This window comes from Flavobacterium humidisoli, from assembly GCF_023272795.1.
In the GTDB taxonomy this organism is placed as follows: Bacteria; Bacteroidota; Bacteroidia; order Flavobacteriales; family Flavobacteriaceae; genus Flavobacterium; species Flavobacterium humidisoli.
Map to the genome: position 1 here is coordinate 1,441,266 of NZ_CP096829.1, position 230,686 is coordinate 1,671,951.

Below are 230,686 nucleotides of genomic sequence, written 5' to 3' on the forward strand. Positions count from 1 at the left end.
ATACCCATCCATATCCAAATTATCCAGGAAAGTATACTTGGGAAGAAGGAAGAAAAGCGGGATTTGAAAATAAAGACCATTACAAGGGAAAAGTCGTTGTACTGCTTAATGAAGATTCTATAAGCCAATCAGAATGGACGGCGATGTGTTTTCAAACAGCTGGAAATACCACAATTATTGGAAGTCAGACTGCTGGAGCAGACGGTAATGTTTTTGAATTTGATTTTAGTGGCTATCATACTAACTTCTCTGGAATTGGCGTTTACTATCCAGACGGAAGAGAAACACAACGTGTAGGAATTGTACCCGATATTGAAATAAAACCAACAATAAAAGGAATTCAACAAGGCAAAGACGAGGTTTTGGAACGGGCTTTGCTATATATTGAAACAGGTAAATAAAACCTCATTTGTCATATTGAAGAACGAGGGGTCACACTAGCTGATCGAGAGAAAAAATGGGGGTTTTCTTTTCGACGCTTCTTGTGAGGCCCTTTGTTCTTCAGAATAACAAAAATTAGGTGATTATTATTCTGGCCTTTGTCAAAGTTCTAAGCTTCGACAAAGGCTTTTTATTTTTCAGGCATTTATAAAAAAAGGAAAAATCTGTTTTATCCGTGTCCTATTTACGAAATTGCTATTCTTTTAATATTGTCGTAATTTTGGCACTTTAAAAATTATAGTCTTGAATTCAACACCAATTATTACCGATACCCACACGCATTTATATTCTGAAGAATTCGATCAGGATCGTGACGCCATGATTCAGCGCGCAATTGATGCTGGAATTACTCGTTTTTTTATTCCCGCAATTGACGCTGCTGCTACGCAATCTATGTACGATTTGGAGAAAAACTATCCCGAAAATGTATTTCTAATGATGGGTTTGCATCCCACTTACGTGAAAGATAATTATCTCGAAGAATTAGCACATGTTGAAACAGAATTATCTAAAAGAAAATTCTATGCTGTCGGCGAAATCGGGATCGATTTGTATTGGGATAAAACACATTTAAAAGAACAACAAATCGCTTTTAAAAGACAAATTCAGTTAGCAAAACAATATAAATTACCCATTGTAATTCATTGCAGAGAAGCTTTTGATGAAATCTTTGAAGTACTAGAAGAAGAAAAATCTGAAGATTTATTTGGGATTTTTCATTGTTTTTCCGGAACTTTAGAACAAGCAGAACGTGCAATTTCCTACAAAATGAAATTAGGAATTGGGGGTGTTGTTACTTTTAAGAACGGAAAAATCGATCAGTTTTTAAATCAAATCGATTTAAAACACATCGTTTTGGAAACAGATTCGCCGTATTTAGCGCCGATTCCTTACAGAGGAAAAAGAAACGAAAGCAGTTATTTGGTCAACGTTATCACTAAATTAAGCGATATATACGGTGTTTCTACAGAAGAAATTGGCGCAATTACAACCCAGAATTCGAAAGACGTTTTTGGGATTTAACTTGTACCTTACAAAACTTTAATTTTTTTTTTGTTCTTTTGCCCACTTAAACCCAAATAAATAATGCAGAGATTTGATGCCATTCGACCGTTTTATGATTCCGAAATAAATGAAGCACTTCATGGTGTAGTAAATCATCCTATGATGAAAACCATGATGAACTTTACTTTTCCGGACGTAGAAGATGAGGTCTGGAAGGAACAATTAAAGAAAACACATTCTATTCGTGATTTTCAATGCAACTTTATTTACAATACAATTCAGAAAGTTTTAGAAAAAAGCTCTGAAGGTCTTACCACGTCAGGTTTTGAAAAACTAGAACCCAATACTTCTTATCTATTTATCTCGAATCATAGAGATATTCTTTTGGATACCACACTATTGAATGTTTGTTTATTCGAACATGGTCTGGTGATGACGGCTTCGGCAATTGGAGATAATTTAGTAAAGAAAGCTTTCTTGGCAACTTTAGCAAAATTAAATAGAAACTTTTTGGTTTTAAGAGGATTAACGCCTCGTGAAATGCTGCAAAGTTCAAAGTTGTTGTCTGAATATATGGGACAGTTACTGCTTCGCGAAAATCGTTCGGTTTGGATTGCCCAAAGAGAAGGAAGAACAAAAGACGGAAATGACGAAACCAATCCAGGAGTTTTAAAAATGATTGGAATGGGTTCTGACGAAGAAAATCTTATGGATTATTTTAAGAAATTAAAAATTGTTCCAGTTTCTATTTCGTATGAATACGATCCGACCGATGTTTTGAAAATGCCACAATTAATGGCAGAAGCAAATAACGAAGTTTACGTAAAAGACAAAAATGAAGATTTCATGACCATTTTGAGTGGTATCATGGGAACAAAGAAAAGAATACATATTTCTGTTGGTGATGTTCTAGATACAGAAATCGATCAGATTGTGGCTGAGAATGATAATGCAAACAAGCAAGTTCAAGCTTTGGCTCAAACTATTGATGATGTTATTTTGAAAAACTACCAATTATGGCCAACTAACTTTATTGCTTACGATATTTTAAACGAAACAGACAAATTTGCTCACAAATACAAGGAGAGCGAAAAACAGCTTTTTGAGCGTCGTTTAGAAATGAGAATCGGAAGCGATAATCCTGTGACGAGACAAGGCTTTTTAGCAATGTATGCCAATCCTGTTGTCAACAAATTAAAATACCAAGATGTCATCTAAAGCAAAAATATTATTGATTTATACCGGAGGAACCATCGGTATGAGCAAAGATTTTGAAACTGGAGCGCTTAAAGCCTTCAACTTTGGTAAATTAATTCAGAAAATTCCAGAAATTAAACAATTGGACTGCGAAATCGAATCAATTTCGTTTGAACATCCAATTGATTCTTCTAATATGAATCCCGAAATGTGGACAAGAATTGCCACCATTATCGAGGAAAATTATAATACTTACGACGGATTTGTAGTGCTTCACGGATCAGATACCATGTCGTATTCGGCTTCGGCATTAAGTTTTATGCTCGAGAATTTGGCTAAACCAGTTGTGTTTACAGGTTCGCAATTGCCAATAGGAGATTTACGTACAGATGCGAAAGAAAATTTGATTACAGCAATTCAGATTGCTTCTCTTCAAGAAAATGGAAAACCAGTTATTACAGAAGTGTGTTTGTATTTTGAATATAAATTATACCGAGGAAACAGAACTTCTAAAGTAAATGCAGAACATTTTAGAGCTTTTACAGCGCCAAATTATCCTGAATTAGTAGAATCTGGTGTTCATTTAAAATTAAACAAGCATTTATTTCTTCCAATAAATAAAGATGCAAAACTGATCGTTCATAAAAATTTGGATAATCACGTTGCAATCATTAAAATGTTTCCTGGAATGAGCGAAATTGTTCTATCTTCCATTCTTTCAACAAAAGATTTACGAGGAATTATTCTGGAAACCTACGGTTCAGGAAATGCTCCAACTGAAGATTGGTTTTTAAACCTAATAGAAAAAGCAATCCAATCTGGAATGCATATCGTAAACGTAACGCAATGTTCGGGCGGAAGCGTGAACATGGGACAATACGAAACCAGTACAGCTTTAAAATCACTTGGAGTAATCTCAGGAAAAGACATTACTACTGAAGCGGCAATTACTAAATTGATGTATTTGCTTGGTCATAATATTCCTCAAAACGAGTTTAAAGATATTTTTGAGACTGCTCTCCGAGGGGAAATATCTTAAATTTTAATTACAATATTTAAAATTCCAAATTCCAAATTTCCTCAATCTTGTCATTTCGACCGAAGGGAGAAATCGCACTAGAAGATCGACAAATATTGGTGACTTACTTTATCGATATGCGAGTGCGATTTCTCCCTTCGGTCGAAATGACAAAGCTGACATAGACAACAAGCTTAATTTAAATGAACTTATATAACTTATATGGTTTAAAACACGTTAAATTGGAATTTGGAATTTTAAAACTTGGAATTTCTATACTCAACTGGACAAGTTTCCAAATCTTCGATAGCTCTATGTTTTTTGTAATACAAATAAACAATTACAGAAATAATACAGATAATTCCCTGAACAGCAACTGTCGCTCTAACACCTAAAAAGTGGGAAACATAGCCAATAATTAAACTTCCAACAGGAATCATCCCTTGATAAGCCATCATGTAGTAGCTAATGCTTCTTGAGCGCATATTGATAGTGCTATGAGTTTGAATGTAGATGTTGATAGAAGAAGTTTGTCCCATCATTCCTATTCCGCTTAAAGTCATACAGATAAGAGCAATTGTAATACTGCTTGAAAGGGCTAGAATAATGACGCTGAAACCAAGAAGTAAACTTGCAGAGATCATTAATTTGCTCATATTTTCAGCAGATTTTAAATTGGCCAAATAGATGGCAGACAAAACAGAACCAATTCCGGCAGCGCTTTCAAACCAGCTGAAAGTTGCAGCGTTTCCGTTAAAAATATCTTTGGCAAAAACCGGCATTAAGGTATTAAAAGAAATTACAAACAGACCGCTGCAGGTAAGCATTAAAAGCATTCTGGCCATTTCGGTTTCTTTTTTTACATAATCCAGACCTTCAATAAGGTCGTCTAGCATATTTAATTTGTTTTCGGCTTTAATGTGCGGAGTGATTTTCATCAGCATTAACGAAATCAATACCGGTACATAACTCACAAAATTCCCAATAAAACAGATATCTTCGCCATATTGATGCAAGATAATTCCAGCAAGAGCAGGACCTGCAATTCTGGCAAAATTGTTTAAAGTAGAGTTAAGCGCAACTGCATTCGGAAGATCTTCTTTATTGTCCACAATATCAATCATCATGGTTTGGCGGCAAGTCATATCAAAAGCATTTATGATTCCCTGAATAAGACTTAATGCTAGAATAAAATTGATATTGTAAATTTTAAGGTAAATAAGCAAAGCCAAAGTTCCAGCCTGCAGCATTGCAAGAGATTGTAAAACCATCATCGCACGGTGTTTGTCGTAACGTCCGATAATGCTTCCTGCCAAAGGAGCTAAAAAAAGTGACGGAATCATACTTAAAAAAGTCGCTAATCCCAGCAGAAAAACAGACCCCGTTATACTGTAAACCATCCAGCTTACGGCAGTTTTCTGCATCCAGGTACCAATAACCGAAACAGATTGTCCGTAAAAGAATAACTTGAAATTTTTTGATTTTAAGGCTTTAAACATAATCTTAATTATTTGATACAAAGGTCGCGATTATGATAGCATTAGAAAAATTAATAATTTTACTGATAATAAGTAGTAAAACTTATCAATATGGAGATTTATCAATTACAGTATTTTATCAAAACAGCTGAGGTTTTGCACTTTACCAAAGCTGCAGAATTGTGTTTTGTAACTCAATCGGGACTTTCGCAACAAATTAAAAAACTCGAAGAAGAGCTTGCCCTGCCTTTGTTTAAGCGAATTGGCAAAAAAGTACAATTGACAGAAGCGGGTTCAGTTTTTTTAATTCATGCTAAAAAAGTGGTAGAGAATGTAGAAAACGGAAAACAGGCCATTGAGGATTTAAACGAAATGATTGGCGGCGAATTGCGTATTGGTGTGACTTATATTTTTGGTTTGTTGATTCTGCCCGTTGTTAATGCATTTGCCAAGAAATACCAAAATCTCAAAATTATTGTAGAGTACGGAACTACCGAGGTTTTAGAACAGAAGTTACTGGACAACGAATTAGATTTAGTATTCGTTATTTCGTCACACGAAATTGAAATGCCGATTCAGAAAGTGCCATTATTTACTTCAAATATGGTTATGGTGGTTTCTAAAAATCATGCTTTAGCCAATTTGGACAAAATTGCTTTTAAGAAAATAGAAGAGATTCCGCTAATATTGCCAGGGAAAGGATCCAATTCGCGAGAATATGTCGAAGAATTGTTTAAAAAGTTTAATATGAAACCTAGAATTTCCATAGAGCTTCAGTCTATTCATGCATTATTGCAAATGGTAGAAAATAGCGATTGGGCAACAATCGTTGCCGAAATGGCTTTAAAAGATTGGGATAGTTTAAAAGCCATTCAAATTACAGGAGTTTCCACAAAAAGAGATTCATACATGTTGACAATGGGAGGTTATCAGAAAAAAGCAGTAAAACTGTTTATGGAAGAATTTAAAAAAAGCATATAAAGGAACTTACGTTTTACTTTTGTAAAGTCAGTTTTTTTTGTGTTATTTGCAGACCAAAATAGAAAGGTGTCCGAGTGGTTTAAGGAGCTAGCCTGGAAAGCTAGTATATGGGTAACTGTATCGAGGGTTCGAATCCCTTCCTTTCTGCTAAGATAAGACAAAGCTTCAGAGAAATCTGGAGCTTTTTTTGTTTTACATTGATTTATTTTATAAAAATCAGAGACTTTTGACACGTTGACGTTTCTTTAGAAAAAAAAGAAAAAAAAGCAAAGTCAGAGATATTTGCACAGCTTCTATCAACGAATACTTGCGGAGCGGGGGATCAGGGTAGGATAGATTATGAACAATTTAAAATATTATTTCTGAATCATTCATTCAAAGCCTTAGGACTTTACGAATTGTCCTTAGGAGAAATTAAGGGAACAATATTGGATCTTCGAGTTATATTTTCGGTAGTCCTGAAAGCAAATGCCACAAACATTATGATTAAATATAATCATGCCTCAGGCAATATTAGCTCCTCAGAAGCAGATAAATATATGATTGCAAAGATCAGAGAGGCGGTCTAACTGCTTGATATAAAATTACTGGATATCTAATTATCTCTTCAGAGAAATAAACTCTTTTGCGGATGAAGGTGCCTTATAGGCGTCATTTGCCATTTTTATACGACTTTAAGTCATGTTCTTTAAAGACATTATTTGGGGCAACTAATCCGTTTTACTTCCATAAATAATCAACTTTATATTAATCAAAAAAACCTCGAACGTCATTCGAGGTTTAAAATATATTAATAAATAATTTTTTATTTTATTTTTTTATACAATCGATACAACAAATAAATTATTCCTACCAAAATAGCCAGATTAAATATTTGCCAAATTAAAAACGAGACCGTAAAAGCATTGATTGTTACATCTTCCATAGTTTATATTTTTTTTTTAATAAGTTCTTACTCCTTCAATTATTTTTCCAGTTCTATTATTAATAGATATTGCGTAAGTGGTTATTTCTCGATAAGCTGTTCCTATCCCTTCCAGAACAACGTCATACGACCAAATACCATCTACCACAATAGTGGTTGTAGAACCATTTGTAGTCCACCTATAGTTTGTTTGTTCCCAGTTAAAACAAATAGACATACCAAATGTAGTACTTTTTACTTCTTCTACTACATAATTATTTCCAACTTTCTTTTCATTTATAACCATTCGAACACCAGCCCAAGGTACTTTATAAAATCTTACATTAGCTGAAGATGTATTATTTTGAAAAGCTTCATACGTCATATCACTTCCATTAGAATTTGTTTTACTTGCCAATTCATCATATTGGGCTTTACTGGTTACTATAAATCCCTCTAGATTAGTAGTTGCTCCTAAATATTGCCCATTTTCACCATAACGTTCATAGTGTGCCTGTCGTTGCAATATTATAGCGTCTGCATCTCCTGAACCATCACAAGGGTAAGGCAATATAGCGGTAGTTCGTGTTACTTTTTGACCATCATATAGAACAGATAAAATCTTTGTGCCTGAACTAACTATTCGCCAACGGTCTTGAGTCTGCTCTACAACTTGTGTATATGTCGCATCGCATAAAGGAATTTTGTTTGTATTGTTCGACGGAACATAAAACAAATTTATTGCTTTTGTCAAAACATCCAACTCATCTTTTCCTGAAACATTTGTTGCTTTGCCGTTTCTAACTACAACTGAACCTAAATTTTCCCCATTAAAGGAATACACATTCAGTCCCCCTGAAAATTCCTTCAGCTTGGTTATCGTTTCAGGGTAAACGACACTTTTTTCAAGCGTATAAACCTCTAAAAAATACGATAGCGCTTTGCCATCATTTTCAATTGTAACAGCTTGATATTTCAATTGGCTTTGCAGAACGTCAGATTCAAAACTGTTTACAACTTTTTCTTTTGCTGAAAATTCTGAAATTTTAAAATCATCTTTTTCAATCTCATTGACATTTTCAAAATCTGCTTCAACATTTTGTGCAATGTTGGGATTTGAAAATTTCTCTAATTTTAAATCGGTCTTAGCTGTTTTTGCATTTTCTTGATTTTTTTCTAATTCATCATTATTGCACGACAAAACAAAAAGTGCAATAAAGAAACAAACGACATACTTAATAAATTTATCCATATACATTTACATTGGCTGGTTGATAATTATTTTTTTCTTGCATAGCTTATAATGGCAGTTTAAACGATATCATTTTTTTGTTTTTCTACCGTTTTGACAAACTTCATTTACAGCAAAATGGACTGCTCTTTTTTTAATAGTTAAGATTATGCGATAACTTTTATCACAAATGCATCATAAAAAAGAAATATTCCATTTGAAAATACTTTTTTGTAATTGGCCAATTACAATAGATTGTGATTTGTTTATAGCAGTGACGTCTTCTGTAAAAATTGTCTCACTTTTCTGAAACCAAAACTAGACAAACACGATAGCACCAACAAATGTTGCTTATCGAAATTCAGGAATATCGATACTCAATTCAGGAATTCTGCAAAAACAAACACATAAAGTATTGAAAACAAACAGTTTAACAGTAAGCAAAAAACAACCAATTTATTAATATAATTCCTTAAAGATGCCTTATTTTTGTAAGAAACCTCAATAATGATTCTGCATAAACTTATCAAAATCTTATATTCTTTACTACTTCCTATTTTTGTAGTTGCTCAGTCTCCCCAAAAAGACTTGTCAACACTGTCATATGATCAATTACACGATTTATATTTTGATAACGCGGGTAACCCAAAAAAACAAATTTTGTACACAAAGGCTTATATGACAAAAGCCATAAGAGAAAACATTGATATTAGAAAAGCTAAGGCTAATCATCAAATTGCATTATTCTACTATCAATCCGATAAAAATAAAGCAATTCAATATTTGGATAGTGTTATCAAATATTCAGAAGGGTCAAATGATAAATTTTTTCCCGCAGCCGCTTACTGTGAAAAAGCAGACTTTTTGAAGGCTCAATTTAAGTTTAAAGAGGCGATGATTAATTATAACAAAGCGGAAAAAGTAGCGCTTCGAACTAATTTAGACTATTATTATGTCGTAAGGGAATATATAGGAATCATTAAATCAGAAAACTTAGAAGAATACGAAGGAGCCTTAAAAATCTATAAGGAATGTTTTAATTATTATAGAACCAAAGATTTTAGAACAGGGAAATGTGCTGACGATTTCCAAAGCGTCATTTTTGGAATAGCCGATTGTTTTAAATCTTTACATAATACAGATTCAACTTCTTTTTATAATAAGTTAGGATATAAAGAGTCTTCAATAACAAAAAATGAACTTTTCAAATATCTTTTTGTATTGAATGAGGGAACAAACCAGATCTTAAAGAAGAACTATAATGCCGCACTCGATAGTATTAATAAATCATTGCCCAAAATGATTGCTTATAAAAACACAGGCAATGAGCTTGCCGCATATTACTATTTAGGAAAAGCTTATGACGGATTGGGTAAAAAAGAAAAAGCAATTGAAAATTTTATTAAAGTAGATTCTATTTATAAAGCCACAAAAGAAATTAATAAAGAGTTTGTAGAAGGTTATCCCTATTTGATTAATTATTATAAAAACTTAGGAGAAAAAGAAGAGCAATTAAAGTATATAACTTCATATATGGCCATAGATAGCATTTTACAGAAAAATTACAGGGAATTAAACAAGTTAGTATATAAAGAATATGATACACCACGTTTAATTTCTGAAAAAGAAAATTTAATTAACTCATTAAATAGTGATAAAATAAAAAACCGCTGGGGGCTTGGCTTTTTGTTTTTGTTAACTCTTAGTGTAGGCGGCTTTGCATTTTATCAATATAGTACAAAAAAACAATACAGATTAAGATTTGAAGAATTAATCAGAGAAACAAATACTGCCGATAGCAAAAAACTCATAAATAAGAATGAAAACAAAATTGATCATAATAAACTTGAAGTGATTGGCATAAGTGAAGAAGTGGTAAATCAAATTTTGAAAAAACTAAACCAATTTGAAAAACAAAAAGGATATCTAACATCAAATGTAACAATACAAACACTATCCAACGCATTTGAAACTAATAGTAAGTATGTATCAAAAATTGTAAATATATATAAAGAAAAAACATTTACCCAGTATTTAAATGATCTCAGAATTGACTATGCCGTTCAAAAATTAAAAACAGACGGCAAACTTAGAAAATATACTATCCAGGCACTTGCGTTAGAATTTGGTTTTAACAATTCCGAATCCTTTTCAAGTGCATTTTATAAAAAAACAGGTTTAAAACCAACTTATTTTATTAGAGAAGTAGACCTAGAAAAATAAACACAAAACACTATATATCAAAAAACTAAAAAATAAAATAAACTCGAAATTCAGGAATTTCGATAAATGCAACAACTTGTTTTTAATGATCTTAAAAGAGGAAACCTATATTTGCAACATTAATAATAATTTAAAAAATTATATATAGATGAAAACTAAAAACGAAAGAAAAGCGACACAAAAATTTGATCTTGAAAAATTTGATGTAGCTAAGCTAAAAAACTTACATGTAATTGTTGGCGGTGCAATTGGCAAGGATGATCCCATTGACACAAATCATCAAAAGAATAATAAAGATGGTTCTTCTGCCGATTGCAATAGATAATTAATATAAGATTTATCATTAACCATATGTTCCAAAAACTATCAAAATACCAAATATTATAATATGGGCTTGAAATCATTTTTCACAGTTATTCTTTTTATATTCTTTTTTCTAAGTTGCACAACAGTTAAGGAATCAAATAATCTTAAAGCGAAAAGCATATCAAAAATAGAATTCAGTACTTCAGAATCGCAAAACTGGTATCAAAAAGATTACTTAGAAGATAATATCCCCGGAATTTCATTAGAAAAATGGTATCGTTTAAATAAAAAAAAGCAAAAAGATAAAAATATCATTGTTGCTGTAATTGATACTCAAATTGATATAGATCACGAAGACTTAAAAGGGCAACTTTGGACAAACACTAAAGAAATTCCAAATAATGGAATTGATGATGACAAAAATGGTTACGTAGATGATATTAACGGATGGAGCTTTACAGGAACTAAAAGCGGTAGTTACGTTGTTTGGAACAGATATGAATATGTTCGAATAGTACAGGACTGGGGGGAATTATTTAAGGACAAAACTGAATCACAAATTGATGCTAAAGATTTGTGGAGATTTAAAGAATATCAAAGAGCCCTAAAAACTTTTGAAGAAAAAAACAAATACTATCGAAGATGGTTTAAGTCCTTAAATTACAAAGTTAGACTTTATCCTAAAGCAAAAGATACATTAAAATATTTTTTTCCTAACGAAAATTATACATACAAACAACTTGATAGCCTTTACAGAAAATATAAAACCAATGAAAAAGAATTTTGGCAAAGGCGTGATGATGGTGATGATGACCTTGGCGCGTTAATTGGCTCTATGATAGCTAATAGAGACATGCATCAAAACACGTTTGAAAAGTTAAAAGATCAGCAAACCCAATTAGATTCAATTGTAAATAAAAACCTGAATATAGATTATAATGAACGTCTGCCTATTGGTGATAATCCTAATATTTTGGAAAAGGGTTACGGCAATAATAAGATTAGCAACACCATAAAAGGAGTAAGAACTATTCAAGATCATAATACCATGGTTTCTGGAATCATTGCCGCTAATAGAAAAAATAATATTGGCATAAAAGGAATTGCCGATGTAAAAATCATGCCTCTAAATATTTCTCCTTCTGGAGATGAGCATGATAAGGATATTGCAATGGCAGTTCGTTATGCCGTCGATAATGGAGCCAAAATAATTAATATGTCTTTTGGAAAAGAGTTTTCTATGCATAAAGACTGGGTAACAGATGCTTTTAAATATGCAGAAGAGCATAATGTTCTTTTGGTGCATAGTGCTGGGAACGACAGTGAGGATTTAGACAAATCAATGCATTATCCTAATGATCAAAACTATGAAGGCATTCGAGGGGTCTGTAATAATTTTATTAATGTTGGCTCAACTAGTAAAAATTTAGGCGAAAAATTAGTCTCTGACTACTCTAATTACGGCAAAGAAAATGTGGACTTATTTGCTCCTGGAGAAGATATTTATACTACTGGAGCTGGAAACATTTATAAAACCGATTCTGGAACTTCATTTTCAGCGCCAATGGTATCAGGAACCGCTGCTATAATCTGGTCTTATTACCCGAATCTTACAGCAAAAGAAGTAAAACAAATTATTATGGATTCTGGAACTGCATATAATTTCGAAGTTATATTACCAGGTACTGAAGACAAGAAAGTTCCATTCTCTGAATTGTCTAAGTCAGGAAAAGTTCTAAATGTCTATAATGCGATGCAACTTGCAGAAAAGGTTAGTAAGAAAAAGAAATGAAGCCACAGTTTAAAATTTCCCCTTTTTCGCAATATGTACTTAGAACTCCTTTATTTCCCCTTTCATTTTATCTGGATCTTCTCAAAAATTACAATAGCGGAAAGTCAATTGCTATTTACCAAAATGCATTAGTCAAAGAAGCATTAAGTATGGCATCGCCAGAATTAATAAATGAGCTTAACAAATGGGAAAGTTTTAAAGCTGATTCTTTTAACAAAAAAAAATCAGCTTTAGAATTTACATTACTCAAGTATATTGCAAGAATATCTTCAAGGTGTACTCCTTTTGGGTTATTTGCAGGATGTTCTGTTGGGAAAATTAATACTGAAACTAATATAATATTAGATTTGCCCAAAAAATACAAACGGTTTACTCAATTTGATATGCAATTCTGGGTAGCATTATTGCAAAATATTGCTAGACAAAAAAAAGTAATTTCTCGCTTAAAATATTACCCTAATTCTTCTATTTATGAATTTGGTGATTTTTACAGATATATTGAATACAAATACGTAAAAAATAAGCGTGAACATAGTATAACATCTTTACGAAAATCTGATGCATTAAAAGAAATAATGCTGCAAACAAAATTAGGATTAACTATAGATGATATAGTTTCTATTTTAGCAGATAATGATTCTGAAAAAAGAGAAGCTTATGAGTTTATTATGCACCTTATAGATTTCCAATTTTTAGTAAGCGAAATAGATGCCACTGTAACCAGCAATAATGAATTTGAGAGGGTTTTGGCTATTTTTAAAAATGTTCCAGACCTAAAAAAAGAATATCGCTTTTTAGAAACCATAAATAAACAGATTTTAGATTTGGACATTTCATTAATTCCAACAAAAAATCAATACGAAAAAATCAAAGAAAAAATCTTGGAGGAAGGATTTGAATATGATGAAAAATATCTCTTCCAGACCGATTTAACTGCAACCACCATATCAAATAGTCTAAATGCAATTATTATAAAAAAAGCAGCTAAAGGACTTTGTTTTTTAAATGGCATACAACCGAAAAAAGAATCGAATCAGCTTAACGCGTTTGCTAAAGCATTCTCTAAAAGATATGAATCTCAAGAAATGCCACTTATGGTGATTTTAGATGTCGAATCTGGATTAGGTTATCCAATAAATCATGACATGAATGATTCGCACGAAATACTGGAAGCCTTCTCTTTTAAACAAAAAAAGGATAAAAATGAAAATCAAGTTTGGACTTCCTATGATTCAATTTTAGAGAAAAAACTTCAGGAATGTCTTTCAAAAAAACAAATAAAAATAGAATTGTCAGAAAGTGACTTTCCTGATTTTGATGCTAATTTTGATGATGCCCCCTCTACATTTTCAGCACTAATTGAAGTTTACCATAATGAAAAGTTATCCATTGAATCTTCAGGAAACATAAGTGCCACAAAATTTTTGGGGCGATTTTGTAATGGGAATTCTGAGATCCATAAGCTAACCCAAGAGATTATTCAAAAAGAACAAAACTATTATCATGATAAAATTTTAGCTGAAATTGTTCATATTCCACAATCCAGAACTGGAAATATTTTACGGAGACCTGTCTTAAGAAATTATGAAATTGCCTATTTAGCAAATTCAGGTGTTGAAAAGAAAAACACGATCGATTTAAATGATTTATTTGTATCTATTAGAAACGATAAAATTATACTACATTCTAAAAAACATGATAAAGAAGTCATTCCTTGTCTGTCAAACGCTCATAACTTTTATAATAATTCTTTACCTGTATATCATTTTTTATGTGATTTACAGGCGCAAAATACAAAGCCAATATATAGTTTTAATTGGGGAGTTTTAGAATCTCATTATAATTACTTTCCAAGAGTTGAATACAACGAAATTATACTTTCAAAAGCAAAATGGATTATTGCGAAAGAAGAAGTGGCATCCTTTTTAAAATTAAGTGGCAAAGATTTGTTTGAGGCATTCTCAAATTGGAGAATCAGCAAAGATATTCCATGTCTCGTTAATTGGGTTAATTCTGATAATACCTTGTTATTAGATTTTCAAACAGAAATTGGAATTCAATTGTTTTTAAAGTCAGTTAGAAATAGAGACAAAATTGTTTTAGAAGAATTTCTATTTACTGACGAATCTATTGTAAAAAACATTGCTGGAAAAGGCTTTAACAATCAATTTATAGTATCATTTTTTAAACAGCAATCATAAATGCAGAGAAATTTTTGTTTAGGAAGTGAATGGCTGTATTATAAAATTTATACAGGAGTTCAAACGACTGATTTGGTTTTACTTGAAAAATTATACCCTGTTATTTTGCAATTAAAAAAGAAAAAAATTATCCAAAAATGGTTCTTTATTCGATACAAGGATACTGACACACATTTTAGAATCCGATTTCTGGTAGAAAACAGAAAAGATTTAGCAAAAGTAATTCAAATGCTTTATCGTCCGATAAATGATTTACTCCAAGAAAATCTGGCATGGCAAATTCAAACTGATACTTATAAAAGAGAAATTGAAAGATACGGTGAAATCACTATTGAAGATTCAGAATTTTTATTTTGGCAGGATAGTGAATTGGCAATTCAATATCTTTCACTAAAAAAAACATTTGCAAAAAAAGAAATGGCACTCTTGTTCAGTTTTTGTTCAATAAATTCTTTTTTAAATTCTTTTTCTTTATCGATTTTAGATAAGTATAATTTAATGAATAGGCTGCAACAATCTTTTAAGAAAGAATTTGATGCAGATAATATATTAAAAAAAGAACTTGATAAAAAGTACAGAAAACTAGTTGGCGAAATGGGATGTTTCTTAGCGGGCGAAACTAAAAAAGATTTTCCCGATTTTTTCGAAACCATTGAACAAAAACAAAATCAAATAGCAGAAAAAGTATTAGAAATAAAAAATGCAATTCAAATCGATCTTTATGACTTTTTAGCAAGCCATATCCATATGATGATTAATCGACAATATACTTCTAAGCAAAGAATGTACGAGCTCATTATTTATGATCATCTCTACAGGTATTATAAAACTTTAAATTATGAAAAAACAAATTTTCTGATGTAGCTGATACTTTTTAAAGTTTACTCGCTACTTATAATTTTCAAGCCAACATAAAAACGGTTCGAAAATTGTCCCGCTAGGGCTGCGAAATAAAAACAAAAAAGAGATCTGAAATTTTCAGATCTCTTTTTTATTATAAAAATAAAAGGTTTTACTTCCCTTTCAACAATTTCTCCAAATACTCATTTTTATCCTTCTCAGCTTGTACCAAACGCTCATAAAGTTCAACAACTTTGTCAAGAGGATTAAAAGTACAATCATTATAATGCTTGTTAAAAGCTGCATTATCATAAATATTATTAAAGTAATTAATTACGGCTTCTTCCGAAAAGTTTTTAATTGCTTCAACGGTCATTCCAAGTACTTTTGCCACTTCTTTCAGTTTTTCTTCGTCTATGGTTTCGCTGTTTTCCATAGCTGAAACAGTCTGCTGACTCATTCCTAAAGCTTGTGCTAAAGCCTCTTGTTTCATGTCTTTCAGCTCGCGAATTCGGCTGATTTTTCTTCCTATATGATATGGTTTTGTTGCTGTGCTCATAAAATCAAAGTTATTTAAAGTTTTATAGAGAAAATAAATTTCAGTAAAAAACAAGCTAATTTTTGTAAGATACGGTTTTCATTATTTAAGCAAAAATACAGTTTTTCAGATAATTAATTAAATACAATTCTAAACCTTAATCTCAAACAAACTAAAAGAACCTTCTTTGTAATGTTCTGGTAATTCATTGGTCCATTCTATGGTGCTGATTCCTTTATAAGTGAAACCGCAGCTGGTATAATATTTATTAATTCTTTCGTTGTCACTGTGCGTGTCAAGACGAATGTATTCTTTACCATTTTCTTTGGCATATTTCTTAGTCCATTCTATAATTTTTTTGACATACGACTGCCCTCTGAATTGTGGATTCGTAGCAATACGATGCAAATATACTGCAGCGTCTTTGCTGGCTTCTTTCCAAATAATTTCATCATTAAAAGTAAGCACAAATGTACAAGCGATTTCGTCTCCTTCTTTAATTACAAAATGACGATTCTCAGCAATTTCTTTTTCTATTAAAGCTCTTTCAAAACCCCTCCAGCTTTTATTATTGACTGTTTTCTGGTAAGATGTAGCTTCGTTATAAATATCGAAAACAGTATCGATATCCTGAGTTTTAGTTTTAAAAAATTCCATTTATTGGGTATTCTGTAAATTAATGAATCTTCAAAGATAAATCTTTGAACAGCTTAAAGCAGGCGAAATAGTTAATTTATGCTTTTTTTATCAGAGTTCAGCCAGACTACATTTTGTTCAGAATTGTGATCTTGACCAATAATATCTCTATACAATTCTGGTCTTCTTGCTTTTATATAGCGATGTCCTCCAGCCTGAATGCATTTTTCGGGAGTGATTATTGCCGTTGCAAAAGAATCATCAAAAGTGCGGCATTCTGCCAGTATATCTCCAAAAGGATCGATAATCATAGAACAGCCATTTTTTAATTGGTCATCGTCCATACCAATTGGGTTCGAAAAGACAGCATAAACCGCATTGTCATAAGCTCTTGCTGGAAGCCATTTCATGAGCCAGTCACGGCCTTTCATTCCATCAAATTCTAATCGTAACGAAGTTGGGTCGGTTTCGCGGTTTTCCCAAAGCTGAGGTGCGACAAAACCAGCGCCAGGTCGGGTAGAAGGAGTGCACATTGTAACGTGAGGCATAAAAATAATATCGGCACCTAGAAGTTTTGTCGCACGAACATTTTCGATAATATTATTGTCATAACAAATTAAAATACCGCATTTCCAACCTTCAATTTCAAAAATACAATAACGATCTCCAGGAGTTAAATACGGATTTATAAACGGATGCAGTTTTCGGTATTTGGCTACTAGACCATTTTTGTCCACACAAACATACGCTTTGAATAGATTATCGTTTTCGTCTTTTTCAAAAAGTCCGGCCAATATTACAATGTTATTGTTTTTGGCAATTTCGATTAATTTTAAAATGCTTTCTCCACTCGGAATCAATTCTGCCAAGTCCAGCATTTGATCTTTCGATAAGTTTCTTGCGAAAGTATATCCGGTTATAGAACATTCGTGAAAAGAAATCACATCGCAGCTTTCGGCAGATGCTTTCTTAGAAAGTTTTTCGATTACAGATAAGTTATAGTTTTTGTCGCCACTTTTATTTTCGAACTGGGCTGTGGCTATTTTTAGATTTTTCATATTGTTCACTTTTAATTATGGCAAAATTAGAGTGAGCAATACGCTATAAATTGTACAAAACCGACATTTTAGAATGTTCTTTTTATAAGATTATTGGTTAATTTCCCGGTGTTATAAAAGTATTCTGTCGGAGTGATTCCAGTGTGTTTTTTAAATTCTTTTATTAAATGTGATTGGTCTGAAAATCCGGCATCGTAACAAATTGTGGTGAGATTGGTATCGTCAGACTTGTCTTTTAATAATTTTAAAAAATGATGTAGTCTTATAACGTTGCCAAATTTCTTCGGATTTAGTCCGATGCATTCTTTGAATTTTCTTTCCAAATGTCTTTCGCTATAACCTGTATATTCGACTAATTGTTTTATAGAGAAATGTCCTTTACTGTTGATAATAAAGCGCAAAGAATGATCTATTATAAATTGATTTGAGGCTGGTTTGGCTACGATTAAGGACTTAAAAAAAGAATTTAATAACTGAACTCGTGTTGAATTTTTTTGCTGAAACAGACTCTCTTGAAGGGTTCTGATTTTTTCATCAAATACATCTTCAACAGGAATAATACTATCTTGAAATTCATTGGCAGGAATGCCTAACAATTGATGGATTCCGTTGGGCTGAAAAACGACTATAATCAGCGTTATTTCATTTTCAGAATAAAGATCTTTAAAACCATTAAGTTGTCCGTATAAAAAGGAAGTGGGCAGATATTCTTTTATTTCGTATTTATTAATTCCGGAAATGAGTTTGCTTTTTATCGAAAAGACAAGACCAGTATTACCATCAGAAAACAGTCGGAATTTTTGTACAGCAGTTTCGGTATTATCTAAGAACAGATAATGCTTAATATAAGGTGATAACTCTTTGGGAGGTGAAACTTGCATTTTTAAAATTGATCTTTATTCGAAATCAAGATTGTCTTTTATTATAGCGCCTTGATTTTCTAAATTTACTAAAACTTCTTCGATTCTATGCTGCACATCGTCTCCGGTTTGAATTAATTCTTTTAGAAGCACTATTTCATAACTAGCTTTAAGAGCATCAAGAGCGGTTTGTTTGATGCAGTATTCTGCTAAGAAACCACATAAAATAAGTCTGCGAATTTGATTTTCTTTTAGAAAGTTTTTAAACTCCTGAGAGGAAAAACTGCTGTGTTCAGTTTTTGAAATTAGGATTGAAGAACCATCAAAGTCGAGATCAATTTCATGGCCTTTTGTTTCTTCAATACACATAGAGGTTCCAATTCCAAATTGATCTTTTTGATAATTGGAGAAAATAATCACAAATTTACTCTTGTCGAGCTTTTTGATTAAATCGTTTAGTAGATTTTTGACTCGCTGTATATGACTGATGGAATGTCTTTTTGCATAATTTCCGTCAATGTCTGTGAAATCTTTTTGAGGATCAATAATTACTAGTAATTCTTCGGGAACTAATTTCATAGAAGTTTTTAATCTGCTTTTGTGGAATTTGAATCATGAAGAATCAATTTTAGCAAAAGTAGTTATATTTTCTATAAAAACGGATACTTCTAATCTAGCCCCGATAGCTATCAGGACGAGACTAAACGTGATTTTGAAAATGAGTTTTTCTGCTTCTAAAAATTAAAAATATTAATTCTGAAGTGCGATTTTAACCTTCGGCATCATCTTATCGACAAACATTCTATAAGCGGCTTCTGAAGGATGCAAACCATCTGAAGCAATCAAAATTGGATTGTTAAGTCCTTCGCGCGTGATTTCTGTAATCGATACAAAGGCAATTTGATTGGTGTTGCAATAATTCTCTGCAAAAGTATTGTATTGGTTAATTTCTGTTGAAATTGTACCGCTTTGATTTCCTGCAAGAGCTTGTCCGTATGGAGTATACGCGTAGTCTGGAATAGAAATAACGACAACATTTTTTCTATCGCCTTTGGCTAGCATAATGGCTTTATTGACTAATTCTGGGAATTCTTTTTCGTAAATAGAAAAGCTTCTGTGCTGAAATTGATTATTAACGCCAATTAAAAGCGTTACGAGATCATAATTGGATTCTGGATTTTGAGAATCAATTGCCGAAATTAAATTGGATGTTGTCCAGCCCGTTGTAGCGATTATTTTAAGAGAAACGCTGCTAGAGTACATTGCGTTCAAACTTGCCTTTAATTGCTCAGGAAAACGGCATGTAGCGCACACGCTTTGGCCAATGGTATAACTGTCACCTAAAGCTAAATAATTTACTTTGTTGGCAATTGGTGGTTCTGTGGTTTTAGGTGGAGTTACAACTGGTGGAGGAGTTGCAGTAGTAGTTTCGTCTGAACTGCAGCTCAAAAGAAATACTGAAAGTAGGATAGTAACTATTTGTTTAAAATGAGGTTTCATAATTTGTTCAAATTAGATTCTATTTGCTTTAAACAAATAGTTACGTTAAACACATTATTTTGGTTTTACTCTTAAGAATTGATTTTGGTAAATTAACTTCTTTTTAATCACATTTAATTTGCTTCTCTGTAAATGTTTCGGTCCAAAGTAATGTTCAGCCTGGAAAGCATTTCGGCAATATCAAAACCTTCTTTTTTATATGCATTCTGTACACTTTCTTTAGCTTTTTTTACAGCGGTTTCATTTTCCCAAACGGCAATTGTTATATAAATTGAGTTTCCGTTTTCGTCTGTACGTTCGTAAGTTTCATCTTTTATAAATCCGCTTAAGTGCTTAATGAAGTTTCTGTTTATGCTTACTCTTTTTAGAAATTCCTGTTTTGATTTTTCGGGAACGATAAATTGATCAATAAAGATTTGTTTCATGGATTCTGATTTTTTGGTTTCTGAATTTGATGCGGCAATTGATGTCTGAGCTTGTGTTTTAATACCAAACAATGTCAAACAGATGATGGTGATCAAAAGATTTGTTTTCATAATTCTTAGTTTTTGTTGATGTAAAATTCAGAATTGTGAGAGCCAAAAAATTGTAAAAAATCATTGATTTACCAAAAAGAAGGAAATTTGAAAAACTCAGATGGAGTTTGTCCCGTAAATAGGTTAAAGTCTTTATTAAAGTGTGATTGATCAAAATAGCCTGCATCTAATGCAAGATCGAGAAGGTTTTTGTGATGTTGTTTTTGATCGATAATAGATTTGATTCGAACTACATAACAAAATTGTTTTGGCGAAGAACCAATTGTTTTTCTAAATCTTTTTTCGAAAGCATCCTGACTGATAAAGAGTGTATCTGCCAATTCTTTTATTTTAATAATACCTTTTTTGGATTGGATTATAGAAACAGCAGTCAAGATTAATTTATCAGGTTTATAATTGTGCAATTTAGACAACAGAAATTGTTCTACAATTGCAATTTTTTGGGTATTGCTTTTTGCTTCGGCTAGAAACCCTTCTATAATTACTATTTTTTGTCGCGGAATAAAATTGTCTAATGAAACACTCTCTTCAAATAATTCATGAAGCGGTTCTCTGAAAAAAGCCGTGGCCCCCGTTTCCTTAAATTGAACAACCAGAGTGGTTGTATTTTTAGAATAATTGATTAGACGAACAGATTTTCGAATTCCCGAAATCGTAGAAATGGGCAACTTTTCCTTACTATTTTCTTTAATGTAATTAACGTCTCCATTACAGCGAAAAGCTATTGCCAAAGAAGTATTAGGCAAAACCCTATTGATCAATTCGTCCTGACTTTCTATAATTCGGTACGTCTTGATGAAAGGTCTTAATTGTTCTGTGGGAATATAATCTAGAATTTTCATCTTGTATGTAGTTTACAATCAGCAAAATCAAAGATAAAAAAAAACGAGGCAAAATACCTCGTTGTTGTTTTTTAAACCATTTCGGTTTTCATCACGATTTCTTCTTCGATGGCATTCCAAAGTGCGATACGTCTTTCTAGGGCAAGAATTGAAACTTCTTCAACCTCTTTCCATTTTTGAGCATCTTCTTCACATAATTCTGTAATCATTTGCATAGCCATTGGTCCATGTTCGTCGGCATCCAATTCAATATGTCTTTCAAAATAGTATAGCAATTTTGTTAAATCTGTATCTGGAAGGTTTTTCTGGAAATTTTTCAAAATCTGAGTAAACATACTCGGAATCAAATCTTCTCTTCCAAAGGTAAATGCAGCGGCAATTTCGTGTGGTTTTCCTTCTTCGATAACTCTAAATGTAAAATCAAGGAAAGATTTTACATTTGGATGTAATGAACTTTGTTTGATGGCAACAAATATATTTTGAAGCGAATGTACTTCTGATAAAAAGCTTAAAACTCCAGTTGTATTGGCTCCACAAGCTTCCATTGCTTCCAGATACATTTCGTAGTGGCTTTGTCTTCTTCCGTCAATTGTCAAATCGGTTTCTTCTGCAAGAACAATTTCGTTAATTAAATAACGAGTTTCTGGGTTTTTAGTTGCAAACCAAGGTGTTGTTGTGCAAGTAAGTTTAGCCTGCAATGCTTTTAAAAGTGACATAAAATCCCAAACAGCATAAACGTGTGTTTCTAGAAAGCTGTGTAAGTCATCTATGTTTTGAATCTTATTGTATAAAGAATGGTGTAATAGTTGGTCTTTTTGTGTTTGTATGCTTTTGTTTATCGTTTCGATATTCATTTTAAAAAATTTTAATGCAAAGATAAAAAGCTTCTTTATTAGAAGAAGCTTTTTAAGATTGATTTTGTATATATTTTAATAATTATCAATTATTTAAACGCAGGGATTCCGGTTACATCCATTCCAGTTATTAATAAATGTATATCGTGAGTTCCTTCGTAAGTAATCACACTTTCAAGGTTCATCATGTGGCGCATAATGGAGTACTCGCCAGTGATTCCCATACCTCCAAGCATTTGTCTTGCTTCGCGAGCAATGGTAATCGCCATGTTAACGTTGTTGCGTTTTGCCATAGAAATCTGCGCAGTCGTAGCTTTTCCTTCGTTTCTTAAAACACCTAAACGCCAAGTTAATAATTGTGCTTTTGTGATTTCGGTAATCATTTCGGCCAATTTTTTTTGCTGCAATTGAGTTCCTCCAATTGGTTTTCCGAACTGGATTCTCTCTTTTGCATATCTTAAAGCAGTGTCATAGCAGTCCATTGCAGCGCCAATTGCTCCCCATGCAATTCCGTAACGAGCAGAATCTAAACAGCCAAGAGGTGCACCTAAACCAGATTTATTTGGTAAAAGGTTTTCTTTTGGAACTTTTACGTTATCAAAAATAAGCTCGCCTGTTGCAGATGCACGAAGCGACCACTTATTGTGCGTTTCTGGAGTTGAAAAACCTTCCATGCCACGTTCTACTATTAATCCGTGAATACGGCCTTCTTCATTTTTAGCCCAAACTATGGCAATATCTGCAAACGGAGCATTTGAGATCCACATTTTAGCACCATTTAAGAGATAATGATCACCCATATCTTTAAAATTGGTAATCATACTTCCTGGATCTGAACCATGATCGGGTTCTGTTAAACCAAAACAGCCAATAAATTCCCCTGTAGCTAGTTTTGGCAGGTATTTCATTCTTTGTTCTTCGTTTCCGTATTTCCATATAGGATACATAACCAAAGAAGATTGAACAGATGAGGTAGATCTCACGCCAGAATCGCCTCTTTCAATTTCCTGCATAATCAAACCATAAGAAATTTGATCTAGTCCTGCGCCTCCATATTCTACAGGAATATAAGGACCGAAACCACCAATTTCGCCAAGACCTTTTATAATTTGTTTAGGAAATTCAGCTTTTTGAGCATATTCTTCTATAATAGGAGAAACTTCTCTCTTAACCCACGCACGTGCAGATTCACGAACCAATTTGTGTTCGTCTGTTAGCAAATCGTCTAAGTTATAGTAATCTGGAGATTGAAATAGGTCTGGTTTCATGTTATTTAAATTTAGCAAAGCAAATTTACTGAATAAAAATATAACAAATAGATATAAAATTGTTATATTTTTTTATAGTAAAAATAAAATTAATAGGAATTTGGCAAATAAATTGTAGTTTATTGATAATTTATAGACTATTTTTGAATTCCAAAAACAAACTTAATGAGGCTGATCATCTCTTTTTTCTTTTTATTGCTAATACTTTGCAGTGGAGCCGCTCAAACCAATGGAAAGCTTACAGAAGAAAAGTATTTAGAACTACAGGATAAAATCCGCTTTAGTGTTAATGGAGATAATGATGAAGGCTTAGGCTATGTCAATCAGATGCTTAAGTCTAAAAACGACATCCATAAAGCTTTTGCTTATGGCGCAGGTTCGTATTTGTATCAGTTAAAAGGAAATGCTGATAAGTCTGAAAAAATGTATGCAGAAGCGATAAAGCACTTAAACAAGATTCCTGAATCAAACGAAAAAACAAAACTGGAAGCTTATTTATGTAACTATAGAGGTCTTACTTATTGGAAAAGATCTAATTATGGTAAGGCTCTAGGCAGCTATCAGGAAGGAGTTAAGCTTTCTTCAAAAATAAGTGATGTTGTTCAAATTGTAAAATTTAAAGCCAATATTGCTTTGCTTAATGAAAGTGTTGGCAACTATCAGTTATCTATAAAAATCTTAAAACAAAATGAAGCATTCTTAGACAAGAATGAGAGTCTTTACGAAAAAGATCAGTTTCAAAATTCTAAAAGTAACACTTATACTAATCTCGGAAATTCTTATGAAGGATATTATTCTAAAAATCGTGAAAAAAGCTATTTATTAGATTCTGCAGAATATTATTACAAAAAAAGTGTAGCCTATTCGGATAAATTTATTGATAATAAGACTACTGCTAAACTTAGTTTAGGTAATATTTATGTCTTTAAAAAGGACTTCACCAACGCCGAAAAAATTTATTACGATATCTCTTTTTATGCAAAACAAGCGGATAATGAATCTCTATATCAAGTCGCTTGTTATAATTTAGGAGATCTTTATTATTCGATTAAAAAATATGATAAAGCACTTATATTTTTAAAAAAGGTAGATTCTATTAGTCAAAAAAATAAAACGGTAGACATTAGTTTTTTTAGGTCTAATTATATACAGGCTAAAATTTACAGTATTAAAAATGAACCTGAGTTAGCCTACAAGCACTCCAAACTATACTTGGATTCTTATGAAAAATATGAAGGAAATCTAAGAGACGAAGCATTAGAGGTTAACTATAAATTGGGCACGGCCGATCTTAGCGGAGAGATGCTTAGCGTTCAGGAAAAATATAAATATGAGGTGTTTTGGAATAAAGCGCTGAAAATATTTTATGTTATTCTCGTAATTGGAATTGTATTTTTTCTCATAAAAAATATTAGGGATAAAAATAAAGCGCAAAAGAAAATGAACGCTTTAATTGAAGAGTTCAAAGCTAATCTGGAAAAGAAAGAACTTGAAAAAACAGAAATTGAGCAAGTTGCAGCCGAAGCAATAGTAACAGAAGTTCCAGAAGTAGAGGATGTTGTCTTGAAAAAGGAAAATGCTAATTTGAGCATCGACGAAGCCAAAGAAAATAAAATAGTAGAAAAATTATTGCTTTTAGAAGAAAAACTAGAATACTTAAATGCCGATTTTACGCTTTCGTACGCAGCTAAAAAAATAAAGACCAATACCACTTATTTGTCTTATGTGGTGAATAAAAGATTTGGAAAGTCTTTTAGTGAATATTCTAATGAATTGAAAATTAACTATGTGATCAATCAGATGATTACAAATCATTTGTATCGAAAATATTCGACACAGGCAATTGCAGAAAGTGTTGGTTTTAAAAATGCTGTATCTTTTGCAAAATCATTTCGCAAAAGAACCGGAGTGTCTCCAGCTCAGTTTGCGAATAATATTTAGTTTCATAAGATATAGTTATTTTTAATTGTTTCCGTTTCCGCCAGTTTTTTTAGGCTCGTTTTGATTATTTGGATCAATAGTTGGATCGTCACCTCCTCCTTTAATTGTTTTTTGCTCTTTTCTAGAAATTGCTTCTAATTGAAAATTTCCGAATGTTAATTTGTTATTTTTCATGACTTTATTTTTTTGGATTAGTTTTTAAGAGTTTTTTCTATTGCTTAGGGATTTCCATTCCCACCAGTTTTTTTAGGTTCATTTGGGTCAGTTGGATCAATAACTGGTGCGTCACCTCCTTTAATTGTTTTTTGCTCCTTTCTAGAGATTGCTTCTAATTGAAAATTTCCGAATGTTAATTTGCTACTTTTCATGACTTTATTTTTTTTGATAAGTTTTTAAGAGTTTTTCTATTGGTTAGGGATTTCCATTTCCGCCAGTTTTTTTAGGCTCGTTTTGATTATTTGGATCAATAACTGGATCATCACCTCCTTTAATTGTTTTTAGCTCTTTTCTAGAGATTGCTTCTAATTGAAAATTTTTGAATGTTAATTTGCTATTTTTCATGACTTTATTTTTTAGATTAGTTTTTAAGAGTTTTTCTATTGCTTAGGGATTTCCATTCCCGCCAGTTTTTTTAGGCTCGTTCTGATTATTTGGATCAATAACTGGATCGTCACCTCCTTTAATTGTTTTTAGCTCTTTTCTAGAAATTGCTTCTAATTGAAAATTTTTGAATTTGTTATTTTTCATGATTTTATTTTTTTGGATCAGTTTTTAAAAGTTTTTCTATTGTTTAGGCATTTCCTTTTCCGCCAGTTTTTTTAGGCTCATTAGTATCATTGGGTTCCTTGTATCCGCCTCTAATTATTTTTTGTTCTTCTCTAGAAATGGTATCTATTTGAAAATCTTTGAATGTTAATTTTGAATTTTTCATGACTTTAATATTTATTGTTGTTTAAAAAAATTAGTACTATAAATCTTTCATATTTTTTTTTGGCAGTCCTATTAAATGCGATAAGAAACCACGCTATAAATTGATTATGTATTTTTTTTTGGGTTTATTTTTTGGTCTTTAAAGCAATAGAAAAAAGATATTGTTTGTAGGTTAATTCTGTTGTTTTTTGAATTGTTTTTCTATGCTCTTTAGGGGTATTTTTTACTTTTTTTTGAGGGGCAATTCTGGACAATATTGGTCATTTTTTGCATCCTGTTTTTATGATTTTTTATTTGTAAAATCACCTGTTTTTAGAGGCCTATTTTTCATGTTTCTTAATGTTTAGATTATTACTTATCCAAAACTAGATAAAAAGGAAAACCGTTAATCGAAAAAGCACTTTTTAAGCTTTTTGACAAAAAAATAAACACATAAACACTTGTTTTTCAAATAGTTGCTCAATATACTATACTTGGTATAATTTATAAATTGTATGTGGTATAATTAATAAAATGTATGTGTTTATGCGATTTTTATCAATAAAAACCCCAATCTTTGCAGTGTAATTATGATTTAAAAACGATCAAAAACGATGTTAAAACTGGTCCAAAAATTTCTGCAAATCAATCGCTACTCAGATATCAAAAATGAGTTTAAGGATCTGTTTTTGTCACATCCAAATTATCCGAGTTTGTTTGCCATTACAGACTCGTTTGATTTGCTTTCTGTGGAGAACGCAGCAGTGAGAGTTTCGAAAGAGCAGATTGAAGATTTGCCTTCAAACTTTTTGGCTTATTTTAAAGATGAATTAATTCTGGCAGAAAAAATTAAAAGTGGCGTTAGAATCACAACCACAAAAAAAGGAACTCAAAAATTATCTTATGATAAATTCCTTTTAGATTGGAATGGTGTAATTGTAGCTATTGAACCAAACAATGTTGTAGCGAGAGATAATCTTAAAATAGAATACAATTGGTTGAAATATTTTCTGCCTCTTGCGCTGGTAGCTGGATTATCGTTCTTTTTTAATCGTTTTGATTGGTTTAGCGCTTCCTTTTTAGTAACATCGGTATTAGGTTTTGTCGTAAGCATCTTTATTGTGCAGGAAAAATGGGGAGTTAAAAACACCGTAATTTCAAAATTCTGTAATTTAAGTTCTAATACTTCTTGCCATTCAGTAATAAGTTTCAACGATGATATCGCAAATAGATGGTTGAGCTTCTCAGATCTGCCATTGCTTTTCTTTGGTTCAAGTATCATTGCCATATTAGTCCAACCTTTAAGTTCAGCTATTTTTATTGGATTTTTAAGTCTTTTAGCTATTCCAATAATAGTTTGTTCTATCTGGATTCAGAAATTCGAGATTCAAAAATGGTGTATAATGTGTTTAGCAATATCATTTTTAATCTTAGTTCAAAGTATTGTTTGGTTTTCGTCAGATCTTTTTACGTTGAGTTTTAGTTTTAATGATATTTTTCCTTATGTATTTTCTTTACTGCTTTTAATTCCAATCTGGGCGACAGTTAAAGTAATGATTAAAAAAATGCTTGATAATGAGAATTCTTTAAAAGAGCTTAAGAAATTTAAAAGAAATTATTCGCTATTAAATTTCTTGTCTAAAAAAGTAAAATATACAAAAGGATTTGAAGATTTAAGAGGGTTGACGTTTGGTAATAAAAATGCAGGAGTTAGACTTTCTGTAATTCTTAGCCCAAGTTGTGGACATTGTTATAAAACTTTTCAAGAAGCTTTCGATTTAGTATTGAAGTTTCCAGACAAAATATTTTTGAATGTTCTTTTTAATATTAATCCAGAAAACAACGACAATCCTTATAAAGCAGTTGTAGAAAGACTATTAACAATTAATAGAACGACGCCAGGAAAAACAGTTGAAGCAATCTCAGATTGGTATATTAAGAGAATGGTTCATAAAAAATGGCTTAAAAAATGGAATGTTGATTCTGTAAGCATGATGATAAATCAGGAAATTCAGAAACAATACGATTGGTGCTCTATGAACAATTTTAATTATACACCCATTAAAATTGTCAATGAAAGGCTGTTTCCAAATGAATACGAATTGAATGAATTGAAATATTTCTTAAATGATTTTGTTGAGGAAGTTCAAGTTTTAGAGAAGACAGCATAAAAAAACAGAAATTTCGACTGTTAAAATAGAAATAGTTAATCCCCCGATTTAAAACCTGCAGTTATGTTAAAGAATATTTTGAAATTGAAAGGTGCAGTAGAGTTGACTGTAAATGAGCTGAAAACAATGAATGGAGATCATGCTCCTATTTGTGAAGATGGATTTAAAGCGAAAAGATGTACAGAATTTGGAACGGTGCCAGCACACTGGAACTGCATACCAAATAGTTATGTCGGAAGCTGTTAAGGAATAAAATATTAAGCATCAAGTTATTAGGGATTTGAGGCTTAGACTCAAAAATGTAAATAACCAATTATGTTAGAAAAAATTTTAAAAAGCAAAGAAACAAGAAAGCTGACAAAAAAAGAGCAGAAAAGCATTTTGGGAAGTGAGTATTCACAAGAACTAAATTGCAATGATACTGCTGTCGAGAAATATTCTGCTTGCTAATTTTAATGTTTAGATAGTAACAATTAAGCACTGTTATTATATAAAAAAGGTATTAATTATGTTAAAGAAGATTTTAAAACTCGAAGGTGCTCAGTACATTAACAAAAGTGTACAGAAGACCATGAAAGGAGGAATTCCAGATTGTTGGGTTTATGCTTTGGAAGCAGGATGCATTTTAATACCGTTAGGCGAATCTTGTCCGCTAAATACATCATCGGGTATTTGTGATACAAGTCGTCTTTGTTGTTGATTTTTAACTTTTTTAAAAGTAATACGATATAGCCTTATTTAGAATTTAGTCATGTTTTTTTTGAATGTATAGGCGCTCGATCGTGGAACATTGAGCAAATTCTCAGTATTGATGATTGGTACTGAGATTCTTAGGAGTTGGTCGCTGTGTTAGTTTTATTTGGTTAGGGTAACCGCGACCATGTCCTAAAGAAATTGTGTTGCTAAAATTTGTTTTTAAATACGAAACAGAGAAGATTATATCTTCTCTGTTTTTTTTATAGATTAACAAGAATTTTTTTTCTTAAATTGGCCTTGAATAAATCAAAATAAATTGAAAAAATTTCCCCATTATAAACAGGCAGATTACAAAGATTGTGGCCCAACTTGTTTAAAAATAATTGCAAAACATTACGGAAAAACAATCAAAATTCAGGAATTGCGTGATGCAAGCGAGACAACTCGTGAAGGAAGTAATTTACTTTTTTTAAGCGATGCTGCCGAAAAGACTGGTTTTAGAACTTTAGGGGTAAAGCTAAGTCTGGAGAGATTAGAAGAGGTGCCCTTGCCTTGTGTTCTGCATTGGAACCAAAACCATTATGTAGTACTTTATAAAATCAAAAAAGGGACATATTATATTTCTGATCCAGCTTTTGGACTAATTCAATATAATAAAGAAGACTTTTTAAAATTCTGGATTGGCAACAATGCTGATGATCAAACAAAAGAAGGTGTAGCGCTGCTACTGGAACCAACACCAGTTTTCTTTCAGTCTGAATTTGATAGACAAGAAGGTGGAGAAATAGGTTTTGGATTATTATCGCATTATATTCTTCGCTATAAATCATTTTTAATACAGTTAAGTATCGGGTTATTGGCAAGCAGTTTACTGCAGCTTATTTTCCCTTTTTTGACTCAAAGTATTGTTGATGTCGGAATCCAAAATCAGAATCTTAATTTTATTTATTTGGTTCTTTTTGCCCAGCTTTTTCTTTTTGCTGGAAGAACAGGTTTGGACCTCATTAGGAGCTGGATTCTACTGCATTTATCAACCCGAATCAATATTTCCCTTATTTCAGATTTCTTTATCAAATTAATGAATCTGCCTATTTCCTTCTTCGATGTCCGAATGACGGGAGATATCATGCAGCGAATAAATGATCATCGCCGTATTGAAAAAATTCTTACCACATCATCGCTCAATGTTCTATTTTCTGTAATTAATATGTTTATAATGGGAGCTGTTTTAGCCTATTATAATCTGCAGATTTTTTTAGTGTTTTTTGCTGGAAGTGTGTTTTACTTTGGTTGGATACTTCTATTCTTAAAAAGAAGGGAAGCATTAGATTATAAACGATTTGCAGAAATTTCGAATGAGCAGAGTAAAGTAATAGAGCTGATAAACGGAATGCAGGAAATTAAGCTTCATAATGCCGAAAAGCAAAAACGATGGGGCTGGGAATATGTTCAGGCAAGGCTTTTCAGGGTTTCTATAAAAGGATTAGTTTTGGAGCAGACCCAAACAATAGGTTCTTCAATTATTAATGAATTAAAGAATATTTTTATCGTATTTCTTTCGGCAAAATTGGTAATTGATGGTTCTATAACTCTAGGTATGATGCTGGCAATCAGCTCGATTGTAGGGAGTTTAAACGGGCCAATAACGCAGCTTATTGAATTTGTTAGGGAGCTTCAGGATGCTAAAATATCTTTAGCCAGATTGTCCGAAATCCATCAAAAAGAAGATGAAGTCCAGCAGGAAGCCAACCAAACAAGTGAAGTTCCGCAAAATGTCGATATAGAAATTAAAAACCTTTCTTTTCGATATTTAGGTTCAGATATTCCTGTTTTAGACAATTTAAGCCTTTTAATTCCCAGCAATAAAGTAACAGCAATAGTTGGTGTTAGCGGAAGCGGTAAAACGACTTTAATGAAGCTGCTGCTCAAGTTCTACGAACCTGAAAAAGGAGAAGTGCTTATTGGAAACGCGCAGCTTAAAAATATTTCGCAACATGCATGGAGATCTAATATTGGAGCCGTAATGCAAGAAGGTTTTATTTTTAGCGATACCATTGCTAATAATATTGCTATTGGGGTTGATAAAATAGATAAAGAAAGACTGCTTTATGCTGCAGATGTGGCAAATATTAAACAATATATCAGTGAGCTGCCTCTAAATTTTAATACCAAGATAGGTTCTGAAGGATTGGGAATGAGTACAGGACAGAAACAGCGTCTGCTTATTGCAAGGGCGGTTTATAAAAATCCTGAAATTTTATTTTTTGATGAGGCCACTTCGGCTTTAGATGCCAATAATGAAAAAGAAATCATGAAAAAACTCGATATCTTTTTCAAAGATAAAACGGTTGTGGTAATCGCGCATCGATTGAGTACTGTTATGAATGCTGATCAGATTGTGGTTTTAGATAAAGGAAAAATCATAGAGATAGGAAGCCATTCGGCATTGGTGGAACAAAAAGGTAATTATTTTGAGTTGGTTAAAAACCAGCTGCAATTAGGAAATTAATCATGAACAAAGATACATTTGAATTAAGAAGCGAAGAGGTTCAGGATATCCTGACCAAAGTGCCACATTGGATGATACGATGGGGAACTGTTTTAATATTTACCATAATTGTTTTACTATTTTTTGTTTCTTGGTTCGTCAAATATCCAGATGTTGTAAAAACAGAAATTGTAATTACAACCAATATTCCGCCAGAGAAGATAGTTTCAAAATCTTCTGGACGCATTGAGGCTATTTTGGTTAAAAATAAAATGCTGGTTGCTAAAAACAGCACATTGGCTATTATTGAAAATACAGCCAATTACAAGGATATTTTTCGATTAAAGGATATTGTTGACAAATACGATATCAACAACTCCCAAAAAGAATTTCCTTTTGAGCTATTGAAAAATACGCAATTCGGTGAAGTAGAAAGCGCGTATGCTGCATTCCAAAAAGATTATCAGGCACAGGAGCTAAATAAAGACCTGCATCCATTTCAGATCGAAAGCAGGGCACAACAGTCCGAAAAAATCCAAATAACAGAAAGGTTGGAAATCCTGCAGCAGCAGAAAATACTTAACGAACGCGAATTGGAGCTTCAGAAAAATGAAGTAGCCCGTTTTGAAACGCTGTTCAATAAAGGAATTATTTCTGCTCAGGAAATGGAAGTTAAAAAATTGAATTTCCTTCAGGCGCAAAAGAACTATCGAAGCCTGCTGTCCTCGATTTCTCAATTGAGGTCTTCTTTGATTGACAACACAAAATCGAGCCAGAATTTGCAAATAAACAGCACTAAAGAAGAGGTTAATCTCGGCCGTAGTGTTTCGCAGTCCTTTTATCAATTGAAAAAAGTGATAAGAGATTGGGAGTTGGCGTATGCTTTAAAATCGTCAATTAGCGGAAAGGTCACGTTTTTGCAGGTTTGGAACGAAAATCAGACCATAAATGTTGGAGATAACGTATTTTCTATTATTCCAGATGCAAAAAACAGTTTCATAGGAAAAGTAAAAGCTCCAGCTTTAAATTCAGGAAAAATAAAAGTGGGGCAAAGGGTTAATATTCGTTTAGCAAATTTTCCTGATAGAGAATTTGGGGTTCTAAAAGGCGAAATCAAAAATATTTCGCTAGTGCCCGATAAAGACGGAAATCTGCTTATAGATGTTGCGCTTCCTAAAGGTTTGAAAACATCATACAATAAACAAATCGCTTTTCAGCAGGAAATGAAAGGAAATGCAGAGATTGTAACCGAAGATCTACGTTTAATTGAGAGAATACTGTATCAGTTTAAAAGCATTTTTGAACAAGTTTAAAAATTAAACCGATCCATAATCTAACCAAAACCACAATTTTAAATGAAAAAAACAGTACTTATTGCATTTTTACTATTATTTCAATTTTCTTTTTCAAAAACAATTACCGAAACTCAAAAGCTAGCTGCAACCTGCAAAATTTGGGGTTTCTTAAAATATTATCATCCAAATGTTGCCGATGGAAGTAAAAATTGGGATGAACAATTATTTCAAATCCTGCCAAAAGTTGAAGAAGCGAAGACTTCTGAGTCATTTTCTCTGGTAATTGAAAATTGGATTGGTTCTTTAGGTGAAATTAAAAAAGGAAAAGCAATAAAGTCGTAAGTCATGCTGAGTTTACTGTAATGAGTTTACAAACGGTCCCTAATTGTGTAGTTATCGGAAGTCAGACTGGTGGAGCTGATGGTGCAAATTACAGATTTCAAATCATTAAAGGATTTGGCTCATCATTTACTTGTTTTGGTGTCTTTTATCCAAATAGAAAAGAAACACAGCGTATAGGTATTGTGCCTGATGTTGAAGTGAAACCAACTATTTTAGGAATTCAGCAAGGGAGAGATGAAGTTTTGGAAAGAGCGGTTCTTTTTGCTAAAAAAGGTAAATAGAAAATCTTAATAGTCTTTGTCAAAGTTTTGAGCTTTGACAAAGATGTTTTTTACATCTTCAAGTAAAAATCTTTAGTAAGTTCAATGTATTCGGGTGTATAAACGTGTCTGTCTATTTCGATAACAAGTTCGTTGATTTCAATTTCCGAAGCTTCATTTCGGCTAAAAGCCAATAAACTACGTTTTATTTCTGATTTTGGAGTTCCTTTTACTCGGGTAATTTTGAAAGGATATAATTCTGCTTCTTTAGCTAAGGCAATAAATTTTTCTTCTTCTTTGAAAGGAAGAATTACAGCTAAAACTCCGTTTTCTGAAAGTAATAAATCGGCAGCTTCAACAATTTCTTCAAAAGGCATTGCATCTTGAAAACGTGCTAAATCACGCTTTTCATTATCTGTTTTGTAATCCTCTGCATAAAAAGGCGGATTCGAAACGATTAAATCATATTCGTCTTCCGGTTCTTCAATAAATTCATCTAAACCAGCGTGAAAACAGAATAATCTATCACTCCAAGGAGAACTTTCAAAATTTTCTACAGCTTGCTCGTACGCCTCTTCATCAATTTCAAGAGCATCAATTTGTTCAGCATGACTTCTCTGTGCTAGCATTAAAGCAATAATTCCTGTTCCGGCGCCAACATCTAAAACACTAAACGGATTATGATGAATAGGAACCCAAGCACCAAGTAAAACACCATCAGTGCCAACTTTCATAGCGGTTTTATCTTGTTTAACAGAAAATTGCTTAAATGAAAACATCGCAGTATATATTGAAATTAAGATTTATTCAGATAGAAAACTGAATACTAAAAACTGTAAACTGAATACTCTTTTAAAGGTACATCTCCACAAGACCTTCAGGAAGATCCATGATTACTTTTTTGTTCTCACGATCGATTTTTACAAGGAAATTATCAATCATAGGAACTAAGATTTCAACTTCGCCATTTAAAACTTCAAAAAGAGGTTGGGCAGTTGAATCGTTTATAGAAGTTATTTTTCCGAAAACACCTAAACGTTTGTCTTCGATTTCGAAGCCAATAACTTCGTGGAAGTAGAATTTATTGCCAGTAAGTTTTGGCAACATAGTTAAAGGAAGATAAATTGCATTTCCTAATAAAGCATCTGCATCTTCTTCGGTATTTACATCTTCAAAACGAACTCTTAGAAAGTCGTTTTTGTGTAATGAGCTTGTTTCAATAAAAAAAGGAACCAAGTGTTTGTTGTGTTCAACAAACACTGATTCCAGATTTTCGTATAACTCAGGTTCATCTGTGTCTAAATAGACCAAGACTTCACCTTTGAAACTAAATTTTTTAGCGATTTTACCTAAATAAAAACAGTCTTCTTTACGCATTATCGCTAAGTAAAATTATGCTTCAGTTGTTTCGTTATTCTCTTCAGCAGCAGGAGCTTCTTCAGTAGCTTCAGCAACTTCTTCAGTAGCCTCAGTAGCTTGTGCAGCAGCTTCAGCTTCCGCTTGTGCAGCAGCAGCATCAGCAACACGTTTAGCGTTAACTTCTTGCTCAGCTTTTAAAGATTTTGCTTTAGCATCAGCTTTTGCTTTAGATAAACCATCTTTTTTAGCATCAACTTTACCAGCTTTTGATTCTAACCAAGCAGTTAATTTAGCATCTGCTTGCTCTTGTGTTAAAGCGCCTTTACGAACTCCTCCATCAAGGTGGTGTTTCAATAAAGCACCTTTGTAAGAAAGGATTGCTCTTGCAGTATCAGTTGGTTGAGCACCATTGTGTAACCATTTTACTGCGCTGTCAAGGTTTAACTCAACAGTTGCTGGGTTAGTGTTTGGGTTGTAAGTACCGATTTTCTCTAAGTATTTACCATCTCTTTTTGAGCGTGCATCTGCAGCTACTACCCAGTAAAAAGGTTTTCCTTTTTTACCGTGTCTTTGTAATCTAATTTTTACTGACATAATCTTATTGATTAAATTTTGAGGTACTCGACCTCTGTTAATTAAGGGCGCAAAGATATAATTTTTTTATGAAAAACACGTTTTAAAGAAGATTAAATATACTGGAGTTGTTTTTTTAGCATTTTTTTGACTTTTTAATTTAAGTATTTAGTTCTTAATGCAATACTTTTGCATCAAATTCATTTTAAACATGAAAAAATACTTTTACTTTTTATCATTTTTACTTTTACTTATCTCTTGTACAGAAGATGTAAGATTTAATAATCCAGCTTTTCAGACTTTAAAAGACAATAATTTTTGGAGGGCTCAAGCTTATGAAGCAGGAACAGAATCGAATGGAACTTTTGTTATACACGGTTCTCTAGGGTATGAACAAATAAGTTTTAAACTTCCTGCGCCAATCGTAAAGACCTATGTTTTAGGCTTAGATGATATTACAATAGCTATTTACAAAAACACTTATAAAGGACAAGAAGCAGAATTTAGTACGGGAGTTGCCAAAGGAAGCGGGCAAATTGTCGTGACGGAATATAATACGGACGAAAAAACTATTTCGGGAACCTTTAAATTTACTGTAGTTAATACTGATCCTAGTGCTGAGAAGCAAGAAATGCACTTTTCGGAAGGTGTTTTTTACAAAATTCCGGTTGCTCCAGAAGGAAATTTTGTTCCTGTTGATTAGGTTATTTGTCTAAATATATTTTGTAAAATCAAAATAAAAACTTAAATAAACTAATATATAGTAGATTACAGAATAATAAGAGTACATTTGCTTATTATTATAAATAAATATCTATGAATATTTTTGTTGGAAGCCTTCCATTCAGTATTGAGGAAGCAGATTTAAGAGAGTCTTTTGAGGCTTATGGAACAGTTGACTCTGTTAAAATTATTACTGATAAATTTACTGGAAGAAGTAAAGGCTTTGGTTTTGTTGAAATGCCAAATGATAGCGAAGCTCAGAAAGCTATCGACGAATTGAACGGTGCTGTTGTTTCAGGACGTACAATTGTTGTAAACAAGTCTGAGCCAAAACCAGAAGGCGAAAGAAGAAGTTTTAATAACAACCGTGGAGGAGACTCTCGTGGAAGTTATGGAAACAACCGTGGAGGAAATGACCGCGGAAACAGAGGAGGATATTAATATTTTTTTTCTAAAATATAAAGGGATCAACGAAAGTTGATCCCTTTTTTTGTGTTGTTTTTTGTAGAGACGCACCGTAGTGCGTCTAATATAACGAGAAGACGCACTGCGGTGCGTCTCTACGATTTCTTATACATTCGCAGCTAACCAGTCACCAACTTCTTTAGTACCGTATGCTTTGCCTCCATTGGCTAAATCTTCGGTAACTACTCCAGCTTCTAGAGCCTTGTTTACCGCATCTCTCATTGCTTTTCCTTCTTCCATCAATCCGAAGTTTTCGAACATCATAGCAGCAGATAAAATAGTAGCCATTGGGTTGGCAATGTTTAATCCTGTAGCTTGTGGATATGAACCGTGAATAGGTTCAAACAAAGATACTTCAGCTCCCATAGAAGCAGAAGGCATTAATCCCATTGAACCAGAAATTACAGAAGCTTCGTCTGTTAAAATATCTCCAAATAAGTTTTCAGTAATCAATACATCATAAGAGTTTGGCCATTGTACCAAACGCATAGCAACCGCATCAACAAATTCGTAGCTTACTTCAACTTCTGGATAATCTTTTTCCATTGCCTGAACTGTTTCTCTCCATAAACGTGAAGTTTCTAGAACGTTAGCTTTATCAACACAACATAATTTTTTAGAACGTGTCATTGCTAATTCGAAACCTTTTTTAGCCAAACGCTGCACTTCAGCTCTTGTGTAAACACAGTTGTCAAATGCAGTATCACCATTGTCTCTTCTTCCTTTTTCACCAAAGTAAATTCCGCCAGTTAATTCTCTTAAGAAAACTAAGTCAGTTCCTTCAATTCTTTCTCTTTTTAATGGAGATTTATCTAATAACGAAGGGAATGTAAAAGTTGGTCTTACGTTTGCAAACAAACCTAATGCTTTACGCATTTTTAACAAACCTTGTTCTGGTCTTACAGGTGCAGAAGGATCATTGTCATATTTAGGGTGGCCAATTGCTCCAAAAAGAACTGCATCAGCATTTTTACAAACTTCATGTGTTGCATCTGGATAAGGTTCTCCTACCGCATCAATTGCAGCAGCTCCAGTTAAAGCTGGTTTCCAAGTGATTTCATGTCCGAATTTTTTGGCAATAGCATCAGATACTTTTACTGCTTCATTTATTACTTCTGGTCCGATTCCGTCTCCGGCTAAAAGGGCTATGTTTAATTTCATTCTATATTTTTTAAGGTTCTAAGATTCTGAGTTGCTAAGGTTCTAAGATTTTTACTCTTAGTGGCTTAGTTTTTTTTAAAAGGTTCTAAGGTTCTGAGTTGATAAGATTCTAAGGTCAAAGAAAAATCTTAGAATCTTAGTGTCTTAGTGCCTTAGGTAATTATATTAAGCATTTTTTGCGTTGCAATAATAGCTGCAACAGTTTGATCTGAATCTAATCCGCGGGTTTTGAATTCTTTTCCGTTATTGACCCATGTAATAATAGTTTCGCACAACGCATCAGAACTACTTCCTGGAGGGATTCTTACTGCATAATCAATTAATTTTGGCAGTGTTAATTTCTTTTGTTTGTAAATTTTAGACAATGCATTCATGAAAGCATCAAACTGACCGTCTCCTTGTGCATTTTCTTCGATTATTTCTCCGTTTAAATTTAAAGATAAAGTCGTAGATGGGCGCATTCCTTTAGAATGAACCAGCATATAAGAATTTATAGTTATTTTTTCTTCGTAAGTATGACTGTCCAAAACATCCGAAATAATGTATGGAAGATCTTCTTTTGTTACGGTTTCTTTTTTGTCACCTAGTTCGATAATTCTTTGGGTCACCAATTTCAAATCTTCGTTGTTTAATTTTAAACCTAATTCCTGAAGATTCTTTTCGATATTGGCTTTTCCAGAAGTTTTTCCGAGAGCGTATTTTCTTTTTCTCCCAAAACGTTCTGGAAGTAAATCGTTAAAATATAAATTGTTTTTGTTGTCACCATCGGCGTGAATTCCGGCAGTCTGCGTAAAAACGTTATCGCCTACAATTGGTTTGTTAGCTGGAATTCTATAACCTGTAAAAGTTTCAACTAGTTTGCTTACAGAATACAAAGAAGTTTCTTTGATATTGATGCTCGCTTCCGGCATATAATCATTTATTACAGCTACAGTACTTTCAAGCGGTGCATTTCCGGCACGTTCTCCCATTCCGTTTACGGTAACGTGAAGGCCGTTTATACCAGCTTTTACAGCTTCCATAACATTGGCAACGCTTAAATCGTAGTCGTTATGTGCGTGGAAATCAAAGTGAATGTTTGGATATTTTGCTCTGATTTTTGAAATAAACTCAAAAGTTAGAGAGGGAATTAAAACGCCTAAAGTATCAGGAAGTAAAACTCTTTTTATTGGCTGAGTTGCTAAGAAATCTAGAAATTGAAAAACATAATCTGGAGAATTTCGCATTCCGTTGCTCCAGTCTTCCAGATAAACATTAGTTTCAATATTATTTTCTTTAGCTGATGTTATTGCCTGAGCAATTTCGGAAAAGTGCTGTTCTGGCGTTTTTTTTAATTGATGCGTTAAGTGATTCATTGAGCCTTTGGTCAATAAATTCTGAACTTTGGCACCTGCTTTTTTCATCCATTCAATTGAAACTCCTCCATCAACAAACGTCAGAACTTCAATTCTGTTAATATAGCCACGCTCTTCGGCCCAAGAAGTAATGCCTTTTACGGCTTGGAATTCTCCTTCGCTCACGCGCGCCGAAGCAATTTCGATTCTATCAATATTTAATTCCTCCAACAACAATTGCGCAATGGTCAGTTTTTCTGCAGCAGAAAATGATACTCCAGAGGTTTGTTCACCATCACGAAGTGTCGTATCCATTATTTCAATTTTTCTTTTTTCCATATTGATATTTCTAATTTCTAACTGTTTGAATGTAACAGGTAAACATATTCTAATTTTTGTCGCTGATTTTACGGATTCGCTTTGCGAAGACGCTGATAAAACGGATTTTTAGTATGAAGTAAAATAAAAATCCGCGTTAACCTGCGTTTTTGCGATAGCAAATCTGTTTCATCCGCGTTCTATTTTTTCTCATTTAATTTAGAAAGACCCGACTGGTTTTGAAACCTGTCGGGTCTAATATCCTGAATGAGATTTCTATTTAGTAAGGAAGTTTATCAGCAAAAGCTTTAATATCTTCTTTCATATCTTGTAAATAATCAATGTCGTCAAAGCCATTAATCATGTTGTTCTTTTTGTAACCGTTAATAGCAAAAGATTCTTGCTGACCAGTTGACAATAAAGTAATAGTCTGTTCTGGAAGATTGATTTCTAATTCCGTTTTAGGATCAGCTTCAATAGCTTTGAAGATATTTTCCAAAAACTCTGGACTGATTTGTACTGGTAAAACACCAATATTCAAACAGTTTCCTTTGAAGATGTCAGCAAAGAAACTAGAAACCACAGCGCGGAATCCGTAATCGTAAACTGCCCAAGCAGCATGCTCTCTAGATGATCCAGAACCAAAGTTTTTTCCTCCAACAAGAATTTTTCCAGAGTAAGTTGGGTTGTTTAAAACGAAATCTGCTTTAGGTGTATCGTCTCCGTTGTATCTCCAGTCTCTAAAAAGGTTATCTCCAAAACCTTCACGTTTTGTAGCTTTTAAGAAACGAGCCGGAATGATTTGATCTGTATCTACATTCTCAATTGGCAGCGGCACTGCACTGCTAGTAAGTATATTAAATTTATCGTATGCCATTTTTGTTTTTGCTTTAGGCTGTTTTCTGCTTTAGGCTATAAGCTGTATGCTTTAAGCTTTTTGCACAGCGTTTATTTTTTATTTGCTTTAGGTTATAAGCTTTAAGCTGTAGACCTTTTTTAAATTCTGTTAGAAGCTTAAAGCCTATTGCTTAAAGCTTACAGCGGGAATTAAAATAATTCCCTTGGATCTGTTAGTTTTCCTGTAACAGCAGCTGCAGCAGCCATAATTGGACTTGCAAGAAGCGTTCTTGAGCCAGGACCTTGACGACCTTCAAAGTTTCTGTTTGAAGTACTTACTGCATATTTTCCGGCAGGAACTTTATCATCGTTCATTGCTAAACAAGCAGAACAACCCGGCTGACGTAATACGAAACCAGCTTCAGTCAGGATATCTAAAATTCCTTCTTCTTTAATCTGCGCTTCAACAACGTGAGAACCTGGAACTAACCAAGCGGTAACATTATCTGCTTTTTTTCTTCCTTTTACAATTTCAGCGAAAGCTCTAAAATCTTCAATACGTCCGTTTGTACAGCTTCCTAAGAAAACATAATCAATTGGTTTTCCAATCATCACATCATCTTCGTGGAAGCCCATGTAAGCTAAAGATTTTTTGTAAGTTTCCTCACCGCCTTCAACTTGTTTGGCATTCGGAATATGTTTTGTGATACCAATTCCCATTCCAGGGTTTGTACCATAAGTAATCATTGGTTCGATATCTTCCGCTTTGATGTTTAATTCAGCATCAAAAACAGCATCAGCATCCGTTTTAAGAGTTTTCCAATATTCAACAGCTTTTGTCCAAGCTTCACCTTTTGGAGCATATAATCTTCCTTCAAGGAAATCGAAAGTAGTTTGGTCAGGAGCGATCATTCCTCCACGAGCACCCATCTCGATACTTAAGTTACAAACTGTCATACGGCCTTCCATAGTCATGTTTTCAAAAACATCACCAGCATATTCAACAAAATAACCTGTTCCTCCAGAAGTAGTTAATTGAGCGATAATATAAAGTGCAACGTCTTTTGGACCAACACCTTTGCTTAATTGACCGTTTACGTTAATACGCATTTTCTTTGGTTTAGGCTGCATAATACATTGAGTAGAAAGCACCATCTCAACCTCAGAAGTTCCGATACCAAAAGCAATAGCTCCAAAAGCACCGTGAGTAGACGTATGCGAATCTCCACATACAATAGTAGCGCCTGGCAAAGTAATTCCGTTTTCAGGACCAACTACGTGTACAATTCCATTTTTTTGGTGACCTAGTCCCCAGTGCGAAATTCCGTATTCATTAGCATTGTCTTCAAGAGCCTGAAGCTGGTTAGCAGAAAGTGGATCCTGAACTGGTAAATGTTGGTTTATAGTTGGTGTATTGTGGTCTGCAGTTGCAAAAGTACGTTGCGGGTATAAAACGTTAACGCCTCTTGACTTTAATCCTAAAAAAGCAACAGGACTCGTAACTTCATGAATGAAATGGCGGTCAATAAAAAACACATCTGGTCCATCTTCAATTTTACGCACTACATGTGAATCCCATACTTTGTCAAATAATGTCTTACTCATTTTTTATTTTTTTTAATTGTAATTTCTATAACCACAGCAATTTCCTGTTCATTATAATAGCAAAACAAAAGTAAAAAAAGATAAAAAAGCGTCAATTTCGATATTTCATTATATACGATACCCAAACTAATTTACAAATTGCCAAACGGCTTTTGCAGACTAAAATTTGAAAGAAAAATGATGAAGAAACTGATTTGCTTTTTCTTTTTCGACTTTAATTTTGCCTAATTGTTTTTTGTTTTAATAGTTTGCAAATTTATCTCAAAATCAATATAAAATATAAGAATTTAATTGAAAAAATCTAACAAAATGAATAAAAATAGTAATAATTGTTAGTTTTAAAATCTCTGCTTAAAAGACGTTTTTTGAGTTTTTTAGTGCTTTTAAAGGAGTTTTTGATTCGCTATTTAGACTCAATAAAACGTCTAAATACTACGACATCCAAGAAGTTTATTTTTATGAAATTTTATGAATTTTAAAATAAAAAATATAAGATAGTAAGATATTCTCTCGCGAGTATATAGAATAAAAAAAGGATAAATAATCGCAATGATCATTTATCCTCTTTATACATTTTAATTTTTTAGATTTTTTTGAAATTTAGATTAGCATCAACTGCTCCAAGCTTGATTTCAAGAACCGAGATATTTTCATAACTCGATCCACACCCTGCGGCAAAATAATATAAATCGCCTTTTTTAACAAAACCAGAATTATATAAACCAGGATACGAAATAGATTTTAATACATTCCCACTATTATCATATTTTTCTAATCTTTGGAAACTAGATGCAATAAAGCCGTTTTCAATTTCTATAATGCCTTGTATATTTCCAGTATTCGACAGTTTAATTAGTTTTAATTCGTCGCCTTGACCTGTTGTAATTCTTAATTCATTATGGCTGTATAATGCTAAGTTTCCATTTGTCAATTTTATAGCTTTGAAAGAGCCATTAACCTGATTCCAATCTATAACGATATCTTTTAAAGTGCTTGTATCAAAAGTTTTTTGACTTGTAATCTCTAGATTTTCATTAAGAAATAAAAGTAATGGTTTATAATTCAGAAGTGAACTTGATGACGATGTTTCGTACTTGCCTCCAAAAGCAACATAGGTAGTTCCTGTTTTAATAAGATTCCCGATAAATCCATTTTTAATAGTGCTTTCATATGTTTTTCTGCTTACAAGTTTGCCCTCGTTATTTCTTATTTCAATTGCGGGATTATTTTCATAAGATCCGTAAAAATAGTATTGGTCATTATTTTTAACAGAACCATAAATTGTACCAGAAGAACCAGACCTAACCGGGTTCCAATCAGTATTAAATTCTGTTTCTATCGTTCCTGCATAAGAAGACATAGATTGAACCACATTTACAATTTTATTTCCGTTGTTTAAATATGTTGTTTGAGCATGACCAGAATTACCATTTTTTTCTGTGATAATTTTAGTTGCAAAAGTTTTAGTTGCATCATCATATTCTACATGTCTGTAGTAACTAGTAGTAGATGTTGTTACAGATCTATATGATTCTGTATAAAATATTTTATTATCATTTATTCCAATTTCAATAGGATAAACGTCTGAACCGCCAATAAGCTGATTTTTAAGTAAAAGAGAGTTTTCTGCGTTTACTGTTACAGTAATAGTGCTTGTGGCAACATTTCCATTTACGTCTTTAATAACTAATTTAACATTGAAGTCTCCAGGACGATCATAATAAAATGTTGGTTCTTTTTCTGTAGAACTCGTTTCGTTGCCAAAATTAAAAGTATAAGAAACAATTTCTTTACTGGAAGTAGATTTGTTCGTTACTTTAATGTCATCTCCTACATTAACTGTCGTTGCAGATAAATTAAATGATGCGGTTAAGTTGTTTTCTTCAGGAGTGTCACTGCTGCAAGAACTTAAAAGGTTTAATAAAATAAATGCAAAAAAGTAGATTTTTTTCATAAAATTAATTGTTTTTGTTTTTGACTTGAAGGTTCAAAGATATCTTTTTTTATAAGAAAATCTCATGATTTTTTAAACGCGAAGATTGATAATTCTTTATTTCTTCAAGCGAAAAAAAAGCGTAAATTTGAACTTACTCCATAATTTACAAAGCGATTTTTTATGTCCCATATAATCAGACGGTTATATTGGAAAAGTTTGGGATTTGGAGTTTAATTTTTGTATTTTCACTCTATGTATTTAATATTCGATACCGAAACAACCGGATTACCAAAACGCTGGGATGCCCCGATAACCGATTCTGATAACTGGCCTCGCTGTATACAGATCGCGTGGCAGCTTCATGATGAGATGGGACAGCTTATTGAGCATCAGGATTATTTGGTAAAACCTGAAGGATTTAATATTCCGTATGATGCCGAGCGTATTCACGGAATCTCTACTGAATTGGCCGAAGCCGATGGAATCACGCTGGCCGAAGTTTTAGAGAAATTCAATATCGCTTTAAGCAAAACCAAATTTATCGTTGGACAAAATTTAGGATTCGACGTTAATATTATGGGAGCCGAATTCCATAGAATGGGAGTGGAATCTAAAATGAGTTCGATGCCTGTTCTGGATACTTGTACCGAAGTTACGGCTTCGTTATTACAGCTTCCTGGAGGTCGTGGAGGAAAATTCAAACTTCCAACTTTGACCGAATTACACAGCTACCTTTTCGATCAGCCGTTCGCGGAAGCGCACAATGCAACTGCCGACGTTGAGGCAACTACACGTTGTTTCTTAGAATTGGTTAGAAGAGAAGTTTTTACAAAAGAAGAATTAGACGTTCCGAAGGAGTATTTCAAAGAATTTCAGGAAAGAAATGCTGAGCCATTTAAGTTAATTGGTTTAAAGCATATCAACTTAAAAGCAGCTTCCGATAAAATCAGAGAACAGCTTAAAGCTTTAGCTGGAGAAGGACAGCAAAATGTCGTTTCAGAAGAAGATAAAGCCGATTTTAAAGCAGCAAAATTTGCGCATTTACACAATCATACACAGTTTTCGGTACTTCAATCGACTATCGGAATTGGGAATATAGTTGCCGCTGCCGCTAAAAACGGAATGCCAGCCGTTGCCATGACCGATACTGGAAACATGATGGGAGCTTTCCACTTTGTGAGTGCCGTTATGAACCATAACAAAGCAGCTTCTGGAAAGAATAAAGCTCTAGTTGAAGCTGGAGAAGAACCAACAGAAACGGAAGTAAAACCAATTGTTGGCTGTGAATTTAATATCTGTGAAAACCATTTAGATAAAAGTAAAAAAGACAATGGTTATCAGGTTGTATTGATGGCTAAAAATAAAGCGGGTTATCACAATTTGGCTAAAATGGCTTCGATTGCCTATACCGACGGATTTTACTATGTTCCGAGAATTGACCGCAAAATTGTGGAGCAATATAAAGGAGATATCATGGTTTTGTCTGGGAATTTATATGGAGAGATTCCGAGTAAAATCTTAAATATTGGAGAAAATCAGGCCGAAGAAGCTTTAATTTGGTGGAAAGAACAATTTGGCGAAGATTTCTATCTAGAAGTGATGCGCCACAATCAGGAAGATGAAAATCGTGTCAATAAAACTCTGATTGAATTTTCGAAAAAACACAATGTCAAATTAATTGCGACCAACAATACTTATTATTTAAATAAAGAAGATGCCAATGCGCACGATATTTTACTTTGTGTAAAAGACGGTGAAAAACAGGCAACGCCAATTGGACGTGGACGTGGCTATCGTTACGGACTTCCAAATCAGGAATATTATTTCAAGTCGGAAGAAGAGATGAAAAAACTCTTCGCCGATTTGCCCGAAGCGATTATCAATATTCAGGAAATTATAGATAAGGTCGAAATATATTCTCTTTATCGAGATGTATTGCTTCCTAAATTTGATATTCCAGAAGAATTTATGGTGCCCGAAGATGAAGAAGATGGCGGTGTAAGAGGGGAAAATAAATACTTGAGACACCTTACTATGGAAGGTGCCAAAAGACGTTATGGCGAAATAACCGAATCGATTCAAGAGCGTTTGGATTTTGAGTTAATGACGATTTCAAATTCAGGTTATCCGGGTTACTTTTTGATTGTACAGGATTTCATCGCTGAAGCTAGAAAAATGGACGTGTCGGTAGGGCCAGGTCGTGGATCTGCAGCGGGTTCGGCCGTTGCGTATTGTCTCGGAATTACCAATATTGACCCAATTAAATACGACTTACTTTTTGAGCGTTTCCTTAATCCTGACCGTGTATCGATGCCCGATATTGATATCGACTTTGATGACGAGGGTCGTGGACGTGTAATGGATTATGTAATCAACAAATACGGCCAAAAACAGGTTGCGCAGATTATCACTTATGGTAAAATGGCGACCAAATCGGCAATTCGTGATACGGCTCGTGTATTGGATTTACCATTGTTTGAAGCCGATAGAATTGCAAAACTGATTCCGGGAATGATGCCGTCAAAATGGAATTTGGCGCGTTTTATTTCGGAGAGTGAAGATGAGGTTAAAAAAGCGCTTCGTTCGGACGAATTTGATAATGTAAAAGAATTAATCGCGATTGCCAACGAAGATGATTTGGCAGGAGAAACCATTCAGCAGGCAAAAATCCTTGAAGGATCGATGCGTAATACGGGAATCCACGCCTGCGGAGTAATCATTACACCGTCTGATATTACGAATTATGTTCCCGTTACTACAGCAAAAGATTCTGATTTATATGTAACACAGTTTGATAACTCGGTTGCAGAAAGTGCCGGATTGCTGAAAATGGACTTCTTGGGTCTGAAGACCCTTACGCTGATAAAAGATACCGTTAAACTGGTAAAATATAGAACAGGAATTGATCTTGATCCAGATAATTTCCCGATTGATGATGAAGAAACGTATGCGCTTTTCCAAAGAGGTGAAACCGTTGGAATCTTCCAATACGAGTCGCCTGGAATGCAGAAATACATGAAAGATCTGAAACCAACGGTTTTTGGAGATTTAATTGCCATGAATGCACTTTATCGTCCGGGACCTTTGGAGTATATTCCATCTTTCGTTCGAAGAAAAAACGGCGATGAAGAAATCAAATACGATTTAGATGCCTGTGCCGAATATTTGTCTGAAACGTACGGAATTACGGTTTACCAAGAGCAGGTAATGCTTTTGTCTCAGTCTTTGGCAGGATTTACAAAGGGTGAGGCCGACGTTTTACGTAAAGCGATGGGTAAGAAACAAAAAGACGTACTAGATAAAATGAAGCCTAAGTTTGTCGAACAAGCCGCAGCAAAAGGTCACGATGCCAAAATTCTGGAGAAAATCTGGAAAGACTGGGAAGCCTTTGCGAGTTACGCCTTCAACAAATCTCACTCGACTTGTTATGCTTGGATTGCGTATCAAACGGCTTATTTGAAAGCGCATTATCCTGCGGAATACATGGCAGCGGTACTTTCGAATAATATGAACGATATCAAACAGGTTTCGTTCTTCATGGAAGAATGCAAACGTATGGGATTGCAAGTTTTAGGTCCAGACGTAAACGAATCGTACTATAAATTTACTGTAAACGATGACTACGCCGTTCGTTTTGGAATGGGAGCGATTAAAGGAGTAGGTTCTGGAGCGGTTGAAACGATTGTAGAAAACAGAAAAAACGGAAGATATAAATCGATTTTTGATTTGGCGAAGCGAATCGATTTGCGTGCAGCCAACAAAAAAGCGATTGAAAATTTAGCATTGGCTGGAGGTTTTGATTCTTTTGAAGGAACAACCAGAGCGCAATATTTCCACGATGATGGAGACGGTATTACATTCTACGAAAAAGCAATGCGCTACGGATCGAAATTTCAGGAAAATGAAAACTCATCTCAGGTAAGTTTGTTTGGAGAAACTAGTGAAGTACAAATCGCAGAACCAGTTGTGCCTCCATGTGAAGACTGGAGTACAATGGAAAAACTGGCTAAAGAAAAAGAGGTTGTCGGAATTTATATTTCTGGACATCCGTTGGATGATTTTAGATTTGAAATGAAATACTTCTGTAACGCTCGATTGGAAGCTTTAAAGAGTATGAATGAATATGTTGGAAAGAATTTGCACTTTGCCGGAATTATCAATAACGTACAACATCGTGTAGCCAAAAATGGAAAAGGCTGGGCAGCTTTCAATTTGGAAGGGTATGACGAAAGTTACGAGTTTAAGATTTTTGGAGAGGAATATTTAAAATTCCGCCACTTCTTAATTCAGAACAATTTTGCCTTTTTAAAAATATTGATCAAAGACGGATGGGTAAACCATGACACAGGTAAAAAATCAGATCCTAGAATGCAGTTTGTCGAGATTCGACAATTGCAGGATATCTTGGAAGCTTTTGCTAAAAAGTTGATCGTATTACTGAATATTAAAGATCTTCATCCTGAATTTATTCATAAACTGAGTCATTTGTTTGCTGAAAACAAAGGAGAGAATTCTGTTACTTTTGAAATCATGGAATTAGAAAAAATAAAAAAATTGGTTGAGGTTGAAACTCCAACAGATTTTGAAGATTCAGATGATGCTGTTTTTGAAGGAGAAAATGACAATGAAGATAGTGCGATGGAAGACACAAAGATCCAAGAGGTAAATGAAGTTGAAGAAATAAAAGTGGTAACCAAATTAACGATGCCAAGCCGTCGTTTGAAAGTTAGAATTTCAACTGAATTATTAGAGGAATTAGAGAAAATGCAGATTAATTTTAAACTGAACTAAAAATTTAACAGTTAAAATTTAAACACATGTTAAATTTTTATGTTAAAAATATGCGTGCATAATAGTTTTTTAGTAATATTGTCCAAAATTACAACGTTTTCGTTCCAAGTCTAACTTTACAAGCTGTAGGAATATGTTAAAATATTCTATGTTTGTACTAATCAATAAATCAAAATTATGAAAAAGAACCTATTTTTATTAGGATTATTAGTTTGCTCTATGGCCACAATGGCGCAAACAGAAAAAGCAGAAAAACCAGAAAGCTGGTATTTTAAATTGGGAGGATCTTATTTCAACCAAACTGCTTCAACTGAGTTTCCAACTGTTGGAGGAAATGCTGCATTAGATAGAACATATGTAGGAGGAAAATTGGTTTCTGAAAAAAGTATTACAGGTTCTTTTGGACAAGGTTTTAGAACTGGTATAACTGCAGGTTACCGTTTTTCAACACGTATCGGAGTTGAGTTAGGGGTTAATTACTATTCTAGTAATGATAAAACTATGGCACAGACTACTTCAGATCAGCCATATATCCCTACATCTGCAACTACAGGAATTTACAATTTTAAATCAGTTGGTCAAATTACAGCTTTTGATTTAGCGCCTGCAATTGTTATGTTTTTAGGAGAATCTAACGGATTTGAACCTTATACTAAAGTTGGGGTTTTAGTTCCAATTCATGGAGATTTAGAAATTAAAACTGATGCTGTTGCTCCAGTTGGAGTTAATCCAGGTACAGGTGCTCCAGTTTTTGGAAATGTTCACAGTGTTGATAAAGTAAAACCAAACCCAACTATCGGATTTACAGCTGCTGTTGGTACAACTTACAAACTTACTTCACATCTTTCTGCTTTTGCTGAATTAGAGTACCGTAACTTTACTGTACATGGTAAAACAAAAGAAACAACTGAGTTTACTGTAAATGGAAATGATGCTTTAGCTTCTAGAACTACAGCTCAAATTCATACTAATTATAGAGAAGGTTTAGATGTAAATTCAAACAATGCTCTAACAAATCCAAATGGAGTTAATAAAGATAAGCCAATGGACGAATTAAGTTCATATGTTGGAATTTCTGGATTAGGATTAACATTAGGGATCAAATACAGCCTATAATTTTACAGCTTTTTTATAGCTTACAAAAAGAGGATATTCGAAAGAATATCCTCTTTTTTTTACAATGTCAACCTTTGTCAAAGTTTTTAGGATGAATTGCCTCCTGCTTTAGCTGGAGGTTTAAAATGGACCAGAATAAAAAGGCTTTAGCCAAACCTACATTTGACTAAAGCCCTAATGCCTTAATAAATTTATAAACCTCCAGCTAAAGCAGGAGGCAATTCAATTCTAAATACCACTATTAGAAGAATTTCTAAACTCTTTTAAAACTTCATCAATTACCCAAGTTGTTCTTGCGCCAGAAATTCCTTTAGATGGAGAAACTCCATTGCCCAAAAGATCAGAAATTACGGTTTCAATAAAAGGCTGTTGAATATGAAGTGGATTTTCTATTGTAATGCTTTCTTTTTCTCCATCAGCATATTGAATATGTAAAGGATCGTTGCCAAAGGTTGAAAAAGAGATTTTGCCCTTATTGCCTACAATTTCAGTATTATCATAACGTTCAAAACTCGCAAAATTCCATATTCCAGAACCGTGAATTCCATTTTCGAATAAGAATGACATAGAAACAGCATCTTCTGCAGGATAAGCCATTAGCTGAGAAGTAGCATGTCCGCGAACTGATTTTATCGGACCTAAAACAAAATCTAGAAAGTCTAGAGTATGACAGGCAAGGTCAACAAAAATTCCACCTCCCGAAATGTGAGGCAGAACAGTCCACGGAAGATTGATCTCATCATCATAACGTGCTTCAAAAGGATGATATAAAACACAGTTTACATGTCGGATATTACCCAATTTACCTTCGTCGATAATTTCTTTTATTTTTAAAAAGCGTGGCAAAGCTCTTCTATAATAAGCAACAAACAAAGGAACATTATGTTCTTTGCAAACGCTGATCATTTCATTGCATTCTTCAAAAGTTAGTGCCATTGGTTTTTCAACATACACTGGTTTTCCAGCTTTGGCACATAAAATAGTATATTCTTTATGAGATGATGGTGGAGTAGCAATATAAACAGCATCAACTTCTGGATCGTTTATTAAATCTTCAGCGTTAGAATACCATTTCGGAACATTATGGCGTTTGGCGTAATCTTCGGCAAGAGCTGCATCTCTTCGCATAACCGCAACTAAAGCAGAGTTTGGAGCTTTCTGAAAAGCGGGCCCGCTTTTTACTTCAGTTACATTTCCACAACCTATAATTCCCCATTTTATAATTTTCATCGTTTGGTTTTTTAGTTTCCCAAATTTAAAAAAGGTTTGCTACGAATTACACGAATTGCCACGAATTTATTTTTTGAATTTTTGCCACAGATTAAAGGATTTTCACAGATTAAATTAAAAGCACAAGAATAAATCATTTTAATACTTTTAATCTGTGGCAAAACAAAAAGCCACAAATTCACAAAATTAATTCGTGAATTCGTGGCTAAAAAAAAATCAGTTTAAAGTTTTACTTTTTCGGTAAAGCTTTAAAACCCATATTGTAAAGTGTGAAAGCTTGAATGTCTACATTTTCTTGAATAGAAGCCGCAACAGATTTTCCTGCTCCGTGTCCTGCTTTAACATCAATTCTAATTAAAACCGGATTTTCTCCTGTTTGTTTTTCCTGTAACTCAGAAGCAAATTTGAAACTATGTGCAGGAACAACACGATCATCATGATCTCCGGTAGTGACCATTGTTGCCGGATAATGAGTTCCTTTTTTAACGTTATGAACTGGAGAATATCCTTTTAAGTATTCAAACATTTCTTTATTGTCTTGAGCAGTTCCGTAGTCAAAAGCCCATCCTGCACCAGCTGTAAAAGCATTGTAACGAAGCATATCCATAACTCCAACCGCTGGTAAAGCCACTTTCATTAAATCTGGGCGTTGCGTCATAGTTGCGCCAACCAATAAACCTCCGTTCGATCCTCCGCGAATAGCTAAATAATCTGATGAAGTATATTTTTGAGCAATTAAATATTCTGCTGCAGCAATAAAATCGTCAAATACATTTTGTTTTTGCATTTTCGTTCCTGCATCATGCCATTTTTTACCGTACTCGCCACCACCTCTTAGGTTAGCCACTGCATAAACGCCTCCGTTTTCCATCCAAACGGCATTGGCAATGCTGAAACTTGGAGTTAAACTAATATTGAATCCGCCATAACCATAAAGAATAGTTGGATTTTTACCGTCTAATTTTGTTCCTTTTTTATAAGTGATAATCATTGGAACTTTTGTACCGTCTTTTGAAGTGTAAAATACTTGTTTAGACTCGTAATCTTCACTTTTAAAATCAACTTTTGGTTTTTGATATACTTCTGATTTACCAGATTTTGGTTCGAAAGAGTAAATGCTTCCTGGAGTTGTATAGTTGGTAAAGCTGTAGTATAAAATCTTATCTTCTTTTTTACCGCTAAATCCGCCCGCAGTTCCAACAGCCGGAAGTTTGATTTCGCGGACTAGTTTTCCGTTATAATCATATTGCTGTACAAATGAAACAGCATCTTTTGTGTAATTAGCAAAGAAATAACCTGCACCAGTTGAAGGAGATAAAATATCTTTGGTTTCTTTAATAAAATCTTTCCAGTTTTCAGGTTTCGGATTTGCTGCATCAACTGTTACAACACGTTTGTTTGGCGCATTAAAATCGGTTTCGATAAATAATTTGCTTCCTTCATTTTCGATAACACTGTTATCGCTGTTAAAGTTGTCTACGATTGTAACAATCGGACTGTTCGGTTTTGTCAAATCTTTAATGTACAATTCATTGCCGTAAGTCGAATTGGCGGCTGTAATAACCAAATAATGATTGTCTTGAGTAACATATCCGCCAACATATCTTCTTTTTTGATCTGCTCCAAAAATTACTTTATCCTCTTTTTGAGAAGTTCCCAGTTTATGGAAATATAATTTGTGCTGATCTGTTTTAGCAGATAATTCGCTTCCTTTTGGCTTATCATAACTAGAGTAGTAGAAACCTTCATTTCCGTGCCAAGAAACCCCGCTGAATTTTATATCCACTAAAGTATCTTCTATAGCTTTTTTAGAAAGTGCATCAATAATAATAACTTTTCGCCAGTCGCTTCCGCCTTCAGAGATTGCATAAGCTGCTTTGCTTCCGTCTTCAGAAAAATCAAGTCCGCCCAAAGACGTTGTTCCGTCTTTAGAAAAAGTATTCGGATCTAAGAAAACTTCTTCTTTACCATTTTGATCTTTTCTGTATACAACAGATTGATTCTGAAGTCCGTTGTTTTTAGAGTAGTACGTAAATTTTCCTTCTTTAGATGGAGCTCCAATCTTTTCGTAGTTCCAAAGTTTTTCCATTCGTTTTTTAAGTTCTTCACGAAACGGAATTTTATCTAAATAAGCGTAAGTAACTTCATTTTCAGCTTTTACCCAAGCACCAGTTTCATCAGATTTGTCGTCTTCAAGCCATCGGTACGGATCGCTTACTTTGGTGTCAAAATAAACATCGACAGTTTCCCCTTTTTTAGTTTGCGGATATTGTATTTTGCCTTGTCCAAATGATATTCCTGCGGTTGTAATTGCCATTAACAAAAATGTTTTTTTCATAGTTAGTTTTTATCTGTTGTAACAAAAATAGCACTTTTTGTGAGATTGGTAAATGTTTAACGCAAAGAGCGCAATGTTTTAATCTCGCAAAGACGCGAAGTCGCAAAGAGGTTTTTTTAACTTTGCGTCTCTGCGAGATTTTTTAATCACAATTTTTTAAATTTAGCGAACTTTGTGTAAACTCTTTGCGCTTAAATTAAAGATTAAAATTTACTCCCAAAACGATATTTCTTCCAATATTCGGAATACCGTCTGTTTTTAATCTAGAAAGGTGTGCAATATATTTTTTATCAAATAAATTGTTTCCGTTGAGGTTAATGTCAAATGCTGTTTTTCCTAGTTTTACAGTTCCTCCAAAACCTAAATTCACCAGAGTGTAGCCTTTAGAAGCAGTTTCAAATCCGCTTACATTATCTTGGCTGAAAGTAGACGAAACGTTCAAAGAAGCAAAACCTTCGCTTAGCCAATTTTTGATATTAAATTCAGTTCTAAGCGTGTTGTTCCAATTGTTTGCAGGAATTAAAGGCAGATAATCTTTATTGTCTTTTTTACCAGTAACTGTTTCAAAGCTCGTTTCAAAATGTAACCAATCTAACGGATGTGGGTGAAAATGAAGACCAACTTCTCCACCGTACAACTGTGCATTATCTTGAACATAAGCAAAAACATCATTGTCTTCTAAAACTTCTCCTGTTGGCGAAGTATAAATGTAATTGTTTACGTGATTATAGAATCCGTTTACGAAAAACTCAAAATGCGTGTTTTTATATTCTAAATTCAAATCTGTCTGAACGTTTTGTTCTGTTTTCAGATTTGCATTTCCAATTTCGTAACGGTTTGTTCCTTCGTGAACACCGTTTGAAGTTAATTCAGCTAAGTTTGGCGCTCTAAATCCTGTTGCCACATTTAAACGAAAAGTTAAAGGCTCAGCCAATTTTGTTTTGTAACCTAAAGAAGCATTAAAACTATCAAAAGAACGATCTAAAGCTTGAAAATAACCTTCTTCGCCTTCAATTCCGTGCGCGATAGAAGTGATGTTTCTGTTATCAAAACGCAATCCGGCTTGAATAACACTATTGTCCCATTCGTAATTTGCAGTTCCAAAAACACCAAAATCATTCGTTGTTGCATCCGGAATTAAGTATTCTTCTCCAGAATTTTTGTTGGTCTGGTGCATTCCTTGAACACCAAAAATAGTTTCAATTTTTCCGAATTTAGGAAAATGATATTTCGCATTATAATTGAAAGTATTCAATTTCATGTGTAAAGAAGCTTCGTTGCTATCTTCAAATTCGCTTCTATCATTAGCAATATATCCTAAATCAACATCTAGTTTTGAATTTTCAAAGAAAATCACATTATTCAAACTCAATAAATGATTGTAAATTCCTTGTCTCGGAAATTGAGTGTCTTTGCTCGAAGATTGTTCTGCAATTCCATCTTCTGGAATTCCAATGTCCAGTTTGTTAAAATTATATCTTACAACACTAGAAAAAGTTGAGTTGCTGTACCCGATTCCAGTTTTAAAATCAGTTTCATTATAGCGTGAATTGGTTACACGATCGCCGTCAGCAATTTTGTAATCAGAATGTGTGTTGTAGCTTCCTCTCGCTAAAAATTTCCAATTATCTGTAGAAGTTTTTAATCCGATAGAGGAATTGCTTCCTTGTGTATTTGTAAAATATTTTTGACTGAAATTAGCTTTAAAATCGCCCGCATCAGCAAATTTTTCAGGATTGAAATATAAAACACCGCCCAAAGCATCAGAACCGTATAACAAAGAAGCTGGACCTTTAATAACTTCAACACTTTCTATTCCCGCATCGTTTAAACCTAAACCGTGCTCATCTCCAAACTGCTGATTTTCGATTCGTACACCTTGAGAATAAACCAAAACACGATTACCGCTAAGTCCGCGAATAACTGGTTTTCCGATAGAGGTTCCGGTTGAAATCTGAGAAACTCCAGGAATTGTTGCCAAGCCTTCAATTAAAGTAGAAGTTCCTTTTTGCTGTAATGTTTTAATGCTTTCGTGCTCAATCTTCATTACGTTTTGCGATTGCAGTTTATTAAAAGGCGTTGAAACCACTACCTCGTCCATTTCTAAAATAGATTCTTCAAGAACAATGTCTAGTGTGTTTTGTTTCAATAATTTAGCAATCGTCTTGTTTTGATTGGCATATCCAACATAAGTAAAGGCAATACGTAGGGTTCCATTTGGAAGATTATTCAATTCGTATTTTCCGTTTGCGTCCGTTGTAGTTCCTTTATGTAATTCTGAAGCATACACAGAAACGCCAGGTAATGGGTTATTTTGATTGTCAGTTACGGTTCCTGAAACCGAATTTTGAGCAGCAAGCATGCTCGAAAACCCTAAAAAAAGGGCAATTATAAATTTTTTCATTTGAAAATGATGCTATAGTTAAGTGGAATTTTTTCTTCGAATGAAAAACCAAAAGCCAACAATAAAGCATTCTGATCCTAATGGATAAAATAGGATTAGGAAACTCAATGTTATTTGAATTTTACATTAAAAGAAATGTGCTTTTTTTTCGAATAATCGAAACTTAAGAAACTATAGCGGCAGGAGGTCCCCGTAAGAAATACGAAGTGTTGGAAATTGAAAAAATCTTCTCTGAAAATGGGAAGAAATAAAATGTTTCTCTATCAAATGAACGAAACTCAAAAGAGAAATCTTGTGGAAGAATAAAAGTTTCAAAAGCAAAATGACAGACAAAACAAACGTCATAATCATGATGCTGATGTGTTATTTCGCCGTTCGGATCATTGTAATTATGATGGCACTGTTTTTCTGAAAGCTGCTTTACAATATGCTCATAACTATGTATAGACTGAAACAATATTGAGAACAATATCGTGACAGCAAAAGATAAACTTAGTATGAGCTGTTTTTTCTTCATTTACTGCAAAGGTATAAAACATAAAAAGATAATTCATTTATTTTTGGCTTTTCCAGTCGATTTATTGAAAAATATGCAGCAATTAATTTTATTAGCAGGGGAAATAAGAATATTTGCATTTCTTAGTGTTGCTAAAAGCATTATATTATATTTGTATATGAAATAAATAAACTAAGAAAAGCGTTTATTTTAAAATCCTCTTTTAAAACCAAATTTACGATATGCGAATTATTTTTAGCTGCCTATTTTTACTCACTTTTTTTAACTCTTTTGCACAAGAAGACGTTAAGCCTGAGATAAAACCAGCTGTAAAAATAGATTCTTTGTATCGAGAAGATCAATTTTATTTTTCGGTTACCTATAATATGTTTACCGATATCCCAATCGATTTCAAACAGAATAAATTTTCTCTTGGACTTTCGGGAGGTTTCTTGCGCGACATGCCTGTTAATAAATCGAGAACGATTGCTATTGCTACAGGTTTGGGTTTGAGTTACCAGAATTATTATCAAAATTTAACGATTTCTGAGGATGCTTCAGGCGCAATTATATATGGAGTAAACAGTTATGGAGAATTTGTTTCCAATCGGTACAGACAATATTCTGTAGATCTTCCGATAGAATTTAGATGGCGTAATTCGACTTTCGAAAGCACTAAATTCTGGCGTATTTATGGTGGTGTAAAATTGAGTTATGTGTTTTCAAGTTCCTCTATTCTTGATGATGGAGAAAAAACATATAGAATTAAGAATAACGACAATATCAATAAATTTCAATACGGCCCATATCTTTCGGCTGGATACAACACTTGGAATGTCTATATATATTATGGTTTAAGTCCTTTGTTTAATTCGGCAACCACTGTGTCTGGCGAAAAAATCAATATGAAAACCTTAAATGCAGGTTTGATCTTTTACATTTTATAACCACAAATATAAAAATAGAAGCTGCGGCATTATTCCAACAAACAATCCAATTAATATTTCCCTAGAAGTATGTGCATTCATTTCTAAACGGGATGAGGCCACAATTCCTGATAATAAAATAAGTAAAGCGGGCCAATACGGATTATGAAGCTGAAGATGAATGTTTAATCCGATAACAAAAATCGTTAAACCCGAGATAGCAACCATATGCAAACTTGCTTTTGTCTTGAACAGAACACAAACCAACGCCAAAATAGTACTGAACAAGGCTGCAAGAAAAAAGAAATGAAGTTCTGGATAACGCGTAATTACAATGCTTCTTTTGACTAATAAAATATATAAAAAACACTGAAGAATGAGCGGAATAGTCCGTTCTGAAGTCTGACTCAGCATTATTGATTTTACATGTCCAGTCGATTTTAATAATAAATAAAACAGGACAGGGACTATGACGTTAATGACCAAAATCTGAATTAAGACAAAATACTTCTCTTTCGTACTGAAAACATCGTCTTTGTAAAACAAATAAAATAAAGTCGCATAAAGCGATATAAAAATCGGATGTAATATATAGGAGAATATCGGAAGTACTTTTTTCAAAACATGGAAATTTGTAGTGTAAAAACAAATATAATCAATAAATGTTTTCTGCCACAAATTACACGAACCCACAGGAATTATTTTTTTTACCACAGATTTCAGGATTAAAAAGGATTATAATAAATGATGCTCCTGTAACCTGTGACTATAACTTTTCATGCAGATTTAGCCGATTATTTTTTAGAAATTAATTCATGAGAATTCACGCAATTCGTGGCAAACCTATTTTTGCGGCACTTTCATATAAATTGAATAATTAGTGAAAATTTGGGAAATTCGTGGCAAACCTTTTTTTAAATTTGAAAAAAAGAAATTTCTAAATGAGCCTAAATTTAAAAAGCCTAGTTTCAGTACTAAATGCCAAATGGATTGGCTCCAATGCTGATGTTTTAATCGATCATATCTCAATTGACAGCCGTTCGCTTCAAAACGGATCACAGACTTTATTTTTTGCTCTGGCCGGTGTGAATAACGACGCTCATTTATTTATTCCAGATTTAATTGAAAACGGAGTTCAGAATTTTGTAGTTCAGTATATTCCAGAAGGTTTTGCAGAAAGAGCTAATTTTTTGGTTGTCGAAAATACGCTTTTTGCACTTCAAGAATTTGCTGCTTATTATAGAAATTTATTCCATTTTCCAGTTATTGGAGTAACAGGAAGTAATGGTAAAACGATTGTAAAAGAATGGCTTAATTTCTTATTGAGTCCTGATTATAATATTATTAGAAGTCCAAAGAGTTATAATTCTCAAGTCGGGGTTCCGCTTTCGGTTATTGCAATTAATGAAAAGCATAACTTAGGCATTTTCGAGGCTGGAATTTCAACAGTTAACGAAATGGCTAAATTGGAGAAAATCATCAAACCCAATATAGGAGTTTTAACTAATATTGGTTCTGCACACGATGAAGGGTTTTTGAATTTAGTACAGAAAATTGATGAAAAACTGCTTTTGTTTAAAGATTGTCCCATCATTATTTATCAAAAAAATGAAGTGGTAGATTCTTGTTTGTCTCAATTTGCCGCTGAATATATGCATCATCCGAGAAAATTGTTTTCTTGGAGTTTTCAAGACAAAACTGCTGATGTTTTTATTGAAAAAAGAGAACATAAGAGCGATCATACTTTCATTCAGTATCAATACAAAAATCAGGTTTTCAATTTAGAAATTCCTTTTAATGATTCTGCTTCTGTCGAAAATGCGATTTCTTGTTTGTTAGTTTTATTAAACTTTAATTACGATCAAGAAACCATTCAGAATCGAATCGAGAAGCTTTATCCTGTTCGAATGCGTTTGGAAGTGAAGAACGGAATTAACAATTGCAGTATTATTGACGATAGTTATAGTTCCGATTTTCAATCGCTTAAAATTGCTTTAGACTTTTTAGAAAGCCAGAAGAAAAAAGGCGCTTCAAAAACAGTCATTTTATCGGATATTTTCCAAAGCGGTTTCACCAATGAAGAATTGTATTCTAAAGTTGCCCAGTTAATTTCAGATAATAAAATAAATCGCGTAATTGGTATCGGACCCACAATTTCTTCTTTTGAAGCGAAGTTTCCAAACAGTACAATGTTTGAAAACACAGCCGATTTTATTGCCGAAATCGACAACTTGAATTTCAATAACGAAACCATTCTAATAAAAGGAGCAAGATCTTTTCAATTTGAAGAAATTGTCTCGCTTCTAGAAGAAAAGACACATGAAACCGTTCTTGAAATTAATCTAGATGCGATCACCCATAACTTCAATTATTATAAGTCAAAACTAGCGCCAAATGTCAAAATGATGGTGATGGTGAAAGCATTTGGATATGGAAACGGTGGATTAGAAATTGCAAAATTACTAGAACATCATAAAGTAGATTATTTGGGTGTGGCTTTCGCCGATGAAGGAATCGCGTTGAAGAATGGAGGAATAAAACTTCCAATTATGGTTTTAAATCCCGAATCGACGAGCTTTCCATCGATCATTCAATATCAGTTAGAGCCCGAAATTTATAGTCTGAAAGGACTAAATGCCTTTTTGAAAATTGCTCGTGAAAAGAACTTAAAAGATTATCCAATTCATATCAAAATGGATACAGGAATGCATCGTTTAGGTTTTGAAAACAATACTATTGATGAATTAATTGCAACTTTAAAAGGAAATTCAACGGTTCGCGTGCAAACGATTTTGTCACATTTGGCAACTAGCGATGAACCAAAACATTTTGATTTTGTGAGAAAACAGATTGCATTGTTTGAAAAATTGTCTTCCAAATTAATGGCAGAATTAAATATTAACCCAATTCGACATATTTTAAATACTTCTGGAATAAGCAATTTTTCAGATGCACAATACAGTATGGTGCGTTTAGGAATTGGTTTGTATGGAGTTTCCAACGATCCATTAGAACAAAAATATTTGGAAAATGTTGGAACCTTAAAATCGATTATTTCGCAGGTTCGAACTATTCCCGCTGGAGACAGCGTGGGTTACGGACGCCGTTTTATGGCCGAAAAAGAAACTAAAATTGCTACAATCCCAATTGGTTATGCTGATGGAATTGCGAGATTATGGGGAAATGAAGTTGGTTTTGTCACCATCAAAAATCAAAAAGCCAAAATCGTTGGAAGTGTTTGTATGGATATGCTGATGGTCAATGTAACCGATATAGATTGTAAAGAAGGCGATTCGGTAATTATTTTTGGCGAAAGCCCGACTGTGATAGAGATGGCTGTAGCCTTAAAAACAATTCCGTATGAGATAATGACGAGTATTTCGCAACGTGTTAAGAGGGTATTTTTCAGATAATCTTAAGAATTTTCAATAAAATTGCGTATTTTCGATATTCACTTATTATAAATGTAAATAGATACGATATGGGATTTTTTTCAGAATTTAAGGCATTTGCAATGAAAGGTAATGTAGTTGACCTTGCTGTTGCTGTAATTATTGGAGCTGCTTTTGGTAAAATTGTAAGTTCATTTATTGAAGATGTAATTACACCGTTAGTATTAAAACCGGCATTAGATGCAGCTCATTTGTCAAAAATAGAAGAGCTAACGGCATTTGGAGGTGTAAAATACGGTCTGTTTCTTTCGGCGGTAATTAATTTTATCATTGTGGCATTTGTTTTATTTCTTGTAATTAAAGGAATGAACAGTCTTAAAAAGAAAGAAGAACCAGCACCAAATCAACCTGCAGCACCAACTCAGGAAGAATTGCTTACTCAAATAAGAGATTTATTGAAAAATAAACAATAAGATATAATACCGCTACACTAAGTCTAACTTAACCGCCTTCTAAAGAGGCGGTTTTTTTACAAAATGTTTATTTTATAACATTTTGTTATTTTTTGTGAATCGCCTTGCAGAGACTTTTATTATACTTACTTTTGCTTTACAAAATTAGATTAATTGATTATTTAAAAATATAAAAATGAGAATTGCAGTTGTAGGCGCTACTGGAATGGTAGGCGAAGTAATGCTTAAAGTATTAGCAGAAAGAAATTTTCCTGTTACAGAATTAATTCCTGTTGCTTCTGAAAGATCGGTAGGAAAAGAAATCGAATATAAAGGAACCAAATATAAAGTAGTAGGCTTACAAACAGCTGTTGATATGAAAGCAGATATCGCTGTTTTCTCTGCAGGAGGAGATACATCTTTAGAATGGGCTCCAAAATTTGCTGCAGCAGGAACAACTGTTATCGATAACTCATCTGCTTGGAGAATGGATCCTACCAAAAAATTGGTAGTTCCAGAAATCAATGCTTCTGTATTGACAAAAGAAGATAAAATTATTGCAAATCCAAACTGCTCTACTATTCAAATGGTATTGGCTTTGGCTCCATTGCACAAAAAATACAACATTAAAAGAATCATTGTTTCTACTTACCAATCGATTACTGGAACTGGTGTAAAAGCGGTAAAACAATTAGAAAATGAGTACGCAGGAATTCAAGGTGATATGGCTTACAAATATCCTATCCATAGAAATGCAATTCCTCATTGCGATAGTTTTGAAGAAAATGGATACACTAAAGAAGAAATGAAATTAGTTCGCGAAACTCAAAAAATTCTTGGTGATAACACAATTAGAGTTACAGCTACTGCAGTTCGTGTGCCAGTTGTAGGCGGACATAGCGAAGCGGTAAACGTTGAGTTTACAAATGATTTTGATGTAAACGAAGTTCGCGAAATTCTACACCATACTGATGGAGTAGTGGTGCAAGATAATTTAGATACCTTTACTTATCCAATGCCATTATACGCAGAAGGTAAAAATGATGTTTTTGTTGGAAGAATCCGTCGTGACGAAAGCCAGCCAAATACATTAAACATGTGGATTGTTGCAGATAACTTAAGAAAAGGCGCTGCAACAAACACAATCCAAATCGCTGAATATTTAATTAAAGCCGGTTTGGTGTAATCTGAGAGATTAAAGAAAATTGTTATAAAGAGAAAACCGTAATTGCAGTAATGTAATTACGGTTTTTTTGATTTTAATTGAAGTTGAAATTATTTCTTTTTCATTAATTCTTCACCACAAGCTTTGCCAATTTTTTGAACTAGGTCACCATTTTTAGGATTTTGTAAATCTGCAGGACCTAAATTTTGTTCTTTCATTTTATTTATAAAGCAATCTGCAACAAAAGAAACATCTTCGCTTTTTGCGCCAGTCTTAAGAAGTGTTGTTCTTAACATTGCTTTGTAGTTTTCTTCAGTTTTTGGATTCCAAGAATTATCTGTTCCGCCAGCTGGTTTTTTGATAAAAGCTTCTTGTGCACACTCTTTCCCCATTTGTTTCATCATGAGTATAGTACCAGGTGTTTTCATATCATAGGGCTTTATGTTTCTGCTTTTAAGTTTCTCAAAAGAGCAATCAGAGATATAATTAATTTGGTCTTCTGTAAATAATCCTTTTCCTTTACTCTCTAAGCTCTCTTTTACTCCTTTTTTAAAATCAGCTTCTTTTTCTGGTGTCCATTCGTTTTTATCACATGAGAAGAATGTGAAAGCAATTAATGCAATGCTGATGTAATTTAGAAATCTGTTCATTTTGTATAATATTACTGGTTAAATGAAGAATAGGTTTTACGTTATTCTACTGCTATAATTTTTTTGCAAAAGTATTTTGAATGAAATATTAGAATAGCCACCAAAAGATTTAAGAATGGTACTTTAAGGTATATTAGAAATACAGCTTTTAAAAATGTCTTATAGTGATAGTTTTAAACCCTATTGCTCTTAATTATAGATTTGATTAAAAGTAGATTTGAATAATTTGTCATAATTGTTATGCGGTATTTTTTCCTTTTTACAATATCGGTAACGCACAAAACTTGACGGGTGTTTGGAAAGCTATTTCTGAAACAAAACTAAACGGAAGGGTTGTGCGGGATTATGAAACGCAAATTGTTCACACGGATTCTTTGTATGAAGTTTTAATTACTTATAATTATCATCACAAAAAAAAGGGAATGTATTTAGTAAAAACAAGTAATCGATTTCCTTTCAAAGTTAGATTGGATGTGGAAATAAAACCTTAATTTCATCAAACGAAAACTAGAAAAATGGATAAAAACCTAAAATACATAGTAGAAAATTATATTGAGTTTGAGGAAGTGATTAGAGAAGCAAAAATTTCTTCAGATAAACTAAATGAGTTAATTAAAAATAAACTTGTTCCGGAGGCTTCTTATAGTATAAAATCAGATATTACAATTAGTTCTTCATTAAATGATAACCATAAGGTTATTATTGAAAGAAAATATTTCCATCCAAGTATTTTACAATACATAAAAGAGAATGCTAAGATTTCAAATCCAGAAAAATTCAAAACAATATTCAAAGAAAACTTGCTGGCGAACCTTAAAAATCACGCTCATCAGAAATTTGCATACGGAAATGTTTTTGATGAAAATGGAGTGATAAACGGTGAAAAAGTAGATCAGGCTTTAGAAGAAGAATGGAATTATTTCTGTAAAGGTGTTTACGGAATCTGCACTTTGAATAATAATGAAAATGATATTATTGAAAAGGAAATTGCTATCAAACGAATCTTGGATTTTATTGCAGACAAATCTTCTTTTACAGCAGAAGAGCGGGAAAATCGTTTAAAGGAATTAAATGATGAGTTTAATAAAGCCACAAGTAATTTTGCGCCTTATCAAAGAGAATTAAGCAGTAGAGGGAAATATTTGGATAAGCTTTTAAGAGAGTCTAATCTGGATGATCTTGTAAAAAAGTGAATTTGAATATTTGAAAAACAATAAACATAATGGAAGATTTAATAAATAAATTAGATAATCAGCTTTCTGTTTTAAGACCAGATTATTATAAAACTCTTAATGAACCACTGAATAATTCAGAGATTGAATTATTAGAAGAAAAATATAAAATTCAAATTCCATCTAATTTAAAGAAACTTTATAAATGGAAAAATGGACAGAATCAAAATTGTTATGAAGCTTTTGTAAATAATGCAATGTTTATGTCTTTAGAAGATGTGTTGGAAGCGGCGGAAGAATTTACATCGATGATTGGATCTGATTTTGAAATTGAAAATTGGTGGAATGAAAATTGGTTACCTATTTTTCATAATGGAGGAGGAAGTTATATCTGTTATGATTTAGGTGGGATTTTTACAGGAAAGAAAGGGCAATTGATTGAATACTGGAATAAAGATAATGATAGAAACGTTATCGCAGGAAATTTGGAAGATTTCATAAATCAGATTATTATTTATTATTCTAATAAAAAATCTAATGATTTTGATGAGTATTTTAAAATTAAAAATATAGATAATTATCCAATACGATTTATAGTTGAATAATCTAAAGCAAAAAAGCGAGAACTTTTAAATTCTCGCTTTTTTTTATTTTTAATATTCTGGAGCCAGTTCTAACTCGAGTCCTTCTAAATCTTCAGTAATTGGGATCTGACAGCCTAAACGACTATTAGACTTAACATAAAATGCTTCCGAGAGCATGGCTTCTTCATCGTCTCCCATTTCTGGTAATGCAACATCATTAAGAACATAACACTGGCAAGAAGCGCACATGGCCATTCCTCCGCAGGTTCCTTCAACAGGAAGTTCGTATGCCTTGCATAACTCCATTATATTCATTGCCATATCAGTCGGAGCTTGTAATTCGTGTATAACTCCTTCTCGATCTTTAATTTTAATTAATACATCCATTTTGATTATTGGAATTTTTTGGCAGGATTTTATAACGTGAAAAAATCCTAATTTATATTAGCTAGTAGGTTTAGTACTAAATGCGTATTCTTTTCTATCATTCTCCTTTAGGTGCATTTTTACACCAAGAACGTTGTCGTTTTTTTCAAGAATTGTAACCACTGCAATTACAGAATAATAATCTCTATCAGACTGGAAGACCAATGTTCCTTCGTAAGTTGTGTTTAAAACCCCTTGTTTGTCAGTTGAAGCAGAAAGCTTCCTCGGATTTGAGAATTCTGCTGAACTGTAAGTTGATTTTACTGTAAATTTTGCCTTTCCTTCTACGAAATCGTATAAGAAATCATAGTTTCCAATTCGCAATGTTCCAGGTGCTTCGTTTGGATTGATTGAAAACACAATCTTACCCGAATATTGAAAGTCAGACCATTCTTCAGATTCACTTACCCAAGCCTTGTCAACCACAACATTCTTACTTTGGGCATATCCTACAGAAACAAAAAACAATAATAAAAAAAGAGCGTAATAGTTTTTCATAAGTTTAAGATTTAAGGGTTTTGTGACAAATTTAAGTTAAAAATGTAACAATTCCTTAACAGAAACTCTTAAATCTTTGCGTTGTTTTTTGTGAATGTGGCAAAAAACGTCTTTTTTTAGGTGTTATTTTATGATTTTTTCAATCAAACAATAAATTACCTATTATTCTTGTTAAACTTTTAAGGTTTAATTTGGATAAAAAGATACTGTTTTTTGTTACATTACATTCACCACAGTTTCAATTTGTGGTGCATATTTTTTTATGGTTGTTTCAACACCAGCTTTTAGCGTCATCTGATTAACACTACAGCTAATGCAAGCTCCTTCCAAACGAACTTTTACATGTTTGTCATCTTCGATAGAAATTAATGAAATATCTCCACCGTCAGATTTTAAGAATGGTCTTATCTCATCTAAGGCCAATAAAACATTACTTGTTAATTCTTCTGTTGTCATAATATTAATGTGTCAATTAGATAATGTGATAATTAGAAAATTGTTTAAAATTACCTAATTATCATATTATCTCAATTATCTAATTATTTTTTAACTGCTGAGCAACCCGCCATTGTTGTAATTTTGATAGCTTCTGTTGCTGGTAAGCTTTCGTTTCTGTTTACTGTTTCTTGTACCACATTTCTAGTAATTTCTTCAAAAACTGTTTCTATTGGAGAACCAGTTTGCAATGCAGCTGGACGACCGTAATCTCCTGCTTCGCGAATAGATTGTACAATTGGAACTTCTCCTAAAAATGGAACTCCTAAATCTTCAGCAAGGTTTTTAGCGCCTTCTTGTCCAAAGATATAATATTTGTTTTCTGGCAATTCTTCTGGTGTAAAGTAAGCCATATTTTCTATAATTCCTAAAACAGGAACATTGATGTTGTCTTGCATAAACATTGCCACACCTTTTTTGGCGTCTGCAAGTGCCACCGCTTGCGGAGTACTTACTACAACAGCTCCAGTAATTGGAAGTGACTGCATGATAGAAAGGTGAATATCTCCAGTTCCAGGAGGCAGGTCAAGAAGCATGAAATCTAATTCTCCCCAATCTGCATCAAAAATCATTTGATTTAATGCTTTTGCAGCCATTGGTCCTCTCCAGATTACAGCTTGGCTTGGCGCTGTAAAAAATCCGATTGAAAGCATCTTGATTTCGTAACTTTCAATAGGTTTCATTTTTGATTTTCCGTCAACAGTTACAGAAATTGGTTTTTCGTTTTCAACGTCAAACATAATCGGCATAGAAGGACCGTAGATATCAGCGTCTAAAACACCAACTTTAAAACCCATTTTTGCAAGTGTAACAGCCAAGTTTGCAGTTACTGTAGATTTTCCTACTCCTCCTTTACCAGAAGCAACTGCAATAATATTTTTAATTCCAGGAATAGCACGGCCTTTAATTTCCGGTTTCTCTGGAGTTTCTACTTTAATATTTACCTTTACTTTTGCATCTGGCGATATTAGTTCATGAATTGTTTTTCTAATATCGTCTTCAGCTCTTTTTTTGATGTGCATAGCAGGTGTATGCAATACAAGGTCTACAACAGCTTCATCTCCAAATGTAATCACATTGGTTACAGCACCGCTTTCAACCATATTTTTTCCTTCTCCAGCAATAGTGATTGTCTCTAAAGCTTTTAGAATTTCTTTTCTATCTAGTTTCATTGTAATGGGCTATTTTTTTATTCTCTAAAAACAGTCTTATAAGATTATATTTATTTAAACTGATTTCAGGGTGCAAAGATAACAGATTAAGTTCGGAAATTAAGCGTTTTTGGATTGTAATTATTGATATTGAGATTATTCAAAATTATTCAACATAACTTTCCATTAAAATGGAATTTTAGGATCATTACCTATTTTGATGCTTTTAGAAAAGTTTTTCCATTTAAAGAATGCTCTTTTATGTAAGTTTTCTTTTAATTAAATTAAAATTCTCACAAAACTTCGTTATATTTGATTACCCAAATCGATTGATTACCAGACATGAAAAAAATATGTGAAAACTAAGGTTTTTGAGTAATTTATTGGGTTTTCGGTATTTTTTTTAAAGTTGTTTCTTTCCAATTTAAACTTTAAAAATATGCGAAATTTTACTTTTTCTTTAATTATTGTTACAGTCAGTTTTTTTGCATTTTCATTAAATTCATTGTCGAACAATGCTAAAAGCAATTCTGATCTGTCGAATCGAAAAACTCTTGCTGTCATTACAATCGATGCGGCTTCCATCAATGCCTTTTTTAAAAAATATTCTAAGCTTAAAAAATATCAGAAAGATGTTGAAGGTATTTATAAAGCCAAAGAGTACAAATCTATTTGGTATGATGATAAAAGTATCACTGAATTTGGGTCATTATTATACCAGAAAGTAAATGTTCTGAAAGATCAGGGAATTGAAGAAAAAATGCCTTATAAAGAACAAATTGATGAGGCGTTTAACGAAAGTTCTTCAAGCAAACCATCTCAGCTCGATACCGAATTACTGCTTACCAGTATGTATGTATTTTATGCAAGCAATGTGTATTCTGGAGTTGATCCTGCAACATTAAAAAAAATAGGATGGTATCTGCCTGCAAAATCCATTTCGTATTCTCACATTCTAGATTCATTAATGGTAGATACCAATCGATTGAATGAAGATGATAATTTATTATTCAGCCAGTACTACAAATTGAAAGATGCGCTGAAAAAATACCGTAAAATTGAAACCGATAATCTATGGCAGAAAATTGCGATTGACAGTGCGACTTTTAAAGATTTAAGACCAGACGATACAGCTATCGCCATTAAGCAAATTAGAAATCGCTTATTTGTAGTAGGAGATTTAAAACAAGATTCTGGAAGTGATATTTATGATGAAGAATTGATGGCGGGAGTTTTAAATTATAAAAAAAGATATAATCTAAAAATAAATTATGCCCTAACGAGAGATATTATCAATCAAATGAATGAGCCGATTAGCAAGAGAATAAGAACCATCATGCTGAATATGGAAAGATGTAGATGGATTCCGACCAAATTGGCAAAAGCAGAAGAGTACGTCATGGTTAATATTCCTTCATTTAGGCTATTTTATGTTAAGGATGGAAAATATGATCTGGTTTCGGACATTTTTGTGGGTAACAGACTTAGTGAAACGGTGATTTTTAGTGGAAGTATGGATCGAATAGTCTTTAGCCCGTATTGGTACGTACCAAATAGCATTATCCAAAACGAATTAAAACTCCAGATTGCAAATGATAAGAACTATTTGGAAGAACATAACATGGAATGGAACGGAGGCAAAGTGCGACAAAAACCAGGGCCGAAAAATTCGCTGGGATTAGTAAAATTCATGTTCCCCAATCCGAACGATATTTATATGCATGATACGCCTGCAAAAAGTTTATTCGAATTTGAAAAACGCACTTTTAGCCACGGCTGTATCAATGTGAAAGAAGCCAAGCAACTTGCTCTGCATATTTTAAAAGACGATCCAGATTGGCCAGTAGACAAGATTGAGAGTGCTATGAGTGGCGAAAAAGAAACAACCTGTATGCTTAAACGTAAAATTCCGGTTTATATAGGTTATTTTACCTGCTGGGTTCAGGACAATGGAGAAGTCAATTTTTTCCCAGATGTATACGATAGAGACGAAAGTCTGGACAAATTGATTTATAATGATGCCGTTACAATGAAGGATTAAAAATAAAAGCCCGACGGATTTTACTGAAATCTGTCGGGCTTCTTTAAAAAAAATGGTCTACAAGCTTATTCGTATTTTAGATATTTTAATACATCTATTCTAGTTACCTGAAATGCTTTTGTTAAAACAATTACTAAAGTTAAAAACAAAAGTGAAATCAGGGCAATTACAAACGGAATTGTTGATATTCCAATTCTAAAAGCGAAATCTTCCAGCCATTTCTGTAATAATATATAAGCAGGAACAATCCCGATTGCAAATCCTATAAAACAGAAAACAATATATTGTTTCGACAATTCTTTTAAGAGTATATCTGTTTCGGCTCCTAATGTTTTTCGAATGGCGATTTCTTTCAATCTTCTCTCCATCGAAAATGATGCCAAAGCGAACAATCCAAATATAGCAATTATGATTACTACCAAATTTAGGATAAAAAAGAGGTTTTTTTGTTTGACTTGCTCTTCATAAGTTTTCGCGAATCCTTTGTTAACAAATTCGTAATCAAATGGATAGTCAGGGTTTACGTTTTTCTCCCAATATAATTTCAATTTTTCTAACGTTTCTGTTAAATTATTTGGAGATACTTTTACAAGAACTTGATTAAAGTTGTTCCATTTTAGTGTTTTTAAATTGATGAAAACCATTGGCGGAACTTTATTCTGTAAATTGATTAAATTAAAATCTTTTACAACTCCAACAACTTTAAACTTCAAGTTATCACTGTTTCCAATACTCCAGCCCGATGTTATCATGGTGTTTACTGGATTCTTAAGATTTAGTTCTTTAGCAAGTGTTTCATTTATAAGCATGCCATTCACAGTGTCAGAAGCAAATTGAGGAGATAAATCACGGCCTTCAACTATTTTAATTTTCATCATTTCTAGAAAACCAAAATCCATTTCGATGTTTTTGGGCTGTACAAAAATTCCATTATGTTTAAATCCAGAACTTGAGCCTGAATTGCCTCCAAAAGTGCCGGCAAATGTAGTAACATCTACAACCCCAGGGATTTTTTTAATTTCTTGTTTTGCTGTTAAATACTCATCTGTTCTTTTTAATCTCTCTTTTGTGTGATAATTAATAGAGAGTACTTGGTCACCGCTAAAGCCTAAATCTTTGTTCATCATGTAGCTAACCTGTGAATTGACAATTAATGCTCCAATGATAAAGAAGGCCGCAATTCCGAATTGAAAGATAAGCATTGAGTTTCGAATCCAAATACCGCTTTTACTTCTTGAAAAATTTCCTTTTAAAACCTTTAATGTTTCAAAATTTGAGATATAAACAGCAGGGAAAATACCCGCAAGAACGATTACTAATCCAAATATAAAAATAAGCTGCAGGTAAAATTCGCCGCCATTCATAGTCAAAGTCTTTCTCAAAAAAGTATTGTAGTATGGTAATGAAAGTTCTACAATAGCGAGTGCAAAAACAATTGCAAGTAATACGGTTATAGAAGTTTCAAAAATAAACTGAGTAATGATCTGTTTTTTGGTAGCACCTACAATCTTACGAACACCTACTTCTTTGGCGCGCTTGATAGCCGATGCAGTGGCGAGATTGATATAATTTACCATTGATAAAAATAATATCAGGACTGAAAGGCCGCCCATAATATAAAGCAGTTTTAAATTGCCTTGTCCTTCAGGAAAATTTTGGCCTCCTGAACTTTTTGTGCCATATAAACGAGACGTTTTCAATTGATCCAACATCACTTCAACTTGTCCGTTTTCTTTTAAATATTGCTCTACAGTCTGTCCGCTGGCTTTGGCATCTTTTACGGTTCTGTTTACAAAAATTACATTTTGCATTTTCTTTATAAGAGCAGAAGGATTGGTTCCTTTTTTAGCTTTAACCATTAAAGCATAGTTGAAATTTCCCCACTGATCTTTGTCGCCGTCACGCTTAACTCCGTTAAAAATATAATTTGGTTCGATCGAAGAAGGTTTGGTCACACGATAAACAGCTTTTACGATGTAATCTCCATTGCCATACGTAATTGATTTGCCAATTGGATCATCATTTTTGAAAAGCAATTTTGCTTGATCTTCGGATACGGCAACACTGTTTTTTTCTTTTAAAATGTTCTGTTTATTTCCTTTTATAATTTCAAAAGGGAAAAAATCAAAAAAGTTTTCGTCTGTACGAATAACTTTTTTATCTAATATTTTTAGATTTTGAAATTTAACAACGCCATCTTCGTACCAATTGTAGAGAAAACAAACTTTGTCAATTTCAGGGATTGTCGCTTTACAGGTTTCTCCAAAAGGGATCGAACTAGTTGCCCAGATATCTCCTGAACCAATTTTGTTTAGAACAAGGTAAGAGTTCTCTTTTTCAGGATTCCATTGATCGTATGCGTTTTCATTGTTCCAGTATAAAATCGCAAAAATAACAGAAGCAATTCCGATGCTTAATCCTAAAACATTTAAAAACGAAAACAGTTTGTTTTGTTTTAAATGATATATAAATATTTTAAACCAGTTAAAAATCATTTTGAGGTATATTTTTATAGTTGATATGGTTGTTTTTGGTAAACTTTTCAGTTCTAAATCATAGTAAATATTTTGCACACCAGTTCTACCAGAACGACAAGTGCAGTAACAATAATTTTAATCATCACTTTATTATTTAGCGTCCATAAAAACATCAACGTTTCGTTGATTTAATTTCTCAGAAAATATAACTCCGTCTTTCATGTGAATCGTTCTTTGCGAAAAAGAAGCATCATAATCAGAGTGGGTAACCATCAAAATGGTAGCGCCTTTAGCATGTAAATCGGTTAAAAGTTCCATTACTTCATTACCATTTTTACTGTCTAAGTTTCCTGTTGGCTCATCGGCCAAAATAATTTTAGGATCATTTACCAAAGCTCTGGCAACGGCAACTCTTTGCTGCTGTCCTCCAGAAAGCTGCTGCGGAAAATGTTTCAAACGATGAGATATATTAAGTTTCTCGGCAATCGCCTCGATTTTTTGTTTTCTCTCAGAAGCTTTTACGTTGTTGTAAAGCAATGGCAATTCGATATTATCGTAAACAGAAAGCTCATCAATTAAGTTGAAATTCTGAAAAATAAAGCCAATGTTTTCTTTTCTCACTTGAGCTCGGCCTTTTTCTTTTAGGCCAATCATTTCTTGGTCTAGCAGTTTGTAGCTTCCGGTGCTTGCGCTATCCAAAAGCCCAATAATATTTAATAAAGTCGATTTCCCACATCCAGAAGGTCCCATAATGGTTAAAAAATCTCCTTTTTTTATTTCTAAATTGATACCGCTCAAAGCAGCAGTTTCTATTTCTTCTGTTCTAAAAACTTTGGTTAAATTTTGAATTGTGATCATAATTTTTTTAGGTTTTGAAATGTTATTAAATACGTTTTTTGATTGATGATTGAAACGATGATTGTTTTGTTGTTTCAGGTTTCAAGTTTCAGGTTTCAAGTGGTTCGTCGCGTTAACTTGAAACTTGAAACAAAATTATTTCTGAAGCGTTAGTTCTTCGATATCTTTATAGTCGGTATACGAAGAAGTTACCACGTCTTCGCCTTCTTTTAAGCCCTCAAGAACCTCGTAATAAGATGGATTTTCGCGGCCTAGTTTGATGTTTCTTTTTACGGCCTTGTTTCCGTTTACAACAAAAATCCATTTTCCTGCTGCTTCTTGATTAAAGGCTCCTCTCGGAATTACCAAAGTTCTATTCTTTTCAGACAAGATCAGTTTTACGCCAAAACTAAGTCCGTCCTGCAGAACAATATTTTCTTTACTTACAAAAGCAAGTTCTACAGTAAATCGGCCACCTTTAACTTCAGGGATTACTTTGGTCACAATAACTTCAAGATTTTTCCCTTTAAATTCTACCTGTCCTTTTAAACCTTCTCTAAGTTTTTCCAGATAAAATTCGTCTACTTCAGCAATAAGCTTGTAGCCTTTGTTAGAATCGATTCTTCCGATGCTTGCGCCTGCTTGAAAAGTTTTTCCTAAAACAGGTTCAAAAGAGGTTAATCGTCCTGTTTCTGGCGCTGTAATTAAAAAGTTCTTCTTGTTGTTTCTAAGAATATCCAAACTTTTTTCCATAGTCTGGATCGAACGGTTTATTTGGGAAATCTGAACCTGATTGCTTTGTTTTTCTTTTTGAATGCTCTGTTGGATTGTTCTTTTGCGTTCTTCCTGAAAACGAAGGCTTTCTTTAAAAGTATTCCAGTCATTTTTAGAAATTACATCTTTCTCATACAACTTCGCATTCATATCATATAATCTCTTCGCGTCGTTATAATCATGCTCAATCAAAACCAAATCTTTGTTTAGATTTAATTCTTGATTTCTGATATTTAATTTTCCTGTATTTAAATTGTTGATTTGCTCAATAATAGCAGTTTCCTGAGTCAGGTAATTCAGCTCTGTGTTTGGATTGTACAAACGGGCCAGCGATTGTCCTTTGGTAACCATTGCGCCATTTTCTACAAAGATTTCTTTTACAGAACCTCCCTCAGTAACATTGACAAGCATAACATTCAAAGGTTCTACTTTTGCCTGAAAAACTACAAAATCTTCAAAAAAGGCTTTTTCTGCTTTCTGAATTACCAATTCGTCTGCTTTTACATTTAAAGTTCTTTTGGTATTAAAAGCAAAAACGCTAATGGTTAGCAAAACTAAAAAAACAGCAATTGCTATTGCGAGATATCTAAATTTTTTATTTTTACGAGGAATTATCGTGTCCATTTTTTAATTTATTTTACTGATAATCAATAGGTAAATACTGTGCCATAAAATTTATTATTTGTAAAGCATTGATTTTAAAAGGGCTCGAGAAAACGCTACAAAAAAGCAGTGTCCGATAATGAACAGTTGACCGTTCGAAAGCGGACAGAAAAAAGACCACATGAGAAAAAAACTAGCCCAAATATTAGTTGTTGACGATCAGGAAGAAATTCTTTTTTCTGCAAAAATGATTCTTAAAAAGCATTTCGAAACTATTTTTACCACCAATAGTCCTAAAAAAATCATTTCAATTTTAAGCGAAAATGAAATAAATGTGGTTTTGCTTGATATGAATTACCGAATTGGTTTTGAAGATGGCCGTGAAGGAATTCATTGGCTGAAAGAAATTAAAACACTATCTCCGCAGACTATTGTAATTTTAATGACAGCCTTTGGTAAAATTGAAACTGCCGTAGAAGGTATTAAAATTGGAGCTTTTGATTATGTGCTAAAGCCGTGGAATAACGAAAAATTGCTGGAAGTTATTGATAAAGCAGTTGCAGAAAGCAGAAAAACGAATAAAAAAGGTGCTGCAGAAAAAGTAGATAAAACCGAAAAAAAGTATTTTGTCGGGACTTCAGCAAAAATAAAACAAGCGTATTCTATTGCAGAAAAAGTTGCCCGAACAGAAGCCAATGTTTTGATTTTGGGTGAAAATGGAACAGGAAAATATGTTTTTGCCGAATATATTCATCAGCATTCTGAAAGGAAAAACGAGCCGTTTGTACATGTCGATTTGGGTTCGCTAAGCGATAATTTATTTGAAAGTGAACTTTTTGGTTACGCCAAAGGTGCTTTTACAGATGCTAAAATCGATACTCCTGGCCGTTTTGAAAATGCATCGAACGGAACTATTTTCTTAGATGAAATTGGAAATATTCCGCTTCATCTTCAGGCAAAATTATTACATGTTTTGCAGACCAAAACCGTAACGCGTTTAGGCGAAAGCAAACCACGGCCACTAAATGTTCGTGTTATTGCGGCTACAAATAGCGATATTAAAACAGAAGTAAAAAATAAAACATTCCGTGAAGATTTGCTCTACAGAATTAATACCATGGAAATTAATCTGCCTTCTTTAAGAGAAAGAAAAGACGATATTGTACCGATGGCCAATTTTATTCTGGAACAGATTGCTGAAAAATACAATCATGGTTCCGAAGCTTCGGGATGGCGTTTTGAAGATAATGTTGCGTCCTATCTTGAAAAATATCCATGGAAAGGGAATGTTCGAGAAATGGAAAATAAGATTGAAAGAGCTTTGATTTTGGCTGAAAATAATACCATTTCTGTTATGGATTTGGATATTCTGGACTTCGAGGAAATTCAGGAAAATGATGAAAATCCGTTATCGGAAATGGAGAAAGGCGCGATTGAAAAAGCACTTTTTAAACACAACGGAAACATCAGTAAAACTGCCGAAGAACTTGGTTTGTCGCGCGCTGCGTTGTACAGAAGAATAGAAAAATACGATTTGAAGAATTAAAAGAATGTATAGCGTCCAGCTTTAGCTGGATGTAGAATAATAGGGAAGATTCAAGGCTTTAGCCAAAATGTTTTATGTTTGGCTAAACCCTATTTCTATAAATAATTTATTTCTCCAGTTAAAGCTGGAGACAATTCAAAATAATAATGAAGAATTGGAAGTTTTATAACGCGTTGTTTGTAAGAGTTGTGTTTGTAATGGCGCTTTTTATTGGCAGTGCATTATTGTTTTATAAAGGATTTCAATACAACGCATTATTAGTTGGTGTTTTTGTTTTGATTTTTCTAATCGAAATGTATTTTTTTGTCAAAAACCAATTGCTGTTTTATGATAAAACAATAAACTCGATACTGCATAACGACTTTTCTGCTCATTTTCCAGAAGAGCATAAAAAAGACAATTTTAACAGTCTGTATCTTTTATATGATGCTTTAAAGGTTCAAAAGCAAGAACAAATATCCAAAGAATTGATTTATCGTTCGATTTTGAACAGTATTGATACCGCAGCTTTAATCTTAGAAAAGGGAGATGATGATTGGTCTATTTTTATAATGAATGACTGTTTTTCTAATCTCTTCAAAGTGCCGAAAGTAAACCACTGGAAATATCTTAAAAACTATCTTCCGAGTTTATGCAGCGAAATTGAAAAGGTGGGTTTTACAGAGTTAAAAACCGCTATTTCGATCAAAATTGAAGATCAAGATCTGCAGACTTTTATGCTGCAGACTTCGCATACTCAAACGTATAATAAAGAGTATTTCATCATTTTGTTAGACAGTATTCAGCGTGTTATTGAAAAGAAAGAAAAAGAAGCATGGATTAATTTGATGAAGATTATTTCGCATGAATTAATGAATTCTTTAACGCCTATTCGCGCGCTTTCGCAGAATTTGCTTCACATTGTAGATCAGGATGAATTGGAGGACGATGATTTTGAAGATATCAAAAGCAGTATTTCTACCATCATCAATAGGAGCGATCATTTACAGTTTTTCGTGGAAAATTATCGTAAACTAGCAATGCTGCCAACTCCAAACAAACAAATGACACCAATTAATGCTTTGTTTGAAGATTGCCTTCGAATTATGAGTCCGATCTTGAAGGAAGAAAAAATCGAGTTGATGAATGAAATACACAGTTCGCGTTCTATTATGATTGATAAAAATCAGATGGAGCAGGTAATTATCAATTTGATTACCAATAGTATTCATGCGTTAAAAGAGAAATCAGAAAAGAAATTAATAATCTCAAGTTATACAGAAAATAATCGTTTTTTCATTGTGATTTCAGACAACGGAAAAGGAGTGGATGCTGAAATTAGAGACAAAGTTTTCCTTCCGTTTTTCACCACCAGAAAAGATGGTGCCGGAATTGGATTAACGCTTTCTAAAAACATTATCGAAGCGCACGGAGGATATCTAAGCTACCAAACCGATGAGGATAAAACGAGTTTTGTGATTTGCTTGATTTAGTGGGTTTGCCACAAAGGCGCTAAGACGCCAAGATTTTTTATTCCCCAGATTTCGAAGATTTTGAATTTTTGGAAAAAAGAAAATCCGCTAGATCTGCAAAATCTGCGGGAGAAAAAATAAAATTAAGTTTAAACTAAAATGAACTTATATCACTTATATGGTGAAAATATTTCCTACGATTCAACTTCCGGTTTCCAAAAGTGTTTTTCAAAGTCTACAATCTGATTGTTGACCACTTTTATGCCTTCATTTTCTAAAAGCTGTTGCATTAAATTGGTTCCGTCAAAGTGATGTTTTCCTGTCAAAAGTCCTTTTTGATTTACAACTCTGTGCGCAGGAACATCACCCATGTTATGACAGGCATTCATTGCCCAGCCTACCATTCTTGCAGAGCGAGCTGTGCCTAAAGCTTTCGCAATAGCACCATAAGAAGTTACTTTCCCAAACGGAATTTGTCTAGCGATTACATAAACTCTTTCGAAAAAATTTTCCTCTGCCATGATTTTGTCTTTTTTTGCCACAGATTACAAAGATTAAATGGATTATCTGTTTAAATCCTTAGAAAGCTGCGTGAAAAATTATTTACCACAAAGTAAAAAAAATCATTTTAATCTGTGGCTATAAAATTTATCCGAAGTAATAATTCAGGATATTAAAAAGTGTTGCAAGAGCAACTAATCCTGTTATAGAGCCAATAATAGTATTCATGTTACGCATGAAGTAATCGGTTTTCTTTTCTATTCTTCCAAAGAAAGCAATATAGCTGTATAAAATTCCAAAAGCTCCAAGAACAGAACCTAATACAAATGTTAGTATAATTGGGTTTTGAAATGTAAAAAGATTGTATGAAGCCAGAGTAACACTAACGACAACATAATACGGAATCGGAAAGAAGTTTAATCCAGAAAGCAACATTCCGAGAAAGAAACTGCTTTTTTTACTGCTCTTTTTGATTTTTGTTTTTTTCTTTGCTATCGGATCTTTTGCAAAAAATAAAAAGTAAATGGTTAAGATCGAAAAAATGACAAAACCAACTTCACGCAATAAGGTTACAACATCTGGACGATTGTCTATGACGCGAGCAAACAATACGGCAACATAAGCTTGAAAAAAAATAACTAAAACAGCCCCGATTACAAACCATAAAGCATTCTTTTTGCCTTCTTTCATTTTTATTTTGGCAGCCGTCATATTAAGCAATCCTGGCGGAATTGTCCCAATCGCAGCAGCAATAAAGCCTGAAAGTAATGGGGTAAGGTAGGTCATTTAGTTATTAAATCGGTTAGATAAAGGTTTCAAAATTAAAGTTAGTCTTTAATTTTGAAACGAATATACGTAATTGCCTTATTAATTTCTAAATATTGTTTCTCGTAAAAAGTCTGGATAGAAGTTACAACTTCTGGACTTCCTTCGTTTTTATAGACGTTATGGTTGGCATACAAAACTTCGTGACCTTCTCCGTGAAGCAATCCAAGAGTGTAACCGTGCATAAATTCGCTATCGGTTTTAAGGTTTACCACACCGTCTTTTTTTAAGATTTTTTTGTACAATTTCAAGAACTCAGAATTGGTCATTCTGTGTTTTGTTCTTTTGTATTTGATCTGCGGATCTGGGAAAGTAATCCAGATTTCGTCCACTTCTCCTTCAGCAAAAATATGATTGATCAATTCGATTTGTGTACGAACGAAAGCGACATTATGAAGACCGTTTTCAACAGCAGTTTTAGCACCACGCCAGAAACGCGCTCCTTTAATGTCAATTCCAACAAAATTTTTGTTTGGGTATTTCTCTGCTAATCCAACAGAATATTCTCCCTTTCCACATCCTAATTCTAAAACTAATGGATTATCATTTTTAAAGAAATCAGAGTTCCATTTTCCTTTTAAAGGCATTAAGTCGCCTACAACTTCTTCTCTGGTTGGCTGAAAAACGTTTTGAAATGTTTCGTTTTCTCTGAATCTCTTAAGTTTATTTTTACTTCCCACTTTTACAAAAATTTTCCGCAAAATTAAGGAATATAAACGAATGAAAATAGCGTAACTAAGTTTAAAAGTTTTCAGCCACGAATTCACGAATTTTATTTTTAAAATAATTTGTGAATTCGTGGCTGAAAAAAATATTTCTTAACCGTAATGAGGCTCTGTAATTGGCTGTGCTTTCGGATCAAGAGATTCATCATGTTGTGATAAATCCAGCCCGATGTGTTCTGATTCTTCTGAAACTCTTAGCGGAATAATGAAGTTGGTTACTTTAAACAAGAAATAAGCTCCAAAGAAAGTAAAGACTGAAACTAGAACCAACGCCATCATGTGATGTCCGAAAACATTCCATCCGCCGTGAAGTAAACTTGCATTTTCGCCGTGAGCGAAAACAGCAGTCAAGATCATTCCCATAATTCCACCAACACCATGACAAGCAAAAACGTCAAGCGTATCGTCGAATTTTTTAGAATATTTACAATTTACAGCGGTATTAGAAACCAAAGCCGTAATGAAACCGAAGAACATACTTTCCGGAACTGAGACAAATCCTGCAGCAGGTGTAATGGCAACTAAACCTACAACAGCTCCAATACAAGCTCCTAGGGCAGAAACTTTTCTTCCGTTCATTCTATCAAAGAAAATCCAAGTTAACATGGCTGCAGCCGATGAAGTTGTGGTTGTAGCAAAAGCCATAGCAGCAGTTCCGTTGGCAGCAAGAGCAGATCCAGCGTTGAATCCGAACCAGCCGAACCAAAGCATTCCTGTTCCTAATAATACAAAAGGAATATTGGTTGGAATATGCTGGCTGTTTTTTCTTTTTCCTAAAACAATAACACCAGCCAAAGCTGCAAAACCAGAACTCATGTGCACTACAGTTCCTCCAGCGAAATCTTTAACTCCAAAATAACTTCCTAAAACGCCTGTCGGATACCAAACCGCGTGACATAAAGGAGCATAAATAAATATGGTAAATAAACTGATGAAAACTAAATAAGAGATAAAACGAACACGTTCTGCAAACGAACCTGTAATAATTGCAGGGCAAATGATGGCAAATTTCATTTGAAACAAAGCAAAAAGCATAAACGGAATCGTATTGGCCAATTGTTTATGAGGCAGAACACCAACATAATCCATAAAAGCAAAAGTAGTTGGATTTCCAAAAAAACTATAAAAATGATCTCCAGAACCAAAACCGACTGGTTCTCCAAATGCCAAACTAAAAGCTACAACGACCCATAACAACGTAACTACGCCCAGACAGATAAAACTTTGAAGCATAGTCGAAATAACATTTTTCTTTCCAACCATTCCGCCATAAAAGAAAGACAATCCTGGTGTCATGATTAAAACCAGACAGCTCGAAGTAAGCATCCAGGCAACATCGGCAGGAACAATATGATCTATAGTTCCAAATTCTGATAAAACATAATTATTTTCGGTAACTGTTGGCCAAAAAGCCCCTATCGTACATACGACGCTTATCATGATAAAGGAGATAATCCAGCGTTTTTCTATTTTCATTTTTAAAATACTTTGTTTAACCCTATTTTTTTTGGGGTCAAAGTTAGAAAAAAATAAAGATTCTTGTTTTTAAGGCTGATAAAATAGAGGTATGGGTTTTATTTTGATGAATTTTATAAAATACCGCTCATTTTTTTGACAGTATCTTATTCTAAAGTTACAAAAAAGCACTGTTTTTGCCGAATTAATTAAAATTAATCTGCCAACAGTGCTTCTAAAGTGCTCAAAAAGTTACGTTTATAATAAGAAAACCGTAAAATGTTTTATTTTTTCTGAAGTTTTGCAATCAAAGAGTCTTCAATTGGTGCTTTTATTTTGGTTACAGCATCGACTTCGTCATTCGGAACGGTCATCGATAGCACATAATGCTGAATTTTCCATTCGTTCCCCACTTTTACCAAAACTCCAGAACCGCGGCAAATTTTCATTTGTGTGTCTAATAATTCATCAAACCAAGCTATTTTTCCTGATTTATCAAAAAAGATATGACGTTCTAAAGCTTTAAAATTCCATGTAGTTCCTTTATCGAAAAAGGGTTTTGCCCAAACAGCAAATTCTTTTTTGGTCCAATTTTCAGTGGCATCGGTTCCAATGTAAATGGCATCGTCTGCCAATACATTAAAGTAAGCATCAAATTTTACTTCGCCAGCAGCTTTATGCCAAGCATCTAATGTCTGATTAATTTTGTTTTTGTCTGCTTGCGCATTGGCAAAAGAAGCAACAAATAAAAGGAGTAAAAGTGTTTTTTTCATGAGATATAGTATTTGAGTTTAAAGGTATAATTTTTTGAAACATATAGTGATATAAGGAAATTAAAGAAAACGAATTATTGTCACAAAGGCACCAGGGCGCAAAGTTTATTTTAAGATTCTTGGCGACTCTGTACCTTTGCAACTTTGTCCCCTACTAAATTATCTTACAGTACTTGTGTGTTGTAATATCTCAAAAACCACTATATTTGATTCTCAATAAAAATACCCCCAGTCATGAATGCAAAAATACTTCTAGGCTCACTAGCTGTTACTTCTTTACTTTTTATTTCCTGCAAAAAGGAATTAGAACCGCAAGAAAGCACAGCCACTTCTGAATTAGTAAGATTAGGACTTGCAAAAGATACAACCAAAACTGCTGCGCCAATTGTGCAAAATCCTGCAACAAACCCCAATACAGTTTTAAGCGATACAAAAGGAATTAATCCTGCTCACGGACAGCCGGGACATCGTTGCGATATTGCGGTTGGAGCGCCTTTAAATTCTGCGCCAACACAGCAAGTTCAGGCAACTCCAGGACAAACTGTTCAGGTAAATCCGACTCAGCAGAAGATAGTTACGACTACAACTGCTGCGCCAGTTAAAGTAGCAAAAGGAATGAATCCGCCACATGGACAGCCAGGACATAGATGTGATATTCCTGTTGGCGCACCTTTAAATTCGCCTAAAGCAACAACGACAACAACAGCTTCAAATACCGCTCAAAGCGGAACGGTTACGCAAAACTTTACAGTTACTCCGCCAGCATCAAACCCAGTTCCAGCTTTGTTAAGCACAGAAGGTAACGAGACTACAGTAGCAGACGGAATGAACCCGCCACACGGAAAACCAGGTCACCGTTGCGATATTGCTGTTGGTGCACCATTGCCAAAATCGTAAGGAAATAAACCATATAAGTAATATAAGAGAATTTAAGATTTTCACTTGTTATTATCCATAAAAAACGAAGCCGTAAAGTATTCTTTACGGCTTCGTTGCTTTGTGAGGTAAATTCTAAAATGAACTTATATCACTTATATGGTTTAAAAAAAAAATTAATGTTCTTTTATTTTTTCGAAAGTGCTCGTCAATGTTTTTTTGGCTTTGGCCAATGCACCGCTAAAAGCTTTTTCAAGTGTGTCGGCGTGTTCTGTAACCGTAATGGGCTGTAGTTTTACAGGACGAACTTCAATCACACATTTTTTGTCATGCAAGCTGAACTTTTCTCCATTTTCGTCTCCAAAATGAATTTCTACGCGGGTAATTTTATCTTGAAAACGGTCTAAGCTTTTTTCAACTTCTCCAGAAAAATAACTTTCTAATCTTGCACTTCCTTCAATGTTTTTGTCGGTGTTGATCTGTACTTTCATAACGCATAATATTTAATGATTCATTCTCAAACTTATCGATTTTACAACTAAAAGACAAGTAGGTTAAGGAAATATTATGAAATTTTAAAACGATTTATTTTTCAATTTTGTAATTTCGATTTAGAAAAAATATACTTATAGTATTTCAATTTAAAAATAAAGAAAAAACCTACAATTTGTTTTTGTTTTTCATATATTTGAAATTCCTAAAAATTCAAGATTATGAACACAAAAAAAAATTCCTGCCCGTGTGGTATGTTGGCGGTATTGGAAACAACCGCAGCGCTTTCTTGAAGGTGCAGGACAACTAAGCTACACGGGTTTTTTTATTCCTAAAATTCAAGATTATGAGTACAAACACTTTTTCGAAAGAAACCAAATTGAGGTTAAATGAATTCTTCAACAATTCAATTGATTCCAAAAGTATGGCAAAGTGCATTCGACAGGTAAATTACATTCTTGCCTTAAATGTAATGCACGAAAATGAATTTCTGCAGCAAGAAAATATCAACCTCGATGAAAGCTTTTACTGGCTGAATAAACTAGCCGAGATTTTGGATCCTTATTTGGAGGTTGAATAGAAATTGGAAAAGCCACTTGGGAGAGTGGCTTTTTTTTCTGGATTATTTTTTAAATGCAAATTACTGTTTAAAACAAACTTCATTATGATATTTGAGAAATTCGATATCTGGGAGAAATTTTGTTGGTAAAATGATATCTTGATTGTCTAATTTTAAAAAATAATCTTCGATAGATTTTGATTTCTTTTGTTTGAATAAGGTTGGAGAAATTTTGATTTTAAAGTCAGTTGTAATAGTCAATAAACCATTCTCAAAGGCTTTGTCGTGGAGAGCATTAATTGCAATTCCATTTTGAGGATTTAATCTGTTTTCTTTATCGACGCTCCAAGGTTTTATATGGCCGGCTATCAAAAGTTCCGGTTGTTGAATTCCTGTAATACAACAAGTATTATTATAAGATGCTAAAATTGATTTTCTGAAAAAAGATTGATTAACACGAACTTCTACAAGTTGCTCTCTGGTTTTTCCTTCTTTTATTGATTGAAATTCTGGAATATGATTTAATTGCTCAATAGATATATCTTCTGCATTTGCTAATAATTTCTCACTCTCAAAAGCTAAAACATTTAGGTTGTTAAAAAATTCATTCCATATTTCGACATCTAATTTACTTGTGTTTGATGCGCCTTTAATTCCTCTAGCTTTTAAACTTGGGTCAAGACTGGCAAAATTTACAAGTTTATATGCAACTGCGTCCGGCGTTCTTCCGATAAGATTGGCGAGGTGAATTACTTCTGGATTTAAACGATGTAATCGACCAAAAGGTAATTTGTAGTATAAATTTATAGTAAGAATTAATTCATTTCTAGTCCAGAGTTTTTGTCCTTCCTTCATAAGTCATTATATATTGTCAAATTCTACAATAAATTGAAAATTACATTCTATAGAAGGACATTTGTGTTGTTGAGATAATTCAGATTCTTTGAGTATTTCCGTTCTGTTTCCACATTTAGGACAAGTGGTCGGTTGATCAGAACTTAAAAATATTTCTAATTTTTTCATTTTGAAACTCGTTTATAAGTTAGGGATTAAAAATAAAAAATCTTTTGCTAGAGGACAATGTTGAGTGCTTTGTTTCTTTCATTTAACTTTTATCCTTCTTTCCCCACTTGACCTTCATTTTTCCTTCATTATCATAAGCAATCAAATGCAGGACAATACCGCGTTCTCGAACGGCTTTTCGTTCTGCTTTGGTGGCCAGATTGGCATCGTTTTTAGAATTTCTAAGTGGTACAGTAAGTGCGAGATTGGTGCCTCGGCCAAAAGAATAAATTCCTTCTGCATCAAGATTGAGAACGCTGGAGCTTATGGTAAGTTTATGCACATCTATTTGTTCTCCACGAAGATTGAGCGAACCCGATAAATCGCTAAAAGTAATATTCTCGACATCGCGAAGCGGAAAAGCAAATTTTCCTACTTTCATAATGGGTTCAAAATTGAGTAATGCGCCTTGGTTGACATTAAAATCTAATTTTCCTTTCATCGAGTTGACAATTAAATCGCCTTTACTACTCATGAGACCTGCAACATTGGCGTTACTGGTCAATCGGCCTCGAATGTTTTTTGGACTGAAAGATTTGATTCCGAAGTTGTTGAAAGATCTTAAAAAGCTTGCAATATCTACACGGTTTACCTGCGCGTTTGAAGTAAAAACATACTGATTGCCGCTTGGCTGCACAGAACCGCTAAATGCGATACTTCCGCCAGAGGTTTGCAATGTGCCGTTTTTAAGCAGAATTTTAGAATTCAGCATCTGAAGCGTGGCCTGAGTATTGGTTGCCGTAAGCGATCCGTAGGTGATTTTATCGGCTTTAAGATTAATTACAGCCGTACATTTTTCAATTACAGATCTTAATTGGTTTGTAAAATTGACATTCTTTTTAACTGGTTTTTTCTCTGTAACTTTTTGCTGTGGAGAATTCTTTAAAACGCCCAAAAACTGTTTTACGTCAATATTAGGACAATAAATATTCCAGTTTACCACCATTTTTTCGGGTGCGTCGTAATATAGGTTCAAGAAATTATCTATTTTTCCGTCAATGCGGATAATATTCTTTTTGTGTTTGTATGCGATTTTTTTAATGTAAAGCGCTTCTTGCGTAAAAGAAAGCTGTACAGCGGTTTTTTCGGCATGAATGCTCTTTGGAAGATAATCGAAAGTAGCATCATTAATATCAACTTCTCCCGTAAAACGCGGTTTATTGATATAGAGATCCACAATATCAAACTGAAATTTTAAATTGGCTTTGGCATGACCGCTTTCAAAATGAAGAATTTTTTCATTCATCATTCCGTTGAGTTTAGAAATGTCAAAATCGGCATTTACAACTCCTGTTGCAATCGGTTTTTCGAGATTGTTAATTACGGCTTGAGCAATTTTTAGCGGAATGCTTTCGTATTCAGCATTAAAATTGGTCAAAACAATTGCCGAGTTCGGATCGCTAAATCCGTTTTCGGGTTTAAAATTATTCGTAAAAATTCCTTTGAAACTGCAATTGGTAAATAAACCATCAGGAATAGTTAATTCGTTATCACGAACATCTGCTTGAACCACAATTTTAGGATCGCCTTCTACATTCAGATCGCCTTTAATGTCGCAGTTCACTTTGATCGGTTTTTTTAAATCAAATTGATTGAGTTTCGAACTAATATTTGCCGATAATAAATTAGAAGCATTTCGCCATAAAATCTCCGTTCCGATATTAATTCCGAAAAGCGAATTGGTTTTTCCGACATTAAAAAAAGCGATAATGTCAAAAACATCAGAACCAATTTTAAGTTTCTGGGTTTTAATATCTATTTTTTGGCTGGCTTCGGCATAGGAAATATCAAAATTGCCTTCCAGTACTTTTTCTTTTGCAAAGCTTCCGTGAACGGTATTGAATGCGAGACTATTAATTTTGGTTTTCAAATACAGATTGGTCTGCCAGCTGTCATTGTCATAATTTACTTTGGAGTCTAAACTTGCCACATCAAAATCAAACAGTTTATGTCCCAAATGATTGTCAATAATTACATGAACTTTGTTGAGGTTCACTTCGTCAATTGTGGTCTCGGGTTTTTCTTTGTCGGATTGAGTTTTTTTCTTTTTAGGTTTAAAAATATTGGCGTTAGAATAGCCATTTTCGGCTTTATAGATATAAATATCTGCGTCGTTGATTAATATTTTATGAATGTTGATTTCGTGCTGCAATAGGCTCCAGATATTCAAATGTGCTTCAATTTCTTTTGCTCTCAGCAGCGTATGTTTGTGACTCTGCCATTGATTGTCTTTTATCTCGACATCTTTCAGGGCCAAGGTAAAATTGGGAAAACCAGTTAAAAACTTGTAATGAAAATCGGTAACATGAAATTTACCATTTATATTTTCGTTGATTTTAGCATTGACTTTAGCAATAATTTCGGTTTTGTTTCGGTTGAAATAAACAGAAAGTGCTCCGCAGGCTAGCAGAAGAATTGCAATTAGGCCCAAGATAAAATACCCAAAACGTTTGGCATATTTTTTAAAAGAATCAGATTGCAGAAAGGATTTGGTTTTGGATAAAGTTTCTTTCATGTTAGCCTAATTTTGAATGTATTAAAGATACTACAAAAAATATTAACTTTTTATTGGTTTGATTTTCAGCTAAATAAATTGTAAATTTATCCTTATACAGTTTATAATTAATGACAATACATTTATAATGAAAACTAATTTAGTAATGGTGTTTGATTTATTTTAAATTTTTAAATTTGTACTGTAGTTTGAAAGTTAAATATTCAGACATAATTTTAATCTTAATATATTATGGCATTAGCAATAACAGATGCTACTTTTGATGAAGTAGTTTTAAAATCAGATAAACCAGTAATGGTAGATTTTTGGGCAGCATGGTGTGGTCCTTGTAGAATGGTTGGTCCGATCATCGACCAATTGAGCGAAGAGTACGCTGGTAAAGTAGTTGTTGGTAAGGTAGATGTAGATGCTAACCAAGAATTTGCTGCAAAATATGGTGTGCGTAACATACCAACCGTTTTGGTGTTTCATAACGGTGAAGTAGTAGGAAAACAAGTAGGAGTAGCTCCGAAACAAACCTACGCAGATAGTTTAGACGCTTTATTGTAATCTTAGATTACGATTAATATAAAAAAGGTCCGACGAAAGTTGGACCTTTTTTATTTTTTATATATTAAGTTTTTTAAACACATAGAAACATAGCTTACAAATCTATGTTTCTATGTGTTAAAATAATTCGCAAGAGCTGTACTAAAATCAATTAGTGGCTGTGCGTTTCGCTGTTTTCATAACCAATAATGGTAATCATATAAGGCGTGCTTGAAACCTTTGTCTTTTTAATTTCTGATGAAGAAAGATTCACTTGCAGTAATTCGCCTGTAGTTGGAGAAGTGATATAAGCAAATTTCTCTGTTACAGCAATTTGAGGCTTTAGTGTTGCATCTGTTGCAGTTGCTGTAGTGGCTTTGATTTCTTTTTCTAATTGTAAACTGCTGATATTGTAAAGTTTAAAATCTCCTGAATGCAATAGAACAGCCAGTTTTTTATGATCGTAACTAATTTTACACTGCATAATTGTTGTGTTTTCGATAATTGGCTTTACGGTACTGTTTACAACATCAATTAAATAAGCGCCTTTTGCAGCCGTATATCCAATAAATTTCCCCGCCGAAGCCGTTTCTAAAATACTTCCAAACCAAGCTGTTCCAAAATTTTCCGGATGATCGATCAGTTTTTGGCTTCCGTTGCTTTCCACAACCAAAATACCGCTTGCAGAACCAAATACGGCATACACGCCGTCTGAAGCATTTCCGTGAATTCCTTTTGTGGCAATTTTAGCGTCGAAAAGTGTTTTTCCGGTATTGTCAATAATTTTTACTTTTTCAGGAAGCGTTCCAGTTACCGAATTGTCTTTCTCCGTAATAGCGTAAGTTCCGTTTGTAAAAGTGGCCATTGCACCGTGATGTGCCAATAAACCTGCGTTTATAGTTTTGAAAGTCGCACCCGATTTATTTACGTCGGCTTCTTTACCAACAGAAAGCGTTCCGTCTCCGTCATTAAACGTTAGGATTTCGCCAATTTTACTTTTAAAATGTGTTGGTTTTTGCGCGCTTGCAGTTAAGAAACCAAATTTTGGAACATCATCAACATCGATATGATCGCCATGCAATTCCAATCCGCTGTCGAAAGTTTCTACAAAATTATTGTCTCTGTGAATGATACCCGCGTAACGCCCAGATTCTGTAGTGTACAAAGATGATTTTGGAAATTTAGCTGTAAACGAACTAATTTTATCTTCTGATGGATCAAAAAGCGTTAATTCTGTGGTTTTTTCGTCAGAAAGTAAAATTCTAACAAATGTATGTTCTTCAGAATCATGGTCGTGATCGTGATCGTCATGGTTGTCGTCGTTGCTGCACGAAACCGCAAAAAGCGATAAAGCGAATAAAAAAAGCAGTTTGTAAAAATTGTTTTTCATGGTAATAAAGGATTAAAAATTTGTAAATATTTGAGTTTTGAATAGCCGGATTTATTTGGAAACCAAAAATGGAATCTTCATCGAAACAATAATATTCCGGCCGGCTTCCGGAAGTTCGATTAGGCGGTAAAAACTAGTGTGATTTAAATATCTCGTATTAAATAAATTCTGAATCTGAATACTAATGCTGATATCCTGTTTTGCAGCTTTTATTTTTGAACCAAAAGCCAAATTGAATACATGGCTTTCGGCAGTTTTCTTTTCTGGCGGAACAATATTGTTTTGTTCTGCCGTGAAGCGATAATCAACAGAAAAATAAGGCTCTTTCAGAAAGCTGATTTGAGGTTCATAATTCAATCCAAACAAAACAGATGGAGGAGGAGAAAATGGAAGCGTATAACCTTTTTTGCTACCCGATTTTTGTTCCGAATAAAGATACTCGGCCGCAATTTCTGTACTTAGAGATTTAAAGAAATAATATTTGGTCTGTAATTCGGCACCATAACGAAAGACTTTACTTTGTTCGTATTCAAAAACTTGATTTCCTGCGCCATAATAAATATCATGAGCGGAGGTCGGATTCAGATAAATGAAATTCGGAAAATAATTGGCAAACGGAGTCAGCTGAAAAGAGAAGTTTTGCGCTTTCCATTCCATTCCCAAATCCAGTTGATACGAGCGTTCTGCATCCAAATTCGGATTTCCTTTTTCAAATCGGAAATAATGATAATTTACGCCGTTTGAAGCCAGTTCTTTAGCAATCGGCATTCTGAAACTTGAGCCTAAATTGGCTTTCAGCGAAAGCTTTCCCGGATTGTAATTTGCACCAATAGACCACGTAAAACTGTCAAAAGTTTTCGTTAAGTCTTGAGAACGCTGTAAATATTCTAAATTGGTCTGGTCGTTTTCGGAAATTTCACTCTGAAACCAATCGTAATACGATTTCATTTTAATTTTTCCATAATCGTAACGAACAGCGCCATGAAGAAACCATTTTTCGTTCAGTTCAATTTTATCGTAAACAAATAGACCAGCATTAAATTGATTGAAAGCAGGAATTAAAAAACTCCATCCGCCAATTTCATTTTGTTGCAAAACCACATTAGAACCAATCGTAATTTGGTGATGGTTGATTCTGAATTCATCTTTCGCTGCAAATGACCAGACATCTTTATCATATTGACGCTCTAGATCTTTTGGTGCATACATATCTTTAGGATAAATCGGCGGCATATAACCGTGATTCACATAATGACTCCATTCTCTTCTAAAATTATTCTGAAAACCTACCTGCGTTTCAAAAGCATGATTTCTGAATTGAAAAGAAGTCGTATTACTCACTTTAAGATGATTTACTTCTTGATATGGCATCAAAATATCACGGCTCGATTTGTCGTGTAATTCCATGTCTACATTTCTAGGTTCAAGTCCGTGCGCATTCGCGAAAAATCCACTTTTCGTGTGAACATTACTAAAATAAAAAACCGATTTCAGCTTTTCTCCTGAATAGCCCGTACTCAAATGGAAATCAAGTTCTCGTCCTGCAGTATTCCGCAAATGATTTTTGTATAACGGAACAGCATAACTGTACACATGAACTACATCGGTCGGAACACGATAATCACCATAATCCATTGTCGTAACGCGCGAATCAAAGAACCAGTTTTCGTTTCTTCCAAATAAATTAAAAGAACTTCCAAATTGCGCATTATTGCTTTTTCCTGTCATATCAACGCTTCCGCCAAAAGTATTTTGAGACGGAAGCGGCAACGGTTTTATATTGATCGCACCGCCCACAGCATCAGATCCGTAAATAAATGAAGAAGGGCCTTTTATGATTTCTACTCGGTTTACCGCATATTGATCGATTTCCAATCCGTGATCGGCTCCCCATTGCTGGCCTTCGTGTTTCAAACCATTCTCCACTACAATAACCTGATTAAAACTCAAGCCTCGAATAAGAGGTTTTGAACCACCCGAGCCAATCGAAATGGTTTTTACGCCAGGTATTTTTTGCAGAGACTGCATCAGGCTTCCGCCGAGGTTTCGCTGAATAAAACTATTGTTTACGGTTTCAATATTCAGCGATTCTTCTTTTTTGCGTTTTTGGACAGAATTGTTGTTAATTAAAACTTCGTTAAGCTCTTTTATTTCTGGTTTTTTTTCTGAAGGCTGATTTTGAGCAAAAGCTTCCGCTGCAATCAATAAACTGAGGAGTAAAAAACAATATTTCCAATAAATGGATAAGGCATTCTTCATTAATGTGATCTTATAAAATTTTAATACTTAAACCTTTCAGTGTCTGCCAGCCTTCTTTATCCGTTAAGCGGATCATAAAATGATAATCTCCAGGATCAACATCTGCAGGAATGGTAATTTGTGCTGTTGCTTCATAATTTTTTACACCATCAGGAATGGTGTAACTGTTGATGAAAAGCATTGGTTTTACAGGGCTTTTTACAGCTTCCATTTCGCAGCTTGTAACTTCTGTGCTATGCGTATGATGATCGAAATTGTGGTGAATATCAAGACTGTAAGAACCTAGTGCGACATTATCATTAAAAACAGCTTTAAAAGTGAAGGTTTGCCCGCGTTCGATTGTACTGCATTGAATAGGGAAAGTATTCGCTCCAGTGATGTCAATTACAGGATATTCGGTGTCGATTTCGGCATTATCGCTTGAGCAGGATGTTAGAAAGGCAAGTGTAAAAATGCCTATTAGAAACTTTAGATTTTTCATATTTTTTAATTTATAATGGTTAGGTTTTTCTTCACTTCCAGTTTAGTTCCGTTTTGATCGTTTACGATAATGATGAAGTCATATTTTCCCTCTGCAGCATCTTCAGGAATATCAAAATGTTTATGAACAGTTGCGTTTTTTGCACCTGTATATTGCGTCCATGTAATTTCGTGCGACCAAACTTTCGGGTAAGTTTCTGTACTTCTTTGTGCAATTTTAACCTGAACATTTTCGATTTTGTCAGCAGCGGTGACTTCTGCATTAAAATGGAAATCCTGACCAATAGTTCCCGTTTCGTTGTTTCCAAGACCAATTTCGATTTTGTCAATCTTCGGAATTGCTTGTTCTTTTTCGGAATCATCATTGCTGCAACTTGAAAAAGCAATTGTGGCAATGAGCGAAGCCAGAATGAGTTTTGTTGTTTTCATTTTTTCTGATTTGATTTTGATCATTTTATAAAGAGTATTTGGGTTGCGAAAAGACAATGTCTACCGATTTTAGCAATCGTATAAACAGAATAAAAGCAGCTCATTTCAAACTAAAACTTTTGGATAGAGCTTTGTTCTAAATGAAAAAGAGAATAAAATTTTGAGATGATTTTTTTGTGAAAAGCAGACAAGATTTCTACAAAGAAAACTGGGTTTTCAATGTGAAAAAGAATTATATGTCTTAGGATATTTAGAGTTGAAATGTAGTCAAATCAATACCCTTTCTACGGATTATTTCCTAGAAAAGATAAGTTTGAATCAAATTTCAAATTCAATAAATAATTAGAGAACAACCGAATGTAAAACAATCGGGAACACAAAAAAATACTAAAATGTAAAAGGTGGCGCTCGAAGAGAAAATAATGAGCCCTTAAAAAATGTAAAATGTGGTTTGCTGTAAAAACTAAGGTGTTTTACAATAGGATTATTTTTGAAAAACTGAAAAACATTAACTTCAAGTGTACCAAAAGCGCTAAATTTAAAATCGCAAATCGAACATTTATGAAACGAATGCAGTTTGGCTTTAAATTGCGGTTTTTCGGAAACAGAAAACTCTAATTTCTCTTTGTAATTATGAGTGTCTAAGATATGCTCATACGAATGGACAGCCGGAAAAAGTATTGCGAACAATACAATTAAAGGCATTAAAAGATTAATAATTTTAAGTTTCTTTTTCATTCGTTGAGATTATTTCCTACTCATTTAAAGCTGGAATTAATGCAATAGTGTTGCAAATATAAAAATCTTATTTTTAAATGCAATGTTGTTGCAGTAATTGTTTGCGAAAAATCAATGCTTTTGCTAATTTTAGCAAATCTTATATTCTTTAAAAATGAAAATTTTCTACAGCTTTCTTTGTTTTGTTATCTTAATTTTCAATGGTTTTTCTCAATCAAAAGAAAGCGGATTGTTTGAAAACGGTGTTTCGGAACAGCTGGCACATTTACGTAAAAAACAAATTTCAGGTCTTCGATACACTTTGTATTTTGATATACCGAATCAGAAAGAAGAAAGAATAAAGGCTTATTCGTTTGTAAATTTGAATTTGTCTGATATAAGTCAGCCCTTGCTTTTTGATTTTAAAGAGAATACGGCCAAGATAAAAACTATTGAGGTAAATGGAAAAAAACTTTCTATTGTTCATGAAAACGGACATATTGTAATTCCGGTTTCGGCTTTGGTTTTGGGAAAAAATCTAGTTTCTTTTTCATTTATTGCAGGTAATTTATCATTAAACAGAAATGATGATTTTTTATATACTTTATTAGTTCCAGATCGCGCGAGCACTTTGTTTCCATGTTTCGATCAGCCCGATTTAAAAGCGACTTACAGACTAACACTTTCTGTGCCAAAAGACTGGTCTGTTTTGGCTGGAGCCAATGTAGTAAACAAACTTGAAAAAAGAGATTTTGCAATTTACACTTTTGGAGAATCTGACAAAATGAGCACTTATTTGTTTTCTTTTGTGGCGGGAAAATTCAAAAGTGCGACACAAAAGCCAGGTTTAGAAATGACGATGCTGTATCGTGAAAATAGTCCGGAGAAATTTCGCGTAAGCGCCGATACTATTTTTAATCTGCATCAGCAATCTTTAGACTTTTTAGAAAAATATACCAATTATAAATTTCCGTTTCAGAAGTTAGATTTTGCTTCGATTCCTGTTTTTCAGTATGGCGGAATGGAGCATGTTGGTGCAATTCAGTACCGAGAATCGACTTTGTTTTTGGATAACAGCGCAACGGATAGCGAAAAATTAAACCGAGCTAAACTCATCGCACACGAAACGTCACACATGTGGTTTGGCGATTTGGTCACAATGAAATGGTTTGATGATGTTTGGATGAAAGAGGTTTTTGCCAATTTTATGGCCGATAAAATTATGAACCCGATTTTCCCGAAAGTCAATCATAATCTCCAGTTTTTTACAGCGCATTATCCTAGCGCTTTCGCGGAAGATCGTTCTTTAGGAACACATCCAATCAAACAGCATTTGGCGAATTTGAAAGACGCTGGTTCGCTTTACGGTGCCATTATTTACAACAAAGCACCCATTATGATGCGTCAGTTGGAAGCTTCAATGGGTAAAGAAGCTTTTCAGAACGGAATTCAAAAATACATTCAGAAATATGCCAACGACAATGCCGATTGGAATAATCTGGTGGAAATTCTGGATGCAGAAACGCCACTCGATATGAAAAAATGGAGCGACGTTTGGGTAAACAAATCAGGAAGAGCAATTTTTAAGGATCAAATCGAATATGATGCTAAAAACCGAATTAAAACTTTTGAAATTCAGCAAAAATCAGAAGACAACTCCGATAATATCTGGCCTCAGGTTTTTCAGATCGGTTTAGTTTATGCCAATGAGGTAAAAGTTTTATCAATCAATATTAATGATAAAAATACGGCTGTAAAAGAAGCTATCGGACTAGAAAAACCGCTCGCCATTGTTTACAATTATAATGGTTTTGGATACGGAGTTTTTCCGCTTGACGGGAATAATTTAAATTATATTCCTGGTTTAAAAGATGAAATGGCTAAAGCTTCTATTTATAGTAATCTTTATGAAAATACGTTAATTGGAAATGTTTCGCTAGAAAAAGCTTTTGATTGTTTTTTAAAGGGAATTCAAACAGAAGAAAACGAATTGGTTTTAAGAATTGCTTCTAATAATTTAAATACAATTTATTGGAGATTTTTAACCGAAAAACAGCAGAATAAAGTTCAGAAACAGCTTGAAGGTATTTTGTACGAACGTTTACAGGCTAATTTGTCAGCCAATATCAAAAAGACATTGTTCGGATTATTCAGTTCGATAGCGTATTCTAATTCGGCGAAAGCCAGTTTATATAAAGTTTGGAACAGAGAAATCTCGATTCCGAATTTGAAATTAAACGAAGATGATTATACCAATATGGCAATGAATCTGGCTATTTTTGAACATCCAAAAGCAGATGAAATTTTGGAGAAAACCAGAAAATCTTTCACTAATCCGGATAAACAAAAGCGTTTTGAGTTTCTGCTTCCGTCATTGTCAAAGGATGAATCGGTTCGAAATGCCTTTATAGAATCATTAAAAGAGGATTCTAATCGTGAAAAAGAATCTTGGGTTTCGACTGGTTTGGCAAATGTAAATCATCCGCTTCGTCAAGGCAGCGCACAAAAGTATATTAGATTTTCACTAGATTTGGTAGACGAAATCCAACGCACGGGAGATATTTTCTTTCCGAAAGATTGGCTCGATAATACAGTTGGAAAGTATTCGTCGAAATTTGCTTTTGATGAAGTGCAGCGATTCTTAAAAGAAAACCCTAATTTTAGTCCAATCTTGAAGCGTAAATTGTTTCAGGCGACAGATTTGCTTTATAAAGCACAAAATATTAAAAAAGAAACCGAATGAAAATTGAATCGGAAATAGAGAAAGTCTCCAGTTTTCAGCATCTAGAAATGTTGGCCAATCAGGTTGTGGAAGGTTTTATATCGGGAATGCACAAGAGTCCGTTTCATGGATTTTCTGCCGAATTTGCGGAACATAAAGTGTATAACGCAGGCGAAAGCACCAAACATATTGACTGGAAATTGTTTGCCAAAACCGATCGTTTGTACACGAAACGTTTTGAGGAAGAAACCAATTTACGCTGTCATCTTATTGTAGATAATTCATCGTCAATGCATTATCCTGAACTCAAATCAAATCAACCTTTTTATGAAAAGAAGATTGGTTTTGCGGTTTTGGCATCGGCGGTTTTAATGAATATCTTAAAGAAACAACGCGATGCAGTTGGGTTAAGTGTTTTTTCTGATAAATACGAATATTACGCACCAGAAAAAGGAAGCGATCGCCATCATAGAATGCTGTTGAATAAACTGGAAGAACTATTAGTACAGCCAAAAGTCAAAAAAACAACCGATACCATTACGTATCTGCATCAAATAGCAGAGAAAATGCATCGCCGTTCGATGATTATCTTGTTTACAGATATGTTTCAGACGGAAGATGATGAGAAATTATTCAACGCTTTACAGCATTTAAAACACAACAAGCATAAAGTAGTTTTGTTTCATGTTGTTGATAATGAAACCGAATTGAAATTTGATTTTGACAATACGCCAAGAAAGTTTATTGATTTAGAATCGGGAGAAGAGGTTTCAATTTTTGCTGATAATGTAAAAGAAGAATATGAAAAAAGGGTAGAAGCCTATTTTAAAAATCTGGCTTTAACCTGTGCCAAGAACCAAATTAAGTACGTTCCGGTAAATGTGGGCGATAATTTTGAAAAAATATTAACCACATATTTGGTTGAAAAACAAAACTTTGGATAATATTTTTGAAAATAATTTCATTTTTTTTATAAAAATGCTTGCAGAAACGAAATTCTGTTATATCTTTGCAACCGCAATAACGCAGAGGTTTGGTAGTTCAGTTGGTTAGAATACATGCCTGTCACGCATGGGGTCGCGGGTTCGAGTCCCGTCCAGACCGCAATATTGGGAAAGCCTTTCTTAACAGAAAGGCTTTTTTGCCCAAATACGGTATCTAAGATTAGTTGTGTTGTTTTGCTACGACTTTGTAACTCGTAGCTGGTTTAGTAGTTAGACCAATGAAAAGCTTTCCACTTTTGTGGATGGCTTTTTTGATTTAAGACACTTTTGTTTTTAACCGCAAAGAGCGCTAAGATTTACGCAAAGTCCGCAAAGTTTTTTTTAAGCTTTGCGGACTTTTGTTTTTTATTTGTGTGATTTAATTAGCAAAGAGCGCAATCTAGAAGCCTCGGGATACTCAAAGTCTATAGTTTTTTTTTGAGCTTTGCGAGCCTTTGCATTTTTACCTTGAATGCTTTTCGGTTAAAAAAGAAAGAAAGTTCTTCTTTTTTAATTTTACAGTCAATTTTTAAAATATTGGAATTTAGCCAATTAAAAATTTCTTAAAATTTATTTAAAAAAAACGCTTGCAGAAATGAAATTCTGTTGTATTTTTGCACCCACAATAACGCAGGGTTTGGTAGTTCAGTTGGTTAGAATACATGCCTGTCACGCATGGGGTCGCGGGTTCGAGTCCCGTCCAGACCGCCTAAGTTTTTTAAATGCCTTTCTTAACAGAAAGGCATTTTTTTTGTTTATATATTTAACCGCAAAGTTCGTTAAGATTTAAGAAAGGCTCACAAAGGTTTAATTTAGTTTTGTATTTCAATATAGCCCGTGGTTTCAACCGTGGGAACGCTTCGTGCCATACAGATTGTGATATATATAGCGCTCCAATCGTTGAAACCATAGGCTATGTTTGATAATCTTTGTGAACATTACGTTTTTATCTTTGGAACTTTGCGGTTAAATCTCAATTCGGCTTTGGAGTTTTTAAATTTTAAATTTCCTTACATTTATATATCTAAAGATATTTAATTACATCAATGGAACATTCCGGTCAAAAATTAGATAAGTATTACATCAAAAAAGTAGATGCTGATAAAAAAAGCATTTACTGCCACCACGATTTGATGGGCGAATTGTTTATTCCGCCACACAGACACGTTAAAGCGCAATTGCTTTACGCTGAAGGCGATGTTGTTTTTGTAACGACAGAAACCAAAACTTACTTTTTGCCAGCAAGACATTTTATCTGGATTCCGAGCGGAGTGGAGCACAGTATCGAACCAAAATCGGAAAATGTGACGATGCGAAATTTGTATTTTCCGGTTGAAAAAGACGAAAATGACTTCTATAAAGTAGAAGGCATTTATCCAGTCAATAATCTGTTGCTGCAAATGATGCTTTTTACCAATAGATGGAATGGCGATCTTAAAAAAGGAACTCCGAACTTTGCCATTGCTAAAGCGATAAAAGCGATACTTCCGCAAATTTGCACCAATAATTTACCTTTAGAATTACCACAGCCAAAAGACAAACGCCTTGGTAAAATCCTTCGTTATATTGAAAATAATCTCGGAGAAACGATTCTCTTTGCCGATGTAGCTCATGAATTTGGCTTTAGCGAACGCTCTTTGTATCGCTTATTTCAAAAAGATCTCAAAATGTCATTTATTCAATATTACACCATAAGAAGAATCCTCAAAGCGATCGAACTTTTATTAGAAAGAAAACTTTCTGTAAAAGAGGTAGCTGAAGAAGTTGGTTATAATAGTGTTCCGACTTTCAGCAATACCTTTTTCAAGATTTTAGGACAAAGACCTTCCGATTACTTAAATGGGGAAGATATTCTGTAGTTTTTTATTTCACACAGATTTATTCAATTTAAATTTTAAAAATGTTTCTCTCGCAGATCTGGCAGATTTAGGAGATTTTTTTTATCTTATTGATCTGCTCAAATCCGCCAGATCTGCGAGAGATTTTCAAAAAAATAAAATCAGCGTTCATCTGCTTTTAAATCAGCGTGACATATCACAAAACCAAATCTATTTTGTAATAGTTTGTTTTTTAGTGTTTTAATATAACGTTTTCGAAAAACACGATTTTAACATTTGTCCGAAATGAATATGTCATTGACTTTTTAGAATCATCCGCCAAGCAAAAAATGAAGGAACTTTGCAGCATAAAATATTTAATTATTCATGTTCCTTACAAAAACAAACTCTAAAGAAGATTGTTTTCCCAGAAGCTTATTGATTTTACTAATGGTATTAGTATTCAATAGTTTACAAGCTCAGGAAGTTCATACTGTTTCTTTACAAGAAGCGATGAAACTGGCGAAGGAAAACAACAAAAAAATCCTTAAATCTCAACTGGAGATTACGCTTGCTGAGCAAAACATCAAAGAAAGAAAAGAACTTAGATTACCGGATGTGCAACTGAACGGAATGTACTCCAGAATTACCAACATTACAGAATTTAAAGGAGATGGTTTCTTAAACGGAAAAGAAGTTACGAAAGCAATTCCTGAAATCTATGAGGTAAATTCAACTTTTAAAATGCCAATTTACGTTGGTAACAAGATTAATAACGCAATAAAAATCGCGAATCAGGAAAACGAAATTGCAAAAATAAAATCGGAAAAAACAGAAAATGATATTGAACTGGAAGTTGTTGCAAACTATCTGGCGATTTATAAAATGATGGAACTTCAAAAAATATTTGAAGAAAACATCAAAGAAGAAAAAAGCCGATTAAAAGAAGTGCAATCGCTTCAAAAACACGGAACGGTAACTAAAAATGAGGTTATACGTGCCGAATTACAGCTCTCAGATCGTGAGTTGAACGCGCTTACAAACTCCAAAAACATTCAAATAGCGCTTCACGATCTGAAGACTTTAATTCAGATTCCGGAAAACGAAGAAATTGCAATTGACACAACTGCAAGTCTGGACGAAATGAACGGTTTAGATCCGTATGATTTTTATCTGAATAAAGCGATGCAGAACGAAGAAATGCGTATTGCAAGTCAGGAATTGAACATCAGTAAAACCGAAATGCAATTGGTAAAAGGGAATTATCTGCCAAGCGTAAACTTCTTCGGGAATTATGGCTTTTATTATCCAAACTACAAATTCTTTCCGCCAAATCCGTATTTGTACACTTTAGGTCAGGTGGGAATTGAGGCACGTTTTGATCTTTCGGCTTTGTATAAAAACAAAACGAAAGTGGCAAAAGCGAACACTAAAATCGATATGCAGAAAATGCAGACTGAAATTATAAAAGAAGAAATTCAAGATCAGTTATACAAAGAGCATACACAGTATCAGGAAATCCTTGAAAAATTTGTCGTGGTTGACAAAGCTTTGGATTTAGCTGAAGAAAACTACCGAATTGTAAAACTGAAATACTTAAACCAATTGGTTTTAATTACCGAAATGGTCGATGCTGATAATGCTTTGCTTCAGGCAAAATACAACAAAATCTCTACCCGATTGGATGCTGTTTTGAAACATTATGAAATGATGCATACGGCTGGAATCATGCCTCAGAGCTAAATGCTGGTTAAAGATTAGGCTAAAGCCTTTAGGAGAAAAAAGCAAGAGGGAGACTGATAGAAGAAAGAAGCAAGAGAAAAGACTTAAAAGAACTAAGATAAAGAGATAAAAAAGATGGTTAAGATAAAAAATGAAACTAAGAGAAATAAAACGTTTCATATATTAATAACAATTATTGCGTGTACGCTGGTTATAAGCGGGGTTATTTTGGGAATTTGGTTTTATGTGTTTAACCGAAACCATGAAGAAACCAATGACGCGCAGGTAGAACAATATGTTACACCAATTATGTCGAGAATTACTGGTTATGTGCAGGAAGTTCGTTTTGACGAAAACCAATTTGTGCATAAAGGCGATACTTTGGTGGTGATCGATAATAGAGAGTATAAATCGAAATTGAATGTGGCTCTTGCCGATGTTCAAAATGCGCAGCAAAATAGTGTTGTGGCTCAAAAAAATGCCATTAATACAGCTAGTGCAACCGCAATTAACGAATCGCAATTAGAAGCTGCAAAATCAAATCTTTGGAAAACCAAACTAGAATACGAAAGATACAAAGCTTTGGTAAGCGAAGAAGCGGCAACTTCTCAACAATTAGAAAAGGTTAAAGCAGATTACGAGTCGGCGCAAGCACATTTTCAGGAAATGAAAAACAGAATTCATTCGGCAACTTTAAGCACTTCTGTTGCTGAAGCAAATGTTCCAACAACGCAAACGAATATTGCTTCAAAACAAGCTGTTGCAGATAATGCAGCATTGTTTCTTTCGTACACTGTAATCACAGCGCCTTATGATGGATGGATCGGAAAAAGAACTTTGCAGCCAGGGCAAATGGTAAAAGAAGGACAATCTTTGCTTTCTATCGTAAGTAAAGAAAAATGGATTACAGCAAACTTTAAAGAAACGCAATTGCAATATTTAACTGTTGGACAAGAAGTAGAAATTAAAGCCGATGCAATAAACGACAAAGTTTTTGTGGGAACAATTGCTTCATTATCGCCTGCGAGTGGTGCGAGATTCTCTTTGCTTCCTCCAGATAATGCTACTGGAAACTTCGTGAAAATCGAACAGAGAATTCCAGTTAGAATTCAATTAAAAGAACAAGACAAACAAACCGATTTTTTAAGAGCAGGAATGAACATTACGGTTGTTGCTGCACACAAATAAAATGGAAGATAAAAGTATATTTAAATCATGGGTTCCAAAATGGGCGATCATTATTATTTTGTTCGTTTGTTTACTGCATTCCATGATTTTATTGGGAGTTTATACGTCAAACGTAACGTATGCGGCGAGTTTTCTGGACATTGAGCCAGAAGATTTGCAGTTTGCGATGTGCGTTACGTATGGAACTCTGTTAGCAACCATTTTAATAGAAAGCCGATTTTCAAGTTTTTTCCCTGCAAAAAATTACCTGATGGCGGTTTATTCCTTAATTGGAATTACAATTATTTCATCGGCTTATATTACTAATTTTTCGGTTTTTCTATTGTTGAGAGTTGCCGAAGGAATCCTGATGGCACTTCCTGTAATTACGATTAGACAATTGCTTATTGAGCAGTTCAATACTAAAAATGCCATCATTATTGGGTTTTCATTTTACTACGGCGCGCTCTTATTGTCTACGCCTTTTATTATGAATATCGCCGTGTGGTTTCTCGATCATTACGACTGGAAATACATGTTGTATGTTTCGGGCGGACTACAAGTTTTAAACGTCTTTTTAATCTTAGTTACTTTCAGGGGGCACCGAATTACAAAGAAGATTCCGTTGTATCAAATCGACTGGATGAGTTATTTTTTGGTTTTAATTTCGATTCTTTGCGGTGCCTATTTTTTTGTTTATGCTGAGAAAAAATATTGGTTACAGTCTTCAGAAATGGTTTTAGTCTTGATGATTTCGCTCATTACAGGCGGATTATTCATTTTTAAAGAACGTTTGGTAAAAAGACCAAGTTTTGATTTTGAAGTTATAAAATACGCCAATCTGCGAATAGGATTTTTATTGTTTTTCCTTTTCTATATCAGCAGAGCAACACTGAGTCTTTGTCATTCGGCAATGTTTTCAATCTGGAATTGGGATCCTTCTCGTGTTGCGGGCGTTCAGTATATAAACGGATTGGGAAATGTAATCGGACTTATTTTATCTGCATTTTTTCTGATGAAATCTGTTTCGACTAAAATTATTTTCATGATTGGTTTTACGCTTATTGCTATTTTCCATTTCTGGTTTACGTTTCTTTTTGTGCCAGATATTGCATTGAGCGATATAATCATTCCCTATATTTTGCAAGGAATCGGTGTTGGATTTTTATTTGTTCCGCTCATCTTATTTACCACATCATCGGTTCCGGCAAATATGGCGGTTTCTTCGGGAATTGTTGGGGTTTCAGGGCGTTTTTGGGGAAGTACAATTGGTTTTTGTGTGATGCAGAATGCAATGGTATTTTTAAATAAAAAACACTTTCTGAAATTAAGCCAATTTGTTACTGGTGAAAATCCAGAAGCACAGCAAACTATTGCAAGCGCAACTCAAAGTTTTATTGCCAAAGGATATTCGGCAGATAATGCAAATGTTCTAGCCATGAAAAAGGTTTTCAGTACAATTTCTAAACAATCGACTTTATTGGCCGATATGGAGATTTATACGATTGTGGGTTACGGTTTGGTGGTTTTGATTATTCTGATCGCGTGCAATCAGCATTTGAGACAGACTATGACTTTGGTTAAAAGTAAGATTTGGATTGGATAAGTTTTTGTTTCAAGTTTCAGGTTTCAAGTTTCAGGTTTCAAGTTCAAAGTTTTTCCGCATTTTGTGTCATTTCGAGGAACGAGAAATCACACTAGAAACTCGACAAAGATTGGCGATTCTCTTTGTAGATTCCCGAGTGTGATTTCTCGTTTCTCGAAATGACAAATAGTACTTTGTAATCATTACTTAGAATAAAAACTTTGCGACTCTGCGCCTTTGCGAGATTCAAAAAAACTCTTAGCGAATCTCTGCGGAAAACCTCCGTGCAACTTTGCAGAATTGAGTATCTTGCAACTGTTAAAACAACAAAATAAAATTATGAGCCAGCAATGTGTAATTTTTGATATGGACGGCGTGATTTCGCACACCAATCCGCATCATGTAATCGCTTTTGAAAAGTTTTTCGATAAATATAATATTCCGTACACTCAGGAAGAATTTGAAGAACATATGTACGGAAAACACAATAGTTATATCATGACACATTTCTTCAAACGTCCAATTGCGGGAGAAGAACTGATAAAATTGGAAGACGAAAAAGAAGGAATGTTCCGTGAGATCTACAAAGACAAAGTCGAAACGATTCCGCATTATATGGATTTTTTAAACGAATTAAAATCGCGTGGTTTCAAAACCGCTGTTGCCACATCGGCGCCTCGTGCGAACTTGGATTTGATCGCCAATTTTCTGAAACTAGATGAAAAAATGGATTCGATGATGTCCAGCGAAGATGTTACGTTTCATAAACCTAATCCCGAAGTATATCTAAAATCGGCAGAACGTGTTGGAGTTTCTCCTTCTGATTGTGTGGTTTTCGAAGATTCTTTTTCGGGTATTACGGCAGGATTAAATGCCGGAATGAAAGTCGTTGGCGTTTTGAGCACACATACAAAAGAGCAGCTTCCGCCATGTGATTTTTATATTAATGATTATAGTGAAGTGAATGTGGATAAGATCCTTGAGCTTTTAGGTAAAAAGTAATTTGTAAAAAGTAAAAAGTAAACTTTGCGCCTCTGCGACTTTGCGAGATTAATTTTAAAGTATTAAACTTATGAATCTCTCGCAAAGACGCGAAGGCGCAAAGTTTTTTAATACTTCTCCTCCAAAAAAGCAATCCAGCCTTTTTCAAATTCCTCTTGCGTTACGTTCAATGTTTTTTCGATGTTGCCGAAAGATGCAATCAGTTTGGGCAATATGTCTTTTCCCCATTTTTGGGTCATATATTCGATAATCGTGTAGCCAATATTGTAAATTTGATTGCTTTTATTTAGCTCTTCTAAAGTCAGGTTTTTGCTTTTGGCATATTTCACACTTAGCGAATTGACTTCTTCAGCTTCAAACATACTAATCGATTCCCAAAGCCAGCGCGGATATTCGGCTTTAAACTTTTTATCAAATTCCTTTTCAAAAGTAAGTCGGTCTTGGGTAATGATTTTATCTTTTGCCTTGTCGATTAATATGTTGAGTTGAAGGCAATGTGTAAATTCGTGTAGAGCTGTTTTTAGAGGATCGTCTGGAAAAATAGAATTAAACCAATTCGTCCATACAAAATGAAATTCGTTTGGGCCACGACTTGTGCCTTTGGTGTTTTCTTTTAAACCCGTGGCTTCATTAAACTTGAATTGCGAACCGTAAACAAAAACCTTTATTGGGTCGTGTTCTATGTCTCTTAGATTTTCTCTTATTCTAGAATAATTTCCCTCGAGATGTTTGCTGACTTTTTCGGCCTCGCTTTTATAAATTCCGTTGTAGGAAACAATAAAATGTTCCGATTTAAGAGTTTTGGTTTCGTGCTGAACGGTAAAACTTCGAACCGTTCTTGCAAAATAAAAAACAGCAATAATTGCTAAAAGAATAACTAATAATCTGTATTTTCTCATGTGTTCTAATTGTTTTTTGAGATTTAAAAACAAGCGAATTTTGAGAATTAGGTTTTTGGTTTTTTAAAAATAAGAATATTTAGAGATTAATGTGCAAAATAATTAAAGAAATTTCTGAATTGTTTTTGTTTTGCCACTCTCGATAGCTATCGGGATATTAAGATTAAAAGGATTTTCGTTTTTTTTTTTTTTGTCATTCCGAGGAACGAGGAATCACACAAGCAACTCCGCAACAAAAAGCCAATCTGTATCGAGTTTCTCGCGAAGATTTCTCCTTCGTCGAAATGAAAAACTAGACTTAAAAAGGAAATGAATTATATGAATTGCCTCCTGCTTTAGCTGGAGGTTTTTTTATGTTTAAAAAGGAAAAGGCTTTAGCCGAAAAAAAACTTTATAGAATAAACATTGTTATTGTCATTGCAATAAATAGATAAAGAAAAATCGATGCGCTTAATAAAAGCCATAAGGATTTTGGAACAAATTTTAATCTTAAATCTTTAATGATAAAAATGGAATTGACAAAAGAAAAAACTACGAGAAATAAATTTAAAAATAAAGTAAAAGTAGCGCCATAAGCATATATCAAAGTACCTCTAAAACTCTCTAGATAATGTCTCGTAGCACAGCTAAGAATAAATAAAACAGGAATTATAATAGCTAATTTCTGTGTTAGATAAAGATCTTTGAATTTTGTCAATATGGAATTTGGTAAAATCACTTCAAAGGAAAATCAAGCAACTCTTTAGGTTCAATATCCAAAGCATTGGCGATTTTTACAAGAGTTTTTACGCCAGTATTCACTTTGGCAACTTCTAATCTTGCTATTTGAGATTTGGTAATATTACAGTCGTCAGCTAAACCTTGTTGGGATAGGCCTTTCTTTTCACGTAGTTGTCTAACGTGAATACCAAGATTAACGAGAAAAGTTTCTTCTGAAATATTCATATTTCAAAAGTGGAAAGATTTATTTTGTTCATGTAGGCTAATTCACCTACAAATTATTATATTTGCCTGAAATAAAAAATAAGATAATGACTACAGAAATGCTTTCAAACGAAGTTGAAAATAGACTAAAAGCCTTTTTTACTGATATTATCGATCCAAAAGACATGGCGAAAACAATACGAGAGGTAAATTATATTCTTTCGTTATGTTCCATGCGCGGATGCGAAACAGTAGAAACTGAATTCAACAATCTCGAAGATAATTTTTATTGGCTCAATAGATTGGCAGAAGCTCTGGATCCTTATTTGGATGTTGTTTAAGTAAAGTAATGGTGTTTTTAGGCACCGATCATTTCGACGAAAGGAGAAACCAAAACAACAAAACCGACAAAAATTCCAGAGTGATTTCCTCAATTTTTTTCATAGTTTGACAACTCGTTGGTGATGTTGGGAATCTTCTTTCGTCAAGGTGAATTATAATGTAGATTGCCATATAGTTTGTCATTTCGACGTAAGGAGAAATCTTCGCAAGTAGCTCTGTTGCGAATATCCAATCTTTGTGGAGCTTCTCGTGGGGATTTCTCGTTCCTCGAAATGACAAGATTGTGTGAAATTGATATTTACCAAAAACAAAAAAGCTTCTGAAAAATCTTCAGAAGCTTTTTTTAGTGCGGATAATAGGACTCGAACCTACACGCCTTGCGGCACCAGATCCTAAGTCTGGCACGTCTACCAATTTCGCCATATCCGCGGTAATTGTGGGTGCAAAGATAGGCATACTTTTGAATTATCAAAGCATTTTTTGAAAATTTTTTTTAATTCTCTTTTTCGTACTTTTGGGTTTCTATAAAAATAATTTAAATGGAAAATATTAAGTCCTACGTTCAACAACATAAAGATCGGTTTATCAACGAATTGATCGAATTATTAAAGATTCCGTCGGTTTCTGCCGACACTGCATATTCTCAAGATGTTATTGACACAGCAGAGGCTGTAAAAGAAAGTTTATCTAAAGCAGGTTGCGATTATGTAGAAACTTGCGACACTCCAGGTTACCCAATTATCTACGGAGAGAAAATTATAGATCCAAATCTTCCAACGGTTTTAGTTTACGGACACTACGATGTTCAACCGCCAGATCCATTAGAATTATGGACTTCGCCGCCATTTGAACCCGTTATTAAAAAAACAGATATTCACCCAGAAGGCGCAATCTTCGCTCGTGGCGCTTGTGACGACAAAGGTCAGATGTACATGCACGTAAAAGCGCTTGAGTTAATGGTACAAAGCAATACGTTGCCTTGTAACGTAAAATTCATGATCGAAGGAGAAGAAGAAGTAGGTTCGGCAAGTTTGGCTTGGTTTGTAGAACGCAATCAAGAAAAACTGAAAAATGACGTGATCTTGATTTCAGATACAGGAATGATTTCGAACCAACAACCATCAATTACGACAGGTTTAAGAGGTTTGAGTTATGTTGAGGTAGAAGTTACAGGTCCAAACCGCGATTTGCATTCTGGTTTATACGGAGGTGCTGTGGCGAATCCAATTAATATTTTGGCCAAAATGATTGCTTCTCTTCACGATGAAAACAATCATATTACGATTCCAGGATTCTACGATAAAGTTCAGGAATTATCTGCAGAAGAAAGAGCTGAAATGGCAAAAGCGCCTTTTAGCTTAGAAAAATATAAAAATGCTTTGAACATTGCTGATGTTTACGGCGAAAAAGGTTATGTAACCAACGAAAGAAACTCAATCCGTCCAACATTAGACGTAAACGGAATCTGGGGCGGTTACACTGGAGAAGGTGCTAAAACGGTTATTGCGAGTAAAGCTTTTGCTAAAATCTCGATGCGTTTGGTTCCAAACCAAGAGTGGGAAGAAATTACAGAATTGTTTACAAAACATTTCACAAGTATTGCTCCAGCTGGAGTTACGGTAAAAGTAACGCCTCATCACGGTGGTCAAGGTTATGTAACGCCAATTGACAGCATCGGATATCAGGCAGCCAACAAAGCGTATACAGAAACGTTTGGAGTTCCTGCAATTCCTGTTCGTTCTGGAGGAAGTATTCCGATTGTGGCTTTGTTTGAAAAAGAATTAAAAAGCAAAACGATCCTAATGGGATTTGGTTTGGATTCTGATGCGATTCACTCGCCAAACGAACATTTCGGAATCTTTAATTACTTGAAAGGTATTGAAACTATTCCGTTGTTTTACAAGTATTTCGTGGAATTGAGTAAATAAAGTTTACCGCGAAGGTACGAAGACGCTAAGTTTCTTTTAAATAAAAAAAATCCGTTCAGAAATGAGCGGATTTTTTTATTTACTCCTTTTTATTGAGGTTACAGAGGAAAAAACCTTTGTCCCTTTGTCTCTCTGAACCTTTGGACCTTAAAAAAAAGAATCTTTTTTCTTGCAAGTTTGAAAATTAATTCTACATTTGTAGAGCAACATCTATAAATGTAGAAACAAACAAGGATATGAAAAACTTTTTTTTGCTATTGTTTTGCGGGTTGGTGCTTTTGAGCTGTAAAAGCAAACCGATTAATCAGAAGATTGACAGGAAAAAAGAAGGCGTTTGGATGGATAATTATACTCAGGATGGCATTAATTATAAATCGTATGAATATTATAAAAATGATCAGCCAGTAAAAAAGTGGAAATCGTACATTAATGGAAAAATCTACAAAACAGAGAAATATAAAAACGGAATCTGTATCGTGAAAAGTTATTACGAAAACGGAAAACTGGAATCGAAAGGGAAAACAAAATTAGAAACGAATTCGGTTGAAACGCATTGGTTTTATTTTGGAGAATGGAAGTTTTATTCGGACAAAGGAAAATTAAAAGGAATCAAGAATTACGAAAAAGGAGAATTGATTTCGGAACAAAATATTAAATAAACTAACTAACCTCTAAACCATGAAAAAAATTATCACGTTTTCTTTTATTGTGCTGCACGGTATTTTCATGCAAGCTCAAACGTATAAAGAATGGGTTCGTAAAGCAGATTCGTGCTATACTGCAAAAAACTATGAGTTGTCTGTTTCGTATTATGAAAAAGCTTTTAAAATAGAACAGAAATCATTTACAGACTTATACAATGCAGGTTGTTCTGCTTCTATGGCAAGGCAGCATAAAAAAGCATTTAAATGGCTGAATCTCTCTATTGATAACGGATACGAGAATATTGCACATCTTAAAATTGATAACGATTTAAAGCCTTTGCATACCGAAAAAGAATGGAATAAAACGATTGACAAACTGCAGAAGAAGTTAGATGTTATTGGAGCAAATTATGATAAGGTGCTGGAAAAAGAACTTGCAGAAATTTATACTGAAGATCAGGAAATTCGTGGAGAATTTATGAATGTCTATAGAGCTACTAAGCCTGATAAAAAGAAAATCGACAGTATTGGTAAAATCATGGAAAGAAAAGACAGCATTAATCTTATTAAGGTGATGAAAATACTGGACGAAAGAGGTTGGCTAGGAAAAAATGTGGTTGGGACACAGGGAAATCAGACTTTGTTTTTGGTAATTCAGCATGCCGATTTAAAATACCAGCAAAAGTATTTACCGATGATGAGAGAGGCAGTTAAAAATGGGAATGCCAATCCAGGGAATCTAGCGTATTTGGAAGACAGGGTAGCTTTGAGAGAAGGTAAAAAACAAATTTATGGCAGTCAGAGCTCAATGAATAAAAAGACTAATAAAATTCGTATAGCACCAATGATCGATCCAGATAATGTTGATAAAAGACGTGCAGAAGTCGGACTTGGAACTATGGCCGAATATGCAACGAAATTGAATATTGAGTGGAATTTGGAAGAATATAAAAAGGAATTGGCTGAAACAGAAAAACTTGAAAACACAAAACCATGATACAATTATCAAACGCAGAAGAACAATTAATGGAGCATTTATGGAATCTTGAAAAGGCTTTTATGAAAGATTTGCTAGAAGCGTATCCAGATCCAAAACCGGCAACAACAACCGTAGCGACGCTTTTAAAACGAATGATTGACAAGAAATTTGTAGCATATAACGAATTTGGAAATTCGAGAGAATATTATCCGCTGGTAAAGAAAACAGACTATTTTGCAAAACATGTAAAAGGACTCATTAGTAATTTCTTTAATAATTCGGCTTCACAGTTTGCTTCGTTTTTTACGACCGAAACCAATTTGTCGGCTTCAGAACTGGAAGATCTTAAAAAAATAATCGATTCAGAAATTCAAAAAAAGAAAAAATGATAACGTATCTTTTAAAATCAGGTTTACTGCTTGCGGTTTTTTATGCAGTGTATAAATTGTTGTTAGAAAACGAAAGAATGTTTCGATTTAATCGTGCTTATCTTCTCGGAAGTTTGATTTTTAGTTTTATTATTCCGTTGCAGCTATTTACATTCAACCCTTTATTTGAGAGTGGATTAAACGCAATTCAATTGGAAGGAATAGAGATTAGAACAAGTCGTGCGCCTATAAATGAAAATTACTTATTAGAATACATGTTCGCTATTTTAAAACGGGTTTATGCAATCGTTGCAATAGTGATGGGACTTCGTTTAATTTTAAATGTGCTTTCATTTTTCAAAAAAATAAACAGAAAAGAAATCCGCTCTGTTGATGGCGTAAAAGTAATTTTGACTGATGAAGCTGTTTTGCCCCATTCTTTTTGGAATGCCGTTTTTGTAAATAAAACAGAATTTGAAATGGGAAAAATTCCATCAGAATTGCTAATACACGAGAAGGCGCATTTAGAACAAAAACATACATTGGATATCCTTTTTGTTGCAGTCTTGCAAACGGTGTTTTGGTTTAATCCGTTTCTTTCTCTTTTTAGAAAAGCAATTAAACTTAATCATGAATTTTTGGCCGATGAAGCTGTAAATAAACAATTTGGAGAAGTTAGAAGTTACCAGAACTTATTGCTGGAATTTGCTTCAAACAAACAAACTGTTGCTTTGGCAAGTAATCTCAATTATTTAATAACCAAAAAACGTTTGCTCATGATGACCAAGGAAAAATCGCCAATTTCAATGGTTTTTAAAGTGAGTTCTGTAACTGCTGTTTCTGTTTTATTATTAATTGCTTTTAATTCGCAAGCTGTTGCACAAACCAGTTTTAGCGAAAAAAATGCCAATAATAATAGAATTAGCGAAAAGACAAATGTAAAGCAGCCACAATTTCCTGGCGGAATAGAAAAGTTCTATATGTTTGTGGGGCAAAATTTTAGAATGCCAGAAGAATTTTCGAAACATAAAATGGAAGGCAAACTATTTGTTGAATTTATGGTTGAAAAAGACGGAAGTTTGTCTGAGTTTAAAATTGTTAAAGATTTAGGATATGGAGTTTCAGATGAGGTAATTCGGGTTTTGAAACTTTCGCCAAAATGGATTCCTGCTACTGAAAATGGTCAAGCTGTTAGAGTACTATATTCATTGCCTATAACGCTTCAGGCAAGTAAATAAAAAAAAATAGCAAAGAAATGGGAATTAATGTAGATTTGTAAAAAATATGCTACAAATGAAAAAATTTTCTAATTTAATATTTAAAGTTGCTTTTTCCTTTTTTTTACTGCTTTCATGTAATTCAAAAAGTTGGGCGCAAGAAGTAGAACTAATAGATCTTTCTGCTAAATCTGATAATACGGTAAGTGTAGAAACTCAGGCAGAATTTCCTAATGGTTTAACGGATTTTTACGTCTTCTATGCTCAAAACTATAAGATACCTGACATTGCTTACGAAAAAAAAGTAGATGGAAAGTATTATATACATTTCACAATTGAAAAAGATGGATCTTTATCTAATATAAAAATTGTAAAAGATTTAGGATATGGTTTGGGGGCCGAAGCTATTCGTGTCATGAAACTTTCTCCAAAATGGATTCCAGCAACTAAGGATGGTGAACCTGTAAGTTCTAAGTTTATTTTACCAATGGTTATTCAATTAGCTAGACCTTTAGGGCGTTAAATCAAAACAAAAAATCCGCTTCTTGATGGGAGAAGCGGATAAAATTAAAAACTAATTAAAAAAAAATTCTAAAAATAAACATGCAGATCCAGACTAAAATAGGTCCGGATTGTATCCAAAATAAGGTACATTTTGCTCGTTAAAAATGACCCCATATTCTTCTAACTCTTTCAAAATCGGCTCATAGACTTCTTTTTTAATAGGGAGCTGAACGCCTGGAGTTGTAATTTTTCCGTTTAAGATTAATAAAGTGGCAATTGCAACCGGAAGTCCGACTGTTTTTGCCATCGCAGTATAAGTTTGGTCTTCGCCGATACAAACCATTTTCGAATCGATTTGTTTTTTTTCTCCATTTAGTTCATAACCAAATTTATGATACATCACAATCATATCTTTGTCATCTGGTTCAAGAGCCCAGCTGTCGGTCAGTATTTTTTCTAAGATTTGAGCTGGAGTGGCATTGGGCAGGTTTACTTTTTTGTCTGGATTAAATAAATCCAATTCCAAAAGTTTGTCCCACATAATATCGTCCTGATCGATTTTTAGAATCAATCGAGTTTTAATTTCGACAGAATCGGTTGGATGATACGGAAGAAAAGAATTGATGAACTGACGATAACTCATATTTTCTGACCCCTCCAAAATATAGCTATCATCAGTCATCCCGAGCTGTACAAACATATTCCAAGCGCGAGAATAACCCACTCTTCTGATTGTACCTCTATATAATGTCAAAATATCATCTAAACCATAAACCGAACGGTATTTAAGAGAATCCCGATTCGAGTACGCTTCAAACTTTCCGTAACCTTCTACTTCTAGAAATTCAGTTCTTCTAAACAAAGCACTGTACGGAATATATTTATAAGTTCCTTCCTGAATAAATTTTGCTGCACCGCCTTGTCCTGCTAAAACTACATTTCTTGGCGCCCAAGTAAATTTGTAATTCCATAAATTATTGTCCGATTCAGGAGCTACAAGTCCGCCACAGAAAGATTCAAACAAAAGCATTTTACCGCCTTTCGATCTAATTTCGTCAATGACTTTCATGGCACTCATATGGTCGATACCTGGATCGAGACCAATTTCGTTCATGAAAATCAGATTGTTTTTGACGGCTTCTTCATTTAAAGCTTGCATGCCATCACTTATATAGGAAGCTGTAACAAGATGTTTTTTAAATTCTAAACAATCTTTTGCAATTTCGATATGCAAATTTGCAGGAAGCATAGAAATTACTATTGACGCATTTGCAATAGCTTTTTTTCTTTCGTCGGAATTAAAAATATCTAAGGCAAGCGGGGTGGCATTCGGATGATTCTGAGTCTTTGCTTTTGCGAGATTCAATGAAAGGTCGGCTACGGTTAAATGCAGCTTTTCTTCATTAGATTTTGATAGTAAATATCGAATCAAAGACGATGCAGATCTTCCTGCTCCAATTATTAAAACGTTTCTCATGTCTCAAATATTTAACACAAATATATTTAAATGTTATAAATATAACAATTCAAATTAAATAAAATTGAATTTATTTTTTCTCAAAACTCAAAAAATAATTTGATTTTGTTCTAAATAATCTAGAAACTAAGGCGGTTTTTCAGTTCGTTTGAAGTATTTTTGTGTCAAATTTCAAAAGAGATACATTATGAAAAGAAGAATCATTCTAACTGGTGCTTTTATTGGTATGTTGGCTATTGTTTTGGGGGCTTTTGGCGCTCATTTATTGAAAAAATATCTTTCGGTTGATCAGTTAAATACTTTTGAAGTTGGTGTTCGTTATCAAATGTATCATGCCTTATTTCTTCTCTTTTTATCTACTCAAAAAGATATAGCCGAAAAGACCTTAAAAACGATCTATAATTTAGTAGTAGCAGGTGTTGTTCTTTTCAGTGGTTCAATTTATGTATTGGCTACAAAAGACTACACTTTGTTTGAATCTAAAATTATCGTATTCGCAACTCCAGTGGGAGGTTTTCTATTAATTATTGCCTGGACGCTATTATTCTTTACGATTTTGAAGAGAAAATCATAAAATCCCGAAAAAAAAATTCTGTCTAAGAATTAATCTTTAATTTTGTCACATAAATAACATATAACTTTATTTATGTGACTTTTTTGTATTTTCTGTTATTAAATAAAAATAATATAACAAATTCGCGTATAAGGTTGTAAATAAACAAATTAGAGGCGGTTATTTTTTTCTTTTTGTAATTTTTAAAGTGAAATTTCTCTTTTTTCATATAAATTAAAGTGAAATTTAAGTATTTTAAAAGAAATAAAAATAAATCTGTAATTTTGCTTTAAACAAAAAATCACACACAACTTAAAAACTTATGGACACTAATACAGTTTTCGCGCAATCGATTTCGTTAAAAGAGTTAGGAATTGAAAATGCAAAAGTTCGTTATCAACTATCTGCAGATGAATTACATGCGATTACTTTGCAGTCAGGACAAGGTGTTGAGAATTCTACAGGAGCGTTAGCAATTAATACAGGCGAATTTACAGGTCGTTCTCCACAAGATCGTTTTATCGTAAAAGATGATATTACTAAAGATCAAGTTTGGTGGGGAAATGTAAATATCCCTTTTGAGCCCCAAGCTTTTGAAAAGCTTTATAATAAGGTAACAGCATTTTTATCAGACAAAGAAGTTTTTGTTCGTGATTCTTATGTTTGTTCTGATCCAAATTATAGATTGAATGTTCGTGTTGTAACAGAAACTGCTTGGTCAAACTTGTTTTGCTACAATATGTTCTTACGTCCAGAAGATTCAGAACTGGCTAATTTTACTCCAGAATGGACCGTAGTTTGCGCACCAAGTTTTATGGCAGATCCTGCTGTAGATGGAACACGTCAGTCTAATTTTGCTATTTTAGATTTTACTAAAAAAATTGCTTTAATTGGAGGAACAGGTTATACAGGAGAAATGAAAAAAGGAATTTTCTCTGCTTTGAACTTTATTCTTCCAGTTTTCAAAAATACACTTCCAATGCACTGCAGCGCCAATGTTGGTGAAGAAGGAGACACTGCTATTTTCTTCGGATTGTCTGGTACTGGTAAAACAACTTTATCTGCAGATCCAGAGCGTAAATTAATTGGAGACGATGAGCATGGCTGGACAAACGAAAACACTGTTTTCAATTTTGAAGGCGGATGTTATGCAAAAGTGATTAATTTAACAGAAGAAAACGAACCAGACATTTTTAGAGCAATCAAAAAAGGAGCGCTTTTAGAAAATGTGGTTTTCAAAGAAGGAACAAACGTAGTTGATTTTGATGATGTTTCTATTACTCAAAATACTCGTGTAAGTTACCCAATTACACATATTGATAATGTGCAGCCAGGTTTGGTTGGACATAATCCTAAAAATATATTTTTCTTAACGGCCGATTCTTTCGGAATCTTGCCTCCAATCTCAAAATTGACTCCAGGTCAGGCAGCTTACCACTTTATTTCTGGATATACGGCAAAAGTTGCTGGAACAGAAGCAGGGGTAACAGAGCCTCAACCTAATTTCTCTGCTTGTTTTGGAGCGCCTTTTATGCCTTTGCACCCAACTCGTTATGCTGAAATGTTAAGCAAAAAAATGAAAGATGCAGGAGTAAAAGTTTGGTTGATCAATACAGGATGGACTGGCGGACCTTACGGAATTGGAAGCCGTATGAAATTGAAATATACTCGTGCCATGATTACTGCTGCTTTAAAAGGAGAATTAGACAACGTAGAGTATGTAGATCACAAAGTATTTGGAATTGCAAAACCACAATCTTGTCCGAATGTTCCAGAAGAAATTTTAAATCCTAGAAATACTTGGGAAGACAAAGATTTATACGATAAAAAAGCGTTAGAATTAGCTCAGAAATTCAAAGCTAATTTTGCGAAATTTGAAGAGTTTGCCAATGCTGAAATCTTAGCAGGTGCACCAATTACAGAATAAAAGGAATTATTTAATTCAAAGTAAAAAAGCTGTTCAGAAATGAACAGCTTTTTTTGGTTTTTGTGTTTGCTTGATACGGCTTGTTTGTCTTTTTTAAACATTGAAACGCAGTTTTCAGTCACAGTTTAAAGGAAAGGACTGAAAAGCTGCAATTTCAAATCAACACTGAATCTTTATTTCTTAGCTTCGTCGATACGTTTCTGAATCAAATCCCACGTGTAATAATGGAAAGTCATTCCGTTACTCATCGCTACAAAAAGACCATTTTTATATTTTGGGCCTAAGTTTACGCTCGTAACATCGGCACCGTCACACTCGATTGTTGAAGTTGGAACTTCTGCCAATAATGTATGGCTGTTTGGATTTCCGCTGGCACCTTCTCTCGGATAAACCATAAAAGAATTGGCCTGCTGGTTGGATACTAAAATATATCCTGTAGAATCTGTTTTTTTGTAAATCGCAATTCCTTCATGATCGGCTTTAAAATCTTTCTGACCAAAGAAAGCTAATTCTTTATTATCGTTTAAAGCTGGATCTGCTTTGTACTTTCTAATTCCAGCCTGCTCGTCACAATAGTAAACAAACCCTAATTCATTATCTACAGCAATAGCTTCAATTTCTTTTTTGCCGCTGTAAGTTCCGAATTTGCGAACCACTTTTGCAGCAGCAAATTTTCCGTTTCCAGAAAGTTCATATTGCCATAAATAGCTTCCTGACGGTCCCGTTTTTCTTCCTACAATAGCGAAAATTTTCTGATCGCTTGGGCGTGTGTATAAGGCAACTCCCATCGGATCACGTTGTGTTTCCCCTTCAAAAACTTCGATTCCGCCATTATCAATCGGCTCTAAATCTGGAAGACTGAATATTCTTATTTTGTTGCTTTCACGTTCTGTAGTAACTGCAACGTCTACTTTTTTTCCATCAATAATCAATCCGTAAGCGATATCAACATTGTTTGGACGTTTTAATGGAATTGATTTTTTAAGGATTTTTCCATTCAAATCAAAAGCATACAAACCACCATCTGTATCTTTATCTGTTCCAACAATAATACTTTTTGAAGGATCTGTTGGGTTTATCCAAATAGAAGGATCGTCTGTGTCATGAGGTAAAGCTTCTGTAACAGCTGTTGGTTTTACAGCGTTTGGCTGAACTGGGGCTAATTTATCGTCTTTGCAAGCTGTAAATGAAACAGCTAAAAGTAAAAGAGCAACTAAAGATTTATTTTTCATTATGTTATGTATTTTAATGCAATTAGACAGAGCGCTAAACTCTGTCTAATTTAAGAATTTTAAAAAAGTTCAGATTACAAGTCTAATTTCAATCCGAAATTGTAACGTGGCTGGTAATATTCAGCTTGTTTGGTATGCGCAGCAACTCCTTGGTAGTAACGTAACGGTTGGTTGGTTAAGTTATTTGCTTCAGCAAAAAAACGAAGTTTTGGAGTGATTTTATAAGAAGCATTTGCATCTAAGAAAAACTGCTTGTCATAGTAACTGTCTTTGTAAGACTCAGAACCTAATTCATCTAAATAATCAGATGTAAAGTTGGTTGAGATTCTTGCAGAGAAACGTTTGTTTTCCCAAGACAAAGATCCGTTAAACATATGTGGTGTTGTACCTGGAAGACTGATGTCATTTCTTTCGTTTCCGTCCTCATCAGCAATACCTTTTGCCTTAGATTGCGTGTAAGTATAGTTCAAATAGATGGCAAAACCTTTTAAGAATTTACCTGGCAAGAAATCCAATTGGCGTTGAAATGCAACTTCAAATCCATAAACATCCACATTTTCTCCATTTCTTGATTGTAAAAAAGACCAGTTTTCTCCTGCTGGAACTGGGTTTACTTGATTAGGGAAATCTGCAGCAAATTTAGCATCTGTATATTGATTGTCGCTGTAATTGTAAATGAAATCATTTAATCTTTTGTAGAAAACACCTCCAGAAATTAAACCAACAGATTTGAAATAGTTCTCAGCCATGAAATCATAATTATATGAATAGGTAGCTTTAAGATCTGGATTTCCAGCTGTAATTTCTTTGTCAGCAGCAATATTATTTACATAAGGAGCCAAGGCATAATAGTTTGGTCTAGCCAATGCAGTTGTAGCAGCAGCTCTCAAAACTAAATCTTTTGTGGCGTTGTATTGTAATGAAATACTTGGCAATAAATTAGTGTAAGAGTTGGTGTTGTTGATTTTGCTTTCTAATTCTTCTTCATCTAATACACGGTTTCCAGTATAATCGATATGAGTATTTTCTACACGGAAACCTAAAACCATAGAAAGTTTATCGTTAAAATCTTGATCCCATCTTACATAAGCAGCAGTAATTCTTTCTTTAGCATTATAGTTTACAGCTAAATATTCTGCTGGATCTGCTTCTTTTTCAAATAGAGAAGCATTGTTCAAATCTAAACTTCCTAAGAAAGAAGCCGAAGCGAAAGTTCCTGGTACATATTTGCTTCCTGGGTTAAATCCGTTTCCATCATAATAAGATGTTGGAACTTGCGATAATAATTCCATATCGTCGTTAAGCGGCGTGTAAGAATAGAACATATTGTTTCTTTCTTTTTCTTTCAAACGAAGTCTAAGACCCGTTCTCAATCTTCCTTTTTCTCCTGCAATTACAGAGAAAGGAAAACGGATATTTACTTTAGCACCAAATTCGCTTTCGCTTGTTTCGTCTGTGTTTTCCGTAACAGAGTCAAATTTAAATTCGTCAACAGACTCACCAACAGTAGTGATTAAAGGAAATCTGATATCTGATAAATCTTCGAACATTTCTAGACCTTTTTGACGGTATTCGATATAACGCTCACCTGGACGGTATTCTCTAGCTTTTGCATAGTTAGCAGACCAATCTAAATCTAAGGTAGAATTGATTAAGTGCTCTCCACGAATAGAATAGTTTTGTACTCTCTGATCTTCTAATCTTCGGTTTTTGTTTCGGTTGTTGTCTAAACCACCTTTGGTCTGACGTTTTACACGACCTTCAAAACCAACAATTTCTTCACCATTATAAAGTGGCTCAATATCATCGTAAGTAGTTCTAAAACGGTTTTCTCTATCATCTCTCCAGTTGTAGATGGCATTGGCAAAAATGGTATTGTTGTCATTGAATTTATAATCTAAAGCAACAGAAGCACTACGACGTATACGCTGTACATCATACTTTCTAATTTCAGAAGCTTGTAAATAGTCATTTCCAAACTCATCTTTTACCCATTCGTTTTCGATGTTATCAGAACCGTAATCCACATTATTATAAGACCCACTAAAAACTACTCCTAATTTATCATTAGCAAAACGGTTACCATAAACAAAACCAGCAGTGTAAGAAGCGTGGTCACGAATTGGTAAATAACCTCCTGCAAGAGTTGCAGAAATTCTTTCTCCGTTTGGAGTTGCTCTTGTAATTAAGTTTACAGAACCTCCAATTGCATCAGCATCCATGTCTGATGTTAGCGTTTTGTTTACTTCGATTGTAGAAATCATATCAGACGGAATTAGGTCCATTTGCACGTTTCTGTTATCTCCTTCAGCAGATGGAATACGGTCACCATTTAAAGTTACAGAGTTCAAAGATGGAGCTAAACCTCTAATAATAATGTTACGAGCTTCACCTTGGTCATTTTGCATGGTAATACCTGGAACACGTTTTAAAGCGTCTCCAACGTTAGCATCAGGAAAACGTCCCATTTGATCTGAAGAAATTACGTTTCCGATGTTTTTGTTATTTTTCTGTTGATTCAGCGCTTTTGCCTGACCTTTTAAAATATCTCCAACAATAACTTCTTTCAGTTCATTTTCAGAAGCTTTAAGAGAAAAATCAATTACGTTGTTTTTTCCTTGTTCAACTTTTATTTCTTGAGTTAAAGAAGTATATCCAATATATTTTACTTCAACTTGGTAAGTTCCTTCATTAATATTTAATAATTCGAAACGACCGTTGTAGTCAGAAACGGTGTATTTTTTCTCGCCTACAATTTGAACCATTGCTCCAGGAAGAGGCAGCTTGTCATCGGCATCTAATATCTTTCCAGATATAATAGCTTTCTGAGCAAAACCTGTAAAGGCGAATAAAAAGAATGCTGTTAATAGATAGAATTTTTTCATTGTGTGTGTTTAGTTTAATTTCGGTTGCGAAACTAAGACCCGTGTATTACTAAAGCCTTGAAAAAAAATTAACATAGTGTTATGATTAGTCAGTTATTGCTTATAATTATTAATGTTTAACTAACATTGCACTTTCAAACATTTGATTCACAACTAAAAAGAAATTGATATTTTGACTGTATTTGAAAATTTGGCGTTAAATTTGCCATATCAATCACAATCAAAAATCATCAATCATGTTAAAACAATTTTTTATCCTATGTTCAGGAGCCGACCGTGACCTCTTGAAAGACTGCTCAGAAGGCGAACAAACTAAATACGTTGGTATTGGCGCCACCGTGTTCTTTACGGCAGTTATGGCTTTTCTAGCCAGTGCTTATGCGCTTTTTACGGTTTTCGATTCTATTTATCCCGCTTTAATTTTCGGATTTGTTTGGAGTTTACTAATCTTCAATTTAGACCGGTTTATCGTTTCTACCATTAAAAAAAGAGATCGTTTTCTAGACGAATTCCTTCAGGCAACTCCACGAATTGCCTTGGCTATTATTATTGCTATTGTAATTTCTAAGCCATTGGAGATTAAGATTTTCGAAAAAGAAATCAATACTGTTTTGTTGAAAGAGAAAAACGAAATGGAACTGGCCAACAAAAAACAAATCGGAACGTATTTCAAAACAGATTTAGATAAGAATAAAGCCGAGATTGCAGCATTAAAAGCTGATATTGTAAAGAAAGAAAAAGAAGTAAACGATTTGTACTCGGTTTATATTACCGAAGCCGAAGGAACTGCTGGAACTAAAAAGTTAGGAAAAGGTCCGGTTTATAAAGAGAAACGCGAAAAACACGATGCGGCTTTAAAAGAATTTGAAACGCTTAAAAAGGCAAACGAAGCTAAAATTGCCGAAAAAGAAAAGGCAGGCGTACAGCTTCAGGCTGATTTAGATAAAAAAGTTTCGCAGACACAACCTATCATTGAAGGCTTCGACGGATTAATGGCGCGCATCAATGCGTTAAATAAACTGCCTTGGCTTCCGTCATTTTTCATTATGCTGTTGTTTCTGGCAATCGAAACCTCTCCAATTATAGCTAAATTATTAGCTCCAAAAGGGGAATTCGATTTCAAACAAGAAGAAGCCGAAACCGCAATGAAAGCAACGTTGACACAAAACAAATACCAACGCGAATTGTTAGTTAAAACCAGTGCCGAAATGCATGATAAAGTGTATGCTGATATCGCAGAAGATAAAGGTCTATTTGATCTGCAGCGAAAAAATGCAAAAGAGTTATTAGAATTGCAATCGCATAAATTTGTAGAAAAGCAGAAAGCGACTTTATAGTCGAAAGTCGTAAAGTCAAAAGTGTGAAAGTCGAAATACAGACTAAAAAGACAAAGCCAGAAATAGAATCTATTTCTGGCTTTTTTATTGAAGACAAAGTCAAAAACTTTAAGACTTTCGACTTTTGACTTTATGACTTACATATAACTTAAAATCTCTTTTTTATAAGCATCATATTCTCCTTGCATGATCAAACCATTATCAAGAAGTTTTTTGTAATTCTGTAGTTTATCAAAAAGTTCTTCTTTAGATAAATCACTTAACCTACGTTCTCCAGCAGGTTGAGTTGGTTGCGTCGGAAGCGGTTCAAAAGTTTCTGTCACAGCTGGAGCTGCAGGCAAAATTTCTGCAAAGCTTGTTACTTCTTCTGTTTCTACCTCTTCGATTTCGTCTTCAACTTCTGCTTCTTCCACAATTTCTTGAACTGGAGCTGCTGTCTGAACAGGATTTTTTAATAAATCTAATTGCTCTTTAGCATAAGTATACATTTTTCTAGCCTGAATTTTCGGAATATAATCTATAGAAAGAATCAGGTCTGTATTAGTGCTAAATGAAAATTCAGAACCTAAAATATTTTCTTTTACAAATGAGCTTGTAATATCATCCCAAGTATAATCTGTAAAATTCATTGAAAGGCCTAAGTTTTTAGGCGTGCAAATAATAATACGTTTATTGGTTAAGATTATACTATCAGGAAAAACAGTAATTGCAGGTTTTTTTTGCACGGCGATGTAACCAACTTCTTCACCTTTCATTAATAAATCAGTAAGTTTCGAAGTTATTTTTTCAATCGCTTTTGGATCTTGTTCTTCGTTCAGAAATTTTTTAAATTGTTCTTTCATTGTTTATTAGTTGCTAAGTTTCAAAGCGGCTAAGCTGCTAAATTTTTTTTCTAACGATGCAAATGTAATGCCTAATTTTCTAATTCGGTTATATCATTTTGAATTTTCTTCGTCAAACTTTTGAAGACCAATTCGTACGAATGGTCTATAAGTTCCTTCACGAATTTATCAGGTAAATTTCCGTTCAAAGCCACGGTATTCCAGTGCACTTTACTCATATGAAATCCAGGTTGTATTTCGTCATACTCTGCTCGAAGTTCCTGTGCGCGGTCTGGGTCGCACTTTAAATTTGCTGATTGTTCATTTTTTTCCCATTGGGAAAGCGAAGACAATGCAAACATTTTTCCGCCCACTTTAAAGACCAAAGTATCCTCATCAAAAGGAAAATGCTCGCTGACCCCTTTTTTTGAAAGACAATATTCGTAAAAAGTTTCTAAATTCATAACTATTTATTTACCAATTTCACCTAAATGCGTGTATTTAAAGCCTTTTTCGTATTTAAGGCCATAACCAAAAATGCGATCCATTGCCGAATGTGAAAATAAAATAATTCCCGCTAATTGCACAATTTCAATGCTTAAATAAAATCCGATGGCATAAATTAAAAGTGCAATTCCTTTATGATGAAAGATATTATATAGAAATGCCCCAGTTTTATTTCCAAAAGCATACCCGACCATGGATAAGTCTGGAGCTAAAATTAAAACTAAGAACCACGACCATTCATAATTTAAACGGTTGAATAGAAATATTCCGAGAATAAATGAAGCGGTTTCTTCTAGTTTTAAGATTGTTTTCATTTGACTATTTTTTCCATCATCTTTTCAGGATGATTTAGTTTTGTAAATCCGAATTTTTCGTATAAAAAGTGTGCGTCAGTTGTAGCCAATCGCCAGATTTTAACTTCTTGCAATTGAGGCTCATTCATCATCGCTTCAATTAAAATGGAAGAATAACCTTTTCCGCGATGTTCTTCATCAATAAAAACATCCATTAAATAAGCGAAAACCACATAATCGGTAATTACGCGAGCAAAGCCAATTTGTTTGTCCTCTAAATAAATCCCAAAACAAACCGAAGCATCAATTGTTCGTTGCACTTCATCAATAGTTCGTCCCGCGGCCCAATAAATGTCTTTTAAAAAATTTTGTATAAACGGAACGTCGAGTTTGGTTTTATCTGTAGAAACGGTTATCACTTTAATTTTAGATTTTAGAGTTCAGATTTTAGATTTTAGATTTTTGCAGCATGAGAAATCTATTCCGAGACTTCGGGACTAAAATCTGCAATTTTATATAATATGGGTTTTGATGGACTAGCGTCATTTTCAAACGAAACGATTTGAAGATTTAATATATAATTTCCGTCTTCAATTTCGTCTGGAACATAAATCATTTCAGTGATTGTTGCATTTAATCTGGCATCCTGATTTAGATTAACAGTGTCTTTTACATTCCAAAATGCTTTGTGAGCCAATAATTTGCCTTCGTCATGTTCTTTATCCACACTTGGCAGATCAATTAGTAAATGCTGAATTTCGCTTTCGCGGATGAAAATTGCAGCGTGTTCAGACAAATAAGGCGGATTGGTATTGGAGTATTTTCTAGATTTTTTTTCTTTTTGATTTGGAAGAGTTCTGATGATCAAAGCTTCGGTTTTTTCATTTAGAGAAGCCGAAACTTGTTCTTTCGTAATCACAAAATCCTCTCCAATTTTCTCAGGCTCAATAGTTATTAATTTAGCAAAAAAGAAAAACTGTTTAAGTGATTGATTAATGCTGTAAAAATCATTTGTAATATGCCCCAAGCATTCCGTATGCGTTCCATGCCCATGCGGATTGAAGAAAATATTGTTGAAATTCGTTGATGATTTTCCTTCAGAAACTTTCCCGATCCAATCGCCGAAAACTACAGGTTCTATTGAAGGTTTTTCGATATACCAAGCAATTGGATTTTCGTCTGTATTCGTTAAAGGAATTGAGATATCAATGGGTCTTGATAAGTCGATTTCGAAGTTGTTGATTTTTGCTCGCAAAGTTTACTTTTTTATGCCACGAAGGCTCAAAAGCACAAATTAATTTAAACTTTGTGGCTTAGTGTCTTTGCGGCTATTTTTTTACTCTTCCAAATTTAAATAAAATAAATCTGAAGCAATTCCATCCGTTAAAAATTTTCCTTTTAAAGTTGGTTTTAGAATGTTATTTTCTATTGAGAGTAAATTGTCATTCAGGAATTTTTGGCTTTGTTTTTTCAGGTAACTCAAATATTCAAAACCGAATTCCTTTTCGATTCTATCCAAAGAAACGCCCCAAATCGTTCTTAAACCGGTCATAATATATTCGTTATAACGATCTGAAACGGTTAAAATTTCAGTTTCAATTGGAAGTTCATCGTTTTGAATTGACTTTATATAAAGTGAATTATTGGCAATATTCCAGCCTCTTTTTTCGCCATCATAACTATGTGCCGAAGGGCCAATTCCGATATATTTTTTGCCCAGCCAATAAGCCGAATTGTTTTTGGAGAAATAATTCTCTTTTCCAAAATTGGATAATTCATAATGAATAAAACCATTCTTTTGTAGCATTTCAACCAAAATCATAAAATGATTGGAAGCGACTTCATCTTGAGGTTCAGCAACCTTTCCAGTCTGAATTAATTTGCTCAGAGCCGTTTTTGGTTCGACTGTCAATGCATAACTTGAAATATGGGGAATGCCGAAATCTAAAGCGGTTTGAATATTCTGTTTCCACATTTCGTCGGTCAATCCTGGAATTCCATAAATCAAATCCAACGAAATATTATCAAAGTATTTCGTCGCTTCTTCCAGACATTTTTTGGCTTCTGCCGAATTATGAGCACGATTCATCATCTTCAAATCCTCTTCATAAAAAGACTGAATTCCAATACTTAATCTATTTATGGGGCTTTTAGATAATTCTAAAATTCGTTCTGCAGACAAATCATCTGGATTGGCTTCCAAAGTAATCTCGGGATTATCAATGACTTTATAATTCTTATAAACTTCTGAAATTAAAAAGTTTATTTCTTCATTAGTTAAAACAGAAGGAGTTCCTCCACCAAAATAAATGGTCTCTATAATTTTGTTGTCAAACTCATTTTTGCGCATACCAATTTCTTTGGCCAAAGCCAAAACCATCTCATCTTTCTTCTTCATAGAAGTCGAAAAGTGAAAGTCGCAATAATGGCAAGCCTGCTTGCAAAAAGGAATATGGATATAAATACCGCTCATTTCTTAATTAGATAATTTGAGAATGTGTCAATTAGATAATTTATTCGTTATCTACAGAATTATCTAATTATCTAATTGGCACATTAACTCATTTTTTAACTCGATCCTCATTCTGTTTCACAAAAGCATCCCATCCAGAATAGCTTTTTCCTGCAACGACTTTGCCTGAATTAAAGTGATGACAAACCGCTGCTGCTAAACCATCTGTTGAATCCAGATTTTTGGGCAATTCTTTCAAACCTAAAAGCTGTTGCAGCATTTTGGCAACCTGTTCTTTGCTGGCATTTCCGTTTCCAGTAATCGCCATTTTGATCTTTTTAGGTTCGTATTCTGTAATCGGAATGCCTCTTGAAAGTCCAGCAGCCATTGCAACTCCTTGCGCTCGTCCCAGCTTCAACATCGATTGGACGTTTTTGCCAAAGAAAGGTGCTTCAATTGCAATTTCATCAGGACAATGCGTTTCAATAAGTTCGATGGTTCTTTCAAAAATGATTCTTAGTTTTTGGTAATGATTATCGTATTTGGATAATTGCAATTCGTTTAACTGCAGAAATTCCATTTTTTTATTGATAACTTTTATCAATCCAAAACCCATAATTGTGGTTCCGGGGTCAATACCTAATATGATGCGTTCTTGTGTCAAGAGAGTTTTTGTTTCAAGTTTTTTTGTTTCAAGTTTCAAGTTTTTGAAATGAAACGATTCATTTTCTAATTGTCACATTGCCTAATTTCCAAATTGATTACTTTTGCGGCATGATTTCAATTCCTCACAAAGCTAAGCAATTCCTAGTTCTTCTGGCCAAACTTTTAATTGTTGGCGGCGCATTTTATTTTATTTATAATCAGTTGGCTAACAACGATAAATTAGACTGGCAAAAGTTTATTGTTTTGTTTCAGAAAAATCAGTCGGTTTTAGGGATTTTGTTTATACTGCTTTTAAGTATCTTAAACCGTTATTTCGAGATATTGAAATGGCAGAATCTAGCGCAGGTAATTCATCAAATCTCGGTTTATGAAGCCACAAAACAGGTTTTAGCAGCTTTAACGGCAGGAATCTTTACACCAAACGGAGTAGGAGAGTATGCGGGAAAAGCATTGTACTATCCGAAATCTGAAGCAAAAAGAGTTGTTTTTTTAAACTTGATATGCAACGGAATCCAAATGATTTTAACGATCATTTTTGGGATTTTCGGATTACTGTATTTCAATGCGCAATTCAATGTAATTACAACCCAAACAGTCTTGATTCTTTTCGGCGGATTTGTTCTGATTTTGATTTTATTATTCTCCATTAAAAAGATAAAAGTCAAAGGATATTCGATAGAAAAGCTGATTCATAAAATCAACGAAATTCCGAAATCGGTTCATCAGAAAAATATCTTTCTAGGAATCTGCCGTTATTTGGTTTTTTCGCATCAATATTATTTTTTGTTTTTAGGCTTTGATGTCGATTTGCCTTATTTGACTTTGATGGCAGCGATAACATCAGTTTACTTTTTAGCCTCTTCTTTGCCAACTTTTCAGTTTTTAGACTTTGCAGTAAAAGGAAGTGTCGCGATTTATTTCTTCGGAATTTTGGGTGTAAACGAATGGATCGTTGTTTTTATAAGTACTTTAATGTGGTTTTTAAACGTAGTCCTCCCAGTGGTTTTAGGAAGCTTTTTTGTGCTGAATTTTAAAACGAAAACTCCAGAATGATTTTCGGATTGTTTGCCATATTAGCCATTTATATCATTAGCATTTCTTTGCTGATTTATGGTTTTTTCAAAGTCAAAGAATATCAGAAAAAAGATTTAAAGCCAGAGACAAGTTTTACAATAATTGTCCCTTTTAGAAATGAAGAAGAAAATCTTCCCATACTTTTGGAGAGTTTTTCAAAGCTAAATTATCCAACAGATTTATTTGAAGTTATTTTAGTTGATGATGCTTCAAATGAAAAATTTCAAGTCTCAAATTTCCCATTTCCCATTTCCCAATTAGATAATATTCGTGTTTCAAATTCTCCTAAAAAAGATGCCATTACAACGGCAATGCAACACGTAAAAACCGATTGGGTTATTACAACCGATGCCGATTGTATTGTTCCTGAAAACTGGTTGTTGACTTTTGATAATTACATTCAGCAGAACAAAGTTTCAATGCTTGCTGGAGCTGTAACTTATCAATGTGAAAACTCATTTTTAGATCATTTTCAGCAATTGGATTTAACGAGTCTGCAAGGCGCTACAATTGGAAGTTTTGGTTTAAATAAAGGTTTTATGTGTAACGGAGCTAATTTTGCGTACGCAAAAGCATTTTTCGAAAGTTTAAATGGTTTTGAAGGGAATGATAAAATTGCCAGCGGAGACGATGTTTTTTTACTGCAAAAAGCGATTCAAAAGTTTCCTGAAAAAGTGTATTATTTAAAAGCAAAAGAAGCGATCGTAACAACAAAACCAACCGAAAACTGGAAATCTTTATTTTATCAAAGAGTACGTTGGGCGGCTAAAACAAGTTCATATAATAGCACTTTCGGAAAGTTTCTTGGATTGATTGTTTTCTTCGGAAATTTGAGTTTTGTAATCGGATTTTTCTCTTTTCTTTTGGGAATTTGCTCTTATCCAATTTTTGTGATTTTTTCTTTTTCTAAAATTTCAGTTGATTTTATTTTGCTTTCAATCACTAATCGGTTTTTGGAAAAAAAGAGAATTAAAAGTCTTTTACTAAGTAGTTTATGGTATCCGTTTTTTAGTTCGACTGTTGCTTTGTACAGTTTGTTTGGTTCATACCAATGGAAAGATCGTCAGTTTAAGAAATAGCTTCTTTAGATACAATGGCGCCTAGCCCTGATGGGAGCGGCATCCTTTTGCTTTTTTCTTTAAAAAGCAAAAGATATAGCGGACAGCAGGAATTAGCTCCTTATAAAACTACTTCTCATCTTTTGCTTTTATAATAACAGGCAGAATAAACTGTGTTTTTACTGGAATACCGCGTTTTATGGCTGGATTTACTTTCGGAAAATCGACTAGGCGCGCGTGCAGAATGCTGTCAATTTTTATGGTATCGTAAACTACAGAATCTTTAGGAAACTGAGGTTCAAACTTCATAGTTGAGTTAGGAAAAACGGTTACTTTGACTTCGATGGTATCCAATTCTGGATATAAAATAGATAAAGTATCAACGTTGAGTTTTTCTTGAATAAGATTCGACATTACTTCAAAAAAGCATTGCTGGCGAAGCTTTTTATCACCAATTTTATCGCAATCAGGCAAAGAAGGATATTCATCAACTTCTTTCCAGTTAATGGATTTCAATTCTTTTTGAAGTAATTCTTTTTCAGACGGAACCTGCTTCTCAAAATATTGACAAGAATTGAAAAGGATACAAATAAAAAAAGGGAAAAACTGCCTCAAAGTTTTAAAATTGGATGATATAACAAAAATACGATTATTTTTTTTGAGAAGCTTTGTATTCTAAATAATCTTCATAGTTTTCCGATAGCCAAATTTCTTTGTTTTTTTCTGCAACTTCCTTTTGATCAGGGTATAATTTGACAAGTCTGTCTGAAAAAGCTGCTATTTGAACCGTATAGGTATAAAATTCAATTTTGCTCAGAAGGATATTGGGATCGTTTTTTTTATTAAAAAAATCGAAAAACAGATTATCAAAGTCTCTCATAGAAAAATTTATTACTTTTTTCTTATTGCTGGTGTAAAGACTGTCCTGTATTACTTTGTCATCTGTAGAAAGTTTCTTAGATTGAGCTATCGTATTTTCGCTGATGGAGAATACAAAGAATAGAAAAAAAACTATTTTTACAAGAGTTCTCATACTATTAAAATATTTAAATAATAAGTACAAACTTACAAAATATTATGGATTTACTTTTAGTGCTTCTAGGATTTATATGTGTAATCGTGGGCGTTTTTGGAAGTTTTCTCCCTGTTCTTCCTGGATTATCAAGCTCTTGGGTTGGGATATTATTGCTTTACCTGACTAAAGCAGTCGAAAATAATTATTGGGTTTTAGGGATTACTTTTGTTCTAATGGTCATCATTACTATATTAGATTATATTATTCCGTCAAAAGGCACTAAAAAGTTTGGAGGTAGCTCTTATGGGGTATGGGGAACCAACATTGGGTTGGTTGTCGGAATTTTTGCTCCAATTCCTTTTGGAATTATAATTGGCCCATTTTTAGGGGCTTTAATTGGCGAATTAATCTACGATTCTCAAAATCATAAAAGAGCTATTAAAGCAGCTACTGGATCGCTCTTAGGATTCATCGCTTCAAGTTTTGTTAACTTTCTGTTTGCAGTAGTTTATTTGGGTATATTTTTGAGTATTGTGTGGGAATATCGAAACATTTTATTTTAATTCTATAACATTTTCCGCTTTTTATCGTTGCTTTCCAAAATAAACATCAAACTTTTCTTAACTTTTTTTCTTTTGTGTTTGACAACGAAAGGGTTGTGTTTGCTAGTGTTAAGGCGTTTTTAGTGTTAAGAACGGGTTATTAAGAAGGTAATTTTTTAACTTAATTTTTGGAAATGTTAAAATATTTTATATTTTTATCACGATAAACGATAAAAAGCCTCATTTTATCGATTATTTTAAATAAGTATAAATAATCATTTTTTAAGTTATGAGTATGACCCCAAACCTACAAATTGAACTTAGACGCTTTATTTCTTCTAATGTTGTCTCCAAGTTAAACAAGTTTTATTTTGAGAATGATGCACTTTTAATAAAGGGAATAGACGTCTCGATCGGTACAATTTTAATGGGACTCTACAACAAAGCCGAAGAATCTGATTTTTATTCTGAAATCGTTTCATTAATCCAAGAAGATTCCACTTTTTACCAAGAAATAGACTTTAATGCAGGCAGAATTTTATCAGTCGACGACTGTTACCGCATAGAAGGGAATGCTTTACTGAAAGAATTATTCTCCAACAAAAAAGGCAGAATTTCAGAAATGGTTTCAAACGAAGTTGGCATCAAAAGCGAAACAGCCAGAGAAATACTTAACTTTTCAGCATTACTTGTAATGTCTTATTTAAGATACAATCTTCAATTAATAGAAAGTTTAAAACTCCTTTTAGAAGACCAAAAAAGAGATATTTTAAACAGCATTCCTCCCGGAATTAAAATCATCCTAGGTTTTTCATCTTACGAAACTGTAGAAGATAAAAACCAATCTATCGGAAGATCTATTTTTACCCTTTTCGGACATAATTTCTTTAGTTTTTAAAATAAAAAAATCCCATTTTCTAGAAGAAAACAGGATTCATTTATGGCTTAAATTTGAAAAATGTTTACACGTTTTTCAAATTGATAACTTCTTGATCGGTCAAAAAGCGCCAGTTTCCGCGAGGAAGATTCTTTTTGGTCAATCCAGCAAACGAAACACGGTCAATGCGCAATACATTGTATTCGAAAGATTCAAAAATAGCGCGCACAACTTTTACGTTAGCAGTACGGAGTTTAAGACCAACTTCGCTTTTTGGTTCATTATCAATATAGCTTACTTCTTCAACAAAAACGCGGTGTCCTTCAAGAACTAAACCTTTGCTAATTTTTTCTAAATCTTCAAATTTTAAGTTTTTGTCTAAAGAAACTTGATAGATTTTAGACGATTTCTGGTTCGGCAATGTAAACTTACGAATCATATCGGTATCGTTTGTAAACAATAATAAACCAGTTGTATTCTTGTCCATTCTTCCTACAGCAGCAATTTTTGCATTTGTAGCGCCACGAACAAGTTCTAGAACGTTACGATATTCCTGACCTTCGTCAAAGGCAGTCGTAAAGTTTTTAGGCTTATTTAATAAAATATATTCTTTCTTTTCAGGAGTTAATGTAACACCGTCAAAGTTTACAACATCATTTAGTTTTACCAAATAACCCATTTCAGTAACTACAGTACCGTTAACTTTAACGTTTCCAGACTGAATATAAATGTCGGCATCACGACGAGAACAAACACCAGAATTAGAGATGTATTTATTCAGACGAATTTCATCTGAAGCCTTTTGTCTCTTTGCTGGCTGATTTTGTTTTCTAAGTTTTTCAGCAGCAGCTTCCTGAGCAGCTTTAACTTCAGGTTTTACTTTTTTAGGCCCTTGCGCGCGCTTAGCCATAGGAGGTTTTGGCTTGTTAGAGTTTGGACGTGAGCTGTTTGGTCTCGATCCGCCTCTTTTATTGTTGCCTTCCTTGTTGTTCATAGAATCATTAATTTGTGCAAAGATAGTTTTTTCCTGCTAATAAATCTTAAGTTCAATGTTCTTAGATTAATAGCGCTTTATTTTAAGATGTTAAGGAGCAATACAATTGGCTTTTAAAAATAGATTATTCCGCAGAGATCCGCAAAGAATTTCGTGGAGTTGCACAAAAAGGCTTTGCTAAATCTTCTTGAAATTTTTTGCGAATCTCTGTGGGAGAAAAAACCTTAATAATTAGAAATCAATTCGCGACCATGCCATAAAACGCTTGGATTAATCAGAACAATACAGCACACTCCAGATACAATTAAGAATTTAAGAACATTATGAAGTCTTAGATATTGTTCTTTAGAGTCAGATTTCCATAAATAAATCAAAAAGAAAAGTAAAACCGCAAAGCAGACATAAAAATAAATGTCCATATAACCGACATCATAAATATTAACCAAAACATAAACAGGTAAAATGGTAGACAAGGTCAAAACCGTGATAATTTGCTTAGAAATTTTTTCTCCGTATAAAACCGGAATTGTTCTATAGTCATTTACTAAATCGCCTTTCAGATTTTCTAAATCTTTTATCATTTCGCGAATCAATAAAAGCAGGAACAAGAAAACCGCATGTGCCGAAATCACTACGAAATGACTCATGTGATTCTCAATTTCTTCAAACGAAATCTTATTATAGAAATAAAGTAAAATGGCAAAAAAAGGCGTTACAGCAAGCAATGCAGACAGTAAATTTCCAATAATTGGATACTTTTTAATTTTATGAGAATAAAACCAAATCATAAAAATATAACCTGAAAAAAACAAAAAAGCTCTCCAGGAAACTATAAAAGCCATTAGAACGGCAAGAAAATTCAAACTGAAATAAACGTTCAATTTGGTTTTCTGACTTACCAAACGATCCAGCATCGATTTATTCGGACGATTAATCAAGTCCTTCTGGCTGTCGTAAAAATTATTGATAATGTAACCAGAAGCAATTGTAATAGCCGAAGCAAAAACAATTAAAAACAAATGAAAATCCAGCAGAATATCCAATGCTCTGATTTCTGGAGCAAGTATAAAAATTGCCGATAAATACTGGGCTAAAATTATTATTGGAATATTGTAACCTCGAACTACAGAGAACAGACTAACAATTTTCATTACTAAAAGTTTTTGTTGTCTGCTTAACATAGATGATAGGGTGGGATTTATTTAATTTAGGGAAGTTAAAGTATATTTTTTGATTCTGAAAACTAGAGCTTATTTTTTAACAATTCTTCAGATCCATAACCTAGTTTTCGTATGCAGGCTAAAGCTTGTTTTTGTGTAATATCGATTTCTGTAATATCTTTTTTATCTACAAAAACCACCGAACCGCTCCACGGATTTGGAGCGTCTGGTATAAAAACGGTAAATTTATCATCACTGACTGGTTCTATTAAAAAAGCAAATTGCAAACCAGCATCAGTTGGCACTAAAATTACTTTTAAATCGTCTTTGGATTCTAGACCCAGTATATTTTCATTCATGCTTTTCATAAACGAATAACCGGGAACAAAACTTAAAATGCCATCTTCTAATTTCTGAACTACTTTTTCGGCAGCAGCTGTTCTTGCTAGTAATCCAGCAACCAGACAGATTAGAATTATAATTAATAACCCAACAAGTTCTTGAAGTGCAAGTCCTAAAACGCTTACTTTTGGTAAAGCACTTACTAACGGGAGCGTTGTTTTTTGTACAATACCATATCCTTTTTCCAAAACAATTAATAGTACCACTAAAGGCACTAAAAAAATAATTCCTCCTAAAAAAGTTGCTTTGACAATCTTTAAAATACTTTTCATAGGCAATAATTTTTTAAGATTAAATGTTAGGAAAGGGTATTCAATAAATCACAACAATATTTTAAGAGGTTAAACTTTAAAACTGGTAAACTACTTCTAATTTATAGTCTTTTAAGGATGTTTTGGCTCTTTCTAAATCTTCGGTAAAACCTAGAATATAACCGCCGCCTCCAGAACCGCAAAGTTTTAGGTAATAATCGTTTGTGTCAATTCCGTGTTGCCAGATTGCGTGAAATTGTTCTGGAATCATGGGTTTAAAGTGATTTAAAACAACTTTAGAAAGTTTTTTGGTATTGGTAAACAAAGATTTCATATCGCCATGCAGGAAGTTTTCTACGCAGGCATCTGTATATTTCACAAACTGATTTTTAAGCATAGCACGGAAACCTTTGTCTTTTAGGTTTTCCATAAAAATACTAACCATTGGAGCTGTTTCTCCAACAATTCCTGAGTCTAACAAAAATACAGCACCTTTTCCGTCAAAACTTTGAGTCGGAATTCCAGTTGCTTCAATATTATCTTTAGAATTAATCAGGATTGGAATGCTTAAATAGCTGTTAAGAGGATCCAAGCCAGAACTTTTTCCGTGGAAAAAGCTTTCCATTTGAGAAAATATATTTTTTAATTGTAATAATTTTTCACGAGTCAGATTTTCCAGAACAGTGATTTTGTTGGTAGCATATTTATCGTAAATAGCTGCAACAAGCGCACCGCTACTTCCAACACCATATCCTTGTGGAATACTAGAGTCGAAGTACATTCCAGTTTCAACATCATTTTTTAAAGTTTCTAAATCGAAAGTAACCAATTCTGGCTGTTGCGTATGTAGGCCTTCAAGATAAGAAGCGAAACTTCTTAAACTTTTGTTTGATGAAATGGCTTCTTCTGTAGGCTCTTCAGATTTTTTTAAAGCGCCGTTGTAAAAGTTATAAGGAATAGAAAGTCCTTTAGAGTCGCGGATAATTCCGTATTCTCCAAAGAGTAATATTTTTGAGTAAAATAATGGTCCTTTCATGATTTATTTTATGTCTTTTTTTATTTTATTTGGGTCTTGTCGTGTGTCGAAAAATGCAATTATTTCAACTCTTTTTGTGTTGAATTTATAATAGATTGATGTTTGTTTTGACAAGACGCATTTGTGATAGTTTTTATTTAGTCCTGATTTAGGAAAAATTTCAGGTTCTATTTGTATTAGATAAATTGCTTTGTCCAGTTTTGATATAAATTTATCCTTTACTTTTTTTGACCACTTTATTTCCAGATATTCAAATAATTCTAATAAACTTTTTTCTGCATTTTTTGAAAAGATTATTGTTCTTTTCATTAACGATGCTGTTTCATAATATCTTCATACAAAACAAATTCACCTCGTTCAATTTGTCTTTCCCCCTCTTTAATTTCTTCTTTTTGCTCATCAGTTAGATCATCCCACCAATCTTTTTTCTTTTTGGTCAACAGTTTTTTGACCGCCAAAATGATTGAAAGGTCATCTGTGCCTTCCAGAATATCTATCACTTCACGTTTTTCTAATTGAATGTCCATAACCAAAAATTTAACTAAAGATAAGGAAAATTATAATGCAATTGAGCCTTCTCCAATTTTGTCGCAAATGTATTGACTATTCTGACAAAATACAACTAATTCGTCTTGAATAAATTGTAATACTTTTTCGGTAACGTTTTCGGGATAAAGGACATGCACATTTGCGCCAGCATCAAGTGTAAAACATACTGGAATCTGTGTTTCATTTCTAAATTTCCAAATGGCATTTATGATTTGCAGCGTGTTTGGTTTCATCAAAATAAAATAAGGCATAGATGTCATCATCATTGCGTGTAAAGTCAAAGCTTCACTTTCTACAACTTTAATGAATTCTTCTAAATTTCCGTTTTCAAAAATCTTGATTAATTGATCTAAGTTTTCGTGCGCCTGAGCAAAACGTCTTTCAGCGTAAGGGTGATTGTGCATTAAATCATGTCCTACAGTACTCGAAACCTGTTTTTCGCCTTTATCGACCAATAAAATAGTATCTTGATAATTCTTGAAATTCTCATGAATAGAATATGGAAATTCAACGCCAAATAAATCTGTACTTCCTTTAATGTTTACCTGATTTCCCCAAACCACCACATTTCCTTTTACACTTCTACAGGCACTTCCAGAACCTAAACGAGAAAGGAAAGATGCTTTTTGATAGAAATATTCATCGGTCATTTCGGGATTTAGTTTTCTTTCCAAACTCATAAAATTCATTGCCAGAGCAGCCATTCCTGAAGCCGAAGAAGCAATTCCTGAACTATGGGGGAATGTATTCTGTGTATCAATCGTAAAATGATAGTCTTTCAAAAACGGCAGATAAACTTCAACCCTTTCTAAAAACTTCTGAATCTTTGGTTTAAAATCTTCTTTTGGTTTTCCTTCAAAAAGTAAATCAAAAGAAAAATTTCCGTTGTTGTCTTTTTTTGAGAAAGCCAATTTTGTAATTGTTTTGCAATTATTTAAAGTAAAACTTACTGAAGGATTTGCTGGAATCTGATTGTCTTTTTTTCCCCAATATTTAACTAATGCAATATTGCTTGGAGCGCTCCATTCAAAGTTTCCGTTTTCGATTGTTGAAGTATATAGATTTGGTATAAAATCGGCTGCTGTTAACATGAATTGTAAAATTTTGGCAAAGATAGTTTTTAAATTTTTTCACCATATAAGTTATTTAAGAAATATAAGTTGGGTTTTCTAAAATGAACTTATATTTCTTATATGATTTAAAAATTTCTTTTGACTATTTTTGAATTCAAAATTTGATGTCATGAATAAATTTGTAAAAATCGCTATAGCTTTAGTAATTTGTTTAACAGTTGGATATTCTGCTAGTTTAGTAACAAGACCAAGTATTGAGACTTGGTATGTAACATTGGAAAAACCAGTTTTTAATCCGCCGAACTGGATTTTTATGCCTGTTTGGACGATTCTTTACATTCTTATGGCTGTTGCAGCAGCATTAGTTTGGGATAAAATAAAAGAACAAACAGAGGAAGTTAAAAAAGCATTGCTTTTCTTCATCATTCAATTGATTTTAAATGCTATTTGGTCTTATTTATTCTTCGGATTAAAAAACCCGATGTTGGCTTTAATCGAAATCGCGCTTTTATGGCTGATGATTTACGAGACATATTTAAAGTTCGTCAAAATCAATAAAATTTCAGGCTATTTATTGATTCCATATTTAGCTTGGGTTGGATTTGCTACAGTTTTGAATGCTAGTATTTGGTGGCTGAATAAGTAAAATTTTTAGTTTCAGGTTTTTCTTTGTTTCAAGTTAAGCTATTTCAACTTATTAAATTCTTCGTTTTTAGCATATAGAAAGTCTATTAATTCCAGAGTATTTGATTTTTCTAAAAGAATTTTAGATTTTGGATCTGCATTACAAAAATTTAAGAAAATTTCTTTTTCTTCGGGGTTTATTTTCAAATTCTTAATGAAAAAATCCGGGCGACAGGAAGCGATGATAAGCTTCTTAAAACGGTCGTCACGTGGCTCAATTTTTTTATGTGGTTTATCAAAAATTGGATAATTATAATTAATAGCATTTTTAATCTTACCATCATAAACATTAACTTTTGTAGTTACATCATCAAATTGCTTGCGAATTTTGATTTTATTTATTTCTTCTCGATCATTGGCGATATTTTTAATTTCAGTTTTAGTAAAAACAGATCGAGAAACGATAACCTCATCTAATTCTTCAGCTTTTGGTATCATTTTAACAATAAGTTCACTTTTTTCAAGGTCTTTCAGGTTGATTTTTAATCTTGTAAGGAAAAAATCCTTAGAGAAAAAAAGCAAACTATCTTTTTCTTTAGCCAAAATGGAGAATTCTCCCAGCTCATTTGTTCTAGTACTGGTTTTAGCTGTTTTATTTATAACTTCTACTTTATCGAGAGGAGTGTTATTAGAAATTACTTTTCCGTGAAGAAATTTTTCGGTTTGAGAGATACTAAGCTGATAAGTAAGAAAAGAAATTGTAGTGAGTAATTTTACCTTCATTTACGGATTTTTTAGTTTTTAATTCCAGTATTCAATTTTTTAAACTCTTCATTTTTAGCATATAGAAAATCCATTGTATAGAGTAAATTTTTCTGTTTTAGAATAATTTCAGATTGCGGATCGGCTGTGCAAAATTCTAGGAAAAGGACTTTTTCATCAGGATTTAATTTTAAATCTTTCGTAAAAAAATCTAAAGGACAAGTTGCTTCCGCGAATGTTTTGAAATCCAATTCAGGAGCTTTCTTTTTAGTTTTTTTGTTGTTGCTGTCTTCTTTTTTAAACAAACCTAAAAGCCCCGCGCCCATAGCGCCAAAATTCATTCCATTTGCAATGGTGCCATCATAGACGCCAGTATATTTTCGTAAATCGCTCGAAGCTCTCATTAATGCAATCGAATCTGAAACTTCTTGAGCAGGACCAACATGAGGAAATTTTATAGTTGTAATTAAGACTTCATCGAGTTCTTCCGGTTTCAAAATCATATTTACAATCAGGTTGTTTTGATCTATGTTTTCCTGAGAAATTTTAAATCTTTTAAAGAAATAGTCTTTGGAGTAAAAAAGCACGCTGTCTTGTGGACGGACTAAAATTGAAAATTCGCCTAGCTCATTTGTTCTAGTGCTAGTTCGAGCTGTTTTGTTAATCACTTCTACTTTATTAAGAGGAATGTTTTGAGAAAAAACTTTTCCGTTTAATAGTTTTTCTGTTTGAGAAACACTGAGTTGATAAGTGAAAATAGAAATTGTGGTAAGTAATTTTACTCTCATATAGGATTAATTAGTTGAGAGTAAAATTATTAGAATAGTCTTAATGAAAACTTACGGAATGTGTAAATTCTTGTTAATAAAATTATCGCATATTTCGAACAAATTTTTCCAGTTCTCCAGTATTAAATAAAACAGGTCCGTGACCAAAACACAATATTTTAGGTTGTAACGATGCTAATTTAAGAATGGATTTTCTATTGATTTCTCTATCAGCGGTAAATAAATGGGGAGGTTCGTGCAAACCAACTTTTGTCGTCAATAAGTTCATATTGGTCATCACATCTCCTACAATCAAGATTCCGTCTTTTTCTCTGAAAAAAGAGATATGTCCACTTGAATGTCCCGGAGTTTCAATAACCGTGAATCCGCCAATTTGATCTCCTTCTTTTAAAGTTTCAGAAACGGGATGTCCTTTTCCTGCCCAAAAGTTTTTCTGAAATTTAGAAATGATATGATTCGGATTTGGGTATTCTGTAATTACATTTCCATTTTCGGCAAATGCTTTTTCAGGTTCACTGCATAAAAGAGGAATATTCAAAGTTTCACAGATTACTTTGCTGCTTCCCTGATGATCGGCGTGAGCGTGAGTTAAGACGTGTTTGTTGACAGATTTGTCTTTCAGTGCTTTTATTATTTTATTGGCAGAAGTTCTAATTCCCGCATCAATTAAAACATCTTCGATCAAATAGCAATTAATGGAATTACAAGGAAATAAAGGAATCTGGTAAACGTCTTTGGCAATATTCTTCATCTTTTTCAAATTTTATTTTGACAAAGATTCGAATTCGGTTTTTCAATCCACTTGATAAATGTTAAGAAATATCCTGACGGATTCTGCTCAACGATTCGGGAGTAATTCCTAGAAAAGAAGCAATGTAAATTAAAGGTGTTCGCTGAATTATTTTGGCTGGAGTCGATGCCAAAAAAGTCTGGTATTTTTCTTTTGCGGGAATCATTTGCAGTTTTAAAACACGATCTGCCATACACAGGTAATTTTGCTCGGCTAAAATTCTCCCAACACGTTCCCAATTCGGAATTTCGTTATACAGAAACTGCATTTTTTCGAAAGTAATCGAAAGAATTTCACAATCCTCAATACATTGAATGTTTTCAAAAGAAATAGATTGGTTTATAAAACTAGAATACGAAGCAATAAAACCTTCGTCGGAACTTAAATAGGTAGTAATTTCTTTTCCGTCTTTTAAGTAGTAAACACGTGCTAGACCTTCAATAATAAAAAAGATTTTATTGCTAATTTTTCCCATTGAAGAAAGAAATTCTTTAGCAGTAAATTTTTCATATTCAAAACAAGAATCGATCTTTTCGATTTCTTTTTCAGAAAACGAAGCGATTGATAGTATTTGTTTTTGTAATTCAGCATTCACGATTACAATATTTCAATTAATTCCGAAGCATTATTAATAACCACTTTTGCTCCGCTAGATTTCAATTCCTCTTCGGTTCTGTACCCCCAAGTAACGCCCACAGGAAACATATTAGCATTTACTGCGGTTTTCATATCAATATCAGAATCTCCAACAAATAATATTTCTTCTGGTTTTAAATTCCATTTTTTACTGATTTCAATCGCTTCAAACGGATTCGGTTTCTTAAGCGCTTCTGTACTCAACCCTATCGCTGTATCAAATTGCTTTGGGAATATTTCAGATGCGATTTTCTTCGTCAATTCATCGGCTTTGTTAGAAAAAACAGCCATTTTAATGTTTTGTGAAGTCAGGTTTTCTAGCAATTCAATAATTCCTTCGTACGGTTTTGTTTTTAGGGTACAGATTTTAGTGTATTCATCGACCATACATTCAAAACAACTTTCGATTTCATCATCAGAATTGTTTGTGGCAGGTAAAGCTTTACTTACCAGATTTCGTAAACCGCTCCCAATAAAATATTGATAAGTGTCGTAAGTATGTGTAGGATAATTTAAAGCGGTAAGTACTTTATTCATTGCATCTGAGATGTCTTCCAATGAGTTTACTAATGTTCCGTCTAAATCAAAAATAATTCCTTTAAATTTCATTCTATTAAATATTTTGAGCCAAAATAAACCCGCTTGTCCAGGCATTCTGAAAATTAAAACCTCCCGTAATAGCGTCGATATTTACAATTTCGCCAGCAAAATAAAGATTTTGATGAATTTTGCTTTCCATGGTTTTGAAATTGATTTCTTTTAAATCGATTCCGCCGGCAGTAACAAATTCTTCTTTAAAAGTGCTTTTCCCGTTAACTTTAAATTCAGATTTTGTGAGTTGTAATGCTAAATTCTGTAATTGGTTTTTTGATAAATCTGCCCATTTGGTTTCTGTTTCAATTCCAGAAGCCAGAACCAAACTTTCCCATAATCGATTTGGAAAATCAAAAGGAGATTTTTTTGAAACTGCTTTTTTAGCGTGTTCTTGTTTTAGATCTTTTAAGGTTTTTTCGGCATCTTCAAAATCAACATCATTTAACCAATTGACGAAAATCGTAAACTGATAATTTTTATCGTGTAAAATGCGAGCGCCCCAAGCCGAAAGTTTCAAGATTGCAGGTCCGCTCATTCCCCAATGGGTAATTAACAAAGGACCAGTAGATTCTAGTTTGGTATCTTTTACATGTACGGTAACTTGTGCTGCAACGCCAGGTAATTCTTTAATTCGGGAATCTTTGATATTGAAAGTAAATAGGGAAGGAACGGGACTTACAATTGCATGTCCGTGTTCCTGAAGCATTTCCCAAATTTTAGGATTGCTTCCTGTTGCCATTATTAATTTTTCTGTTGCGAAATTATCACTTTGTGTATCAATTTTCCAATGATTTTCTTTTTTGAAAATAGACTGAACGCTTTGCCCTGTCAGCACTTTTATGCCTAATTTTTCAGTTGCTTTTAAAAAACAATCAATTATGGTTTGGGACGAATTAGAAACGGGAAACATTCTCCCATCTTCTTCAATTTTTAATTCTACGCCATGTTTTTCAAACCATTCGATTGTATCGCCCGAACAAAATTGATGGAAAGGTCCACGAAGTTCTTTTTCGCCACGCGGATAAAATTTAACCAATTCGTTGGGTTCAAAACAAGCGTGTGTAACGTTGCATCTTCCGCCCCCGGAAACGCGGACTTTAGAAAGGACTTCTTTTCCTCTTTCTAAAATGGCAATTTTAAGTTTCGGATTTTTCTCTGCAATATTAATAGCCGAAAAAAAACCTGCAGCGCCTCCGCCAACAATTATTATGTCGAAATTTTTAATCATATTTTTTGAGTTGCCACGAATTCACGAATTATTTTTTGACAATCTTTGAGAATAAAAATTCGTGAATTGCTTCGCCTATTCGCTATCGCTCGGGTCGTGGCTATTTAAACTTTATATTTTATCTGGATTATCAGAGATAATTCCGTCTACTTTATAACTTTTTACTTTTTGAATGTCTTCTGTAGAGTTTACTGTCCAAGGTAAAACTAAGAATCCTTTTTCTTGTATACGTTTGGTGTTTTCTGTATTCAATAACTGAAAATCAGGATGAATGGCTTTTGCTTTTATTTTTTCGGCGAAAGCAAGAGCAGTATCGAGATTTTCTTCTGTTAAAACACCAATCGGAATATTCGGATTTAGGTTTGATGTTTCCTCCAGCATATTCCAGTCAAAACTTGAAATTATAAAATGGTTGTAATTCCAGTTTTTTTCTGAAATATATTGTTCAATCAGTTGAACCACTTTACTTGGAGTTCCTAAACCTTTTAATTCGATATTGATCAGGCATTTTTTATCAACCAAATCAAAGACTTCATTTAAAGTTGAAATCTGATATTTTCCATCAATCAAAAACGATTTTAACTCAGAAAGAGAAAAAGTGTTTACTAAACCTTTTCCGTTGGTGGTTCTGTCTATTGTTTCGTCATGGATTACGATGATTTGTTGGTCAGCGCTTAAGTGAACATCAAGTTCAATCCCATCTGAATTTAATTCTAATGCTTTCTGAAAAGCTTTTAAAGTGTTTTCAGGTTCGTAGGCTTTTGCGCCTCGATGTGCAATCTTTAAAATATTCATTTTATAAAGGTTCAGAGTTGCAAAGGTACAAAGGAGCAAAGGAAAAATAATAGCCACAGATTAAAGGATTAAAATGATTTTCAAAATCTGTGCTAATCCTTTAATCTGTGGCTAAAAAAACTTTGCGAATCTTTGCGAAAATCTTCGTGTTTCTTTGTGGAAAAATCTTTAAATTTTTTCCAGTAAAACAATATCAAAATCATTGTCTATAATCACTTTTCCATCAATAACTTCTGTTTTTTGACCTGAATAAGTGTCTTTTAATTTAGTTCCGTTTGGGAAAACGTCACCAACAGGAAGTTCTTTTTTTCCTTTTGGTAAATCTAATCCCATAACTACTTTATCTGTAAAAGTGCCTTGTGTAAATGTTCTGGAAAAAGTATAAGGATACGGATTAATTAATTTATGAACACCAGCTCCAACGGCAGGATGATTTCTTCTAAACTGACCTAATTTTTGCCAGTGTAAAAGTGTTTTCTGTGTTTCAGGATTATTTTGAATATCATCCCAATTCATGTTTGAACGTAAAGTTGCATCGCCCTGAGTGCCTTCAACAACTAAAGATCTTGCCGATTCGTCTCCATAATAAACCTGCGACATTCCCGGGGAAAGTAATAATTTATTAGCTGTTTCTATGCTTTTTACTCGATTTGCATCAAAAGGCTGGCCGTCGTCATGCGATGACATATAATTAAGAACCGAATAACCTTTTAAGTCATTGTTCAACGCATTTGAATATTTAGAAAATAAACCTTCATAATCGCTTTGCGCAGCATTCCATTTAAATTCAAAATTGATCATGCTGTTAAAACCATTTTGGAAATAATTGACCTTTCGATCTCCAAAATCATAATCCTGACCACCGCTGATTCCGTAACCGTAAACTTCGGCGATCGTGTAAAACGGATTCTGATCTAAAACTTGTAGAGGATGATGTTTTTTCCAAGTTTCAAATGCATATTCACATTCTTTTTTAAAATCGGCCCAAACGTTTTCATCTGTATGTTTTACTGTATCACCTCTGTAACCATCAATTCCGAATTCAAGAATATAATCGGTCAGCCATTTTATAATATAATATTTCGGACTTCTTGGATAGCCTGTTCTTTTGAAAAATTCGTCCAACGAAGCAATTTCTTTTTCGTAACGGCCTTCTTTTTTCCATTTTTCGATTAAAAAAGGTGGCAGTTCCACATTTTGAGTACTTTCAGTTTTTACATCTGGAAGATTTTCCACCAAAGTACACATCGTAGTGTTTTCAAAAGATTTATAATCGCAAACAACTCCAGTTCTAACCCAGTCTGAAGGCCAAACGGGATCTTCGGGAGTTACTGGTCCTGTATGATTGATTACACCGTCTAAAACTATTCTAATACCTTTTTCATGTGCTTTTTTAACCAAATTGGCTAAATCTTCTTTTGTGCCAAAGTTTGGATCTAAGGCTGTCCAATCTTTTGCCCAATAACCGTGAAAGCCATAACTAAGTCCGGTTCCTTCATCAACACCATCGTGAATCTGCTCGACAATCGGCGTAAGCCAAATGGCATTGATTCCTAATTTTTCAAAATATCCTGATTCGATTTTTTTTGTAATTCCGATGATGTCCCCGCCTTCAAATCCACGTAGTTTTCCTGGAGTTTTGGTTCTATTAAAATTGACATCATTTGAAGTGTCTCCATTGTAAAAACGATCTGTAAGTAAAAAATAAACATTTGCTCCTTCCCAGACAAAAGGTGTTTTCGAAGTATTTTCGTTATTCATTGTAACTGATTTTGAGCCAGAACAACCCATTATTAAGTATACTAAAGATAAAAAAAGGAAAGTGTATTTTTTCATTTATTCTAAATTTAACGAAGATTTATAACAAAAAGATTCCGCCACGAATTCACAAATTTTTATTTCTCAAGCTTGTCAAAAATAATTCGTGAATTCGTGGCGGAATGACTTTGTGTAGACGCACTGCAGTGCGTCTCTACGATAATCTGTAACAGAAAATATTGCGAACCTTTGCGCTTTGTTCTCTGCTAACTTTTGCGGTTAAAGCTTATTCCAATTCTAAAACCAAAGCTGATTTTGGTTCTAAAGTAATTTCAGAACTTAAATCAAATGCTTTTCCCGTAATAACATCTTTTCCTGATTTAAAGTTTTTGATGCTTTCTTTGAAACGATTTGTTTTCACAACTTGCTCTTTTGCATTGTTATTGAAAACTACCATAACAGTTTTAGCATCGGTATATCTGAAATATACATAAGTGTTGTTTTCTGGAATATAATGCTTCATTTTTCCGAAATGAACCGCTTGGTTTGTTTTTCTCCAGTTGAATAATTTTGAAGAGAAATCAAAGTAAGCTGCTTGTTCAGCCGTTCTTCCTTCTTTGGTGAAAGCGTTGTTTTTGTCGCCAGCCCATCCGCCTGGGAAATCCTGACGAATATCGGCATCTCCGCCTTTTCCTTTATCACCGCCCATTCCAATTTCTGAACCGTAATAGATTTGCGGAATTCCACGAACGGTTGCCAATAAAGTCATCGCCAGTTTGTATTTTGGTAAATCATATTTGAATTTTTCATTCATACGATCCGTGTCATGATTTTCAGCAAAAACTAAGATATTATTGGTATTTGGATATAAAAAGTCCATTGCAAAATTGTTATAGAATTTAATCAATCCGCTATCCCAGTTTGGTTCATCTTCACTGAAGGCAGAAGTAATCTGACTTTGAAGGGTAAAATCCATTACACTTGGAAGATTGGAATTATAGTTTTCAATCGCACCAATTTTACTGTCTTTCTGCCAAAAAGCTAAATTCGCCTGATTGTGCATCCAGATTTCTCCAACAATGTTAAAATTAGGATATTCATTTGTGATTGATTTTGCCCATTCTGCCATTGCCGTTTTATCCGAATAGTTATAAGTATCTACTCTGAAACCGTCAAGATTAGCAAATTCTATCCACCAGATTGCGTTTTGAGTTAAGTATTTTGCAACCAAAGGATTTCTAAGATTTAAGTCTGGCATAGAAGGTACAAACCAGCCATCGACACAAACTTCCTGATCTATTTTTGAAGCGTGAATATCTGTAATCACTTCGCGTCTGTGGTGTGTTTGTGTGAACGTTTCAAATTGATTGAACCAAGTTTTGGTTGGAATATCTTTCATCATCCAGTGCGTAATTCCCCAGTGATTTGTAACATAATCCATAACCAGCTTCATGTTCTTTTTGTGCATTTCTGCTGATAAGCGAGCGTAATCATCATTTGTTCCGTAACGTGGGTCAATTTTGTATACATCAGATTGACCGTACGTATGATACGAATGCTGTTTGTCATTGTCTTCGCATAAAGGCGTACTCCAAATTGTAGTAGCTCCTAAAGACGAAATGTAATCTAAGTTTTTAATGATTCCTTCGATATCACCACCGTGACGACCGCTTGGATCTTGACGGTTTCCTTTTTCAGTTAAAGAAGCATCGCTGTCATTTTTAGGGTTTCCGTTAGCGAAACGATCTGGCATGATTAAGTAGATTAAATCAGAGGCGTCGTAACTTTTTCTGTCGGCAGAATTCGCTCTTCTTTCTTTAAGAGCATATTTTTGTTTGAAGGCAACTTTATTATTGTTTTTGAATGAGAAAACCAATTCAGAAGCTTTTACGTCTTTTGTATCAATTGTTACGAAAAGGTAATTTGGATTTTCTGTTTTTTCTACATTTTTAATCACAACATTATTTGAAACCGAAGCTTCATATTGTGCAATATTTTTTCCGTAAAACATAATTTGCAGTTCCGAATTTTTCATTCCTGCGTACCAGAAAGGCGGTTCTACTTTTTGGATTTGCGCTTTCGCGGAAGCGGAAAACAACAAAACCAATAGTATTAATCTAAAGATATGATGGTTTATTTTTAGGCTGTTCATAGTGAGTAGAATTTAAACCATATAAGAAATGTAAGAACATTTAAGGCAAAAACTGGGGATGTTTCTATTTAAATGGACTTACATTTCTTATATGGTTAATTAAATTATTTGTTTTCAATAATACTTATCGCATATCCTCCTCCAGGAGCAGAAAGCTGCGATAATTTTGATTTGTTTGTTACAGCAATTTTCTTGATCGTATAAGCTTGCGGATTAGTTTTGTAATGCGCATCTTTTGCATCAGCATAAATTGTTGCCGTGTATTTTTTACCTTTTTCAAGGAAACTGAAATCGATGTTTGAAGTACGAGGAGTTTCTCCATTTACGTTTCCAACGAACCAATTGTTTGTTCCTTTTGCTTTACGGGCAACGGTAATGAAATCTCCAGGCTCAGCCTCGATGTATTTACTTTCTGACCAGTCTACCGCTACATCTTTAATGAATTGGAATGCATCTGGAAAACGGTTGTAATTTTCTGGAGTATCTGCCGCCATTTGCAATGGGCTGTACATGGTAACATATAATGCCAATTGGTTGGCAATGGTACTATTTACATGAGATGTGTTTTCAGGATTCATTTTGCTGATATCCATTTCGAAGATTCCAGGCGTGTAATCCATTGGACCTCCAATTAAACGTGTAAAAGGTAAAACCGTAACGTGATTTGGTTTAGAACCTCCAAAAGCTTGATATTCTGTTCCTCTTGCAGCTTCATTTCCAATTAAGTTTGGATACGTTCTTGCAATTCCTGTTGGGCGAACTGCTTCGTGCGCGTTCACCATAATTTTATAATCAGCTGCTTTTTCGATTGCGTATTGGTAATGGTTTACAATCCATTGGCTGTAGTGGTTTTCACCGCGAGGTAAAATATCTCCAACATAACCGCTTTTTACAGCATCGTATCCGTTATCGTTCATGAATTTGTAAGCCGCATCCATATGGCGCTCGTAGTTACGAACAGACCCAGAAGTTTCGTGATGCATGATGATTTTTACACCTTTAGATTTTGCATATTCATGTAAACCTTTTACATCGAAATCTGGGTAAGGAGTCAAGAAATCAAAAACATAATCTTTAGAGTGCCCAAACCAGTCTTCCCACCCTTCGTTCCAACCTTCAACCAAAACAGCATCGAAACCATTTGCAGCAGCAAAATCAATGTATTTTTTTACGTTAGCATTGTTTGCTCCGTGTGTTCCGTTTGGTTTTGCTTTCGCGAAATCAGAAACGCCTAATTGAACAGTTGGGAAGTCATTTGTGTATGACCAAGAGCTTTTTCCTGTAATCATTTCCCACCAAACACCGATGTATTTTACGGGTTTAATCCAAGAAGTATTCTCAATTTTTGATGGATCGTTTAAGTTATACGTCATTTTTGAAGCTAAGATTTCTCTAGCGTCATCGCTTACGATAATCGTTCTCCAAGGTGAATGATTTGGCGCTTGCATATGACCTTTATCGCCTTTTGCATCTGGAGTTAACCAAGATTCGAAAACTAGGTTTTTATCGTCTAGATTCAAGTGCATACAAGAATAGTCAATCAAAGCCGCTTCGTGTAAGTTGATGTAAATTCCATCATTAGTTTTTAGCATCAAAGAAGTCTGAACCCCTGTTGGTGAAAAAGACTTTTGAGAAACGTTTGCTGTATATGCTTTTTGAGATAGACCTCTAATTTCAGATAATTTAGATTTTGTATAATCATATTCCTGAGTATCGTAATCTCCTGGAATCCAGAAAGCCGTATGATCTCCAGTCATTGCAAATTGAGACCTTTCTTCTTTAATTACAAAATAAGTTAGATTCTTTTGCGCTGGGAATTCATATCTAAATCCTAAACCGTCATCGAATAAACGGAAACGAATTACGATTTGTCTGTCTGTTCCTTTTTGATTTAAAGTAACAGCCAATTCGTTATAATGATTTCTGATGTGATCTACTTCTCCCCAAACTGGTTTCCAAGTCTCATCAAAAGTTGCAGTTTTAGTATCAACTACAGTAAAATCGTTTAATAAAGATTTTTTATCATCTTTAAGTTCAAGACCCAATTTACTGGTTTTTACAACTTCTTTGTTTTTGTATTTTAAATTGTACGTTGGAGTTCCGTCGTTTTGAAGAGAAAATTCCATTACGAACTTGCCTTCGGGTGATTTTAATTGCTGCGCTGTTGCAACGGTGCTAAACGCAAACAAAATTAAACTTGCGAAAAATAAGTTTTTCATGTTTTTTGATTTTTAGAGTATTGTAATTTAATTTATTTGTACAAATTTACTTGCAATTACAGGATTTCCATTAACTACAATTGTTAAATCTTGATCGCCGTCTACAGTAAATGTTGTTTCGTTATGATTTACAGCTACTTTTAAAATTTGATTTCTGAAATTAATTTTAAAAGAATAGCCTTTCCATTCTTTTGGGATTTTTGGAGAGAAATGCAATTGGTCATTTTTCACACGCATTCCGCCAAAACCTTCTACAATGCTCATCCAAGTTCCAGCCATCGACGTGATGTGACAGCCTTCTTCGACTTCTTTATTATAATCATCCAAATCCAAACGAGAAGTTCTTAAATAAAACGTATATGCCATATCCATTTTATCTAAAGCTGCAGCCTGAATCGAGTGAACACAAGGAGAAAGCGAACTTTCGTGAACTGTAAATGATTCGTAGAATTCGAAGTTGCGTTTTAATTCTTCTTTAGAGAAATGATCTTCGAAGAAATAGAAACCTTGTAAAACATCGGCTTGTTTAATATATGGTGAACGCAACACACGATCCCAAGACCATTTTTGGTTAATAGGACGCTGTGATTTATCTAAATCTTTTACTGGAACTAGATCTTTGTCTAAGAAGCCGTCTTGCTGTAAATAAATTCCAAGTTCTTCTGAAATTGGGAAATACATGTCATCGGCTACTTTTTTCCATTCCTGAATTTCATTCGCCGAAAGGCTTACTTTTTCTAAAATGCGTTTGTGATCTGCAGGATATTCTGAAGCTACTTTTTCAATTTGTTCAGCAGCAAAATCAATACACCATTTTGCAATATAATTGGTGTAGAAATTATTATTGATGTTGTTTTCGTATTCGTTTGGTCCTGTAACACCAAGAATTACGTACTGGTTTTTATCTTTAGAAAAAGAAGCTCTCTGGTGCCAAAAACGCGCAATTCCGATTAAAACTTCTAAACCTTTTTCTGGAATATAAGAGTAATCTCCTGTATAACGGTTATAGTTGTAAATCGCAAAAGCAATCGCCCCATTTCTATGGATTTCCTCGTGTGTGATTTCCCATTCGTTGTGGCATTCTTCACCGTTCATGGTAACCATTGGATACAAAGCAGCACCGTTTTTGAAACCTAGATTATCCTTAGCGTTTTCTATTGCTTTGTCTAATTGATTGTAACGATATGTCAATAAGTTTCGAGCAACCTGCTGATCTTTTGTCGCCATGTAAAACGGAATACAATAAGCTTCAGTATCCCAATAAGTAGATCCTCCGTATTTTTCTCCCGTAAAACCTTTTGGTCCAATATTCAAACGAGAATCTTTTCCTGAATAAGTTTGGTTTAATTGGAAAATGTTGAAACGAATTCCTTGTTGTGCCTTAACATCACCTTCAATCGTAATATCTGACATTTCCCAGATTTTTGCCCAAGCCTCAATTTGATTTTGAAGTAAAGCATCGTATCCTAAAGCAACAGCAGATTTAATTACTTTTTCGGCTCCAGCTAAAGTGTTTTCATGATTTAAAGAAACGGTATAACCTCCAATTTTTTGAATGGTTGAGGTTTGTCCTTTTGCAATAATGGTTCCGTAAGTGTACTGAACTTTATCTGTAGTTGAATCGATTGTTGACGGCGAAACATTAATATTTTCTCCATTTGCCAAAATCGTATTGTGCATAAAAGTAGTAACCTTAAAATGCGTCTTGAAAGTCTGAGCCGTTACAAAAGCTTCGTTTGTGCCTTTTTTAACTTCAAGAGGTTCCCAAAATTTTTCTTCCCAGTTGGCATCCTCATTGGTTACACCTGCGTCAATATAAGGTTTGTAAACGATTTTTGCATCTTTGTTTAAAGGTGTGATATCGTATTTGATAATTCCAGCTTCGTCTAAATCTAATGAAAGAAAACGACGAACATTTACCGCAATTTCAGTTCCGTTTTTTAGAACAGCTTCAAAAGAGCGATTGTACCATCCTTCTTTCATATTCAATTCTCTGCGGAAATTTCTAACTTCGGTGCAAGTGTTTAAATCAAGATTTTCTTCGTTGATTTCAATGTCAATTCCAATCCAGTTTGGAGCATTTAATACTTTGGCAAAATATTTCGGATAACCGTTTTTCCACCAGCCCACTTTTGTTTTGTCTGGATAATAGATTCCAGCGATATAACTTCCTTGAAAAGTTTCTGCTGAATAGGTTTCTTCAAAATTGGCGCGTTGTCCCATTGCGCCGTTTCCGATACTGAAAAGACTCTCAGACGATTTAACTCTTTCGGCATCAAATCCTTCTTCAATGATAGACCAATTGTCTGGTTTTATATAATCTTGATTCATTTTCTAAATTAGATAATGTGGCAATTTGATAATTACATAATTGCCTGGGTTTTTTAATAACTTTTTACACTCATTTGAGTAATCGCAGCATTAGAATATTTGTCAGCGAGATAAATTATCTCATTGAGACATTTTCTAATTATCCAATTAACTCTTCAATAAAGCTTGTTTCGATTTGGGTAAAATCTTTAAAAATATAGTCAGCTTCATGTAAAATTGTTTCCTCACCAATTCCCACACTTACCATTTCTGCAATATTTGCTGCCTGAATTCCGGCAACAGAATCTTCAAATACAATTGCGTTTTTTGGATCAATATTTAGTAATTGAGCCGCTTTTAAGAATACTTCAGGGTCTGGTTTTGCATTGCTGACATCATTTCCGTCAACAATAACATCGAAGTAAGATAGAACGCCTGTTTTTTCTAAAATAGGTCTTGCATTTTTGCTGGCAGAACCCAGTGCAATTCCTTGATTTTTATCTTTTAATAGTTTTAGAATTTTTAAAACTCCTGGAAGAACCTCACTTTCATCCATGTCAACTAAATAAGATAAATAATCTTCATTTTTTTGAATCAGCCATTTGTCTTTGTCTTCTTGAGAAGCCTGAACATTTCCTAATCCAAGTATAATATCCAACGAACGAACTCGGCTTACGCCTTTTAACAGTTCGTTGTCTTCATGTGTAAAATTTATGTTTAACGATTTGGCAATTTTCTGCCAAGCTAAAAAGTGGTATTTAGCAGTATCAACTATTACACCGTCAAGGTCGAATATGAATGCTTTTCTATTCATTTTTAGAGGGAAATTATTCTTAATTATGATTTTTGAGTAATGTCGTCTACATCTTTTACTTTAGAAACTAAAGCCGCAGCAATTAGAAAACTAACTCCGCTTGTGACTAGGGCATAAATGGCATCTCCGTTATAAAGATATTTTACAATTGGACCTCCAATTAATGCATTTACAATTTGTGGAATAACAACAAAGAAGTTAAAGATTCCCATGTAAACACCCATTTTTTTAGGTGTAATAGATCCTGCAAGAATCGCATAAGGCATCGCTAGAATACTTGCCCAAGCAACTCCAATTAAAACCATTGGCAATACCACCCAGTCTTCGTTTGGCATGAAATAAATAGAGATTAAACCTATCCCTCCAATTATTAACGAAAGTGAGTGTGTTGCTTTTCGGCCAATTTTTTTAGCGATGTACGGAAGGAAAAACAATGCAACAATAGCAGAAACTAAGTTGTAAACACCAAATAGAATTCCGACCCAATCTCCAGCATCTTGATATTGCTGGCTAGAAGTGTCTTCTAACGGCAGACCGTAAATATGGTGCGCAATTGCTGGAGTTGTAAAAACCCACATTCCAAATAATCCAAACCACGAAAAGAATTGTACCCAGCTAAGCTGGCGCATGGTAGTTGGCATTTTTGCAAAATCGGTAAAGATGTCTGTGATTTTTGATTTTTCCTCAGAATCAGAAATCGCATCATTTTGCGGATCTTCAAATTTTGCCAATTCTTCTGGCGAATATTCTTTGGTTGTAAATAAAGTTACTAAGATGGAACCGATTAAAACTGCCGCACCAATAATGAATGACAAGGTTAGATTTAACGGTACGCTTCCCGGAACTGTGCTGTTTGGTACACCAAAATACTTGGTCAAAATGTAGGGCAATGCAGAACCAATTACGGCTCCAAAACCAATTAAAGAAGTTTGAATGCTAAATCCTGCAGTACGCTGATCTGTTCTTAAATTGTCTCCAACAAGCGCTCTGAAAGGTTCCATTGCAATGTTGAAAGAGGCATCCATTATCATTAACATTCCTGCTCCAACCCATAAAGCAGGTAATACAGAAATGAAAATGTTAGCTTGCGGCATTAAAATTAATCCCACAGAAGCTAAAACGGCTCCTACTAAAAAGAAAGGTTTTCGTCTGCCGAATTTCCCCCAAGTTTTGTCGCTATAATGACCTATAATTGGCTGTACTATTAATCCCATAAGAGGAGCAATAATCCAGAACCAAGAAAGTTCATGTACGTCTGCACCAAAGATTTGAAGAATTCTGCTGGCATTTGCATTTTGAAGTGCAAACCCCATTTGGATTCCTAAGAAACCGAAACTCATGTTCCAGATTTCCCAGAAACTTAATTTACGCTTTTCCATTATCGTAATTTGTAAAAAATTATACGATAAGCGCTTTGCTTATCAAAACTTACTGTTTTTTCGAAGTAAAAGTAAAAGCCTTGACGGGCGTAAAAGTATTAATTATTTTTTTATTTATGCTAATAAAAAAGCCATAAATATTTTTTATGGCTTTAGAAAGTGTTGATTTTAAGAATTTTAGTCAGTAGATTCTCGTTCTATTAAGTGAGTTTCAATAACCTCTGTAGTGTAATTTTCGGTATGTTCTTCATCGTCATCTTCTTCTGCTTCTAGTCTCTCAATAAGCATTTTGGCTGCTTTGTTACCCATTTTTTCTCCACTCTGACTTACTGTCGTGATAGTTGGAGTAGAATATTTTGAAATAATTCCATCAGTAAATGCGATAACAGCTAAATCTTCGGGAACTTTTAATCCCATTTTGTTGGCTGTTTTAATAATTGTCACGGCAAAAAGCTCATTTACAGCAAAAACTGCGTCGAAAGCTCTGTCATGTAAAAGCTGGCTGATTGTAATTTCGCAAGTATCTACATCTTCAATTTTTATAATTAAATCTTCATTAAATGGTAATCCGTTGTCTAATAATGCTTTTTCGTAACCATCGGTTCTGAGTTTTCCAACACTCACATAATCAACTGTGGTTACCAAAGCGATTTTTTTACGTCCATTATCAATTAAGCTCTGAACAGCTTCATAAGCTGCAGCTTTATCATCAATAATAACTTTATCACAAAGAATGTCATTAGTTACGCGGTCGAACATAACAACAGGCATACCTTGGTTGATCACTTCGGTAATATGATGAAAGTCGCCTTTAAATTGTGTTTCTTTCGAAAGAGACATGATAAAACCATCGATACTTCCGTTGGCCAACATCTCCATGTTTAAGACTTCTTTGTCGAATGAATCATCTGATACGCAGATAACTACGCTGTATCCGTATTCGTTTGCTACTTGCTCCACTCCGTTGATGACAGTAGAGAAAAAGTAGTGTACAATTTCTGGAATAATAATCCCGATACTCTTGGTTTTTCGGTTTTTTAAACTAAGAGCAATATTGTTGGGTTTATAGTTGTAAAACTTCGCAAAAGCCTGCACTTTTAATCGTGTTTCTTCGCCAATTTCTAGACTGTTTCTAAGTGATTTTGAGACAGTTGAAATGGATACATCAAGTTCCTTTGCAATCTGTTTTAGGGTTATTTTGCGTTTCATGGCGTAAAGTGAAAAAAATCTAATTAATAATAAAGGTATCTGAAAATTTTATAATTGACAATTTTTGACTGAAAAGATTACAAAATATAGAAAGTTTTCAACACTACCACGTTTTCGTAACTCAATAAAAGTTGTCTGTGGTTGAGCATGTTAATAAATTCATAATTTTGGAATTCGAAGTAAAATTAAAAACTTAACTAACAGTCAAAAACTCAAAACTAATTTAAACAAAAAGTATGAAAACAATTTACAAAAAGTTGTTATTTTTATTCCTTTTGCTTCCGTTTACAGTACTAGCTCAGAGTACTTTAAGTGGGGTAGTAACTGATCATGCCACAGGTCAGCCTATACCAGGAGTAAATGTAAATGTACAAGGTTCCGCAGTGGGTACCTCTACAGATTTTGATGGTAAATTCCAATTGCCAAATTTAAAAAATGGAGACAAGATTTTAGTTTCATTTATTGGATACAAAACAACGACTATTGTCTTTAATGGTCAAAAAAACTTGCCAGTATCTTTAGAAGAAGATACAAATCAATTGCAGGAAGTTGTGGTACAAGTTGGTTACGGAACTGTTAAGAAAAAAGACGCAACAGGATCTGTTTCTCAAATTTCTGCCAAAGAATTTAATAAAGGTATCAACGTTACTCCAGAATCTTTAATTGGTGGACGTATTGCTGGTGTAAATGTTGTTGGAGGAGGTGCTCCGGGAGCAAAAGCAGATATTAGAATTCGTGGAGGATCTTCATTAAGTGCTTCAAACGACCCATTGATTATTTTAGATGGACTTCCTTTAAGTAACGCTGTTCCAAGTGGTGCTACAAGTATATTGTCTACAATTGATCCAAATGATATTGAGTCATTTACAGTTCTTAAAGATGCTTCTGCAGCTGCTATTTACGGTTCACGTGCAGCAAATGGTGTAATCGTAATTACGACTAAAAAAGGAACTAAAGGTGGTGTAAAAGTTAATTTCAGCTCTCAAGTTGGTATCAATACAGTTGCTAATACAGTTGATGTTTTAAGTGCAGATCAATTCCGTAATTTTGTAAATACAAAAGGAAGCGATGCTCAAAAAGCATTAATGGGTACTGCAAATACAAACTGGCAAGACGAAATTTTCCATACTGCTTTAACAACAAATAATAATATCTCTGTAAGCGGTGCTTTATTCAATAAATTACCAGTACGTTTATCTGTTGGTAATGTTGATAATCCAGGAATCTTAAGAAATACTTCTTTTGAAAGAACAACGACATCGATATCGTTAAATCCAGTATTGTTTGATAATCACTTAAAAATTGATATTAGCGGAAACTTATCTTTCAGCAAAAATCAGTTTCAAGATGAAGATGCTGTTATTGGTTCTGCAATTAGTTTTGATCCAACACAATCTCCTTACCAAGCGGGTTCTCGTTACGGAGGATATTTTGAATGGTTGGAACCAAACGGAAACTTAGCATTATTACCTGCTAAAAACCCAGTTGCAAGATTAAATCAAGAAGACAAAAGATCTAAATCTACTAGAAAATGGGGTAACATCAGCCTTGATTATAAATTCCACTTCTTTGAAGATTTGAGATTTGTTGCTGAAGCTGGTATCGATAGATTTGATAGTAGTGGATACAACAGACAAAGTACAGAAAGTGCTTTAGGATATCAGCCAAATCCGTTCAGTTCTGGAAACTGGGTGAATTTAGGTAATTATGACACTTATACAGACGATCTTCAAAACAAAAACTTGAATGCGTATTTTGTGTATAGCAAAAATTTTGGAAAACTTAAATTGGATGCTACAGCTGGTTACAACTATCAGTTGTTCCAAAAAGAAAAATACCAATCTGGAGCTTTAACACAGCCAGCGGAAAGTAGAAATGAAGATGTTATTACTGATCCAGATATCAATTTACAATCTTATTTTGGTCGTGTAAACTTAGGTTGGGACAGTAAATATTTATTGACTTTAAACTACAGAAGAGACGGAACTTCTCGTTTCTCTGAAGAAAACAGATGGGGTAACTTTATGGGAGGTGCTTTTGCATGGAATATTGCTGAAGAGTCTTTCTTAAAAGATAACGAAACACTTTCTAGTTTGAAATTAAGAGTTGGTTACGGTACTACAGGTCAGCAAGATATTTCTGCTCAGTATGACTATTTAAGAAGAGTTACACTTGGTACTGTTAATACTCAATATGTATTTAATGGTGTTGTTTACAGAACGGCTAGACCAGAAGGATATAACCAAAATATCAAATGGGAAGAGTTAGCAGAGATGAACATTGGTCTTGATTTTGGATTCTTAAAAGATAGAATTACTGGATCTATTAACTATTTTGATAAAAAATCATCTGACTTATTAGCTGATGTATTGGTTCCAGATGGTGCCAACTTGAGAAACCAAGGATTTAATAATATTGGTGATTTAAGAACTAAAGGGGTTGAATTCAGCCTTCAGTCAGATATCATCAAAAAAGATGATTTAACTTGGAACGTAGCCGTTAATGCTACTTATTTAGACCAAAAAATTGAAAGTTTAGGTCAGACTGTTGAAGGTTTCCAAGGTTATGAAGTAGGAGATAATATTAAAGGTGGAAATGGAAATAAAGTATTAATTAATACGGTTGGATCTGCTCCAAATTCATTCTTTGTATACGAGCAATTGTACGATGCAAACAAAAAACCTATTGCGGGAGCATATGTTGATAGAAATGGAGATGGTAAAATCGATGCTAACGATCGTTACAGATATAAAAAACCAACAGCAGATTATACTTTCGGTTTATTCTCAACTTTAAACTACAAAAAGTTCGATTTTACAATGAACTGGAGAGCAAGTTTAGGAAATTACATTTTTGATAACGTAAATTCTAACTTAGGATATTCAGATGCAGGTCTAAGAAGACAAACAGACTTGTCTAACGTGAGTTCAGATTATTTAAATACTGGATTTACTTATGAAGATAATGGAACTCAGCGTTATTTATCTAATTACTATGTAAAAGATGCTTCTTTCATCAAATTAGATAACGTAACAGTTGGTTATACTTTAGATAAAGCTTTATTGAAAGCTGCTTCTTTAAGATTCTCAGCAGGTGTTCAAAACGTTTTTGTACTTACAAAATATGATGGATTAGATCCGGAGAAATTCAACGGAATTGATGGTAACGTTTATCCAAGAGCAAGAACATTCTTGTTTGGAGTAAATGCAAGTTTCTAATAGTACATTGAAAAACAAAAATTTAAAACATACAAAATGAAAATATCATTTAAATATATATCTTATTTCTTCCTATTTATTTTAGGAATAAGTATGACGCTTACTTCGTGTACTGACGATTTAAACGTGACACCAAAAGATGATGATGAATTTTTATCGGAAACTTTTTTCGAAGATCCAGCATCTTACAAGCAAGTTTTAGCAAAATTATATGCGGGACTATATGTAGGAGGAAATGATGGTGACGGACAAGCTGATATTGCTGGTCTTAGCGGAGATTTTAGCAGTTACTTGCGTTTGCTTTTTGTAACGCAAGAATTACCTACAGATGAAGCAGTTATTGCTTGGGCTGATGGTACTTTGCCAACATTAAACATGCAGACATGGTCTCCTGTAAATGAGTTTTTATACGGAACTTATTCTAGAGCATCTTATCATATTAGTTTGGCAAATGAGTTTTTAAGACAAACTACAGATGACAAATTAGAAGCGAGAGGTGTTGATGCAAATCTAAAAGCTGAAATCGCAACTTTTAGAGCAGAAGCACGTTTCTTAAGAGCTTATTCTTATGTGAATTTAATGGATTTGTTTGGTAATGTGCCAATTACAACAGAAGCAGATCCTGTTGGATTCTTTTATCCAGTGCAAAAATCAAGAGCAGAAGTTTTTGCTTTTGTAGAGTCTGAATTAAAAGATTTAGATAACAGTCTAGCAAATGCTAGATCAAATGAATACGGTAGAGTTGATAAAGTAGCAGCTAAATTCTTGTTAGCTCAAATTTACTTAAACTCTAAAGTTTACACTGGAACTGAAAGAAATAATGACGTAGCAACTTTATGTACTGAAATCATTAATTCTGGATATACATTTGCAAATGTTCCTTATTCTTACTTATTCTCTGCAGATAACAATACAAACGGTGCTCAAAACGAATTTATTTTTCCAATCGTAAGTGATGGAAATGCAATTAGAGCAACTGGTGGAGGAATGAGTTTTATCATTCACGCTGCTATTGGAGGAAGCATCGATGCTGCTTCAAGAGGAATGGACGGAGGCTGGTTCGGTACTAGAACTCGCAAAGAATTTGTTGATAATTTTGGTAATCCAATTAGCTCATTTGATTATTATCAGACTAAGAATAAAAATTTAGCAAACAATACGGGTATTTTGGTTAACAAAGATGGTCAAGCATTTGATTCAAGTGACCGAAATGAAACACAAGCAGGGTATAATGTAAATAACACTTATGTGTTTAATTTTGTAACTGGTAAGATTACTTTGAATGGTGTTGAAGTAGCGGCTCCTACGACATTTACTAATGCTCCAGTGTCATTAGGGAAACAACAAGTTTGGGGAGATAAACGATTATCCGCTTATACTCCAGGACAAGCTTTGGATATAACGAATATTTCAACTTTTACAGATGGATATGCAATTACTAAATTTTCAAATGTAAAATCAAATGGTACTGCAGCTCAAAGAACGGATATTCCAGATACAGATTTCCCTGTGTTCAGAATTTCCGATGCTTATTTAATGTATGCAGAAGCAACTGTAAGAGGTGCCTCAACAGGTAATTTAGGAACTGCTGTGGGATATATTAACCAAATTAGAACAAGAGCAAATGCTTCAACGGTTACTACTGGAGATTTGACACTTGATTTTATTCTAGCTGAAAGAGGAAGAGAGTTATACTGGGAATGTCACAGAAGAACAGATTTGATTCGTTTTGGGAAATTTACAGGAGGAGATAAAATTTGGCAATGGAAAGGTGGTGTGCAAAATGGATCTGCTACAGCTTCATTTAGAGATCTTATGCCAATTCCAGCTAAAACTATTCAGGCAAATCCGACTTTGAAACAAAATCCAGGATACTAACACCTTTATAAAACTGTAAAATGAAAAATATACATAAAATTATAATCGCATTTATTGGTGTACTTGCGGTATCATGTAATGCTGATGCTGTAGATGAAAGACCAATTCTAGACACTGTTTCGGCGCCAGAAATTACTGCACCTGCAACAGGACAAACTTATATTTTGGATGTTGACAAGGCTGGTGAAGAAGCTGCTAAATTTACATGGTCAGCAGCAGAATACTCTACAGATGTTGCCGTAAAATATACTTTATTAATTGATAAAAAAGGTGGTGATTTTACTGCTGCTAAAACTCTTGCAGTTACAAGCAGTGTTACAGAGGCATCAGTTCTAGTTAAAGATTTAAACCAAGCTGCAATTGATTTAGGTGGACAAGTAGAAGTTGCTTCAATGTATGATGTGAAAATTTCATCAAGCGTATCTGGAGCATTTCCTCAGGTTTCAAAAGGTTTAATTACAATTAGTGTTACTCCTTATGCAGGAAAAGTTGTTTATGACTTTGCAGATTGGTATTTAGTTGGTGATGCTACTGTTTCAGGCTGGGATAATAACAAAGGAAATCAAATTTTATTTAGAAGCGGAACTAATGCTAATGAATATACTTTTACAGGATACTTTAAAAAGGGAGCTTTCAAAGCTATTAAAAACTTAGGAAGCTGGGCTCCAATGTATGGAGGATCTGGCGGCTCTTTAGCTTACAGAGGGGTAGAATCTGATCCTGATCCTGCAAATATTGAGATCACTGCTGATGGATATTACAGATTTACAATGGATGTAGAAAAATTAACTTATAAGTTAACTCCTTATGATGCTTCTGCCGCAGTAACATATTCGACAATTGGTATTGTTGGAAGTGTGATTGATGAAAACTGGAGTGAAACAATACCAATGGTAAAATCTTCTTTCAATGCTCACGTTTGGTCTCTTGGAGTAACTTCATTAAAAGATGGTGAAATGAAATTTAAAGCAAATAATTCATGGGATGTTTCTTGGGGAGGAAAAACACCTTTCTCAGGTATAAGTACGGGTGATAATACACCAGTAGCAAAATCTAAATATGTTATTTATTTCAACGATTTAGACGGAAGTTATCTTATGATTCCTAATCAATAAAAACTTCAGTTAATAACTGAAAAAGGGCTATCTGGAGATAGCCCTTTTTTAATCAAACTTACTAATCAAATAACCACACTGATTATGAAAAAAACTTTACTATCAATATTTTTATTGATGGCACTAACTTCTTTTGCCCAACAGCAAACGGTTAGTTTTTCAATAAATCCGCCCACTTTTGAAGATACCAATTCTATAACTATTTCAATTGCAGGGACAAGTGTTAATGAAGACACTTGGGGAATTACAGACAATGCCTTATATCTTTGGTCATGGTCTTATGATGTAAATGATGCTAATCAAGCGGATTCTCCTTCTAACGGATCTTGGACTGCTTCCAACGAAGCCAGCAGATTTACATACAATGCGGGAACGGATATTTATACCAAAACATTTATACCATCTGTATATTTTGGCAGAAACGGAATTGGCCGAATAGGATTTTTAGTTAAAGCAAAAGACGGAAACGGATCAAAACAATCTCAAGATGTTGTTGTTGAAGTGGGATCTTTTCAAGTAAATCTAACTTCACCAGTAGAAAATAGTGCTTCAATTATAGCATCTGGATCAAATTTTAATATCGTTGCAACAAATACAAATGGAGCAGCAAGTTATTCTTTAAAAGCAAATGGAATAGTTATAAATGCTAATCTAAGTACAGCAAGCTATTCCTATTCTCACACAAATATTACAACCAATCAGACTTATGAATTGAGTGTGACTCAGGGTGGAGTTACCATTACAATGAAGTTTTCGGTTGTTGTGAATCCGAATACAGTTTCTGAAGCAATGCCAATAGGATTGGTTGATGGAATTAATTACTCTAGTGATGTTTCAAAAGCAACATTGGTTCTTGATGCGCCGTCAAAAGATTTTGTTTACGTTGCTGGAAGTTTCAATAATTGGGAGCCTACATCGGCGTATGCCATGAAAAAAGATCCTGTTTCTGGAAAATTTTGGTTAGAATTAACAGGATTAGTTTCTGGTGTCAATAACACATTTCAATATTGGGTTGTAGATTCTTCACCACTGGCTAATTCTCCATCTTTAGTAAAAACAGCAGATCCTTATTCTACTTTGGTTTTATCTCCTTATGATGATCCATGGATTCCAGCATTTTCCTATCCAAATTTGCCAGTTTACCCGACCGGCCAACAATTTGAAGTTACCGTTCTTAAAACAGGACAGACTCCATATAACTGGCAGGTCACAAACTTTGTAAAACCGGAAAAAGAAAAACTGGTGGTTTACGAAGTTTTGGTTCGTGATTTTGATGCTTCTCGTAATTTTCAAAGTTTAATAGATAAAATAGATTATTTTAAAAACCTTAAAATAAATGCTATTCAACTAATGCCTGTAATGGAGTTTGAGGGAAATGAAAGCTGGGGATACAATACTTCTTTTCATATGGCTTTAGATAAGTTTTATGGAACTTCAGATAAACTAAAAGAGTTTATTGATTTGTGTCATCAAAATGGAATTGCTGTGATTTTGGATGTTGCCTTAAATCATGCTTTTGGAAGAAATCCGATGGTGAGAATGTGGATGAATGATCCTGACGGTGATGGTTTTGGATCGCCAACAGCAGAAAATCCATATTTTAATACAGTGGCAAAACATAGTTATAGTGTTGGAGAGGACTTTAATCATCAGTCAGCTAAAACTCAATATTATGTAGAAAGAGTAATTAAACAATGGATTGAAGAGTATAAAATTGATGGATTTAGATGGGATTTAACCAAAGGATTTACTCAAGCTTGTACGGCTTCAGATAATGCATGTACTGATGGCTATCAGCAAGATAGAGTAGATGTTTTAAAAAAATATGCCGATTATTCTTGGGATTTGGATCCAACTCATTATACTATTTTTGAGCATTTAGGAAGTGACGCCGAAGAAAAACAATGGGCAGATTATAAAATTTCTGAAACGCCAAGTAAAGGAGTTATGATGTGGGGAAAAATGACAAAAGAGTATAATCAATTGTCTATGGGATATGCTTCTGAGAGTAATATTTTTAGAATGAATAGTGCAAACCACGGATTTGCTGCTAATCGTTTAATGGGGTATGCAGAAAGTCATGACGAAGAACGTTTAATGTATAAAAATGTACAATACGGAGCTTCAAACGGAAGTTATAATGTAAAAACATTAAATACAGCTTTGTCAAGAATGTCTGCCATTGGAGCTGTTTCTTTATTGATTCCAGGGCCAAAAATGATTTGGCATTTTGGAGAACTAGGCTGGGAGAATTCTATTTTTACCTGCAATGATAATTCTGTAAATACAGATTTTGATGCGATAGGTGGAGATTGTAAATTAGATACAAAGCCACAGCCTCAATGGGTAAACAATTGGATGGAAAATTCAAATCGTACTAAAATTTATAATGATTGGGCAAAAATGATTACACTTAAAAAGACTGAGCCTGTGTTTTTAGGTACAGCCATAATTCCAGACGCCAATACATTAACTTTAAATGTAAAGATTACGAATGCAAATCTTACTTCTGCACAGTTAAAAGACGTCTTGATTCTAGCTAATTTTGATACATCGACACAAAATATTTCAACTGGTTTTCCTTATACAGGAACTTGGTATAATTTGATGGATAACACGACAATAAATGTTACCGATGTAAACGCACCAATTAATTTGCCAGCTGGAGAGTATAGAATTTATGGTAATAAAACAGCAAATTTAGCAATTGAAGATTTTGAAAAAGGAAGTCAAGTTAATTTATATCCAAATCCTGTTGCCGATTATTTTACTTTAGGTTTCAAAACTTCAAAAGTAGAAATCTATTCTGTTACAGGACAATTAGTAAAAACATTTAATACAAACGGAAATACAGATTATCAATTCTCTGTAAGCAGTTTAGCATCTGGATTATATCTGGTAAAAACGTTTGACGAATATAATAAGCTTCGCGTTGTGAAGTTTATTAAAAATTAGGTTTGGTTAGTAATGAAAAAGGGCTGTCTAGAAATTGGACAGCCTTTTTTTTGTTAAGTAGTTTTTTAAAGCAAATGTTTTATTTTTGATATTTAATGTCTTTTTTTGAGCTAATTGAATAGCCAGAAATTAGCTATAATTATTTATTTGTTTTTCTTTTAGGATCATTGTACTCTCCAATTAAAGAATAATAACCAAATGTTCCTAATCCCATAACGATTAATGGAGTAAGTATAAATAAGATAATTACACCAAACACTAAATCGTCCTGCTGGTCTGAAAGAAGTTTAGGCAAACCAAATTCAAACACGCAAAAATAGGCAGCAGCTGCGGCCAAAGCAATCCAAAACGCCCCTAAAACTTGTTTAATCGCATTCATTTTTTTGTAAATTTTAAAGGTGAGTAATTTTGTTTTTGTTGTCAATATAAATCATTCCAATAACAAAGCAGATTCCAGCAATAATTATAGGATACCATAATCCGTCCAGATAAAAATCGGCTTTGCCTGCTGTTTTGGCGTGTGATACAAAGTAAGTAGAGATAGCAGGGAGCAATCCTCCAAAAATTCCATTTCCGACATGATAAGGCAGTGACATTGAGGTATATCTAATTTTGGTTGGAAACATCTCCACTAAAAATGCCGCAATCGGACCGTAAACCATGGTTACAAATAGTACTTGAATAAATACCAGAAAAATTAAAGTCCATTTATCATTTGGAGTTATTTGAATGGAGACACTTGTTTGCACATCTTTTTTCTCCATGTACGTTTTTTTCTCCACTACGGTTGTGCCATCTGTATATTTTTTTTCAATTGTTGTAACAGAACTCCCGTCAGCTTTCTTTTCGGTTGTTTCTCTAGGATTTTCTGCGATTTCTATTTTTTGGCTAATGTCTGCCGTATTGTACATTGCTTTATAAATAGGTCTGTATGATAAAATTGCTAATAGCATTCCAAACATCATAATGTATTTGCGTCCAATCTTGTCGCTTAGCCACCCAAAAACAATAAAAAACGGAGTGCCAATTAAAAGAGCAATTCCTAATAATTCGTCTACTTGAGAAGAATCAACATTCATTACCGTTTTCATAAAACTCATTGCATAGAATTGACCTGTATACCAAACAACACCCTGCCCCATGGTAGCTCCGAACAATGCTAAAAGAACAAATTTTAAATTGTATCGGTTTCCAAAACTTTCCTTTAACGGATTTGTGCTTGTGGTTCCTTCTTTTTTAGCTTTCGCGAAAACTGGAGATTCGTCCATGTTTTTTCGAATTAAATAGGAAACTCCAACCATGGCAATCGAAACCCAAAACGGAACGCGCCATCCCCACAAATCAAAAGCTTCTGCAGAAAGTACGCTTTTAGTAGCTAGAATAACCATTAGAGAAATAAATAAACCAACAGTAGCAGTCGTCTGAATCCAAGAAGTCCAATATCCCTTTTCTCCCGCAGGTGCGTGTTCGGCAACATACGTAGCGGCTCCGCCATATTCACCTCCAAGAGCGAGCCCTTGCAGTAGACGTAAAATCAGAACCAATAAAGGAGCTAGAAAACCAATGGATTCATAACTCGGAATACAGCCAATTAAAAAAGTAGAACCACCCATTAATAATAAGGTAGCCATGAAAGTGTATTTACGCCCGATAATATCGCCAAGTCTTCCAAAGAATAGAGCTCCAAATGGTCGAACTACAAATCCTGCGGCAAAAGTGGCCAAAGTGGACAAAAATGCTGCGGTAGGGTTGTCGCTAGGAAAAAATTTAGTTGAAATAACGACAGCTAGACTGCCAAAAATGTAAAAATCGTACCATTCGATCATGGTGCCCATAGAAGAGGCTGAAATTACTTTCCAAATGCCCTTAGTAGAAGTTTTGCTCATAAAACTGCTTTGAGATCTTATTAATGAATGAATTCTAAAAATACAGTTTTACGAATATAGAAGATATTTTGTTATTCACTTAATACTTTTTTAACAAAAACTATTTATTTGTTGACAATTGGCTTTAACCGCAAAGAGCGCAAAGAAAAAACGCAAAGGTTCGCAAAGTTTTTTTGAATTGGCTCAAAAAAGAAAACTTGAAGAGGGTTTAACCGCAATCCCGATAGCTATCGGGATTGCGGTTAAAAAAACCAGAAAAGTATAAAAAACAAAAAAACCACTCGTTTGAGTGGGTTTCGTGGTACCTCCAGGGATCGAACCAGGGACACATGGATTTTCAGTCCATTGCTCTACCATCTGAGCTAAGGTACCGTGCTTGTTGCGGGTGCAAATATATAATCATTTTTGGTTTGTGCAAAACATTTTTTAGAAAAAATCTATTCGTATCTTCGCAAAAGCAAAAATGGAAATATGATTTTAACGATCGATGTTGGCAATACTAGAATTAAAGCATCTGTATTTGAGGGTAATACTTCTCTAGAAAATTTTGTTTTTGATAAAAATGAAATCGAAAAAAAAATTGAAAAAATTTTAGAAAAATATCCAAAATGCTCCGATTTGGTTGTTGCTTCGGTAGGAAGTATCGAAAAACAGTCCTTTTTAACTTTCGAAAACAGACTAAAAGTTCACTTTTTTACACACGAAGATGTTTTTCCTTTTCAGAATAAGTATGCAACTCCAAAAACTTTAGGAATAGATCGAATGATTTTGGCAGCAGGAGCAACACTCCAATTTCCCAAACAAAACCGTTTGGTTATCGATGCAGGAACTTGCATAACCTACGATTTCATCGACGAAAATGATAATTATTTAGGAGGAGCCATTTCTCCAGGACTTCGTCTGCGATATGAATCGCTACATAATTTTACGGCTAGACTGCCGTTACTAACCTTAGAAGAGCCCGACTCTTATGTAGGAAACTCAACGGCACAGGCTATACATTCTGGTGTTGTCAACGGTTTCGTCTATGAGATTGACGGTTTTATCGATGAATATCGGAAAGAGTTTTCAAATTTTATCATAATTTTAACGGGAGGCGATGCAGATTTTTTGGCTAAACGATTAAAAAATACCATATTTGCCAATTCAAATTTCCTTCTGGAGAGTTTGAGCCAAACATATCAATATAAAATCGACAATGATTAAAAAAGTAATACTAAGCGCTTGTTTGCTTATATCGTTCGTTTCATTCGCTCAACAAGGTACTGCTTCACCTTATTCTTTTTTCGGAATAGGAGATGTGAGATTCAAGGGAACACTTGAAAACAGATCTATGGCAGGAGTTGCAGTAGAGCAAGATACGATTCACTTAAATATAGAAAACCCGGCAAGTTATGCCAGCTTAATTCAGACAACTTTTACAGTTGGAGGAACATTTGCTACTTCTAATTTAAAGACGACTTCTCAATCAGAAAAAGCACAAAGAACTACTTTTGATTATTTAGCATTAGGTATTCCGATGGGGAAATTTGGTGCTTCATTTGGTTTGATTCCTGTAAGTTCAGTAGGATACAAAATTCGTAATGACAATTCAGCCACAGAAGGCGCATTAAATTCTCAGCTTGACGGAAAAGGTGGTGTAAATAAAGTGTATTTCGGTTTATCATATAAAATAATGAAAAACTGGAATATTGGAGCAGATGCACAATATAATTTTGGAAAAATCACTACTACAACTATAGAAGGTATTACTGGAGTTGAAAGCGGAACGGCAGAAGTTAATACGTCTGAACTTTCGGGTATGGCATTTAGTTTCGGTACAATGTATCAGAAAAAAATCGATAAAAAAACGAGCATTTTTTCTAGTTTAAGCTATACTTTCGCTAGCAATCTGAATTCAGATAATAAAAGAGTTATTTCGGTTCAAGGAGATTCTGACCCTTATATCTCTCCAACAGAAACAACAAAATTAAAACTTCCGAACAAATTGAATGTTGGTTTTGGTATTGGTCAATCAAGAAAATGGCTTGTGGGAGCTAACATGACTTTTCAAGAAGACGGACAGTTAGCAAATTATTACAATGAGGCTAGTAATGTAAGATATGAGAGCTATTCTAAATATGCTCTTGGTGGATATTACCTTCCAAATTATACTTCTTTTACTAGTTATTTGAGCAGAATCACCTATAGAGCTGGTTTGAAATATGAGAAAATCGGTCTTATTGTAAATAATGAATCTATTAAAGATATCGGAATGAGTTTAGGAGCTGGAGTTCCAATTCCAGGATCTTTTTCAAATCTAAATTTCGGAATTGAATTTGGTAAACGCGGTACAACAGCATCAGATTTAGTGCAAGAGAATTATGTTAATTTTAGTGTGAGTTTCTCTTTCAACGACAAATGGTTTGTGAAGAGTAAATTCCAATAAACAAAATATTTATCTTTTAGAAGCTGATTACAATTTACTACATTTGGCAAATGAATTTACCAAAAAGATATAGTCTATTAGTTGTCACAGTTATTGCTGTGACAATGTTTTTTGGATGCGAAAGTAATTTTAAAGAAGTTCAGAAAATTAACTTCTCAGAATTTGTTCCTGCCAGCGATGCCGATACTGTAAATATTAAATATACAGATTCTGGACGCATTACAGGGGTTTTGATCAGTCCGAAAATGCTAGATTATTCAAATCTTGATTTTCCTTTTACAGAATTTCCTAAAGGAATCGATGTCACTTTATATGATAAAAAGCAAAAGCGTACCTTTATCAGAGGTAATTATGCGGTTTCCTATAAAAACACTGGAATTATTGATTTGATCGGTAAAGTAAAGATTACTTCTGAAGAAGGGCAGGTTTTAGAAACAGAACAATTGTATTTCGATCAGAAAAACGAGTGGTTTTATACAGAACGAAAGTTCAAATTGACCGATAAAAAAGGAGTTTCCTATGGTCAGGGAATAGATTTTAGTAAAGATTTTAAAGTGATTAATTCGCAGCGAATAAGCGGTGAAATTGAATCAGACGAAGAATTATAATATTATGGGTTATTTAAAATATACACAATACGTTTACATCCTTTTTGCGGTTTTCTTTACTTATGATGGTATTGTAAAGCTAAATGAAGGCGATGAGAGCTATCCTTTCTATTTTGTAATTGCAGGGATGGCTGTTTTTATGTTTTTCTTTAGGAGAAGATTTCTTAATAGGCATAATGACCGAAACAAAAAACAATAAAAATGGAAATTAGTATTATAATAATCTGTTTAATACTAGCCGCCTTTTTTTCTGGGATGGAAATCGCTTTTACATCCGCCAACAAAATTTATCTCGAAATAGAAAAGAAACAAGACGATTTCTTGTCTCGAATCTTAACAAAATTAACCCAAAATCCTTCCAAGTTTATCGCTGCCATGCTTATCGGCAACAATGTAGCTTTGGTGATTTACGGTTTTTATGGGCGATCTGATTTTAGATTGGATGTCCTTCTTTGGTTTAGTTTTTTCTGATTGGTGGAATATCCTTATTCAGACACTTCTGGCTACATTTGTAGTGCTACTGACTTCAGAATTTTTTCCGAAGGTTTTTTTTCAAATTTATGCCAATTCTTTAATTAAGATTTTGGCGCTCCCAGCTTATTTATTTTACCGCTTATTTTATTATATCTCGACTTTCTTTATCTGGATTGCAGATTTTGTGTTGAGTAAATTTTTTAAAACAGAAGGAAGTCAAATTCATTTGTTTAGCCGTGTTGAGCTTGGGAATTATATAACAGAACAAATGAGTACCGTTGAAGAAGATGAAGAGGTAGATTCTGAAATTCAAATTTTTCAAAATGCTTTAGAATTTTCAGCAGTTAAGGCACGCGATATTATGACGCCTCGAACAGAAATTGTCGACATAGATTTGTTTGATACTGTAGACGATCTTAGAGCCTTATTCATAGAAACAGGATATTCTAAAATTATCATCAGCCAGAATTCATTAGATGATATTGTAGGGTATGTTCATTCCTTTGATTTGTTTAAAAAACCATCTACTATAAAATCGGTTCTAATGACCGTTGAATTTGTTCCAGAAACCATTTTAATTAAAGATGTTTTGAATTTATTGATCAAAAAACGAAAAAATGTTGCAGTAGTTTTAGATGAATATGGAGGGACTTCAGGAATTATTACAATTGAAGATATTGTAGAAGAGCTTTTTGGAGAAATTGAAGACGAGCACGATTTAGATGAAGAATTAATCGAAGAGCAAATAGGAGAGGGCAAGTATTTGTTTTCAACACGATTAGATGTGGAGTATTTGAATGAGACCTATAAATTAATGATTCCAGAAGAAGATTCTTATGGTACATTAGGAGGTTTTATTGTCAATCATACAAAAGAAATCCCACAAAAAGGAGATAAAATTGTAATAGATAAGTTTCATTTTTTCATTGAAGAGGCATCAAATAAGAAAATAGAACTAGTCAAAATGACAATTAAAGACTGATTTTTTAAATTAATGAAAAAAAATGTTGAAAATAAAACGCTAGTTGTATTGTTATTAACTAGATAATTGTATTTTCGCAAACTGAATATAAAATTAACGATAATAAAATGGCAGTTTTAGCAAAAATTAGACAGCGTTCCGCTTTATTGATAGGAGTTATTGCACTTGCATTATTTGCATTTATAATACAAGATCTATTTACAAGAGGAACATTTGGTCAAAGTTCAAAAGATGTAGGAAGCATCGATGGAAAAGATATTTCATTTGAAGACTTTAGAGTTAAAGTTAGTAATGTTGAAAAAAGTGGGCAAGGTATAACTTCCACTGAAGCTGCAAACAGAGTTTGGGATCAAGAAGTTTCAATCGCTTTATTGTCATCTCAATTTGATAAATTAGGATTGAGAGTTGGTGAAAAACACATTTTAGAGGTTTTGAAATCAGATCCAAATATTGGTAAAAACCCAATGTTCTTAAACGCAGCAGGAATTTTTGATGTTGTTAAGTTTAAAGATTATTTTAAAACAAATCCAGAAGCAGCACAATACATCGCTCAGAAAGAGAAAGATGCTGAATTGAATGCTAAGTTTCAAATCTATAATACTTTAATTAAATCAGGACTTTACACAACTGCTAGTGAAGGAAAATTAAAGTATGAAATGGAAGCTAATAAAGTAAGTTTTGCTTATGCAGCAGCTCCTTATTCTTCTATTAAAGATAGTGAAGTAAAAATCTCTGATGATGAGATCGTAGCTTACATGAAGAAAAACGAGAAAAAATTCAAAGCTGATGCAACTCGCGAAATTCAGTACGTTTTAGTTGAAGATAAAGCTTCTAAAGAAGATGAAGCTGAAATTAAAGCTAAATTAACTGCTTTATTGTCTGGAAGTGTTGTTTACAATGCAAAAACAGGTAAAAACGATACATTGCCAGGATTTAAAAATGCAACAAACATTGCAGAATTTGTAAATGCAAATTCTGATGTGCCTTACGATTCTACTTATGTTCCTAAAAATGCATTGCCAGCAGTTGACGCTGATAAATTATTTAGCTTACCAGCTGGAGCAATCTACGGTCCATACGTTTACGGAAGATATTATGCGATCTCTAAATCTTTAGGGTTTAAAGCTGGTGTTAATGCAAAAGCAAGTCATATCTTAATTGGTTATGAAGGATCTCAAACTCCAAATCCAAAAGAGAAAAGAACTAAAGAAGAAGCTAAAGCTAAAGCAGAAGAAATTTTAGCTCAAGTTCAAGCTAATCCAGATAGTTTTATGATGTTGGCTTTTACAAGTTCTGATGATTCATCTGCACAGCAAGGTGGTGATTTAGGATATTTTGGACCAAACCAAATGGTAAAACCTTTCAATGATTTTGTATTCAGCAACGGAATTGGTAAAGTTGGTTTAGTAGAAACTCCTTTCGGATTTCACATTATCAAAATTACAGATAAACAAGACGGAATTCGTTTAGCTACAATTGCTCAAAAAATCGAGCCTTCTGAAGCTACATCTGATAAAGTATTTACATTAGCTACTAAATTCGAAATGGATGCTGCTGATAAAGATTTCAACGCTGCAGCGAAAGAATTAGGTTTAAAAGTTGCTCAGCCAGTTAATGCAAAAGCTATGGACGAAGCATTTGGACCATTAGGAAACCAACGTAACATTGTAAGATGGGCTTTTGATAAAGAAACTGATAAAGGAGATGTAAAACGTTTTGAAATTGCAAACATCGGACATGTTATCGCACAATATAAAGGTGAAAACAAATCTGGTTTAGTTTCTGTTGATATGGCAAGACCTTATGTTGAGCCAATCTTGAAAAACAAGAAAAAAGCTGAATTATTAAAAGCTAAAATGCAAGGTTCTAGTATCGAATCTATTGCTAAAGCTGCAGGAGTTGCTGTTCAACAAGCTACAGATGTAACTCTTGATAACCCAGTTTTACCTGGTGGAGTTGGACAAGAGCCAAGAGTAGTAGGTAATGCATTTGCTTTGACAGCAAACAAAATTTCTGCTCCAATTGAAGGAAATACAGGTGTTTATGTTGTTAAAAACATTAAGACGGTTAAAGCTCCAGCAATTGCTAATCATGCTGCATATGTAGAGAAAGTAAAAGCTCAAAGTGCTAATGATGCAAGTAGAGTATTGCCAGCATTGAAAAACAATGCTAAAATTGAAGACAACAGATTACAATTTAACTACTAGTTTTATTAAGTTAAAAGGTTAATATATAAAAGCCCAAAACATTTAGTTTTGGGCTTTTTTGTTTTTAGTGGTTTCGCTAAAAAATTGGTTTATTGATAATTAGCGGTTTTAATTTTGTAAATCCAAACAGAGTTTATTTACTTTTTAGAAGTAAATAATTTTACTTTGTATTAATTTTCCTAAAGTATATAGGGATTATCGAAATTTAATTTGAAAAACTTGTGATTTTCAAAATATTACAGTTTATTTGCTCGATTTTTTATTTTAACATATTTTTGGCTTTTGCTGAAAAATAAAATAAGAAAGAATCCAAAACCAAAAACAATATCCTTAATAATTAGTCATTTAATGTTTTTTACTTTTAATTTTTTTAGAAAGAAGCCGAGAGTATATACCAAAATAGAAAGTCATATTTATGGGATTATTATCGAGCTTTTAAAAGTGGCCAGCACCGACATCAATGTTGATGAATTGGGTGGAAAGTATTATTTGAGTAATGAAGAACAGCATTTTAAGGTTACTATTTTGAGTAACGATTATGTGATCAGATTGACAAATACACATGATTCTGTTGCCGAAAAATATGATAAAGTTTTTGTAGAAGATGTTTTAAGAGCGGTAAAAGAGGAGAAACACCGCCGAATGGAAGTGGTTTACGATTCTATTACAAACAGCATCGAAAAAATGGCTGAACGCTTGCACAATAGACTTATAGAGTCTAATGAGCAAGAAAGCAAAGCTGTTCGTCGTTTGGAGACAAAGCACGTTAAAAGTACTAAAAGAGCTAATTAATGTCTTTTTTCAAAATTGATTTATAAAATCATTTCTTCATAAGTCAAAATCGTCTCATATCCTTTATTAAAGAAATAGTCTTTCGGATTTTCTTTAGCAACTACCATAACAAAATCGCCGCCCCAAGCTCCTAGACTTTTAATAACACCATTAAAATCGGGAAAAATAGCTTCTTTTATAGTTTGCATTTCTAAGACTTTGCTCAAATGAATTTCATGTTTCTGAACTGCTGAAGCAAAATCTTTTAATGTTTTAGCATGAAGAATCGCGTTTGTGATTTTATTGTTTTCTGCAACCCGATCTGCTAAATGATTATTCTTGTGGTTGTTGTATGAGAAAATAGCAGATTTGCTATTTTGTTTTTTATTCAAATAAACAAAGTAAATGTGCTCTTTAAAGTCTGGGTTAAATTCAACTTGTTTAACAAAGTTGTCTTTTATTCTGTACAAAACAGGAGTGTTGTTTTGAGCGCAGGCAATATCATAACCACTTCCTCCAAAACTATTTTTTAGTAGGGTGAAAGCATTAATTTCAGTCCACTGGGCAATATTGTTTATAAGAGTCGAAGAAGTCCCTAATCCCCAATTTTTTGGAAAACTCAAATGCGTGCTTACTTTATAACCTGTAGCATTATCAATAAACTTTGGGTTTAAAATATAAGCTTCATGCAGAATGTTGACTAAAGTTGATTTTACCGTGTCAATCTGAGAGTCTAAACCTTTTATGACTTCGTCAAATGAAATAGTCTCTTCAAACCATAAATGTTTGTCGTAATCATAACTTTTCCATTCGATTTGTTTGTCTTCTGAATTTTCGATTACTAAATCCTGACCAAATTTTGTAGGCAACGCAAAAGCATCTGCTCCATCTAAAACCAGATATTCTCCAGCTATAAAAAGTTTACCATTACTATAAAAGGTTGTTGACATGCTTGTTTTATTATTTAAATTCCAAATCTTAAATTTCAAATTCCAAACAGAAAAATTGGAATTTGGAACTTAAAATATTGAAATTTACAATTTCTGTTATTTTCTTAAGTTTTCAATAAATTCTACCACAGCGCTATGAGAAACAGCTGTTTTTTTGAAGTGTGATTTAATTAAATGACGCTCTTCATCGGTAGCTTCAAATTGATTGATAATGTTGTTAAGGTGCATTTTCATATGTCCCTCCTGAATTCCAGTTGTGGTTAACGAACGTAATGCAGCAAAATTTTGAGCTAGACCTGCAACAGCTACAATCTGCATTAATTCTGCAGCGGATGGTTTTTCTAAAATTTCTAAGCACAATTTTACTAATGGATGTAAAGAAGTTAAACCGCCAACTGTGCCAACTGCAAGAGGAATTTCAAGCCAAAAAGTAAAGATTCCGTTTTCGATTTTGGCGTGAGATAAACTTGCGTATTGACCATTTCGAGCTGCATAAGCGTGAACTCCAGCTTCTACGGCTCTAAAATCGTTTCCTGTTGCCAGAATTACAGCATCGACACCATTCATGATGCCTTTATTATGGGTAACTGCTCTAAAGGGTTCAACTTCTGCGATTTGAACGGCTTGAACAAAACGTTCCGCAAATTCTTGAGGATTGGTGATATGCTTTTCTGCTAATTCTTCGATTGGGCAAGAAACTTCGGCTCTAACGAGGCAGTGAGGCACGTAGTTAGAAAGAATACTCATTATGACTTCTAAGCTTTCACCATTTTTGCATAAGTCAGAATTTTGAGCTTCTTCTTTTAAAGTAGTGGCAAACTGTTCTAAACAAGAATTTATAAAATTGGCTCCCATGCTGTCTTTTGTTTCAAAAGTAGCATGAAGCTGATAGTAGTTTTCAAGTAAACTTCTTTTGTCTTTTAATTTGATGTCTAAAATTCCTCCGCCACGCTGTTGCATATTTTTGGTAATACTTTGCGTTTCTGAAAAGAATTTTGGCTTTAATTGGTCAAAAAACTGAGTTAGTTTTTCTGCATCTCCGCTGTAGGTAAAGTGCACCTGACCAATTTTTTCAGTATTGAGAATAGTAGCTTTAAATCCGCCTCTTGTCGACCAGTATTTTGCGGCTTTAGAAGCTGCGGCAACTACAGAACTTTCTTCAATTGCCATCGGAATTGTTTTGTATTGTCCGTTAATCAAAAAGTTAGGGGCAACTCCAAGTGGAATATAAAGGTTTGTAATGGTGTTTTCTATAAATTCGTCATGAAGCTGCTGAAGCTTTTCGTCTGAATTCCAGTAATTTCTTATAATATTTTGTGCCTCTTCAGGATTTGAAAAATATTCATTTGCAATCCAGTTAATTTTTTCTTTTTTGGATAATTTAGAAAATCCGGCAACAGCGTTGTTCATTCTCAATGTATTAAATAATATTGTGTGCACAAAGATACTATTTTAAGAGTTTTGATTGCAATCTATTTCAGACATGAAAGTACGCAATCGTTATTTTTTTTAACATTTAACACTTAAAATGTGTATTATGTTTATTTTTTTTACTAAAATTGGGCTCTTTTTATATTTAAAATAATTCTAATGAATACAAGCAAATTTACTGCAGTACTTTTATTCTTGACTGCGGTTGTTTTTGGACAGCAAAAAATAACTGTCGAAAATGTTTTTGGCGGTACTTTCCGGGCTAAAGGAATGGATGAACTGCAATCGCTGAAAAATACAAATCAATACACTGTTTTAAATGTGGATCAGGCGAGTAGAAGTATGCAGATTGATTTATATGATTTTGCTACCCTGAAAAAAGTATCAAATCTTATTGATACTAAGAACTTTAAAGAACTTGCCGACGGAATTGACAGCTACACTTTTGATGCTTCTGAAAAAAAGATCTTAATTGCTTGTCATTCTTCTAAAATCTTCCGTCACTCTTTTACTGCCGATTACTACCTTTATGATATCGCAGTAAAATCTCTGATCAAACTTGTTGATTTTCAAATTCAAGAGCCAACATTTTCACCTGACGGAACAAAAATCGCTTACGCAAAAGAAAATAACTTATATGTATACGACGTAGCATCAAAAAAATCTACGGCTATTACAACAGATGGAAAGAAAAATGCTGTTATAAATGGTATTACTGACTGGGTATACGAAGAAGAATTTGCATTTGTTCGCGCTTTCGACTGGAGTAAAGACAGTAAAAAAGTAGCTTATATTCGTTTTGACGAAAGTCAAGTTCCTGAGTTTTCAATGTCAATCTTCCATAAAGATCTATATCCAAAAATTGAGACTTTTAAATATCCTAAAGCGGGAGAAAAAAATTCAGAAGTTTCATTACATATCTATGATGTAGCTGCTGCAGCAACTAAAAAAGTAGATTTAGGAAAATATAATGATTTCTATATTGCAAGAATGCAATGGACAAATGATGCAAATGTGCTTTCTGCACAAGTTTTAAACCGTCACCAAGATAATTTAGACTTATTATTTGTTGATGGAAACACAGCTGCTGCAAAAGTAGTTTTGAATGAAAAAGATAAAGCGTACGTAGATATCAATGATAATTTGACGTTTTTAAAAGATAACAGTTTTATCTGGACAAGCGAAAAAGATGGTTTCAATCATATTTATGTATATGATAAAAACGGAAAACTTAAAAATCAAGTTACAAAAGGAAACTGGGAAGTAGTTTCATACTACGGTTTCGACGAAAAAACAAAAACTATTTTCTACCAGTCTACAGAAAATGGTTCTATCAATAGAGATCTTTACAGAATTGGTTTAGACGGAAAAAATAAAGTGCGTTTATCTTCAAAAGAAGGAACTAATAAAGCGACATTTAGTCCAAATTTCCAATACTTTATTAATACCTATTCTAGCGCTACACAGCCAACGGTTTATACTTTAAATGATGCAAAAGCTGGAAAGGAAATTCAGGTTATCGAAAACAATCAGGCTCTTGCTGATAAATTGAAAGCGTATGACCTTCCTTCAAAAGAATTTATTGTTTTAAAAACAGCAAAAGGAAATGAATTGAATGCTTGGATTTTAAAACCAAAAGATTTTGATCCTTCAAAAAAATATCCTGTTTTCATGTTCCAATATTCTGGCCCAGGATCTCAGCAGGTAGCAAATCAATGGAATAATTCGAATGATTACTGGTTTCTTTCATTAACACAGCAAGGTTATATAGTAGCTTGTGTTGACGGAAGAGGTACAGGTTACAAAGGAGCTGATTTCAAAAAAGTGACTCAAAAAGAATTAGGAAAATATGAGGTTGAAGATCAAATAGATGCTGCAAAAGTAATTGGTGCTTATTCTTACGTTGACGCTTCAAGAATTGGAATCTTCGGATGGAGCTATGGTGGATTTATGGCTTCTAACTGTATTTTTCAAGGAAATGATGTGTTTAAAATGGCAATTGCTGTTGCGCCAGTTACAAACTGGAGATTTTACGACAGCGTTTACACAGAAAGATATATGCAGACTCCACAAGAAAATGCAAGCGGATACGATCAAAACTCTCCGATCAATCATGTTAGTAAATTGAAAGGGAAGTTCTTGTTGATTCACGGTTCGGGAGATGACAATGTTCATGTTCAAAACACGATGCAGATGATGGAAGCTTTAATTCAAGCTAATAAACAGTTTGATTCTCAAATTTATCCAGATAAAGACCACGGTATTTATGGCGGAAATACAAGAGTTCAGCTTTACACAAAAATGACCAATTTCATCAAAGAAAATCTATAATTTAAAATCATAAACCTAATTTAATAGTGAATAATATGGGAGAAACACAGGTAAAAACCGCGCATCCAAAAGGGCTTTGGGTATTGTTTGGAACGGAGATGTGGGAGCGATTCAATTTTTATGGAATGCGAGCTTTATTAACTTTATTCCTTGTGAATTCATTATTGATGAAGGAAGAAGAAGCCTCTTTAATTTATGGAGGTTTCCTTGGGCTTTGTTATTTGACTCCAATGTTAGGAGGTTTTGTTGCTGACCGCTATTTAGGAAACAGAAATTGTATCTTATTAGGAGGGTTATTAATGGCGATAGGACAAATGCTTTTGTTTACAAGTGGAAGTGTTTTTGAGTCTAATTTGGACTTGGCAAAAATTATTATGTACTCTGCATTAGGTGTAATTGTTTTTGGTAACGGATTCTTCAAACCGAATATCTCTAGTATGGTTGGAAGTTTGTATCCAAAACAAGAAAAAACAAAATTAGATAGTGCGTTTACTATTTTCTATATGGGAATTAACATCGGAGCATTCTTAGGTCAATCGATCTGTCCTTTATTGGGAGATGTTAAAGATGCAGGCGGAATTAGAGATATCCACGCTTTCAGATGGGGATTCATGGCCGCTTCTGTAGCAATGCTATTAGGAACAATTTTGTTCTATTTCTTAAAAAATAAATATGTAGTTTCTCCGGAAGGAAAACCATTAGGAGGGCTTCCTTCTAAAAATGATGCTTCAGATTTTGAAGAAGGAGAAGCTCAGAAAGCAAACTTTTCTAATAAAGCTCTTGCTATGGCAGGGGTAGCATTTATCGCTTTAGGATTCTTTTTTCATTATGTTGTAGGCCAGAACTTAATTTATACGCTGATTTACTCAAGTGGTTTGGCGTTGGCAGGATTAATTATATCTGATACTTCTTTAACTAAAGTAGAGCGCGATAGAATTATTGTAATCTATATCGTGTCGTTCTTTATTATCTTTTTCTGGGCGGCATTTGAGCAGGCAGGTTCCTCTTTAACTTTTATTGCAGATAACCAGACAGATAGACATTTCTTTGGTTGGGCAATGCCACCATCGATGGTTCAGATTTTTAACGGAATGTTTGTAGTGTTTTTAGCAGTTCCTTTCAGTGTGCTTTGGGATACTTTGAGAGCTAAAGGAAAGGAGCCGATTTCTCCAGTAAAACTTGCAGCAGGTTTAGTGATCATTTCTATCAGTTTCTTCATGATCGCTACTCAGGTTTCTTATATTGGAACTTCTGGTTTATTGCTAGTTAAATGGTTAATCTTATTATATTTCTTAAATACTTGTGCTGAATTATGTTTGTCTCCAATTGGTTTGTCATTGGTTGGTAAATTGTCTCCAAAGCGTTTTGCATCATTATTGTACGGAGTATTCTTTTTGTCGAATGCTTCAGGTTACGCTTTAGGCGGAACTTTAGGTTCTATTTTGCCGGCAACTGGTGATAAATTTGCAAAAGCAAAAGAATTAGGAATTGATCTTCAGGCAGTTTTAGATAAAAAAATAACACTTTCAGCAGAGCAATTGGCTTTGTTGGATCATCATCAAATTAGTGCGCAAAATCCAATTTTTGCAGGATTTGAAATCCATAACTTATATGAATTCTTTATGGTATTTGTTGTCCTAACTGGTATTGCTGCAATTTTATTATTTGCTTTAACACCACTATTGAAAAAATTAATGCACGGTGTTAGATAAATGGAAAACAATATTACTTTAGAAGAAATTCAAAATTTTAAAGGCAAGTACCCAAAACAATTGTGGTACTTGTTTTTGGTTGAAATGTGGGAACGTTTTTGTTTCTACGGAATGAGAGGGGTTTTAGCTTTTTTTATGGTAGACCAACTAGGTCTATTAGAAGGAAAAGCAAATCTTCAATATGGAGCAATTCAGGCTTTTGTCTATGCTTTTACCTTTATTGGAGGAATTTTTGCTGATAAAATTTTAGGTTTTAAAAAATCACTTCTTTTTGGAGGAATTGTTATGATTCTTGGGAACTTGCTTATTGCAGCTTCTCCGCATGATTTCTTTTATTACGGGATAACGCTTTCTATTATTGGAACGGGTTTTTTTAAACCAAACGTTTCTTCAATGGTAGGAGAATTGTATCATGAAAGTGACGGCCGTCGAGATGCTGGTTACGGATTGTTTTATGCAGGAATTAATATTGGAGGTATGCTTGGTGGTGCAATTCCTATTTATTTAGGAAAAAACTACTCTTGGAGTCTTTGTTTTCTTTCTGCGGCAATTGTTATGATAATAGGAGTTATAACTTTTCTTTTGACGAAAAAGCATTTAGCGCCAATTGGAAATTCTCCGTTAGAAAAGCATACACCTAAAAAACGTAATCTTTACGAGATAGCCGTTTATGTAGGTTCTTTTGTTGTAATTCCATTAGTTTATATAATGGTTATCAATTCTGATTTTACAGAGTACTTTATGTATACTATGGGAATAGTAGCATTAGCGTATTTTGCATATGAACTGATAATGTTAAAAGATAGAAAGCAACAACGAAAACTTTTAGCTGCATTTGTATTTATTTTTGGATACTTTATGTTTATGGCCATTTCTGAGCAGTCAGGGGGGTCATTGTCTTTGTTTGCAAAAGATAATTTATCTAACAAAATGTTGTTTTTTCATATTGATCCTAATGTAGTAAATAACAGTATCAATTCATTGTATGTTGTTATTTTTAGTCCATTGGTCGGTCTGTTGTGGATATTAATGGCTAAGCGAAAAATTGAACCTAATACTGTTATTAAATTTGGGTTATCATTTATTTTGCTTGCAGCAGGTTTCTTTATCTTTTACTCTGCTAGATTTTTTGTAGATGCAGATGGCTTAAGTTCTCTTGATGTTTTTGCTTTAGGATACCTTGTGTATACCCTAGGAGAGTTGTGTATTGGTCCAATTGGAATGTCGGTAATTACAAAATTATCGCCTAAAAGATTGTTTGGAATGATGATGGGATTATGGTTTTTGTCAAGTGCATTTGGTCAGTTTGCAGCCGGCAAATTAGGCGCTGAAATATCTGATGCCAACACTGGAACTACATTAATGTCTAAACTTATTGCCTATACAGACGGCTATTATCAACTAGCATTATATTCTTTAATTGCCGGAGTTGTTTTAATTGTTGCTACCCCGTTAATTAGAAGATTAATGCAGGAAGTTAAATAATTATATTGTAATAACTTTTTGCATAAATTTGCATAAAATTCCTCGTTATGAAAAAAATACTACTCATCGCTTTGTTTTTAATTGGAGCCGCCAATATTCAGGCACAAGAATTAAAATGGTATACAGATGTTAGAGAAGCAATTACTGTAAGTAACAAAGAACAAAAGCCAATGCTAATGTTTTTTACAGGCAGTGATTGGTGTGGTTGGTGTATTCGTTTGCAAAATGAAGTTTTAAAGACTGCTGAGTTTAAAAAATGGGCTACAGATAATGTGGTTTTAGTTGAATTAGATTATCCTAGAGCCGTAGCGCAGACTCCAGAAATTAAAAATCAAAATAACGAATTGCAGCAAGCTTTCGGTATTCAAGGGTTTCCAACGGTTTACTTTACAAGCGCAGAAACAAAAGACGGAAGAGTTAATTTTAAAGGTCTTGGTAAAACAGGATATGTTGCTGGTGGACCATCTGCTTGGTTAAATGTTGCAGAAGGAATAGTGCATCCGAAGAAATTATAAATTTAGAGTAAAAAATATCAAAAGGTCCCTTACATTGTAAGGGACCTTTTTTTGTTTAGTAGGAAAAACTCTTTATAAAACTCTGGCGGATTGAGTAATATTTATTTTATTACGTTTAAAAAAACACATAATGTATTTTTTGTGCTAATAAAATTTGGATAACTAAAATATAATGTTAATTTCGTCTTGCTAATCTAACCAAAACCAATTTATATGACTAAAAAATTACTTATCCTACTGTTTTTTTTAGGTTCATTTATGGCGCAAGCACAAAACTTAGCATGGAGAACAAACATGACAGATGCTATTGCTATAAGTAATGACCAGAAAAAACCAATGCTGATTTTATTCACTGCCTCAGGTGTACCAGAAAATCTTCAAAATGAAATCTTTAAAACGCCCGATTTTGCTGTATGGTCACGTGACAATGTGGTCTTAGTAAAATTAGATTTGTCTGATATGAATGCTTCAGATAGCGATCGCGAACAAAATGTGAAATTAAAAAATGCATTTGGAGTTCAAGATCTTCCAGAAGTATGCTTTGCAATGGCGTCGGTAAGAAAAAACAAAACTACATTTAGTGCTTTAGGAAAAATAGCCTATAAACCTGGAGGAGCGAAAGCTTGGATTGCAGAATCAAATGCAATTTTACATCCAGCAGAATAGTTAACGATTTCATTCGACTTTTATTTTAATTTTTTTTAGTCCCCTTTCTGTTTTACAGGAGGGGATTTTTTTTATTCTAAAAAGATCAATCAATATTTGATTATTTTTATTAGTGTTTATTTAACATTTATTAAAAAAGAGTCAATTTATTGTCAATTTGATTTTAATGCTTAGAAGTTGGTTTTTAATCTCTTAAATTCTTTATTGGATTCTATTTTTATACTATTTTAGTTTTATTAACATAACCCAAACCAAAAATTATATGCCGAAAAAATTACTTATCCTACTATTTTTTTTAAGTCCATTTTATATGAATTCTCAAAATATAATTTGGAAAACAGACATCAATGATGCTGTAACTGCAAGCGCAGAAAAGAGAAAACCTTTGCTGATTTTTTTTACTAGTCAAGGTGTGAGTTCTCAATTGCAAAATGAAATTTTTGCTACTCGTGATTTTGAAGAATGGTCCCGTAAAAATGTTATTTTGGTCAAGCTTGATCTTTCTGATCCATCTATCTCTGATGCAAGTAAAGAGCAAAATTTACGATTAAAAAATGCTTTTGGTATCGAAGAAATTCCGCAAGTGTGTTTTTCCGAAGTTACCAGTAGAAAAGGAAAGACCAATTTTAATAAACTTGGACTTATTGGCTATAAAGCTTCTGGAGTTAAATCTTGGATTTCTGAATCGGATTCGATTTTGAATCCAGAATAAAATTACAATCTATAATATCCCTTTTCTTTTGTTGAATGAAAAGGGATATTTTTTTTGAGGCAACTGTTCTTCCAATATTTCTGAATCGAATTCGAATTCGATCCGTCAGCTATAACAATTTTAGGGCGAATATTTTGTAGCAATCGATCCAGATTTATTTTTGAAGTCTGAGTAAGAATTAAGATATCTGGATTCACTTTTTCTGGTAAAGTTTTAGTGCTGTCAATGATTAGAATTTTGGTGTTTTTAAAATAAAGCACATTTTTAATCTTTTTGATCCTAGACAAGGCAATTGAATTCCCTACGAGATACGAATTTATGTTTCGGTTGTTTTCCTTAATAGTGTCTCTAGTAAAAAGTACAAGGTTTCTTCCTGAACGCTCAGAAATGAGTGTATTGTTTCTTTCGTTGTAAACAATCAATTCTTCTCCTTTTTCTGTTTCTATTTTGGTTAAAATAAATGCAAGCTGGATCATAATAATTGAAGTCAATGCAAATAGCAATTTGCTAAAACTTGGCTTTTTAATCCAGATAATTGTGCTAATTATAAACAAAGAAAATGCCCATAAATGAAACAAATTAAAGCTGATGTCTCGGATAACAAATGAATCTAGAGAAGCAACAGCATGAATCGTAAGATTTAGCAGATAGATACTTTTCTCAAAAATCATTGTGATGAATAAGGGCGGACTGGTGAAAATGGCGATAATCATCACCACAATTCCAGCAATCATGATAAAGGATAAAATGGGAAGTATAATAATGTTCGTGACAAAAAATAATCCCGGAAATTGATGGAAATAATAAAGGCATAAAGGCAATGTGCCAATTTGAGCGGCGAATGAAACCGTTAAAGCTTCCCAAATGTAAACTGTTATTTTGTTCTTTGGTTTGTAAATGTTTTTTAAAATAGGCTGTAGCCAAAGAATGAAAAAAAGTGCGATGTAACTTAATTGAAAGCCGACATCAAATAAAAAATAGGGTTCAAAAAGTAATATTAGTAAAATTGAAACTAGTAAAGTATGGTAGATGTTGCCAGTTCGGCGTAAATGATTTCCAATTGCAAGAAAGGAAAACATGACTACAGATCTCAAAACTGAAGGTGATAAACCAGAAATAATAGCAAAACCAGCTAAGGAAATTAGAATGCAGGCTAGTTTAAAAAATGAACCTTTTTTTGTGTTTGGAATTGGTTGGAGTATAAAAGTGATAAAAAGCATTATAAAGCCAACATGAAGCCCGGAAACAGATAAAACGTGTGTAGCGCCAGAGTATTGATAATCTTGGATAATATCTTGTGATATGTCCTGCTGCTGACCCAAAATGAGCGCTAGAGCCACGTTCATTTCAGATTTGCTGAATTTTGACTTTTCAAGATTGAAAATTATTCGTGAATGCAATTTGGCACAATAATACCAAATGTCCTTTTGAATGTTTTTGTTCACTAAAATTTCTTTTTTGGAACAATAGATCTGAGCATAAATTTGTTTGTCTGCCAAATAGCTGCTGTAATCAAATTGATTTGGATTTTTACTGGGTTTATTTCGCTGTAAAAGCGTTTGAATTTTAATGCTGTTTCCTATAATTAGACGATTGTGGCTGCTGCCTTTTTGAACGTTTACAATTATTTTTCCAGAATAAACTTTTCCAGAAATTGTTTTGATAAGCCCAATGTAACGATCACTGTAATCATTACTTTTTAAATTTTCTCTCAGGATTAAAGTAAGAGATTGTTTTTTTTCAAATGCTGCTTTACAATGCGTGTAATTATTCTTTTGAAGACTTTCGGTATGGCTAATAAGAGTAAAAGAACCCAAGAAGAAAGATAGCAAGTAAACTGAAATCCCAAAAAGAATTGTTTTCTTGTTGTTTTTTAAATTCCAGACATATGTAATGACAAAAAGGGAAAGGCAAATTATTAGCAAATAATTAATTGCCAGAATAGGTATATGTATGTAATAAGTTGTGATGACACCTATTATAAAAGCGATTGTAATTTTTATTAACGGAAAATCTAATACTTTCATGGCTTAAAAGTATTAAAAATTTGTAAGAAAAATAATAAAAAAATATCTTTTTATGGAAGAATCCTATTTACCTGTTCAAAAGAGTTTTTGTAATAAGTTTCTTTGGTAGAGGAAATAATTACACCTTTTGAAGTAGAAGAATGAACAAATTTTATTTCATCAGAATTAACCTCGGTAATTAGTCCGACGTGATTGATTTGTCTGCTTTTGTTGGTTTTAAAGAAGATTAAATCTCCCTTTTTGGCATCATTTAACGGAACAACTTTTCCAATTTTTGCTTGGTCGAAAGAACTTCTCGGAAGTTGGATGTTTTCACTTTCGAAAGTGGTGTAAACCAGTCCAGAACAATCAAAACCGCTTTTTGTAGTTCCGCCTGCTTTATAGCGAACGCCAATATTGTCAGTGGCTTTTTCAATTAAATTATTAACCAAAGCTCTGTTTTCTTTTTTTGATTCGCTTTTTGTGCTGTTTTTTGATACCGCCGTCGAAGTTGATTTACAAGAAGTAACAGCAATTGCTAAAAGCAGAAAAATTACAATTCGTTTCAAATCAATTAATTATTTTGTTTTAAATCGGCAACAATGAGTTTTGCTGTGTTTTTACTTGCGCCAACTCCACCTAATTTTTGTTCTAATATATCGTAATTTTGTAGCACTTTATTGCGATGGCCAGGTTCTAATAATTTTTGAAGTTCTTCTTTGATTCGTTTTTTATTGCAATCTCCTTGAATCAATTCGGTTACAACTTCTTGATCCATAATTAAATTGACGAGAGAAATATATTTTAATGTAATAATACGTTTTGCAATTTGGTACGATACTTCACTTCCTTTATAGCAAACTACTTCGGGAACTTTAAAAAGAGCTGTTTCAAGAGTTGCCGTTCCAGAAGTTACCAGAGCAGCGGTAGAAGAACGAAGTAAATCGTACGTTTTGTTCGAAACAAAGGCGATGTTTTTATTTTTTAGAAACTGCTGATAAAATTCGTATTCCTGGCTCGGAGCACCTGCAATAACAAATTCATAATCTTGAAAATCATCCACAACGCTCAGCATTACGCTCAGCATTTTGGTAATTTCCTGTTTACGGCTTCCAGGCAGAACGGCAATAATTGGCTTTTCGCCTAAATTATTTTCTTTTCTAAATAAAGCTTCATCAAATGGGGGCTGATTCTGAATGGCATCAATAAGCGGATGTCCGACAAAATCTACAGGAAAATGATGTTTGTCTTCGTAAAAGCTTTTCTCGAAAGGCAAAATAACATACATCTTATCAACGTCTTGTTTGATTGCTTTAATTCGGTTTTCTTTCCAAGCCCAAATTTGAGGAGAAATATAGTAATGCGTTTTATAGCCTAATTCTTTTGCCCATTTTGCAATTCGCATATTAAAACCAGGATAATCAATAAAAATAATCACATCTGGTTTGAACTCCGAGATGTCTTTTTTACAGATTTTAATATTGTTTAAAATGGTTTTTAAATTGAAAACCACTTCGATAAAGCCCATAAAAGCTAGGTCGCGATAGTGTTTTACTAGAGTTCCGCCTGCTTTTTGCATTAAGTCTCCACCCCAAAATCTAATTTCTGCTTCTGGATCTTCAATATATAAGGCTTTCATTAAATTTGAACCATGTAAATCTCCAGAGGCTTCTCCTGCAATTATGTAATACTTCATGTTGGTTTTTTTGTAAATGTGCTAAAGTTGTAACTACTAAAGGGAACTTAGCAAAGATAAGATTTAAATAACTAATGTAGAAATTGCCAGAACAATCACGGCTAAAATTACGCCTCGAGCCATATATTCTTTATCTCTTTTGAGGAGAATAGCAAATACGGCAAGATCCAAAAGGGTTCCTATAGTAATTATTTTTCCGAGATATCCGTATTCTCGAATCATTTGAAATCCTTGCGAAATGTCAAATGTGGTAAAAAAAGTGATGAACAAATAGCTTCCTAAAAGAGCTGTAAAGATTCCGATTAAAAAACCGATCAGTATTTCTTTAGTCATTTAATTTCCAAGTATTAAGTTGTTGAATAGAGTGGTGAGCGGTCAAGTCAAATTGTACAGGAACTACCGAAATGTATCCATTTGCCAAAGCCCATTCGTCTGTATCTTCGCCTTTATCTTCGTTAACAAATTTTCCTGCAAGCCAGTAATAATCTTTTCCAAAAGGAGTTTGTCTTTTGTCAAACTTCTGTGCGTAATAGGCTTTCGCTTGACGGCAAACTTTAATTCCTTTAATTTCAGATTCCTTTAATTTTGGAAAATTGACATTTAAAACTACTCCTGGCGGAAGTTTATTCGCTAGGGTTTCTAAAGTAATTTTTTTTACAAAAGACTTTATAGGTTCAAAATCGGCATTCCAATCAAAATCTAAAAGCGAAAAACCTATTGCTTGAATACCTTCGATTCCAGCTTCAACCGCGGCGCTCATGGTTCCAGAATATATGACATTAATAGAAGAATTCGATCCGTGATTTATTCCCGAAACGCACAAATCGGGTTTGCGTTTTAAGATTTCATTAACTGCCAGTTTTACACAGTCAACAGGAGTTCCAGAGCAGCTGTACTCTGCAATTGTGTCACTATCTTTAGAGATTTTATCAATAAATAAAGTATTATTAACGGTGATTGCGTGTCCCATTGCGCTTTGCGGTTTATCTGGCGCAACTACAATAACATCGCCTATGGTTTCCATAACGCTAATAAGGGCTCTAATTCCAGGAGCCAAAATACCATCATCGTTGGTTACTAATATAAGTGGTTTCTCAGCTTTCATTTAATAAATATTATGTGTAATTTTAACAATTGTAAGATTTTAAAAACAAATTTAGGCGCATATTCTTTGGGATAAGTCACAAATACTGCAAAATTTGTCAACTAAGGTAAAGAACTTTTTTGCGAATTAAACATTTTTATATCTTTAACAAAAAATTATCGAAGCGTTAGCTCTCGTGGCATAGTTTTTAACGTAACTTAGATAAAAAAATTGATGAATGCTATTATAAAGTTTATGAAAAGAAATTATAAGATACTCATAGCCGTATTGTGCTTATCGCTTACATTATTTGCATTTAAGATGAATGCCGATAGGACAATCGACCCAGATCCAAACAAAGACAAGACACTTTTAGAATTATTAGCATTTGTTATTGAAAAAGGACATTACAGCCCAGCAGAAATAAATGATGAATTTTCTAAAGGTATTTTTAAGGATTACATTGATGCGTTAGACCCTTCAAAAAGATTTTTCCTTCAGTCTGATATTGACGAATTCAAACAGTATGAATTAATGCTGGATGATCAGTTTTTGAATAAAGATATTACGTTTTTCAACCTTACTTATACAAGGTTAATGAAGCGTATGGAGGAAAGTAAAAAACGTTATAAAACCATTTTAGCTCAGCCATTTAATTATAATGTAGATGAGACTTTTGATGCGGATTATGATAAAATACCGTATGCAAAAAACTTAACAGAGATTAACGAAAGATGGAGAAAACAAATCAAATTATCGACTCTTTCTTCTTTGGTTACAAAACAAAAAATTGAAGATGAAAAGAAGAAAAAAGATCCAGCTTACAAAGAGAAATCTTTTGAAACTTTAGAGAAAGAAACTCGTGAAAGCTCATTAAAATCTCTTGATGATAATTTTAGCGTGATTAAAGATTTGAATAGAGACTACTGGTTTTCTGTTTATTTGAATTCTATCATGGCTCGTTTTGATCCGCATACAAGCTATTTTGCACCAGAAGAAAAAGATCGTTTTGATGTAAACATCAGCGGTAAATTGGAAGGTATTGGAGCTCGTTTGACTAAGAAAAATGATTTTACTCAAATTGATGAGTTAATTTCTGGAGGTCCAGCTTGGAAAGGAAAACAATTAGAAGCAGGGGATTTAATCTTGAAAGTTGCTCAAGGAAATGAAGAGCCTGTAGATGTTGTTGGAATGCGTTTGGATGATGTTGTAAAGAAAATTAAAGGTCATAAAGGAACTGAAGTAAAATTGACTGTTAAGAAAGTTGATGGTTCTATTAAAGTGATTTCTATTATTCGCGATGTTGTTGAAATTGAAGAAACATATGCTAAGTCTAGTATTGTGGAGAAAAATGGTTTAAAATATGGAGTGATCTATCTTCCTAAATTTTATATCGATTTTGAAAACAAAGACGGGCGAGATGCAGGAAAAGATATTGCTCGCGAAGTAGAGAGATTGAAAAAAGAAAACATCAACGGTATTGTTTTAGACGTTCGTGATGATGGTGGTGGATCTCTTTCTACAGTGGTTGATATTGCCGGTTTATTTATTGAAGAAGGACCAATCGTTCAGGTAAAATCTGCAGGTAAAAAGAAAGAAGTTTTATATGATAAAGATAAAAAAATCGAGTGGGATGGCCCATTAGTTATCATGGTAAACAGTTTTTCTGCTTCGGCTTCTGAGATCTTGGCGGCTGCAATTCAGGATTATAAACGTGGTGTTATTATCGGAAGTAAACAAACTTACGGTAAAGGAACTGTACAAAACGTATTAGATTTAAATCAGTTTGTGCGTAATGCAAACTACGGAGATCTTGGAGCATTGAAAATTACAGGACAGAAGTTTTATAGAATTAACGGTGGTTCTACCCAATTAGAGGGCGTTCATAGTGATGTGGTAATGCCAGATCGTTATGCTTACTTAAAAATGGGAGAGAGAGACATTGATAATGCAATGCCTTGGGATAAAATTGATCCAGCCGATTACAGCACATGGACTTCTAATGAGAATTTTAACAAAGCAATTATGAACAGTAAAAACAGAATTGCTCAAAATGCTCAATTTAAGTTAATTGATGACAATGCGAAATGGATCGATGTTAAAAACAAAGAAAATGTATATAGCTTGAATATTAAGAGTTTTAAAGAAACTCAAGAACAAGTTGAAAACGAAGGAAAAAAATATAAACCAATTTCTGATTACAAAAACGATTTGATTTTTAAATCTTTACCGTATGAAGAGGATGAAATGAAAGCGGACGCTTCTTTAAAGGAAAAAAGAGATGCATGGCACCAAGCTTTATCTAAAGATGTTTATGTGGAAGAAGCGTTAAACGTATTGGATGATTTACAATCAAAAAGTCTGGTAAAAGCTACAGTTAATCCTAAAATGAAAAAGGACAAACTAGTGAAGTCTTAAGTTCGAGAAGAATTTAATTTGTTTAAAAACGCTCTATAAATTTTAAATTTATGGAGCGTTTTTTTGTATGTTTAACCTCTAAAAATAGAATTATGAAAGTTGGCCTGAGTTTGATTTTAATGGGTTTTGCATTGTTCTCTTGTAAAAAAGAGAATACAGGAATTATTGAAAAAGTAAATAATGATGAAGCGGTTTCTTCTTTTAAAGGAAATTCTTCTAGTACAGATTCTGTCTATACGGTTGCATATCTGCCAACTTCGACGACTAAGCAGATTGTAAAACATCAATACTATACTTTATCGTATAATGAAAAGTTTGAGCAGGCAGAATGGGTGGCGTACGAACTGAAAAAGGAGTACTTAAAAAATAATGATTTTAAAAGACCTTATTTTATTGAAGATCCAAATGTAACTACTGGTTCTGCAGATTGGAGAAATTATAAAAATTCAGGGTATGATAAAGGGCATCTTTGTCCTGCTGGAGATATGGAGTTTAGCAGAGATGCGTATAGCGATACTTTTTACACGTCGAATATTTCACCTCAGAAAAAGGAATTTAATGCTGGAATTTGGAATAGGATAGAGCAAAAGACGCGTTATTGGGCAGGAAAATATAATGATATTTATGTCGTAACTGGCGGAATTGCGAAAGAATCGGATAAAAAAATTGGAACAGAAAAAGTTGCTGTTCCTAAATACTTTTATAAAATCGTTTTGGCTAAAACAGGTAAAGAACACAAAGCAATTGCTTTCTTGGTTCCAAACGAAAAAAGTGATAAATCTATTTATGATTTTGTTGTTCCGATTGAAACTCTAGAAAAAATGACTGGAATTGATTTCTTCCCAAATCTTAAAAACTTAAAAAGTAGTAAAGATTTTTAATTCAATACTATTTGGTCATAAATTAATACAGAATAGAAATAAGAATGCATTTTTTAAAATGAAGAAGCAAATGATTTTTGTTGGTTTAATGATTGCTTTTATCATAAACCAAGGCTATAGCCAAATAATACTGAATAAACAAAATATAGAAAATACACTTAATGAAGCCTTTGATAAGTTTAAAGATTTAAAAGAAGGAAATAATGCCGACTATATTAAAGAACTAGCCAATGTTGATCCCAATATTTTTGGTATTGCACTTGTTACTGCAGAGGGAGCCGTATATACAAAAGGTGATATAACGTCAATGGTTTCAATTCAAAGTATATCGAAAGTATTTACTATGGCAAAAGTAATTGAGCAAGAAGGGCCACAATTTTTGGAAGATAAAATAGGAGTAAATGCGACTGGATTGCCATTTAATTCTATTGTTGCAGTAGAAATGCATAAAGGTGATAAAATCAATCCTCTAGTAAATCCAGGGGCTATCGCAACCACAAGTCTTGTTCGAGGTAATGATTCTATAGCAAAGTGGAAAGAAATCGAGAAAATTCAGAGTGCCTTTGCCGGAAGACAGCTCTCCATAAATCGTCCTGTTTATATAAGTGAGGCTGGTGATAATTTGAGAAATCAAGCTATTGCACATTTGTTATTGGCTTATAACAGAATATATTTTGATCCAGTACAAACAACAGATATTTATACAAAACAATGTGCATTGAATGTAAATGTAAAAGATCTTGCTACAATGGCGGCTACATTGGCAAATGGAGGTGTTAATCCTGTTACAAAGAATAAGGTGGTTAGTCAGACTACGGTAATGTATACTTTGCCTGTAATGGCAACTGCAGGTCTCTATGATAATTCTGGAATTTGGCTTTTTAATTCGGGACTTCCGGCAAAGAGTGGTGTTGGAGGAGGAATATTGGCAGTGTGTCCTGGTAAATTTGGAATTGCTGTAATTTCGCCTCCATTAGATAAAACGGGAAATAGCTTGAAAGCTCAGAAAGTTATCCAATATGTTGTAGAAAAACTTAAAGCAAACCCTTATTGGATTAATCCTAAGTAGGTTTGTAATAAAAAAGAAAAGTCCAAAAATTATTTTTGGACTTTTCTTTTTTGTTTTTGAAAGTTTAAAAAGTAGTAAGAGCTTTTAACTCTGCAATGGTTTCTGTTGGATTTTCGGCTTTAAAAACAAAGCTTCCAGCGACTAAAACATCTGCACCAGCTTCTACTAATTGTTTAGCATTTTTGCTTGTTACACCGCCGTCAATTTCGATTAGTGTTGAAGCGTTTTTGCGTGTAATTAAGGCTTTTAGTTTCTTTACTTTATCATAAGTGTTTTCGATGAATGATTGTCCTCCAAATCCAGGATTTACGCTCATAATACAAACAACATCAATATCATTAATAATGTCTTCTAGTAAATCAACATTGGTATGCGGATTCATGGCAACACCAGCTTTCATCCCTTCTGCTTTGATGGCCTGAAGCGTTCTGTGTAAATGTGTACAAGCCTCATAATGTACTGTTAATCCGTTCGCTCCTAAATCGGCAAAAGTTTTAATGTATCGATCTGGGTCAATAATCATTAAATGAACATCGATATATTTTTTGGCGTGTTTTGAAATTGCTTCTAAAACAGGCATTCCGAAAGAAATATTTGGAACAAAAACTCCATCCATAATATCGATATGAAACCAATCTGCCTGACTGTTATTAAGCATTTCTGCATCGCGCTGTAAATTACCAAAATCGGCAGCAAGAACTGAAGGAGCAATAAGTGTGTTTTTCATTGTATTTGCGTGTGTTGTTTTATTGCAAAGATAATTTTTTTTATGCTGTGTGTGGTGATTTTACCGCAAAGTGCGCTAATATTCACACAAAGTTCAGAAAGTTTTTTTGAAATTATTTAAGGTAATTGGGTTCGGATAGCTTTTGTTCTTTGAAAGTTTTCAAAACAAAAACTTTCTGAACTTTGTGTAATCCTTTGTGTCTTTGCGGTAAAAAAAGAAAATAAAAAACTCCGGTAATCAGCCGGAGTTTCAATCATCAATCAAAAAACGAACAGTCAATCAAACTGTTGTTTGTGGTAAAATTCCAATTTAAAATAACCAAATTCCAAGTCAATTGTAATTTGGGATTTTAAAAATATTGAAATTTAATATTGTTTATCCTAAATAAGTTTTAAGGATTTTACTTCTAGAAGTGTGTTTCAATCGACGGATTGCTTTTTCTTTAATCTGACGAACACGCTCACGAGTTAGGTCGAAAGTCTCACCAATTTCTTCAAGAGTCATTGGGTGTTGGTCGCCAAGTCCAAAATACAAACGTACAACATCTGCCTCTCTTGGAGTTAATGTTTCTAAAGAACGTTCGATTTCAGTACGAAGAGATTCGTGAATTAATTCTCTATCTGGATTTGGAGATTCGCCAGAACGTAATACGTCATAAAGGTTAGAATCTTCTCCTTCAACAAGAGGAGCATCCATAGATAGGTGACGTCCAGAGTTTTTCATAGACTCTTTTACGTCGTTTACAGTCATGTCTAATTCTTTTGCAATTTCTTCAGCAGAAGGCGGGCGCTCGTTAGATTGTTCTAATAACGCATACATTTTGTTGATTTTATTGATAGAACCAATTTTATTTAATGGTAAACGTACAATACGAGACTGTTCAGCTAGAGCTTGAAGAATCGATTGACGGATCCACCATACAGCGTAAGAAATGAATTTAAAACCACGAGTTTCATCAAAACGTTGAGCCGCTTTAATTAAACCTAAGTTTCCTTCATTAATTAAATCCGGAAGAGTTAATCCTTGATTTTGATATTGTTTAGCCACAGATACTACGAAACGTAGGTTGGCTTTTGTTAATTTTTCTAAAGCTCTTTGATCACCAGCCTTTATTCTTTGTGCTAATTCTACCTCTTCATCAGCGGTAATTAGGTCAACTTTTCCAATTTCTTGTAGATATTTATCTAACGATGCAGTTTCACGATTAGTTACCTGCTTGGTGATTTTAAGTTGTCTCATGTTGTTGTCTCCCTATTTTTAAAGTGTACAAATGATTATACGTAAGGAGTATCAAAAAAGTTACAATTATTTTAAAAATATTTTTAAAATTTATAACTAACACCAGATTGAAGCGAAATACTATACGGTTTAGCATCTTCATTTTTATTGAAAGTGCTTAAGTAATATTTGAATAAAGGGTTTATATCCAGTGCAATATGCTCAGTCAATTTGTAACTTAATCCGAGACCTAAATTATATGAGAAATTAACGCCAGAAATATTTTTTGTTTCTCCAATATTTCGCTGAGACACCTTTTCTGATTTCAAATACAGCTTGTTTTTATCTAATATTAAAAAACTAAAGCCAGTAAAAGCTTCTATTCCAATTTTGCTTTCGTCTTTCTTTATGGCATAATTAAATTCTAGAGGAAGTTCATAATAAGAAAAATAAAAAGCCCATGTTTCTAACTTTTTGAAACATGGGCTTTTAGTAGTTGTAATTTTTTTAATTTGCAGCTGTATCTTTTACTTCAATTAATTCTTTAATAGAAACAGGAGTTCCGTTTTTAGCAAATCCTTCTAATCTTATTTCATAGTTTCCAGCAACATCAGAAGTGTAGAATGATGTTTGAGAGTCTTTGTTTAATTTTACATCAGGATTCCAAAACAATTGATTTCTGAAATCTGGAATTCTCGCATTGTCAGCCAAGTTTGTATAATCTATATTGTTGTAGATTTTTTTAAGCTGTGGTCTCAAGATTGAAGCTTTCAGAATTGAAGAGCCACTTTGTTTGCTTGCGAAATCCTTGTCAAAAGTTATAAAACTTACTAATCCGTTAAATGATTTTGGTCCAACATAATATCTTCCGACAATAACATCAACTCTGTAGATGTTTTTCATGTTGTATTTTAATAGATCCATTTGGTTTTGCAATTGCAATCCGTCAACTAATACTAATGCAGGATCTGGCAATTGAGGGAAAACACTAGGATCTGTTACATGCAGATGTAAAACTCCGTTATTTTCTCTAGAATATACTTCTGTTACAACCTCTGTTAGTGTTTCTCGCAATGATTTAAATCTTGTGTAATCATCCAAAACATATTCTTTTGCTTTAGTTGAATAGAATGGATCTTGGGTAAGTTGTTTTTCTAAATTATCCTTTTTTCTATGGATATAAGCGTTTTCGATCTGACTTGAAACCGCTCTATCTAAAAGGCTTTCTTTAAAAGTGTATGATAAATTGTTGTTAGGCGAAAATGATAATGACGTTGTGTTTATGTTTGGAAGTTCATCCAATACAATAGAATAATTATCAGCGTGCTCATCAATTACTTGAACAACAATGTTTGGATTGTAATTGTCTTTATCGATGCTAAAAATAAATCGTCCTTCTGGATTTGTTTTTACAACTTGAAAAACAAAAGATTTTCCTGGTAAAGAAAAAGAAACCGTAACATCTTGAATCTTATCTGTTCCGCTTTTGGAAACCACTTTACCAGATATCATTTCTCCTCTTAATTCTGGAAGCACTGCTTTTGAGTTTTGATCTAGCACCACAGTATTTGATGCTACAGTTGCAAAATTAGTTGCTGAAATTGAATTTTGAGTAGGAATGTTGTCTAATTTTCTAACAGATAAAGAATAACTTCCTTCTTTGATATTAGCATTTGAAGATTCTAATTTTAAATCAACATGTTCGCGAATTGAGAAAACTTTTTTGTTTAATCTAAGGTTTAAATCTGTTGTGTTTGCTAAGCTCTCCGAAGTATTTGAATTGCTTGTTAAAACATTGCTGTTTGGCGTTTTTTCATTTGTTTTATAAGGATTGACAATATTAATATCCGTTTGAAAAAAATCTGAAGCAGGTTTGTTTAACATCCAATTAGTATAAGCAATCAGTTTATAAGTACCTGTTTTAAGAGTAGTCGGAATAAAATAATCTCCTTGTCCTAACGCGTTTTCAAGCTTGATTTTGGCTTTAAAAACGCTTTTTTTATCGCTGTCTATCAATTCTACATAAGCAATTTTACTAATGTGGCTTATAGTTTTGTCAGAAGATTTTAAGCAATAAATTTTATACAATAATGTCTCACCCGATACAAATGTAGAAGCATTTGCATGAAGGTAAATCGTTTCGTCTACAACAATATTTTGCTGTGCGTTTCCTAATTGTGTGCTAATTAAAACAAACAATAATAATATGTGCTTTATTCTGTCCAAAATGAAGGTTTTACGTTAGATGAAAATGTTGTGCAGTCTCCGCATTCTATAGGTACCATAGTATAATAATCGTTGGTATTATAGCTGTACCAAAGTCTATAGCTGTTAAGTTCTGTTATTAATTGTCGTCCAAGGCAAGGCGGGTCACCAAATCCGAAACAGAATCTGTACTCAGAGTCAATACATGGAACATAATATGGAGGAAGAGGTCTTCCTGGATATAAGTCAGCATAATTAAAAAACATTCTTTTTGATGATACAGAAGACACGTCGAAAAAGCCTATTACTTTGCTTTCAGTATCTGTAACACATTTAATATTACCATTTACAAAACCAGGCTGTTTAGGCGATAATACACTAGAACTGCTTGATATTTCTTTTAGTGTTTTGTAAAAAGTATAAGCCTCAATATTCTGTACATATTGACGAACTAGAATACTATATCTGTGACTGATAATATAATCTTGGTCACTTATAAATCTCACAGGAAAATTAACACGGTCTTCTTGTAGATTTGTTGTTGATGTTTGAATGATATCAACAGATTTTTTTGAGCCATAGCAAACTTGAATGTCTAATGGACTTGGGATCAGCTCAATCTCTTGTGGACCAGTAGCAATTAATTTTTTATCACCCCATTTTGGTGCAATTATTTTGTACGTTTCCTCATATTCGTATCTGTAATATTTTGAAGTATTTGTTGGGTCATAGCTTTCAACACTTATTTGTACGCCTTCTCCTTCTTGGGTTGAAACCACTTTAGGGACTAGGTTTTCAATCTGATTTTCAGTTGTCAAAACTTCACTTGTAGATTGGTATTTTTTACCGCCTTTTGTAGTGATTTCTAAAGAGTATTCTGTGTTAGGTTCTGCTTTAAACTCTGAATCAGAAATATATTTTTCTGAATTTTCAGTAAAATGATAGCTGTTTCCTTTATTGTCGGTAACTACAACATTAGCGCCAGTTTCTACTTGTACACCTTCTTCTTCTAAACGAGCAGTTTTTGTTAGTTTAATTTCCTGCTTTTTTAATTCATTTGTTATAGTTGCTTCTACAACAAGTGCCTCTTCGTAAGAATCAGTTTTAAGGTTATAGGTTTCAGTACAGCTAATGAATATAGAACTCATTAGAAGTAATACTGTTATTTTATTTTTTAATAATGTTTTCATGATTTTTAAATTCTGCTTTACGGAAGATTAAAATTTAAAATTATAAGTTATACTTGGAACGGGAATAGAAAAGATTGACGTTTTGTATCCCTTTAATTTTCCGTTTGGATCTGTTACAAAAAATATCGAGTACGGATTGTTTCTTCCTAATACATTGTAAACAGAAATATTCCAGAAACTATGCGCTAATTTTTTGATTTTATGATTCCCTTCAATATTAATACCGATGTCTAAACGAATATAATCTGGTATTCTAAATTCATTTCTATCGCTATATAAAGTGTATTGTGCGCCTCCAAGATTATAAGTTCCGATGGGGTAGGTAATTGGTCTTCCTGTTTGGTATATAAAGTTTGTTGACAGACTATAGCGTTTTGTGAATTTGTAATTTAAAACAGCGCTTAAATCATGTGGCTTATCAAAATTAGAAGCGAAGAATTTACCATTGTTCACAATTTCTTCATTAAACTCCCCATCTAATTTAATCAATGATCTTGAATAAGAGTATCCTAACCATCCGTTTAATTTACCAACTTGTTTTTTAATTAAAAATTCTACACCGTAAGCTTTTCCTTCACCTTGTAAAAGTTCTGTTTCTACATTTTCATTTAGCAATAATTGCGCACCTACTTTATAGTCTAAAATATTTTTAGATTTCTTGTAGTAACCCTCTAAGCTAACTTCGTATTCGTCATCTCCGAAGTTTTTAAACAATCCTAAAGAGGCTTGTTGTGCGCTTTGCGGTTTTACGTTAGCATCAGATAATTTCCAAGTATCAGTAGGAGATTGTGTGGTGTTGCTAGATAAAAGATGAATATATTGTCTGGTTACATCGTAACCCGCTTTGATAGAGAAATCTTCTGTAAAGTAATAACGTGCTGCTATTCTTGGCTCAAAACCTCCATAAGTTGTTACAACTTCATTATTGTTGTAGTGTTTGGTATCGATAATGGTAGCATCACTTAGAGGTTTGCCGCTTTCGTAAATATTAACATCAGCAGCTCCTAATGATGCATATAATGAATACCTTAAACCAAGATCAATTAATAATTTGTCGCTTACTTTATAGTTGTCAGATAAATAAATTGCCGATTCTAATCCTTTTTCCTTAGCAATGTCAGTTGGAACTAAAGTTGCATTTGGATTTGTCGGATGCTGGTAACCAGGTGAAATATTATACAATTTGCTTGCTACACCATAAGAGAAATTATGTTTTTCATTCAACTTATAGTTCATTTTTAATTGCAATTGAGTTTCGCTTATTTTATATCCAAAATCAAAAGAATTAATATTATCAGAATGATAATCTATGTTGAATTTGTATTCGCTATTAGATAAAATAAGAGCTCCTTTGTTTTTGTCATTAAAAGTATGATCCCATTTTGCAGAGAATAATCTGTTGCTGTATTTGTATAATGAATCTGAACTCAATCTAAAACGGTCATTGCTGTAATATGCCATTGCTTCAATTGCATTCTTACTGTTGATGTTATTTTGATATTTTAAGATTCCGTCATAAAATCCAGCTTCGCTATTTTTAAGTCTTTCGTCATCCAATTGTTTTAAAATCCAATCAGAATATGTTGCACGACCACCAACAATTATGCTTGATTTATTTTTTTCAAGAGGTACGCTTAATGTAAGGTTCGAAGTGATTGGACCTATAGCACCTTCTCCAGAAATTTTTTCTTTGTTTCCATTTTTTGTTGCAATATCAAATACAGATGATAGTCTTCCTCCAAAATCTGCAGGAATACTTCCTTTGTAGATGTCTGCTTTTTTCGTTGTGTAAGGGTTAACTGCAGAGAAAAAGCCTAAAAAATGTTGAGGATTATATACAACTGCATTATCTAAAAGAATTAGGTTCTGATCTTCTTTTCCTCCACGCACGTTAAATCCTGCAGATCCTTCACCAGTAGTTTTTATACCTGGGAAAGTAGTGGCAACTTTAAAAATATCTCTTTCTCCAAGAATAAGAGGAACATTTTTTATGTTTTCAATGTCAATAGAAACCAAACCGGATACAACTGTTTCTGTTGCTCTTTGTCCTTTCTTTTTAATGACTACCTCGTCCAATTGATTAGATTTTTCGTTAAGTTCTATATCAAATTGGCCATCATCATAAACCACTAGTGTTTTTGTAACCTCTTTATGGCTAAGCGATTTTATTTCTACTATATTTATTCCGCGTGGTAACTGTAAAGTATAATTTCCATCAAGATCACTTGATGTGCTTATATTTTTGTTTTTTACCTTAATATAAATATTTGCTTCTGGTTTTCCGTTTTCTTCATTTTTAACAGTTCCAGTAACTGTAAAAGTTTTCTTTGTCGTATCCTTATTTTCTTTACCTATAAAGACAATAGAACTTTTTTTGCTTACACTATAGCTGCTGGTTGAGTCATATTGCTGATAAAAAACAGGATTATCATTTTGATCATTTCCTTGGCTGTTTGTCTGAAGTGGTTCATCAGGAAAATAATTAGATGGTAAAGTGCTGTATATTGTGCTATTAAGCGTCAAGATTACTTTGTTCTTGATGACAACATAATTTAAGTCTGTTTTATTTAAAACAGCAGACATAAATTCATCAATACTAACATTGTTAAAAGTGCCAGAAATAAGTGTTTTGTTAGAATTTAACCAAGCTGAATCAAAATAAAATTTATAGGATGTAGATGATTCAATACGTTTTATAGTGTTTTCTAAAGTTTCATCTTTTAAAGTAATCGATAACTTCTCATTAGAATTTTGTGCAAAAGACAATTGAAAGGAGAAGACGATAAGTAAGGAGAGTAAAATTTTTTTCATTTGTTTTATTTGCTTGATATTGAAAGAGAGTTAAAAGTGTATTTCATCAAATTTTTCATGAATTGATCTAAATCGGATTTTCTTAGTTCTCTGTTCAATAAATAAAACCCATTGATTTGTTTTTTCTGTTCTGGGAATAATTTAACAAGGTCGCCTTTGCTTTTTATTAAATAAATTTTGCCTTTTAAATCGATAAAATAGGAATTGTTTTCTTTGAATACATAATAGATGCTGTTGTCGGAAATTGTTTTTTGCATGTCTTTGTGATGTTTGATATACAAAACTAATTCAGGTGCAACTTTGCTTTCTTCGTAGTATCCTGTAGTAAATTCAGGAATGTCTTCGCTTGTTCTTTCTCTTTTGATAAAGTTTTTATCTTGGATCGAAAACGAACTAACTTTATTCTGAATTAAACTTATACCGATATTTTCTGAACCTCCAGCCGGATTTAAAACCAATATGTCGCGATATATGTCATATTTAAGTTTAACATCATAATAAGCTTGGTTTTCATAGACAGCTTTTCCTATTTCGTATTTATCTACTAAATACAAATGAATGTCATTTCTTAAGGTTCTGTAAGGATTTGTGTGTGGTGTCCCATTATTAATATCCAGATTGTCTCTGCCAACTGTAGTGTCAAACCAATTGTAAGTTTTAACATCATTGCTAGTTTGACTCTGAATAGGATGAATGTTCAACAATAATTCAAATAAAATGAGAAAAACGATTTTTTTTTGGTAATTTTTCAAAGGATTTAATGGTTTATTAGTTGTTTTTGGAAGATTTCAAAAGTATAAAAAAAAGGTTACAAATAAAACGCTAATTTGTTAAATTGTTATAAAATGGTGCTACAGGCTAGTGAAAGGCATTGTGTGACTATTAAATTTTAGAATTTTTATTAGAAATATTCGAAAAATTATGTTGAATTGGCGTGTTTTCTCATTTTGTGAAGAATAAGCCTGATTTGTAGAAGTATAGCAAAAACGATCTGAAATGTACAAAAACTGAAAAACCCCAATTCGATTAAGAATTGGGGTTTTCTATGAATAAACCTTTAGTAAACTAAGATCTGATTACTCTTTTTTATCCTCACGTGGAGGTCTTGGAACAAGTGCTTTTTTAGACACTTTTTCTTTTTTAGTTTTAGGGTCAACTCCTAAGTATTTCACTTGGAAAACATCTCCCATTTTAACTACGTCAGCAACATTTTCTGTACGCTCCCAAGCCAATTCAGAAACGTGAAGTAAAACTTCGTTTCCTGGTGCAGCAGTATATTCTACAACAGCTCCAAAATCAAGCATTTTAATTACTTTTACTTCGTAAGCTTCTCCCATTTGCGGTTTGAAAGTGATAGAAGCAATTTTTGCCAATACCGTTTCAATTCCAGCAGGATCTGTACCTAAAATTTCGATAACACCTTGCTCATCAACTTCGTTGATCACAATAGTTGTTCCAGTAGCTTTCTGTAATTCTTGAATTACTTTTCCACCAGGTCCAATTAATGCTCCAATAAAGTTTCCAGGAATAGTTCTGGTAATGATTTTTGGTGCATGAGCTTTTACGTCAGCTCTTGGTGCAGCGATAGTTTCAGTTAATTTTCCTAAAATGTGTAAACGTCCATCACGAGCCTGAGCTAAAGCTTGCTCCATAATGTCATAACGTAAACCATCAATTTTAATGTCCATTTGGCAAGCTGTAATACCGTCAGCAGTTCCAGTTACTTTAAAGTCCATATCTCCTAAGTGATCTTCGTCTCCTAAGATATCAGACAATACTGCAAATTTCTCACCATCAGTAATTAATCCCATAGCAATTCCAGAAACTGGTTTTACCATTTGAACTCCAGCGTCCATTAAAGCCATTGTTCCAGCACAAACTGTTGCCATAGAAGAAGAACCATTAGATTCTAAAACCTCAGAAACAACACGAATTGTATAAGGACAATCAGCAGGAATCATGTTTTTTAAAGCTCTTTGAGCCAAGTTACCGTGACCAACTTCTCTTCTTGAAGTTCCTCTTAGTGGTTTTGCTTCACCAGTTGAGAAAGGAGGGAAGTTATAGTGTAAGTAGAATTTCTCTTCACCTTGCTCTGATGGAGAATCGATTTGGTTTGCTTCTCTAGAAGTTCCTAAAGTTACAGTTGCCAAAGCTTGAGTTTCTCCACGTGTAAATAAAGACGAACCGTGAACTCTTGGTAAATAATCAGTTTCACACCAGATTGGTCTGATTTCTGTCGTTTTTCTACCATCTAAACGTACGCCTAATTCTAATACTACATTACGAACGGCTTCTTTGTTTGTTTTGTAGAAATATTTAGAAACTAAATCACCGTCAGCAGCTAATTCTTCTTCAGTAAATAAAGCTTTAACTTCTTCTTTTACTTCAGCAAATGCAGCACCTCTTTCGTGTTTAGCAGAACCAACTTTTGCAATATTATAGATTTTATCGTATGCAGCTTCTTTTACTTTTTTGTAAATTTCTTCGTTTTCTTTCTCACCTTCGTAAGTACGAATTTCTTTTTTACCAAAAGCAGCTTGTAAACGATATTGTGCTTCGATTTGAACTTTGATCGCTTCGTGAGCAAATTTAATTGCTTCGATCATTTCAGCTTCTGAAATTTCTTTCATCTCACCTTCAACCATCGCAACAGAATCCATAGAAGCTCCAATCATCATATCGATATCAGATTTTTCTAATTCAGCTCTGCTTGGGTTAATAACTAATTTTTCGTCAATACGTGCAACACGTACTTCAGAAATTAAGTTATAAAAAGGAATGTCTGATACAGCTAATGCTGCAGATGCAGCTAAACCAGCTAAAGCGTCTGGCATAACTTCTTCGTCATGAGACATTAATTGAATCATAACTTGTGTTTCAGCGTGGTAGTCGTCTGGGAAAAGCGGACGTAAAACACGGTCAACTAATCTCATTGTTAATACTTCGCTGTCGCTTGGACGTGCTTCTCTCTTGAAGAAACCTCCAGGGAAACGACCAGCTGCTGCAAATTTTTCGCGATAATCTACCGTTAATGGTAAAAAGTCAACGCCTGGGTTTGATGTGCGAGCTGAAACTGCTGTTGCAAGAATCATCGTGTCGCCCATTCTTACTACTACAGAACCGTCTGCTTGTTTAGCTAAACGCCCTGTCTCGATTGTGATGCTTCTGCCATCACCTAAATCGATTTTTTCTACAAATAATTGTGGAATCATAAATTTTTTCCTTTTGATTATACAATGGGTTTTAGTTGTGTTGTAGTTGTTGTTGTGTGTAGTTGTTGTTATCTAAAACCCAATGAAAAACCAAACTTTTTTTCTTGTAATATGCTTATTATAAATAGCTATAATGTAAAAACAAAAAGAGGCACTTTCGCACCTCTTTTCTATATTGATTATTTTCTGATATTCAATACTTTGATAATCTCACGATATCTGTTGATATCTTTCTTTTTCAAGTAGTCCAACAAAGCTCTTCTTTTACCTACTAATAGTACAAGAGAACGCTCAGTGTTGTAATCGTGACGATTTTTTTTCAAGTGTTCAGTTAAGTGAGAGATTCTGTAAGTGAACAACGCGATTTGACCTTCAGCTTTACCAGTGTTTTTTGCATCACCGTGTTGTGCGAAGATTTCTTCTTTCTTTTCTTTAGTTAAATACATTCCAATATTGTTTTAATGATTTTTATGTATGTCATACAACTTTTGTAAGACGCGTGCAAAATTAGATTAAAAAAACAGAAAAATCAAAAAAAAATAAAAGAATCTAAAAATAAGGGCTAAGAAATTTGTTTTTAGTGATTTGCAATCGTTTTTTTACTTTAATTTCGGAGCTTTTTTGCCAGATTGCTTTTCGCTTAAAGAAGAATAAGAAAATTTGACATTGTTTGTATCAGTGCTCACGCCTGAAATTAAAACTCCACGATCGTAATTGTCTACAAATGTGATTTTTCGAGCTGCATCATTTCCTTCCCAAACACCTTGTTTCAATCCATCTTTAAGGGTTCCTTTTTGAGTTACAGATAAGTCTGTTTCCTCATAATCTCCATTTCCGTCAACTACGGTCTGGCTTTTGTTTTCATCCCAGCAGTTAAGAACTAAAGTTTGTGTTTTTTTTGTTTTCGGATCCCAGATATTCTGTTTCTCCGATTTTTTACTTTGATTTTCGTACCAATTGATTTCTTTTCCGTTTTTGTGATCCTCAGAATAATTGACAACTGTTTCTTTTGCTCCGTTTTTATAATAGTAAATAAATTCGCCGTCTTTTTTTAAGACATCGCGATCCAGAGTAGAGCCAGTCATTTTCTTTCTTCCATTCTTATAAAAATCAGTTACAACATACCGAACACTTTTTTGCGAATAATTGGTAATTACTCTTGTGTAGGCATAGTTTTCCAGTGTGCATTCACGATTTAAGGAGTCTAAAAAGATTTTTTTAGAAACCATATTAATTTGTGCAGACAGATGAGCTGAAATTATTATAAGCAAAAAGAGAAGGAAGTTTCTTTTCATTCTGTGCTATTTTTTATCTTAAAAATAGTTCTTCTAGAATAATTTAGCAACTTCTTGATTTACAAATTCTAAAAATCTTTCGTCAGCTTCTGTAAAAGGATCGATAACATGGCTGTCAATGTCGATTTGACCAATATTCACTCCGTTAACAAAAAGCGGAACTACGATTTCTGATTTTACGGTTAAACTGCAGGCGATGTAATTGTCTTGTGCTTTAACATCTGGCACAACAAAATTGGCATTACTTTCAGCAACTTGGCCACAAATTCCTTTTCCAAAAGGAATAACAGTATGGTCTGTTTCTGCACCAACATAAGGTCCTAAATGTAAAGTTTTAGCCTCGTGATTGGCAAAATAAAATCCTACCCAGTTATAATACTCCACGTTTTCGTTTAAAAGTTGGCATACTGCTAATAATTTTCCGTCTCTATCTGTTTCATTGCCAGTAATAATTGCACTTATTTTTGGTTGTAATTCTTGAAATGTCATAATGTAAAAATTTATACAAAAGTATTTAAAGCTGAACTCAAAAAATACATAAATTTGAAAAAAAAAATCTCTTGAAAAAATATTTAGTCCAGTTTAAGCCATTCTTAATTTTTGTAAGCGTCTTTTTCCTGACCTATATTGTTCTTACAGTGCTGTATAAGTTTTATTTGAATTCCTATCAAAACGAGGAACTTGATGCTGCAACAATGATAGCCGGACAAAATGCAGAACAATTGCTAAAGCTTTTTAATTATGATATCATAATTCAGAAAAGCTCACAAAATCCCTGGCAGGAAATTATTTTAAATGGCAAATTCATAGCGCGTATAACAGAGGGATGTAATGCTGTTAGCGTAATGATACTTTTTGTTTCGTTTGTAACTGCTTTTTCGAGAGGTTTAAAGAAAACAGTATTGTTTATACTTTTTGGACTTATATCTATATATATATTAAATGTTATAAGAATTGCAATTTTGATTATTCTTGTATATAGCTTTCCCCATTATACCCGATTTTTACATGGAACTTTCTTTCCTTTAGTGATTTACGGATATGTTTTTATTTTATGGGTTTTATGGATTAATAGATTTTCAAAATATGCTAAATAATTTAAAAGAGAATAAATTTAAAATCTTTATAGCAATTGTTGTGGTAATAGGTTTTGCTTTGATTAGGACATTTGAAAGAAATTTGTTTTATGATCCTTTTCTGAGATACTTTGAAGCCGATTTCCAGTCAAGTCCTTATCCAGAAGTAGAAACTTTAAAACTTTTGTGGTCGCTCTTTCTTCGTTATTTTCTAAATTCGGTTTTATCACTTTTGCTCATTTATGTCTTATTTCAAGATCGTGATATTTTTAAGTTTAGCTCATTCGTTTATGCCTGCTTTCTAGTTGTGCTATTGAGTGCATTTTATATAATACTTCATTTTTTTCCAGATGGCAGTTGGCTTCTTTTTTATGTGAGAAGATTTATAGTTCAACCAATTTTGGTATTATTGTTCATTCCTGGATTTTACTATCAGCTCCAGAAATCTAAAAAATAACATTTGTTTTAGTTTTTTATCTACAGTTTTTGAATAGCTTTGCAGTATGAATTTGAAAAAGTGTACAGGTCTATTTTTGGCGTTCCTTTTATTGGTTTCCAATATTGGGTTTGCTTTTGATGTGCACTATTGTGGTGGAGAAATTGCTTCGGTTTCATTAAAGACTACCGCAGAACCTGTTGTTGAAAAGAAATGCTGTGGTTCTAAAGAGAAAAAGAACTCTTGTTGTAAAGACAAAGTTGTTCATTTCGAAAAGAAATCAGATAATGCAACAATCAAATTCTTCTTTTTTCAATTTGCTTTCCCAGCAGTTATACAAGCTTACAAGCCTCTAGTCTTTTTAGAAATTCCAAATTTTAAAAAGAAAGAAGTTCTTTCGTATTATGCTGACGCGAATGCGCCCCCCTTATTTAAATTATACCATCAGTATATTTTCTATTCCTGATTTTAATGTTAAGATGCGGCTACAAGTCTTGATTAAGGCTTCGTATTTACATTTTAATTGCTTTTGCTTTATGCAGAATGCAAGAATGTAATTCTATTTAACATTAAAATCATTTTTTATGCAAAAAAATATAATGCTTTTTGTAGCGTTTTTGCTTTCTGTATCTGTGTTTTCGCAAGAAGATCTAGAAGAGGTAAAAATCACTAAAAAGCAAAAAGGAATTAAAAAATCCTATACGTTAACAGCCAATACTTCTGTAATTACTAGTAAAGAACTGCTTAAAGCAGCTTGCTGTAACTTGGCAGAAAGTTTTGAAACTAATCCGTCAATCGATGTTAATTTTTCTGATGCTTTAACAGGAACTAAGCAAATTAAAATGCTAGGATTGACAAGTCCTTACTTAATGATTACAGAAGAGAATATTCCTTCTGTTCGAGGAGCCTCTCAAGCTTACGGATTGTCATTTACTCCTGGAACTTGGATCGAAAGTGTTCAGATTACCAAAGGTGCAGGAAGTGTTATTAATGGATACGAAAGTATTTCAGGTCAAATTAATACGGAGCTTTTAAAACCTTTAAACGATATTCCGTTTTTCTTGAATGCTTATGGTTCAACCGATTCTCGTTTTGAATTGAATACTCATTTCAATAAAAAATTATCTGATAAATGGGCAACAAGTTTGTTTGTTCATGGAAATGCGCGTGTAGCGAAAAACGACATGAATAATGATGGCTTTTTAGATAATCCGTTAGGAAAACAAATCAATGTTTTAAACCGTTACCAATATTATGATCCAGAAAGCGGTTTGGTGAGTTTTATCAATTTCAGATATATGAATGATAAAAAACAAACGGGAGAAGTTGATTTTGATAAAGATCGCGATCGCGGCACAACTAACCATTGGGGGTCTGAAATTAATACAGAACGTTTTGATGTTTCAACAAAAATCGGCTATGTGTTTAAAGACATGCCTTATCAAAGTATCGGTTTTCAAAACGCTTTTAATAGTCATAAACAAGATTCTTATTATGGTTTAAATCAATACGATATCAAACAAAATAGTTTTTATTCTAATTTGATTTTCAATTCGATCATCAATAATACCATGCACAAATTTACTACTGGTCTGAATTTTACTTACGATCAATATCAGGAGTTTGTCAATTTAACAGATGTAGGTAGAATTGATAATTCGGTTGGTGCTTTCTTTGAGTATACTTACGATAATACAGACAATTTTAGTTTGATTTTAGGAGGTAGAGTAGATAATCATAACCGATTAGGTTTTTTTGTTACACCGAGATTGCACATGAGATATAATCCTTGGAAAAATGGAGTAATTCGTTTTTCTGCGGGAAGAGGGAAGCGTTCTGCCAATATTTTTGCTGAGAATCAACAGCTTTTTGCCAGTTCAAGAACATTTTCGATTTTAGATTCTAGCGGAAAAGTTTATGGTTTAAATCCAGAGATTGCTTGGAATTACGGTGTGAGTTTCTCGCAGAAATTCCGTCTTTTCAATAAAGATGCTGATGCAGGTTTTGATTTTTACCGAACAGATTTCCAAAATCAAGCTGTTGTAGATGTGATGCAAAGCCCACAGCAAGTTTTGTTTTATGATTTGAAAGGAAGTTCTTTTGCAAACAGTCTTCAAGTAGAATTTAATTATGAATTGATTCATAACTTAAATTTGAGAACAGCTTACAAATATTACGATATTCAAACCGATTATTTAAGAGGGACATTCCAGCGTCCGCTTCAAGCTAAACATCGTTTCTTAGGAAACTTAGAATACGAAACAACGATGAATGATGATAAACAATGGAGATTTGACTTTACATATAATTGGTCAGGAAAACAACAACTGCCTTATACGGCATCAAATCCCGTCGAAGATCAGTTTCCTGAGTTTTCACCAGCTTATGGGGTGATGAATGCGCAGGTAACTCGAGTTTTTTCATCGGTCTTTGAGGTATATGTAGGAGGGGAGAATATTGGAAATTATAAACAGCAAAAGGCAATTTTAGGAGCAAACGATCCTTTTGGACCTAATTTTGATGCATCGATAGCATACGCTCCAATTTTTGGACAGATGTATTATGCGGGATTAAGATTTAAAATTAAATAACAATTTCAAAAATCAATTTCAATAACAATAAAAAATAAATACAATGAATAAGATAGTTTTAATCGCCATGATGGTTTTTTTAGGTTTTTCGGCACAGGCTCAAACGAAGAAAAATAAGAACTTAAAATATGCGACAGAAGTAAATGGTAACTGTGAGCAATGCAAGAAACGAATTGAAAAAGCGGCTTATGGAGTTCCAGGTGTAAAAACGGCAAGTTGGGATGTAAGTTCTCATCAGCTTTCGGTTATTTTAAACGAAGAAAAATGTTCTCCTTCAGATTTAAACAAAGCGATTGCAAAGGCAGGTCATGATACTAAGGAAGTTAAGGCAACAACTGAAGATTATGATAACTTACACAGCTGTTGCAAGTATGTAAGAGAATAATGTATAAGGAAGCCCAGACGAATAGTTTGGGCTTTTTTTAATAGTTAATTTATGTTTAAAATACCGTATTTTATTGTGGTTAAGGTAAATTATTGTTACTTTCACGAACTTATAAGATAACCAATTTTCCTTTTATGAATAATTTTGAATGGACCCAGTTACTAAACCCTGAATTTTATATTACTTTAAGCGTTGGAGGTTTTCAGATTGGGTTGTTTATTGTTCTGTTTATCGTTTTTGCCGAAACAGGACTTTTTGCAGGTTTTTTTCTGCCTGGAGATAGTTTACTTTTTTTGGCAGGCATTTATAGCCGTGATCTAATTGAGAATGTTGCCCATATTCCAAATGATTTTGTAAATGTCTTTCTGCTTGCTACAGCAGTTGCTATAATGGGAGTCTTAGGTAATATGACAGGTTATTGGTTTGGCGCAAAAAGCGGTTATTATTTATTTAAAAAAGAAGATACCTTCTGGTTCAAGAAGAAATATCTGTTGCAGTCAAAAGATTTCTTTGAAAAATATGGTGGAAAAGCAATTATTTACGCGCGTTTCCTTCCAATTTTCAGAACCTTTGCTCCAATTGTTGCGGGTATTGTATCGATGGATAGAAAAAAGTTTATGTTTTACAATATCCTGAGTTCTTTCCTTTGGTCGTTTATTTTAATTTTTGCAGGACATTATTTATACGGCATTTTCTTAAAGCAAGGCATAGATTTAAAGAAACACATTGAATACATTATCATTATTATCGTTATAATCTCAACGTTCCCGGTTCTAGTAAAACTACTTAAAAAGACACCAAAAGAACAAATATAATCTTAAAGCATAAAAAATCCGAAGCTTAAACTTCGGATTTTTTATGCTTTGTTTTAAAGTTATTATCGACGTTTCCATCATATGATATTCCGTGAGATGATATATATTTTAGTTATGATATACAATCGAAACTAAGATAGAGTTAAATGTAAAATCAAAAAAGCTGTAATTAGTTTTTAAAACATAATTACAGCTTTTAGGTTAAGTTATTTTAGTGGTATAAAAGTAATTTCTAACTGGAATTTGGACCCGAACAATAGCCAACAGGTGAAGCAATTTAAAAATGGAATATTTTAAACGTTACCATTCGTTTACTTTATTTGCGTCCATTTTAAGGAAAATAAACAGCAAAATTGTAAATCCCCAAAGTCCAGAGCCTCCGTATGAAAAGAACGGCAGAGGAACACCAATTGTAGGGAAAATTCCAATTACCATCGCGATATTTACAAAAAAGTGTATAAATAGAATTGCGGCGACACAATAGCCGTAAACCCGGCTAAACTTTGTCTTTTGTCTTTCTGCTAAATAAATTACTCTAAGGAATAAACTAACGAAAAGTAAAATAACGACAAAAGAACCTGCAAATCCCCATTCTTCACCAACAGTTGTAAAAATATAATCGGTGTGCTGTTCAGGAACAAATCCTCCTTTGGTTTGTGTTCCTTCTAGGAAACCTTTTCCGATCCATCCGCCAGATCCAATTGCAATCTCAGACTGATTGGTATTGTATCCAATACCTTTCATATCTACAGTTTTACCTAGTAAAATATTGAAACGGTCTCTGTGGTGCTGTTTAAAAACATTATCAAATACATAATCTACAGAGAAAACAAATCCTGAGATTAAAACTAATAAGATACCGCTTAAAATAATATTTCGATCTACCGCTCTGCCTTTAAAATGTATGATTGCCAAAACCACAAAAGCCATTGCGATAACAGCGTATGGTTCTAAAACCAAAGTAAGTACAAAGAGAATAATAGTTATAAATGCTGTCCAGACATACCAAGAAGGTAAACCTTCTCGATACAGAACAAGAATAAAAGCGCTATAAATTAAAGCACTTCCAGGATCGGGCTGTGGAAGAATAAGTATTACAGGTAATAGCATAATGGCTAAAGCCTGAATTTGTCTATTAGTTTCTTTTAAGTTGATCTGTGTGTCGCTTAAATATTTAGCCAAAGCCAATGATGTTGCGGCTTTTGCAAACTCAGAAGGCTGCAAAGTAAAACTTCCGATGGCGTACCAGCATCGCTGTCCAGCAATTGTTTTTCCGAAGAGAAACAGTCCAGCAAGAGATAATAAAGAAACTCCAAATATAATACTAGCATATTTTTCATAGAATTTACCATCGACAAAAAGCACGACAAATATCAAAGGAATTGTACAGCAAATAAAAATCAGCTGTTTTTGATAAGTACCATCTGTTGATAATAAGGAAGACGAATAAATATTAAGCCAACCTAAAGTTACCAGCGCAATGTAGATAAAGACACTTATCCAATCAATATTATTTTTTACACTTTGATTTTTCATTTGAAATAATCTTTCTTAGTTTTTCTTAGTTGTGTCTACTGCTGTTTTTTTGACTTCAGTTTTTGGTGCCGTTGTAACGGGCGCTTTTGGCTTTATAATTTTTGCTTGTAAAACAGAATCTTTTGGAACAGATTCAATTTTAAGAGCCTCACTTATTCCTCCTAATTTTGCATATTCTGAAAGTAAGCTTTTGTTTAGTACTCTTACTTCTAGATCGGTTCTTGTAATTTTTTTTCTTAGATATTTTTCAATCATTAAACTTGCTATCGGACCCGCAACTGTTGCTCCAAAACCTCCATTTTCAATCATAACCGCAATAGCAATTTTTGGATTGTCTTTTGGGGCAAAAGCAACAAATATAGAGTGGTCTTTAAGCTGTGTTCTTTTACCGTTTATTTTAGCAAAGTTCTCGGCAGTACCTGTTTTTCCGCAAATATCGATTCCTTCTACTCTTAAGCTGTAAGCTGTACCTTTGTTGTAAACATCGAACAGTCCGCTAATAACTGGAGGAAAATATTTTTGATCAATAGTAGTCACGTGTTTAGTTGTGAACTTTTCGTCTATTTTTTCTCCCTCGATTTTCTTAATGATATGAGGAGTGTAGTAATACCCCTGATTTGCTACAGTCGCCATCATGTTGGCTAATTGTATAGGTGTCATTAAAACCTCTCCCTGACCAATTGCATTCGATACAATGGTTGAACTTCTCCATCCTCCGTTAGGATAAATCCTTTTATAGGTTTTAGAAGTTGGGATATTTCCTCGTTTTCCAATAGGTAAATCATATCCCATAAATTGTCCTAAACCAAAACTTTTTATGTGACCGCTCCAAACATCAACTGCTTGGCCAGGATCTTTATACTTATTGATTGTAAGCATATAAGCTTGTCCAAAATAAGTGTTGCAAGAATTGTAGATTCCGTTATGCAATTGGTGTGGGCCAAAGCCGTGGCACTTCATAAATCGGCCTCCACCATAGCTAAATCCGTGATGGCACATAAAAGTAGTCTGCTCATTTATGACACCTTCTTGAAGTGCGACCAAACCAGTCAGGATTTTAAATGGCGAACCTGGAGGATACTCTGCTAAAAGTCCCCTGTCATATAATGGTTTTGAAATAGAATCGTTATATAAAAGCGTATAATTTTTAGATCTTTGGCGGCCTACCAAAATACCTGGATCATAGGAAGGAGCAGTGACCAATGCTAGGATTTCTCCAGATTTAGGCTCAAGAGCGACAATACCTCCTCGTTTATTAATCATCAATTCCTCGCCATATTTTTGAAGTTCAGCATCAATAGTTAAATTAATATCTTCTCCAGCTACGGCGATCGTGTCGTATTTTCCTTCTTTATAGGCGCCAATTTCTCGGTTGTATTTGTCTTTTTGAATGTATTTTACACCTTTTATTCCGCGTAAAATTTCTTCATAACTTTGCTCTACACCTTGTTTTCCAATTAAATCTCCACTATTGTAGTAAGGATTTTTTTCAATCTGTTTTTCGTTAACTTGTGTAATAAAACCAAAAATATTTGCACCATAATCTACTTCATAATCACGAAGTGATCTTTTTTGGAAATAAAAACCATCATATTTTCTGATCTTTTCCTGAAAAGCGGCAAATTCGTTTTTATTTAGCTGAGATAAGAAAACAGAAGGAAGTCTCGGACTATATACTTTTGCCTTTTCAACACGTTTATGATATTCTTCTTCAGTAATATTTAGAAGAGCGCAAAATTCGGCAATATTTAAATCTTTTTTAATATCTCTAGGAATAACCATGATGTCATAAGAAGCCTGATTCGCAACAAGAAGTTTTCCGTTACGATCATAAATATAACCTCTTTCAGGATAGTCATATACTTTTTTTATCGCATTATTTTCAGATTTCAATTTGAAAGAATCATCAATAATCTGCAGGTAAAAAATCCTAATCACTAGCAAAGACGCTGCAATAATAATTATAGTGGGCAGCAAGACTTTTCTCATCGTTTATTGGGCTTAATAAGATAAATTATTATTATTGAGGTGATTATAGTAAAGATAGAACTAAATAATGTTCGGAGCAAAATGTCCCAGATGAATTTGAATTGAAATGCTTCTAAGACAAATAATACAATATGATGCATTAAAACCGAAACCAGTATAAATGAAAATCGTTCCGGTGTTAAAGATTCGTTTAGTTTAATAGTTTGATATTCATAACTCAGACCAAAAGAAAATTTAAAAATATAGGGTCTATAATACGCTAATATAACACACGCAGTTGCATGTATGCCTCCAGAATTACAGAACATATCCATTGTAAGTCCAAGTAAAAAACTAGAGATTATTAATCCTGCTTTATTGCTGTTAACAGGGTATAGAATGATATACAAGATATACGGAAAAGGACTTATATATCCTAAGAAATTCATATTGTTGAAAATAACAATCTGAACTGCCAGTAACATAATAAATCGAAAAATATTGACTAACAGAGCGCTATTCATTTTTTTCTTTGTTTTTGTTTTCTAAGTTAATAAGTTCCTCTCTGTCTTTGCTTTTGATGACATATACATGACCCAAGTTCGTCATATCGTTAAATAGTTTAACTTTTATAACATAAAAGCTTGTGTTCTCTTTTTTGTATATAACGTCTACAGTTCCGATATTAATTCCTTCAGGGAAAATTACAGATTGTCCTCCGGTAACAATAGTGTCGCCTTTTCTAATTGATGCTAATCTTGGCACGTCTTCTAGCTGAACAAATCCTGTGCTTTTACCATCCCAAGTTAAAGAACCAAAGTGGTTAGATTTTTTGATTTTAGCATTAATATGTGACTTCATGTTCAAAATGCTCACTACTGTAGAATAGTTTGCAGAAGTATTGTCTACTACTCCAATAATACCTAAGCTGTTTATGACTCCCATATCTGGCTTAACTCCTTCTTTGCTTCCAGAGTTCAAAGTGATATAGTTTTCGTGTGTGTTGTATGTATTGTGAATTACTTTCGATACAACGATATCTGCAGGTTTTACACCTTTAATGCTATCTGGTAATGGTGCTTTGGTAGTATCTTCTTTATTAAATAAAAGACTTTTTAACCTTGCATTCTCTAATACAAGTTCATCATTTTCGGCTCTTAAATTCAAATATTCGTTTACACGATTAATTCTTTCATAAACACCTCCGCTTAAAAAATTAGCTGAACTGATTACTCTGCTTCTGTGGTAGGAATGCGATTGAATTGTGAGCGTCAACGAAATACCTAAAAGCAGCAAAAACAGCAATCGATTACTGTTTCTTATAATGAAATTAAATATTTGCTGCATTTCTTGTCTGGTTATTTTGTTTCAGGATATGCTTAAAGGTTTCAGTTTTTACAAGGGTCAAATATTAAAAATCTGACCCTTATAAAAGTAAATTGATTGTTATTTTGAATCTTATTTGATTAAGATACTTTTAAATTTAGCGATGTTTTTAAGAGCCATTCCTGTTCCTCGTACAACTGCTCTTAAAGGATCTTCGGCAATATAAACCGGTAAGTCTGTTTTTTGAGAAATACGTTTGTCAAGGCCTCTTAACATTGATCCACCACCAGCTAAATAGATACCAGTGTTGTAGATATCTGCTGCTAATTCTGGCGGAGTCTGAGATAATGTTTCCATTACCGCATCTTCAATACGCTGAATAGATTTGTCTAGTGCTTTTGCAATTTCACGGTAAGAAACATCTACTTGTTTTGGTTTACCAGTAAGTAAATCTCTACCTTGAACTGACATATCTTCTGGCGGACCATCTAAATCTTCGATTGCCGCTCCAATTTGAATTTTAATTTTTTCTGCAGTACTTTCTCCCACAAAAAGGTTGTGTTGTGTACGCATGTAATAAACGATGTCGTTTGTGAAAACATCACCTGCAATTTTTACAGATTTGTCACACACAATTCCGCCTAAAGCGATAACAGCAATTTCTGTTGTACCACCTCCGATATCTACAATCATGTTACCTTTTGGCTGCATAATGTCTATACCAATACCAATTGCCGCTGCCATTGGCTCATGAATCAAATAAACTTCTTTTCCGTTTACTCTCTCACAAGATTCCTTCACCGCTCTCATCTCCACTTCAGTAATACCAGAAGGAATACATACAACCATACGTAAAGCTGGAGTAAACATTCTTTTTTTCAATGCAGGAATACTTTTAATGAACATATTGATCATTTTTTCCGAAGCATCAAAATCAGCAATTACACCATCTTTCAAAGGCCTTATAGTTTTGATGTTTTCATGTGTTTTACCTTGCATCATATTGGCTTCCTTACCAACAGCAATGATTTTGCCTGATACTCTATCACGTGCAACGATAGACGGACTATCAATGACAACTTTATCATTATGAATGATTAAAGTGTTTGCGGTTCCAAGGTCTATCGCAATATCCTCGGTCATGAAATCAAAAAATCCCATAAGTTTTTTAGGGGTTTAAAATGTTATAAATTATTTATCGAACAAAGTTAAACAAATTAATGTTTAAAATGACGAGTTCCTGTAAATACCATTGCAAGATTATTTTCGTTGCAATAATTTATGCTTAATTCGTCTTTTATTGAACCTCCTGGCTGAATTACAGCAGTTATTCCTGCTTTTTTAGCTAATTCTACACAATCCGGAAATGGGAAAAATGCATCACTTGCCATCGAAGCTCCATTTAAATCAAATCCAAAAGCTTTTGCTTTGTCAACAGCTTGAATTAAAGCGTCAACTCTTGAAGTCTGACCTGTACCTGATGAAATCAATGTTCCGTTCTTAGCAAATACAATAGTGTTTGATTTTGTATTCTTGCAGATTTTAGAAGCAAAGATCAAATCTTCGATCTCTTGAGCAGTAGGTTCTGTAATGGTAACGGTTTTTAAATGCTCTTTATTATCTGTAATATTATTTCTGTCCTGAATTAACAAACCATTAAGACAAGTTCTTACTTGACGAGAAGGTAATTCCACTTCATTTTGAACTAAAATAATTCTGTTTTTCTTCTCTTGTAAAACGGTAACTGCCTCATCATCATATGCAGGAGCGATTACAACCTCGCAGAATAATTTGTTGATTTCTTGCGCCGTTTCTAAATCAATTTTAGTGTTAGAAATTAACACTCCGCCAAAAGCAGAGGTTGGGTCACAAGCTAAAGCGGCTAAATAAGCTTCGCTGATTGTTTTTCTTGAAGCCAATCCGCAAGCATTGTTGTGTTTTAAAATGGCGAATGTTGGTCCGTCAGTTTTAAATTCAGCAATTAAATTTACTGCAGCATCAACATCCAGCAAATTGTTGTAAGATAGTTCTTTTCCGTGAAGTTTGTTGAACATTGCATCAAAATCTCCAAAGAAGAATCCTTTTTGGTGAGGGTTTTCACCGTATCTTAAAACTTGACCATTTGCAATGCTTTCTTTGTAAATAGTCTCGTCTGTATTGAAATAATTAAAAATAGCTCCATCATAGTGAGATGAAACGTGGAATGCTTTAGTAGCCAACAATCTTCTGTTTTCCAAAGTTGTTGCTCCATCTTGCTCCGTAATCAAATCCAAAAGTAAGCTGTACTCGTTAACAGAAGCTACAATTACAGTGTCTTTGAAATTTTTCGCACCAGCACGAATTAATGAAATTCCGCCAATATCGATTTTTTCAATAATATCTTGTTCGCTTGCTCCAGAAGCAACCGTTTTTTCAAAAGGATATAAATCAACAATTACCAAATCAATTTGAGGAATGTCAAATTCCTTCATTTGCTGAACGTCGCTTTCGTTGTCTTGACGATTCAAGATTCCGCCAAAAATCTTTGGGTGTAAAGTTTTTACTCTTCCGCCAAGAATTTCAGGGAAAGAAGTGATATCTTCAACAGGAACGACTGGAATACCAAGGTTTTTGATGAAATCTTCGGTTCCTCCAGTTGAATAAAGTGTTACATTTTGTTCGTGTAATTTTCTAACAATTGGTTCCAATCCATCTTTAGAAAAAACAGAAATTAATGCCGATTGTATTTTTTTTGTTGTGCTCATTGTGTAGTTATGATTTTGAGACTGCAAAAGTAGTTTTTTTATATATTATATTAAAGAAAATTAGTGTAACAAAATGCTAAAAAAATCTACTGATGAGTAAGTTAACTTTTATTAGGTTTTTGAATTTAAATTATTGAATTTTACTTTATTGAAAAATACAAAAATATGATCGTTTATCTAAGATTATTAAAAGAAAGTCTAAGCTTTGCCATCAATGCTTTGCGAAATAATAAATTACGAACTTTATTGTCGCTTTTAGGCGTAACGATCGGTATTTTTTCAATCATTGCCGTTTTGGCCGCTGTTGACTCTTTAGATAAAAAAATCTCTAAAGATCTGAGCAGCTTGGATAAAAATACAATTTATTTGATGAAATATTGCTTTGGGCCTTCTGAAATTCCGCAATGGAAGAGAGAGCAATTTCCAAATGTGAAATATGACGAATATATTGGGCTGAAAAACTCAATGAATGATACCGATCAAGTCGGATATCAGCTTTTTGTAAATAGAGAAAGTTTAAAATACGATTCTAAAACAGTCAGCGATGTAAATATTATTCCGTCATCAAACGAAATGGTTGATATCGACGGATTGAGTTTTGACAAAGGAAGGTTTTATAACGAATCTGAATCTAATTCAGGAACTCCCGTTATTGTTTTAGGATACGATATAGCCGATGGCCTTTTTGGAACAAGTGATCCAATCGGGAAAAATATTCGCTTATATGGACAGCGATTTACTGTAATTGGCGTAATGGCAAAACAAGGAGCTGGTTTTTTTGGAGATAGCAATGATACTTCGGTTTATCTTCCAGCCAATTTTTTAAGAAGAATGTACGGAGATAGTGATTCCATGACGCCTGTAATTGTTTTAAAACCGGTAAAAGGTGTAGATATGGATGCATACAAAGCAGAAATTGCACAAAAATTGAGAGCAATCCGTGGAATGAAAGCAGGAGAAATGGATAATTTCTTTATAAATGTGCTTTCTGGTTTTACTGATTTTATTGATGGAATTTTAGGTCAGATGAATTTTGTAGGATGGATTATCAGTGGGTTTTCTCTTTTAGTTGGAGGTTTCGGAATTGCGAATATCATGTTTGTTTCGGTTAAAGAAAGAACCAATCTTATCGGAATTCAGAAATCATTGGGGGCGAAGAATAAATTTATCCTATTTCAATTTTTGTTTGAAGCCGTTATTCTTTCTGTTATCGGTGGAATTATTGGACTGCTAATGGTTTGGGGAATCGCTGTAATCTTAACAAAAGTCCTCGATTTTGAATTTGTTTTGAGTTTAGGAAATATTCTTTTAGGAACTAGTTTAGCGGCTCTTATTGGTTTAATTTCTGGAATTTTGCCAGCGGTTTCGGCAGCAAATTTAGATCCAGTTGAAGCGATTCGTACAGGTATGTAGAATATTGTTTTTGTGTTATTTAATTGTAAATTTTGTTGAGTGAGAATAAATAGATACATTTGATAGACAACAAATTAAAACACAAGATAAATGAGCTTTAATCTTAAATCTGTTGATACTGTTGAGTCGATTTCTAAGGAAGATTTTAAAAAGAATTACTTAGATAAAAGAAAACCTTTAATCATAAAGGGACTTACAAAAGATTGGCCAGCAAGAGAAAAATGGTCAACAGAGTATTTCAAGCAGATTGCTGGAGAGATAGAGGTTAAACTTGTAGATAATTCAAAGGCAGATCCAACAAAAGTAATCAACGCTTCTATAGCGAGTATGAAATTTGGAGAATACCTCGATTTGATAAAACGCGAACCAACACAATTGCGTATTTTCTTCTTCAATCTTTTTAAACACAGACCTGAATTAATTGATGATGTAAAAGTTCCAAAAGAATTAATGGGAGGTTTTATAGAAAGTATGCCTGCAATGTTTTTTGGAGGATCAAAGGCGATTACTTTCCTGCATTATGATATTGATTTGCCGCATCTTTTTCATACCCATTTTGGAGGAAGAAAACATATTATACTGTTTGACAATAAATGGAAAAAAAGACTTTATTGTGTGCCCAATACTACTTATGCCTTAGAAGATTATGATGTTGCCAATCCCGATTTTGAAAAATTCCCTGCTTTGAAAGGAGTAGAAGGGTATGAAGTTTTCTTAGAACATGGAGATACGTTGTTTATGCCAACCGGAATGTGGCATTGGATGCGTTATATTGATGGTTCTTTTTCTCTAACACTTCGCGCATGGGATGCATCATGGTCTAGAAAAATAGCCAGCGTTTGGAGTTTATTTATGCATGGCGCGGTAGATAGCGGTATAAAAGTAATTTTTAGAGAACGTTATGCAATCTGGCGTGAGAAAAGGGTTTTTAAAATTGCTGAAAAAGAATTAAAAAAGGATTTGAAAAAAGCGGGATGATTTAGAATTGTCATCGGTATCAGAACAAAATAAAAAAAAAATCCCAAGAAGCAATTTTTTGCGATTTACTTGTGTTGTTTATTAGGAAACTTAATTTTTGTTCGATCCCATTTAATAGAATCAGAGTAATAGTAATCACTATTGGTTTTGTATTTTAAAACAGTATCTTCTTCTTGTGTGGTTCTTCTTACGTAGTAGGTTTGTATGATGTTGCTTTTTAAAAAATCCAAAAAGTAAGGATTTTTAATTGTATCGCTTTGTGAGCCTATTATTAAAAGTTGTCTCCTTTTTTCTTTTGTTAAAATATTTTCTGACAGAAAATCGTTTAGACATTTTTTCGGAATTTTGACAATGTCTTTTGGTTGTAAATCAAGAAAATGTGGGAGTGTATCTTTTTCACTACCATAACTACATAAAATTTGAATATATCTTTTTTGATAAAAATATAAATTTCCTTTTTTGTCAATTAATAATTGGCTTTCTCCATAGAAAAATCCTTTTGTTGATGGAGGAGGCACGCCTAATGAATCATAATATTTTTCAAGTTCTTTATCTTCATGAGAGATGATGTAAGGTTTGTTTTTAATAACAGCTTTTTCTTCTTTTTTAGCACAATTCAAAAGAAGAAAGCAAATCATAAAACCAATAAAAATTCTAACCATAAAGAATGAGATTTAAAATAAAGATATAAAAAAATCCCAAGAAGCAATTTCTTGGGATTTTCTATTTTGAATAGTTTTAAAACTATCGAATATCATTATTTTGAATCAAATCGATATATAAGTTGATCTTATCTTTCAATTCTTTTCTAGGCGTGATAAAGTCTAAGAAACCGTGCTCTAATAAGAACTCAGCAGTTTGGAAACCTTCTGGTAAATCTTTTCCTGTAGTGTCACGTACAACACGCGGACCAGCAAAACCAATCAAAGCGCCTGGCTCAGAGATGTTGATGTCTCCTAACATAGCGTAAGATGCAGTTGTTCCTCCAGTTGTAGGATCTGTACAAAGAGAGATGTAAGGTAATTTAGCTTCAGCTAATTGAGCTAGTTTTACAGAAGTTTTTGCTAATTGCATTAAAGAATAAGCAGCTTCCATCATACGAGCTCCACCAGATTTAGAAATCATTACAAATGGAAGTTTGTTTTTAATAGCATGATCAATACCTCTAGCGATTTTTTCACCTACTACAGCTCCCATAGATCCACCGATGAATGCAAAATCCATACAGCAAATTACAAGTTCTCTTCCTTTAGATTTTCCTACTCCCGTACGAACAGCGTCTTTTAAGTGAGTTTTTTCCATTACATCTTTCAAGCGCTCTGCATATTTTTTTGTATCCACAAAATGCAAAGGATCTTTAGAAGTCATGTTTTTGTCTAACTCAACAAATTCGTTGTTGTCGAATAAAATTTCAAAATAGGTTGCGCTTCCAATTCGAACGTGAAAATCATCTTCAGGGCTCACGAATAAATTTCTCGCTAATTCGTCAGCATCAATAATTTTTCCAGTAGGAGATTTGTACCACAATCCTTTCGGAACGTCCATCTTATCTTCTGTAGCGGTCGTAATCCCTTTTTCTTGTCTTTTAAACCAAGCCATATTGAATGTTTTTTTTGTTTGAGGTTTCAAGTTTCAAGTTGCGAAACCTGAAACTTGAAACTTTAAACTTGAAACTTTTTTATTATAGTGTATTCACATTGTTTAAATCAGCAAAAGCTTGTTCAAGTCTTGCGTTGAATGTTACTTCGCTTTCACGAACCCATCTTCTTGGATCGTAATATTTTTTGTTTGGAGCATCTGCACCTTCTGGGTTACCAATTTGTGATTTTAAATAGTCAAGATTTTTAACCATGTAGTCACGGATTCCTTCAGTGTATGCAAACTGTAAATCTGTATCGATGTTCATTTTGATAACTCCGTAGCTAATTCCTTCTCTGATTTCTTCAAGTGTAGAACCTGAACCTCCGTGGAATACGAAATCAACTGGATTGTGTCCTGTGTTGAATTTGTTTTGTACGAAGTCTTGAGAATTTTTTAAGATTTTTGGAGTTAATTTTACGTTTCCTGGTTTGTAAACACCGTGAACGTTTCCGAAAGCAGCAGCAATAGTAAATTTAGGACTTACTTTAGATAATTCTTCGTAAGCGTAAGCTACTTCTTCTGGTTGAGTATATAATTTTGAGCTGTCAACATCAGAGTTATCAACACCATCTTCTTCACCACCTGTAATACCAAGTTCGATTTCTAATGTCATACCCATTTTGCTCATTCTAGCTAAATATTCTTTACAGATCTCGATGTTTTCTTCGATTGGCTCCTCAGACAAATCGATCATGTGAGAACTGAATAATGGTTTTCCTGTTTCTGCGAAGTGTTTTTCAGAAGCATCTAATAAACCATCAATCCAAGGTAAAAGTTTTTTTGCGCAGTGGTCAGTGTGTAAGATTACAGTTGCACCGTAAGCTTCTGCCAAAGTATGAATATGTTTTGCTCCCGCGATTCCTCCCGCGATTGCTGCTTTTTCACCTGCATTTGATAATCCTTTTCCAGCGTTGAATTGTGCTCCTCCGTTAGAAAATTGAATGATAACTGGCGCGTTTAGTTTTGCTGCAGTTTCAAGAACTCCGTTAATTGTGCTTGATCCAGTAACGTTTACTGCTGGAAGAGCAAAACCCTTCTCTTTAGCATAATTAAAGATCTCTTGTACTTGATCTCCTGTAGCTACTCCTGGTTTAATGTTATGTGCCATTGTAATTTTTTTTATAGTTGTTTTTAGTTTTTAGGTTGCAAAAATAAGAATTAATTAGCATTAGAACGGATAATTTATACCAAAATTTAAAACCGAGTGTCCAAAATTGTATTCTTTAAACCATCGATCTCCCTTCTCATGCGCCGGATTATAAGTCTTAAAGCCTAAATCTAAACGAATAACAAAAAAGCTCAAATCGTATCTTAAACCAAATCCTGTACCCAAAGCAATTTCTTCTAAATCGTTTAAGTTGTCAAATTTTGCTTTAGGATCTACGACATTATCGAGTACATTCCAGATATTTCCGGCGTCTGCAAAGAGTGCTCCTTTAACATCTCCAAAAATTTTGAAGCGATATTCGATACTTGCCGCAATTTTCATATTTGCTTCATTAAAGTCATTTACAGCATTTGTGCTTCCTGGTCCTAAAGCATAAGGTTGCCAAGCACGGTTGTCATTTGAACCTCCGGCATAATAACTTCGCGAAAACGGAATGTAATTTGAATTTCCAAACGGAACTGCAATTCCGAAGAAACTTCTAACAGCCAAAACTTTTTCTTTTCCAAAATCCCAGTGTTTGATGTAATCAAATTCGGTTTTAACATATTCTGAGTATTCCAGGTTGAAAATCTCATAATTCCCTCTAGAATTTTTTTGAAGGTTTCCAATTTCAGATACTAAAGTCAATAAAGTCCCCGCAGATTCTATTTTTGTTCTAAATTGATAGAAGTTGTTATCTGCTAAATCTTTTTTAGTTGTCTTGGTAAAAGAGAAGCTGGTTGCTAGAATGAAATCATTTTCAGTTAAACGAATTCTTCTTTCTTCGATACTTTCAACTTCTTGATATTGAGAGTTTGAAGGTGTTAGAGCAGTTTGGCCTGTTAATACGTCATTAGTAAATCCTGTTGTTCCTTTAGGTATTGTCAGATCTTTTCTTGCTTGTTCTTCTGTTGTTTCTCCCCAGTTGCCCGGGTTAACATTGTAATCTCTTCCAATTCCATTTAGATCATCATAAGAAGAAGTGTAAACTCTAAAATAGTTGTCTGGATTTAAGTTGCGGACAAACTGTGCATTCAATAATTCTAGTTTCGCAGTATTATGACGTTTTGGACTCCAGTTATAGGATATACCTCCTGTAAAGTTTTCTTTATCTAGACCAATATTTCTCTGTTTGGAAAAACCGGAAGATATGGAGGTATAAGGAATCATACTTTTCGGAATGATTTTTTCGGTTCCAAAAGGCAGTAAAATTCTCGGAAAATTCAATTTCATATCTAGACCATATTCCGAAACGTTAAAGAAGTTGTTGTTTGGATTGGCCATGTCTCTAGATGAACCAACATTTAAACGTGCTGAAATTTCAAGAGTTTCTGCTCGATTAAATACATTTCGAATCGTTTCAGAAATGCTGGCTCCAATCCCGAAATCCTGAATATTTGAGTGTGTTAAGTCAAGAGTAGCTCCAAAACTGTATTTTTTTCTTGGAGTCAAATAAACGTTGGCGATAAGAGATTGAGCTGTAGAATCTCTCTTGTCTACTTCATATTGAATAGAAGGATAGTTGAAAATCCTCAAATTGTTTAAAGAGCGAGAAGAAAGGGTAGTTCTAAAATCAGCAAAAGTACTTCCTTTTGTAATGAAGATAGCGTCGGTAATAGCACGCGGTCTATATTTTAATCCTTTGTAACTATATAGATTAAAGTTGTTGTATGTTACGCTATCAGTTGGTTTTTTCTTAGCATTGGCAGCAGAATAATCGGTGTAAATATTTACATCGCTAATTTTATATAATTTAAAAGGTTCTGTGCGGCTCGAATCTTTTTCCTGAATAGTGTTGTTGTTAATAATTAAGCTCACATCGGCTTTTGCTTTTTTGCCAATGGTGTCAATGTCAAAAGTCACATAAGTAGGCTGAAAATAATAAGCTCCGTGATTTCTAAAGTAGGTTGTAATACGGTTTTTTTCTTCTTCAAAATCGGTAGTTTTGTATTGATTTCCAGATTTTAATAAAGAAGGTTCATTGTTGGTTCTGTATAAAGAGTCTAACGCAGGAGTCATTATTTTGGTACTAATAGTGTCCAATTTATAAGCTGGTCCTGTCGTAATATTATAATTAATTTCGGCTCTTTTTACTCCGACGGTGTCGATTGAATAATCGGTATGGACGTTAAAAAAACCATTGTTGAAATAATAGTATTTTAAACGTAATAATGATTTTCTGGTTTTCGAAGTGTCAATTATTACAGGCGGTTCGCCAGTGCTTTTTAAAAACTCATGAATTCCTTTGTAATAAAACGATTGTCCAAGACGATCTACTTGTTTTGCAGAGAGTATTTTAGACATACGCTCATATTTTCCAGGATTATTTTTAAATTTTGCCTGATAAGTAGAATCTGGATTTAAATTGGCTAAATTGTATAAATTTAATCGAAGTTTATAACCTAATAATTTACCATTTGGTTTTTGGTACATTTGGTTAGAAGCTGTTTCGTCATTTGTAGATTTTCCGTTAACTAAAATATTGTTTTTTACAAGAAGGTTTTTTCCATCGGGAACTCTTTTTACGGCATTACAAGCGCAAATTAATATTGCAATTAGAAGAAATGCTATTATTTTTGTGGAATTATTTTTCAAGTGTTTTTTAATATTTAATTCAAAAGTACATTATTTTATGGTTAGTAAAAACCAAATAAAGCTTATCTCTAGTTTACATCAAAAAAAGCAGCGTTTTGCTAGTCAATTATTCTTTGCTGAAGGAGTAAAAGTAATTCAAGAATTGCTGCAATCCAATTTTGAATTAGAACATTTATACACCACATTGAATGATTTTGAAACGGTACATGTTTCAAAACGAACTCTTATTAATGAACAAGAACTAAAAAAAATAAGTGCTTTGTCGACTCCGAATTCTTGTTTGGCAGTTTTTAAAATTCCCGTTCCCAAAAAGACAATCGATTCGGGTTTAATTTTAGCATTAGACGACATTAGAGATCCTGGAAATCTAGGAACTATTTTGCGTCTCTGCGATTGGTTTGGTATTAAGCAGATTATTTGTTCTAAAGAAACGGTAGATATTTATAATCCGAAAGTGGTACAAGCTACAATGGGTTCAATTACCAGAGTGAATGTAAGCTATGTTGATTTAAAACTTTTTCTTGCTCAAACTAAACTGCCAGTTTTTGGAACTTTTATGGACGGAGAAAATATTTATCAATCCAAATTACCTCAGGATGGAGTCATTATTATGGGTAATGAAGCCAATGGAATTTCAGAAGAAATTGAAAAAATAGTAACCAGCCGTCTAACAATTCCTAGATTTGGAGAGCTTCAAAAAACGGAAAGTTTAAATGTAGCTACTGCAACAGCAATTATTCTTAGTGAATTTAAACGAAATAGTTGATATTTTGTTTTAATGAAAAGTGAAATTTATTAAAATTGCTCTAGATTTCATCGAATCGATATTTCCAGTCCAAGGGCTGTCTGGAGTTTTATCTCTAATTAGTTCATCTGTGATTCCGAACATTCCTCTAACAGAAGGAGAAAAAATAAAGTATTCGGTAAAAATATCAATTCCTAAACCTAATTCGTAAGCAGCTGTCCATTGTTTTACTCTAAATTTTTGCTCAAAGTTATCATCTTGAGACTTAGCATTGCTGGATAAATTTAAAGTTGTAGACATACCGCCAACCAAGTACGGACGTATGTTTCCTGTACGCAAGGCAGAAAATTTCAACAATAAAGGAAAGTGAATATAAGTACTATTTACTTCTCTTAAATAGTCGTTTTCTGTAGTTCCTACGCCAGGAAAAAACAAATCTCGTTTAGTGTAATACAAACCGGGTTCAAAACGAAGGTTAATATATTCCTGGAGCCTTAAATCGGCTACGACACCAACATTAAAACCGGTAGTTTTTTTAACCTGAATATCTTGCTGTACAGGAGTTTTGTAATCAAATTTAAAGTCAAAACTATTAAAACCTAGATAATAGCCAAAGTAGACGCGCTGTTTTTGCCAGTTTTCAAGATTAATGATGGGATCTTTGCTAAACATGTTTTTAGCAAATTGAGAATGTCCTTTTGTCGTTAAGACTAATAAAAATAAGATTACAACTTTTTTCATACTATTTTTTAGATGCAGAATAAATTGTTGCGACACCAAAAGTTTGAGGCATTGCCACAACATCTATAAACCCAGTTTTTCTCAAAATATTGTTTAAAGCCTCACCATAAGGAAAAGCAGCAGCAGATTCAGATAAATAGCCATAGGCATCATTATCTTTAGAGAATAATTTACCAATTAATGGAAGTATATTTTTGCTGTAAAAATTATAACCCTGTTTATAAGGAAATTTATCTGGAACAGATGTCTCTAATATAACAAATACTCCATTTGGCTTTAAGACTCTTAAGATTTCTGCAAAACCTTTTTCTAGGTTTTCAAAATTTCTCACACCAAAGCCAACCGTAATAGCATCAAAGTAATTGTCGTCAAAAGGCATGTTTTCAGAATCGCCTAAAACTAGTTCAATAACATTAGATAGATTTTTATCTTCAACTTTCTTTTTACCAACTTCTAGCATTCCAGCAGAAATGTCTAGTCCAATAATTTTTTCAGCATTAGTCTGTGCCATTAAAATTGCTAAGTCACCAGTACCTGTTGCAATATCCAGAATAACTTTTGGTTTCTTGTCTGAAACAATTTTTAATACTTTTTTTCGCCATTTAACGTCAATTCCAAATGAAATTACACGATTCAAATTATCGTAATTCCCAGAAATGGTATCAAACATTTGGGTTACTTGCTCTTTTTTACCTAAGGTAGAGTCTTTATACGGAGTTACTTTCTCAGACATTTTTTTTATTTAGGCAAATATAAACAATCTAGTTTAACTGTAATTGAGTTTTTTAATTTGTCAAATAAATGTTTTGGAGTGTTTATTTTAAAACAGAATAAAAAGGTATTTCTGCTATCCCTAAATCTAGGTATTTTGTCAAAATCCCTAAATCACGGTATTGTCTAAAAGGGCTATTATGAGCAACTTTGTCAAAGTAAAAATGATTAAAGTTAATGATTGATAATGTCGCCATGACTTAAACAAATGATTGCTTTTTTGCGCTGGTAATTTCATTTGTTCATGAAAGAGTTTTGTAAGTATTGTTCTTTGGGGGGAAATACTATATTTAAGTGCAAAGTACGTTCTTAGGATTAAATTTGTTTTTGGAAATTTTAATTTTCTGCCTTTAATATCTTAGTGGTATTTGTTATTAAAGGCTTTTTGAGATTTAGGTCTCAAACAACATTAAATGTTATTCAGTTTTACAAATGTTCTCAACATTTGTGATTTTTTAAACAAAAATTTTTCTTGAGCGAGTTAAGCTTCATGTCAATTATTTAAAAACATCCTCCCTAAAAAGAGGATGTTTTTTATTTATTTTCTGATGTAAGTTTCATAAGTGTAATCATAAAGATGTTTTTCGTCTTTGTAATTTTCTTCAGATTCTACCAAAGTCCACTCACTTTTATTGATTTTAGGAAAAAAAGCATCTGCTTCAAAAGAATGATGAACTTTAGTCAATTCAATAATGTCGGTAAACGGAAGGGCAAGATTGTAAATCTCTCCACCACCTATAACATAGCTGTCATCATTTTCAGGACATATTGCAATAGCTTTTTCAATACTATCTACGACAATGCATCCTTCTGGTTTGTAATTTTCTTGGCGAGAAATTACAACATGAACACGATCGGGTAGTGGTTTTGGGAAACTTTCAAAAGTTTTTCTTCCCATAATAATATGATGACCAGTAGTAAGCGATTTAAACCTTTTAAAATCATTTGGCAAATGCCATACTAATTCGTTATTTTTTCCAAGCGCATTATTTTCGGCTGCAGCCGCTATTATTATAATCATGGTATGCTTAACTAAATTTTATTTTCATGCTCTTCGTTAATAGAAGATTCAAGCTGACTGATTCTTTTTTGCTGTAAAGCAACTAAACGATCAATTTGTTCTCTTTCCCATTTTTTATTCATAAAACGGTCAGTTATATACACTTTTATAAAATGCAGAATAAAAAGGAAAAGCCAGATTGTAATTCCCCAAATACACCAATTTTGGGTGGTACCGTCACCAAAACCAAAAAATTTATTGGCAATAAATAGAAATAAACTTCCTAGAAGGAAAAGAACAAAATGAAAATATAATATTTTTTTTTGTCTTAATCGGCGTCTAGCGTATTCGTATTGTTCGTGTACTTCTTTTTCCATAAGATAAAAATGAGATTATAAAGTTAAAATTTATTTTCGAAAGTCCATATTTTGGATTAGGAATATTTGCTTTTAAAAATAATAAGAATTTGAAAAACAAAATTTTAGTCGCCTTAAATTACAGATAAAGCGAAAATAATATGCTGTTTTTGGTATTATCGTAAATCGGTTCTGGGGTTAGTTAGTCTTTCATTGAATTTAAGTAATTTTAGATGTATAAATCTAAAAACGAAATAGTTATGTCTTTGAAAAAACAATTTATCAAAACGAAGCCGGTTGTTAAAGTTACATTTTCAATAGATGCCAAAGATGCTGATTCGGCAGCGGTGGTTGGAGATTTTAATAACTGGAATGCCTCAGAAGGAACTTTAAGCAAGTTAAAAAACGGAACGTTTAAAGCAACTTACGATTTGGTGAAAGATGCGATTTACGAATTTAAGTATGTAATCGACGGAAATTATGTTAACGATCCTGAAGCCGATTTTTACAAATGGAACGATTATGCCGGAAGTGAAAATGGAGTTTTAGTTGTATAAAAAAATCCGCTTAAATATTTAAGCGGATTTTTTTATTATTATACGGCAACACTTCCTTTTATGGCTGGATGCGGATCGTAATCTACAAGTGTGAAATCATTATAATCAAAATCAAAAATGTTTTTAATTTCCGGATTTAAAATCATTTTTGGTAATGGTTTTGGTTCTCTAGAAAGTTGTAATTCCAATTGCTCAAAGTGATTGTTGTAAATGTGTGCATCACCAAAAGTATGAATAAATTCTCCTGGTTCTAAATCGCATACTTGTGCGATCATCATTGTTAACAATGCATAAGAAGCAATGTTAAAAGGAACTCCTAAAAAGATATCGGCACTTCGCTGATACAATTGGCAAGATAATTTTCCTTTTGTTTCACCTTTTTCAGGATCTGGGCTTGCTACATAAAACTGAAAAAAGGCATGGCATGGAGGTAATGCTGCTTTGTTGTTGGCAACATTCTCTTCGAAAGACTTTTTAGTATCTGGCAAAACCGAAGGGTTCCAAGCAGAAACCAACATTCTTCTGCTATTCGGATTTGTTTTTAATTCTTTAATTAATTCAGAAATCTGATCTATTTCCTCACTGTTCCAATTGCGCCATTGATGACCGTAAACAGGTCCTAAATCGCCATTAGAATCTGCCCATTCATCCCAAATTTTGACTCCGTTTTCTTGAAGGTATTTTACGTTTGTATCGCCTTTTAAAAACCAAAGCAATTCGTAAATGATGGATTTTAAATGGAGTTTTTTTGTTGTAACCATTGGGAAGCCTTCACTTAAATCAAAACGCATTTGATAGCCGAAAACACTTTTTGTCCCGGTTCCAGTTCGGTCTCCTTTTTGATTGCCGTTTTCTAAAACGTGTTTTACTAAATCTAAGTATTGCTTCATAAATGCTTTAAGCTTTATGCTATAAACTTTAGGCTTTTTCCTAAAATGATTATAGCTTGGATTTTTTATGTTTTTAGCTTACAGCTTAATGCCTTTGGCCTACCGCTATAAAATTATCTTCTAGAGATTTCGTCTCTAATTTTTGCTGCTTTTTCGTAATCTTCTTGAGAAACCGCTTGGTCTAAAAGCTCATTTAGTTCCTGTAATGAATGTTTTGCGTAAACGTCTCCAGATTGGTTGCTTTCTTCTTCATGTCCGAAAGTTTCAGGATTTGAAAGGACATCATCTATTTCCTGAGCTCCAGAATCTGTTTCAGCAGTATTTGATTTTAGATAAATACCAGCTTTGTCTAAAATGTTTTTATAGGTAAAAATAGGAGCATTAAAACGCAATGCTAAAGCAATAGCATCAGAAGTTCTTGCGTCGATAATTTCTTCGATTTTATCTCTTTCACAAATTAAACTAGAGTAGAAAACACCATCAACTAATTTGTGAATGATAACTTGTTTTACTACAATATCAAATCTTTCAGCAAAATTTTTGAATAGATCGTGAGTTAAAGGACGTGGCGGTTTTATTTCTTTTTCTAAAGCAATAGCGATTGACTGGGCTTCAAAAGCGCCAATAACAATGGGTAATTTTCTTTCGCCATCAACTTCATTCAAAATTAAGGCATAAGCGCCATTTTGAGTTTGACTGTATGAAATTCCTTTTATGGATAATTTTACTAGACTCATATATGTTTGTAAAAAAGGCACTTAGCACCTTATTTTAATACTTTTTTGGTTTGAAAAATAAAGCTGCAATTTTAATCAAAAAATATGGAACAAAAAAGCCGCCTATAAACAAAGATACAACATCTTGTTTTTAGGCGACAATATTTTTTAAAGAGAATTCTTTGTATTAAGAATGCTGAGCTTTAAAAGCTTTTAATTTTTCTGTTAATTGTGGTACAATTTCAAAAGCATCTCCAACTATACCATAATCTGCAACTTTAAAGAAAGGTGCTTCAGGGTCGTTATTGATTACTACTTTTACTTTAGAAGAGTTAATACCCGCAATGTGCTGAATAGC

The 230,686-nt window shown here is 33.5% G+C and carries 206 protein-coding genes, 5 tRNA genes and 1 pseudogene (2 of these 212 only partly in view); 88 read left to right on the plus strand and 124 right to left on the minus strand.

Annotation, left to right across the window (positions count from 1 at the left end):
* The 4 genes from M0M44_RS06545 to M0M44_RS06560 form a co-directional block, all read left to right on the plus strand.
* Positions 1-401, plus strand: the 3' portion of a protein-coding gene (locus tag M0M44_RS06545; RefSeq protein WP_248729039.1) for a S41 family peptidase. The gene continues 1,246 nt to the left of window position 1, outside the view; the window shows 401 of its 1,647 coding nt (coding positions 1,247-1,647); the start codon falls outside the window, past its left edge; it ends in the stop codon at positions 399-401.
* Positions 402-684: 283 nt separating this feature from the next.
* The gene (locus tag M0M44_RS06550; RefSeq protein WP_248729040.1) at positions 685-1,464 is read left to right on the plus strand and encodes a TatD family hydrolase; all 780 of its coding nucleotides are present in this window, start codon (positions 685-687) and stop codon (positions 1,462-1,464) included.
* Positions 1,465-1,527: 63 nt separating this feature from the next.
* On the plus strand, positions 1,528-2,664 hold the full coding sequence (locus M0M44_RS06555; protein ID WP_095929678.1) for a 1-acyl-sn-glycerol-3-phosphate acyltransferase: 1,137 nt from the start codon (positions 1,528-1,530) through the stop codon (positions 2,662-2,664).
* On the plus strand, positions 2,654-3,682 hold the full coding sequence (locus tag M0M44_RS06560) for an asparaginase (protein ID WP_248729041.1): 1,029 nt from the start codon (positions 2,654-2,656) through the stop codon (positions 3,680-3,682). Before M0M44_RS06555 ends, M0M44_RS06560 begins: the two co-directional genes overlap by 11 nt.
* Positions 3,683-3,918: 236 nt before the next feature.
* Here the strand turns inward: M0M44_RS06560 and M0M44_RS06565 are convergent, their stop codons facing one another.
* Entirely contained in the window at positions 3,919-5,160 is a 1,242-nt protein-coding gene (locus M0M44_RS06565; RefSeq protein WP_248729042.1) for an MFS transporter, read from the minus strand.
* A 90-nt stretch (positions 5,161-5,250) separates the two neighbouring features.
* Between M0M44_RS06565 and M0M44_RS06570 the strand changes: the two genes are divergently transcribed.
* The 3 genes from M0M44_RS06570 to M0M44_RS23865 all read left to right on the plus strand — a co-directional run bounded on the left by M0M44_RS06570 (position 5,251) and on the right by M0M44_RS23865 (position 6,689).
* Positions 5,251-6,120, plus strand: coding sequence for a LysR substrate-binding domain-containing protein (locus M0M44_RS06570; protein ID WP_248729043.1), 870 nt, complete (start codon positions 5,251-5,253; stop codon positions 6,118-6,120).
* A 60-nt stretch (positions 6,121-6,180) separates the two neighbouring features.
* Positions 6,181-6,267 (plus strand) — tRNA-Ser (locus M0M44_RS06575).
* 215 nt (positions 6,268-6,482) lie between these two features.
* The gene (locus tag M0M44_RS23865) at positions 6,483-6,689 is read left to right on the plus strand and encodes a JAB domain-containing protein (protein ID WP_420842777.1); all 207 of its coding nucleotides are present in this window, start codon (positions 6,483-6,485) and stop codon (positions 6,687-6,689) included.
* 372 nt (positions 6,690-7,061) lie between these two features.
* Here the strand turns inward: M0M44_RS23865 and M0M44_RS06580 are convergent, their stop codons facing one another.
* Positions 7,062-8,276 carry a hypothetical protein gene (locus tag M0M44_RS06580; protein WP_248729044.1) on the minus strand — a complete coding sequence of 405 codons (1,215 nt, stop codon included), beginning with the start codon at positions 8,274-8,276 and terminating at the stop codon, positions 7,062-7,064.
* Positions 8,277-8,762: 486 nt separating this feature from the next.
* Between M0M44_RS06580 and M0M44_RS06585 the strand changes: the two genes are divergently transcribed.
* The 5 genes from M0M44_RS06585 (at position 8,763) to M0M44_RS06605 (ending at position 15,641) form a co-directional block, all read left to right on the plus strand.
* Positions 8,763-10,478 carry a helix-turn-helix domain-containing protein gene (locus M0M44_RS06585; protein ID WP_248729045.1) on the plus strand — a complete coding sequence of 572 codons (1,716 nt, stop codon included), beginning with the start codon at positions 8,763-8,765 and terminating at the stop codon, positions 10,476-10,478.
* A 148-nt stretch (positions 10,479-10,626) separates the two neighbouring features.
* Positions 10,627-10,803, plus strand: a complete 177-nt coding sequence (locus M0M44_RS06590) for a hypothetical protein (RefSeq protein WP_248729046.1) — start codon at positions 10,627-10,629, stop codon at positions 10,801-10,803.
* A gap of 69 nt (positions 10,804-10,872) precedes the next feature.
* Positions 10,873-12,576 (plus strand): S8 family peptidase, encoded by a 1,704-nt coding sequence (locus tag M0M44_RS06595; RefSeq protein ID WP_248729047.1) that lies wholly within the window; start codon positions 10,873-10,875, stop codon positions 12,574-12,576.
* A complete protein-coding gene (locus tag M0M44_RS06600) occupies positions 12,573-14,777 on the plus strand; it encodes a lantibiotic dehydratase family protein (protein WP_248729048.1) in 2,205 nt (734 codons plus the stop codon). Before M0M44_RS06595 ends, M0M44_RS06600 begins: the two co-directional genes overlap by 4 nt.
* Positions 14,778-15,641 carry a thiopeptide-type bacteriocin biosynthesis protein gene (locus M0M44_RS06605; protein WP_420842759.1) on the plus strand — a complete coding sequence of 288 codons (864 nt, stop codon included), beginning with the start codon at positions 14,778-14,780 and terminating at the stop codon, positions 15,639-15,641.
* Between the two features lie 148 nt (positions 15,642-15,789).
* On the opposite strand, the gene M0M44_RS06610 is transcribed toward M0M44_RS06605, so the two are convergent.
* The 10 genes from M0M44_RS06610 to M0M44_RS06655 all read right to left on the minus strand — a co-directional run bounded on the left by M0M44_RS06610 (position 15,790) and on the right by M0M44_RS06655 (position 23,709).
* Complete coding sequence (locus M0M44_RS06610; RefSeq protein WP_248729050.1) at positions 15,790-16,176, minus strand: helix-turn-helix domain-containing protein; 387 nt, start codon at positions 16,174-16,176, stop codon at positions 15,790-15,792.
* Positions 16,177-16,305: 129 nt separating this feature from the next.
* Positions 16,306-16,812 (minus strand): GNAT family N-acetyltransferase, encoded by a 507-nt coding sequence (locus M0M44_RS06615; protein ID WP_248729051.1) that lies wholly within the window; start codon positions 16,810-16,812, stop codon positions 16,306-16,308.
* A 71-nt stretch (positions 16,813-16,883) separates the two neighbouring features.
* Entirely contained in the window at positions 16,884-17,849 is a 966-nt protein-coding gene (locus M0M44_RS06620) for a nitrilase family protein (RefSeq protein WP_248729052.1), read from the minus strand.
* A 68-nt stretch (positions 17,850-17,917) separates the two neighbouring features.
* The gene (locus M0M44_RS06625; protein WP_248729053.1) at positions 17,918-18,730 is read right to left on the minus strand and encodes an AraC family transcriptional regulator; all 813 of its coding nucleotides are present in this window, start codon (positions 18,728-18,730) and stop codon (positions 17,918-17,920) included.
* A gap of 15 nt (positions 18,731-18,745) precedes the next feature.
* Entirely contained in the window at positions 18,746-19,288 is a 543-nt protein-coding gene (locus M0M44_RS06630; protein WP_248729054.1) for a cysteine hydrolase family protein, read from the minus strand.
* 171 nt (positions 19,289-19,459) lie between these two features.
* Positions 19,460-20,209, minus strand: a complete 750-nt coding sequence (locus tag M0M44_RS06635; RefSeq protein WP_248729055.1) for an SGNH/GDSL hydrolase family protein — start codon at positions 20,207-20,209, stop codon at positions 19,460-19,462.
* A gap of 113 nt (positions 20,210-20,322) precedes the next feature.
* Positions 20,323-20,745 (minus strand): antibiotic biosynthesis monooxygenase family protein, encoded by a 423-nt coding sequence (locus M0M44_RS06640; protein WP_248729056.1) that lies wholly within the window; start codon positions 20,743-20,745, stop codon positions 20,323-20,325.
* 68 nt (positions 20,746-20,813) lie between these two features.
* Positions 20,814-21,587: a helix-turn-helix transcriptional regulator gene (locus M0M44_RS06645; RefSeq protein ID WP_248729057.1), complete on the minus strand. Its 774-nt coding sequence runs from the start codon at positions 21,585-21,587 to the stop codon at positions 20,814-20,816.
* A gap of 71 nt (positions 21,588-21,658) precedes the next feature.
* Positions 21,659-22,441, minus strand: coding sequence for a DUF3050 domain-containing protein (locus M0M44_RS06650; RefSeq protein ID WP_248729058.1), 783 nt, complete (start codon positions 22,439-22,441; stop codon positions 21,659-21,661).
* A gap of 89 nt (positions 22,442-22,530) precedes the next feature.
* Positions 22,531-23,709 (minus strand): acyl-CoA dehydrogenase family protein, encoded by a 1,179-nt coding sequence (locus tag M0M44_RS06655; RefSeq protein ID WP_248729059.1) that lies wholly within the window; start codon positions 23,707-23,709, stop codon positions 22,531-22,533.
* A gap of 165 nt (positions 23,710-23,874) precedes the next feature.
* On the opposite strand from M0M44_RS06655, the gene M0M44_RS06660 reads away from it, so the two are divergent.
* Entirely contained in the window at positions 23,875-25,650 is a 1,776-nt protein-coding gene (locus M0M44_RS06660) for an AraC family transcriptional regulator (protein WP_248729060.1), read from the plus strand.
* 21 nt (positions 25,651-25,671) lie between these two features.
* Here M0M44_RS06660 and M0M44_RS06665 read toward each other — a convergent pair whose 3' ends face one another.
* From M0M44_RS06665 to M0M44_RS06685, 5 genes are read right to left on the minus strand one after another with little or no spacing between them, the layout of a single operon-like run.
* Positions 25,672-25,824, minus strand: a complete 153-nt coding sequence (locus tag M0M44_RS06665) for an rSAM-modified peptide (RefSeq protein WP_248729061.1) — start codon at positions 25,822-25,824, stop codon at positions 25,672-25,674.
* A gap of 44 nt (positions 25,825-25,868) precedes the next feature.
* Entirely contained in the window at positions 25,869-26,018 is a 150-nt protein-coding gene (locus M0M44_RS06670) for an rSAM-modified peptide (RefSeq protein ID WP_248729062.1), read from the minus strand.
* Positions 26,019-26,061: 43 nt separating this feature from the next.
* Positions 26,062-26,211 carry a TIGR04149 family rSAM-modified RiPP gene (locus M0M44_RS06675; protein ID WP_248729063.1) on the minus strand — a complete coding sequence of 50 codons (150 nt, stop codon included), beginning with the start codon at positions 26,209-26,211 and terminating at the stop codon, positions 26,062-26,064.
* 42 nt (positions 26,212-26,253) lie between these two features.
* Entirely contained in the window at positions 26,254-26,397 is a 144-nt protein-coding gene (locus tag M0M44_RS06680) for an rSAM-modified peptide (protein WP_248729064.1), read from the minus strand.
* Between the two features lie 43 nt (positions 26,398-26,440).
* A complete protein-coding gene (locus tag M0M44_RS06685; RefSeq protein ID WP_248729065.1) occupies positions 26,441-26,581 on the minus strand; it encodes an rSAM-modified peptide in 141 nt (46 codons plus the stop codon).
* Positions 26,582-27,173: 592 nt separating this feature from the next.
* Between M0M44_RS06685 and M0M44_RS06690 the strand changes: the two genes are divergently transcribed.
* The 6 genes from M0M44_RS06690 (at position 27,174) to M0M44_RS06715 (ending at position 33,832) form a co-directional block, all read left to right on the plus strand.
* Positions 27,174-28,730 carry a vitamin K epoxide reductase family protein gene (locus tag M0M44_RS06690; protein ID WP_248729066.1) on the plus strand — a complete coding sequence of 519 codons (1,557 nt, stop codon included), beginning with the start codon at positions 27,174-27,176 and terminating at the stop codon, positions 28,728-28,730.
* Between the two features lie 63 nt (positions 28,731-28,793).
* A complete protein-coding gene (locus tag M0M44_RS06695) occupies positions 28,794-28,976 on the plus strand; it encodes a hypothetical protein (protein ID WP_248729067.1) in 183 nt (60 codons plus the stop codon).
* A 766-nt stretch (positions 28,977-29,742) separates the two neighbouring features.
* Positions 29,743-31,935, plus strand: coding sequence for a peptidase domain-containing ABC transporter (locus tag M0M44_RS06700; RefSeq protein WP_248729068.1), 2,193 nt, complete (start codon positions 29,743-29,745; stop codon positions 31,933-31,935).
* A 2-nt stretch (positions 31,936-31,937) separates the two neighbouring features.
* Entirely contained in the window at positions 31,938-33,227 is a 1,290-nt protein-coding gene (locus tag M0M44_RS06705) for an HlyD family secretion protein (RefSeq protein WP_248729069.1), read from the plus strand.
* A 42-nt stretch (positions 33,228-33,269) separates the two neighbouring features.
* Positions 33,270-33,551: a hypothetical protein gene (locus tag M0M44_RS06710; protein WP_248729070.1), complete on the plus strand. Its 282-nt coding sequence runs from the start codon at positions 33,270-33,272 to the stop codon at positions 33,549-33,551.
* 20 nt (positions 33,552-33,571) lie between these two features.
* On the plus strand, positions 33,572-33,832 hold the full coding sequence (locus M0M44_RS06715; RefSeq protein ID WP_248729071.1) for a S41 family peptidase: 261 nt from the start codon (positions 33,572-33,574) through the stop codon (positions 33,830-33,832).
* A 50-nt stretch (positions 33,833-33,882) separates the two neighbouring features.
* On the opposite strand, the gene M0M44_RS06720 is transcribed toward M0M44_RS06715, so the two are convergent.
* From M0M44_RS06720 to M0M44_RS06730, 3 genes are all read right to left on the minus strand, one after another.
* Positions 33,883-34,590: a tRNA1(Val) (adenine(37)-N6)-methyltransferase gene (locus tag M0M44_RS06720; protein ID WP_248729072.1), complete on the minus strand. Its 708-nt coding sequence runs from the start codon at positions 34,588-34,590 to the stop codon at positions 33,883-33,885.
* Positions 34,591-34,663: 73 nt separating this feature from the next.
* Complete coding sequence (gene rimM / locus M0M44_RS06725) at positions 34,664-35,188, minus strand: ribosome maturation factor RimM (protein ID WP_248729073.1); 525 nt, start codon at positions 35,186-35,188, stop codon at positions 34,664-34,666.
* Positions 35,189-35,203: 15 nt separating this feature from the next.
* Complete coding sequence (locus M0M44_RS06730; RefSeq protein ID WP_248729074.1) at positions 35,204-35,764, minus strand: 30S ribosomal protein S16; 561 nt, start codon at positions 35,762-35,764, stop codon at positions 35,204-35,206.
* Positions 35,765-35,954: 190 nt separating this feature from the next.
* Here M0M44_RS06730 and M0M44_RS06735 point away from each other — a divergent pair, with 190 nt between their 5' ends.
* Positions 35,955-36,446 carry a DUF6252 domain-containing protein gene (locus tag M0M44_RS06735; RefSeq protein WP_248729075.1) on the plus strand — a complete coding sequence of 164 codons (492 nt, stop codon included), beginning with the start codon at positions 35,955-35,957 and terminating at the stop codon, positions 36,444-36,446.
* Positions 36,447-36,559: 113 nt separating this feature from the next.
* A complete protein-coding gene (locus M0M44_RS06740; protein WP_057115840.1) occupies positions 36,560-36,907 on the plus strand; it encodes an RNA recognition motif domain-containing protein in 348 nt (115 codons plus the stop codon).
* Positions 36,908-37,036: 129 nt separating this feature from the next.
* Here M0M44_RS06740 and leuB read toward each other — a convergent pair whose 3' ends face one another.
* From leuB to M0M44_RS06765, 5 genes are all read right to left on the minus strand, one after another.
* Positions 37,037-38,092, minus strand: a complete 1,056-nt coding sequence (gene leuB / locus M0M44_RS06745) for a 3-isopropylmalate dehydrogenase (RefSeq protein WP_248729076.1) — start codon at positions 38,090-38,092, stop codon at positions 37,037-37,039.
* A 152-nt stretch (positions 38,093-38,244) separates the two neighbouring features.
* A complete protein-coding gene (locus tag M0M44_RS06750) occupies positions 38,245-39,765 on the minus strand; it encodes an alpha-isopropylmalate synthase regulatory domain-containing protein (RefSeq protein ID WP_248729077.1) in 1,521 nt (506 codons plus the stop codon).
* A gap of 259 nt (positions 39,766-40,024) precedes the next feature.
* Positions 40,025-40,621 carry a 3-isopropylmalate dehydratase small subunit gene (gene leuD, locus M0M44_RS06755; RefSeq protein WP_134139032.1) on the minus strand — a complete coding sequence of 199 codons (597 nt, stop codon included), beginning with the start codon at positions 40,619-40,621 and terminating at the stop codon, positions 40,025-40,027.
* A gap of 170 nt (positions 40,622-40,791) precedes the next feature.
* A complete protein-coding gene (gene leuC, locus M0M44_RS06760; RefSeq protein ID WP_248729078.1) occupies positions 40,792-42,186 on the minus strand; it encodes a 3-isopropylmalate dehydratase large subunit in 1,395 nt (464 codons plus the stop codon).
* 583 nt (positions 42,187-42,769) lie between these two features.
* On the minus strand, positions 42,770-44,140 hold the full coding sequence (locus tag M0M44_RS06765) for a PKD domain-containing protein (protein ID WP_248729079.1): 1,371 nt from the start codon (positions 44,138-44,140) through the stop codon (positions 42,770-42,772).
* A 234-nt stretch (positions 44,141-44,374) separates the two neighbouring features.
* On the opposite strand from M0M44_RS06765, the gene dnaE reads away from it, so the two are divergent.
* Together dnaE and M0M44_RS06775 are read left to right on the plus strand one after the other, a co-directional pair.
* Complete coding sequence (gene dnaE, locus M0M44_RS06770; protein ID WP_248729080.1) at positions 44,375-48,913, plus strand: DNA polymerase III subunit alpha; 4,539 nt, start codon at positions 44,375-44,377, stop codon at positions 48,911-48,913.
* A gap of 177 nt (positions 48,914-49,090) precedes the next feature.
* Complete coding sequence (locus M0M44_RS06775) at positions 49,091-50,029, plus strand: outer membrane beta-barrel protein (RefSeq protein ID WP_248729081.1); 939 nt, start codon at positions 49,091-49,093, stop codon at positions 50,027-50,029.
* A gap of 228 nt (positions 50,030-50,257) precedes the next feature.
* Here M0M44_RS06775 and M0M44_RS06780 read toward each other — a convergent pair whose 3' ends face one another.
* The 3 genes from M0M44_RS06780 to M0M44_RS06790 form a co-directional block, all read right to left on the minus strand.
* Entirely contained in the window at positions 50,258-51,259 is a 1,002-nt protein-coding gene (locus M0M44_RS06780) for a Gfo/Idh/MocA family protein (protein ID WP_248729082.1), read from the minus strand.
* Positions 51,260-51,488: 229 nt separating this feature from the next.
* Positions 51,489-53,597, minus strand: coding sequence for a prolyl oligopeptidase family serine peptidase (locus M0M44_RS06785; RefSeq protein WP_248729083.1), 2,109 nt, complete (start codon positions 53,595-53,597; stop codon positions 51,489-51,491).
* A gap of 196 nt (positions 53,598-53,793) precedes the next feature.
* Complete coding sequence (locus M0M44_RS06790) at positions 53,794-56,001, minus strand: TonB-dependent receptor (RefSeq protein WP_248729084.1); 2,208 nt, start codon at positions 55,999-56,001, stop codon at positions 53,794-53,796.
* A gap of 738 nt (positions 56,002-56,739) precedes the next feature.
* Here M0M44_RS06790 and M0M44_RS06795 point away from each other — a divergent pair.
* Positions 56,740-57,444 (plus strand): porin family protein, encoded by a 705-nt coding sequence (locus M0M44_RS06795; protein WP_248729085.1) that lies wholly within the window; start codon positions 56,740-56,742, stop codon positions 57,442-57,444.
* Here M0M44_RS06795 and M0M44_RS06800 read toward each other — a convergent pair.
* Complete coding sequence (locus M0M44_RS06800; protein WP_248729086.1) at positions 57,439-58,044, minus strand: hypothetical protein; 606 nt, start codon at positions 58,042-58,044, stop codon at positions 57,439-57,441. The two genes, M0M44_RS06795 and M0M44_RS06800, sit on opposite strands and share 6 nt — an antisense overlap.
* A gap of 320 nt (positions 58,045-58,364) precedes the next feature.
* On the opposite strand from M0M44_RS06800, the gene M0M44_RS06805 reads away from it, so the two are divergent.
* From M0M44_RS06805 to M0M44_RS06815, 3 genes are all read left to right on the plus strand, one after another.
* Positions 58,365-60,836, plus strand: a complete 2,472-nt coding sequence (locus M0M44_RS06805; RefSeq protein ID WP_248729087.1) for a bifunctional UDP-N-acetylmuramoyl-tripeptide:D-alanyl-D-alanine ligase/alanine racemase — start codon at positions 58,365-58,367, stop codon at positions 60,834-60,836.
* Between the two features lie 68 nt (positions 60,837-60,904).
* Entirely contained in the window at positions 60,905-61,288 is a 384-nt protein-coding gene (gene mscL / locus M0M44_RS06810; protein ID WP_113677219.1) for a large conductance mechanosensitive channel protein MscL, read from the plus strand.
* A gap of 175 nt (positions 61,289-61,463) precedes the next feature.
* Positions 61,464-62,453, plus strand: coding sequence for an aspartate-semialdehyde dehydrogenase (locus M0M44_RS06815; RefSeq protein WP_248729088.1), 990 nt, complete (start codon positions 61,464-61,466; stop codon positions 62,451-62,453).
* Between the two features lie 89 nt (positions 62,454-62,542).
* On the opposite strand, the gene M0M44_RS06820 is transcribed toward M0M44_RS06815, so the two are convergent.
* Positions 62,543-63,082 carry a hypothetical protein gene (locus M0M44_RS06820; RefSeq protein ID WP_248729089.1) on the minus strand — a complete coding sequence of 180 codons (540 nt, stop codon included), beginning with the start codon at positions 63,080-63,082 and terminating at the stop codon, positions 62,543-62,545.
* A 515-nt stretch (positions 63,083-63,597) separates the two neighbouring features.
* On the opposite strand from M0M44_RS06820, the gene M0M44_RS06825 reads away from it, so the two are divergent.
* Entirely contained in the window at positions 63,598-64,275 is a 678-nt protein-coding gene (locus tag M0M44_RS06825) for a DUF6058 family natural product biosynthesis protein (protein WP_248729090.1), read from the plus strand.
* 29 nt (positions 64,276-64,304) lie between these two features.
* Positions 64,305-64,859: an SMI1/KNR4 family protein gene (locus M0M44_RS06830; RefSeq protein ID WP_248729091.1), complete on the plus strand. Its 555-nt coding sequence runs from the start codon at positions 64,305-64,307 to the stop codon at positions 64,857-64,859.
* A 48-nt stretch (positions 64,860-64,907) separates the two neighbouring features.
* On the opposite strand, the gene M0M44_RS06835 is transcribed toward M0M44_RS06830, so the two are convergent.
* The 4 genes from M0M44_RS06835 to M0M44_RS06850 all read right to left on the minus strand — a co-directional run bounded on the left by M0M44_RS06835 (position 64,908) and on the right by M0M44_RS06850 (position 67,429).
* Positions 64,908-65,225, minus strand: coding sequence for a 2Fe-2S iron-sulfur cluster-binding family protein (locus M0M44_RS06835; RefSeq protein WP_091490641.1), 318 nt, complete (start codon positions 65,223-65,225; stop codon positions 64,908-64,910).
* Positions 65,226-65,282: 57 nt separating this feature from the next.
* Positions 65,283-65,762, minus strand: a complete 480-nt coding sequence (locus M0M44_RS06840; RefSeq protein ID WP_248729092.1) for a hypothetical protein — start codon at positions 65,760-65,762, stop codon at positions 65,283-65,285.
* A 216-nt stretch (positions 65,763-65,978) separates the two neighbouring features.
* The gene (locus M0M44_RS06845; protein WP_095929732.1) at positions 65,979-66,218 is read right to left on the minus strand and encodes a NifU family protein; all 240 of its coding nucleotides are present in this window, start codon (positions 66,216-66,218) and stop codon (positions 65,979-65,981) included.
* 83 nt (positions 66,219-66,301) lie between these two features.
* Positions 66,302-67,429, minus strand: a complete 1,128-nt coding sequence (locus M0M44_RS06850; RefSeq protein ID WP_248729093.1) for an Mrp/NBP35 family ATP-binding protein — start codon at positions 67,427-67,429, stop codon at positions 66,302-66,304.
* A 418-nt stretch (positions 67,430-67,847) separates the two neighbouring features.
* Here M0M44_RS06850 and M0M44_RS06855 point away from each other — a divergent pair, with 418 nt between their 5' ends.
* A complete protein-coding gene (locus M0M44_RS06855) occupies positions 67,848-69,449 on the plus strand; it encodes a L,D-transpeptidase family protein (protein ID WP_248729094.1) in 1,602 nt (533 codons plus the stop codon).
* Between the two features lie 65 nt (positions 69,450-69,514).
* Here the strand turns inward: M0M44_RS06855 and M0M44_RS06860 are convergent, their stop codons facing one another.
* From M0M44_RS06860 to M0M44_RS06870, 3 genes are all read right to left on the minus strand, one after another.
* On the minus strand, positions 69,515-71,944 hold the full coding sequence (locus M0M44_RS06860; RefSeq protein WP_248729095.1) for an ABC transporter permease: 2,430 nt from the start codon (positions 71,942-71,944) through the stop codon (positions 69,515-69,517).
* 132 nt (positions 71,945-72,076) lie between these two features.
* Positions 72,077-72,784 (minus strand): ABC transporter ATP-binding protein, encoded by a 708-nt coding sequence (locus M0M44_RS06865; RefSeq protein ID WP_248729096.1) that lies wholly within the window; start codon positions 72,782-72,784, stop codon positions 72,077-72,079.
* Positions 72,785-72,919: 135 nt separating this feature from the next.
* Positions 72,920-74,161: an efflux RND transporter periplasmic adaptor subunit gene (locus M0M44_RS06870; RefSeq protein ID WP_248729097.1), complete on the minus strand. Its 1,242-nt coding sequence runs from the start codon at positions 74,159-74,161 to the stop codon at positions 72,920-72,922.
* A gap of 160 nt (positions 74,162-74,321) precedes the next feature.
* Here M0M44_RS06870 and M0M44_RS06875 point away from each other — a divergent pair, with 160 nt between their 5' ends.
* Positions 74,322-75,686 (plus strand): sigma-54-dependent transcriptional regulator, encoded by a 1,365-nt coding sequence (locus tag M0M44_RS06875; protein ID WP_248729098.1) that lies wholly within the window; start codon positions 74,322-74,324, stop codon positions 75,684-75,686.
* A 146-nt stretch (positions 75,687-75,832) separates the two neighbouring features.
* Complete coding sequence (locus M0M44_RS06880) at positions 75,833-77,158, plus strand: sensor histidine kinase (RefSeq protein WP_248729099.1); 1,326 nt, start codon at positions 75,833-75,835, stop codon at positions 77,156-77,158.
* A 173-nt stretch (positions 77,159-77,331) separates the two neighbouring features.
* Here M0M44_RS06880 and M0M44_RS06885 read toward each other — a convergent pair whose 3' ends face one another.
* The 5 genes from M0M44_RS06885 to M0M44_RS06905 all read right to left on the minus strand — a co-directional run bounded on the left by M0M44_RS06885 (position 77,332) and on the right by M0M44_RS06905 (position 81,416).
* Positions 77,332-77,658 carry an MGMT family protein gene (locus M0M44_RS06885; protein ID WP_248729100.1) on the minus strand — a complete coding sequence of 109 codons (327 nt, stop codon included), beginning with the start codon at positions 77,656-77,658 and terminating at the stop codon, positions 77,332-77,334.
* Between the two features lie 127 nt (positions 77,659-77,785).
* On the minus strand, positions 77,786-78,424 hold the full coding sequence (locus M0M44_RS06890) for a LysE family transporter (protein ID WP_248729101.1): 639 nt from the start codon (positions 78,422-78,424) through the stop codon (positions 77,786-77,788).
* A gap of 41 nt (positions 78,425-78,465) precedes the next feature.
* Entirely contained in the window at positions 78,466-79,143 is a 678-nt protein-coding gene (gene trmB / locus M0M44_RS06895) for a tRNA (guanosine(46)-N7)-methyltransferase TrmB (protein ID WP_248729991.1), read from the minus strand.
* A gap of 138 nt (positions 79,144-79,281) precedes the next feature.
* A complete protein-coding gene (locus M0M44_RS06900; RefSeq protein WP_248729102.1) occupies positions 79,282-80,664 on the minus strand; it encodes an ammonium transporter in 1,383 nt (460 codons plus the stop codon).
* Between the two features lie 263 nt (positions 80,665-80,927).
* Entirely contained in the window at positions 80,928-81,416 is a 489-nt protein-coding gene (locus M0M44_RS06905; protein ID WP_248729103.1) for a nuclear transport factor 2 family protein, read from the minus strand.
* Positions 81,417-81,650: 234 nt separating this feature from the next.
* Here M0M44_RS06905 and M0M44_RS06910 point away from each other — a divergent pair, with 234 nt between their 5' ends.
* Positions 81,651-82,313 carry a hypothetical protein gene (locus M0M44_RS06910; RefSeq protein ID WP_248729104.1) on the plus strand — a complete coding sequence of 221 codons (663 nt, stop codon included), beginning with the start codon at positions 81,651-81,653 and terminating at the stop codon, positions 82,311-82,313.
* Positions 82,314-82,468: 155 nt separating this feature from the next.
* On the opposite strand, the gene M0M44_RS06915 is transcribed toward M0M44_RS06910, so the two are convergent.
* Positions 82,469-82,783, minus strand: a complete 315-nt coding sequence (locus M0M44_RS06915; protein WP_111425972.1) for an HPF/RaiA family ribosome-associated protein — start codon at positions 82,781-82,783, stop codon at positions 82,469-82,471.
* A 347-nt stretch (positions 82,784-83,130) separates the two neighbouring features.
* On the opposite strand from M0M44_RS06915, the gene M0M44_RS06920 reads away from it, so the two are divergent.
* Entirely contained in the window at positions 83,131-83,364 is a 234-nt protein-coding gene (locus M0M44_RS06920; RefSeq protein WP_248729105.1) for a hypothetical protein, read from the plus strand.
* A gap of 60 nt (positions 83,365-83,424) precedes the next feature.
* Here M0M44_RS06920 and M0M44_RS06925 read toward each other — a convergent pair whose 3' ends face one another.
* Entirely contained in the window at positions 83,425-84,198 is a 774-nt protein-coding gene (locus M0M44_RS06925) for an HNH endonuclease (protein ID WP_248729106.1), read from the minus strand.
* A gap of 250 nt (positions 84,199-84,448) precedes the next feature.
* Positions 84,449-86,920, minus strand: coding sequence for an AsmA family protein (locus M0M44_RS06930; RefSeq protein ID WP_248729107.1), 2,472 nt, complete (start codon positions 86,918-86,920; stop codon positions 84,449-84,451).
* Between the two features lie 231 nt (positions 86,921-87,151).
* Between M0M44_RS06930 and trxA the strand changes: the two genes are divergently transcribed.
* Positions 87,152-87,469, plus strand: a complete 318-nt coding sequence (gene trxA / locus M0M44_RS06935; RefSeq protein WP_068844792.1) for a thioredoxin — start codon at positions 87,152-87,154, stop codon at positions 87,467-87,469.
* 151 nt (positions 87,470-87,620) lie between these two features.
* Here the strand turns inward: trxA and M0M44_RS06940 are convergent, their stop codons facing one another.
* The 5 genes from M0M44_RS06940 to M0M44_RS06960 all read right to left on the minus strand — a co-directional run bounded on the left by M0M44_RS06940 (position 87,621) and on the right by M0M44_RS06960 (position 92,744).
* On the minus strand, positions 87,621-88,838 hold the full coding sequence (locus M0M44_RS06940; protein WP_248729108.1) for a hypothetical protein: 1,218 nt from the start codon (positions 88,836-88,838) through the stop codon (positions 87,621-87,623).
* 51 nt (positions 88,839-88,889) lie between these two features.
* Positions 88,890-91,097 (minus strand): TonB-dependent receptor, encoded by a 2,208-nt coding sequence (locus tag M0M44_RS06945; RefSeq protein ID WP_248729109.1) that lies wholly within the window; start codon positions 91,095-91,097, stop codon positions 88,890-88,892.
* A 10-nt stretch (positions 91,098-91,107) separates the two neighbouring features.
* On the minus strand, positions 91,108-91,578 hold the full coding sequence (locus tag M0M44_RS06950) for a DUF4625 domain-containing protein (protein WP_248729110.1): 471 nt from the start codon (positions 91,576-91,578) through the stop codon (positions 91,108-91,110).
* 5 nt (positions 91,579-91,583) lie between these two features.
* Positions 91,584-92,006: a DUF4625 domain-containing protein gene (locus tag M0M44_RS06955; RefSeq protein WP_248729111.1), complete on the minus strand. Its 423-nt coding sequence runs from the start codon at positions 92,004-92,006 to the stop codon at positions 91,584-91,586.
* A gap of 387 nt (positions 92,007-92,393) precedes the next feature.
* Positions 92,394-92,744, minus strand: coding sequence for a hypothetical protein (locus M0M44_RS06960; RefSeq protein WP_248729112.1), 351 nt, complete (start codon positions 92,742-92,744; stop codon positions 92,394-92,396).
* 154 nt (positions 92,745-92,898) lie between these two features.
* Between M0M44_RS06960 and M0M44_RS06965 the strand changes: the two genes are divergently transcribed.
* From M0M44_RS06965 to M0M44_RS07005, 9 genes are all read left to right on the plus strand, one after another.
* Positions 92,899-95,466 (plus strand): M1 family aminopeptidase, encoded by a 2,568-nt coding sequence (locus M0M44_RS06965; protein ID WP_248729113.1) that lies wholly within the window; start codon positions 92,899-92,901, stop codon positions 95,464-95,466.
* On the plus strand, positions 95,463-96,389 hold the full coding sequence (locus tag M0M44_RS06970; protein WP_248729114.1) for a DUF58 domain-containing protein: 927 nt from the start codon (positions 95,463-95,465) through the stop codon (positions 96,387-96,389). Before M0M44_RS06965 ends, M0M44_RS06970 begins: the two co-directional genes overlap by 4 nt.
* Before the next feature lie 86 nt (positions 96,390-96,475).
* Positions 96,476-96,549: transfer RNA gene (locus M0M44_RS06975), tRNA-Asp, on the plus strand.
* 513 nt (positions 96,550-97,062) lie between these two features.
* Positions 97,063-97,136, plus strand: a tRNA-Asp gene (locus tag M0M44_RS06980).
* A 338-nt stretch (positions 97,137-97,474) separates the two neighbouring features.
* The gene (locus M0M44_RS06985; RefSeq protein WP_248729115.1) at positions 97,475-98,287 is read left to right on the plus strand and encodes an AraC family transcriptional regulator; all 813 of its coding nucleotides are present in this window, start codon (positions 97,475-97,477) and stop codon (positions 98,285-98,287) included.
* 408 nt (positions 98,288-98,695) lie between these two features.
* Positions 98,696-99,988 (plus strand): TolC family protein, encoded by a 1,293-nt coding sequence (locus tag M0M44_RS06990; RefSeq protein WP_248729116.1) that lies wholly within the window; start codon positions 98,696-98,698, stop codon positions 99,986-99,988.
* A 114-nt stretch (positions 99,989-100,102) separates the two neighbouring features.
* Positions 100,103-101,155 carry an HlyD family secretion protein gene (locus M0M44_RS06995; RefSeq protein WP_248729117.1) on the plus strand — a complete coding sequence of 351 codons (1,053 nt, stop codon included), beginning with the start codon at positions 100,103-100,105 and terminating at the stop codon, positions 101,153-101,155.
* 1 nt (position 101,156) lies between these two features.
* Positions 101,157-102,740 carry an MFS transporter gene (locus tag M0M44_RS07000; protein ID WP_248729118.1) on the plus strand — a complete coding sequence of 528 codons (1,584 nt, stop codon included), beginning with the start codon at positions 101,157-101,159 and terminating at the stop codon, positions 102,738-102,740.
* A 318-nt stretch (positions 102,741-103,058) separates the two neighbouring features.
* Positions 103,059-103,721, plus strand: a complete 663-nt coding sequence (locus M0M44_RS07005; protein ID WP_248729119.1) for an HAD family hydrolase — start codon at positions 103,059-103,061, stop codon at positions 103,719-103,721.
* 107 nt (positions 103,722-103,828) lie between these two features.
* Here M0M44_RS07005 and M0M44_RS07010 read toward each other — a convergent pair whose 3' ends face one another.
* Positions 103,829-104,620, minus strand: coding sequence for a DUF6055 domain-containing protein (locus M0M44_RS07010; protein WP_248729120.1), 792 nt, complete (start codon positions 104,618-104,620; stop codon positions 103,829-103,831).
* Between the two features lie 714 nt (positions 104,621-105,334).
* Positions 105,335-105,565 (minus strand): helix-turn-helix domain-containing protein, encoded by a 231-nt coding sequence (locus M0M44_RS07015; RefSeq protein WP_248729121.1) that lies wholly within the window; start codon positions 105,563-105,565, stop codon positions 105,335-105,337.
* An 86-nt stretch (positions 105,566-105,651) separates the two neighbouring features.
* Between M0M44_RS07015 and M0M44_RS07020 the strand changes: the two genes are divergently transcribed.
* The gene (locus M0M44_RS07020) at positions 105,652-105,885 is read left to right on the plus strand and encodes a hypothetical protein (protein ID WP_248729122.1); all 234 of its coding nucleotides are present in this window, start codon (positions 105,652-105,654) and stop codon (positions 105,883-105,885) included.
* Between the two features lie 348 nt (positions 105,886-106,233).
* On the opposite strand, the gene M0M44_RS07025 is transcribed toward M0M44_RS07020, so the two are convergent.
* Positions 106,234-106,315: transfer RNA gene (locus tag M0M44_RS07025), tRNA-Leu, on the minus strand.
* A 110-nt stretch (positions 106,316-106,425) separates the two neighbouring features.
* Here M0M44_RS07025 and M0M44_RS07030 point away from each other — a divergent pair.
* The 6 genes from M0M44_RS07030 (at position 106,426) to M0M44_RS07055 (ending at position 111,545) form a co-directional block, all read left to right on the plus strand.
* Positions 106,426-107,814, plus strand: coding sequence for a dipeptidase (locus M0M44_RS07030; RefSeq protein ID WP_248729123.1), 1,389 nt, complete (start codon positions 106,426-106,428; stop codon positions 107,812-107,814).
* 236 nt (positions 107,815-108,050) lie between these two features.
* The gene (locus M0M44_RS07035; RefSeq protein ID WP_248729124.1) at positions 108,051-108,473 is read left to right on the plus strand and encodes a hypothetical protein; all 423 of its coding nucleotides are present in this window, start codon (positions 108,051-108,053) and stop codon (positions 108,471-108,473) included.
* Positions 108,474-108,492: 19 nt separating this feature from the next.
* The gene (locus M0M44_RS07040) at positions 108,493-109,455 is read left to right on the plus strand and encodes a DUF6624 domain-containing protein (RefSeq protein WP_248729125.1); all 963 of its coding nucleotides are present in this window, start codon (positions 108,493-108,495) and stop codon (positions 109,453-109,455) included.
* Positions 109,452-109,826, plus strand: a complete 375-nt coding sequence (locus M0M44_RS07045; protein ID WP_248729126.1) for a BlaI/MecI/CopY family transcriptional regulator — start codon at positions 109,452-109,454, stop codon at positions 109,824-109,826. The genes M0M44_RS07040 and M0M44_RS07045 overlap by 4 nt, the downstream gene beginning before the upstream one ends.
* A complete protein-coding gene (locus tag M0M44_RS07050; protein WP_248729127.1) occupies positions 109,823-111,043 on the plus strand; it encodes a M56 family metallopeptidase in 1,221 nt (406 codons plus the stop codon). The genes M0M44_RS07045 and M0M44_RS07050 overlap by 4 nt, the downstream gene beginning before the upstream one ends.
* 55 nt (positions 111,044-111,098) lie before the next feature.
* On the plus strand, positions 111,099-111,545 hold the full coding sequence (locus M0M44_RS07055; RefSeq protein WP_248729128.1) for an energy transducer TonB: 447 nt from the start codon (positions 111,099-111,101) through the stop codon (positions 111,543-111,545).
* Between the two features lie 93 nt (positions 111,546-111,638).
* Here M0M44_RS07055 and M0M44_RS07060 read toward each other — a convergent pair whose 3' ends face one another.
* Positions 111,639-113,003 carry a saccharopine dehydrogenase family protein gene (locus M0M44_RS07060; protein WP_248729129.1) on the minus strand — a complete coding sequence of 455 codons (1,365 nt, stop codon included), beginning with the start codon at positions 113,001-113,003 and terminating at the stop codon, positions 111,639-111,641.
* A 187-nt stretch (positions 113,004-113,190) separates the two neighbouring features.
* Between M0M44_RS07060 and M0M44_RS07065 the strand changes: the two genes are divergently transcribed.
* Both M0M44_RS07065 and pckA read left to right on the plus strand, forming a co-directional pair.
* On the plus strand, positions 113,191-113,577 hold the full coding sequence (locus M0M44_RS07065; RefSeq protein ID WP_248729130.1) for a DUF423 domain-containing protein: 387 nt from the start codon (positions 113,191-113,193) through the stop codon (positions 113,575-113,577).
* A 301-nt stretch (positions 113,578-113,878) separates the two neighbouring features.
* Entirely contained in the window at positions 113,879-115,483 is a 1,605-nt protein-coding gene (gene pckA / locus M0M44_RS07070; protein ID WP_248729131.1) for a phosphoenolpyruvate carboxykinase (ATP), read from the plus strand.
* Between the two features lie 173 nt (positions 115,484-115,656).
* Here pckA and M0M44_RS07075 read toward each other — a convergent pair whose 3' ends face one another.
* Together M0M44_RS07075 and M0M44_RS07080 are read right to left on the minus strand one after the other, a co-directional pair.
* Entirely contained in the window at positions 115,657-116,715 is a 1,059-nt protein-coding gene (locus M0M44_RS07075; protein ID WP_248729132.1) for a phytase, read from the minus strand.
* Positions 116,716-116,789: 74 nt separating this feature from the next.
* Positions 116,790-119,600 carry a TonB-dependent receptor gene (locus M0M44_RS07080; RefSeq protein WP_248729133.1) on the minus strand — a complete coding sequence of 937 codons (2,811 nt, stop codon included), beginning with the start codon at positions 119,598-119,600 and terminating at the stop codon, positions 116,790-116,792.
* A 236-nt stretch (positions 119,601-119,836) separates the two neighbouring features.
* Between M0M44_RS07080 and M0M44_RS07085 the strand changes: the two genes are divergently transcribed.
* Complete coding sequence (locus M0M44_RS07085) at positions 119,837-120,937, plus strand: DUF4407 domain-containing protein (protein WP_248729134.1); 1,101 nt, start codon at positions 119,837-119,839, stop codon at positions 120,935-120,937.
* 137 nt (positions 120,938-121,074) lie between these two features.
* On the opposite strand, the gene M0M44_RS07090 is transcribed toward M0M44_RS07085, so the two are convergent.
* The 7 genes from M0M44_RS07090 to ruvC form a co-directional block, all read right to left on the minus strand.
* Positions 121,075-121,779, minus strand: a complete 705-nt coding sequence (locus M0M44_RS07090; protein WP_248729135.1) for a PH domain-containing protein — start codon at positions 121,777-121,779, stop codon at positions 121,075-121,077.
* Positions 121,780-121,850: 71 nt separating this feature from the next.
* Positions 121,851-122,222, minus strand: coding sequence for an MmcQ/YjbR family DNA-binding protein (locus M0M44_RS07095; protein ID WP_248729136.1), 372 nt, complete (start codon positions 122,220-122,222; stop codon positions 121,851-121,853).
* Between the two features lie 6 nt (positions 122,223-122,228).
* The gene (locus M0M44_RS07100; protein ID WP_248729137.1) at positions 122,229-122,579 is read right to left on the minus strand and encodes a DUF4260 domain-containing protein; all 351 of its coding nucleotides are present in this window, start codon (positions 122,577-122,579) and stop codon (positions 122,229-122,231) included.
* Positions 122,576-122,977: a GNAT family N-acetyltransferase gene (locus tag M0M44_RS07105; RefSeq protein ID WP_248729138.1), complete on the minus strand. Its 402-nt coding sequence runs from the start codon at positions 122,975-122,977 to the stop codon at positions 122,576-122,578. The genes M0M44_RS07100 and M0M44_RS07105 overlap by 4 nt, the downstream gene beginning before the upstream one ends.
* A gap of 59 nt (positions 122,978-123,036) precedes the next feature.
* Complete coding sequence (locus tag M0M44_RS07110; protein WP_248729139.1) at positions 123,037-123,813, minus strand: cyclase family protein; 777 nt, start codon at positions 123,811-123,813, stop codon at positions 123,037-123,039.
* Between the two features lie 81 nt (positions 123,814-123,894).
* Positions 123,895-125,031 (minus strand): radical SAM family heme chaperone HemW, encoded by a 1,137-nt coding sequence (gene hemW / locus M0M44_RS07115; RefSeq protein ID WP_248729140.1) that lies wholly within the window; start codon positions 125,029-125,031, stop codon positions 123,895-123,897.
* An 88-nt stretch (positions 125,032-125,119) separates the two neighbouring features.
* Entirely contained in the window at positions 125,120-125,674 is a 555-nt protein-coding gene (ruvC, locus tag M0M44_RS07120) for a crossover junction endodeoxyribonuclease RuvC (protein WP_111288456.1), read from the minus strand.
* Positions 125,675-125,784: 110 nt separating this feature from the next.
* Between ruvC and M0M44_RS07125 the strand changes: the two genes are divergently transcribed.
* A complete protein-coding gene (locus M0M44_RS07125; RefSeq protein ID WP_248729141.1) occupies positions 125,785-126,729 on the plus strand; it encodes a lysylphosphatidylglycerol synthase domain-containing protein in 945 nt (314 codons plus the stop codon).
* On the plus strand, positions 126,726-127,829 hold the full coding sequence (locus M0M44_RS07130; protein WP_248729142.1) for a glycosyltransferase family 2 protein: 1,104 nt from the start codon (positions 126,726-126,728) through the stop codon (positions 127,827-127,829). Before M0M44_RS07125 ends, M0M44_RS07130 begins: the two co-directional genes overlap by 4 nt.
* Before the next feature lie 108 nt (positions 127,830-127,937).
* Here the strand turns inward: M0M44_RS07130 and M0M44_RS07135 are convergent, their stop codons facing one another.
* Together M0M44_RS07135 and M0M44_RS07140 are read right to left on the minus strand one after the other, a co-directional pair.
* Positions 127,938-128,423 carry a hypothetical protein gene (locus tag M0M44_RS07135; protein ID WP_095928176.1) on the minus strand — a complete coding sequence of 162 codons (486 nt, stop codon included), beginning with the start codon at positions 128,421-128,423 and terminating at the stop codon, positions 127,938-127,940.
* A gap of 34 nt (positions 128,424-128,457) precedes the next feature.
* Positions 128,458-128,871 (minus strand): hypothetical protein, encoded by a 414-nt coding sequence (locus M0M44_RS07140; protein ID WP_248729143.1) that lies wholly within the window; start codon positions 128,869-128,871, stop codon positions 128,458-128,460.
* Between the two features lie 14 nt (positions 128,872-128,885).
* On the opposite strand from M0M44_RS07140, the gene M0M44_RS07145 reads away from it, so the two are divergent.
* Entirely contained in the window at positions 128,886-129,386 is a 501-nt protein-coding gene (locus M0M44_RS07145) for a DUF456 domain-containing protein (protein WP_248729144.1), read from the plus strand.
* Positions 129,387-129,660: 274 nt separating this feature from the next.
* Positions 129,661-130,263, plus strand: coding sequence for a DUF937 domain-containing protein (locus tag M0M44_RS07150; RefSeq protein ID WP_095928173.1), 603 nt, complete (start codon positions 129,661-129,663; stop codon positions 130,261-130,263).
* A 64-nt stretch (positions 130,264-130,327) separates the two neighbouring features.
* Here M0M44_RS07150 and M0M44_RS07155 read toward each other — a convergent pair whose 3' ends face one another.
* The 7 genes from M0M44_RS07155 to M0M44_RS07185 all read right to left on the minus strand — a co-directional run bounded on the left by M0M44_RS07155 (position 130,328) and on the right by M0M44_RS07185 (position 135,725).
* A complete protein-coding gene (locus M0M44_RS07155) occupies positions 130,328-131,236 on the minus strand; it encodes a pseudouridine synthase (RefSeq protein WP_248729145.1) in 909 nt (302 codons plus the stop codon).
* Between the two features lie 224 nt (positions 131,237-131,460).
* Positions 131,461-132,417 (minus strand): geranylgeranylglycerol-phosphate geranylgeranyltransferase, encoded by a 957-nt coding sequence (locus M0M44_RS07160; RefSeq protein ID WP_248729146.1) that lies wholly within the window; start codon positions 132,415-132,417, stop codon positions 131,461-131,463.
* Between the two features lie 62 nt (positions 132,418-132,479).
* Entirely contained in the window at positions 132,480-133,070 is a 591-nt protein-coding gene (locus M0M44_RS07165) for a DUF502 domain-containing protein (protein ID WP_248729147.1), read from the minus strand.
* Positions 133,071-133,146: 76 nt separating this feature from the next.
* A complete protein-coding gene (locus M0M44_RS07170; protein WP_248729148.1) occupies positions 133,147-134,085 on the minus strand; it encodes a mevalonate kinase family protein in 939 nt (312 codons plus the stop codon).
* Between the two features lie 3 nt (positions 134,086-134,088).
* Complete coding sequence (locus tag M0M44_RS07175) at positions 134,089-134,394, minus strand: type II toxin-antitoxin system RelE/ParE family toxin (RefSeq protein ID WP_248729149.1); 306 nt, start codon at positions 134,392-134,394, stop codon at positions 134,089-134,091.
* Positions 134,394-134,612: a hypothetical protein gene (locus M0M44_RS07180; RefSeq protein WP_248729150.1), complete on the minus strand. Its 219-nt coding sequence runs from the start codon at positions 134,610-134,612 to the stop codon at positions 134,394-134,396. The genes M0M44_RS07175 and M0M44_RS07180 overlap by 1 nt, the downstream gene beginning before the upstream one ends.
* Before the next feature lie 30 nt (positions 134,613-134,642).
* Entirely contained in the window at positions 134,643-135,725 is a 1,083-nt protein-coding gene (locus tag M0M44_RS07185; protein ID WP_248729151.1) for a diphosphomevalonate decarboxylase, read from the minus strand.
* Positions 135,726-135,876: 151 nt separating this feature from the next.
* Between M0M44_RS07185 and M0M44_RS07190 the strand changes: the two genes are divergently transcribed.
* Positions 135,877-136,353, plus strand: a complete 477-nt coding sequence (locus tag M0M44_RS07190; RefSeq protein WP_248729152.1) for a TspO/MBR family protein — start codon at positions 135,877-135,879, stop codon at positions 136,351-136,353.
* A 38-nt stretch (positions 136,354-136,391) separates the two neighbouring features.
* Here the strand turns inward: M0M44_RS07190 and M0M44_RS07195 are convergent, their stop codons facing one another.
* From M0M44_RS07195 to M0M44_RS07260, 14 genes are all read right to left on the minus strand, one after another.
* A complete protein-coding gene (locus M0M44_RS07195) occupies positions 136,392-137,114 on the minus strand; it encodes a hypothetical protein (RefSeq protein WP_248729153.1) in 723 nt (240 codons plus the stop codon).
* A gap of 11 nt (positions 137,115-137,125) precedes the next feature.
* On the minus strand, positions 137,126-137,881 hold the full coding sequence (locus tag M0M44_RS07200; protein WP_248729154.1) for a hypothetical protein: 756 nt from the start codon (positions 137,879-137,881) through the stop codon (positions 137,126-137,128).
* Positions 137,882-137,963: 82 nt separating this feature from the next.
* Positions 137,964-138,632 carry an MBL fold metallo-hydrolase gene (locus M0M44_RS07205; RefSeq protein WP_248729155.1) on the minus strand — a complete coding sequence of 223 codons (669 nt, stop codon included), beginning with the start codon at positions 138,630-138,632 and terminating at the stop codon, positions 137,964-137,966.
* A 61-nt stretch (positions 138,633-138,693) separates the two neighbouring features.
* Positions 138,694-139,266, minus strand: coding sequence for a Crp/Fnr family transcriptional regulator (locus M0M44_RS07210; RefSeq protein WP_248729156.1), 573 nt, complete (start codon positions 139,264-139,266; stop codon positions 138,694-138,696).
* Between the two features lie 2 nt (positions 139,267-139,268).
* Entirely contained in the window at positions 139,269-139,916 is a 648-nt protein-coding gene (locus M0M44_RS07215) for an HAD family hydrolase (protein ID WP_248729157.1), read from the minus strand.
* Positions 139,917-139,920: 4 nt separating this feature from the next.
* Positions 139,921-141,129 (minus strand): BaiN/RdsA family NAD(P)/FAD-dependent oxidoreductase, encoded by a 1,209-nt coding sequence (locus tag M0M44_RS07220; protein ID WP_248729158.1) that lies wholly within the window; start codon positions 141,127-141,129, stop codon positions 139,921-139,923.
* 111 nt (positions 141,130-141,240) lie between these two features.
* Positions 141,241-141,924, minus strand: coding sequence for a glycerophosphodiester phosphodiesterase (locus M0M44_RS07225; RefSeq protein WP_248729159.1), 684 nt, complete (start codon positions 141,922-141,924; stop codon positions 141,241-141,243).
* Positions 141,925-142,092: 168 nt separating this feature from the next.
* Entirely contained in the window at positions 142,093-143,760 is a 1,668-nt protein-coding gene (locus M0M44_RS07230; protein WP_248729160.1) for an alpha-amylase family glycosyl hydrolase, read from the minus strand.
* Positions 143,761-143,968: 208 nt separating this feature from the next.
* On the minus strand, positions 143,969-145,834 hold the full coding sequence (locus tag M0M44_RS07235; RefSeq protein ID WP_248729161.1) for a glycoside hydrolase family 13 protein: 1,866 nt from the start codon (positions 145,832-145,834) through the stop codon (positions 143,969-143,971).
* Positions 145,835-145,938: 104 nt separating this feature from the next.
* Positions 145,939-148,053 carry a glycoside hydrolase family 97 protein gene (locus M0M44_RS07240; protein WP_248729162.1) on the minus strand — a complete coding sequence of 705 codons (2,115 nt, stop codon included), beginning with the start codon at positions 148,051-148,053 and terminating at the stop codon, positions 145,939-145,941.
* 27 nt (positions 148,054-148,080) lie between these two features.
* Complete coding sequence (locus M0M44_RS07245; RefSeq protein WP_248729163.1) at positions 148,081-150,384, minus strand: glycoside hydrolase family 65 protein; 2,304 nt, start codon at positions 150,382-150,384, stop codon at positions 148,081-148,083.
* A 139-nt stretch (positions 150,385-150,523) separates the two neighbouring features.
* Positions 150,524-151,177, minus strand: coding sequence for a beta-phosphoglucomutase (pgmB, locus tag M0M44_RS07250; protein ID WP_248729164.1), 654 nt, complete (start codon positions 151,175-151,177; stop codon positions 150,524-150,526).
* 23 nt (positions 151,178-151,200) lie between these two features.
* Complete coding sequence (locus M0M44_RS07255) at positions 151,201-152,556, minus strand: MFS transporter (protein WP_248729165.1); 1,356 nt, start codon at positions 152,554-152,556, stop codon at positions 151,201-151,203.
* A gap of 177 nt (positions 152,557-152,733) precedes the next feature.
* The gene (locus M0M44_RS07260; RefSeq protein ID WP_248729166.1) at positions 152,734-153,765 is read right to left on the minus strand and encodes a LacI family DNA-binding transcriptional regulator; all 1,032 of its coding nucleotides are present in this window, start codon (positions 153,763-153,765) and stop codon (positions 152,734-152,736) included.
* 236 nt (positions 153,766-154,001) lie between these two features.
* Here M0M44_RS07260 and M0M44_RS07265 point away from each other — a divergent pair, with 236 nt between their 5' ends.
* The 4 genes from M0M44_RS07265 to M0M44_RS07280 all read left to right on the plus strand — a co-directional run bounded on the left by M0M44_RS07265 (position 154,002) and on the right by M0M44_RS07280 (position 162,931).
* Positions 154,002-156,983 (plus strand): SusC/RagA family TonB-linked outer membrane protein, encoded by a 2,982-nt coding sequence (locus tag M0M44_RS07265; RefSeq protein ID WP_248729167.1) that lies wholly within the window; start codon positions 154,002-154,004, stop codon positions 156,981-156,983.
* A gap of 36 nt (positions 156,984-157,019) precedes the next feature.
* Positions 157,020-158,861, plus strand: a complete 1,842-nt coding sequence (locus M0M44_RS07270) for a RagB/SusD family nutrient uptake outer membrane protein (RefSeq protein WP_248729168.1) — start codon at positions 157,020-157,022, stop codon at positions 158,859-158,861.
* A 20-nt stretch (positions 158,862-158,881) separates the two neighbouring features.
* Positions 158,882-159,976 (plus strand): SusE domain-containing protein, encoded by a 1,095-nt coding sequence (locus M0M44_RS07275; protein ID WP_248729169.1) that lies wholly within the window; start codon positions 158,882-158,884, stop codon positions 159,974-159,976.
* Positions 159,977-160,060: 84 nt separating this feature from the next.
* Positions 160,061-162,931, plus strand: coding sequence for an alpha-amylase family glycosyl hydrolase (locus M0M44_RS07280; protein ID WP_248729170.1), 2,871 nt, complete (start codon positions 160,061-160,063; stop codon positions 162,929-162,931).
* Positions 162,932-163,070: 139 nt separating this feature from the next.
* Here M0M44_RS07280 and M0M44_RS07285 read toward each other — a convergent pair whose 3' ends face one another.
* The 3 genes from M0M44_RS07285 to M0M44_RS07295 all read right to left on the minus strand — a co-directional run bounded on the left by M0M44_RS07285 (position 163,071) and on the right by M0M44_RS07295 (position 165,189).
* Entirely contained in the window at positions 163,071-163,310 is a 240-nt protein-coding gene (locus M0M44_RS07285) for a DUF6814 family protein (RefSeq protein WP_248729171.1), read from the minus strand.
* Positions 163,311-163,323: 13 nt separating this feature from the next.
* On the minus strand, positions 163,324-164,817 hold the full coding sequence (locus M0M44_RS07290) for an MFS transporter (protein ID WP_248729172.1): 1,494 nt from the start codon (positions 164,815-164,817) through the stop codon (positions 163,324-163,326).
* 299 nt (positions 164,818-165,116) lie between these two features.
* A tRNA-Phe gene (locus M0M44_RS07295) sits at positions 165,117-165,189 on the minus strand.
* A 99-nt stretch (positions 165,190-165,288) separates the two neighbouring features.
* Here M0M44_RS07295 and M0M44_RS07300 point away from each other — a divergent pair.
* From M0M44_RS07300 to M0M44_RS07325, 6 genes and pseudogenes are all read left to right on the plus strand, one after another.
* Positions 165,289-166,023 (plus strand): type III pantothenate kinase, encoded by a 735-nt coding sequence (locus tag M0M44_RS07300; RefSeq protein ID WP_248729173.1) that lies wholly within the window; start codon positions 165,289-165,291, stop codon positions 166,021-166,023.
* Positions 166,016-167,245, plus strand: a complete 1,230-nt coding sequence (gene bamG / locus M0M44_RS07305; protein ID WP_248729174.1) for a BamG family beta-barrel-assembly machinery protein — start codon at positions 166,016-166,018, stop codon at positions 167,243-167,245. The genes M0M44_RS07300 and bamG overlap by 8 nt, the downstream gene beginning before the upstream one ends.
* Positions 167,246-167,295: 50 nt before the next feature.
* On the plus strand, positions 167,296-167,853 hold the full coding sequence (lptC, locus tag M0M44_RS07310) for an LPS export ABC transporter periplasmic protein LptC (RefSeq protein WP_248729175.1): 558 nt from the start codon (positions 167,296-167,298) through the stop codon (positions 167,851-167,853).
* Positions 167,854-168,054: 201 nt separating this feature from the next.
* Positions 168,055-169,309: pseudogene (locus tag M0M44_RS07315) on the plus strand (hemolysin family protein).
* A gap of 107 nt (positions 169,310-169,416) precedes the next feature.
* Positions 169,417-171,516 (plus strand): peptidylprolyl isomerase, encoded by a 2,100-nt coding sequence (locus M0M44_RS07320; RefSeq protein WP_248729176.1) that lies wholly within the window; start codon positions 169,417-169,419, stop codon positions 171,514-171,516.
* A 348-nt stretch (positions 171,517-171,864) separates the two neighbouring features.
* Positions 171,865-172,308, plus strand: coding sequence for a hypothetical protein (locus M0M44_RS07325; RefSeq protein WP_248729177.1), 444 nt, complete (start codon positions 171,865-171,867; stop codon positions 172,306-172,308).
* A 20-nt stretch (positions 172,309-172,328) separates the two neighbouring features.
* Here M0M44_RS07325 and M0M44_RS07330 read toward each other — a convergent pair whose 3' ends face one another.
* Positions 172,329-173,237: a GYDIA family GHMP kinase gene (locus tag M0M44_RS07330; protein WP_248729178.1), complete on the minus strand. Its 909-nt coding sequence runs from the start codon at positions 173,235-173,237 to the stop codon at positions 172,329-172,331.
* A gap of 96 nt (positions 173,238-173,333) precedes the next feature.
* Complete coding sequence (locus M0M44_RS07335) at positions 173,334-174,647, minus strand: hydroxymethylglutaryl-CoA reductase, degradative (RefSeq protein WP_248729992.1); 1,314 nt, start codon at positions 174,645-174,647, stop codon at positions 173,334-173,336.
* A gap of 180 nt (positions 174,648-174,827) precedes the next feature.
* Between M0M44_RS07335 and M0M44_RS07340 the strand changes: the two genes are divergently transcribed.
* From M0M44_RS07340 to M0M44_RS07365, 6 genes are all read left to right on the plus strand, one after another.
* Positions 174,828-176,999, plus strand: coding sequence for a S9 family peptidase (locus tag M0M44_RS07340; protein WP_248729179.1), 2,172 nt, complete (start codon positions 174,828-174,830; stop codon positions 176,997-176,999).
* A gap of 35 nt (positions 177,000-177,034) precedes the next feature.
* Complete coding sequence (locus M0M44_RS07345; RefSeq protein ID WP_248729180.1) at positions 177,035-178,711, plus strand: peptide MFS transporter; 1,677 nt, start codon at positions 177,035-177,037, stop codon at positions 178,709-178,711.
* On the plus strand, positions 178,712-180,196 hold the full coding sequence (locus tag M0M44_RS07350; RefSeq protein ID WP_248729181.1) for a peptide MFS transporter: 1,485 nt from the start codon (positions 178,712-178,714) through the stop codon (positions 180,194-180,196).
* 47 nt (positions 180,197-180,243) lie between these two features.
* Positions 180,244-180,711, plus strand: a complete 468-nt coding sequence (locus tag M0M44_RS07355) for a thioredoxin family protein (protein WP_248729182.1) — start codon at positions 180,244-180,246, stop codon at positions 180,709-180,711.
* A 213-nt stretch (positions 180,712-180,924) separates the two neighbouring features.
* Positions 180,925-181,377 carry a thioredoxin domain-containing protein gene (locus M0M44_RS07360; RefSeq protein WP_248729183.1) on the plus strand — a complete coding sequence of 151 codons (453 nt, stop codon included), beginning with the start codon at positions 180,925-180,927 and terminating at the stop codon, positions 181,375-181,377.
* A gap of 310 nt (positions 181,378-181,687) precedes the next feature.
* Positions 181,688-182,089 (plus strand): thioredoxin domain-containing protein, encoded by a 402-nt coding sequence (locus tag M0M44_RS07365; protein WP_248729184.1) that lies wholly within the window; start codon positions 181,688-181,690, stop codon positions 182,087-182,089.
* A gap of 2 nt (positions 182,090-182,091) precedes the next feature.
* Here the strand turns inward: M0M44_RS07365 and M0M44_RS07370 are convergent, their stop codons facing one another.
* From M0M44_RS07370 to surE, 5 genes are all read right to left on the minus strand, one after another.
* Complete coding sequence (locus tag M0M44_RS07370) at positions 182,092-184,116, minus strand: ComEC/Rec2 family competence protein (protein ID WP_248729185.1); 2,025 nt, start codon at positions 184,114-184,116, stop codon at positions 182,092-182,094.
* A 50-nt stretch (positions 184,117-184,166) separates the two neighbouring features.
* Positions 184,167-184,664 (minus strand): C40 family peptidase, encoded by a 498-nt coding sequence (locus M0M44_RS07375; protein ID WP_248729186.1) that lies wholly within the window; start codon positions 184,662-184,664, stop codon positions 184,167-184,169.
* A 5-nt stretch (positions 184,665-184,669) separates the two neighbouring features.
* A complete protein-coding gene (gene lpxB, locus M0M44_RS07380; RefSeq protein ID WP_248729187.1) occupies positions 184,670-185,791 on the minus strand; it encodes a lipid-A-disaccharide synthase in 1,122 nt (373 codons plus the stop codon).
* Between the two features lie 63 nt (positions 185,792-185,854).
* On the minus strand, positions 185,855-186,124 hold the full coding sequence (locus M0M44_RS07385; protein ID WP_248729188.1) for a hypothetical protein: 270 nt from the start codon (positions 186,122-186,124) through the stop codon (positions 185,855-185,857).
* Positions 186,117-186,896: a 5'/3'-nucleotidase SurE gene (gene surE, locus M0M44_RS07390; protein ID WP_248729189.1), complete on the minus strand. Its 780-nt coding sequence runs from the start codon at positions 186,894-186,896 to the stop codon at positions 186,117-186,119. Before surE ends, M0M44_RS07385 begins: the two co-directional genes overlap by 8 nt.
* A gap of 213 nt (positions 186,897-187,109) precedes the next feature.
* Here surE and M0M44_RS07395 point away from each other — a divergent pair, with 213 nt between their 5' ends.
* The 3 genes from M0M44_RS07395 (at position 187,110) to glsA (ending at position 191,243) form a co-directional block, all read left to right on the plus strand.
* Positions 187,110-189,293, plus strand: a complete 2,184-nt coding sequence (locus M0M44_RS07395) for a carboxy terminal-processing peptidase (protein ID WP_248729190.1) — start codon at positions 187,110-187,112, stop codon at positions 189,291-189,293.
* 92 nt (positions 189,294-189,385) lie between these two features.
* The gene (locus tag M0M44_RS07400) at positions 189,386-190,174 is read left to right on the plus strand and encodes a DNA/RNA non-specific endonuclease (protein WP_338030082.1); all 789 of its coding nucleotides are present in this window, start codon (positions 189,386-189,388) and stop codon (positions 190,172-190,174) included.
* Between the two features lie 58 nt (positions 190,175-190,232).
* Positions 190,233-191,243 (plus strand): glutaminase A, encoded by a 1,011-nt coding sequence (gene glsA, locus M0M44_RS07405; RefSeq protein WP_248729192.1) that lies wholly within the window; start codon positions 190,233-190,235, stop codon positions 191,241-191,243.
* Between the two features lie 64 nt (positions 191,244-191,307).
* Here glsA and rpe read toward each other — a convergent pair whose 3' ends face one another.
* The 11 genes from rpe to M0M44_RS07460 form a co-directional block, all read right to left on the minus strand.
* On the minus strand, positions 191,308-191,970 hold the full coding sequence (gene rpe / locus M0M44_RS07410; protein WP_248729193.1) for a ribulose-phosphate 3-epimerase: 663 nt from the start codon (positions 191,968-191,970) through the stop codon (positions 191,308-191,310).
* Between the two features lie 375 nt (positions 191,971-192,345).
* A complete protein-coding gene (locus M0M44_RS07415; protein ID WP_007804760.1) occupies positions 192,346-193,209 on the minus strand; it encodes a sigma-70 family RNA polymerase sigma factor in 864 nt (287 codons plus the stop codon).
* Positions 193,210-193,292: 83 nt separating this feature from the next.
* The gene (locus M0M44_RS07420; protein ID WP_248729194.1) at positions 193,293-193,517 is read right to left on the minus strand and encodes a hypothetical protein; all 225 of its coding nucleotides are present in this window, start codon (positions 193,515-193,517) and stop codon (positions 193,293-193,295) included.
* A 178-nt stretch (positions 193,518-193,695) separates the two neighbouring features.
* Positions 193,696-195,414: a hypothetical protein gene (locus tag M0M44_RS07425; RefSeq protein ID WP_248729195.1), complete on the minus strand. Its 1,719-nt coding sequence runs from the start codon at positions 195,412-195,414 to the stop codon at positions 193,696-193,698.
* Positions 195,402-196,583: a DUF4249 domain-containing protein gene (locus M0M44_RS07430; RefSeq protein WP_248729196.1), complete on the minus strand. Its 1,182-nt coding sequence runs from the start codon at positions 196,581-196,583 to the stop codon at positions 195,402-195,404. The genes M0M44_RS07425 and M0M44_RS07430 overlap by 13 nt, the downstream gene beginning before the upstream one ends.
* A 27-nt stretch (positions 196,584-196,610) precedes the next feature.
* Positions 196,611-199,394: a TonB-dependent receptor gene (locus M0M44_RS07435; RefSeq protein ID WP_248729197.1), complete on the minus strand. Its 2,784-nt coding sequence runs from the start codon at positions 199,392-199,394 to the stop codon at positions 196,611-196,613.
* 5 nt (positions 199,395-199,399) lie between these two features.
* Complete coding sequence (locus M0M44_RS07440) at positions 199,400-200,146, minus strand: hypothetical protein (protein ID WP_248729198.1); 747 nt, start codon at positions 200,144-200,146, stop codon at positions 199,400-199,402.
* Positions 200,147-200,470: 324 nt separating this feature from the next.
* Positions 200,471-202,606: a polyribonucleotide nucleotidyltransferase gene (locus M0M44_RS07445; RefSeq protein WP_248729199.1), complete on the minus strand. Its 2,136-nt coding sequence runs from the start codon at positions 202,604-202,606 to the stop codon at positions 200,471-200,473.
* A gap of 179 nt (positions 202,607-202,785) precedes the next feature.
* Positions 202,786-203,052, minus strand: a complete 267-nt coding sequence (gene rpsO / locus M0M44_RS07450) for a 30S ribosomal protein S15 (RefSeq protein ID WP_012023524.1) — start codon at positions 203,050-203,052, stop codon at positions 202,786-202,788.
* Between the two features lie 153 nt (positions 203,053-203,205).
* Complete coding sequence (locus tag M0M44_RS07455) at positions 203,206-203,901, minus strand: toxin-antitoxin system YwqK family antitoxin (protein WP_248729200.1); 696 nt, start codon at positions 203,899-203,901, stop codon at positions 203,206-203,208.
* Positions 203,902-203,934: 33 nt separating this feature from the next.
* The gene (locus tag M0M44_RS07460; protein WP_248729201.1) at positions 203,935-204,390 is read right to left on the minus strand and encodes a GAF domain-containing protein; all 456 of its coding nucleotides are present in this window, start codon (positions 204,388-204,390) and stop codon (positions 203,935-203,937) included.
* A gap of 71 nt (positions 204,391-204,461) precedes the next feature.
* Here M0M44_RS07460 and xrtF point away from each other — a divergent pair, with 71 nt between their 5' ends.
* The 6 genes from xrtF to M0M44_RS07490 all read left to right on the plus strand — a co-directional run bounded on the left by xrtF (position 204,462) and on the right by M0M44_RS07490 (position 209,204).
* Positions 204,462-204,998 carry an exosortase family protein XrtF gene (xrtF, locus tag M0M44_RS07465; RefSeq protein WP_248729202.1) on the plus strand — a complete coding sequence of 179 codons (537 nt, stop codon included), beginning with the start codon at positions 204,462-204,464 and terminating at the stop codon, positions 204,996-204,998.
* The gene (locus tag M0M44_RS07470) at positions 204,988-205,434 is read left to right on the plus strand and encodes an exosortase F system-associated membrane protein (protein WP_248729203.1); all 447 of its coding nucleotides are present in this window, start codon (positions 204,988-204,990) and stop codon (positions 205,432-205,434) included. Before xrtF ends, M0M44_RS07470 begins: the two co-directional genes overlap by 11 nt.
* A 46-nt stretch (positions 205,435-205,480) precedes the next feature.
* Positions 205,481-205,879, plus strand: coding sequence for an HYC_CC_PP family protein (locus tag M0M44_RS07475; RefSeq protein WP_248729204.1), 399 nt, complete (start codon positions 205,481-205,483; stop codon positions 205,877-205,879).
* Positions 205,880-205,997: 118 nt separating this feature from the next.
* Positions 205,998-208,004 (plus strand): TonB-dependent receptor plug domain-containing protein, encoded by a 2,007-nt coding sequence (locus tag M0M44_RS07480; RefSeq protein WP_248729205.1) that lies wholly within the window; start codon positions 205,998-206,000, stop codon positions 208,002-208,004.
* 43 nt (positions 208,005-208,047) lie between these two features.
* The gene (locus M0M44_RS07485; RefSeq protein ID WP_248729206.1) at positions 208,048-208,389 is read left to right on the plus strand and encodes a heavy-metal-associated domain-containing protein; all 342 of its coding nucleotides are present in this window, start codon (positions 208,048-208,050) and stop codon (positions 208,387-208,389) included.
* 134 nt (positions 208,390-208,523) lie between these two features.
* A complete protein-coding gene (locus M0M44_RS07490; protein ID WP_248729207.1) occupies positions 208,524-209,204 on the plus strand; it encodes a DedA family protein in 681 nt (226 codons plus the stop codon).
* 300 nt (positions 209,205-209,504) lie between these two features.
* Here the strand turns inward: M0M44_RS07490 and rodA are convergent, their stop codons facing one another.
* The 6 genes from rodA to purH form a co-directional block, all read right to left on the minus strand.
* Entirely contained in the window at positions 209,505-210,740 is a 1,236-nt protein-coding gene (gene rodA, locus M0M44_RS07495; protein ID WP_248729208.1) for a rod shape-determining protein RodA, read from the minus strand.
* Between the two features lie 15 nt (positions 210,741-210,755).
* Entirely contained in the window at positions 210,756-212,729 is a 1,974-nt protein-coding gene (gene mrdA / locus M0M44_RS07500; RefSeq protein ID WP_248729209.1) for a penicillin-binding protein 2, read from the minus strand.
* Complete coding sequence (locus tag M0M44_RS07505) at positions 212,726-213,232, minus strand: rod shape-determining protein MreD (protein WP_095928103.1); 507 nt, start codon at positions 213,230-213,232, stop codon at positions 212,726-212,728. Before M0M44_RS07505 ends, mrdA begins: the two co-directional genes overlap by 4 nt.
* Positions 213,225-214,055: a rod shape-determining protein MreC gene (mreC, locus tag M0M44_RS07510; protein WP_095928102.1), complete on the minus strand. Its 831-nt coding sequence runs from the start codon at positions 214,053-214,055 to the stop codon at positions 213,225-213,227. Before mreC ends, M0M44_RS07505 begins: the two co-directional genes overlap by 8 nt.
* A 111-nt stretch (positions 214,056-214,166) precedes the next feature.
* Positions 214,167-215,195 carry a rod shape-determining protein gene (locus tag M0M44_RS07515; protein WP_008466528.1) on the minus strand — a complete coding sequence of 343 codons (1,029 nt, stop codon included), beginning with the start codon at positions 215,193-215,195 and terminating at the stop codon, positions 214,167-214,169.
* A gap of 56 nt (positions 215,196-215,251) precedes the next feature.
* Complete coding sequence (purH, locus tag M0M44_RS07520) at positions 215,252-216,778, minus strand: bifunctional phosphoribosylaminoimidazolecarboxamide formyltransferase/IMP cyclohydrolase (protein ID WP_095928101.1); 1,527 nt, start codon at positions 216,776-216,778, stop codon at positions 215,252-215,254.
* A gap of 165 nt (positions 216,779-216,943) precedes the next feature.
* Between purH and M0M44_RS07525 the strand changes: the two genes are divergently transcribed.
* Complete coding sequence (locus M0M44_RS07525) at positions 216,944-218,191, plus strand: ABC transporter permease (RefSeq protein ID WP_248729210.1); 1,248 nt, start codon at positions 216,944-216,946, stop codon at positions 218,189-218,191.
* A gap of 90 nt (positions 218,192-218,281) precedes the next feature.
* The gene (locus tag M0M44_RS07530) at positions 218,282-219,169 is read left to right on the plus strand and encodes a cupin-like domain-containing protein (protein WP_248729211.1); all 888 of its coding nucleotides are present in this window, start codon (positions 218,282-218,284) and stop codon (positions 219,167-219,169) included.
* 65 nt (positions 219,170-219,234) lie between these two features.
* On the opposite strand, the gene M0M44_RS07535 is transcribed toward M0M44_RS07530, so the two are convergent.
* From M0M44_RS07535 to tamL, 4 genes are all read right to left on the minus strand, one after another.
* A complete protein-coding gene (locus tag M0M44_RS07535; RefSeq protein ID WP_248729212.1) occupies positions 219,235-219,831 on the minus strand; it encodes a hypothetical protein in 597 nt (198 codons plus the stop codon).
* An 82-nt stretch (positions 219,832-219,913) separates the two neighbouring features.
* Positions 219,914-220,768, minus strand: coding sequence for an acetyl-CoA carboxylase, carboxyltransferase subunit beta (accD, locus tag M0M44_RS07540; protein ID WP_026728501.1), 855 nt, complete (start codon positions 220,766-220,768; stop codon positions 219,914-219,916).
* Between the two features lie 82 nt (positions 220,769-220,850).
* Positions 220,851-221,918 (minus strand): class II fructose-bisphosphate aldolase, encoded by a 1,068-nt coding sequence (fbaA, locus tag M0M44_RS07545; RefSeq protein ID WP_035645669.1) that lies wholly within the window; start codon positions 221,916-221,918, stop codon positions 220,851-220,853.
* A gap of 60 nt (positions 221,919-221,978) precedes the next feature.
* Positions 221,979-224,552 carry a translocation and assembly module lipoprotein TamL gene (tamL, locus tag M0M44_RS07550; protein WP_248729213.1) on the minus strand — a complete coding sequence of 858 codons (2,574 nt, stop codon included), beginning with the start codon at positions 224,550-224,552 and terminating at the stop codon, positions 221,979-221,981.
* 37 nt (positions 224,553-224,589) lie between these two features.
* On the opposite strand from tamL, the gene M0M44_RS07555 reads away from it, so the two are divergent.
* Complete coding sequence (locus tag M0M44_RS07555; RefSeq protein WP_248729214.1) at positions 224,590-225,318, plus strand: RNA methyltransferase; 729 nt, start codon at positions 224,590-224,592, stop codon at positions 225,316-225,318.
* Positions 225,319-225,327: 9 nt separating this feature from the next.
* Here M0M44_RS07555 and porT read toward each other — a convergent pair whose 3' ends face one another.
* From porT to M0M44_RS07575, 4 genes are all read right to left on the minus strand, one after another.
* Entirely contained in the window at positions 225,328-226,038 is a 711-nt protein-coding gene (gene porT / locus M0M44_RS07560; protein WP_248729215.1) for a type IX secretion/gliding motility protein PorT/SprT, read from the minus strand.
* A gap of 1 nt (position 226,039) precedes the next feature.
* On the minus strand, positions 226,040-226,771 hold the full coding sequence (gene ubiE / locus M0M44_RS07565; RefSeq protein WP_248729216.1) for a bifunctional demethylmenaquinone methyltransferase/2-methoxy-6-polyprenyl-1,4-benzoquinol methylase UbiE: 732 nt from the start codon (positions 226,769-226,771) through the stop codon (positions 226,040-226,042).
* Between the two features lie 576 nt (positions 226,772-227,347).
* Entirely contained in the window at positions 227,348-227,830 is a 483-nt protein-coding gene (locus M0M44_RS07570; protein WP_248729217.1) for a dihydrofolate reductase, read from the minus strand.
* A gap of 11 nt (positions 227,831-227,841) precedes the next feature.
* The gene (locus tag M0M44_RS07575) at positions 227,842-228,186 is read right to left on the minus strand and encodes a 2TM domain-containing protein (RefSeq protein ID WP_248729218.1); all 345 of its coding nucleotides are present in this window, start codon (positions 228,184-228,186) and stop codon (positions 227,842-227,844) included.
* Positions 228,187-228,425: 239 nt separating this feature from the next.
* Between M0M44_RS07575 and M0M44_RS07580 the strand changes: the two genes are divergently transcribed.
* Entirely contained in the window at positions 228,426-228,722 is a 297-nt protein-coding gene (locus M0M44_RS07580; RefSeq protein WP_095928206.1) for an isoamylase early set domain-containing protein, read from the plus strand.
* 38 nt (positions 228,723-228,760) lie between these two features.
* Here M0M44_RS07580 and M0M44_RS07585 read toward each other — a convergent pair whose 3' ends face one another.
* From M0M44_RS07585 to M0M44_RS07595, 3 genes are all read right to left on the minus strand, one after another.
* Entirely contained in the window at positions 228,761-229,612 is an 852-nt protein-coding gene (locus tag M0M44_RS07585; RefSeq protein WP_248729219.1) for a thymidylate synthase, read from the minus strand.
* Positions 229,613-229,725: 113 nt separating this feature from the next.
* Complete coding sequence (locus tag M0M44_RS07590; RefSeq protein ID WP_008466556.1) at positions 229,726-230,349, minus strand: bifunctional nuclease family protein; 624 nt, start codon at positions 230,347-230,349, stop codon at positions 229,726-229,728.
* A 166-nt stretch (positions 230,350-230,515) separates the two neighbouring features.
* A protein-coding gene (locus M0M44_RS07595) for an electron transfer flavoprotein subunit alpha/FixB family protein (protein WP_248729220.1) crosses the window boundary here: on the minus strand, positions 230,516-230,686 show its end. The gene runs 798 nt beyond the window's last position; the window shows 171 of its 969 coding nt (coding positions 799-969); the start codon falls outside the window, past its right edge; its stop codon occupies positions 230,516-230,518.

What these genes read in the sequence shown, in the direction of transcription:
- M0M44_RS06555 (WP_095929678.1), top strand. Translation starts at nt 1,528, where the DNA reads ATGCAGAGATTTGATGCCATTCGACCGTTTTATGATTCCGAAATAAAT.
- M0M44_RS06560 (WP_248729041.1), top strand. Translation starts at nt 2,654, where the DNA reads ATGTCATCTAAAGCAAAAATATTATTGATTTATACCGGAGGAACCATC.
- M0M44_RS06565 (WP_248729042.1), bottom strand. Translation starts at nt 5,160, where the DNA reads ATGTTTAAAGCCTTAAAATCAAAAAATTTCAAGTTATTCTTTTACGGA.
- M0M44_RS06570 (WP_248729043.1), top strand. Translation starts at nt 5,251, where the DNA reads ATGGAGATTTATCAATTACAGTATTTTATCAAAACAGCTGAGGTTTTG.
- M0M44_RS06580 (WP_248729044.1), bottom strand. Translation starts at nt 8,276, where the DNA reads ATGGATAAATTTATTAAGTATGTCGTTTGTTTCTTTATTGCACTTTTT.
- M0M44_RS06585 (WP_248729045.1), top strand. Translation starts at nt 8,763, where the DNA reads ATGATTCTGCATAAACTTATCAAAATCTTATATTCTTTACTACTTCCT.
- M0M44_RS06590 (WP_248729046.1), top strand. Translation starts at nt 10,627, where the DNA reads ATGAAAACTAAAAACGAAAGAAAAGCGACACAAAAATTTGATCTTGAA.
- M0M44_RS06600 (WP_248729048.1), top strand. Translation starts at nt 12,573, where the DNA reads ATGAAGCCACAGTTTAAAATTTCCCCTTTTTCGCAATATGTACTTAGA.
- M0M44_RS06605 (WP_420842759.1), top strand. Translation starts at nt 14,778, where the DNA reads ATGCAGAGAAATTTTTGTTTAGGAAGTGAATGGCTGTATTATAAAATT.
- M0M44_RS06610 (WP_248729050.1), bottom strand. Translation starts at nt 16,176, where the DNA reads ATGAGCACAGCAACAAAACCATATCATATAGGAAGAAAAATCAGCCGA.
- M0M44_RS06615 (WP_248729051.1), bottom strand. Translation starts at nt 16,812, where the DNA reads ATGGAATTTTTTAAAACTAAAACTCAGGATATCGATACTGTTTTCGAT.
- M0M44_RS06620 (WP_248729052.1), bottom strand. Translation starts at nt 17,849, where the DNA reads ATGAAAAATCTAAAAATAGCCACAGCCCAGTTCGAAAATAAAAGTGGC.
- M0M44_RS06625 (WP_248729053.1), bottom strand. Translation starts at nt 18,730, where the DNA reads ATGCAAGTTTCACCTCCCAAAGAGTTATCACCTTATATTAAGCATTAT.
- M0M44_RS06630 (WP_248729054.1), bottom strand. Translation starts at nt 19,288, where the DNA reads ATGAAATTAGTTCCCGAAGAATTACTAGTAATTATTGATCCTCAAAAA.
- M0M44_RS06635 (WP_248729055.1), bottom strand. Translation starts at nt 20,209, where the DNA reads ATGAAACCTCATTTTAAACAAATAGTTACTATCCTACTTTCAGTATTT.
- M0M44_RS06640 (WP_248729056.1), bottom strand. Translation starts at nt 20,745, where the DNA reads ATGAAAACAAATCTTTTGATCACCATCATCTGTTTGACATTGTTTGGT.
- M0M44_RS06645 (WP_248729057.1), bottom strand. Translation starts at nt 21,587, where the DNA reads ATGAAAATTCTAGATTATATTCCCACAGAACAATTAAGACCTTTCATC.
- M0M44_RS06650 (WP_248729058.1), bottom strand. Translation starts at nt 22,441, where the DNA reads ATGAATATCGAAACGATAAACAAAAGCATACAAACACAAAAAGACCAA.
- M0M44_RS06655 (WP_248729059.1), bottom strand. Translation starts at nt 23,709, where the DNA reads ATGAAACCAGACCTATTTCAATCTCCAGATTACTATAACTTAGACGAT.
- M0M44_RS06660 (WP_248729060.1), top strand. Translation starts at nt 23,875, where the DNA reads ATGAGGCTGATCATCTCTTTTTTCTTTTTATTGCTAATACTTTGCAGT.
- M0M44_RS06665 (WP_248729061.1), bottom strand. Translation starts at nt 25,824, where the DNA reads ATGAAAAATAACAAATTAACATTCGGAAATTTTCAATTAGAAGCAATT.
- M0M44_RS06670 (WP_248729062.1), bottom strand. Translation starts at nt 26,018, where the DNA reads ATGAAAAGTAGCAAATTAACATTCGGAAATTTTCAATTAGAAGCAATC.
- M0M44_RS06675 (WP_248729063.1), bottom strand. Translation starts at nt 26,211, where the DNA reads ATGAAAAATAGCAAATTAACATTCAAAAATTTTCAATTAGAAGCAATC.
- M0M44_RS06680 (WP_248729064.1), bottom strand. Translation starts at nt 26,397, where the DNA reads ATGAAAAATAACAAATTCAAAAATTTTCAATTAGAAGCAATTTCTAGA.
- M0M44_RS06685 (WP_248729065.1), bottom strand. Translation starts at nt 26,581, where the DNA reads ATGAAAAATTCAAAATTAACATTCAAAGATTTTCAAATAGATACCATT.
- M0M44_RS06690 (WP_248729066.1), top strand. Translation starts at nt 27,174, where the DNA reads ATGTTAAAACTGGTCCAAAAATTTCTGCAAATCAATCGCTACTCAGAT.
- M0M44_RS06695 (WP_248729067.1), top strand. Translation starts at nt 28,794, where the DNA reads ATGTTAAAGAATATTTTGAAATTGAAAGGTGCAGTAGAGTTGACTGTA.
- M0M44_RS06705 (WP_248729069.1), top strand. Translation starts at nt 31,938, where the DNA reads ATGAACAAAGATACATTTGAATTAAGAAGCGAAGAGGTTCAGGATATC.
- M0M44_RS06710 (WP_248729070.1), top strand. Translation starts at nt 33,270, where the DNA reads ATGAAAAAAACAGTACTTATTGCATTTTTACTATTATTTCAATTTTCT.
- M0M44_RS06715 (WP_248729071.1), top strand. Translation starts at nt 33,572, where the DNA reads ATGAGTTTACAAACGGTCCCTAATTGTGTAGTTATCGGAAGTCAGACT.
- M0M44_RS06720 (WP_248729072.1), bottom strand. Translation starts at nt 34,590, where the DNA reads ATGTTTTCATTTAAGCAATTTTCTGTTAAACAAGATAAAACCGCTATG.
- rimM (WP_248729073.1), bottom strand. Translation starts at nt 35,188, where the DNA reads ATGCGTAAAGAAGACTGTTTTTATTTAGGTAAAATCGCTAAAAAATTT.
- M0M44_RS06730 (WP_248729074.1), bottom strand. Translation starts at nt 35,764, where the DNA reads ATGTCAGTAAAAATTAGATTACAAAGACACGGTAAAAAAGGAAAACCT.
- M0M44_RS06735 (WP_248729075.1), top strand. Translation starts at nt 35,955, where the DNA reads ATGAAAAAATACTTTTACTTTTTATCATTTTTACTTTTACTTATCTCT.
- M0M44_RS06740 (WP_057115840.1), top strand. Translation starts at nt 36,560, where the DNA reads ATGAATATTTTTGTTGGAAGCCTTCCATTCAGTATTGAGGAAGCAGAT.
- leuB (WP_248729076.1), bottom strand. Translation starts at nt 38,092, where the DNA reads ATGAAATTAAACATAGCCCTTTTAGCCGGAGACGGAATCGGACCAGAA.
- M0M44_RS06750 (WP_248729077.1), bottom strand. Translation starts at nt 39,765, where the DNA reads ATGGAAAAAAGAAAAATTGAAATAATGGATACGACACTTCGTGATGGT.
- leuD (WP_134139032.1), bottom strand. Translation starts at nt 40,621, where the DNA reads ATGGCATACGATAAATTTAATATACTTACTAGCAGTGCAGTGCCGCTG.
- leuC (WP_248729078.1), bottom strand. Translation starts at nt 42,186, where the DNA reads ATGAGTAAGACATTATTTGACAAAGTATGGGATTCACATGTAGTGCGT.
- M0M44_RS06765 (WP_248729079.1), bottom strand. Translation starts at nt 44,140, where the DNA reads ATGAAAAAAATCTACTTTTTTGCATTTATTTTATTAAACCTTTTAAGT.
- dnaE (WP_248729080.1), top strand. Translation starts at nt 44,375, where the DNA reads ATGTATTTAATATTCGATACCGAAACAACCGGATTACCAAAACGCTGG.
- M0M44_RS06775 (WP_248729081.1), top strand. Translation starts at nt 49,091, where the DNA reads ATGAAAAAGAACCTATTTTTATTAGGATTATTAGTTTGCTCTATGGCC.
- M0M44_RS06780 (WP_248729082.1), bottom strand. Translation starts at nt 51,259, where the DNA reads ATGAAAATTATAAAATGGGGAATTATAGGTTGTGGAAATGTAACTGAA.
- M0M44_RS06785 (WP_248729083.1), bottom strand. Translation starts at nt 53,597, where the DNA reads ATGAAAAAAACATTTTTGTTAATGGCAATTACAACCGCAGGAATATCA.
- M0M44_RS06790 (WP_248729084.1), bottom strand. Translation starts at nt 56,001, where the DNA reads ATGAAAAAATTTATAATTGCCCTTTTTTTAGGGTTTTCGAGCATGCTT.
- M0M44_RS06795 (WP_248729085.1), top strand. Translation starts at nt 56,740, where the DNA reads ATGCGAATTATTTTTAGCTGCCTATTTTTACTCACTTTTTTTAACTCT.
- M0M44_RS06805 (WP_248729087.1), top strand. Translation starts at nt 58,365, where the DNA reads ATGAGCCTAAATTTAAAAAGCCTAGTTTCAGTACTAAATGCCAAATGG.
- mscL (WP_113677219.1), top strand. Translation starts at nt 60,905, where the DNA reads ATGGGATTTTTTTCAGAATTTAAGGCATTTGCAATGAAAGGTAATGTA.
- M0M44_RS06815 (WP_248729088.1), top strand. Translation starts at nt 61,464, where the DNA reads ATGAGAATTGCAGTTGTAGGCGCTACTGGAATGGTAGGCGAAGTAATG.
- M0M44_RS06820 (WP_248729089.1), bottom strand. Translation starts at nt 63,082, where the DNA reads ATGAACAGATTTCTAAATTACATCAGCATTGCATTAATTGCTTTCACA.
- M0M44_RS06825 (WP_248729090.1), top strand. Translation starts at nt 63,598, where the DNA reads ATGGATAAAAACCTAAAATACATAGTAGAAAATTATATTGAGTTTGAG.
- M0M44_RS06830 (WP_248729091.1), top strand. Translation starts at nt 64,305, where the DNA reads ATGGAAGATTTAATAAATAAATTAGATAATCAGCTTTCTGTTTTAAGA.
- M0M44_RS06835 (WP_091490641.1), bottom strand. Translation starts at nt 65,225, where the DNA reads ATGGATGTATTAATTAAAATTAAAGATCGAGAAGGAGTTATACACGAA.
- M0M44_RS06840 (WP_248729092.1), bottom strand. Translation starts at nt 65,762, where the DNA reads ATGAAAAACTATTACGCTCTTTTTTTATTATTGTTTTTTGTTTCTGTA.
- M0M44_RS06845 (WP_095929732.1), bottom strand. Translation starts at nt 66,218, where the DNA reads ATGACAACAGAAGAATTAACAAGTAATGTTTTATTGGCCTTAGATGAG.
- M0M44_RS06850 (WP_248729093.1), bottom strand. Translation starts at nt 67,429, where the DNA reads ATGAAACTAGATAGAAAAGAAATTCTAAAAGCTTTAGAGACAATCACT.
- M0M44_RS06855 (WP_248729094.1), top strand. Translation starts at nt 67,848, where the DNA reads ATGCGAAATTTTACTTTTTCTTTAATTATTGTTACAGTCAGTTTTTTT.
- M0M44_RS06860 (WP_248729095.1), bottom strand. Translation starts at nt 71,944, where the DNA reads ATGATTTTTAACTGGTTTAAAATATTTATATATCATTTAAAACAAAAC.
- M0M44_RS06865 (WP_248729096.1), bottom strand. Translation starts at nt 72,784, where the DNA reads ATGATCACAATTCAAAATTTAACCAAAGTTTTTAGAACAGAAGAAATA.
- M0M44_RS06870 (WP_248729097.1), bottom strand. Translation starts at nt 74,161, where the DNA reads ATGGACACGATAATTCCTCGTAAAAATAAAAAATTTAGATATCTCGCA.
- M0M44_RS06875 (WP_248729098.1), top strand. Translation starts at nt 74,322, where the DNA reads ATGAGAAAAAAACTAGCCCAAATATTAGTTGTTGACGATCAGGAAGAA.
- M0M44_RS06880 (WP_248729099.1), top strand. Translation starts at nt 75,833, where the DNA reads ATGAAGAATTGGAAGTTTTATAACGCGTTGTTTGTAAGAGTTGTGTTT.
- M0M44_RS06885 (WP_248729100.1), bottom strand. Translation starts at nt 77,658, where the DNA reads ATGGCAGAGGAAAATTTTTTCGAAAGAGTTTATGTAATCGCTAGACAA.
- M0M44_RS06890 (WP_248729101.1), bottom strand. Translation starts at nt 78,424, where the DNA reads ATGACCTACCTTACCCCATTACTTTCAGGCTTTATTGCTGCTGCGATT.
- M0M44_RS06900 (WP_248729102.1), bottom strand. Translation starts at nt 80,664, where the DNA reads ATGAAAATAGAAAAACGCTGGATTATCTCCTTTATCATGATAAGCGTC.
- M0M44_RS06905 (WP_248729103.1), bottom strand. Translation starts at nt 81,416, where the DNA reads ATGAAAAAAACACTTTTACTCCTTTTATTTGTTGCTTCTTTTGCCAAT.
- M0M44_RS06910 (WP_248729104.1), top strand. Translation starts at nt 81,651, where the DNA reads ATGAATGCAAAAATACTTCTAGGCTCACTAGCTGTTACTTCTTTACTT.
- M0M44_RS06915 (WP_111425972.1), bottom strand. Translation starts at nt 82,783, where the DNA reads ATGAAAGTACAGATCAACACCGACAAAAACATTGAAGGAAGTGCAAGA.
- M0M44_RS06920 (WP_248729105.1), top strand. Translation starts at nt 83,131, where the DNA reads ATGAGTACAAACACTTTTTCGAAAGAAACCAAATTGAGGTTAAATGAA.
- M0M44_RS06925 (WP_248729106.1), bottom strand. Translation starts at nt 84,198, where the DNA reads ATGAAGGAAGGACAAAAACTCTGGACTAGAAATGAATTAATTCTTACT.
- M0M44_RS06930 (WP_248729107.1), bottom strand. Translation starts at nt 86,920, where the DNA reads ATGAAAGAAACTTTATCCAAAACCAAATCCTTTCTGCAATCTGATTCT.
- trxA (WP_068844792.1), top strand. Translation starts at nt 87,152, where the DNA reads ATGGCATTAGCAATAACAGATGCTACTTTTGATGAAGTAGTTTTAAAA.
- M0M44_RS06940 (WP_248729108.1), bottom strand. Translation starts at nt 88,838, where the DNA reads ATGAAAAACAATTTTTACAAACTGCTTTTTTTATTCGCTTTATCGCTT.
- M0M44_RS06945 (WP_248729109.1), bottom strand. Translation starts at nt 91,097, where the DNA reads ATGAAGAATGCCTTATCCATTTATTGGAAATATTGTTTTTTACTCCTC.
- M0M44_RS06950 (WP_248729110.1), bottom strand. Translation starts at nt 91,578, where the DNA reads ATGAAAAATCTAAAGTTTCTAATAGGCATTTTTACACTTGCCTTTCTA.
- M0M44_RS06955 (WP_248729111.1), bottom strand. Translation starts at nt 92,006, where the DNA reads ATGAAAACAACAAAACTCATTCTGGCTTCGCTCATTGCCACAATTGCT.
- M0M44_RS06960 (WP_248729112.1), bottom strand. Translation starts at nt 92,744, where the DNA reads ATGAAAAAGAAACTTAAAATTATTAATCTTTTAATGCCTTTAATTGTA.
- M0M44_RS06965 (WP_248729113.1), top strand. Translation starts at nt 92,899, where the DNA reads ATGAAAATTTTCTACAGCTTTCTTTGTTTTGTTATCTTAATTTTCAAT.
- M0M44_RS06970 (WP_248729114.1), top strand. Translation starts at nt 95,463, where the DNA reads ATGAAAATTGAATCGGAAATAGAGAAAGTCTCCAGTTTTCAGCATCTA.
- M0M44_RS06985 (WP_248729115.1), top strand. Translation starts at nt 97,475, where the DNA reads ATGGAACATTCCGGTCAAAAATTAGATAAGTATTACATCAAAAAAGTA.
- M0M44_RS06990 (WP_248729116.1), top strand. Translation starts at nt 98,696, where the DNA reads ATGGTATTAGTATTCAATAGTTTACAAGCTCAGGAAGTTCATACTGTT.
- M0M44_RS06995 (WP_248729117.1), top strand. Translation starts at nt 100,103, where the DNA reads ATGGTTAAGATAAAAAATGAAACTAAGAGAAATAAAACGTTTCATATA.
- M0M44_RS07000 (WP_248729118.1), top strand. Translation starts at nt 101,157, where the DNA reads ATGGAAGATAAAAGTATATTTAAATCATGGGTTCCAAAATGGGCGATC.
- M0M44_RS07005 (WP_248729119.1), top strand. Translation starts at nt 103,059, where the DNA reads ATGAGCCAGCAATGTGTAATTTTTGATATGGACGGCGTGATTTCGCAC.
- M0M44_RS07010 (WP_248729120.1), bottom strand. Translation starts at nt 104,620, where the DNA reads ATGAGAAAATACAGATTATTAGTTATTCTTTTAGCAATTATTGCTGTT.
- M0M44_RS07015 (WP_248729121.1), bottom strand. Translation starts at nt 105,565, where the DNA reads ATGAATATTTCAGAAGAAACTTTTCTCGTTAATCTTGGTATTCACGTT.
- M0M44_RS07020 (WP_248729122.1), top strand. Translation starts at nt 105,652, where the DNA reads ATGACTACAGAAATGCTTTCAAACGAAGTTGAAAATAGACTAAAAGCC.
- M0M44_RS07030 (WP_248729123.1), top strand. Translation starts at nt 106,426, where the DNA reads ATGGAAAATATTAAGTCCTACGTTCAACAACATAAAGATCGGTTTATC.
- M0M44_RS07035 (WP_248729124.1), top strand. Translation starts at nt 108,051, where the DNA reads ATGAAAAACTTTTTTTTGCTATTGTTTTGCGGGTTGGTGCTTTTGAGC.
- M0M44_RS07040 (WP_248729125.1), top strand. Translation starts at nt 108,493, where the DNA reads ATGAAAAAAATTATCACGTTTTCTTTTATTGTGCTGCACGGTATTTTC.
- M0M44_RS07045 (WP_248729126.1), top strand. Translation starts at nt 109,452, where the DNA reads ATGATACAATTATCAAACGCAGAAGAACAATTAATGGAGCATTTATGG.
- M0M44_RS07050 (WP_248729127.1), top strand. Translation starts at nt 109,823, where the DNA reads ATGATAACGTATCTTTTAAAATCAGGTTTACTGCTTGCGGTTTTTTAT.
- M0M44_RS07055 (WP_248729128.1), top strand. Translation starts at nt 111,099, where the DNA reads ATGAAAAAATTTTCTAATTTAATATTTAAAGTTGCTTTTTCCTTTTTT.
- M0M44_RS07060 (WP_248729129.1), bottom strand. Translation starts at nt 113,003, where the DNA reads ATGAGAAACGTTTTAATAATTGGAGCAGGAAGATCTGCATCGTCTTTG.
- M0M44_RS07065 (WP_248729130.1), top strand. Translation starts at nt 113,191, where the DNA reads ATGAAAAGAAGAATCATTCTAACTGGTGCTTTTATTGGTATGTTGGCT.
- pckA (WP_248729131.1), top strand. Translation starts at nt 113,879, where the DNA reads ATGGACACTAATACAGTTTTCGCGCAATCGATTTCGTTAAAAGAGTTA.
- M0M44_RS07075 (WP_248729132.1), bottom strand. Translation starts at nt 116,715, where the DNA reads ATGAAAAATAAATCTTTAGTTGCTCTTTTACTTTTAGCTGTTTCATTT.
- M0M44_RS07080 (WP_248729133.1), bottom strand. Translation starts at nt 119,600, where the DNA reads ATGAAAAAATTCTATCTATTAACAGCATTCTTTTTATTCGCCTTTACA.
- M0M44_RS07085 (WP_248729134.1), top strand. Translation starts at nt 119,837, where the DNA reads ATGTTAAAACAATTTTTTATCCTATGTTCAGGAGCCGACCGTGACCTC.
- M0M44_RS07090 (WP_248729135.1), bottom strand. Translation starts at nt 121,779, where the DNA reads ATGAAAGAACAATTTAAAAAATTTCTGAACGAAGAACAAGATCCAAAA.
- M0M44_RS07095 (WP_248729136.1), bottom strand. Translation starts at nt 122,222, where the DNA reads ATGAATTTAGAAACTTTTTACGAATATTGTCTTTCAAAAAAAGGGGTC.
- M0M44_RS07100 (WP_248729137.1), bottom strand. Translation starts at nt 122,579, where the DNA reads ATGAAAACAATCTTAAAACTAGAAGAAACCGCTTCATTTATTCTCGGA.
- hemW (WP_248729140.1), bottom strand. Translation starts at nt 125,031, where the DNA reads ATGAGCGGTATTTATATCCATATTCCTTTTTGCAAGCAGGCTTGCCAT.
- M0M44_RS07125 (WP_248729141.1), top strand. Translation starts at nt 125,785, where the DNA reads ATGATTTCAATTCCTCACAAAGCTAAGCAATTCCTAGTTCTTCTGGCC.
- M0M44_RS07130 (WP_248729142.1), top strand. Translation starts at nt 126,726, where the DNA reads ATGATTTTCGGATTGTTTGCCATATTAGCCATTTATATCATTAGCATT.
- M0M44_RS07145 (WP_248729144.1), top strand. Translation starts at nt 128,886, where the DNA reads ATGGATTTACTTTTAGTGCTTCTAGGATTTATATGTGTAATCGTGGGC.
- M0M44_RS07150 (WP_095928173.1), top strand. Translation starts at nt 129,661, where the DNA reads ATGACCCCAAACCTACAAATTGAACTTAGACGCTTTATTTCTTCTAAT.
- M0M44_RS07155 (WP_248729145.1), bottom strand. Translation starts at nt 131,236, where the DNA reads ATGAACAACAAGGAAGGCAACAATAAAAGAGGCGGATCGAGACCAAAC.
- M0M44_RS07160 (WP_248729146.1), bottom strand. Translation starts at nt 132,417, where the DNA reads ATGTTAAGCAGACAACAAAAACTTTTAGTAATGAAAATTGTTAGTCTG.
- M0M44_RS07165 (WP_248729147.1), bottom strand. Translation starts at nt 133,070, where the DNA reads ATGAAAAGTATTTTAAAGATTGTCAAAGCAACTTTTTTAGGAGGAATT.
- M0M44_RS07170 (WP_248729148.1), bottom strand. Translation starts at nt 134,085, where the DNA reads ATGAAAGGACCATTATTTTACTCAAAAATATTACTCTTTGGAGAATAC.
- M0M44_RS07175 (WP_248729149.1), bottom strand. Translation starts at nt 134,394, where the DNA reads ATGAAAAGAACAATAATCTTTTCAAAAAATGCAGAAAAAAGTTTATTA.
- M0M44_RS07180 (WP_248729150.1), bottom strand. Translation starts at nt 134,612, where the DNA reads ATGGACATTCAATTAGAAAAACGTGAAGTGATAGATATTCTGGAAGGC.
- M0M44_RS07185 (WP_248729151.1), bottom strand. Translation starts at nt 135,725, where the DNA reads ATGTTAACAGCAGCCGATTTTATACCAAATCTATATACTTCAACAATC.
- M0M44_RS07190 (WP_248729152.1), top strand. Translation starts at nt 135,877, where the DNA reads ATGAATAAATTTGTAAAAATCGCTATAGCTTTAGTAATTTGTTTAACA.
- M0M44_RS07195 (WP_248729153.1), bottom strand. Translation starts at nt 137,114, where the DNA reads ATGAAGGTAAAATTACTCACTACAATTTCTTTTCTTACTTATCAGCTT.
- M0M44_RS07200 (WP_248729154.1), bottom strand. Translation starts at nt 137,881, where the DNA reads ATGAGAGTAAAATTACTTACCACAATTTCTATTTTCACTTATCAACTC.
- M0M44_RS07205 (WP_248729155.1), bottom strand. Translation starts at nt 138,632, where the DNA reads ATGAAGAATATTGCCAAAGACGTTTACCAGATTCCTTTATTTCCTTGT.
- M0M44_RS07215 (WP_248729157.1), bottom strand. Translation starts at nt 139,916, where the DNA reads ATGAAATTTAAAGGAATTATTTTTGATTTAGACGGAACATTAGTAAAC.
- M0M44_RS07220 (WP_248729158.1), bottom strand. Translation starts at nt 141,129, where the DNA reads ATGATTAAAAATTTCGACATAATAATTGTTGGCGGAGGCGCTGCAGGT.
- M0M44_RS07225 (WP_248729159.1), bottom strand. Translation starts at nt 141,924, where the DNA reads ATGAATATTTTAAAGATTGCACATCGAGGCGCAAAAGCCTACGAACCT.
- M0M44_RS07230 (WP_248729160.1), bottom strand. Translation starts at nt 143,760, where the DNA reads ATGAAAAAATACACTTTCCTTTTTTTATCTTTAGTATACTTAATAATG.
- M0M44_RS07235 (WP_248729161.1), bottom strand. Translation starts at nt 145,834, where the DNA reads ATGAACAGCCTAAAAATAAACCATCATATCTTTAGATTAATACTATTG.
- M0M44_RS07240 (WP_248729162.1), bottom strand. Translation starts at nt 148,053, where the DNA reads ATGAAAAACTTATTTTTCGCAAGTTTAATTTTGTTTGCGTTTAGCACC.
- M0M44_RS07245 (WP_248729163.1), bottom strand. Translation starts at nt 150,384, where the DNA reads ATGAATCAAGATTATATAAAACCAGACAATTGGTCTATCATTGAAGAA.
- pgmB (WP_248729164.1), bottom strand. Translation starts at nt 151,177, where the DNA reads ATGAATAGAAAAGCATTCATATTCGACCTTGACGGTGTAATAGTTGAT.
- M0M44_RS07255 (WP_248729165.1), bottom strand. Translation starts at nt 152,556, where the DNA reads ATGGAAAAGCGTAAATTAAGTTTCTGGGAAATCTGGAACATGAGTTTC.
- M0M44_RS07260 (WP_248729166.1), bottom strand. Translation starts at nt 153,765, where the DNA reads ATGAAACGCAAAATAACCCTAAAACAGATTGCAAAGGAACTTGATGTA.
- M0M44_RS07265 (WP_248729167.1), top strand. Translation starts at nt 154,002, where the DNA reads ATGAAAACAATTTACAAAAAGTTGTTATTTTTATTCCTTTTGCTTCCG.
- M0M44_RS07270 (WP_248729168.1), top strand. Translation starts at nt 157,020, where the DNA reads ATGAAAATATCATTTAAATATATATCTTATTTCTTCCTATTTATTTTA.
- M0M44_RS07275 (WP_248729169.1), top strand. Translation starts at nt 158,882, where the DNA reads ATGAAAAATATACATAAAATTATAATCGCATTTATTGGTGTACTTGCG.
- M0M44_RS07280 (WP_248729170.1), top strand. Translation starts at nt 160,061, where the DNA reads ATGAAAAAAACTTTACTATCAATATTTTTATTGATGGCACTAACTTCT.
- M0M44_RS07285 (WP_248729171.1), bottom strand. Translation starts at nt 163,310, where the DNA reads ATGAATGCGATTAAACAAGTTTTAGGGGCGTTTTGGATTGCTTTGGCC.
- M0M44_RS07290 (WP_248729172.1), bottom strand. Translation starts at nt 164,817, where the DNA reads ATGAGCAAAACTTCTACTAAGGGCATTTGGAAAGTAATTTCAGCCTCT.
- M0M44_RS07300 (WP_248729173.1), top strand. Translation starts at nt 165,289, where the DNA reads ATGATTTTAACGATCGATGTTGGCAATACTAGAATTAAAGCATCTGTA.
- bamG (WP_248729174.1), top strand. Translation starts at nt 166,016, where the DNA reads ATGATTAAAAAAGTAATACTAAGCGCTTGTTTGCTTATATCGTTCGTT.
- lptC (WP_248729175.1), top strand. Translation starts at nt 167,296, where the DNA reads ATGAATTTACCAAAAAGATATAGTCTATTAGTTGTCACAGTTATTGCT.
- M0M44_RS07320 (WP_248729176.1), top strand. Translation starts at nt 169,417, where the DNA reads ATGGCAGTTTTAGCAAAAATTAGACAGCGTTCCGCTTTATTGATAGGA.
- M0M44_RS07325 (WP_248729177.1), top strand. Translation starts at nt 171,865, where the DNA reads ATGTTTTTTACTTTTAATTTTTTTAGAAAGAAGCCGAGAGTATATACC.
- M0M44_RS07330 (WP_248729178.1), bottom strand. Translation starts at nt 173,237, where the DNA reads ATGTCAACAACCTTTTATAGTAATGGTAAACTTTTTATAGCTGGAGAA.
- M0M44_RS07335 (WP_248729992.1), bottom strand. Translation starts at nt 174,647, where the DNA reads ATGAACAACGCTGTTGCCGGATTTTCTAAATTATCCAAAAAAGAAAAA.
- M0M44_RS07340 (WP_248729179.1), top strand. Translation starts at nt 174,828, where the DNA reads ATGAATACAAGCAAATTTACTGCAGTACTTTTATTCTTGACTGCGGTT.
- M0M44_RS07345 (WP_248729180.1), top strand. Translation starts at nt 177,035, where the DNA reads ATGGGAGAAACACAGGTAAAAACCGCGCATCCAAAAGGGCTTTGGGTA.
- M0M44_RS07350 (WP_248729181.1), top strand. Translation starts at nt 178,712, where the DNA reads ATGGAAAACAATATTACTTTAGAAGAAATTCAAAATTTTAAAGGCAAG.
- M0M44_RS07355 (WP_248729182.1), top strand. Translation starts at nt 180,244, where the DNA reads ATGAAAAAAATACTACTCATCGCTTTGTTTTTAATTGGAGCCGCCAAT.
- M0M44_RS07360 (WP_248729183.1), top strand. Translation starts at nt 180,925, where the DNA reads ATGACTAAAAAATTACTTATCCTACTGTTTTTTTTAGGTTCATTTATG.
- M0M44_RS07365 (WP_248729184.1), top strand. Translation starts at nt 181,688, where the DNA reads ATGAATTCTCAAAATATAATTTGGAAAACAGACATCAATGATGCTGTA.
- M0M44_RS07370 (WP_248729185.1), bottom strand. Translation starts at nt 184,116, where the DNA reads ATGAAAGTATTAGATTTTCCGTTAATAAAAATTACAATCGCTTTTATA.
- lpxB (WP_248729187.1), bottom strand. Translation starts at nt 185,791, where the DNA reads ATGAAGTATTACATAATTGCAGGAGAAGCCTCTGGAGATTTACATGGT.
- M0M44_RS07385 (WP_248729188.1), bottom strand. Translation starts at nt 186,124, where the DNA reads ATGACTAAAGAAATACTGATCGGTTTTTTAATCGGAATCTTTACAGCT.
- surE (WP_248729189.1), bottom strand. Translation starts at nt 186,896, where the DNA reads ATGAAAGCTGAGAAACCACTTATATTAGTAACCAACGATGATGGTATT.
- M0M44_RS07395 (WP_248729190.1), top strand. Translation starts at nt 187,110, where the DNA reads ATGAATGCTATTATAAAGTTTATGAAAAGAAATTATAAGATACTCATA.
- M0M44_RS07400 (WP_338030082.1), top strand. Translation starts at nt 189,386, where the DNA reads ATGAAAGTTGGCCTGAGTTTGATTTTAATGGGTTTTGCATTGTTCTCT.
- glsA (WP_248729192.1), top strand. Translation starts at nt 190,233, where the DNA reads ATGAAGAAGCAAATGATTTTTGTTGGTTTAATGATTGCTTTTATCATA.
- rpe (WP_248729193.1), bottom strand. Translation starts at nt 191,970, where the DNA reads ATGAAAAACACACTTATTGCTCCTTCAGTTCTTGCTGCCGATTTTGGT.
- M0M44_RS07415 (WP_007804760.1), bottom strand. Translation starts at nt 193,209, where the DNA reads ATGAGACAACTTAAAATCACCAAGCAGGTAACTAATCGTGAAACTGCA.
- M0M44_RS07430 (WP_248729196.1), bottom strand. Translation starts at nt 196,583, where the DNA reads ATGAAAACATTATTAAAAAATAAAATAACAGTATTACTTCTAATGAGT.
- M0M44_RS07435 (WP_248729197.1), bottom strand. Translation starts at nt 199,394, where the DNA reads ATGAAAAAAATTTTACTCTCCTTACTTATCGTCTTCTCCTTTCAATTG.
- M0M44_RS07445 (WP_248729199.1), bottom strand. Translation starts at nt 202,606, where the DNA reads ATGATTCCACAATTATTTGTAGAAAAAATCGATTTAGGTGATGGCAGA.
- rpsO (WP_012023524.1), bottom strand. Translation starts at nt 203,052, where the DNA reads ATGTATTTAACTAAAGAAAAGAAAGAAGAAATCTTCGCACAACACGGT.
- M0M44_RS07455 (WP_248729200.1), bottom strand. Translation starts at nt 203,901, where the DNA reads ATGAAAAGAAACTTCCTTCTCTTTTTGCTTATAATAATTTCAGCTCAT.
- M0M44_RS07460 (WP_248729201.1), bottom strand. Translation starts at nt 204,390, where the DNA reads ATGACATTTCAAGAATTACAACCAAAAATAAGTGCAATTATTACTGGC.
- M0M44_RS07470 (WP_248729203.1), top strand. Translation starts at nt 204,988, where the DNA reads ATGCTAAATAATTTAAAAGAGAATAAATTTAAAATCTTTATAGCAATT.
- M0M44_RS07475 (WP_248729204.1), top strand. Translation starts at nt 205,481, where the DNA reads ATGAATTTGAAAAAGTGTACAGGTCTATTTTTGGCGTTCCTTTTATTG.
- M0M44_RS07480 (WP_248729205.1), top strand. Translation starts at nt 205,998, where the DNA reads ATGCAAAAAAATATAATGCTTTTTGTAGCGTTTTTGCTTTCTGTATCT.
- M0M44_RS07485 (WP_248729206.1), top strand. Translation starts at nt 208,048, where the DNA reads ATGAATAAGATAGTTTTAATCGCCATGATGGTTTTTTTAGGTTTTTCG.
- M0M44_RS07490 (WP_248729207.1), top strand. Translation starts at nt 208,524, where the DNA reads ATGAATAATTTTGAATGGACCCAGTTACTAAACCCTGAATTTTATATT.
- rodA (WP_248729208.1), bottom strand. Translation starts at nt 210,740, where the DNA reads ATGAAAAATCAAAGTGTAAAAAATAATATTGATTGGATAAGTGTCTTT.
- mrdA (WP_248729209.1), bottom strand. Translation starts at nt 212,729, where the DNA reads ATGAGAAAAGTCTTGCTGCCCACTATAATTATTATTGCAGCGTCTTTG.
- M0M44_RS07505 (WP_095928103.1), bottom strand. Translation starts at nt 213,232, where the DNA reads ATGAATAGCGCTCTGTTAGTCAATATTTTTCGATTTATTATGTTACTG.
- mreC (WP_095928102.1), bottom strand. Translation starts at nt 214,055, where the DNA reads ATGCAGCAAATATTTAATTTCATTATAAGAAACAGTAATCGATTGCTG.
- M0M44_RS07515 (WP_008466528.1), bottom strand. Translation starts at nt 215,195, where the DNA reads ATGGGATTTTTTGATTTCATGACCGAGGATATTGCGATAGACCTTGGA.
- purH (WP_095928101.1), bottom strand. Translation starts at nt 216,778, where the DNA reads ATGAGCACAACAAAAAAAATACAATCGGCATTAATTTCTGTTTTTTCT.
- M0M44_RS07525 (WP_248729210.1), top strand. Translation starts at nt 216,944, where the DNA reads ATGATCGTTTATCTAAGATTATTAAAAGAAAGTCTAAGCTTTGCCATC.
- M0M44_RS07530 (WP_248729211.1), top strand. Translation starts at nt 218,282, where the DNA reads ATGAGCTTTAATCTTAAATCTGTTGATACTGTTGAGTCGATTTCTAAG.
- M0M44_RS07535 (WP_248729212.1), bottom strand. Translation starts at nt 219,831, where the DNA reads ATGGTTAGAATTTTTATTGGTTTTATGATTTGCTTTCTTCTTTTGAAT.
- accD (WP_026728501.1), bottom strand. Translation starts at nt 220,768, where the DNA reads ATGGCTTGGTTTAAAAGACAAGAAAAAGGGATTACGACCGCTACAGAA.
- fbaA (WP_035645669.1), bottom strand. Translation starts at nt 221,918, where the DNA reads ATGGCACATAACATTAAACCAGGAGTAGCTACAGGAGATCAAGTACAA.
- M0M44_RS07555 (WP_248729214.1), top strand. Translation starts at nt 224,590, where the DNA reads ATGGTTAGTAAAAACCAAATAAAGCTTATCTCTAGTTTACATCAAAAA.
- porT (WP_248729215.1), bottom strand. Translation starts at nt 226,038, where the DNA reads ATGAAAAAAGTTGTAATCTTATTTTTATTAGTCTTAACGACAAAAGGA.
- ubiE (WP_248729216.1), bottom strand. Translation starts at nt 226,771, where the DNA reads ATGTCTGAGAAAGTAACTCCGTATAAAGACTCTACCTTAGGTAAAAAA.
- M0M44_RS07570 (WP_248729217.1), bottom strand. Translation starts at nt 227,830, where the DNA reads ATGATTATAATAATAGCGGCTGCAGCCGAAAATAATGCGCTTGGAAAA.
- M0M44_RS07575 (WP_248729218.1), bottom strand. Translation starts at nt 228,186, where the DNA reads ATGGAAAAAGAAGTACACGAACAATACGAATACGCTAGACGCCGATTA.
- M0M44_RS07580 (WP_095928206.1), top strand. Translation starts at nt 228,426, where the DNA reads ATGTCTTTGAAAAAACAATTTATCAAAACGAAGCCGGTTGTTAAAGTT.
- M0M44_RS07585 (WP_248729219.1), bottom strand. Translation starts at nt 229,612, where the DNA reads ATGAAGCAATACTTAGATTTAGTAAAACACGTTTTAGAAAACGGCAAT.
- M0M44_RS07590 (WP_008466556.1), bottom strand. Translation starts at nt 230,349, where the DNA reads ATGAGTCTAGTAAAATTATCCATAAAAGGAATTTCATACAGTCAAACT.